The 226504-nt window shown below is 66.2% G+C and carries 203 protein-coding genes, 1 tRNA gene, 3 pseudogenes and 2 riboswitches (1 of these 209 only partly in view); of the genes and pseudogenes, 107 read left to right on the forward strand and 100 right to left on the reverse strand.

Annotated features, from left to right (window positions below):
• Positions 1–301, reverse strand: the beginning of a protein-coding gene (locus tag ACQR0U_RS12065; protein ID WP_315717056.1) for an ABC transporter substrate-binding protein. The gene continues 932 nt to the left of window position 1, outside the view; 301 of the gene's 1233 nt are visible here — the first part of the coding sequence; the start codon lies at positions 299–301; its stop codon lies off the left edge, out of view.
• A gap of 269 nt (positions 302–570) precedes the next feature.
• Between ACQR0U_RS12065 and ACQR0U_RS12070 the strand changes: the two genes are divergently transcribed.
• From ACQR0U_RS12070 to ACQR0U_RS12085, 4 genes are all read left to right on the forward strand, one after another.
• The gene (locus ACQR0U_RS12070; protein WP_434843324.1) at positions 571–1710 is read left to right on the forward strand and encodes an acyl-CoA dehydrogenase family protein; all 1140 of its coding nucleotides are present in this window, start codon (positions 571–573) and stop codon (positions 1708–1710) included.
• Positions 1711–1924: 214 nt separating this feature from the next.
• Complete coding sequence (locus ACQR0U_RS12075) at positions 1925–3094, forward strand: acyl-CoA dehydrogenase family protein (RefSeq protein WP_315717058.1); 1170 nt, start codon at positions 1925–1927, stop codon at positions 3092–3094.
• Positions 3094–3750: a glutathione S-transferase family protein gene (locus ACQR0U_RS12080; protein ID WP_316200609.1), complete on the forward strand. Its 657-nt coding sequence runs from the start codon at positions 3094–3096 to the stop codon at positions 3748–3750. Before ACQR0U_RS12075 ends, ACQR0U_RS12080 begins: the two co-directional genes overlap by 1 nt.
• Positions 3751–3927: 177 nt before the next feature.
• Positions 3928–4719, forward strand: coding sequence for a helix-turn-helix domain-containing protein (locus ACQR0U_RS12085; RefSeq protein WP_315827916.1), 792 nt, complete (start codon positions 3928–3930; stop codon positions 4717–4719).
• On the opposite strand, the gene ACQR0U_RS12090 is transcribed toward ACQR0U_RS12085, so the two are convergent.
• Positions 4689–7271, reverse strand: coding sequence for a cation-translocating P-type ATPase (locus ACQR0U_RS12090; RefSeq protein WP_434843323.1), 2583 nt, complete (start codon positions 7269–7271; stop codon positions 4689–4691). The genes ACQR0U_RS12085 and ACQR0U_RS12090 overlap by 31 nt on opposite strands.
• Positions 7272–7457: 186 nt before the next feature.
• On the opposite strand from ACQR0U_RS12090, the gene ACQR0U_RS12095 reads away from it, so the two are divergent.
• The 4 genes from ACQR0U_RS12095 (at position 7458) to ACQR0U_RS12110 (ending at position 13769) form a co-directional block, all read left to right on the forward strand.
• Positions 7458–8324, forward strand: coding sequence for a 3-keto-5-aminohexanoate cleavage protein (locus ACQR0U_RS12095; protein ID WP_315767746.1), 867 nt, complete (start codon positions 7458–7460; stop codon positions 8322–8324).
• 119 nt (positions 8325–8443) lie between these two features.
• Entirely contained in the window at positions 8444–10039 is a 1596-nt protein-coding gene (locus ACQR0U_RS12100) for an AMP-binding protein (protein WP_316171977.1), read from the forward strand.
• Positions 10040–10179: 140 nt separating this feature from the next.
• Complete coding sequence (locus ACQR0U_RS12105) at positions 10180–11796, forward strand: acyl-CoA carboxylase subunit beta (protein WP_316185575.1); 1617 nt, start codon at positions 10180–10182, stop codon at positions 11794–11796.
• Between the two features lie 17 nt (positions 11797–11813).
• A complete protein-coding gene (locus tag ACQR0U_RS12110) occupies positions 11814–13769 on the forward strand; it encodes an acetyl/propionyl/methylcrotonyl-CoA carboxylase subunit alpha (protein ID WP_434843356.1) in 1956 nt (651 codons plus the stop codon).
• 227 nt (positions 13770–13996) lie between these two features.
• On the opposite strand, the gene ACQR0U_RS12115 is transcribed toward ACQR0U_RS12110, so the two are convergent.
• The 5 genes from ACQR0U_RS12115 to ACQR0U_RS12135 form a co-directional block, all read right to left on the reverse strand.
• Positions 13997–14359 (reverse strand): response regulator, encoded by a 363-nt coding sequence (locus ACQR0U_RS12115; RefSeq protein WP_315717065.1) that lies wholly within the window; start codon positions 14357–14359, stop codon positions 13997–13999.
• A complete protein-coding gene (locus ACQR0U_RS12120) occupies positions 14346–15728 on the reverse strand; it encodes a sensor histidine kinase (protein ID WP_316165647.1) in 1383 nt (460 codons plus the stop codon). Before ACQR0U_RS12120 ends, ACQR0U_RS12115 begins: the two co-directional genes overlap by 14 nt.
• Before the next feature lie 338 nt (positions 15729–16066).
• A complete protein-coding gene (locus tag ACQR0U_RS12125; protein WP_315717067.1) occupies positions 16067–16372 on the reverse strand; it encodes a c-type cytochrome in 306 nt (101 codons plus the stop codon).
• Between the two features lie 12 nt (positions 16373–16384).
• Positions 16385–17134 (reverse strand): CBS domain-containing protein, encoded by a 750-nt coding sequence (locus ACQR0U_RS12130; RefSeq protein WP_316171997.1) that lies wholly within the window; start codon positions 17132–17134, stop codon positions 16385–16387.
• 91 nt (positions 17135–17225) lie between these two features.
• Positions 17226–18788 carry an AMP-binding protein gene (locus tag ACQR0U_RS12135; protein ID WP_315717069.1) on the reverse strand — a complete coding sequence of 521 codons (1563 nt, stop codon included), beginning with the start codon at positions 18786–18788 and terminating at the stop codon, positions 17226–17228.
• A 323-nt stretch (positions 18789–19111) separates the two neighbouring features.
• Here ACQR0U_RS12135 and ACQR0U_RS12140 point away from each other — a divergent pair, with 323 nt between their 5' ends.
• On the forward strand, positions 19112–20299 hold the full coding sequence (locus ACQR0U_RS12140) for an ABC transporter substrate-binding protein (RefSeq protein ID WP_316173258.1): 1188 nt from the start codon (positions 19112–19114) through the stop codon (positions 20297–20299).
• Between the two features lie 59 nt (positions 20300–20358).
• On the opposite strand, the gene ACQR0U_RS12145 is transcribed toward ACQR0U_RS12140, so the two are convergent.
• The 4 genes from ACQR0U_RS12145 to ACQR0U_RS12160 are packed head-to-tail and all read right to left on the reverse strand — an operon-like array spanning position 20359 to position 24968.
• Positions 20359–20751, reverse strand: coding sequence for an MAPEG family protein (locus ACQR0U_RS12145; RefSeq protein ID WP_315717072.1), 393 nt, complete (start codon positions 20749–20751; stop codon positions 20359–20361).
• A gap of 26 nt (positions 20752–20777) precedes the next feature.
• Complete coding sequence (locus ACQR0U_RS12150) at positions 20778–21860, reverse strand: lipocalin-like domain-containing protein (protein ID WP_315751157.1); 1083 nt, start codon at positions 21858–21860, stop codon at positions 20778–20780.
• Positions 21850–24312 (reverse strand): FtsX-like permease family protein, encoded by a 2463-nt coding sequence (locus ACQR0U_RS12155; RefSeq protein ID WP_434843322.1) that lies wholly within the window; start codon positions 24310–24312, stop codon positions 21850–21852. Before ACQR0U_RS12155 ends, ACQR0U_RS12150 begins: the two co-directional genes overlap by 11 nt.
• A complete protein-coding gene (locus ACQR0U_RS12160) occupies positions 24309–24968 on the reverse strand; it encodes an ABC transporter ATP-binding protein (RefSeq protein WP_315717075.1) in 660 nt (219 codons plus the stop codon). Before ACQR0U_RS12160 ends, ACQR0U_RS12155 begins: the two co-directional genes overlap by 4 nt.
• 256 nt (positions 24969–25224) lie before the next feature.
• Between ACQR0U_RS12160 and ACQR0U_RS12165 the strand changes: the two genes are divergently transcribed.
• Together ACQR0U_RS12165 and ACQR0U_RS12170 are read left to right on the forward strand one after the other, a co-directional pair.
• Positions 25225–26529, forward strand: coding sequence for an MFS transporter (locus tag ACQR0U_RS12165; RefSeq protein WP_315717076.1), 1305 nt, complete (start codon positions 25225–25227; stop codon positions 26527–26529).
• A gap of 60 nt (positions 26530–26589) precedes the next feature.
• A complete protein-coding gene (locus tag ACQR0U_RS12170; RefSeq protein WP_315827927.1) occupies positions 26590–27465 on the forward strand; it encodes a tetratricopeptide repeat protein in 876 nt (291 codons plus the stop codon).
• A gap of 4 nt (positions 27466–27469) precedes the next feature.
• Here ACQR0U_RS12170 and ACQR0U_RS12175 read toward each other — a convergent pair whose 3' ends face one another.
• The 9 genes from ACQR0U_RS12175 to soxX form a co-directional block, all read right to left on the reverse strand.
• Complete coding sequence (locus ACQR0U_RS12175; RefSeq protein ID WP_434843321.1) at positions 27470–29185, reverse strand: N-acyl-D-amino-acid deacylase family protein; 1716 nt, start codon at positions 29183–29185, stop codon at positions 27470–27472.
• 203 nt (positions 29186–29388) lie between these two features.
• Positions 29389–30606: an MFS transporter gene (locus tag ACQR0U_RS12180; protein WP_315751164.1), complete on the reverse strand. Its 1218-nt coding sequence runs from the start codon at positions 30604–30606 to the stop codon at positions 29389–29391.
• Positions 30607–31062: 456 nt separating this feature from the next.
• Positions 31063–32100: an MBL fold metallo-hydrolase gene (locus ACQR0U_RS12185; RefSeq protein WP_434843320.1), complete on the reverse strand. Its 1038-nt coding sequence runs from the start codon at positions 32098–32100 to the stop codon at positions 31063–31065.
• Between the two features lie 105 nt (positions 32101–32205).
• Positions 32206–33954, reverse strand: a complete 1749-nt coding sequence (gene soxB, locus ACQR0U_RS12190; RefSeq protein WP_434843319.1) for a thiosulfohydrolase SoxB — start codon at positions 33952–33954, stop codon at positions 32206–32208.
• A gap of 135 nt (positions 33955–34089) precedes the next feature.
• Positions 34090–34392 (reverse strand): hypothetical protein, encoded by a 303-nt coding sequence (locus tag ACQR0U_RS12195; protein WP_315801652.1) that lies wholly within the window; start codon positions 34390–34392, stop codon positions 34090–34092.
• A 23-nt stretch (positions 34393–34415) separates the two neighbouring features.
• On the reverse strand, positions 34416–35264 hold the full coding sequence (gene soxA, locus ACQR0U_RS12200) for a sulfur oxidation c-type cytochrome SoxA (RefSeq protein WP_434843318.1): 849 nt from the start codon (positions 35262–35264) through the stop codon (positions 34416–34418).
• Entirely contained in the window at positions 35261–35572 is a 312-nt protein-coding gene (gene soxZ / locus ACQR0U_RS12205) for a thiosulfate oxidation carrier complex protein SoxZ (protein WP_315717084.1), read from the reverse strand. The genes soxA and soxZ overlap by 4 nt, the downstream gene beginning before the upstream one ends.
• A 15-nt stretch (positions 35573–35587) precedes the next feature.
• Positions 35588–36082, reverse strand: coding sequence for a thiosulfate oxidation carrier protein SoxY (gene soxY, locus ACQR0U_RS12210; RefSeq protein ID WP_315717085.1), 495 nt, complete (start codon positions 36080–36082; stop codon positions 35588–35590).
• Between the two features lie 18 nt (positions 36083–36100).
• Positions 36101–36394 (reverse strand): sulfur oxidation c-type cytochrome SoxX, encoded by a 294-nt coding sequence (gene soxX / locus ACQR0U_RS12215; RefSeq protein WP_315751505.1) that lies wholly within the window; start codon positions 36392–36394, stop codon positions 36101–36103.
• Between the two features lie 189 nt (positions 36395–36583).
• On the opposite strand from soxX, the gene ACQR0U_RS12220 reads away from it, so the two are divergent.
• Positions 36584–37261 (forward strand): DUF938 domain-containing protein, encoded by a 678-nt coding sequence (locus ACQR0U_RS12220; RefSeq protein ID WP_316171986.1) that lies wholly within the window; start codon positions 36584–36586, stop codon positions 37259–37261.
• 120 nt (positions 37262–37381) lie between these two features.
• Here ACQR0U_RS12220 and ACQR0U_RS12225 read toward each other — a convergent pair whose 3' ends face one another.
• Positions 37382–39448, reverse strand: a complete 2067-nt coding sequence (locus tag ACQR0U_RS12225; RefSeq protein ID WP_434843317.1) for a prolyl oligopeptidase family serine peptidase — start codon at positions 39446–39448, stop codon at positions 37382–37384.
• Between the two features lie 210 nt (positions 39449–39658).
• Between ACQR0U_RS12225 and ACQR0U_RS12230 the strand changes: the two genes are divergently transcribed.
• Positions 39659–40876 (forward strand): MFS transporter, encoded by a 1218-nt coding sequence (locus tag ACQR0U_RS12230; RefSeq protein WP_315751172.1) that lies wholly within the window; start codon positions 39659–39661, stop codon positions 40874–40876.
• 303 nt (positions 40877–41179) lie between these two features.
• Here ACQR0U_RS12230 and ACQR0U_RS12235 read toward each other — a convergent pair whose 3' ends face one another.
• Positions 41180–41725: a carboxymuconolactone decarboxylase family protein gene (locus ACQR0U_RS12235; RefSeq protein ID WP_316165627.1), complete on the reverse strand. Its 546-nt coding sequence runs from the start codon at positions 41723–41725 to the stop codon at positions 41180–41182.
• A 153-nt stretch (positions 41726–41878) separates the two neighbouring features.
• Between ACQR0U_RS12235 and ACQR0U_RS12240 the strand changes: the two genes are divergently transcribed.
• Positions 41879–43063, forward strand: a complete 1185-nt coding sequence (locus ACQR0U_RS12240; protein ID WP_315717091.1) for an acyl-CoA dehydrogenase family protein — start codon at positions 41879–41881, stop codon at positions 43061–43063.
• A gap of 152 nt (positions 43064–43215) precedes the next feature.
• A complete protein-coding gene (locus ACQR0U_RS12245) occupies positions 43216–44355 on the forward strand; it encodes an acyl-CoA dehydrogenase family protein (RefSeq protein ID WP_315751175.1) in 1140 nt (379 codons plus the stop codon).
• 215 nt (positions 44356–44570) lie between these two features.
• Here the strand turns inward: ACQR0U_RS12245 and ACQR0U_RS12250 are convergent, their stop codons facing one another.
• The 10 genes from ACQR0U_RS12250 to ACQR0U_RS12295 form a co-directional block, all read right to left on the reverse strand.
• Positions 44571–45026, reverse strand: a complete 456-nt coding sequence (locus ACQR0U_RS12250) for a fasciclin domain-containing protein (protein ID WP_315717171.1) — start codon at positions 45024–45026, stop codon at positions 44571–44573.
• 1066 nt (positions 45027–46092) lie between these two features.
• A complete protein-coding gene (locus ACQR0U_RS12255; RefSeq protein ID WP_315751176.1) occupies positions 46093–47130 on the reverse strand; it encodes an amino acid ABC transporter substrate-binding protein in 1038 nt (345 codons plus the stop codon).
• 66 nt (positions 47131–47196) lie between these two features.
• Entirely contained in the window at positions 47197–47790 is a 594-nt protein-coding gene (locus ACQR0U_RS12260; protein WP_315717095.1) for a L,D-transpeptidase, read from the reverse strand.
• Between the two features lie 111 nt (positions 47791–47901).
• Positions 47902–48027, reverse strand: a complete 126-nt coding sequence (locus ACQR0U_RS12265; RefSeq protein ID WP_315717096.1) for a DUF2474 family protein — start codon at positions 48025–48027, stop codon at positions 47902–47904.
• Entirely contained in the window at positions 48027–49037 is a 1011-nt protein-coding gene (gene cydB / locus ACQR0U_RS12270; RefSeq protein ID WP_315751177.1) for a cytochrome d ubiquinol oxidase subunit II, read from the reverse strand. The genes ACQR0U_RS12265 and cydB overlap by 1 nt, the downstream gene beginning before the upstream one ends.
• Positions 49034–50440 carry a cytochrome ubiquinol oxidase subunit I gene (locus ACQR0U_RS12275; RefSeq protein ID WP_434843316.1) on the reverse strand — a complete coding sequence of 469 codons (1407 nt, stop codon included), beginning with the start codon at positions 50438–50440 and terminating at the stop codon, positions 49034–49036. The genes cydB and ACQR0U_RS12275 overlap by 4 nt, the downstream gene beginning before the upstream one ends.
• 368 nt (positions 50441–50808) lie before the next feature.
• Positions 50809–51420, reverse strand: coding sequence for a sigma-70 family RNA polymerase sigma factor (locus ACQR0U_RS12280; RefSeq protein ID WP_315751179.1), 612 nt, complete (start codon positions 51418–51420; stop codon positions 50809–50811).
• Between the two features lie 231 nt (positions 51421–51651).
• Complete coding sequence (locus ACQR0U_RS12285; protein ID WP_315717100.1) at positions 51652–52395, reverse strand: response regulator; 744 nt, start codon at positions 52393–52395, stop codon at positions 51652–51654.
• Positions 52392–54137 (reverse strand): ATP-binding response regulator, encoded by a 1746-nt coding sequence (locus ACQR0U_RS12290; RefSeq protein ID WP_315751180.1) that lies wholly within the window; start codon positions 54135–54137, stop codon positions 52392–52394. Before ACQR0U_RS12290 ends, ACQR0U_RS12285 begins: the two co-directional genes overlap by 4 nt.
• Positions 54107–56092 carry a sensor histidine kinase gene (locus ACQR0U_RS12295; RefSeq protein ID WP_410051870.1) on the reverse strand — a complete coding sequence of 662 codons (1986 nt, stop codon included), beginning with the start codon at positions 56090–56092 and terminating at the stop codon, positions 54107–54109. The genes ACQR0U_RS12290 and ACQR0U_RS12295 overlap by 31 nt, the downstream gene beginning before the upstream one ends.
• A 520-nt stretch (positions 56093–56612) precedes the next feature.
• Between ACQR0U_RS12295 and ugpB the strand changes: the two genes are divergently transcribed.
• The 11 genes from ugpB (at position 56613) to ACQR0U_RS12350 (ending at position 67561) form a co-directional block, all read left to right on the forward strand.
• The gene (ugpB, locus tag ACQR0U_RS12300; RefSeq protein ID WP_315717102.1) at positions 56613–57938 is read left to right on the forward strand and encodes a sn-glycerol-3-phosphate ABC transporter substrate-binding protein UgpB; all 1326 of its coding nucleotides are present in this window, start codon (positions 56613–56615) and stop codon (positions 57936–57938) included.
• Between the two features lie 2 nt (positions 57939–57940).
• Positions 57941–58891, forward strand: coding sequence for a phosphotransferase family protein (locus tag ACQR0U_RS12305; protein WP_316187880.1), 951 nt, complete (start codon positions 57941–57943; stop codon positions 58889–58891).
• A 223-nt stretch (positions 58892–59114) separates the two neighbouring features.
• Positions 59115–60737, forward strand: a complete 1623-nt coding sequence (locus tag ACQR0U_RS12310) for an ABC transporter substrate-binding protein (RefSeq protein WP_434847326.1) — start codon at positions 59115–59117, stop codon at positions 60735–60737.
• Between the two features lie 195 nt (positions 60738–60932).
• On the forward strand, positions 60933–61946 hold the full coding sequence (locus ACQR0U_RS12315; protein WP_315773716.1) for an ABC transporter permease: 1014 nt from the start codon (positions 60933–60935) through the stop codon (positions 61944–61946).
• The gene (locus ACQR0U_RS12320; protein WP_434863018.1) at positions 61943–62845 is read left to right on the forward strand and encodes an ABC transporter permease; all 903 of its coding nucleotides are present in this window, start codon (positions 61943–61945) and stop codon (positions 62843–62845) included. Before ACQR0U_RS12315 ends, ACQR0U_RS12320 begins: the two co-directional genes overlap by 4 nt.
• Positions 62846–62849: 4 nt before the next feature.
• Entirely contained in the window at positions 62850–63026 is a 177-nt protein-coding gene (locus ACQR0U_RS12325) for a hypothetical protein (protein ID WP_315751188.1), read from the forward strand.
• The gene (locus ACQR0U_RS12330) at positions 63023–64837 is read left to right on the forward strand and encodes a dipeptide ABC transporter ATP-binding protein (RefSeq protein ID WP_434863019.1); all 1815 of its coding nucleotides are present in this window, start codon (positions 63023–63025) and stop codon (positions 64835–64837) included. The genes ACQR0U_RS12325 and ACQR0U_RS12330 overlap by 4 nt, the downstream gene beginning before the upstream one ends.
• 26 nt (positions 64838–64863) lie before the next feature.
• Complete coding sequence (locus tag ACQR0U_RS12335) at positions 64864–65043, forward strand: DUF4089 domain-containing protein (protein WP_315717108.1); 180 nt, start codon at positions 64864–64866, stop codon at positions 65041–65043.
• A 10-nt stretch (positions 65044–65053) separates the two neighbouring features.
• Positions 65054–66454: an AtzE family amidohydrolase gene (locus ACQR0U_RS12340; RefSeq protein WP_434872163.1), complete on the forward strand. Its 1401-nt coding sequence runs from the start codon at positions 65054–65056 to the stop codon at positions 66452–66454.
• A complete protein-coding gene (gene hpxZ, locus ACQR0U_RS12345; RefSeq protein ID WP_315827944.1) occupies positions 66435–66827 on the forward strand; it encodes an oxalurate catabolism protein HpxZ in 393 nt (130 codons plus the stop codon). Before ACQR0U_RS12340 ends, hpxZ begins: the two co-directional genes overlap by 20 nt.
• 2 nt (positions 66828–66829) lie before the next feature.
• Positions 66830–67561 (forward strand): GntR family transcriptional regulator, encoded by a 732-nt coding sequence (locus tag ACQR0U_RS12350; RefSeq protein WP_315827945.1) that lies wholly within the window; start codon positions 66830–66832, stop codon positions 67559–67561.
• A 111-nt stretch (positions 67562–67672) separates the two neighbouring features.
• Here the strand turns inward: ACQR0U_RS12350 and atzF are convergent, their stop codons facing one another.
• The 3 genes from atzF to ACQR0U_RS12365 form a co-directional block, all read right to left on the reverse strand.
• Positions 67673–69460 (reverse strand): allophanate hydrolase, encoded by a 1788-nt coding sequence (atzF, locus tag ACQR0U_RS12355; RefSeq protein ID WP_315827946.1) that lies wholly within the window; start codon positions 69458–69460, stop codon positions 67673–67675.
• A 246-nt stretch (positions 69461–69706) separates the two neighbouring features.
• The gene (locus ACQR0U_RS12360; protein WP_409999279.1) at positions 69707–70246 is read right to left on the reverse strand and encodes a DUF805 domain-containing protein; all 540 of its coding nucleotides are present in this window, start codon (positions 70244–70246) and stop codon (positions 69707–69709) included.
• A gap of 349 nt (positions 70247–70595) precedes the next feature.
• On the reverse strand, positions 70596–71102 hold the full coding sequence (locus ACQR0U_RS12365) for a MarR family winged helix-turn-helix transcriptional regulator (protein WP_315717116.1): 507 nt from the start codon (positions 71100–71102) through the stop codon (positions 70596–70598).
• 77 nt (positions 71103–71179) lie between these two features.
• Here ACQR0U_RS12365 and ACQR0U_RS12370 point away from each other — a divergent pair, with 77 nt between their 5' ends.
• The 8 genes from ACQR0U_RS12370 (at position 71180) to ACQR0U_RS12405 (ending at position 79102) form a co-directional block, all read left to right on the forward strand.
• Entirely contained in the window at positions 71180–72403 is a 1224-nt protein-coding gene (locus tag ACQR0U_RS12370) for a cytochrome P450 (RefSeq protein WP_315827948.1), read from the forward strand.
• An 8-nt stretch (positions 72404–72411) separates the two neighbouring features.
• The gene (locus tag ACQR0U_RS12375; protein WP_315717118.1) at positions 72412–72735 is read left to right on the forward strand and encodes a 2Fe-2S iron-sulfur cluster-binding protein; all 324 of its coding nucleotides are present in this window, start codon (positions 72412–72414) and stop codon (positions 72733–72735) included.
• Between the two features lie 70 nt (positions 72736–72805).
• Positions 72806–74026, forward strand: coding sequence for an ABC transporter substrate-binding protein (locus ACQR0U_RS12380; protein WP_315717119.1), 1221 nt, complete (start codon positions 72806–72808; stop codon positions 74024–74026).
• A gap of 416 nt (positions 74027–74442) precedes the next feature.
• The gene (locus ACQR0U_RS12385) at positions 74443–75612 is read left to right on the forward strand and encodes an ABC transporter substrate-binding protein (protein ID WP_315717120.1); all 1170 of its coding nucleotides are present in this window, start codon (positions 74443–74445) and stop codon (positions 75610–75612) included.
• A gap of 144 nt (positions 75613–75756) precedes the next feature.
• Complete coding sequence (locus ACQR0U_RS12390) at positions 75757–76674, forward strand: branched-chain amino acid ABC transporter permease (RefSeq protein ID WP_315801618.1); 918 nt, start codon at positions 75757–75759, stop codon at positions 76672–76674.
• The gene (locus ACQR0U_RS12395; protein ID WP_315827950.1) at positions 76671–77618 is read left to right on the forward strand and encodes a branched-chain amino acid ABC transporter permease; all 948 of its coding nucleotides are present in this window, start codon (positions 76671–76673) and stop codon (positions 77616–77618) included. The genes ACQR0U_RS12390 and ACQR0U_RS12395 overlap by 4 nt, the downstream gene beginning before the upstream one ends.
• Positions 77611–78381, forward strand: a complete 771-nt coding sequence (locus ACQR0U_RS12400; RefSeq protein ID WP_315717123.1) for an ABC transporter ATP-binding protein — start codon at positions 77611–77613, stop codon at positions 78379–78381. Before ACQR0U_RS12395 ends, ACQR0U_RS12400 begins: the two co-directional genes overlap by 8 nt.
• A gap of 16 nt (positions 78382–78397) precedes the next feature.
• Complete coding sequence (locus ACQR0U_RS12405) at positions 78398–79102, forward strand: ABC transporter ATP-binding protein (RefSeq protein WP_315717173.1); 705 nt, start codon at positions 78398–78400, stop codon at positions 79100–79102.
• Positions 79103–79444: 342 nt separating this feature from the next.
• Here ACQR0U_RS12405 and ACQR0U_RS12410 read toward each other — a convergent pair whose 3' ends face one another.
• Positions 79445–79780, reverse strand: coding sequence for a hypothetical protein (locus ACQR0U_RS12410; RefSeq protein ID WP_316195079.1), 336 nt, complete (start codon positions 79778–79780; stop codon positions 79445–79447).
• Between the two features lie 220 nt (positions 79781–80000).
• Positions 80001–80102, forward strand: a riboswitch (guanidine-I (ykkC/yxkD leader).
• A 74-nt stretch (positions 80103–80176) separates the two neighbouring features.
• Between ACQR0U_RS12410 and ACQR0U_RS12415 the strand changes: the two genes are divergently transcribed.
• The 5 genes from ACQR0U_RS12415 to ACQR0U_RS12435 all read left to right on the forward strand — a co-directional run bounded on the left by ACQR0U_RS12415 (position 80177) and on the right by ACQR0U_RS12435 (position 84747).
• Positions 80177–81247 (forward strand): putative urea ABC transporter substrate-binding protein, encoded by a 1071-nt coding sequence (locus ACQR0U_RS12415; RefSeq protein WP_315717125.1) that lies wholly within the window; start codon positions 80177–80179, stop codon positions 81245–81247.
• Between the two features lie 150 nt (positions 81248–81397).
• The gene (locus ACQR0U_RS12420) at positions 81398–82222 is read left to right on the forward strand and encodes an ABC transporter permease (protein WP_316193461.1); all 825 of its coding nucleotides are present in this window, start codon (positions 81398–81400) and stop codon (positions 82220–82222) included.
• Entirely contained in the window at positions 82219–82992 is a 774-nt protein-coding gene (locus ACQR0U_RS12425) for an ABC transporter ATP-binding protein (RefSeq protein WP_316193460.1), read from the forward strand. Before ACQR0U_RS12420 ends, ACQR0U_RS12425 begins: the two co-directional genes overlap by 4 nt.
• A 40-nt stretch (positions 82993–83032) precedes the next feature.
• Positions 83033–84238 carry an agmatinase family protein gene (locus tag ACQR0U_RS12430; RefSeq protein ID WP_434872164.1) on the forward strand — a complete coding sequence of 402 codons (1206 nt, stop codon included), beginning with the start codon at positions 83033–83035 and terminating at the stop codon, positions 84236–84238.
• 140 nt (positions 84239–84378) lie between these two features.
• On the forward strand, positions 84379–84747 hold the full coding sequence (locus ACQR0U_RS12435; protein ID WP_315751509.1) for a hypothetical protein: 369 nt from the start codon (positions 84379–84381) through the stop codon (positions 84745–84747).
• Between the two features lie 2 nt (positions 84748–84749).
• Here the strand turns inward: ACQR0U_RS12435 and ACQR0U_RS12440 are convergent, their stop codons facing one another.
• The 3 genes from ACQR0U_RS12440 to ACQR0U_RS12450 form a co-directional block, all read right to left on the reverse strand.
• Positions 84750–85007 carry a hypothetical protein gene (locus ACQR0U_RS12440; RefSeq protein ID WP_315751210.1) on the reverse strand — a complete coding sequence of 86 codons (258 nt, stop codon included), beginning with the start codon at positions 85005–85007 and terminating at the stop codon, positions 84750–84752.
• Positions 85008–85011: 4 nt separating this feature from the next.
• On the reverse strand, positions 85012–85362 hold the full coding sequence (locus ACQR0U_RS12445; RefSeq protein ID WP_315751212.1) for a PilZ domain-containing protein: 351 nt from the start codon (positions 85360–85362) through the stop codon (positions 85012–85014).
• 129 nt (positions 85363–85491) lie between these two features.
• Complete coding sequence (locus ACQR0U_RS12450; protein WP_315751213.1) at positions 85492–86412, reverse strand: helix-turn-helix transcriptional regulator; 921 nt, start codon at positions 86410–86412, stop codon at positions 85492–85494.
• Positions 86413–86521: 109 nt separating this feature from the next.
• Here ACQR0U_RS12450 and ACQR0U_RS12455 point away from each other — a divergent pair, with 109 nt between their 5' ends.
• The 4 genes from ACQR0U_RS12455 to boxB all read left to right on the forward strand — a co-directional run bounded on the left by ACQR0U_RS12455 (position 86522) and on the right by boxB (position 92350).
• Complete coding sequence (locus tag ACQR0U_RS12455; protein WP_315751214.1) at positions 86522–88060, forward strand: benzoate-CoA ligase family protein; 1539 nt, start codon at positions 86522–86524, stop codon at positions 88058–88060.
• Between the two features lie 136 nt (positions 88061–88196).
• Positions 88197–89000 carry an alpha/beta fold hydrolase gene (locus tag ACQR0U_RS12460; protein ID WP_315751226.1) on the forward strand — a complete coding sequence of 268 codons (804 nt, stop codon included), beginning with the start codon at positions 88197–88199 and terminating at the stop codon, positions 88998–89000.
• 95 nt (positions 89001–89095) lie between these two features.
• The gene (gene boxC / locus ACQR0U_RS12465; RefSeq protein ID WP_315751228.1) at positions 89096–90784 is read left to right on the forward strand and encodes a 2,3-epoxybenzoyl-CoA dihydrolase; all 1689 of its coding nucleotides are present in this window, start codon (positions 89096–89098) and stop codon (positions 90782–90784) included.
• A 114-nt stretch (positions 90785–90898) separates the two neighbouring features.
• Positions 90899–92350: a benzoyl-CoA 2,3-epoxidase subunit BoxB gene (gene boxB / locus ACQR0U_RS12470; RefSeq protein WP_315751230.1), complete on the forward strand. Its 1452-nt coding sequence runs from the start codon at positions 90899–90901 to the stop codon at positions 92348–92350.
• Between the two features lie 128 nt (positions 92351–92478).
• Here boxB and ACQR0U_RS12475 read toward each other — a convergent pair whose 3' ends face one another.
• Entirely contained in the window at positions 92479–93288 is an 810-nt protein-coding gene (locus ACQR0U_RS12475) for an SDR family oxidoreductase (RefSeq protein ID WP_315717136.1), read from the reverse strand.
• A 116-nt stretch (positions 93289–93404) separates the two neighbouring features.
• Positions 93405–94463, reverse strand: coding sequence for a polysaccharide deacetylase family protein (locus tag ACQR0U_RS12480; RefSeq protein ID WP_316193453.1), 1059 nt, complete (start codon positions 94461–94463; stop codon positions 93405–93407).
• Positions 94464–94627: 164 nt separating this feature from the next.
• Between ACQR0U_RS12480 and ACQR0U_RS12485 the strand changes: the two genes are divergently transcribed.
• From ACQR0U_RS12485 to ACQR0U_RS12500, 4 genes are all read left to right on the forward strand, one after another.
• A complete protein-coding gene (locus ACQR0U_RS12485; protein ID WP_316165605.1) occupies positions 94628–96022 on the forward strand; it encodes an OmpA family protein in 1395 nt (464 codons plus the stop codon).
• Positions 96023–96026: 4 nt separating this feature from the next.
• On the forward strand, positions 96027–96332 hold the full coding sequence (locus ACQR0U_RS12490) for a hypothetical protein (RefSeq protein WP_315717139.1): 306 nt from the start codon (positions 96027–96029) through the stop codon (positions 96330–96332).
• A 502-nt stretch (positions 96333–96834) separates the two neighbouring features.
• Positions 96835–97890, forward strand: coding sequence for a lysylphosphatidylglycerol synthase domain-containing protein (locus ACQR0U_RS12495; RefSeq protein WP_315751236.1), 1056 nt, complete (start codon positions 96835–96837; stop codon positions 97888–97890).
• A 28-nt stretch (positions 97891–97918) separates the two neighbouring features.
• On the forward strand, positions 97919–99226 hold the full coding sequence (locus tag ACQR0U_RS12500) for an ATP-binding protein (RefSeq protein ID WP_434843306.1): 1308 nt from the start codon (positions 97919–97921) through the stop codon (positions 99224–99226).
• 121 nt (positions 99227–99347) lie between these two features.
• On the opposite strand, the gene ACQR0U_RS12505 is transcribed toward ACQR0U_RS12500, so the two are convergent.
• Positions 99348–99863: a GcrA family cell cycle regulator gene (locus ACQR0U_RS12505; protein ID WP_315717142.1), complete on the reverse strand. Its 516-nt coding sequence runs from the start codon at positions 99861–99863 to the stop codon at positions 99348–99350.
• A 477-nt stretch (positions 99864–100340) separates the two neighbouring features.
• On the opposite strand from ACQR0U_RS12505, the gene ACQR0U_RS12510 reads away from it, so the two are divergent.
• The 3 genes from ACQR0U_RS12510 (at position 100341) to ACQR0U_RS12520 (ending at position 103735) form a co-directional block, all read left to right on the forward strand.
• A complete protein-coding gene (locus tag ACQR0U_RS12510) occupies positions 100341–101552 on the forward strand; it encodes an aspartate aminotransferase family protein (protein ID WP_315751238.1) in 1212 nt (403 codons plus the stop codon).
• An 8-nt stretch (positions 101553–101560) separates the two neighbouring features.
• Positions 101561–102487: an ornithine carbamoyltransferase gene (gene argF, locus ACQR0U_RS12515; RefSeq protein ID WP_315717175.1), complete on the forward strand. Its 927-nt coding sequence runs from the start codon at positions 101561–101563 to the stop codon at positions 102485–102487.
• Between the two features lie 252 nt (positions 102488–102739).
• On the forward strand, positions 102740–103735 hold the full coding sequence (locus ACQR0U_RS12520) for an Hsp33 family molecular chaperone (RefSeq protein WP_315717144.1): 996 nt from the start codon (positions 102740–102742) through the stop codon (positions 103733–103735).
• 840 nt (positions 103736–104575) lie between these two features.
• Here the strand turns inward: ACQR0U_RS12520 and apaG are convergent.
• Positions 104576–104968: a Co2+/Mg2+ efflux protein ApaG gene (gene apaG / locus ACQR0U_RS12525; protein ID WP_315717145.1), complete on the reverse strand. Its 393-nt coding sequence runs from the start codon at positions 104966–104968 to the stop codon at positions 104576–104578.
• A gap of 325 nt (positions 104969–105293) precedes the next feature.
• On the opposite strand from apaG, the gene ACQR0U_RS12530 reads away from it, so the two are divergent.
• The 3 genes from ACQR0U_RS12530 to ACQR0U_RS12540 are packed head-to-tail and all read left to right on the forward strand — an operon-like array spanning position 105294 to position 108554.
• Entirely contained in the window at positions 105294–106622 is a 1329-nt protein-coding gene (locus ACQR0U_RS12530; RefSeq protein WP_315717146.1) for an OpgC domain-containing protein, read from the forward strand.
• Positions 106622–107380, forward strand: coding sequence for an SGNH/GDSL hydrolase family protein (locus ACQR0U_RS12535; protein ID WP_315717147.1), 759 nt, complete (start codon positions 106622–106624; stop codon positions 107378–107380). The genes ACQR0U_RS12530 and ACQR0U_RS12535 overlap by 1 nt, the downstream gene beginning before the upstream one ends.
• A gap of 13 nt (positions 107381–107393) precedes the next feature.
• On the forward strand, positions 107394–108554 hold the full coding sequence (locus ACQR0U_RS12540) for a GDSL-type esterase/lipase family protein (protein ID WP_434843305.1): 1161 nt from the start codon (positions 107394–107396) through the stop codon (positions 108552–108554).
• A 75-nt stretch (positions 108555–108629) separates the two neighbouring features.
• On the opposite strand, the gene ACQR0U_RS12545 is transcribed toward ACQR0U_RS12540, so the two are convergent.
• Positions 108630–109838 carry an O-succinylhomoserine sulfhydrylase gene (locus ACQR0U_RS12545; protein ID WP_316170708.1) on the reverse strand — a complete coding sequence of 403 codons (1209 nt, stop codon included), beginning with the start codon at positions 109836–109838 and terminating at the stop codon, positions 108630–108632.
• A gap of 76 nt (positions 109839–109914) precedes the next feature.
• Positions 109915–109994, reverse strand: a riboswitch (SAM riboswitch).
• Between the two features lie 112 nt (positions 109995–110106).
• Here ACQR0U_RS12545 and ACQR0U_RS12550 point away from each other — a divergent pair.
• Together ACQR0U_RS12550 and ACQR0U_RS12555 are read left to right on the forward strand one after the other, a co-directional pair.
• A complete protein-coding gene (locus ACQR0U_RS12550) occupies positions 110107–111213 on the forward strand; it encodes a 2'-deoxycytidine 5'-triphosphate deaminase (RefSeq protein ID WP_315751243.1) in 1107 nt (368 codons plus the stop codon).
• A gap of 130 nt (positions 111214–111343) precedes the next feature.
• Positions 111344–112822: an MATE family efflux transporter gene (locus ACQR0U_RS12555; RefSeq protein ID WP_434843304.1), complete on the forward strand. Its 1479-nt coding sequence runs from the start codon at positions 111344–111346 to the stop codon at positions 112820–112822.
• A 4-nt stretch (positions 112823–112826) separates the two neighbouring features.
• On the opposite strand, the gene ACQR0U_RS12560 is transcribed toward ACQR0U_RS12555, so the two are convergent.
• From ACQR0U_RS12560 to ACQR0U_RS12580, 5 genes are all read right to left on the reverse strand, one after another.
• Complete coding sequence (locus tag ACQR0U_RS12560) at positions 112827–113228, reverse strand: SRPBCC family protein (protein ID WP_434843303.1); 402 nt, start codon at positions 113226–113228, stop codon at positions 112827–112829.
• Positions 113229–113238: 10 nt separating this feature from the next.
• Complete coding sequence (locus ACQR0U_RS12565) at positions 113239–113598, reverse strand: VOC family protein (protein WP_434843302.1); 360 nt, start codon at positions 113596–113598, stop codon at positions 113239–113241.
• 52 nt (positions 113599–113650) lie between these two features.
• Positions 113651–114490 (reverse strand): helix-turn-helix domain-containing protein, encoded by an 840-nt coding sequence (locus ACQR0U_RS12570; RefSeq protein ID WP_434843301.1) that lies wholly within the window; start codon positions 114488–114490, stop codon positions 113651–113653.
• A 77-nt stretch (positions 114491–114567) separates the two neighbouring features.
• Entirely contained in the window at positions 114568–115140 is a 573-nt protein-coding gene (locus tag ACQR0U_RS12575) for a methylated-DNA--[protein]-cysteine S-methyltransferase (RefSeq protein ID WP_315827965.1), read from the reverse strand.
• 223 nt (positions 115141–115363) lie between these two features.
• Complete coding sequence (locus ACQR0U_RS12580; protein ID WP_316165596.1) at positions 115364–115783, reverse strand: SPW repeat protein; 420 nt, start codon at positions 115781–115783, stop codon at positions 115364–115366.
• 230 nt (positions 115784–116013) lie between these two features.
• On the opposite strand from ACQR0U_RS12580, the gene ACQR0U_RS12585 reads away from it, so the two are divergent.
• Positions 116014–116087: transfer RNA gene (locus tag ACQR0U_RS12585), tRNA-Gly, on the forward strand.
• A 34-nt stretch (positions 116088–116121) separates the two neighbouring features.
• Here the strand turns inward: ACQR0U_RS12585 and ACQR0U_RS12590 are convergent.
• Together ACQR0U_RS12590 and ACQR0U_RS12595 are read right to left on the reverse strand one after the other, a co-directional pair.
• On the reverse strand, positions 116122–117954 hold the full coding sequence (locus ACQR0U_RS12590) for an AMP-dependent synthetase/ligase (RefSeq protein ID WP_434872165.1): 1833 nt from the start codon (positions 117952–117954) through the stop codon (positions 116122–116124).
• A gap of 209 nt (positions 117955–118163) precedes the next feature.
• On the reverse strand, positions 118164–118529 hold the full coding sequence (locus tag ACQR0U_RS12595; RefSeq protein WP_434843299.1) for a nuclear transport factor 2 family protein: 366 nt from the start codon (positions 118527–118529) through the stop codon (positions 118164–118166).
• Positions 118530–118694: 165 nt separating this feature from the next.
• Between ACQR0U_RS12595 and ACQR0U_RS12600 the strand changes: the two genes are divergently transcribed.
• The 6 genes and pseudogenes from ACQR0U_RS12600 to ACQR0U_RS12625 all read left to right on the forward strand — a co-directional run.
• A complete protein-coding gene (locus tag ACQR0U_RS12600) occupies positions 118695–119054 on the forward strand; it encodes a hypothetical protein (RefSeq protein ID WP_315717159.1) in 360 nt (119 codons plus the stop codon).
• 704 nt (positions 119055–119758) lie between these two features.
• Positions 119759–120283, forward strand: a complete 525-nt coding sequence (locus ACQR0U_RS12605) for a hypothetical protein (RefSeq protein WP_434843298.1) — start codon at positions 119759–119761, stop codon at positions 120281–120283.
• A 130-nt stretch (positions 120284–120413) separates the two neighbouring features.
• Positions 120414–120602: a hypothetical protein gene (locus ACQR0U_RS12610; RefSeq protein ID WP_315751257.1), complete on the forward strand. Its 189-nt coding sequence runs from the start codon at positions 120414–120416 to the stop codon at positions 120600–120602.
• 21 nt (positions 120603–120623) lie between these two features.
• The gene (locus ACQR0U_RS12615; protein ID WP_315717162.1) at positions 120624–121217 is read left to right on the forward strand and encodes an SCO family protein; all 594 of its coding nucleotides are present in this window, start codon (positions 120624–120626) and stop codon (positions 121215–121217) included.
• 98 nt (positions 121218–121315) lie between these two features.
• Positions 121316–122224 carry a transporter substrate-binding domain-containing protein gene (locus ACQR0U_RS12620; protein WP_315751259.1) on the forward strand — a complete coding sequence of 303 codons (909 nt, stop codon included), beginning with the start codon at positions 121316–121318 and terminating at the stop codon, positions 122222–122224.
• 141 nt (positions 122225–122365) lie between these two features.
• Positions 122366–124009, forward strand: a pseudogene (locus tag ACQR0U_RS12625) (lysine--tRNA ligase); the annotation flags it as partial.
• 687 nt (positions 124010–124696) lie between these two features.
• Here ACQR0U_RS12625 and ACQR0U_RS12630 read toward each other — a convergent pair.
• Positions 124697–125458 (reverse strand): carbonic anhydrase, encoded by a 762-nt coding sequence (locus ACQR0U_RS12630; RefSeq protein ID WP_316226705.1) that lies wholly within the window; start codon positions 125456–125458, stop codon positions 124697–124699.
• A 253-nt stretch (positions 125459–125711) separates the two neighbouring features.
• Here ACQR0U_RS12630 and ACQR0U_RS12635 point away from each other — a divergent pair, with 253 nt between their 5' ends.
• Positions 125712–126056, forward strand: coding sequence for a DUF952 domain-containing protein (locus tag ACQR0U_RS12635; protein ID WP_315751262.1), 345 nt, complete (start codon positions 125712–125714; stop codon positions 126054–126056).
• Positions 126053–127147: a quinone-dependent dihydroorotate dehydrogenase gene (locus ACQR0U_RS12640; protein ID WP_315717952.1), complete on the forward strand. Its 1095-nt coding sequence runs from the start codon at positions 126053–126055 to the stop codon at positions 127145–127147. Before ACQR0U_RS12635 ends, ACQR0U_RS12640 begins: the two co-directional genes overlap by 4 nt.
• A gap of 71 nt (positions 127148–127218) precedes the next feature.
• Here the strand turns inward: ACQR0U_RS12640 and ACQR0U_RS12645 are convergent, their stop codons facing one another.
• From ACQR0U_RS12645 to ACQR0U_RS12665, 5 genes are all read right to left on the reverse strand, one after another.
• Entirely contained in the window at positions 127219–128514 is a 1296-nt protein-coding gene (locus ACQR0U_RS12645) for an MATE family efflux transporter (protein ID WP_434843355.1), read from the reverse strand.
• A gap of 107 nt (positions 128515–128621) precedes the next feature.
• Complete coding sequence (locus ACQR0U_RS12650) at positions 128622–129356, reverse strand: MBL fold metallo-hydrolase (protein ID WP_315751264.1); 735 nt, start codon at positions 129354–129356, stop codon at positions 128622–128624.
• Between the two features lie 13 nt (positions 129357–129369).
• Positions 129370–129678, reverse strand: a complete 309-nt coding sequence (locus ACQR0U_RS12655) for a DUF6460 domain-containing protein (RefSeq protein WP_315717950.1) — start codon at positions 129676–129678, stop codon at positions 129370–129372.
• 121 nt (positions 129679–129799) lie between these two features.
• A complete protein-coding gene (locus ACQR0U_RS12660) occupies positions 129800–131674 on the reverse strand; it encodes an ATP-dependent DNA ligase (protein ID WP_316175639.1) in 1875 nt (624 codons plus the stop codon).
• Positions 131671–132717, reverse strand: a complete 1047-nt coding sequence (locus ACQR0U_RS12665) for a ligase-associated DNA damage response exonuclease (RefSeq protein WP_316195160.1) — start codon at positions 132715–132717, stop codon at positions 131671–131673. Before ACQR0U_RS12665 ends, ACQR0U_RS12660 begins: the two co-directional genes overlap by 4 nt.
• A 115-nt stretch (positions 132718–132832) precedes the next feature.
• On the opposite strand from ACQR0U_RS12665, the gene ACQR0U_RS12670 reads away from it, so the two are divergent.
• From ACQR0U_RS12670 to pdeM, 4 genes are all read left to right on the forward strand, one after another.
• Positions 132833–133759, forward strand: coding sequence for a methyltransferase domain-containing protein (locus ACQR0U_RS12670; RefSeq protein WP_434843297.1), 927 nt, complete (start codon positions 132833–132835; stop codon positions 133757–133759).
• Positions 133760–133867: 108 nt separating this feature from the next.
• Positions 133868–135097: an ABC transporter substrate-binding protein gene (locus tag ACQR0U_RS12675; RefSeq protein ID WP_316165587.1), complete on the forward strand. Its 1230-nt coding sequence runs from the start codon at positions 133868–133870 to the stop codon at positions 135095–135097.
• Positions 135098–135389: 292 nt separating this feature from the next.
• Positions 135390–138095, forward strand: a complete 2706-nt coding sequence (locus ACQR0U_RS12680; protein WP_434843354.1) for a ligase-associated DNA damage response DEXH box helicase — start codon at positions 135390–135392, stop codon at positions 138093–138095.
• A gap of 49 nt (positions 138096–138144) precedes the next feature.
• Complete coding sequence (gene pdeM, locus ACQR0U_RS12685; RefSeq protein ID WP_434843353.1) at positions 138145–138798, forward strand: ligase-associated DNA damage response endonuclease PdeM; 654 nt, start codon at positions 138145–138147, stop codon at positions 138796–138798.
• Positions 138799–139044: 246 nt separating this feature from the next.
• On the opposite strand, the gene ACQR0U_RS12690 is transcribed toward pdeM, so the two are convergent.
• Positions 139045–139911: a LysR family transcriptional regulator gene (locus ACQR0U_RS12690; protein ID WP_434843296.1), complete on the reverse strand. Its 867-nt coding sequence runs from the start codon at positions 139909–139911 to the stop codon at positions 139045–139047.
• Positions 139912–140008: 97 nt separating this feature from the next.
• On the opposite strand from ACQR0U_RS12690, the gene ACQR0U_RS12695 reads away from it, so the two are divergent.
• Together ACQR0U_RS12695 and ACQR0U_RS12700 are read left to right on the forward strand one after the other, a co-directional pair.
• The gene (locus ACQR0U_RS12695; RefSeq protein ID WP_434843295.1) at positions 140009–140929 is read left to right on the forward strand and encodes a DMT family transporter; all 921 of its coding nucleotides are present in this window, start codon (positions 140009–140011) and stop codon (positions 140927–140929) included.
• Positions 140926–141705, forward strand: coding sequence for an MBL fold metallo-hydrolase (locus ACQR0U_RS12700; protein WP_315751272.1), 780 nt, complete (start codon positions 140926–140928; stop codon positions 141703–141705). Before ACQR0U_RS12695 ends, ACQR0U_RS12700 begins: the two co-directional genes overlap by 4 nt.
• Positions 141706–141716: 11 nt before the next feature.
• Here the strand turns inward: ACQR0U_RS12700 and ACQR0U_RS12705 are convergent, their stop codons facing one another.
• From ACQR0U_RS12705 to ACQR0U_RS12725, 5 genes are all read right to left on the reverse strand, one after another.
• Positions 141717–142496, reverse strand: a complete 780-nt coding sequence (locus ACQR0U_RS12705; RefSeq protein ID WP_315717942.1) for a TIGR02186 family protein — start codon at positions 142494–142496, stop codon at positions 141717–141719.
• Positions 142493–143419 (reverse strand): sulfite exporter TauE/SafE family protein, encoded by a 927-nt coding sequence (locus ACQR0U_RS12710; protein ID WP_315717941.1) that lies wholly within the window; start codon positions 143417–143419, stop codon positions 142493–142495. Before ACQR0U_RS12710 ends, ACQR0U_RS12705 begins: the two co-directional genes overlap by 4 nt.
• Before the next feature lie 159 nt (positions 143420–143578).
• Positions 143579–144412 carry a hypothetical protein gene (locus tag ACQR0U_RS12715; protein ID WP_315717940.1) on the reverse strand — a complete coding sequence of 278 codons (834 nt, stop codon included), beginning with the start codon at positions 144410–144412 and terminating at the stop codon, positions 143579–143581.
• A 156-nt stretch (positions 144413–144568) separates the two neighbouring features.
• Positions 144569–148090: a hypothetical protein gene (locus tag ACQR0U_RS12720; protein WP_316187195.1), complete on the reverse strand. Its 3522-nt coding sequence runs from the start codon at positions 148088–148090 to the stop codon at positions 144569–144571.
• A gap of 188 nt (positions 148091–148278) precedes the next feature.
• Complete coding sequence (locus ACQR0U_RS12725; RefSeq protein WP_315717938.1) at positions 148279–148866, reverse strand: PadR family transcriptional regulator; 588 nt, start codon at positions 148864–148866, stop codon at positions 148279–148281.
• A 137-nt stretch (positions 148867–149003) separates the two neighbouring features.
• On the opposite strand from ACQR0U_RS12725, the gene ACQR0U_RS12730 reads away from it, so the two are divergent.
• The 4 genes from ACQR0U_RS12730 (at position 149004) to ACQR0U_RS12745 (ending at position 154989) form a co-directional block, all read left to right on the forward strand.
• Positions 149004–149402, forward strand: coding sequence for a nuclear transport factor 2 family protein (locus ACQR0U_RS12730; RefSeq protein WP_315717936.1), 399 nt, complete (start codon positions 149004–149006; stop codon positions 149400–149402).
• A 129-nt stretch (positions 149403–149531) separates the two neighbouring features.
• Positions 149532–151322 (forward strand): acyl-CoA dehydrogenase C-terminal domain-containing protein, encoded by a 1791-nt coding sequence (locus tag ACQR0U_RS12735; RefSeq protein WP_315717935.1) that lies wholly within the window; start codon positions 149532–149534, stop codon positions 151320–151322.
• A gap of 76 nt (positions 151323–151398) precedes the next feature.
• Positions 151399–152607, forward strand: coding sequence for an acetyl-CoA C-acetyltransferase (locus ACQR0U_RS12740; protein ID WP_315717934.1), 1209 nt, complete (start codon positions 151399–151401; stop codon positions 152605–152607).
• 168 nt (positions 152608–152775) lie between these two features.
• Positions 152776–154989 carry a 3-hydroxyacyl-CoA dehydrogenase NAD-binding domain-containing protein gene (locus ACQR0U_RS12745; protein ID WP_434843294.1) on the forward strand — a complete coding sequence of 738 codons (2214 nt, stop codon included), beginning with the start codon at positions 152776–152778 and terminating at the stop codon, positions 154987–154989.
• 188 nt (positions 154990–155177) lie between these two features.
• Here the strand turns inward: ACQR0U_RS12745 and gstA are convergent, their stop codons facing one another.
• Positions 155178–155792 carry a glutathione transferase GstA gene (gene gstA, locus ACQR0U_RS12750; RefSeq protein ID WP_316201992.1) on the reverse strand — a complete coding sequence of 205 codons (615 nt, stop codon included), beginning with the start codon at positions 155790–155792 and terminating at the stop codon, positions 155178–155180.
• Positions 155793–155938: 146 nt separating this feature from the next.
• Here gstA and ACQR0U_RS12755 point away from each other — a divergent pair, with 146 nt between their 5' ends.
• From ACQR0U_RS12755 to ACQR0U_RS12765, 3 genes are all read left to right on the forward strand, one after another.
• Entirely contained in the window at positions 155939–156427 is a 489-nt protein-coding gene (locus tag ACQR0U_RS12755; protein ID WP_315717931.1) for a MarR family winged helix-turn-helix transcriptional regulator, read from the forward strand.
• Between the two features lie 96 nt (positions 156428–156523).
• Entirely contained in the window at positions 156524–157894 is a 1371-nt protein-coding gene (locus ACQR0U_RS12760; RefSeq protein WP_316165580.1) for a glutamate--cysteine ligase, read from the forward strand.
• 250 nt (positions 157895–158144) lie between these two features.
• Entirely contained in the window at positions 158145–158795 is a 651-nt protein-coding gene (locus tag ACQR0U_RS12765) for a PAN domain-containing protein (protein WP_434843352.1), read from the forward strand.
• A 269-nt stretch (positions 158796–159064) separates the two neighbouring features.
• On the opposite strand, the gene ACQR0U_RS12770 is transcribed toward ACQR0U_RS12765, so the two are convergent.
• From ACQR0U_RS12770 to tldD, 4 genes are all read right to left on the reverse strand, one after another.
• The gene (locus tag ACQR0U_RS12770; RefSeq protein WP_434843351.1) at positions 159065–159634 is read right to left on the reverse strand and encodes a nucleotidyltransferase family protein; all 570 of its coding nucleotides are present in this window, start codon (positions 159632–159634) and stop codon (positions 159065–159067) included.
• Positions 159635–159710: 76 nt separating this feature from the next.
• Positions 159711–160049: an MmcQ/YjbR family DNA-binding protein gene (locus ACQR0U_RS12775; protein WP_315717929.1), complete on the reverse strand. Its 339-nt coding sequence runs from the start codon at positions 160047–160049 to the stop codon at positions 159711–159713.
• 10 nt (positions 160050–160059) lie between these two features.
• The gene (lepB, locus tag ACQR0U_RS12780) at positions 160060–160848 is read right to left on the reverse strand and encodes a signal peptidase I (RefSeq protein ID WP_434843350.1); all 789 of its coding nucleotides are present in this window, start codon (positions 160846–160848) and stop codon (positions 160060–160062) included.
• A gap of 11 nt (positions 160849–160859) precedes the next feature.
• Positions 160860–162284 (reverse strand): metalloprotease TldD, encoded by a 1425-nt coding sequence (gene tldD, locus ACQR0U_RS12785; RefSeq protein WP_434843293.1) that lies wholly within the window; start codon positions 162282–162284, stop codon positions 160860–160862.
• An 84-nt stretch (positions 162285–162368) separates the two neighbouring features.
• Between tldD and ACQR0U_RS12790 the strand changes: the two genes are divergently transcribed.
• Entirely contained in the window at positions 162369–162869 is a 501-nt protein-coding gene (locus ACQR0U_RS12790; protein WP_315751517.1) for a GNAT family N-acetyltransferase, read from the forward strand.
• Between the two features lie 84 nt (positions 162870–162953).
• On the opposite strand, the gene ACQR0U_RS12795 is transcribed toward ACQR0U_RS12790, so the two are convergent.
• A complete protein-coding gene (locus ACQR0U_RS12795; protein ID WP_315827982.1) occupies positions 162954–163580 on the reverse strand; it encodes an invasion associated locus B family protein in 627 nt (208 codons plus the stop codon).
• 480 nt (positions 163581–164060) lie between these two features.
• Here ACQR0U_RS12795 and coxB point away from each other — a divergent pair, with 480 nt between their 5' ends.
• From coxB to ACQR0U_RS12845, 10 genes are all read left to right on the forward strand, one after another.
• Positions 164061–164897 (forward strand): cytochrome c oxidase subunit II, encoded by an 837-nt coding sequence (coxB, locus tag ACQR0U_RS12800; protein WP_316170722.1) that lies wholly within the window; start codon positions 164061–164063, stop codon positions 164895–164897.
• 67 nt (positions 164898–164964) lie between these two features.
• On the forward strand, positions 164965–166578 hold the full coding sequence (ctaD, locus tag ACQR0U_RS12805) for a cytochrome c oxidase subunit I (RefSeq protein ID WP_315717924.1): 1614 nt from the start codon (positions 164965–164967) through the stop codon (positions 166576–166578).
• A 146-nt stretch (positions 166579–166724) separates the two neighbouring features.
• Positions 166725–167663 (forward strand): heme o synthase, encoded by a 939-nt coding sequence (locus ACQR0U_RS12810; RefSeq protein WP_315751287.1) that lies wholly within the window; start codon positions 166725–166727, stop codon positions 167661–167663.
• A gap of 20 nt (positions 167664–167683) precedes the next feature.
• Positions 167684–167860: a CoxF protein gene (locus tag ACQR0U_RS12815; protein ID WP_315717922.1), complete on the forward strand. Its 177-nt coding sequence runs from the start codon at positions 167684–167686 to the stop codon at positions 167858–167860.
• A 7-nt stretch (positions 167861–167867) separates the two neighbouring features.
• Positions 167868–168527: a cytochrome c oxidase assembly protein gene (locus tag ACQR0U_RS12820; protein WP_409977986.1), complete on the forward strand. Its 660-nt coding sequence runs from the start codon at positions 167868–167870 to the stop codon at positions 168525–168527.
• Positions 168528–168614: 87 nt separating this feature from the next.
• Complete coding sequence (locus ACQR0U_RS12825) at positions 168615–169472, forward strand: cytochrome c oxidase subunit 3 (protein ID WP_315717921.1); 858 nt, start codon at positions 168615–168617, stop codon at positions 169470–169472.
• 166 nt (positions 169473–169638) lie between these two features.
• A complete protein-coding gene (locus tag ACQR0U_RS12830) occupies positions 169639–170028 on the forward strand; it encodes a DUF983 domain-containing protein (protein ID WP_315717920.1) in 390 nt (129 codons plus the stop codon).
• Between the two features lie 205 nt (positions 170029–170233).
• Positions 170234–170995 carry an SURF1 family protein gene (locus ACQR0U_RS12835; RefSeq protein ID WP_434843292.1) on the forward strand — a complete coding sequence of 254 codons (762 nt, stop codon included), beginning with the start codon at positions 170234–170236 and terminating at the stop codon, positions 170993–170995.
• Between the two features lie 84 nt (positions 170996–171079).
• Positions 171080–171559, forward strand: a complete 480-nt coding sequence (locus ACQR0U_RS12840; protein ID WP_316195049.1) for a MerR family transcriptional regulator — start codon at positions 171080–171082, stop codon at positions 171557–171559.
• The gene (locus ACQR0U_RS12845) at positions 171498–171902 is read left to right on the forward strand and encodes a carboxymuconolactone decarboxylase family protein (RefSeq protein WP_434843291.1); all 405 of its coding nucleotides are present in this window, start codon (positions 171498–171500) and stop codon (positions 171900–171902) included. Before ACQR0U_RS12840 ends, ACQR0U_RS12845 begins: the two co-directional genes overlap by 62 nt.
• 25 nt (positions 171903–171927) lie before the next feature.
• On the opposite strand, the gene ACQR0U_RS12850 is transcribed toward ACQR0U_RS12845, so the two are convergent.
• The 4 genes from ACQR0U_RS12850 to ACQR0U_RS12865 form a co-directional block, all read right to left on the reverse strand.
• A complete protein-coding gene (locus tag ACQR0U_RS12850; RefSeq protein WP_434843349.1) occupies positions 171928–172515 on the reverse strand; it encodes an NADPH-dependent FMN reductase in 588 nt (195 codons plus the stop codon).
• Between the two features lie 86 nt (positions 172516–172601).
• Positions 172602–173435: a PhzF family phenazine biosynthesis protein gene (locus tag ACQR0U_RS12855; protein ID WP_316172612.1), complete on the reverse strand. Its 834-nt coding sequence runs from the start codon at positions 173433–173435 to the stop codon at positions 172602–172604.
• A 267-nt stretch (positions 173436–173702) separates the two neighbouring features.
• On the reverse strand, positions 173703–173918 hold the full coding sequence (locus ACQR0U_RS12860; RefSeq protein ID WP_434843290.1) for a hypothetical protein: 216 nt from the start codon (positions 173916–173918) through the stop codon (positions 173703–173705).
• Positions 173919–173926: 8 nt separating this feature from the next.
• Positions 173927–174250, reverse strand: a complete 324-nt coding sequence (locus ACQR0U_RS12865) for a heavy metal-binding domain-containing protein (protein ID WP_315717915.1) — start codon at positions 174248–174250, stop codon at positions 173927–173929.
• A gap of 238 nt (positions 174251–174488) precedes the next feature.
• Between ACQR0U_RS12865 and ACQR0U_RS12870 the strand changes: the two genes are divergently transcribed.
• From ACQR0U_RS12870 to ACQR0U_RS12890, 5 genes are all read left to right on the forward strand, one after another.
• Positions 174489–174977, forward strand: coding sequence for a hypothetical protein (locus tag ACQR0U_RS12870; protein ID WP_316175653.1), 489 nt, complete (start codon positions 174489–174491; stop codon positions 174975–174977).
• A gap of 1494 nt (positions 174978–176471) precedes the next feature.
• Entirely contained in the window at positions 176472–177887 is a 1416-nt protein-coding gene (gene thrC / locus ACQR0U_RS12875) for a threonine synthase (RefSeq protein WP_316170726.1), read from the forward strand.
• Positions 177887–179176 carry a M16 family metallopeptidase gene (locus ACQR0U_RS12880; RefSeq protein WP_315751523.1) on the forward strand — a complete coding sequence of 430 codons (1290 nt, stop codon included), beginning with the start codon at positions 177887–177889 and terminating at the stop codon, positions 179174–179176. The genes thrC and ACQR0U_RS12880 overlap by 1 nt, the downstream gene beginning before the upstream one ends.
• Positions 179177–179290: 114 nt before the next feature.
• Positions 179291–179878, forward strand: a complete 588-nt coding sequence (locus tag ACQR0U_RS12885; RefSeq protein WP_315717912.1) for a GNAT family N-acetyltransferase — start codon at positions 179291–179293, stop codon at positions 179876–179878.
• A 142-nt stretch (positions 179879–180020) separates the two neighbouring features.
• Positions 180021–180638, forward strand: a complete 618-nt coding sequence (locus ACQR0U_RS12890; RefSeq protein WP_316165809.1) for a hypothetical protein — start codon at positions 180021–180023, stop codon at positions 180636–180638.
• Between the two features lie 106 nt (positions 180639–180744).
• On the opposite strand, the gene ACQR0U_RS12895 is transcribed toward ACQR0U_RS12890, so the two are convergent.
• From ACQR0U_RS12895 to ACQR0U_RS12915, 5 genes are all read right to left on the reverse strand, one after another.
• Positions 180745–181236, reverse strand: coding sequence for a F0F1 ATP synthase subunit B family protein (locus ACQR0U_RS12895; protein WP_315717911.1), 492 nt, complete (start codon positions 181234–181236; stop codon positions 180745–180747).
• Positions 181236–181811: a F0F1 ATP synthase subunit B family protein gene (locus ACQR0U_RS12900; RefSeq protein WP_434843289.1), complete on the reverse strand. Its 576-nt coding sequence runs from the start codon at positions 181809–181811 to the stop codon at positions 181236–181238. Before ACQR0U_RS12900 ends, ACQR0U_RS12895 begins: the two co-directional genes overlap by 1 nt.
• A 28-nt stretch (positions 181812–181839) precedes the next feature.
• Positions 181840–182067: a F0F1 ATP synthase subunit C gene (locus tag ACQR0U_RS12905; protein WP_006615622.1), complete on the reverse strand. Its 228-nt coding sequence runs from the start codon at positions 182065–182067 to the stop codon at positions 181840–181842.
• 40 nt (positions 182068–182107) lie between these two features.
• Positions 182108–182851, reverse strand: coding sequence for a F0F1 ATP synthase subunit A (locus tag ACQR0U_RS12910; RefSeq protein ID WP_315735910.1), 744 nt, complete (start codon positions 182849–182851; stop codon positions 182108–182110).
• Positions 182852–182938: 87 nt separating this feature from the next.
• Positions 182939–183316: an AtpZ/AtpI family protein gene (locus ACQR0U_RS12915; RefSeq protein WP_315717908.1), complete on the reverse strand. Its 378-nt coding sequence runs from the start codon at positions 183314–183316 to the stop codon at positions 182939–182941.
• Positions 183317–183600: 284 nt separating this feature from the next.
• On the opposite strand from ACQR0U_RS12915, the gene ACQR0U_RS12920 reads away from it, so the two are divergent.
• The 3 genes from ACQR0U_RS12920 (at position 183601) to ACQR0U_RS12930 (ending at position 185385) form a co-directional block, all read left to right on the forward strand.
• Positions 183601–184224, forward strand: a complete 624-nt coding sequence (locus tag ACQR0U_RS12920; RefSeq protein WP_316195045.1) for a 2-hydroxychromene-2-carboxylate isomerase — start codon at positions 183601–183603, stop codon at positions 184222–184224.
• Between the two features lie 102 nt (positions 184225–184326).
• A complete protein-coding gene (locus tag ACQR0U_RS12925) occupies positions 184327–184893 on the forward strand; it encodes a hypothetical protein (protein WP_315828027.1) in 567 nt (188 codons plus the stop codon).
• A gap of 24 nt (positions 184894–184917) precedes the next feature.
• Positions 184918–185385, forward strand: coding sequence for a secondary thiamine-phosphate synthase enzyme YjbQ (locus ACQR0U_RS12930; RefSeq protein ID WP_315717905.1), 468 nt, complete (start codon positions 184918–184920; stop codon positions 185383–185385).
• 108 nt (positions 185386–185493) lie between these two features.
• Here ACQR0U_RS12930 and ACQR0U_RS12935 read toward each other — a convergent pair whose 3' ends face one another.
• Positions 185494–187164, reverse strand: a complete 1671-nt coding sequence (locus ACQR0U_RS12935) for an MFS transporter (protein WP_315717904.1) — start codon at positions 187162–187164, stop codon at positions 185494–185496.
• Positions 187165–187516: 352 nt separating this feature from the next.
• Here ACQR0U_RS12935 and ACQR0U_RS12940 point away from each other — a divergent pair, with 352 nt between their 5' ends.
• Positions 187517–188191 (forward strand): response regulator transcription factor, encoded by a 675-nt coding sequence (locus ACQR0U_RS12940; protein ID WP_315717903.1) that lies wholly within the window; start codon positions 187517–187519, stop codon positions 188189–188191.
• A 1106-nt stretch (positions 188192–189297) separates the two neighbouring features.
• On the opposite strand, the gene ACQR0U_RS12945 is transcribed toward ACQR0U_RS12940, so the two are convergent.
• Both ACQR0U_RS12945 and ACQR0U_RS12950 read right to left on the reverse strand, forming a co-directional pair.
• Complete coding sequence (locus ACQR0U_RS12945) at positions 189298–189672, reverse strand: alpha/beta fold hydrolase (RefSeq protein ID WP_315717902.1); 375 nt, start codon at positions 189670–189672, stop codon at positions 189298–189300.
• A gap of 26 nt (positions 189673–189698) precedes the next feature.
• Positions 189699–190670 carry an alpha/beta fold hydrolase gene (locus ACQR0U_RS12950; protein ID WP_315717901.1) on the reverse strand — a complete coding sequence of 324 codons (972 nt, stop codon included), beginning with the start codon at positions 190668–190670 and terminating at the stop codon, positions 189699–189701.
• A 103-nt stretch (positions 190671–190773) separates the two neighbouring features.
• On the opposite strand from ACQR0U_RS12950, the gene ACQR0U_RS12955 reads away from it, so the two are divergent.
• Entirely contained in the window at positions 190774–191706 is a 933-nt protein-coding gene (locus ACQR0U_RS12955; RefSeq protein ID WP_315717900.1) for a LysR family transcriptional regulator, read from the forward strand.
• Between the two features lie 14 nt (positions 191707–191720).
• Here ACQR0U_RS12955 and ACQR0U_RS12960 read toward each other — a convergent pair whose 3' ends face one another.
• The 6 genes from ACQR0U_RS12960 to ACQR0U_RS12985 form a co-directional block, all read right to left on the reverse strand.
• Complete coding sequence (locus ACQR0U_RS12960; RefSeq protein WP_315717899.1) at positions 191721–195239, reverse strand: PAS domain-containing hybrid sensor histidine kinase/response regulator; 3519 nt, start codon at positions 195237–195239, stop codon at positions 191721–191723.
• Between the two features lie 421 nt (positions 195240–195660).
• A complete protein-coding gene (hemA, locus tag ACQR0U_RS12965; RefSeq protein WP_315717898.1) occupies positions 195661–196890 on the reverse strand; it encodes a 5-aminolevulinate synthase in 1230 nt (409 codons plus the stop codon).
• A 209-nt stretch (positions 196891–197099) separates the two neighbouring features.
• Complete coding sequence (locus ACQR0U_RS12970) at positions 197100–198158, reverse strand: MBL fold metallo-hydrolase (RefSeq protein WP_434843287.1); 1059 nt, start codon at positions 198156–198158, stop codon at positions 197100–197102.
• 191 nt (positions 198159–198349) lie between these two features.
• The gene (locus tag ACQR0U_RS12975; protein WP_434872166.1) at positions 198350–200488 is read right to left on the reverse strand and encodes a methyl-accepting chemotaxis protein; all 2139 of its coding nucleotides are present in this window, start codon (positions 200486–200488) and stop codon (positions 198350–198352) included.
• Between the two features lie 243 nt (positions 200489–200731).
• On the reverse strand, positions 200732–201466 hold the full coding sequence (locus ACQR0U_RS12980) for an outer membrane protein (protein WP_315717895.1): 735 nt from the start codon (positions 201464–201466) through the stop codon (positions 200732–200734).
• 219 nt (positions 201467–201685) lie between these two features.
• The gene (locus ACQR0U_RS12985) at positions 201686–201997 is read right to left on the reverse strand and encodes a hypothetical protein (protein WP_315717894.1); all 312 of its coding nucleotides are present in this window, start codon (positions 201995–201997) and stop codon (positions 201686–201688) included.
• A 286-nt stretch (positions 201998–202283) separates the two neighbouring features.
• Here ACQR0U_RS12985 and ACQR0U_RS12990 point away from each other — a divergent pair, with 286 nt between their 5' ends.
• The gene (locus ACQR0U_RS12990) at positions 202284–204272 is read left to right on the forward strand and encodes a methyl-accepting chemotaxis protein (RefSeq protein WP_315751316.1); all 1989 of its coding nucleotides are present in this window, start codon (positions 202284–202286) and stop codon (positions 204270–204272) included.
• An 81-nt stretch (positions 204273–204353) separates the two neighbouring features.
• Here ACQR0U_RS12990 and ACQR0U_RS12995 read toward each other — a convergent pair whose 3' ends face one another.
• From ACQR0U_RS12995 to ACQR0U_RS13005, 3 genes are read right to left on the reverse strand one after another with little or no spacing between them, the layout of a single operon-like run.
• A complete protein-coding gene (locus ACQR0U_RS12995) occupies positions 204354–206618 on the reverse strand; it encodes a xanthine dehydrogenase family protein molybdopterin-binding subunit (RefSeq protein ID WP_434843285.1) in 2265 nt (754 codons plus the stop codon).
• Entirely contained in the window at positions 206608–207666 is a 1059-nt protein-coding gene (locus ACQR0U_RS13000; RefSeq protein WP_434843284.1) for an FAD binding domain-containing protein, read from the reverse strand. Before ACQR0U_RS13000 ends, ACQR0U_RS12995 begins: the two co-directional genes overlap by 11 nt.
• On the reverse strand, positions 207663–208157 hold the full coding sequence (locus ACQR0U_RS13005; protein ID WP_434843283.1) for a (2Fe-2S)-binding protein: 495 nt from the start codon (positions 208155–208157) through the stop codon (positions 207663–207665). Before ACQR0U_RS13005 ends, ACQR0U_RS13000 begins: the two co-directional genes overlap by 4 nt.
• A gap of 196 nt (positions 208158–208353) precedes the next feature.
• Between ACQR0U_RS13005 and ACQR0U_RS13010 the strand changes: the two genes are divergently transcribed.
• Entirely contained in the window at positions 208354–208944 is a 591-nt protein-coding gene (locus ACQR0U_RS13010) for a TetR/AcrR family transcriptional regulator (RefSeq protein ID WP_315717889.1), read from the forward strand.
• Positions 208945–209227: 283 nt separating this feature from the next.
• Here the strand turns inward: ACQR0U_RS13010 and ACQR0U_RS13015 are convergent, their stop codons facing one another.
• From ACQR0U_RS13015 to ACQR0U_RS13025, 3 genes are all read right to left on the reverse strand, one after another.
• Complete coding sequence (locus ACQR0U_RS13015; RefSeq protein WP_315827999.1) at positions 209228–209524, reverse strand: zinc-ribbon domain-containing protein; 297 nt, start codon at positions 209522–209524, stop codon at positions 209228–209230.
• A 46-nt stretch (positions 209525–209570) separates the two neighbouring features.
• A complete protein-coding gene (locus tag ACQR0U_RS13020) occupies positions 209571–210272 on the reverse strand; it encodes an alpha/beta fold hydrolase (RefSeq protein WP_315751328.1) in 702 nt (233 codons plus the stop codon).
• 826 nt (positions 210273–211098) lie between these two features.
• Positions 211099–211899, reverse strand: coding sequence for an IclR family transcriptional regulator domain-containing protein (locus ACQR0U_RS13025; protein ID WP_315717886.1), 801 nt, complete (start codon positions 211897–211899; stop codon positions 211099–211101).
• Between the two features lie 211 nt (positions 211900–212110).
• Here ACQR0U_RS13025 and ACQR0U_RS13030 point away from each other — a divergent pair, with 211 nt between their 5' ends.
• The 3 genes from ACQR0U_RS13030 (at position 212111) to ACQR0U_RS13040 (ending at position 215405) form a co-directional block, all read left to right on the forward strand.
• Positions 212111–213469 carry an aromatic ring-hydroxylating dioxygenase subunit alpha gene (locus ACQR0U_RS13030; protein ID WP_315717885.1) on the forward strand — a complete coding sequence of 453 codons (1359 nt, stop codon included), beginning with the start codon at positions 212111–212113 and terminating at the stop codon, positions 213467–213469.
• A 193-nt stretch (positions 213470–213662) separates the two neighbouring features.
• Entirely contained in the window at positions 213663–215102 is a 1440-nt protein-coding gene (locus tag ACQR0U_RS13035; protein WP_434843282.1) for a glutamine synthetase family protein, read from the forward strand.
• 54 nt (positions 215103–215156) lie between these two features.
• Positions 215157–215405, forward strand: coding sequence for a hypothetical protein (locus ACQR0U_RS13040; RefSeq protein WP_434843281.1), 249 nt, complete (start codon positions 215157–215159; stop codon positions 215403–215405).
• Positions 215406–215414: 9 nt separating this feature from the next.
• Here ACQR0U_RS13040 and ACQR0U_RS13045 read toward each other — a convergent pair whose 3' ends face one another.
• A complete protein-coding gene (locus ACQR0U_RS13045; RefSeq protein ID WP_434843280.1) occupies positions 215415–216119 on the reverse strand; it encodes an SDR family oxidoreductase in 705 nt (234 codons plus the stop codon).
• Between the two features lie 257 nt (positions 216120–216376).
• On the opposite strand from ACQR0U_RS13045, the gene ACQR0U_RS13050 reads away from it, so the two are divergent.
• Entirely contained in the window at positions 216377–217414 is a 1038-nt protein-coding gene (locus ACQR0U_RS13050; protein ID WP_434843279.1) for a magnesium and cobalt transport protein CorA, read from the forward strand.
• A 207-nt stretch (positions 217415–217621) separates the two neighbouring features.
• On the opposite strand, the gene ACQR0U_RS13055 is transcribed toward ACQR0U_RS13050, so the two are convergent.
• A complete protein-coding gene (locus ACQR0U_RS13055) occupies positions 217622–218905 on the reverse strand; it encodes a hypothetical protein (protein WP_434843278.1) in 1284 nt (427 codons plus the stop codon).
• A gap of 120 nt (positions 218906–219025) precedes the next feature.
• Here ACQR0U_RS13055 and ACQR0U_RS13060 point away from each other — a divergent pair, with 120 nt between their 5' ends.
• Together ACQR0U_RS13060 and ACQR0U_RS13065 are read left to right on the forward strand one after the other, a co-directional pair.
• Positions 219026–219754 (forward strand): SDR family oxidoreductase, encoded by a 729-nt coding sequence (locus ACQR0U_RS13060; protein WP_315751340.1) that lies wholly within the window; start codon positions 219026–219028, stop codon positions 219752–219754.
• A gap of 204 nt (positions 219755–219958) precedes the next feature.
• Entirely contained in the window at positions 219959–222034 is a 2076-nt protein-coding gene (locus tag ACQR0U_RS13065) for a methyl-accepting chemotaxis protein (RefSeq protein ID WP_434843277.1), read from the forward strand.
• Between the two features lie 465 nt (positions 222035–222499).
• On the opposite strand, the pseudogene ACQR0U_RS13070 reads toward ACQR0U_RS13065, so the two are convergent.
• Positions 222500–223046, reverse strand: a pseudogene (locus ACQR0U_RS13070) (IS3 family transposase); the annotation flags it as partial.
• A gap of 164 nt (positions 223047–223210) precedes the next feature.
• Between ACQR0U_RS13070 and ACQR0U_RS13075 the strand changes: the two are divergent.
• Positions 223211–223384 carry a hypothetical protein gene (locus ACQR0U_RS13075; protein WP_315717878.1) on the forward strand — a complete coding sequence of 58 codons (174 nt, stop codon included), beginning with the start codon at positions 223211–223213 and terminating at the stop codon, positions 223382–223384.
• Positions 223385–223497: 113 nt separating this feature from the next.
• On the opposite strand, the gene ACQR0U_RS13080 is transcribed toward ACQR0U_RS13075, so the two are convergent.
• From ACQR0U_RS13080 to ACQR0U_RS13095, 4 genes and pseudogenes are all read right to left on the reverse strand, one after another.
• On the reverse strand, positions 223498–223851 hold the full coding sequence (locus ACQR0U_RS13080) for a response regulator (protein WP_315717877.1): 354 nt from the start codon (positions 223849–223851) through the stop codon (positions 223498–223500).
• A gap of 196 nt (positions 223852–224047) precedes the next feature.
• Entirely contained in the window at positions 224048–224734 is a 687-nt protein-coding gene (locus tag ACQR0U_RS13085; RefSeq protein ID WP_315717876.1) for a response regulator transcription factor, read from the reverse strand.
• The gene (locus ACQR0U_RS13090; RefSeq protein ID WP_315717875.1) at positions 224715–225449 is read right to left on the reverse strand and encodes a sensor histidine kinase; all 735 of its coding nucleotides are present in this window, start codon (positions 225447–225449) and stop codon (positions 224715–224717) included. The genes ACQR0U_RS13085 and ACQR0U_RS13090 overlap by 20 nt, the downstream gene beginning before the upstream one ends.
• A gap of 489 nt (positions 225450–225938) precedes the next feature.
• Positions 225939–226112: pseudogene (locus tag ACQR0U_RS13095) on the reverse strand (nuclear transport factor 2 family protein); the annotation flags it as partial.
• Positions 226113–226504 lie beyond the last annotated feature (392 nt).

Genomic DNA, 226504 nt, shown 5'->3' on the forward strand with positions numbered 1-226504 from the left:
TGCGCACCTGCTCGACCGTCTTCGGCGGGCTGTAGCCGTCGTCATAGGAAATGAAGTTGATCCGGCGGCCGTTGATGCCGCCCTGATCGTTGATCATCTTGAAATAGGCCTCCTCGGTCTTGCCGATGATGCCGTAGGCCGAGGCCGGGCCGCTATAGGCCTCGACGTTGCCGATCCTGATCTCGGTGTCGGTGGCGCCAGTGTCGTATTTCTTTTGCGCAAGCGCGCTCTGGCTCGCCAGTACGGAAAAGGCGGCCGCGGCCGCGAATGAGAGCAGTGTCCTGGTCGTCATCGGCAACATTCCCTGGGCTTCCTCTGGTTGAATTTTCGTGATTGTCGTTCTTGTTCTTGGCTTGCGGCGATGGCGACCATGGAAGGCCGCTCACGGCAACGAGTGGGCAGATGTGTGCAATGCACTGTCTTGCGTCCAGGCGCTGGCCCCGGGAGGCCGGCCGGGCCGACCGGGCGCGCCGCAGGTGATTTTGCCGGTCAGCCACTCCACGCAAGTTGATGCGGGCGTTTCCGGCGCATCTTCGGAAGCGCACGAAGCAGGATGCTCCCGGCACCGCCATGACGAAAAGCCCGTTCTACACGGCCGAGCACGAGGCCTTCCGCGACGTCATCAAGCGCTTCGTCGACAAGGAGATCGCGCCGTTCGCGAGCGCGTGGGACGAGGCCGGAGAATTTCCGCGCGCGCTGTATCTGAAGGCGGCGGAGATCGGCCTGCTTGGGCTCGGCTTCCCGGAGGAATTCGGCGGCGTGCCGGCCGACCAGTTCATGAAGATCGTGTCGTCGCAGGAACTGGCGCGTGCGGGTGCCGGAGGCATCAGCGCCAGCCTGATGAGCCATACGATCGGCGCGCCGCCGATCGCGCGCGCCGCGCAGCCGCAGGTGAGGGCGCGCGTGCTGCCGGAGATTCTGGCTGGGCGCAAGATCTCGGCGCTGGCGATCACCGAGCCGAGCGGTGGCTCAGACGTTGCCAATCTCAGGACCAGGGCCGTCCGCGACGGCGATCACTATGTCGTCAGCGGCGAGAAGACATTCATCACCTCCGGGATGCGGGCCGACTACATCACGGTCGCGGTGCGCACCGGCGGACCGGGGCCGGCTGGCGTCAGTCTGCTGCTCGTGCCGGGCGACACGCCGGGGCTGACGCGCACCAGGCTCGACAAGATGGGCTGGTGGGCGTCGGACACCGCGACCCTGCATTTCGACGGCTGCCGCGTGCCCGTCGAGAACCTGATCGGAGAGGAGGGGCAGGGCTTCAAGCTGATCATGCACAATTTCAACAGCGAGCGGATGGGCATGGCGGCGAGCTGCACGGCCTACGCCCGTGTCTGCCTCGACGATGCGATTGCCTACGCCAAGGAGCGCCAAACCTTCGGCAAGCCGCTCGCGCAGCACCAGGTCATCCGCCACAAGCTGGTCGACATGGCGCAGCGCGTGGCGGCATCGCAGGCGATGCTGGAAATGCTGGCGTGGCGGCTCGAACAGGGTGACAATCCGGTCGCCGAGATCTGCATGATGAAGAACCAGGCGACGCAGACGATGGCCTACTGCGCCTCCGAAGCCGTGCAGATCTTCGGCGGCGCCGGTTTCATGCGGGGTGTCCGCGTGGAACGGATCTATCGCGAGGTCAAGGTCAACGCCATCGGCGGCGGCACCGAGGAGATCATGAAGGACCTGGCGAGCCGGCAGATGGGATTGTGACGCGTGCCTCCCGCGCGCGTCATTCCGGGGCAGCCCGCAGGGCTGAACCCGGAATCTCGAGGTTGTTGGAACGAACGCAAAGCAATCTCTGGATTCCGGGTTCAAGGCCTGCGGCCTTGCCCCGGAATGACGAGCGTGACTCAGTCAAATGAGACCATATCGAGATTCCCGGTTCGGTCGCTCGCGATCGCTCCGGAATGACAGGGAATGAAACATGCTCTTCTCCGCCGACCACGACGAACCGCGCCGCATCCTGCAGAAGTTCATCGCCGCCGAGATCAATCCTCACGTCGACGAATGGGAGGAAGCCGGCATCTTCCCCGCGCATGAGCTGTTCAAGAAGCTCGGTGACCTCGGCTTTCTCGGCCTCAACAAGCCGGTCGAGTTCGGCGGCCAGGGGCTGGACTATTCCTACGCGCTGATGATGGCGGAAGAGCTCGGCGCCATCAATTGCGGCGCGATCCCGATGGCAATCGGCGTGCAGACCGACATGGCGACGCCGGCGCTGGCGCGGTTCGGCTCCGACGAGGTGCGCAAGGAGTTCCTGGCGCCCGCGATCTCAGGCGACTACGTCGCCTGCATCGGCGTCTCCGAGCCCGGCGCGGGCTCCGATGTCGCCTCGATCAAGACCCAGGCGCGCGGCGATGGCGACGACTACGTCATCAATGGCGGCAAGATGTGGATCACCAACGGCACCCAGGCCGATTTCATCTGCCTGCTCGCCAACACCAGCGACGGACCTGTCCATCGCAACAAGTCGCTGATCTGCGTGCCGATGAAGAGCAAGGGCGTGCAGGTCGCGCGCAAGCTCGACAAGATGGGCATGCGCTCGTCGGATACCGCGCAGATCTTCTTCGACAACGTCCGGGTGCCCAAGCGCAACCGCATCGGCGAGGAGGGGCAGGGTTTTACCTATCAGATGATGCAGTTCCAGGAGGAGCGACTGTGGGCGGGCGCCGCCTGCCTGAAGGCGCATGAGTCCATCATCAACGCGACCATCGAGTACACGCGCAACCGCAAGGCCTTCGGTCGCTCGATCCTCGACAACCAGGTCGTCCATTTCAAGCTCGCGGAAATGCAGACCGAGGTCGAGCTGCTGCGCGCGCTGACCTACCAGGCCGCGGAGGCGCTGATCGCCGGCGAGGACGTGACGCGGCTCGCGACCATGGTGAAGCTCAAGACCGGCCGGCTCGGCCGCGAGCTTACCGACGCCTGCCTGCAATATTGGGGCGGCATGGGCTTCATGAACGAGACCCCGGTCAGCCGCGCCTATCGCGATTCGCGCCTGAGCTCGATCGGCGGCGGCGCCGACGAGGTCATGTTGACCATCCTGTGCAAGATGATGGGGACTTTGCCCGGCACCGGCAAAGCCGGGAGCGCCTGATGATCACGCTGTATCATTGCGACGGCGCCCGCTCGTTTCGCCCGTTGTGGATGCTGGAAGAGCTTCGACTTAACTACGAGTTGAAGATGCTGCCGTTCCCGCCGCGGGTGCTGGCGAAGGAGTATCTGGCGATCAATCCGCTCGGCACGATCCCGTTCATGATCGACGGCGAGACGAAGATGACGGAGTCCTCGGGCATCTGCCATTATCTCGGCATCAAGCACGGCCCGACGCTGCTGATGGTCGGGCCTGAGGAAAAGGACTACGGCGCGTTCCTGAACTGGATGTATTTCTCCGACGCCACGCTGACGTTCCCGCAGACGCTGGTATTGCGATACACTCAGCTCGAGCCGGAAGAGCGTCGCTCGCCGCAGGTCGCCACGGATTATGCCAAGTGGTTCCTGGGACGGCTGCGCGCCGTGGAGGCAGCGACCGCGAATGCCGAGTTCTTGTGCGCGGGTCGTTTCACCGCGGCCGACATCGTGATCGGCTATGCATTGCGTCTCGCAGACACGCTTGGGCTCGCCAAGGATTTTGGGCCGAATGTGGCTGCCTATTGGGTGCGATTGCAGCAGCGCGAGGGCTATCAGCGGGCACGCGCCGCCGAGCAGCGTGCGGGCGTGGAGCAGGGCATCGAGCCGCGGGTAAGGCCGTAGCTTTGGGCACGTCATTCCGGGGCGATGCTCACGCGCGCCCCGGAATGACGATCATCTCGGATCGGTGAGTTAACCGCGACAAAAATCGGCAATCGTCGCCGATGACAGGGGCGCGAATTGCGCTATGGTTCTTCTCCAAAGAAGCGGCCGACAGAGCCGCGCCTCAGGAGGAAGACCATGGATGTGACCCGCCGGGACTCCGGCCATCTCATGCTGATCACGCCCGAGCGAGTCTTCTACGCCGGGCTGCTCGGCCGTCCGCGCCAGCGCTGCTCGGGCGCGTGCCATATCTACGTCGCGCTCACCGGCAGCCTGCGGCTGATTCCCGACGGCGGCGAGGAGCGTCGCGGCGAGCTGCTGGTCGTGCCGCCCAACAGGCCGCACACGATCGAGAGTGATTATCGGACCGTCATCGTCGTAACGATCGAGCCGGAGAGCGTGCCGATCGGCACCTTGGATCGCTTCGCGAGCAAGGTCACCCGCGAGGCGGAGGCCTATGCTGGCCGCATCCGCGCCGCCTATGAGGAGCTGGTGCAGCGGCCGCTGAGCGGCGACGTCACCAGCGCCGTGTTCGACCGGCTGTGCTTCGGCGAGGTGCTGCCGCAGCGGACGCTCGATCCCCGCGTGGTCAAGGCGATCGGCCTGATCAGCCGCTTCTCCGGCGAGCCGGCCACGGCCGAGAGCTGCGCCGCCGCCGTCGGGCTCTCGACGTCGCGCTTCCTGCATCTGTTCAAGGAGGAGACCGACATCTCCTTCCGCTCGTTCCGCGCCTGGAAGCGCGCGCGGCATCTGCTCAACTACGCCAACCAGGACCTCAACCTGGCGCATCTCGCGCAGGACATCGGTTATCCGGATTCCACGCATTTCAGCCACTCGATCCGCCGCTTCTACGGGCTGAAGCCGCGCGCGATCTTCTCCGGCTCGCGCGATCTCGCGATCTACCGCGCCGGCGAGGTCGCCTTGACCTGACCTTTCCTGGCTGCGTGCCGCGCGAGCGCGGCGCGCAGTGGGAACTTCGACAGTTCGAGCAGGATCAGCGTGGTCAGCGCGGCTGTCGCGGTCAGGGCGAGATCGTCGGCGTGCAGCGGTCCGAACCGGAACAGCGCCGCGGCGGCGGGTAGCGTCAGGCTGGTCGCGAGCACGGCGACGACGAAGCCGATCACCAGCAGCAGCATGCGGTTCGGCCGCAGCAGCGCCTCGCGCAGCGAGCTCGAGAACGAGCGGTTGACGAAGATCAGGCTGACGATCACCGACACCAGGGTGAAGAACACCAGCGCGCGGAGCTCGTCGTCCGGCATGCCGTTGCGGTGTGCCAGCAGCAGGACGCCGCCCGTGGTGAGCATCGCCAGGATGCCCTGCAGCGCCCCCCACAGCACCAGCGGCCGCGGCAGCAATGGCTCCTGCGGATCGCGCGGCGGCCGCCGCATGATGTCGCTTTCCTCGGTCTCGGCCTCGAACACCAGCGAGCAGACGGGATCGATGATCATTTCGAGAAAGGCGATGTGTACGGGTCCGAGCAGCAGCGGCAGGCCCGTGACGAGCGGCAGCAGCGCCAGCCCGGCGATGGGAAAGTGCACGGCGAGGATGAAGCTCATCGCCTTGCGCAGATTGTCGTAGATGCGCCGGCCGAGCCGGATCGCCTTGACGATCGAGCCGAAATCATCGTCGAGCAGCACGATCGCCGAGGCCTCGCGCGCGACGTCGGTGCCGCGGCCGCCCATCGCGATGCCGATATGCGCGGCCTTGAGCGACGGCGCGTCGTTGACGCCGTCGCCGGTCATCGCGACGATCTCGCCACAGGCCTTGAGCGCGGTGACGATGCGCAGCTTCTGCTCCGGCATGATGCGCGCGAACGCCGTCGGCGCGCGCGCCGCAAGCGCCAGGGCGTCGTCGTCGAGATCGGCAAGCTCGGGGCCCGCGATGACGCGCTCGGGATCGATCCCGGCCTGCCGCGCAATGGCGGTGGCCGTCGCGGGATAGTCGCCGGTGATCATGATGACGCGGACGCCGGCGGAGCGGCACTCGGCGACGGCATCCTTCACCTCCGGACGCAGCGGGTCGGCGAAGCCGACGAGACCGCGGAACGAGAACGCGAAGTCCTGCTGTGTGTCGGGGAGCGCCTCGCCGCTCCAGCTCGCCTGGGCGACGCCGAGCACGCGCAGGCCCTCGGCGGCGAGCGTCTCGACGCGCGCCTGCAGCGCCGCCAGCTCGCCGCCATCGACGCCGCAGAGCGATGCGATCGCTTCCGGCGCGCCCTTGGCCGCAGCGACGCCGGCGCCGTCGCGCGACCAGACGTTGGTCATCGCCAGCAGGTCGGGGCGCAGACCGTAGCGCCGCTGCAACGTGGCGCCCGCGGTGGCGTCGGCGCCGAGCGCGTGCAGCGCCTGCTCCATCGGATCATGCGACTGCGGGTCGCAGGCGAGCACGGCGGTGGCGACGAGATCGCGGAAGGGCGGTGTGATGGCATCCGGCGTCGCCGTCGCAGGCTGCAGCGCGCCGCCGTCCGGCAGCACCAGCCGGGCCACCATCATGCGGTTCTGCGTCAGCGTGCCGGTCTTGTCGGTGCACAGCACGGTGGCGGCGCCGAGCGATTCGATCGCCGAAGCGCGCCGCGTCAGCACCCGCGCCTGCGAGATGCGCCAGGCGCCCATCGCCAGAAACACCGTCAGCACCACCGGGAATTCCTCCGGGAGCATCGACATGCCCAGCGCGATGCCGGCGAGGATTCCCTCCAGCCAGCCGCCGCGGTACACCGCATAGAGCACGACCGTGACCGCAACCACGATGGCGCCGGCGATCGCGAACGCCAGCACCAGGCGCCGGGTCTGCTGCCGCAACCGCGGCGTCTCGGTCTCCAAGGCGGTCACCGACTGGCCGATCCTGCCGATCGCCGTGTGCGGCCCGGTCGCCATCACCTCGGCAATGCCGCCGCCGCGCACCACCAGGCTGCCGGAGAACACGAAGGGCTGGTCGTCGCCGCCGGCCACGGTTGCCGCGTCCATCGCTTCGCCGGCGGCCGGCCGCTTGCGCACCGGCACGGATTCGCCTGTCAGCAACGATTCATCTGTCAGCAGATCGTCGCATTGCCGCAGCACCGCATCGGCTGCGACGCGATCACCTTCCGCCAGCACGATGAGATCGCCGCGCACCACCTCGCGGCCGGCGATGCGGATGCGCTCGCCGTCGCGGATCACCAGGGCGCGCGGGCTTGACAGGTCGCGCAGCGATTCCAGCACGCGCTCGGTCCGCGCCTCCTGCACGATGGTGATGAAGACGGAGGCCGAGGCGAACACGCCGAGCAGCATCGCTTCCGCCGCGTCGCCCAGCGCGAGATAGATGCCGGCGCCGCCCAGCAGCAGGAGAAGCATCGGTTCCTTCAGAACGTCTGCGACGAGGCGCAGGATCGAGCGCGAGCCCGGCTGCGGCAGCTCGTTGAAGCCTTCCGTCCGCAGCCGGCGCGCTGCCTCCGCCGCGCTCAAGCCATTGGGAAACATCGGCGCAGGTTGTGGGTCGATCGACATTGCACGCCCGTGAGGAGAAGCAGGAACCGCTTAGCGCCGTTTCCGGCCGCGGACTTGATGCAAAGCAATATCCGGTTGCGCCGCATGTCACCAGCGAGTCAACGCAAGCAGATCCCGGCGTGCGGCCGTCATATACGGACCCTGTCAGCACAGCGCCGCCTGCGCGCAGCCCATCGAACGAGTGCCATGAGCGACAAAGCCGTCATCACCTGCGCGCTGAACGGCGTGCTCACCGATCCCAGGCAGCACCATGTGCCGGTCACGCCCGAGGAGATGGCGCGCGAGGCGCGGCGCGCCTATGACGCGGGTGCTGCGATCATGCACATCCATCTGCGCCAGCAGGCGCCGGGCAAGGGGCATCTGCCGTCCTGGGACGTCGACGTCTCCCGCGAGATCCAGCAGGCGATCCGGGAGGCCTGTCCCGGCGTGATCATCAATCACACCTCGGGCGTGTCGGGACCGAACTATCAAGGCGCGCTCGACTGCATCCGGCAAACCCGGCCGGAGATCGCGGCCTGCAATGCCGGCTCGCTGAACTATCTGAAGGTCAAGGCCGACAACAATTGGGCCTGGCCGCCGATGATGTTCGACAACTCGGTCGAGAAGATCCAGGACTATCTCGCCGCGATGAAGGACGCGCACACGATCCCGGAATTCGAATGCTTCGATGTCGGCATCGTCCGCTGCGTCGGCATGTATCGCCAGGCCGGCATGTATGACGGCCCGCTCGAATACAACTTCGTGATGGGCGTCGCGTCCGGCATGCCGGCCGATCCCGAGCTGCTGCCCATCCTGCTCAAGCTGAAGCTGCCGGAAGCGCACTGGCAAGTCACGGCAATTGGCCGGGCGGAGATCTGGCCGCTGCACCAGCGCTGCGCCGAGCTCGGCGGCCATCTCCGCACCGGGCTGGAGGACACGTTCTATCTCGCCGACGGCACCAAGGTGACCTCGAACGGCCAGCTGATCGAGGCCATCGCGGCGTGCGCGCGGCGCGCCGGCCGCGAGATCGCAAGCCCGGCCGAGGCGCGGCAGATGTTCGGCACGGTGAACTGACGCAGGCAGACGCCGTCATTGCGAGCGCAGCGACGCAATCCAGAGTTCTGCACGACGCCCTGGATTGCTTCGTCGCCTTCGGCTCCTCGCAATGACGTGAATGGGGAGGGAACAGACCAATGACCAATCTCGACGCCACCGGCGGCGTGTCCGGTCCCGGCCGCATCGGCCGGGTTGCGATCGGCGACCTCCTGAAGCGCGCGGCGCGCCGCTTTCCCGAGCGGGTGGCGATCACCGATGGCGCCCGTCAGGTGACGTTCACCGAGCTCGAGCGCGATGCCAACCGGTTTGCGAACCATCTCGTCGCCAAGGGGCTGAAGCCGGGCGAGAAGATCTCGACCGTCTGCAACAACTCGATCGAGTTCGTCAAAGCGCTGTTCGGCATCCATCGCGCCGGTCTCGTCTGGGTGCCGATCAATACGATGCTCGGGCCCGCCGACATGGATTACATCCTCGGCCATGCCGAGGTGCGCTTCGCGCTCGTCGATGACAATCTGTTTGCGCAGCCGGAGCGGCGGGCGGCGCTGGAACAGCGCGGCGTCGAGCTGGTCGCCGTCGATCTCACCGGCACGGCGAGGACCGCGGGGCTTGCCAGCTTCGCCGACCTCATCCAGGGGCATTCGGACGTCGAGCCCGAGATCGAGATCAACGATCGCGATCTCGCGATGATCATCTACACGTCGGGCACGACGTCGCGGCCGAAGGGCGCGATGCACTGTCACCTCGCCGTGGTGATGGCCGTCATGAGCAACTGCATCGAGATGCAGCTCTCGCGCGACGACGGCATCACCGGGCAGTTCCCGCTGTTCCACTGTGCCGGTCACGTGCTGCTGCTCAGCTATCTCTCGGTCGGCGGCCGCATGGCGCTGATGCGCGGCTTCGACCCGGTCGCCTGCATGGAGGCGATCGTACGCGATCGGCTGACCGTGTTCGTCGGTCTGCCGCTGATGTACCAAGCCATCCTCGATCATCCGCGGCGGAAGGAGTTCGATCTTTCGCATCTGCGCACCTGCCTCTACACCATGGCGCCGATGGGCCGGCCGCTGCTGGAGCGCGCGATCAAGGAGCTGTGTCCGAACTTCGCGCTGACCAGCGGTCAGACCGAGATGTATCCGGCGACGACGATGTCGCGGCCCGAGGTCCAGCTCGACCGCTTCGGCAACTACTGGGGCGAGTCGCTGTTCGTCAACGAGACCGCCATCATGGACGATGCCGGAAATCTGCTGCCGCCCGGCGAGATCGGCGAGCTGGTGCATCGCGGGCCCAACGTGATGTTGGGCTACTACAAGGATCCGAAATCGACCGAGGACGCCCGCAAGTTCGGCTGGCACCACACGGGCGACCTCGCGGTCATCGACAAGGGCGAGGTGCTGTTCCTCGATCGCAAGAAGGACATGATCAAGTCCGGCGGTGAGAACGTCGCCTCGGTCAAGATCGAGGAGACCCTGCTGGCGCATCCGGCGGTGCAGAATGCCGCCGTCGTCGGCCTGCCGCATCCGCAATGGGGCGAGGCCGTCTCGGCCTTCGTCAAGCTCAAGCCCGGCGCGCGGGCCAGCGAGACCGAGCTGCTCGAGCACTGCCGCAATTCGCTTGGCGGCTTCCAGGTGCCGAAGCTGGTGCGGGTGCTCGAGGAGATGCCGATGACGGCCACCGGCAAGCTGCGCAAGGTCGAGCTGCGCCAGGCCTATGGCGAGCATTTCGCGAAGAGCGCGTGAGCCGTATCAACGACTTCCGCCGTCATTCCGGGATGGCCCGAAGGGCCAGGCCCGGAATCCATAATCACCATCGGGAGTATGGATTCCGGGCTCGCGCTCCGCGCGCCCCGGAATGACGGCCAAAAGAGAGAACCTCGTTCGTGGCAGTGATCGACAACACCATCTCTCCCGCCGGCGCGGCCTTCCAAGCCAACCGTGACGGCATGCTCGACCTGATCGCGCGGATGCGCGATCTCGAGGCGCGCACGCGCAATGCCTCGGCGGCGGCAAAGGAGCGCTTCCATCAGCGCGGCCAGTTGTTGCCGCGCGAGCGCGTCGCCTTGGTGCTCGATCCCGGCGCGCCGTTCCTGGAGCTATCGACGCTTGCCGGCTACATGTTCGATACGCCGGACCCGGCCAAGAGTGTGCCGGGCGGCGGCGTCGTCGCCGGCATCGGCTTCGTGTCCGGCGTGCGCTGCATGGTCTCGGCGAACGACGCCGGCATCGATGCCGGCGCGCTGCAGCCTTACGGCCTCGACAAGACCCTGCGCGTGCAGGAGCTGGCGCTGGAGAACAAGCTGCCCTACGTGCAACTGGTCGAGAGTGCCGGTGCCAACCTGCTGCGCTACCGCGTCGAGGATTTCGTCCGCGGCGGCAACATCTTTCGCAATCTGGCGCGGCTCTCGGCGGCGGGCCTTCCGGTCGTCACCGTGACGCATGGTTCGTCGACCGCGGGCGGCGCCTATCAGACCGGATTGTCCGACTACATCGTGATGGTGCGCGGACGCACCCGTGCCTTCCTCGCCGGGCCGCCGCTGTTGAGGGCCGCGACCGGCGAGATCGCCACCGAGGAGGAGCTCGGCGGCGCCGAGATGCACACCTCGATCTCCGGGCTCGGCGACTATCTCGCCGAGGACGATCGCGACGCGCTGCGCATCGCGCGCGAAATCATGGGCAAGCTCAACTGGGACCGGCCATCGCAGGAGTCGTCGCCGGTACAGCCGCCGCGCTACGATCAGGAGGAGCTGCTCGGCATCATGCCGCTCGACCACAAGCGCCCCGTCGACATGCGCCAGGTCATTGCGCGCATCGTCGACGACAGTGACTTCGTCGAGATGGCGCCGAACTACGGGCCTGCGACGGTGTGCGGCCATGCCCGCATCGAGGGCCAGGCGATCGGCATCGTCACCAACAATGGCCCGCTCGATCCGGCGGGCGCCAACAAGGCGACGCACTTCATCCAGGCCTGCTGCCAGACGCGCACACCGATCCTGTATCTCAACAACACCACCGGCTACATGGTCGGCCGCGCCTATGAGGAGGCCGGCATGATCAAACACGGCTCCAAGATGATCCAGGCGGTGACGTCGGCGACCGTGCCGCAGATCACGATCTATTGCGGGGCCTCGTTCGGGGCGGGCAATTACGGCATGTGCGGCCGCGGCTTCCACCCGCGCTTCTGCTTCTCCTGGCCCAACGCCAAGACCGCCGTGATGGGTGGTGAGCAGGCGGCGGAGACGATGGCGATCGTGACCGAAGCGGCCGCAGCGCGCCGCGGCAAGCCGGTGGAACGCGAGAAGCTCGACGCCATGAAGGCGCAGATCATCGGCGTGTTCGACAGCCAGATGGACGTGTTTGCGACTTCGGCGCGCGTGCTCGACGACGGCGTGATCGATCCGCGCGACACCCGCGCGGTGCTGTCGGAGGTGCTGGCGATCTGCCGCGAGGCGGAAGCGCGGCAGCCGCAGCGCATGCAGTTCTCGGTGTCCAGGCCATGAGCGGAGAGATGACGGGAATGCAACGCAGGCCGTTCCACAAGGTGCTGATCGCCAACCGCGGTGAGATCGGCTTGCGGGTCATGCGCACCGCGCGCCGGCTCGGCTACGGTGTGGTCGCAGTCTATTCCGATGCAGATTTTGAGGCGCCGCATGTCCGGCTCGCCGATCAGGCGGTCCGCATCGGCGCGCCGCCGCCGGCACAGTCCTATCTCAACATCGCAGCGATCATTGCCGCCGCAAAGGCGACGGGCGCGGATGCCGTGCATCCCGGTTATGGCTTCCTCGCCGAGAACGAGGATTTTGCGCAAGCGTGCAAGGAGGCCGGTCTGGTGTTCATCGGGCCATCGCCCGAGGCGATCAAGGCGATGGGCAACAAGGCCGGCGCCAAGGTGATCATGAGTTGCGCCGGTGTGCCCTGCGTACCCGGCTATCAGGGGGAGGACCAGGGCGACGACGCGATGCTGCGCGAGGCGCGCCGCATTGGTTTCCCGGTAATGATCAAGGCCGTCGCCGGTGGCGGCGGCCGCGGCATGCGGCTCGTGACAGACGCCGGCGCGTTCCCCGATTTGCTGCGCAGTGCGCGCTCCGAAGCGGCCGCCGCGTTCGGTGACGGCACCGTCATCCTGGAGAAGGCGATCGCCAATCCGCGCCACATCGAGATCCAGGTGTTCGGCGATCGGCACGGCAATGCCATCCATCTCGGCGAGCGCGACTGTTCGGTGCAGCGCCGGCACCAGAAGCTGATCGAGGAGGCGCCGTCGCCCGCGGTCGGGCCGGAGCTGCGCGCGCGCATGGGCGCCGTGGCGGTGCAGGCGGTGAAGGCGCTCGGCTATGAGGGCGCGGGCACCCTGGAATTCCTGCTCGACGGCGACGGCCAATTCTACTTCATGGAGATGAACACGCGGCTGCAGGTCGAGCATCCCGTGACAGAGGCACTGACGGGACTCGATCTCGTCGAATGGCAATTGCGCATCGCCGCCGGCGAGCCCCTGCCGTTGCGCCAGGAGCAGATCAGCTTCTCGGGGCACGCGATCGAGGTGCGACTGTGCTCCGAGGATGCGGCGCACGACTTCATGCCGCAGTCCGGGCGGATGACGCTGTGGCAGATGCCCGGGACGATCCGGGTCGAGCATGCGCTGGAGTCCGGCGCGGACATCCCGCCCCATTACGATTCGATGATCGCCAAGCTGATCAGCCATGCTGCGACTCGTGAGGAGGCGCGCGCAAGACTGATCGCCGGATTGGAGCAGGCCGTTGCCTTGGGCGTCCCGACCAACCGGGCCTTCCTCATGTCCTGCCTGCGGCATCCGGCCTTCTCCGCGGGCAAGGCGACCACCGCATTCATCGCGGCGCATCGTGACGAGCTGCGTGCGCCGGCGGTCGAAGCGGCAGACCTCGCGCTGGGTGCGTTGCTGCTCTCCGTCAGCCATCCGCTCGCGCATCCCGTCCGCCGCGGCCGCTCGCTCGCGGCAGCCTTCGCGACGCCGCTCCGGTTCGAGATCGCCGGTGAGGTGGCCGAGTGCGAGCTGCTGCGCGAGCGTGACGGAATCTATCGCGTGACGCGTGGCGATGCAGAGCATCGCTTCGAGATCGTGTCGCTCACGGATGATGCGATCCGCGTTCGTCACGCCGAGATCGTCGAGAGCGCGCGCTTCGTCCGCGACAACGATCGGCTGTTCGTCCAGCATCGCGACCAGACGCTGGCGCTGCGCGACGTGACGTTGGCGAGGCCGCAATCCTCAGCCGCTGGCGGCGGTGATGGCAGGGTTCGCGCGGCGTTGAATGGTCGTGTGGTCGCGGTGCTGGTGAAGCCGGGCGACAGCGTGGCTGTGGGACAGCCGGTGGTGACGCTCGAGGCGATGAAGATGGAGCACGTCCACACCGCCGGCATCGCCGGAACGGTGACCGCGATCGAGGTCGCCGAGGGCGACCAGGTGACGACGGGGCGGATCGTGGCGGAGATTGCGGCCTGACCGTCGGGCAGGTGGGCGTGAGTTGCCTGCCTGCGTCCTTTCAGGGCGCGACGTCGATGTGGATGGCCGGGACAAGCCCGGCCATGACGACGTGGAAACAGACGGTCGAAAGACGGAGACCGCCACAAGCGATTGCGCTGGCAGTTGCGGGGAGAGGTCGGCTTGTCTCGAAGATGCAACCGCTGCAGCCACGTCACGCGGAAGCTCGTCTCCCGCTGCAACAGACTTCACTGATGCAATTGCCGCTTCAGTGCGGCTACCAGCCGCGACGTCTGGAACGGCTTCGACAGCAGCGGTGCCGTGGCGAATTCTTCCGGGCATTGATCGACGGAATAGCCGGTGACGGCGACGAAGGGCACGCCGGCCGCGACCAAAGCGCGCGCGATCGGCGCCGATGTTTCCTGCCCGAGATTGACGTCGAGCACGGCGAGATCGCAGTGATTCCGCTCCAGCAGATGGAGGGCTTTGTGCACGGTCGCCGCCACGCCGACGACCGTGAATCCGGCGGCTTCGAGCTCGACCGCGAGGTCGAAGCCGATCATGGGATCGTCCTCGACGATCAGGAGATGAGTCTTCTCACTGTCGCGCATGATGACGGTCGCGGCAGAGGCGTTGCAGGGGGCACCTCAGGTGCCAGCGTAGTCCGGTCGGCAGGAACTCGACCTCGACCGTTCCATCCAGGCCGGCGCGTACCAGATCGGAAATCACCCGGCTGCCGAAGCCGGTGTGCTCCGGCGGCGCGACCTCAGGTCCGCCGCTTTCGACCCAGGTCATGTCGAAGCTGTCGTCGATGCGCGTCCAGCGGACCGCGATCCGTCCCTCGTCGTTCGACAGTGCACCATATTTGGCGGCGTTGGTGGCGAGCTCGTGGACTGCCATGCCGATCGACTGCGCGGCCTCCGGCGTCAGCTCGATCGGCGGCCCGTCGATCGCGATGCGGTCGCCGATCAAGTCGCTGAACGCCCCGAGCTGCGAGCGGACCAGGCCGCCGAGTGGAATGAAACGCCAATCGTTCTGGATCAGGAGATCCTGATTGCTCGCGATCGCCTGCAGGCGCTCCAGAAAGCGGTTGAGGTCGAGCTGGCGGCCGTGACGGGTCATCTGCCGGGCGATCGCCTGCACCAGCGACAGCAGGTTCTTGCTGCGGTGGTTCACCTCGGCCAGCAAGGTGCGCAACTGCTCCCTTGTCTGGCGCTTGTCGGTGATGTCACGCACGATCTTGGAGGCGCCGATGATGCGGCCGCTGGAGTCCCGGACCGGCGAGACCGTCACCGACACGTCGATGAGCGCCCCATCCTTGCGCAGCCGGATGGTCTCGAAATTGTCGATGATCGCGCCGGATAGGACGGTGGCGAGGATCCGGTCCTCCTCGGCCTGGCGCTCCTGCGGGATGATCGTGCGGATCGAGCGGTTGATCATCTCGCCTTCCGAGAAGCCGAAGATGCGTTCGGCGCTCTTGTTCCAGCTGGTGATCGTGCCGTCCAGCGTCTTGCTGACGACGCCGTCCGAGGACGAGGCGACGATGGCCGCGAGCATCGCCGCCGCACGCTCGGTCTTCTTCGACAGCGTGACATCGCGGATGACTTTGGAGATGCCGACAATCACGCCGGTGCTGCTGCGGATCGGCGAAAACGTGATGGAGACCTCGATCGGGCGTCCCTGCTTGGTCAGCCGGACGGTCTCGAAGCTCTCGATCGCTTCGCCCGCGTTGACCCTGGCGCGCAAGGCGCTCGCTTCTTCCGCCAGCTCGGGGGGGATGATCTCGGAGACGGATCTGCCGATCATTTCGGCCGCGGTGAACCCCAGCATCCGTTCGCTGGCCGCGTTCCAACTGCGGATGACGCCGTCGGCGGTGGTGCCGACAATGGCGTCGGCCGAGGACTCCACGATCGCCGCCAGATAGGCCGTATCGTCGTCGGTTACGCGTGGGGCGGGGGAGGCGCCGGGCATTCCGTGCACGTCGCAGGCTCCTTGCTAACAGGTCGGCAGAGAAGACGCCGTGCACCGGATTACCAACTTGTTTGTGTACAAATGCAAGGGCTATCTCGATCGCTGCTTGTTGTTGGTTTTTCCGGCAACGAGGACAGGACGATTTGCCGTCAGCAGACCCCCTTGGGGCCGTGCGACGTGCTCCAGCTCACGACGGCGAACACGGAGAACGCAGGCATGGGCGTTTTGTTCCAGGAGATCCTGCTAAATTGCCGCCGAACGTTCGGCGCCAGGGGTCCGCTTGCATCCGGACGCCGCCAACCGGGGGGGGGGGGGGCGGCTCAACCCATTGGCGAATGTCGCATCAACTACTTCCTCAGGCTGAGGATGTAGCCTGCCAGGTCGGCCGCATCATTCGCACTGAGCGGATTGTTGGCCATCGTCGCGTGGGGAAGCAGGAGGAACTTGGCCAGCATCTCCTTCGTCACGTCATCCCTGGCCGCGATGGCGACGAACGGCCGGGCGCGCCGGAACTTGGTCGGCTCTGTGGCCACGGCGTGGCAGGCGGCGCACCAGCGCTCGGCGAGCTGGCGGCCGTGATCGAGATCCTCGGCGGCCGCCGGGGCGGACAACAGGACCAGCAGCAGCAGCGATGGTACGGAGGCACGTCGCACGCTCGGCTCTCCTCACAGCGGCTGGTCGTCGTCGGTCGACGGCTGGTCCTGCAGCGAGACGATGTCACCGCCGCCGAACTCGTCCTCTGGCGGCGGATAGACCCACATGTGGTCGCGCACGTTCCTGACGCCCTGGACGCTCTTGGCCGCCACGATCGCCGTGGCCCGCTCCTTCTCGTTGCGCACCGCGCCCGTGAGGTGCGCGATGCCGTTGCGGACGACGACGTTGAAGCGGCAATGCTTGCAGGCGGCCTGGTCGAGTGAATCGAGGATGGCGTTGCGGATCCCGTCATCGTCAGGGGTGGGGCCTGGAACGGCAGTGGCGAGGTCGGCCACGGTTTGCAGGAAATCCGTATGGGTCACCACGCCGGCCAACCGGTCGCCACTCATCACAGGGAGACGCTTGATGTTGCGCTTCTCCATGATCTCGGCGATCTCCGCCAGGCTGGCATCGACGCTGACCGTGACAGGAGGCTGGCTCATGATGTCGCCAACCGTACGGCCGTGGGAATGGACGAAGTCGGCGCCGATGCGGCCGCGGCCGACCAGGAGGTCGAGCCAGCGGCCTTGCCTGCGTTCGGTGCCGAGCTCGGCGCGGCGCAGGAAATCACCGTCCGTGACCATGCCGACGAGCGTGCCGGACGCGTCGACCACAGGCAGCCCGCCGATGTGGTTGCGCAGCATGATCCGCGCTGCCTCGGCCACCGGGGTTCCGGGCGTCACCGCGATCACGGATCTGGTCATGATTTGATGAGCGCGCATGTCGTCGTCTCGTGCTGCGATCGCAATTGGCGGAGAATAGCTGCGCGGCACCGCGCGCGCTTGACCAGGATCAATCCGAGGTCGTGCCGCCCTATACGATCCTTGACGTCTTGTTGCCCCAATAGCGGTCGCGCAGCAGGCGCTTGTAGAGCTTGCCGGTCGGCAGCCGCGGCAGCTCCTTCTCGAAATCGATCGAGCGCGGCACCTTCTGCCGCGACAGCGACTGCCGGCAGAACGCGATCAGCTCCTCTTCCAGCTCGGGCCCAGGCATGATGCCCGACATCGGCTGGACCACCGCCTTCACCTCCTCGCCGAGATCGGGGTTGGGCACGCCGAACACGGCGGCATCGGCGACCTTCGGATGCGTGATCAGCAGGTTCTCGCATTCCTGCGGGTAGATGTTCACGCCGCCGGAGATGATCATGAAGGTGGCGCGGTCGGTGAGATAGAGATAGCCGTCGGCATCGACATAGCCGACGTCGCCCACGGTGCTCATGCTGCCGTCGGCCGAACGGGCCTCCTTGGTGCGCTCGGGGTCGTTGAAGTACTCGAACGGCGATCCCGTCTTGAACCACACCGTGCCGGCCGTTCCTGTCGGGCACGGCTGCATGGTCTCATCGAGAATGTGCAGGTCGCCGAACAGCACCTTGCCGACGGTGCCGCGATGCGCGAGCCATTCCGCGCTGTCGCAGGCGGTGAAGCCGAGGCCTTCGGTGGCGCCGTAATATTCGTGGATGATCGGCCCCCACCATCTGATCATGTCCTCCTTGACCTGTGCCGGGCAGGGCGCGGCGGCATGGATCGCGACCTCGAGCGAGGAGAGATCATAGCGCGTGCGGATCTCTTCCGGCAGTTTCAACATGCGCGAGAACATCGTCGGCACCAATTGCGTATGCGTGATGCCCCATTGCTCGACCAGTTGCAGGTAGCGCTCGGGGTCGAACGTCTCCATGATGATGGCGGTGCCGCCGACGCGGATGGTGAGGTTGACCGCGGCCTGCGGCGCGGAGTGATAGAGCGGCGCCGGCGAGAGGTAGATCATGCCTTCGCGGTAGCGCCACAGTCTTTCCAAGAAGTCGAAGATCGGAAGCTGCTGAACCGGCGGCTGCTCGGGCAGCGGCCGCAGGATGCCCTTCGGCCGGCCCGTGGTGCCGGAGGAGTACAGCATCGCGGTGCCGACGCATTCGTCGGCGATCGGCGTCGCCGGCAGGCCGGCCGTGGCCTCGGCGAGGCCGACGATCCGCTCGCTCTCGCCAAGTTCGTCCCGTCGGCCATCGGCGACGATGCAGAGCTCGATGTCGGGCGCCTCCTTCAGCGCCTCGCGCGCGACGTCGAGCTTGGCGAGGGAGGTGATCAGAAGCCGCGACCGGCTGTTATTGAGGATGTAGGCCAGCTCGCCGGGCGTGAGATAGGAGTTCACGCACGTGAAATACAGCCCGGAGCGCTCGCCGGCGCCGCACGCCTCCAGATAGCGGCTGTTGTTCTCCATGAAGATCGAATAGTGGTCGAGCCGCTTCAGGCCGCGTTGGCGGAACAGATGCGCCAGCCGGTTGCTGCGCGCCTCCAACTCGCGATAGGTCACCGCCTCGCCGGTCGAGGCCATGATGAAGGCAGGCTGCAATGGGCGCAGCCGGGCGTGCTTGCCGGTGTACATGTGTCCTCCTGCCGATGCGCGCAGCTCGCCGCGGCGCGGCGCGCAGGCGGGAGGAAGGCGCCTGCCGCGGCACCTCGGCATGGCGACGCGATGCAGACGGTGCTGCCTCACGCGTCCAGGCGGTTTCCTTCCCTGCGCACCATCCCGGCGGGACGGCTCGTTGTTTGGACGCGAATGTAGCGGAGGAGCCTGCGTCTCTCAACATGGCTGTCAGCCGATTGGCTGAGGCGGGAAGGGATGGGCGTGGCCGGGGTTCTGGCATAACATGAGCGCGCATTCCAACGAATGACATCTCAAGACCAAGACATGCGGGGAGAGACCATATGAAATCGGGTTTGCTGGCTTTTGCGGCCGTCGGTGCGCTGCTGGCGGCGGCGCCGGCGTCGGCGCAGGTCAAGATCGGCATCCTCAACGACCAGTCCGGCGTCTATGCCGACTACGGCGGCAAATATTCCGTCGAAGCGGCCAAGATGGCGATCGAGGATTTCGGCGGCGAGGCGCTGGGGCAGAAGGTCGAGCTGGTCACCGCCGACCATCAGAACAAGCCCGATCTCGCCTCGTCGATCGCGCGGCGCTGGTACGACACCGAGGGTGTCGACATGATCACCGAGCTGACGACCTCCTCGGTCGCGCTGGCGATCCAGGATCTGTCGAAGGAGAAGAAGAAGATCGACATCGTCGTCGGTGCCGCGACCTCGCGCATATCGGGCGATGCCTGCACGCCCTACGGCTTCCACTGGGCCTATGACACCCGCGCGCTCGCGGTCGGCACCGGCGGCGCGCTGGTCGAATCCGGCGGCGATACCTGGTTCTTCATGACCGCCGACTACGCCTTCGGCTATGCGCTGGAGAAGGACACCAGCGACATCGTGACGTCGAAGGGCGGCAAGGTGCTGGGCTCGGTGCGCATCCCGCTCAACTCGTCGGACTTCTCCTCCTTCCTGCTGCAGGCGCAGAGCTCGAAGGCCAAGATCATCGGGCTTGCCAATGCCGGCCTCGACACCACCAACTCGATCAAGCAGGCGGCCGAGTTCGGCATCGTCAAGGGCGGGCAGAAGCTCGCCGGCCTGCTGATGACCCTGTCCGAGGTGCATGGTCTCGGGTTGGAGGCGGCGCAGGGCCTGATCCTCACCGAAGGCTTCTACTGGGATCGCGACGACAAGTCCCGCGCCTTCAGCGAGCGCTTCATGAAGCGCACCGGCCGGATGCCGAGCATGATCCACGCCGGCACCTATTCCGCGACATTGTCCTATCTGAAGGCGGTGAAGGCCGCCGGAACCAAGGACTCCGACGCGGTGGCGGCGAAGCTGAAGGAGCTGCCGGTCGACGACGCCTTCGCGCAGGGCAAGGTGCTCGCCAACGGTCGCATGGTCCACGACATGTACCTGTTCGAGGTCAAAAAGCCGTCGGAATCGAAGAAGCCGTGGGACTACTACAAGCAGCTCGCCACGGTGCCCGGCGACAAGGCGTTCTTCACCGCCAAGGAGAGCGGCTGTCCGCTGACGAAGTGATCGTCACACCATCGCCGTCGTCGCGGCGAAAGCCGGGACTACGGCGATGGGTGCAGCAATCAGCCGTGCAGCATCCGCCACAGGATGGCGATCAGCGCGCCGGCGAGGAGTACGGATGCGGCGAGCGCCTGCACGCCGAAACCGGGGCCGCGCTTCTCCGCGGCCTTCGCATAGGACACCATGTACATCGCGCGACCCGCGATCCAGACGAGGCCGATCAGGGCCGCGATCGGGTCGCTGACATAGATCGCGAACAGCCACAGCGCCGGCAGGAAGATCGGCATCCATTCCAGCGTGTTCACCTGCACGCGATAGGTGCGCTCGAAATCGAGATTGCCGGTGACGGCCGGCGCCTTGACGCCGAACCTGGCGCGCGCTTGCGCGACGCGGACCCCCATGTAGAAATACAGCATGAGCGCGAGCACGGTGACGAGTGCGGTGAAGTGATACATGCGCGGTTCCCCCTGATGACGGCTTGTTAATATCCCGTCAGCTCGAGATAGCCCACCCCGGTGTGGCTGCCCTTGAAGCTGATCGGTCCCTCCCAATATGGCACGCGGGTGCCCATCCAGGCCCTGGGGTTGAGCGGCGTCGAGTCGATGGCGATGCCGAGCGCTGATATCTCGACGCGCCAGCCGACCGGCAGCCTGCGCTCACCGATCGCAACGATATCCTTTGGCGTCATCACGATGCCCCCGGGGCCGAGCGCGCGCGAGACGCCGTCGGCCGTGATCCAGGTGCCGGACGTGTAGTCGCCATTGCCCTGCCGCATCCGGTACAGCATCAGCTTCTCGCCGCCGGAAAAATGCAGCGCGAACCAGTCCCAGCCGCTCTGGTCGGCGGCTAGCGGCTGGCTGCTCCATTCGCGGTCGAGCCAGGCCACGCCTGTTACCTCGACCGGCGTGTCGTCGAAATTGATCTGGCCGCGGGCGCGGTAGAACGGCTGGCTGTAATAGTAAGACGCCTGGCCGCGCTCGGATTTGCGGCTGTAGCCGCCGATGCCCTGCAGCACCACCGGACGGTCCGCCTCCAGATGCAGCGCGTAGGAGAAGTCCGGCCCGGCGGCGGTCATGTCGAGCGGCGCCAGCGATCGATCGTCGGTCGCGGCGGTGCCGCGCAGCTGCCAGTCATCGATCCAGGCCTGGAACGGCTTGGCCTCGACGCCGGCCTGGCCGACGCCGCCGCGCGCGAATTTCTCGGCGGAGCGATGGATGTCCGCGCGCGTCACCGCGGCATGCGCCATCCAGAGCTGCTGATTGTCGAACCCCTCGGCTTGCGGCCCCGGCCGCGCCGCCGAGCGGAACAGCGTCCATTGCAGGCCATAGGCCTTGCCGCTGCTATCGCTGAGGTTTGCGGTGACGTACCACCACTCGATGCGGAAATCGTCGTGCGGCCCGTGATCCGCAGGGAAGCCGAACGCTCGTCCGGGCGTCACCGGTGCAAAGCCGTCGGCGCTGTCGCTCAGGCCCGCAAAGCCCTGTGCACGTGCGAGGCGCGGCAGGGCCAGCAGGCCGAGCCCGCCGATCAGGCCGCGCCGCGTGATCGTCGTTCTAGCGCTCAATGGTAAAGGTCCTGACCAGATCGGCCGGCTGCATCCGGGCCAGCCGCAGCACCGGCAGCAACGAGGCGATCACCGCCGCGACCAGCGTGACGACCAGCAGCCGGATGAGCTGCAGCGGGAACACGTCGAACGGCAGCCGCCAGCCGAACGCTTTGACATTGACGATCGCGATCAGGCACCACGCCACGACGAGCCCGAGCGGCAGCGCGAGCAGCGCGGTCAGGCCGGCGAGCGACAGCGTCTTCAACAGCTCGACTTCGGCGAGCCGCCGTCGCGTCAGCCCGATGGCCCATAAGGGTGCGAGCTGCGGCAGCCGCGAGTTCGCCAAGGTCAGCAGGCTGGTCAGCAGCGCGATCGCGGCGACGCCCAGCGTGAAGGTGTTGAGCACGCCGGTGACCGCGAAAGTGCGGTTGAAGATCTGCTTCGACTCCTGCTTCACGGTGGCCTGGTCGATGACGTTGCGGCCGTCCAGGCCGAATTTGTCGGTCAGCGCGCTGATCAGTCCCGGCACGTCGGGCGGCGCTGCGCGCACGGCCATGCGCGTGATGGGCGTCGCCGGGAAGCGGCGCGTCAGCGCGGCGACGTTGACCGTGATCTGGCCCTTGGGATTGCCGTAGTCGGCATAGATGCCGGCGATCGTGATGCGCCAGTCGCCGCCGGATGCGGGGAGGTCGATGCTGTCACCGACAGACAGATGGAGCCGGCGCGCCAACTGCTCGCTGACGAAGCCGGCGTCGCCGCGCACCAGCTGCTTCCAGGCGCTGTCGCCGGCCTGCAGCAGCGGCCAATGGTCGCGATAGGTGTCGTGATCGGGCAGGCCGAGAATGTCGATCGGCGCGCCCGCCAACTGCGTTTCGGCGCGTCCGCCCGGCAGCACGGCCTGGACATCGGGCCGCGCGCGCAGCCAGGTCTGGATGTCGCGCGCCTGCGCTTCATCCGCGGCGCTGACGTAGACGTCGGCGGCGAGCCGGCCATCGAGCCAGACCAGGAAGGTGCGGCTGAAGGTCTCGACCATCGTGGCGACGCCGACATTGACGGCGAGCGCGAGCAGCAGCGCCATCAGCGCCAGCGACAGGCCCGAGATCTGCTGGCGGCTGTCGGCCCAGAACCATTGCGCCAGCGCCGCGCGCGCGCCGCGCTCGCCGAGCCGCAGCACCAGCTCCAGGATCGCGGGCAGCAGCAGCGCCGCGCCGAGCATCATCGCCGCGAGCACGCCGAAGCCGGCCAGCAGCGACTGCCCGAGCCACAGCAGCAGGCCGGCGGCGACGAAGAAGGCGAGCGCGACCGCGCTCTGCAAGCGCAGCCAGCGCCGCTGTGCCTCCTGCCACGCATAGGGCTGCGCGGTGGAGAGGATCGGCAGCCGCATCGATTTGACCAGGCTGGTCGTCGCGGCTGCGAGCGCGCCGGCGATGCTGATGAGGAGGCCCGCAAACCACCATTCCGGCTGCAGGCTGAGCTCGCCCGGCACCTGCGCTCCATACAGGCCGCGCAGCGATGCCGCCACGTTCGGCAGCAGCGCGGCGGCGATGACGTAGCCGCACACCAGCCCGACGAGCCCTGCCACCAAGGCAAAGGCGATGAGCTCGCCGATCAGCACGCCGTTGAGCTGGCGCGCCGACACGCCGCAGGCGCGCAAGGTGCGCAGCACCGGCAGGCGCTGCTCGAAGGCGAGGCCGATGGCGGAATTGACGATGAACAGGCCGACGACGAAGGACAGCAGGCCGAAGGCGGTGAGGTTGAGGTGGAAGCTGTCGGTCAGTCGCTCCAGGTCGGTCTCGGCCTCCGGCTGCACGAGCTGTAGCCGGCCACCCGCGAACGACTGCAACGGCGGTCGTTGGACCGACGTCTTGCCGACCAGCAGCCGCGAAATCTGGCCGGGCCTGTCGAGCAGCCGCTGCGCGTCGCTGATATCGACCACGAGCACGCCGGGCGCGAGCTGCTGCTGCGCCATCAAGGGTGGCAGCAGGGCGTCGTTGCTGAGCCGCGGCGCCGTGCCGTCTTTCAGTCCGAGATCGGCCAGCGTCTCCGGCGAGATCAGCGTGCGATGTGGCGGTGTGAGAAAGGCCTCGAGCTCGCTGCGCCCGACCATCGGCGCATTGCCGACCTCCCGGGGGATGCTGAACGGCTCGATGCCGAGCAGCCGCACCGAGTGGCCGTCGATCTGCACGCGGCCTTCGAGCACCGGCGACACCGGCCAGCCGGCGCGGCGCAATTCCGCGAACACGCTCTGCGGCAGCATCTTGCCGTCGGTCGCGACCAGCATCGGCGTGCGCGCGCCGCCGAAGATCGCCGCGGCGCGATCATAGGAGCTGCGCGCCTGCTGGTTCAGCGCCTGCACGCCGCTCCACAGCGCGGTCGCCGAGATCAGCCCGATCAGCAAGGTCGCGAGCTGCATCGGATGCCGGCGCCAGTGGCTGAGCAGCACGGCGAGAATCCACAGCGCGCGCCTCATGCGATGCGCCCGCCATGCAGGTGGACGCGGCGGTCGAGCATCGCCGCGAGCCGCGCGCTGTGCGTCACCATCAGGAAGCCGCAGCCGGTGCGCGCGACGAGGTCGCGCGTCAGCGCCATCACCTCGTCGGCGGTGTCCTCGTCGAGATTGCCGGTCGGCTCGTCCGCGAGCAGCAGGGCCGGCTTGACCGCCAGCGCGCGGCCGATCGCGACGCGCTGCTGCTGTCCCCCCGACAGTTGCTCCGGATAGCGCTTGAGCAGCGACTTCAGCCCGAGCCGCTCGACAAGCTCGGTGTGCCACGCCGGATCATGCCGACCGGCCAGCCGCGCCTGGAAACTGAGATTGTCCTGAACCGACAGGCTCGGCACCAGATTGAACTGCTGGAACACGAGGCCGAGCCGCTCGCGCCGGACCGCCGCGCGTGCCGAATCGTCGAGCGCCCCCACCGAAACGCCGTCGAGCAGGATGTCGCCGCCGTCGGCGGCATCGAGCCCGGCGATGAGATGCAGCAGCGTGCTCTTGCCGGAGCCGGATTCACCGGTCAGCGCGACGCGCTCGCCGGAGGAGACGTCGAGGTCGACGCCACGCAGGACGTGGATCGGCTCGCCGCCGGATCGATAGGACTTGGTGAGATGACGGACGCTGAGCACGAGCATGATCGGGGTTGTTGCGTCACAACATAACAAGGGCCAACGCGAACATCACGCGCTCGTTCTTCGTGACGCCCCCGATGTGATGCCGGCCGCGCGCAATCAGGTTGCGAGGGTATCGCGATGCAGCCCAAGAGGGCGGATTCCCGCGTTGCAGCAATAACTTAGCGCGCCAGCCGGTTGCCTGCGAAGCCGCTTCGTGGGTAGCATCGTCAAAACGCCCGGACGACAGGGGCGGATCATGACAGAATGGGGAAGGACCATGGCCGCGCCAACGACGCTGAAGGGCACATCCCGCGCAAGCGCGACGCCGAAAGGCGCCTGGAAGATCACCTTCCTGCTGTTCCTGTTCATGCTGGTGAACTTCGCCGACAAGATCGTGGTCGGGCTCGCCGGCGTGCCGATCATGACCGAGCTCAATCTGAACGCCGAGCAGTTCGGCCTGCTTGGATCATCCTTCTTCTTCCTGTTCTCGATCTCGGCGATCGTCGTCGGCTTCGTCGTCAACAAGGTGCCGACGCGCTGGGTGCTGCTGGTGTTGGCGCTGATCTGGGCGCTCGCGCAATTCCCGATGGTGGGCACCGTCGGCTTCACCACGCTGCTGATCTGCCGCATCATTCTCGGCGCCGGCGAAGGCCCCGCGGCGTCCGTCGCCGTTCACGCGGTCTACAAATGGTTCCCCGATGAGAAGCGGGCGATGCCGACCGCGATCCTGTCACAGGGATCCGCCTTCGGCGTCATCCTCGCCGTGCCCGCGCTGAACTGGATCATCGTGAATCACGGCTGGCACTATGCCTTCGGCGCACTCGGCGTGGTCGGGCTGATGTGGAGCGTGGCGTGGCTGTGGCTGGGCAAGGAAGGGCCGCTGGCGGAGGTCGAGCTCGCCGGCTTGCGCGAGCGGCGCGTTCCCTATCTGCAACTGCTGACGTCGCGGACCTTCGTCGGCTGCGTCGCCGCGACCTTCGGCGCCTATTGGGCGCTGTCGCTCGGGCTGACCTGGTTCACGCCGTTCCTGGTGAAGGGCCTCGGCTTCTCGCAGCAGCAGGCCGGCTTCATCTCGATCCTGCCCTGGATCTTCGGCGCGTGCGTGGTGCTGACCACGGGCTTTGTGTCGCAGACGCTGATGGCGCGTGGCGTCTCCACGCGCATGGCCCGTGGCGTGGTCGGCGCGACGCCGCTCGTGATCGGCGGCGGGCTGATGGCGATGATGCCGCATGTCGACGCCGCTTCGGCAAAGATCGCACTGCTCGTGGTCGGATCGGGATTGTGCGGCTCGATCTACGTCGTCTGCCCGCCGATGATCGGCGAGTTCACCCCGGTCACGCAGCGCGGCGCCGCCATGGCGATCTACGGCGCGCTCTATACGCTCGCCGGCATCGTTGCGCCCCTCGTGATGGGCAAGATGATCCAGGCCTCTGGCAGCCTGCTCGAAGGCTACATGTCCGGCTTCACCATCAATGCTGTCATCATGGTGATCTCCGGCCTGCTGGGTCTGGCGCTGCTCTGGCCCAACAGCGAGCGTGCCCGCCTGCAGGCGCAGCAGGGTGTGGCGCCGGAATTTGCGTGATACAACCCCCGCCCGGGGTCATCAGGAGGCGGCCTCGCATTCACCCGCGTGAGGTCCCGCATGATGCGCCTGTTCTCTCATATGCTGCAGTACTGGCGCGGCGTGCGATGCCTGACGATCGAGGACTTCTCGGGCGCCATCTTCCACTTCAGCAAGGTGGTCCAGCTCAACCCGCGCAACCATTACGCTTACCACAATCGCGGCGTGGCGCTCCAGGGCATGGGCAGCTACGCCAGCTCGATCGAGGATTTTGGTCTCGCGCTCAAGCTCAAGCCCAACGCGCAGACCTACGGCGCCCGCGGCGTGTCACGCAAATTCCTCGGCGACTTCGACGGCGCCATTGACGATCAGACGCGTGCTCTCGCGCTCGAGCCCAGGCTCGCGGCGGCTCATGGCGAGCTCGCGTACCTTCATCATGTGAAGGGCGATCTGGATCGCGCGATCGCCCAGAGCACGACAGCAGTCGGCCTCGCGCCCAAAGACCCGGTCATGCATCGGGGACGTGGCTATATTCAGTTCTGCTGCGGCAGGTTCGAAGCCGCGGCAGCTGACATGGAACGATCGCTCGCGCTCCAGTTCGAGCCCTATGCGGCCCTGTTTCGTTACCTGTCGCTGGCTCGGTTGCCGGGGCGCGCCAAGCCAGATCTCGCTTCTTTCGCGGCGTACTGGGCGGCGGGGCAGTGGCCCTGGCCCGTGTTCGATCTTCTCATGGAGCGTTCGACGGCGCAGCAGCTGTTGAACGCGGCGGCAACGGCTCCAGAACAGGCTGAAGCCTATTTCTACATCGGTGAGTGGCATCTCCTGCACGGCCGCAAAGACGAGGCCGGCAGGGCACTCGAGATCGCGCTGCGCTCGTTGCCACCCTGGTTCAACGAGCATCCCGCCGCGCAAGCCGAGCTTGCAAGGCTTGCCGAGACAGTCGCCGCGGCCAGTTGACGTCTCAGCTCAGCTGGCGCGCACCCCTCACCAGCCGCCCGGGCCGTGCGCCGGTGGCTTCGCCATGCCGGCGTGTCACCACGCCCGATACGATCGTCGCCTCATAGCCGTCGACCTCCTGCATCAGGCGGCGGCCGCCGACCGGCAGGTCGTAGTGCACCTTCGGCGGATGCAGATGCAGCCGGTCGTAGTCGATGACGTTCACGTCGGCCTTGTAGCCTGGCGCGAGCAGGCCGCGATCGTCGAGGCCGACGGAGAGCGCGGTCTTGCGCGACTGCGCGGCGACGACGAACGGAATGGAGAGCTTGTCACCGCGCCTGCGGTCGCGGGTCCAGTGCGTCAGCAGATAGGTCGGGAAGCTGGCGTCGCAGATGATGCCGCAATGCGCGCCGCCGTCGCTGAGGCCGGGCACGCTGCGCGGGTCGCGCAGCATCTCGTAGGTGGCATCGAGATTGCCGTCGGAATAGTTGAGGAACGGCACGTAGAGCATGCCGCGCCCGCCATCCGTGAGCATCGCGTCATAGGCCAGTTCCTCGGGACGACAGCCGCGCGCGCGGGCCTGGGCGCCGAGTGACCGCGCCGGCGGCTGCTCATAGTCCGGCGGATCGCCGAGCAGATACATCTTGTCGTAGTTCGGCTTGAAGAACAGCGGGTCGTCGGTCGCGCTGGCCTGCTCGCCTAGGATGGCCGCGCGCAGCGCCGGATCGCGCATCCGCGCGACGCGCTCATCCAGCGGCAGATGCGCGATCGCCTGGTAGCTCGGATGCGTCTGCAGCGGGTTGCGCGACAACTCCAGCCCAAGCAGCAGCCCAACCGGGCGCGCCGCGATCTGCGCCGTCACCGACAGGCCGCGCGCGGCGGCGGCGTTGATTTCGGCCAGCGTCTGCCGCCAGCGTTGCGGCGCGCGGTCGTTCTGCGTCACCGAGAACGAGATCGGGCATTTCGTCGTGTCGGCGATGCGCAGCATCATCGGCAGGTCTTCGTGGATGGTGGAGATGTCGAGCACGAATTGCAGCACGCTGCGGCCGGCGCCGTGCATGGCCTGCGCGATCGTCGTCAACTCGTCCTCGCCCGCCTTGAGCGTCGGCGTGTAGTCACCGGTCGATGTCCGATGGTTGAGCGTGCGCGAGGTCGAGAAGCCGAGCGCGCCGGCCTTGACCGCATCGCGTGCCAGCGCCGCCATGGCGCGGTTGTCGTCGGCGGTGGCCGGATCGCGGCGCGCGCCGCGCTCGCCCATGACATAGACGCGCAGCGCTGCATGCGGCAGCTGCGCGCCGATGTCGAGATCGAATTCACGCTTGCCGAGCCACTCCATGTAATCCGGAAAGCTCTCCCATTCCCAGGGAATGCCGGCTTCGAGCACCGGTTCGGGGATGTCCTCGACGCCCTCCATCAACTGGATCAGCCGCTGATGATCGGCCGGCCGGCACGGCGCGAAGCCGACGCCGCAATTGCCCATGATCGCGGTGGTGACGCCGTTCTGCGACGACGGCGAGATGTCATGGCTCCAGGTCACCTGGCCGTCGTAATGGGTGTGGACGTCGACGAAGCCTGGTGTCACGAGTTTGCCGCGTGCGTCGATCTCCTCGCGGCCGGATGCGTTGACCTTGCCGACCTCGACGATGCAGCCGTCCGCAATCGCCACATCAGCTTCGTAGAGTTCGCCGCCCGAGCCATCGGCAACGGTTCCGCCGCGGATCACGAGATCTGGCTGCGTCATGGCGTGTCTTCCCCGGGTGTTGTTGGCCGCATCATCGGCGGGAAGGCGATGATGTCAACACGCGGGGATCAGGCAGCAGCGTTGCGCCGGCGCAGGTGACGCGAGCGCCGTAGGGTGGGCAAGGCGGCGCGCGCCCACCATTCTCAGCGGTGATTTCTGGCGGACGGTGGGCATGCTTCACGTTGCCCACCCTACGAAGACTGCTACGCCTTGGCCTTCTTCGGCTCGGTGAAGAACGCGAGCACGATCGTCAGCAGCATGAACACGACGGAGGCGCCGAACACCCAGCGCGGCGCGTTCATGTCCATGATCCAGCCGAACAGCAGCGGGCTGACCACGCCGGCGAAGTTGAAGCCGGTCGACACGATGCCGAAGGCGCGGCCGGCGGCACCCGGAGGGGCGGCGTTGCGCACCAGCATGTCGCGCGACGGCGCGATCACGCCGCTCATGAAGCCCGCGACCAGCATGATCGCCGTGAGCAGCACGGTTGGCAGGTTGATGAAAGTGATCATCAGCACCAGCACGGCGTTGATCGCATAGGCGACGGCCGCGACCAGGTTGTGATGGCGGATGCGGTCGGCGAGCTGGCCGCCGGCGAGCACGCCGACGGCGCTGGCGCCGAGGAACGCGGTCAGTGCGATGTTGGCGGTCGAGAACGAGATGCCGTAGCCGTTCATGAGCGCGACAACGCCGAAGCTGGCGATGCCGGCGTTGGACAGGCTGAGCAGCATGAAGAACACGGTCAGCAGCATCAGCATCGGCGTCAGCAGGCTGGGCTGTTTGACCTTGCTGCCGTCGGCGCTGGTGTGATGCGGATGCGGCGGCACCTCGGGCACGTTGCCGACGAGCAGCAGCAGCGCGGCGAGCGGTCCGACCAGGCCGGCTGCGATCAGCGCGCCGGAGCCGCCGACGGTGGTGACCAGCGCCGCCATCACGGCGGGCGCGACGGCGCCGCCGAGATAGCCGGCGAAGGTATGCACACCGAACGCGCGGCCCATGCGCTTCTCTTCCATGTGTGCGGCCAGCAGCGCGTAGTCGGAGGGATGGTAGACCGCGTTGGCGAGGCCGAGCAGCACCGCCGAGACGACAAGGCTGGCATAGCTCAGGTAGACGCCGAGCATCGCCAGCGACAGGCCACCGAGCGTCAGGCCGATCAGCAGGATGCGGCGGGCACCGGCGCGGTCGACCAGATAGCCGACGGGCGCCTGGGTCAGGGCCGAGACGACCGCGAACACGGTGAGCGGAAAGCCGAGCTCGATGTAGCCGACGCCGAGCTTCTCCTTCAGGTAGGGAAACAGCATCGGCAGCACCAGCATGTGCAGATGGCTGACCCAGTGCGCCAGCGAGATCAGCGCCAATGTGCGCAGCGGCGAGGCGGTCCGGACCGGAGCATGTTGCGGTGCGGCGAGAACGTCAGCCATGGTCGATCCGTTGGCCCCCGGCGTCAGCGATGGAAAGGAGGGCGCGTTGCCGGCAAACCGCCGATGCTCCCGAAATCAGGGGCGCGCGCGACACAACGCCACACTATCGGAATGCGGTTCATTGTCCATGAACGCCCGCGCATGGCACCTGCGCGGGATGGCCGGCGGCCGAGGGGCGGCTTCCCTCCGCGGATGACGTTCCAGATGACGTGGGGCGGAGATGTAGGGTGGCAGCTCCAACACCGGTGTCGTCCCTGCGAACGCAGGGACCCATAACCACCGGCGGACGTTTGTTGCGCGACTCGTGCAACGGGCAGCCTGCCTCAAGACAGATCACGCGGTATCGGTCCCGGGTCGGCGCCCGCCGGCGCTTCGCGTCCGCGGGCTTGCCCGGGACGACAGCGGAGTGTGAGGGCGCCGCCAAGGGCTGCCGAAAGGTGGGAGAGCGTTACCTCCTTACGGTGCCACCGGCCCGCCGGCCTTCTTCCACGCGTCCAACCCGCCTTCAATATGCGCCGTATTCGCCAGCCCCGCCGCCTGTGCCGTCTGCACGGCCATCGCCGAGCGCTCGCCATAGGCGCAGAAGAACACAATGCGGCGGCCGGTGGCGGCGGCGACCTCGCGCAGCATGCCGCCCGGCTTGAGATTGTCCTCGATCGCAGGATAGGGCGCGTGCAGTGCGCCGGACAGCGTGCCGTGCTTGGCGCGCTCCGCGGCTTCGCGCAAATCGACCAGCAGCACGTCGGGGCGTCCCAGGCACTCGATCGCCTCGCGTGCCGACAGCGACAGGCCCCGCTTCGCCAACTCCTCCTGATGCAGCCCGACGCGCATGTTGGCGGGCACCGCGACATCCATCATCTTCGGGTTCGGCAACTTCAGATTCGCCATCAGCGCGACGTAGTCGTCGACCGACTTGACCTGCAGGCGCGGATTGTAGCGGCGCTCCTCGCCGATCGTCGAGACGGTGTCGCCCTTGTAGTCGTGTGCGGGATAGACCAGCGTGTCGTCGGGCAGCCGCAGCAGCTTGTTGAAGATGGAGTCGTACTGCTGCCGCGCATCGCCGTTCTGGAAATCGGTGCGGCCGGTCCCTCGGATCAGCAGCGTGTCGCCGGTGAAGACGCGGTCGCCCAGCGAGAAACTATAGGAATCGTCGGTGTGCCCGGGCGTGTACATCACGTCCAGGCTGATGCCCTCGATGGCGATCCGGTCGCCCTCGCTGACGCGCATCGCCACCACGTCGGCCTTGGTCTGCTCGCCCATGATGGTGACGCAATGGGTTCGGTCGCGCAAAGCGCCGAGGCCGGTGACGTGATCCGCATGCAGGTGGGTGTCGACGGCCTTCACCAGGCGCAAATCGAGCTCGCGCAAAAGCTGGCAGTAGCGCTCGACCTTCTCCAGCACGGGATCGATGATGACGGCCTCGCCGCCGCTGCGGCTGGCGAGGATGTAGCTGTAGGTGCCGGAGACGCTGTCGAACAATTGGCGGAAGATCATTAGCGCCTCCTTCCGATCTGGATCATCGTGGCATTAGCACGACCGGCCCGATGTCACCAATGCGGCGAACGCTCGGCAGGTCGGATTGCATCGCGCAATCCGCTGTCACGATTGCGATGCAAATCCGGGATTGCCGTCGACACCCGAGAGCGTGACCTTGTTCGTTCCGACCAGCACCAGTTGGCCGTTGCGCAGGTGGTTGGCCACCACGTCCCACACCGGCTTGCCGTCCTGCGCGTTCATCGAGGCCCAGCCGGCGACCTTGTAGCTCTTGCGGGCGTCCAGCGGCCGGCCTTCGTCGAGCGTGAGATCGGAGATGCGGCGGCCGATCGGCTCGGCGGGCGCGCAGCGGTAGGATAGCCCTCCGGTTCGCACCATGTCGCCGCCCTGCTGCAGATAGGGGTCGGCGTTGAACAGGTTGTCGCAGACGTCCTCGAGCACGTCCTTGATCTCTGCGCCGGACATCCGCTGCACATAGGTCTCGGGATAGGTGATGGCGGTCTGCGCCAGCACGTCCTCGAGCAGGATGGACTGGTTCGCGAGCAAGGTCGGGCCCCAGCGGAATCCGGGAGACAGCGCAATCTCGGCATCGAGCTCGCGGCGCAGCGCCGCGCAGATCAGGTCGTCGGTCGCGCCTTCGAAATTGCCGCGCCGGTAAAGCAGCCGGTCGGACGTCGCGAGCTTCTCGCTCCAGGCCGCGACCTGCGGCTGCTGCGTCTGATCGATCAGCGCCTGCATCGCCGGGTCCGGCTTCAGCAGCTCCGAGTAGACGGGCAGCAGCCGGTAGCGCGCATCGGCGACGCGGCCCTTGCCGACGTCGAGATCGAGCACGGCGAGGAATTTGCCGTTGGAGCCGGCATTGGTGACGAGCGTTGCGCCCTTGGAATTGCTGACCGCGACCGGCTGCGGAACCGCGTCATGGGTATGGCCGCCGAGGATGACGTCGATGCCGGTGACGCGGCTCGCCAGCTTGAGGTCGACATCCATGCCGTTGTGCGACAGCAGGATCACGGCATCGACCTTGTCGGCGCCGCGCAGGCCATCGACCAGCTTCTGCAGTTCCTCCTCGCGGATGCCGAACGTCCAGTCCGGCGTGAAGCGGCGCGGATGCGCGATCGGCACGTAGGGAAAGGCCTGGCCGATCACGGCAATACGGGCGCCGCCGATCTCCTTGATGGTGGCCGGCTTGAACACGCGGCCCGAGCCGGGATCGTACGCCTTGGCGTCGTTGAACGCCGCCTCCTCCGTCAGGAACACGTTCTGCGCCAGGAATTCGCCCTTGAAGCGGGCGAGGTTGGTGCGCAGCGCCTCCTCGCCATAGGTGAATTCCCAATGCCCGGTCATGGCGTCGATGCCGAGCAGGTTGGCGGCGCTCACCATGTCGGCGCCGCGCATCGCATTGGCGAGCCCGGTGCCCTGCCAGAGGTCGCCGCCATCGAGCAGCACCGAGCGATGGTCGCCGGCATCGGCGCGCAGCTTGTCGACCAGGGTCTTTAGATGCGCGAATCCACCCATCCGGCCGAAGCGGACGGCGTACTTCTCGAACTCGAACGAGGTGAACGCATAGGCCTCGGCGCTGTCGGGTCGGATGCCGTAGCGGTCGAGGAAGGCGCGCTCGACCAGATGCGGCGGTCGTCCCCACATCTCGCCGATGCCGAGATTGACGCTGGGCTCGCGGAACAACAGCGGGCGAAGTTGCGCGTGCGTGTCCGTGATGTGCAGGATGCGCGCGTTGCCGAACTTCTCGATGTCGTAAAGGCTGACGGTGTCGGCGGCGCGGGCGCTGCGCAGCAACGCCGGCGCGGCGAGCGTGGCGACAACTGATGCCTTCAGAAAGTCCCGGCGCCGAATCATGGCTCGCGTCCTAGATCATGATGCGATTCCACGGAATCGCATCATGATCCATCCCTTTGTTTGAGCATGATCTCCACAAACGCCTTCGGCGTTCGTCGCGAGGGAAAACCGGTTGCCACTTCTCCGGATCATGCTCTAGCGGATCTCCATGTCCTTCCAGCGCTGCTTCTCGCTGGTGGCCTGGACGATCGAGGCCTTGGCGAGCGCCTCGGCCTCCTGCGCCGACTTCAGCGCAGAATCGAAATTGCCGGAATCCGCTGCCTTCTTCGCAGCGGTGAGTGCGGCCTGGGTCACGGTCCATTGGTTGCGCAGACGTCCGGCTTCCTTGTTGGCGCTCTCGGCCGCCGCGACAGCCGCGAGATAGTCGGCCTCCGACGCGGCCCGCGCGGAGCCGGCGCCGACCGCTGATACCATCATGGCGAACACGATCTTTTTCATGACGCTTGCTGTCGTGACGTTTTTCATGGCCGCGCTCCAGGTCCTGAAACTGGCAGGCCGTTCGACACGTAGGACAGGTAATATTCGAGGTTGCGGTATTCGTCCGATTGCGGCTCCAGCGGCACGGCGCGTGTCTGGCTGTTGCAGGTGACGAAGCGCCGGCTGATCGTGCCCATGCCGCTCCATTCCGAGCGGTAGATCGGCATCGCGTTGAGGATGCCGAGCGCCGGCGCCAGGATCTCGGCGCGGATCCGCTCCCCCGGGCTCTGCACGTGGCAGCTCGCGCAGGAGAAGTTCAACTGGCCGCGGCGGGTGTAGAAATACTCCTTGCCCTTTTCGAAGGCCTCGAGCGCACGCGGGTCGTCGGGGATCTTGATGTCGAAGCGCTTGCCGCGCGACGTGTACGCCATGTAGGCGGTCAGCGATGCCATCTCGTCCTTGACGTAGGAGTAGGGCTGCTCGCCATTGGCCTCGCGGCAGAGGTTCAGCGCCAGCTCGAGGGTGATGACCTTGCCTTCCTTGTCGTCGAAATAGGGATAGTTCTGGCGGATGCCGATGCCGCCGTTCGGGAAGCAGTCGGCATAGGTCTTGCCGTTCTTGAACGGCTTGGCGAACATCTCCTTGCCGGCATCGAGCGCGAACTCGTAGGGCGGAAACTGCTCCTTCTCCTCCCATTGCTTGCGCATGTCGGCGTTCATCGAATACGGCCCGTTGACGAAATCGTCGAACGCCACCTTCGGAAACTTCTTGACGAAGTAATCCTGGAACGCCTTGGCGTCGGCGGCCGGGTTCGGCTTGTCCGCGGCCGCGACGCCGGAGGCGCCGAGAGCGAGCGCGGCCGCCACGGTCAGCGCGAGGCGCGGCGCCCTCATTGGATCGTCGCCGTCAGGCTGTCGGTCGCGCCCTTGCTGTCGACCCAGCTCACCTTGAGCTCGTCGCCCTTGGCCGCGCCCTTGAAGGCGAACTTGACATAGGGGTCCTTCGACACCGCGGTGCCCCAATCGGCCAGGAACACCGTCTTGTCCTTGTGCACGAAGGTGACCTGCTGGATGTAGTGCGCCGGGATCACTTCGCCCTTGGCGTCCTTGACAAGGCCCGTATCCATCGGGTGCTGGATCAGTGTCTGGACCTCGGCGATGTCGCCATTCAGGACGGCGCGGACGCGGATGCTCGATGCCATGATGATCTCCTGACCTTAGCCGCCGCAGCCGCCGACGGTGACCTTGACCTCCTTGGTCGCGCTGTAGAGCTTGCCGCCGGATTCGACGAGCGCGATCACGTTGGAGGTCTTGGCCATCTTGAGCCGGTTCGCCACCGCGGGCACGGTGCCCTCGGGGATGTGGTACGACGCCGCCAGCGCGAACGGATTCTCGCTGACGATGAAGGCGATCGAGGTCACGTTCGGCAGCGACGTCGTCACCGCGATCGGCACCACGCCGCCGTTCTCGGCGATCTCCGGCGCGTCGAGCTTGATCTTGTCGGACGCTTCGTGGTCGCGGCCGTACAGCGCCTTGACCGCGTCGCCGGCATTCTTCTGCTTGAAGGCGTCTTCCGGATATTTGTTGTCATTGGTCGCGGCAAACACGGGGGTCGCGTGCAGCACGGCGTTGCCGAGGCCGATCAGCGCGACGAGGCCGGCGCCCTTCAGGAACAGGCGGCGGTGGGCCAACGGGCCGAACGAGGCAGTCATGGCGGTCTCCAAACGGAATCAGAGGGTCTGCAGGAAGTCGACGATGGCGCTGATTTCCTGCTCGGTCAGGATGCGGTTGCGGCCGAACGGCGGCATCACCGTCAGCGGATTGCGCCTGGTCTCGTCGTTGAGAATCGCGATCAGCTCGGCGCGGTCGTATCTCGCCGTGAGGTTCTCCAGCTTCGGACCGATCGAGCCCGGCAGGTCGCCGCCCTTGATCTCGTGGCAGGTCAGGCAGTTGCCCTTGCCGCGGTCGAAGGCGAGTTTCTGGCCGTCGACGGCACCGGACTGGGCGTGAGCGGCCATGGACATGGCGAGCGAGAGCCCCATCGCCAGGGCGGTACGCAGGACAGGTGTGATCAAGGTGGAGTTCCGACGTCTCGGTGATCTCGGCAATATAGGCGCTGCAAAGCATAAAGACCATCGGCTGACAATGCAGCTATGGTGGCCGCCGCAACGCGGTTAACGAGGGCCGTCCATGGGGCGGCCGGGAGAATGGTCATGGCGGAATATGTCGTGGAGTTCGGCCGGGACGGTCGGCCGGTGGAACCGGACGGACGGCTGGACGCGGCCGCGTTCCACCGCAACCACCAGCCGATCTGGGCGGTGCTGGAACGGCTGCTGGCGGGCAAGACCGGCGACGTGCTGGAGGCCGGCAGCGGCACCGGCCAGCACGTCGTGCATTTCGCCTCGCAGCGCCCGGACCTGACGTGGTGGCCGAGCGATCTCAACGCCAACCACCTCGCCAGCATTGCGGCTTGGCGCAGCCATGCCGGGTTGTCCAACATCCGTGATGCCCAGCGCATCGACCTGTCAGATCCCGGCTGGCCGGCGGCGTTCCGCGCCGCGGGCGGGCCTTCGCAGCTCGCCGCGATCTTCTGCGCCAACGTGATTCACATTGCGCCGTGGTCGGTGGCGGAGGGATTGTTCGCCGGCGCCGGGCAGGCGCTGTCGGCGGACGGCGCACTGGTGCTCTACGGCCCGTTCAAGCGCGACGGCAAGCACACGGCGGTCAGCAATGCCGTGTTCGATACGTCGCTGCGCGAGCGCAATCCGGACTGGGGCGTGCGCGACATCACCGACCTCGAGGCGCTCGCCGCGCGCCACGGGCTCGCCTTGCGCGAGACGATGGAAATGCCCGCCAACAACATGATCCTGGTGTTCGGTCGGACTTCGTAGGTTTGCGACGGCGCCTTGCCGATCTTCGTCATTGCGAGCGAAGCGAAGCAATCCAGGGTCGCGTTGGGACTCTGGATTGCTTCGTCGCTTCGCTCCTCGCAATGACGGAAGATGGGCCGCTCACTTCGCCTCCAGCCCGACATGCCGCGCCAGAAACCGCGTGCCCAGCGTGATGAAGCTGGCGCGCTCACGGTTGTCGGTGCCGTAGCCATGGCCGCCGGCGGCGGGTTCGTAGAACCAGGCGTCGTAGCCCATGGCCTGCAGCTTGGCGGTCATCTTGCGCGCGTGGCCGGGATGGACGCGGTCGTCGCGCCGCGTGGTCGCGATCAGGATCGGCGGATAGGGCTGGCCGGGCGTTGCGGTGTGATAGGCCGAGTAGGTCGACAACCAGCTCCAATCCTGGTCGCTGTCGGGATCGCCATATTCGGCGATCCAGCTCGCGCCGGCGAGCAGCTTGGTGTAGCGGCGCATGTCGATCAGCGGGATGGTGCAGAACAAGGCGCCGAAGTGCTCGGGGTAGCGCACCAGCATGTTGGTGATCAGGATGCCGCCATTGGAGCCGCCTTGCGCCGCGATGCGCTTCGGCACCGTCACGCCGCGGCGGACGAGGTCGGCGGCGACCGCGGCGAAATCATCATGCGCGAGCCGCTTGCCCGCATAGCGGCCGGCGTCGTGCCAGGCGGTGCCGAACTCGCCGCCGCCGCGGATGTTGGCCTCCACGAGCGTGCCGCCACGCTCGAGCCACAGCTTGCCCAGCGCCGCATTGTAGGCCGGACGGAGCGTGTGACCGAAGCCGCCATAGGCGCTCATATGCACCGGCGCGTCGCCTGTCAGCTCGGCCGGCCCGGTCTGGGTGTAGGGAATGCGCTCGCCATCCACCGAGATCGCCTCGTGTCGCGTGACGACGTGCCCCTCGGCGCTGAAGGTGCGAGGCGCCTGCTTCAGCACGATCGGCGCGGCCAAGCCCTCGATCAGTAGCAGCGACGGCGGCGTCAGCGGATCCTGGATGTTGGCGAGCAGGTCGCCGTTGCTTTCGGCCTCGTCGGTGTCGAGACGCCAGACGTCCACCGTCGCGATCTCCGGCAGGCCGGGAAGCCGCTCGCAGCTCCACTCCCCCGGTGACGGCGTCCACACCTCGAACCTTGCCCTGAGCTCGTCGAGGATCGACAGCACCAGCCGGTCGCCGGCCCAGGACAGGCCCTGCAGCGCGCGTCGCGGCGCGGGCTCGAACACGCGGGTGAAATCGCGGCGCCCGGCAAGGAATGCCGAGAGCTGGAGACCGAGCACCACATCCGCGGGATGGGTGACCTCGCCGACGGTCCAGGGCTGGCGCAGCTTGATGGCCATCCAGTCGCCATGCGCTGACATCCAGCAGTCGGTCGGCAGGTCGAGCCTGGTCCGCGCCCCGCCGCCGTCACCGAGCCATAGATATTGGTTGAAGAAGTCGATGCCCTCGGCAAACCACACCCGCGCCGGCGCGACGCTGCGATCGACACCGACATGCACCCATGTCGACTGACTGCCTTCGGCGGCGAAGATCACCTCCGCCTGCTCGACCGGCTGGCCGCGCCGCCAGCGCCGCACCGTCCGCGCGTAGCCCGACGGCGTCGCCATGCCCACGCCGAACGCGCTCGCCAGCAGCAGGGTGTCGGCATCGAGCCAGGCGGCGCCGCCCTTGGCCTCCGAGAGCGTGAAGCCGCCCGTCACGAAGCGCTTCGTCGCGAGGTCGAACTCGCGCAGCACCACGGCGTCGCTGCCGCCCCGCGACAGGCTCAGGATGGCGCGCTCATGCGCCGGCGGCAGGCTCGAGACCCCGTTCAGCGCCCAGTCCTCGCCTTCGTCGGCAGCGAGTCGGTCGATGTCGAGCAGGTCCTCCCATTGCGGTTGCGCCTTGCGGAACTCCGCCATCGTCGTGCGCCGCCACAAGCCGCGCGGATGCGCCGCGTCCTTCCATTGATTGTACAGCAGCCCGCCGCGGCGGCTGACGAACGGGATGTTGTCCGGCCGATCCAGGATGGCGGCCAGCGTGTCGCGGTCGCGTTCGAAGGCCGCATCGCCGAACGCGGCGAGCGTGCGCTGGTTCTGCGCCGCGACGAAGGCGAGCGCGCGCTCGCCGTCGATCTCCTCGAGCCACAGATACGGATCGTCATCAGGCGCCGCGATGGTCGGACGATCGTCGATTGACATGGCTCAAGCTCCGCGGGCGCCGTTGACGCGAGAATACCGCCGGCTTGATTAGCCGGGCAGGTCGGGAGTGTCGAATCACGCTCCGTGGCGCGTTCGCTGCCGCATGGCTTGTCTCCGTTCGCGCCCGTTGCCTCGGGCGCGCGCTTCCCGCAATAGTGCGGCTGAACCAGCAAGGCGGGAGCGTGCGCCCCACGCCTCCGGATACCTGAGATGATCGATCTGACCGTGAGCGAAGACACCTCCGATGATGCCCGCGCTCGCCGTAACGTGGCGCGGCTCGCGGCCGCCCAGGCGCTGACCGGCGCCAACTCGGCCGTGATCTTCGCCACCGGCGCGATCGTCGGTGTCACCATTGCCCCGAACATCGGGCTCGCGACGGTACCGATCTCGATGTACGTCGTTGGCCTCGCCGCCGGCACCTTGCCGACCGGCGCGATCTCGCGCCGCTATGGCCGCCGGGCGGCCTTCCTGATCGGTACCGGCTGCGGCGCCGTCACCGGCGTGCTCGGCTGCCTCGCCATCTTGCGCGGCTCGTTCGCACTGTTCTGCCTGGCGACGTTCCTCGGCGGCGTCTATGGCGCCGTCGCGCAATCCTATCGCTTCGCGGCGGCCGATGGCGCCAGCGCGACGTTCCGGCCCAAGGCGGTGTCGTGGGTGATGGCGGGCGGCATCTTCGCCGGTCTGCTCGGTCCACAGCTCGTGCAATGGACCATGGACGTCTGGCAACCCTATCTGTTCGCATTCAGCTATCTGGTCCAGGCGGCGGTCGCGCTGGTCGCGATGGGGATCGTCGCCGGCGTCGATCTGCCGAAGCCTGAAGCTGCCGATCTCCATGGCGGCCGGCCGCTGTCCGAGATCGTGCGCCAGCCGCGCTTCATCGCAGCTGCCCTGTGTGGCACCATCGCCTATCCGGTGATGAACCTGGTGATGACCTCGGCACCTTTGGCGATGCAGATGTGCGGGCTCACGGTGTCGGATTCCAATTTCGGCCTGCAATGGCACATCGTCGCGATGTACGGCCCGAGCTTCTTCACGGGATCGCTGATCGCGCGCTTTGGTGCGCCTGCCATCGTCGCGGTGGGTCTGGGGCTTGAAGCGGTCGCGGCCGTCATCGGCCTGTCCGGCCTGACCGCGATGCACTTCTGGGCCACCCTGGTCATGCTCGGCGTCGGCTGGAATTTCGGCTTCGTCGGCGCCTCCGCGCTGGTGCTGGAGACACATACATCCGCCGAGCGCAACAAGGTGCAGGCGTTCAACGATTTCCTGATCTTCGGCCTGATGGCGCTGGGCTCGTTCTCCTCGGGCCAACTGCTCGCCAATTTCGGCTGGTCGGCGGTGAACCTCGTGGTGTTCCCGCCGGTGCTGCTGGGATTGTGCGTGCTTGCACTGGTGTGGTCGTCGAAGCGGCGCGAGGCAGCGGCGGGCTGACTAAAACGGGCGTAGTAGTAACGAGGTCGCGCCGCACCCACGGTGCGCTCCCCTCCCCCTTGCGGGGAGGGGGCGGGGGTGGGGGTCCACGAACCGTGCTCTCTCAGATTACAAGGATCAAAGTCTCTCGCTCGGCCGAGCGGTGGATGCCCAGCCTTGAGAGCCGATAGCAGTGCAGATTGATAAGGTCGCACCTCACTTCGCGCAGCGCCCGGAGACCCCCACCCCCGACCCCTCCCCGCAAGGGGGAGGGGAGTGCACCGGCATCGTGGCGACAGCGGCGCATCGCAGCTCACGCGCTTCTCACTTCAACTCCGACACCTCGCCCTCCGGCAGGTCGAACTCGAACGCGTTCAGCGTCATCGACACCATCGTGTAGTAGCCGCACAGGCCGATGATCTCGACCAAGCCGCGTTCGCCGAGCAGCGCGATCGCCTCCTTGTAGAGCGCATCCGTCAGTCCATGGCCCTCATGCAGCGACTTGGCGACGTCGTAGATCATCTGTGCCTTGGGATCGGAGAATTCCGGCGTGCGACGGTCGCGGATGTCCTCGATGATCTTGATGTCGAGCCCGCCGGCCAGCGCCAGACGCTTATGCGCGTACCATTCGTAATGCGCGGTCCAATGCCGCGCCGTCACCAGGATCGCGATCTCCGAGAGTGCTGCCGGAAACACCGTGTCGTAGCGCAGGAAGGCGCCGAGCCGCGTCGCGTGCCGCGCCATCTCCGGGCTGTTGAGCCAGGCCATCATCGGCGGCGGCGGCGAGCCGCGCTTGCTGGCGATCGACTCGTCATAGGTCTGGCGCTGGTCGGCGCTCATTTCGCCAGGCGAAAGAAGTTTCAGACGCATGTTCGTTTCCTCGTATTTCACGCGGCGGCATCATGACCATAGAACGCCTGGCAAGGCGAGGGCGCCCGCGGCGACATCGATGTTGAATTCCCTGACGCGCTGAGGTTAGGTCGTTCCAAAGACAGCAATCATGGAAACGCGTGAGGACTTGGCATGGCCGATCTCGACACATTCCGCCGCGAAACCAGGGCCTGGCTGGAGGCCAATTGCCCGCCGGAGATGCGCCGGCCGATGACCTCCGAGGAGGACACGTTCTGGGGCGGCCGCAATGCAAAATTCTCCTCTGAGCCGCAGCGCGTCTGGTTCGAGCGCATGCGCGACAAGGGCTGGACCGTGCCGCACTGGCCCAGGGAATATGGCGGCGGCGGTCTCGACGGCGAGGAGGCCAAGATCGTGCGCCAGGAGATGGCGGCGATCGGCGCGCGCGCGCCGATCACCTCGTTCGGCATCTCGATGCTCGGGCCGGCGCTGCTGAAATACGGCACGGACGACCAGAAGCGCGAGCACCTGCCGAAGATCACCGCCGGTCTCATCCGCTGGTGCCAGGGCTATTCCGAGCCGAACGCCGGCTCCGATCTCGCCTCCTTGCAGACGCGGGCGGAAAGCGACGGCGACGACTACATCATCAACGGCCAGAAGATCTGGACCTCCTACGCCAACTACGCCGACTGGATCTTCTGCCTGGTGCGCACCGATCCGGCGGCGAAGAAGCATGACGGCATCAGCTTCATCCTGTTCGACATGACGTCGAAGGGCGTGTCGACCAAGCCGATTCTCCTGATCTCCGGCCGCTCGCCATTCTGCGAGACCTTCTTCGACAATGTCCGCGTGCCCAAGGCGAACGTGCTGGGCACCGTCAACCGTGGTTGGGACGTTGCGAAGTACCTTCTGCAACACGAGCGCGCGATGATTTCCGGCATGGGCGAGCGCGGCGGCAGCCGGCCGCTCGGCCAGGTCGCGGCAGATTCTGTCGGCAGCGATGCGCAGGGGCGGCTCGACGACGCGCTCTTACGTGCGGACATCGCGACCTTCGACGTCGACGAGGCCGCGCTTGCCGCCGCCGCCGAGCGCATGGTCGATCTCGCCAAGGCGGGACAGGGGCATCCGGCGTTCTCGTCGGCGATGAAGTACTACGGCACCGAGCTCAACAAGCGACGCCACGAGCTGCTGATGGCGGCCGGCGGCATCGACGCGCTCGAATGGGAGAGCGAGCGCTCCCATGAAGGCGCGCGTCCCCGCGCCTGGCTGCGCACCAAGGCCAACTCGATCGAAGGCGGCACCTCCGAGGTCATGCTCGGCATCGTCGCCAAGCGTATCCTCGATCTGCCGGGGGCGTAGTTCACCCCTCTCGCCGTCATTCCGGGGCGCCGCGAAGCGGCGAGCCCGGAATCCATAACCACGATCGTGAGTATGGATTCCGGGCCGGGCCCTTCGGGCCATCCGGAATGACGAGACCGAAATTGATTGCCATCGTTGCAACGGGATCTGCCATGCCTCTCCTCCTCACCGAAGAACAATCGATGCTGCGCGACAGCGCGCGCGGCCTGATCTCAGATCACGCGCCGGTGTCGCACCTGCGCAAGCTGCGCGACAGCCGCGACGAGACCGGCTTCTCCAAAGAGCTCTGGGCCACCTTCGCCGAGATGGGCTTTGCCGGACTGCTCGTGCCGGAAGAGCACGGCGGCTCCGGCCTCGGCGCGGTCGAAGCCGGCGTCGTGATGGAGGAAATCGGCCGCACCTTGATGCCGTCGCCGTTTCTGGCGACGTCGGTGCTGTCAGCCTCGGCGCTCGCCCGCGCCGGCTCGGCGGCGCAGAAGTCCGAGTATCTGCCGAAGATCGCCAGCGGCGCGCTGCTCGCCGCGCTGGCGCTCGACGAAGGCGCCAAGCATCGTCCTTTGCACACCGCCCTGCAGGCCGTGCGCTCCGGCAACGGCTTCAAACTGAACGGCGCCAAGGCGATGGTGGTCGACGGCCACGTCGCTGATCTCCTGCTCGTCGTCGCGCGCAGTGCGGGCTCGCCTGGCGATCGCGATGGCCTCACGCTGTTGCTGGTCGATCCCAAGGCCAAGGGCGTGGCGATCGAACGCACCATCATGGTCGACGCGCACAACGCCGCGCGGGTGACGCTCGACAACGTCGAGGTCACCGCGGATCACGTGCTCGGCGATGTCGATGGTGGCGCTGCCACGCTCAGCGCCGTACTCGATCTCGGCCGGGGCGCGGTGGCCTCCGAGATGGTGGGACTGAGCGAGGAGGTGTTCGGCCGCACCGTTGCCTATCTCAAGGAGCGCAAGCAGTTCGGCAAGGCCATCGGCGAATTCCAGGCGCTGCAGCACCGTGCCGCGCAGCTCTATATCGAGATCGAGATCACCCGCGCCGCGGTGCTGAAGGCGCTGCAGACGCTCGACGCCGATTCCGCCGGCGCGACGGCCGCCGTGGCCGTCGCCAAGGCCCGCGCGGGGGCGACCGCGACCCGCGCGGTGCAGGAGGGCGTGCAGATGCATGGCGGCATGGGCATGACCGACCAGTTCGACATCGGCTTCTTCATGAAGCGCGCCCGCGTCTGTGAGGAGCTGCTCGGCGATGCGAACTATCACGCAGCGCAGCTGGCTCAGCTCAGGGGGTACTAAGCAAGGCCGCTTGTCGGCACCCGCCGACTCCACACGCTCAGCTGTCATCGTCCGCGAAGGCGGACGATCCAGTACGCCGAGCGAGTTGTGATTGACCGACAAGCCCGCAGGGTACTGGGTACCCCGCCTTCGCGGCGTACCCAGTAACTATCGACGACAACAGCAGAGTTCGCAAAAAAAGAGCGCGCCATCACCGATGGCGCGCTCTCGTTCGATCAATGATGCATCGCGGTCTTGGCCGGTGGCAGCAGCACCTTGTCGATGACGTGGATGACGCCGTTCGAGGCCATGACGTCGGCCTGCACCACATGCGCGTCGTTGACCTGCACGCCGAAGAAGGTGCCGTCGACGGCCACCGGCTGGCCTTGCGCCGTTTTCACGCTCAGCTTCTTGCCGGCGACGTCGCCGGCCTTCACCGCGCCGGGGATCACGTGATACTTCAGGATCGCGGCGAGCTTGCCCTTGTTCTTCGGCTTAAGCAGATCCTCGACGGTGCCCGGCGGCAGCGCGGCGAACGCCGCGTCGGTCGGTGCGAATACGGTGAAGGGACCCTTGCTCTTCAGCACCGGCACGACACCTGCGGCCTTGGCGGCGGCGACGAGCGTCTTGAACTGACCGGCGCCGACGGCGGTGTCGACGATATCGGCGGCACGTGCCGCGGCTGCTGACATGGAGAGCGCGCCCAGCATCAACGCGCCGGCCACGAACGAACGGAATCCCAGCGTCATTCGAGTTTTTCCCTGTGAACTGAACTGATGAGTTGGCTGATGCGCAAAGGGATTTCGGTACCCCTTGTTCGCCCTGTTGTGCAGGGCCGCATCACCCGACCGGATTGGTCAGGCTCGTTACGATCGCTGCGATTGGCTGGATTTGAGGATGAGTTCACGAACTCGTGAGTGGCTCCCCGAACATCTAAGGCAGATCGCGCGAGAGCCATGGATCCGCGGGACTAATTGCTTTGCGGGAGCATCCGCAGTGCCCGTCGTGCCATTTTGTCGCAACCCGACGGGCGTTGTCTCGTCGGGCAAATCAGCCGCACATTCCCCGCCGTCACGGCCCGCAAGAGGGACGCTTCGCGATCGTTACGAAACGTGGGCCGGTGACGCGATGGACGCATCGGATCGCAGCGCGAGTGATCGCGCCGACGAACGATGGCGATGCGGACGTGAAAGCGCGTGGTCCTGGCGCCCCGATGCTGGCGTCAAGTCGACGGGTGATGATCCCGGGCGGCGACGGTGGCTAACAAGCCGGACACCGAGGAGAGCGCGCCATAAGCGTTAACACCGTCGCGCAGGGAAGGCCGGGTTGTCCCGGCTGAGCCTGTGGTTCTGCCGCCTGCATTTTTTTACGCAGGCGGGCCGCAGGTGCCAGTCGGCACCTGGCCTTCCCTGCGCCCTCGATTTTCGGAGGGTGGAGAATTTGGCAAAGCTCGGGCGCGGAAGACGTCGCGGGGATGATGATGTTTGTTCTGCTCTAAGCACCGGAAAATCAGCCCTCGCGGCGCATATGAATGCGCCCTCTCCCCTTGTGGGAGAGGGCTACACAGAAGCCAACTCCAAGCTTGCTTGGGTGAGGGGTTGGTGCGGAAAATGCAGGTCTGAGTTCGTGGCAACCCCTCACCCGGTTTCGATGCTGCGCATCGAAACGACCCTTTCCCACAAGGGGAGAGGGTGCACCGTTCGTGTCGCGAGAGGCGTGAGACCAGTCGAAGCGAAGCCGACAATTCCGACCGGCGTTCTACCTGATCGGCGGCGCGTACTGGACACCACCCGCGTTCCACAGCTGGTTCATGCCGCGCGGGATCTTCAGCTTCGACTCGCTGCCGACATTGCGCTCATAGACCTCGCCGTAATTGCCGACGTGACGGATCACGCGCGCGGCCCAGTCCTTGGTCAGGCCGAGGTCCTGGCCGTAGCTGCCCTCGTTGCCGACCAGCCGCATCACGTCCGGCTTCTTCGACTTCAGCGCCTCGTCGATGTTCTTGGAGGTGACGCCGAGTTCCTCGGCATTGATCATCGCGTACAGCGTCCACTTCACGATCATCATCCAGTCGTCGTCGCGCTGGCGCACCACGGGCGCGAGCGGCTCCTTGGAGATCAGGTCGGGCAGGATGTCGTGATCGCCGGGCTTCGACAGCGTCAGACGCAGCGCGTAGAGCTGCGAGACGTCGGCGGTGAAGGTGTCGCACTTGCCACTGTCATACGCCTTGATGACGTCGTCGAGCTTGGGATACTTCACCTCCTCGTACTTCATGTTGTTGGTGCGGAAATAGTCGCCGAGGTTGAGCGCGTTGGTGGTGGAATCCTGCACGCAGACCTTGCTGCCGTTGAGGTCGAGCGCCGTCTCCAGCTTGCGCGACCGCGGCACCATGAAGCCCTGGCCGTCGTAATAGGCGACCGCCGGGAAATACAGGTCGTAGTTCTGCTCGCGCGCCATCGACCAGGTGGTGTTGCGCGACAGGATGTCGACCTTGCGGCTCTGCAGCTCCTTGAAGCGCTCGTTGGCGTCGAGCGGCACGAACTTCGCCTTCTTCGGATCATCGAAGATCGCGGCCGCCACGGCGCGGCAGAAGTCGACGTCGAAGCCGCTCCAATTGCCCTTGTCGTCGGGAATCGAGAAGCCGGGCAGGCCGGCATTGACGCCGCACAACACCTCGCCGCGGCGGATGGTCCGCTTCAAGGTGCGGGTGTCGTACATCTCATAGGTGACGGCGAGCGCCGCGACGAGGACGGCGACGGCGAGCCCGATCAGCAGGCCGCCTCGGAAAGTGCGCATGGTGAATCTCTTTCAGAAAATGTCAGGACAAAGCGATGGCTGAATGTCCGGCGGCGGGCGCCGGCGTCACAGTTCCGGCTTCTGCCGCACCACGACCTTGGTGCCGACCGGGACGCGGTCGAACAGGTCGGCGACATCGGCATTCACCAGCCGGAAGCAGCCGGAGGAAATCTTGCTGCCGATCGTCCAGGGCTGGTTGGTGCCGTGGATGCGGTACACGGTGGTGCCCAGATACATCGCGCGCGCGCCCAAGGGATTGCCGGGGCCGCCGGCCATGAAGCGCGGCAGATAGGGCTGGCGCTGGATCATCTCCGGCGGCGGCGTCCAATCCGGCCACTCGGCCTTCTTGGTGATCGACAGCAGCCCCTGCCACTGGAAGCCGTCACGGCCGACGCCGATGCCGTAGCGGATGGCACGTCCGCCCGGCTGCACCAGATAGAGGTGGCGTTCGGCGGTGGACACGATGATGGTGCCCGGCGGCTCGGTGGTGCGGAAATAGACCACCTGCTTGCGCCATTCGGGATCGAGCTCGTAGCCGTCATCGGCGACGAGACCGGGCTGATCGCCGGGGTCCTCGGACTGGGCAAAACTATGCGATGTGGACAGCGCCAGCGCGATGATGGCGCTGGCCGCACAAAGCAGGCGACGGAAACTCGGCATTCAAAGCTCTCCTCAACGGACCCCTGCGAAGCTTGCCCGATCAAATCCACCCGTCAAATTTCAGGAGCATATTCGCAGCAAAGTCAAGGTGAGCGCAGGGCGCACCCGTTGTCATCCGAGCTTCATCCAGAGCCGCAGCAGGAAGGCCACCGCGCCGACGGTCGCCACGCCGGCGAGCCAGAGCGCAACGAACCAGGCGAGGCGCTTCGCGAGGGACGCGGGCTCGGGAGCGCGCATCAGTGATAGCCGCTGTCGTGCCCGACCTTGCCGCGAAACACCCAATAGGCCCAGCCGGTGTAGCCGAGGATCAGCGGCACCAGCACCAGCACGCCGGGCAGCATGATCAGTTGGCTGCGTTCGGGTGCTGCCGCCTGCCAGATCGTGATGCTCTGCGGCACGACGTAGGGATACATGCTGATGCCGAGGCCCGCGTAGGAGAGGAAGAACAGCGCGAGCGCGAGAAAGAACGGCCAGCTATCGTGCCTCTGGGCGAGGTTCTTCATCATCAGCACGGTGACGCCGACGACGGCGAGCGGCACCGGCGCGGTGAGAATGATCGCCGGCCACCTGAACCAGCGGTCCGAATATTGGATCGTGAGCAGCGGCGTCCACAGACTGACGGCGGCAATGGCGAGCAGCATCGCGAACAGCAGGACCCAGCTGATGCGATAGGCCTTGTCGCGCAGGTCCCCCTCTGTCTTCAGGATCAGCCAGGTTGCGCCGAGCAGCGCGTAGCCGACCACGAGCGAGACGCCGGTGAGGAGGCTGAACGGCGTCAGCCAGTCCCACCAGCCGCCAGCATAGTGCCGGCCCTCGACATGCACGCCCTGCAGGATGGCGCCGAGCGCGATGCCCTGCGCGAGCGCCGCGACCCATGACCCGCCGGCAAAGGCGATGTCCCACAGATTGCGTGTGGCGCGGGTGCGCCAGCGGAATTCGAAGGCGACGCCGCGGAAGATCAGGCCGACCAGCATCGCGATCAGCGGCGCATACAGCGCCGGCATCAGGATGGAATAAGCGAGCGGGAACGCGGCCATCAGGCCACCGCCGCCGAGCACCAGCCAGGTCTCGTTGCCGTCCCACACCGGCGCCACGGTGTTGGTGATGACGTCGCGGTCCTGCTTGCCTGGAAACAGCGGGAAGAGGATGCCGAGGCCGAGATCGAAGCCGTCCATCACGACGTAGATGAACACGGCGAGCGCGATGATGAAGGCCCAGAGGGTGGCGAGATCGATGGCGACGCTCATGATCCGACGGCTCCCTGCACGACGCCGGCGGCCGGCGTGATGCCGGCGGTGCGGACCGGCTGCTCGCTGCTCGGGCCCGGCTCGCCGGGATGCGGCGGCTCGGCCATCAGGCGCAGGATGTACAGCACGCCGGCAGCGAAGATGATGAAATACACGATGATGAAGGCGAGCAGCGAGGCACCCACGGCCGGGGCCGCGAGCGGCGAAACGGAATCGGTGGTGCGCAGCAGCCCGTATACGGTGAACGGCTGCCGGCCGGTCTCGGTGGTGATCCAGCCGGCCATGACGGCCATGAATCCCGCAGGTCCCATCGCAATCGCGAAGCGGTGCAGGCCGCGATTGATGTACAGCCGCCCGCGCCAGCGCTCCCACAGGCTGAACAGGCCGAGCGCCAGCATCAGCAGGCCCAGGCCGACCATGATGCGGAACGACCAGAAGGTGATCGGCACCGGCGGCCAGTCCTGCCGCGGCACGGTGTCGAGCCCGGCCATCGGCGCGTCGATCTGGTGCTTGAGGATCAGCGAGCCGAACTTGGGGATCCCGAGTGCCCATTTCAGTTCGCCCTTGGCCTGGTCGGGCCAGCCGAACAGGTATAGCGGCGCGCCGTCCTTGTGGCTCTGGAAATGGCCTTCCATGGCCATGATCTTCACCGGCTGGTGTTCGAGCGTGTTGAGGCCGTGCTGATCGCCGACCAGGATCTGCAGCGGCGTCACCAGCGCCGCCATCCACATCGCCATCGAGAACATCACGCGCGGGCCCGGCAGATGCGGATTGCGCAGCAGATGCCAGGCGCCGACCGCGCCGACCACGAGCGAGGTGGTGAGATAGGCCGCCAGCACCATGTGCACGAGGCGGTAGGGGAAGGACGGATTGAAGATGACTGCGAGCCAGTCGACCGAGACGAACTGGCCGTCGGCGTTGACGGCATAGCCCGCCGGCGTCTGCATCCAGGAATTGGCCGAGAGAATCCAGAATGCCGAGATCAGCGTGCCCACGGCGACCATCAGGGTGGCCAGGAAATGCAGCTTCGGGCCGACGCGCTTCAGGCCGAACAGCATGACGCCGAGAAAGCCGGCCTCGAGGAAGAACGCCGTCAGCACTTCATAGGCCATCAGCGGGCCGATCACCGGTCCGACCTTGTCGGAATAGACCGACCAGTTGGTGCCGAACTGGTAGGACATCACGATGCCGGAGACGACGCCCATGGCGAAGGTAATGGCGAAGATCTTGAGCCAGTAATTGAAGACGTTGAGATAGACGTCGCGGCCGGTCCACAGCCACAGCGCCTCGAGCACGGCGAGGTAGGACGCGAGCCCGATCGAGAAGGCGGGGAAGATGATGTGGAAGGTGACCGTGAAGGCGAACTGCGCGCGCGCCAGCTCAACCGCATCCAAACCGAACATCAGCACCGTCCGTCATTGCCGTGGGGCTTGTAGCACCGCCCCATGACGGAAGATTGCACCGGCAACGCGCGATATCAAATGGTCAAATCGCCCTATTGGCGGGGTGAGCGGTCCCAAACGACGAAGACCCGGCGGGGGCATCCGCCGGGTCTTCGGAGCAACCTTGGAAGGTGGAGGTATCCTTGAATTTGCTCGCTCCAAACCGAGATCAGCTGGGGGACTGAGGCTCGGCTGATGGATAACGTTCTAGCGGCGGAAATTTTCCAGGTGATTTCGCCGATTGTTTCAATTGTTTCGTTCGGCGATTTTGATGCGTCGTCGTCTTTGGAACCCGCCGGGACCGCAGCCCCGGCGAGAATGAAGCTTGGTCAGGCGGCGAGGCTGTGGACGCCGGCACAGCGCAGGAGCTCGGCCAGGTGCTTACGGGCATAGAACATGCGCGTCTTCACCGTGCTCTGCGGAATGCCGATGATCTGCCCGACCTCCTCCACCGACTTCTCATGGTAGTAGATCAGGGTGATGATCTCGCGATGCGCCGGCGACAGCTTGGCGACGCAGGCGCGCAGGATGGCGCTGGTGGTGGAGCGCTCGAGCGAGGTCTCCGGGGTGTCGGAGTCGTCGGCGATCTCGCGCACCTCGTCCTGGTCGATGTCCTCGAAGCGGCGCTGGCGCAGCGCGGTCAGCGCCTTGAAGCGGGCGATCGACAGCAGCCAGGTCGAGACCTGCGAGCGGCCCTCGAACTGCTTGGCGGTGCGCCACACGTCCAGGAACACCTGGCTGACGAGGTCCTCGGCGATCGTGGTGTCGCGGACGATGCGCAGGATGAAGCGATAGACCCGCACATTGTGACGCGCATAAAGCGTGTGCATCGCGGTGCGATCGCCATCGGCAATGCTCTCCAGGAGCATGTCGTCCGTGGTCGCCTGGGCGGCGATGATGCCCTGGCTGGCTGCGGAATTGATGGCAACGACGTTCTGCATGGCACTCTCCCGTTCCGCCGCCCCCTTGCGGCGTTTCGACGGGATGGATTGTTAAGGAGTGCCCGTTTCGGGACGTCTGCACGAAAACAGGAAAATGGTTTCGTGCGCCTGCGGAAATGTTTCGTCGCGCCGCACATCGCGAAACAGTCGTGGCGGAATTGTGCCCAATTCCAAGATGCGGAACTGGATGTGGATGCAGAGACCGCTTCCGCCGCCGCCGGCCGGCCGTCCTCAGGCCTTCTCGCCCGCCGGCGAGAACAGGTAGCCGCCGCCGCGGATGGTACGGATCACCGCCGGCTTGGTCGGATCCGGCTCGATCTTGCGGCGGATCCGCATGATTCGCAGGTCCACGGCGCGATCGAACGCCTCCGCATCGCGGGCATTGGCGAGCTCCAGCAGCCGCTCGCGCGACAGCACCCGCTTCGGGTTGGCGGCGAACACTTTGAGCAGGCCGAACTCGGACGCCGTCAGCGGGTGCTCGTTGCCCTCGTCATCGCGCAGCGCCTGGGCATCGAGATCCAGCCATTTGGTGCCGAACCGCACCAATTGCGGGTCCTTGGCCTGGGCCGGAGCGGTCTCCGTGACGGCCGCCGCAGCCTTGGCCGGTCCGCTGCGGCGCAGCACGGAGCGGATCCTGGCCATCAATTCGCGCAATTCGCACGGCTTGGCGACGTAATCGTCGGCGCCAAGCTCAAGCCCGACGACGCGGTCGATCGGGCTGGCGGTGGCCGTCAGCATGATCACCGGGATGTTGGTGCGGCCCTTGAGATCGCGAATGATCGACAGGCCGTCTTCTTCGGGCATGTTGAGGTCGAGCACGACGAGATCTGCGGGGCCGGTCTCGATGGCGCTGCGCAGGCTCTTGCCGCCGTCGCACAGCGTCACGCTGAAGCCGTGCATCTTGAGGTAATCACCCACCATTTCGCGGGCAGGGGCCTCGTCGTCGACGATGATGATGTGCTGGCTCTGACTCATGACAACTCGGCCGCCGGCAGTGTGATGGTGAAGGTCGATCCGGATCCCGGCCCTTCGCTCCTGGCCGTCACCTCGCCACCATGCATGTCGACGATGCGTTTGACAATCGACAGGCCGAGCCCGGTCGAGCTCTCGCCCGCGGTCGGTTTGGCCGACAGCCGCTGGAACCGCCCGAACAGGCGGCCGAGATCCTCCGGCGACAGCCCGGCGCCCTGGTCGGTGACGGCGATGATGGTGTTGTCGCCGTCATCGGCGGCGTTCACGGTGATCCTGCCACCGATCGGGCTGTACTTGATCGCGTTGCTCAAGAGATTGTCGATCGCCTCGCGGATCCGGTCGATGTCGCACATGGTCGACAGCAGCGTCGGCGCCGAGACCTCGATGACCTGCTGCTTGTTGAGGGCGAGCGGCTGGTTGGCCTCGACCACCTCGTGGATCAGGGCCGTGATGTCGACCGGCTCGCGGCGGATGGTGATGTCGAAGGCGTCGGCCATCGCATCCGAGATCAGATGGTCGACCATCGAGGTCAGCCGCTTGGCGGCATCGCGGATATGTCCGACCTGGCTGGTGATGCCCTCTGCGGAGGCGCCGGTCGCGATCAACTCGGTCAGCATTTCCGTGCGGCCGAGGATGACGCCCAGCGGATTCTTCAGGTCATGGGCAACGGTGCCGAGAATCTCGTTCTTGAAACCGTTGGCGCGCTGCAGCCGCAGCCATTGCGCCGACAGCCGCCGGTTGGCCTGCATCAGCGCGCGGGTGCGCTGGGCGACGCGGTCCTCGAGCTGGGTGTTGGCCTCATGCAGCTGCTGATACAGGATCACGTTGTCGAAGGCGATCGACAGCCGGCTGGAGAAGATCTCGACCAGCGAACGGTCGGTCTCGGACAGCGGCCGCTCCGCCTGCAGCAGCACCACGACTTCGCGCCCCGAGCCGGTGCGGACATAGAGCACGGTGCGGTGGTCTGCGAATTCGTTGCTGCGCTGCCTGAAGGCGGCCTCGACCATGTCGCGCAGATCCGGATCGAGCGAGCGCGAGGTGACGGCGCCGGAGAAGCGGCTGTAGCAGCCCGAGCCGGCCAGCACCGAAAAATCGTCGGTCTGGCTGCCGTCGTCGCGCAGCACCAGGATCCCCGCGCAATCCACGTTCAGCAGCGACGCGATCTGGGTCAGCACGCCCTCGGCCAGCCGCTGCATCGACTTGAAATCATACAGCGTCGAGGCGGCGTCGATGATGATCTCGAGGCCGCGCCGGGTCTGCACCATGCGCTCGAGCTGCTGGTAGCTGCGCAGCGCCGCCGTCAGCGAGGTGAACAGCTTGTCGGCGGTGAGCTCGGTCTTGGCCTTGTAATCGTTGATGTCGTACTGGACGATGACGCGCCGCTCCGGCGCCTGGCCCGGCTGCCCGGTCCGCAGGATGATGCGGACGGTCTCGTTCTTGATCTCGTTGCGGATGTATTCGACGAGCTCGAGCCCGGCGACGTCGGTCTCCATGATGACGTCGAGCAGCACGGCCGCGATGTCGGTGTGCTCCCGCATCAGCGCGCGGCCTTCGGCCGCCGAATAGGCGGACAGGATTTCGAGCCCCTGGCCGTTCAGGCTGTAATCCGACAGCGCAAAGCGGGTGCCCTCGTGCACGGCATGGTCGTCGTCGATGACGGCGATCTTCCATTTCCGGGCCGAACCGTCGTCCTCGTCGAAACCGGTATCCTCGATCAGTTGGAGGACATCGTCCTGTTCGGCCATTGCGTCGTTCCGTCACCCATTGCTGTCTCGGCGCCGCCCTTGGCGACCCGCGGCATGATAATCCGAAAGGTGGTGCCTTGTCCCTCGCGGGATTCCAGCATCATGCGGCCACCGAGCTGCTGCGTCACCAGATTGTAGACGATATGCAGCCCGAGCCCCGTTCCCCCTTCGTTGCGGCGTGTCGTGAAGAACGGATCGAAGGCCTGGCGCTGCACGTCGGGGGGCATGCCGGCCCCGTTATCGGCGAAAATGATCTCGATGTCATCCGTGCCGCGCGGCCGCGCCGTGATCGAGATGGTGCCCGCGCGGCCGTCGGCAAAGGCGTGGTTGACGGCGTTGAGGAACAGGTTGGTGAGAATCTGACCGTAGAACCCGGGATAGCCGTCGATGAAAAGCCCCTCGGGGACATCGACCGCCAGCGTGATCGGCGCGCGCTTGAGCACCGGCTTGAGGCTGGTGATGATCTGATCGGTCGCCTCGCTCAGGACGAAGGCCCGTCGCTCCGCATGGGAGCGGTCGACCGCGACCTGCTTGAACGACTGGATCAACTCGCCGGCGCGCTGCAGGTTGGCAACCAGTTGCTCGGACGCATCGCGCGACGAACGCACGAACTCCTCCAGTTGCGACCGGCGCAGGCCGCCTTCGGGCGACCGCAGCGCGGCCTCGAACATCTCGACGCGGCGTGCGAAGCTGGAGGCCACCGTCAGGCTGATGCCGATCGGGTTGTTCACCTCGTGGGCGACGCCGGCGACCAGCCCGCCCAGCGCCGCCAGCCGCTCGGCATCGATGAGATTCCGTTGCGCGGCATTGAGCTCGAGCAGCGCGCTCTCGGCCTTTTCCTTCGCGGTGCGCAACTCGTCCTCGGTCTTGCGCTTGGCGATCGCGTTCTCGCGGAAGGTCTCGACGGCGCGGGCCATCGCGCCGACCTCGTCGCGCGCCTCGGTGCCCTGGACCTCGCGGTCGTAGTCGCCCAGCATGATTGCGCGCATCGAGGCCATGATCTGCTGCAGCGGCAGCCGGATCGACAAGGCGATCAGCACGCCCGCGGACAGGATGACTCCCAGGAAGATCACCGCGATCGAGAGGACGCGGCGGGAGATGTCCTTCAACGTCCGATCGAACGTCGCCTGCGCCTTCTGCTCGTGCTGGCGCATCTTCACCGACAGGCCGTCGATGGCGCCGATGGTTTCGGCCTGGCTCGCATCGATGGTGTTGCGCAGCAGTTCGGTGCGGTTGGTGAGCTGATCGGTGAGCTTGGAGAATCCCGCGCGCAGCGCCGCGGTCCGGGCCGACAGCCGCTGCAGCGCCAGCCGCTGCAGATCATTGTCCGCAAGGCTCGACATCACCGGAATGGTCTTCTCGATCGTCTCCGTGTTGCGGCGCGCGTCCTCGGCGGAGGCGGGCGCGAGCGACAGGTAGTAGGAGTTGGCCGCGACCAGCATGGCGGTGAAGGCCTCGCGCGACTTGCCGAGCGAGGGCCAGATCTGCGCGTCGCGATGGCCGGTCGCGCCTTCGATCACCGAATAGAGCCCGGCGATGTCGCGGGCGGGGCCGAGAACCTCTTCCTCATAGGTCTTGGAGATCGTCCCCTGCAGACTGCGCAGCTCGCCGAAGCCGTCCAGGAAACGCACGGTGACGCGCTCCAGCTCCTCGACCGACCCCGACAGCATCGGGTCGGTCGAGGCGCGCGTCGTGAGCGTCCCGAGCACGGCCTCGCGCAGCAGCAGGATCTCGGCGAACAGCTCCGGGCTCGGCTGATTGATGTAGCGATGAATGAGGTTCTGTAGCCGGCTCGTCTCGCTTTCGAGCAGGGCCAGCACCTTGTCGGATTCCCGGACCTGGCGAACGTCGTCCCAGGCCGTGCCCAGCACCGTCGCGCCGTTCCAGATCAGCGCCGCCAGCACGATCACGACAGCCGAGTTGAGCGCGGCGATCGAGAGGATGCGCCAGCGGATCGGAACCGCCCGCAGCGCGCGAACGATCCGTGCCCGCCCCAGGACCGCCAGACCGAGCGGCCGCGCGACGGATTTCCGCTGCTCGGATCGCGCCACGATCGCTACCTCGGGCCCGTCGTGCGGAGCCTGCCTGCGTCCGCTCTGCCGCGCGCAGCCGGGCCTGTATGCTGCGGCGCAGCCAGTCGCGCCGCCGAGCATGATGGGCGTGAAAGGGGCGAGCGGTACCGCGCGCCCGCCTCAGCGCGCATCAGCACCGGCGTGACGTCCACTCTCGAGATCGACGAAAGATGGGCGCGGTACACAGGCAACACTTTTCCCCCTGATGATGAGGTCGGCCCGGACATGAAAAGGTTCAATGCACTCCCGAACAGGTGCTATAAGGCCATTCTGACGTCAAAGCGATACGCGTCAATGGTTTGCTGATAGTTTGTTGCAGCCTTGGGTTGCTGGACCTGATTTTTCGGTCCGATTGCGATCTCAGCCCGGGCCTATTCATTCATCGGATTGGAGTTGCCTCCTGGTGACGGTCCTTCTGCGTTCTGTTTCGTTTGCAATCCTGCTCTGGACGGTTGTTGGCGCAAGCACGGCCAAGGCCGCGACCGAGATCGTGTGGTGGCATGCGATGTCGGGCGAGCTCGGCAGGCAGGTCGACAGGCTGGCGGCCGACTTCAATGCGTCGCAGTCCGACTACCGCATCGTGCCGAGCTACAAGGGCAGCTATACGGAGACCGTGACGGCGGCCATCTTCGCGTTCCGCTCGCGCAGCCAGCCGGCGATCGTGCAGGTCAATGAGATCGCGACCGCGACGATGACGGCGGCCAAGGGCGCGATCTATCCCGTTTACGAGTTGATGCGCGACGAGCAGGAGAGCTTTTCGCCGTCGGCCTATCTGCCCGCGATCGCCGGCACCTATGCCGACGCCGACGGCAACATGCTGTCGTTTCCGTTCAACGCCTCCACGCCCATCCTCTACTACAACAAGGATCAGTTTCGCGCGGCCGGGCTCGATCCGGGCGTGGCGCCGAAGACCTGGTCCGAGCTCGGCAAGGCTGCCCGGCGGCTGCGCGACAACGGTGTCGCCTGCGGCTTCACGACGTCGTGGCCGGCCTGGATCAACGTGGAGAATTTCTCGGCCTTCCACAATCTGCCGATCGCCACGCGGGCCAACGGCTTTGCCGGACTGGACGCCGTGCTGACGTTCAACAATCCGCAGGTCACGCGGCACATCGCCCAGCTCGCGGAATGGCAGAAGAGCAAGGTCTTCGACTATGGCGGCCGCGGTCAGGCTGCCGAGCCGCGTTTCCAGAAGGGCGAGTGCGGCATCTTCATCGGCTCCTCGGCAACGCGCGCCGACATCAAGGCGAATTCGAAGTTCGAGGTCGGCTACGGCATGATGCCGTACTGGCCTGACGTTGCGGCCGCGCCGCAGAATTCGATCATCGGCGGCGCGACGTTGTGGGTGCTCCGCGACCGTCCCGCGGCCGAGTACAAGGGCGTGGCCAAGTTCTTCGCCTATCTGTCGCGGCCCGATGTTCAGGCCGCTTGGCACCAGAATACGGGCTATTTGCCGATCACCCAGGCGGCCTTCGATCTGACGCGCGCGCAGGGCTTCTACGACCGCAATCCAGGCGCCGCGATCTCGATCGAGCAGGTGACGCTCAACCCACCCACGGAGAATTCGCGCGGACTGCGGCTCGGCTCGTTCGTGCTGATCCGTGATGCCATCGAGGACGAGATGGAGCAGGCCTTCAGCGGCCGCAAACCGGCGCAGGCGGCGCTCGATGCCGCCGTCGACCGCGGCAATCGTCTGCTGCGCCAGTTCGAGCGCGCGAGCCCGGATCGCTGAAAATGACGTTGCCACCGGTCGCCGATGGCGCGCAGCTCCGGCGCCTCCGTGCCGACGTGACGCGCTGGCTGCCGGCTGCACGCGATATTGCGCGCGGCCATGGCTACGACGACGCGCGGCTGGTGCCGTTCGCGGCGGGCACCAATCTGGTCCTCGCGCTGAACGACGGACTGATCCTGAAGGTCTTCCCGCCGTTTCATCGCGGCAAGTTTCAGTCCGAGCGGGCGGCCTTGCGCGTGCTCGCCGGTGGCGTCGGCGACGTCCGTACCCCCGACCTGCGACACGAGGGGGAGCGCGACGGCTGGTGCTATCTGATCATGACCAGGCTCGGCGGCATGCCTGCTTCGGATGTGTGGCGGCAACTCCCGGAGTGGGACAAGCAGCTCTTGCTCAGGCAGGTCGGTCGTCTGATCGCCGCCGTGCAGCGGGTCCCGCCTGGCGAGCTGCTGGCGCTCGGTCCGCGCTGGTCGGATTTCTTGCGGATGCAGATGGCCGGATGTCATGCACGCCATCAGCGGCTCGGCTTGCCGCCGACGCTTCTCGCCGGGCTGGACGATCTCCTGCGCGAGGCCGCAGCACTGCTGCCGCAGGATCCGCCGCCGGTCATCCTGACCGGTGAATACATTCCGGAGAACTTACTCGTCACGCGCAGCGGTGATGGCTGGCAGCTGAGCGGGCTGTTCGACTTCGGCGACGTCATGACCGGTTTTGGCGAGTATGATCTGCTCGGGCCGAGCGCCTTCATGGCAGCGGGTCATCCCGGGCGCGTGCGTGCCTTGTTCGACGGCTACGGATTTGCGCTGGAGGACATCGACCGGCAGCTGAAGCGACGGCTGCTGGTCCTGCTGTTGCTGCACCAGTACAGCGATCCGCTCCGACACATCTGCATTCCGGATTGGCCGGCCAAGGTCCGCGACTTCGACGAGCTGCAGGCGCTGATCTGGCCGGAGTGATCCCAACCGGGGCGGCGGTCCAACAGGCGTTGCGTAAATCTGTCGCAGGCTAGCTGAGGTGATTATAAACTCAGCAAATATGCAGCTTTGTATGCAATTGGGGGCGCTGAGCTGTGCCGCTCGGTGAAGGCCCCTCGATATTTCAATAGCTTAGCTTTCAGCCGGGCTTGGCACAAAGCTTGCGATCGCTGTTCCCGACAGTCGTTATCCTCGGGAGCATTTGATGAAGCGTCGCGATTTTCTGAAATCCGTGTCCGGTCTGGCTGCGGGGGCCGCGCTGCCAATGGCGCCGGCCATCATGTCTTCCGCCAAGGCCGACGCGCGGTCCGAGACGCTGCTGATCGTGTCCGAAGGCGGTCCCAACAACCTCGACATCCACGGCGTCGGCACCAACGTGCCGGGCTACGAGGTGTCCTGGAACTGCTATGACCGCCTGATCAGCCACGAGATGAAGAGCGGCCCGGGCGGGGTGCCGTACTACGACCGCGACAAGTTCAAGCCCGAACTCGCCGAGGACATGACCATCGGCGACATGTCCGCCACCTTCAAGCTGCGCAAGAACGCCAAATTCCACGACGGCACGCCGGTCACGGCCAAGGACGTGAAGTGGTCGCTCGATCGCGCCGTCAGCGTCGGGGGCTTCCCGACCTTCCAGATGAGCGCCGGCTCGCTGACCAAGACCGAGCAGTTCGTCATCGTCGATGACCACACCGTGCGCGTCGACTTTCTGAAGAAGGACCGGCTGACGATCCCCGATCTCGCCGTCATCGTACCCTGCGTGGTCAACTCGGAGCTCGTGAAGAAGAACGCGACCGACAAAGACCCGTGGGGGCTCGAATATACCAAGCAGCAGACCGCTGGTTCCGGCGCCTACAAGGTGACGAAGTGGACCGCCGGTACCGAAGTGATCATGGAGCGCAACGACGACTGGGTGTGCGGTCCGCTGCCGAAGATCAAGCGTGTGATCTGGCGCATGGTGCCGCAGGCCGGCAACCGGCGCGCGCTGCTCGAGCGCGGGGATGCCGACATCTCCTATGAGCTGCCGAACAAGGACTTCCAGGAGATGAAGTCGAACGGCAAGCATACCGTGATCTCGCTGCCGATCTCGAACGGCATCCAGTATATCGGCATGAACGTGACCAAGCCGCCGTTCGACAATCCCAAGGTCCGGCAGGCGCTCGCCTATGCAATGCCCTATCAGAAGATCATCGATGCCGTGATGTTCGGCCTTGCCAATCCGATGTTCGGCGCGCCGGCGGATAAGGCGACCGAGGTGGCGTGGCCGCAGCCGACCAAGTACTTCACCGACATGGAGAAGGCAAAAGCGCTGCTGGCGGAAGCCGGCTACCCCAACGGCTTCGAAACCACGATCTCCTTCGACCTCAATTTCGCACAGGTCAACGAGCCCTTGTGCGTGTTGGTGCAGGAGAGCCTCGCCCAGCTCGGCATCAAGACCACCATCAACAAGGTGCCCGGCGCCAATTGGCGCACCGAGCTGAACAAGAAGGAGATGCCGCTCTTCACCAACATCTTCTCGGGCTGGCTCGATTACCCCGAATACTTCTTCTACTGGTGCTATCACGGCAACAATTCCGTGTTCAACACGATGAGCTACAAGTCGCCGGTGATGGACAAGTTCATCGACGGCGCGCGTGACGCCGCCGCGGCCGGGGACAAGGCGACGTACGATGCCGACGTGAAGGGCTTCGTCGATCTCGCCTTCGCCGAGGTGCCACGCATTCCGCTGTATCAGCCGTTCGTCAACGTCGCGATGCAGAAGAACATCTCCGGCTATCAGTACTGGTTCCACCGTAGGCTCGACTATCGGGCTCTGGTGAAGGGGTGAGACAGTGATGGGGGGATGTAATATGGGCCGAGCTCTCTCATTCCCTCCCCCCTTGTGGGGGAGGGGCAGGGAGGGGGGTAGCCACACCCACTGCCGTCTGGGTCCACCCCCCTCCCCAGCCCTCCCCCACAAGGGGGGAGGGAGCCGAGTGCGCCGCGCGGACAGGTCTGGGCCAATTCGGGCAGGGGGCTGCTCATGCTGAGCCTCATCGCCAAGCGCCTCGCGTTCGCGATCCCGTCGCTGATCGGCGTCGTGATCGTCACCTTCCTGCTCACGCGCGCCTTGCCCGGCGATCCCGCGGCGTATTTTGCCGGCCCCGCCGCCACCAAGGAGGCGGTGGAGCAGATCCGCAAGAAGCTCGGCTTCGACAAGCCGCTGGTCGAGCAGTTCTTCCGCTACACCGTCGATCTCGCCCATGGCGATCTCGGCAGTTCGCTGACCACAGGCCAGCCGGTCGCCAGCGAGATTCGCAACCGACTGCCGGCCTCGGCCGAGCTGACCTTGCTCGGTCTGTTGGTATCCGTCGCGATCGCGCTGCCGCTCGGTGTGCTCGCGGCGACGCGGCCGGGGTCGTGGATCGACCATACCTGCCGTATCGTCACGACCGCGGGCGTCTCGCTGCCGGTGTTCTTCACCGGGCTGGTGCTGGTGTATGTGTTCTACTTCCGGCTCGGCTGGTCACCGGCGCCGCTTGGCCGGCTCGACGTGTTTTATAGCGCGCCGGACCCCGTGACCGGCTTCTACCTCATCGATACGCTGATCGCGCGTGACGGCGAGGCGTTCCGCTCCGCGCTGAGCCAGTTGATCCTGCCCGCCGCGACGTTGGCGATCTTCTCGCTGGCTCCGATCGCGCGCATGACGCGGGCCTCGATGCTGTCGGTGCTGTCGTCGGAATTCGTCCGCACGGCGCGCGCCTCGGGCCTGTCGCCCGCGACGGTCACCGTGACCTATGCGTTCCGCAACGCCATGCTGCCGGTCATCACCACGCTGTCGATGGTGTTCTCCTTCCTGCTCGGCGCCAACGTGCTGGTGGAGAAGGTGTTCGCCTGGCCCGGCATCGGCTCCTATGCGGTCGAGGCGCTGATCGCCTCCGACTTCGCGCCGGTGCAGGGCTTCGTGCTGACGATGGCCGTGATGTACGTCGTCCTCAACCTCGTCATCGACATTCTCTATGGCGTCATCGATCCCCGCGTGAGGCTGGAAGGATGAGCACTGTCGCGCCGACCGTCGAGCCTGCCGCCGTTCCCTCGCGGACGACGGGACTGACAGCCCTGATCGGCCACACGCGCTATGTCCTGGCCGAGAACAAGGTGACGGGCTTCGCCTTCGGCCTCCTGGTCGTGATCCTGTTTGCAGCCATCTTCGGCCCGTGGATCGTGCCCTATGATCCGCTGGCCAGCGACACCGCGTCCGCGCTGAAGCCGCCGTCGGCGGCGCATTGGTTCGGCACCGATCAGCTCGGCCGCGACATCTTCAGCCGCGTTGTGGTCGCGACCCGGCTCGACGCCTTCATCGCGATCGCCTCGGTCGCGCTCGTGTTCTTCCTGGGCGGTCTCGCCGGCGTCGCCGCCGGCTTCTTCGGCGGCTGGACCGACCGCATCGTCGGCCGCATTGCCGACACGATCATGGCGTTCCCGCTGTTCGTACTGGCGATGGGCATCGTCGCCGCGCTCGGCAACACCGTGCAGAACATCATCATCGCCACCGCGATCGTGAATTTCCCGCTCTATGCGCGCGTGGCACGCGCCGAGGCCAATGTCCGCCGCAACGCCGGCTTCGTGCAGGCGGCACGGCTGTCGGGCAACAGCGAGCTGCGCATCCTGCTCGGCCACATCCTGCCGAACATCATGCCGATCATGATCGTGCAGATGTCGCTGACCATGGGCTACGCCATCCTCAATGCCGCAGGCCTGTCGTTCATCGGCCTCGGCGTGCGGCCGCCGACGGCGGAATGGGGCATCATGGTTGCCGAGGGCGCCTCGTTCATGGTGTCGGGCGAATGGTGGATCGCGCTGTTCCCGGGTCTCGCGCTGATGATCGCGGTGTTCTGCTTCAACCTGCTCGGCGACGGCCTGCGCGACATCGTCGACCCGCAGCGCAGGACGTAAGGCGATGAGCGCACCACAAAACGACTCCGTCATTGCCGGGCTTGACCCGGCAATCCATCCCTTCAAGAACACCTTCGTCAGTGTGATGGACGCGCGGGCCTTCGCCGCGCCGAAGGGGCTTCGGCCCCGCAGGCGGGTCAAGCCCGCGCATGACGGTCGTAACAAGCGGAGCCACGGATGACCGCCCAGCCGCTGCTCGACGTTCGCGATCTCACGGTCGAATTCTCCACCCGCCGCGGTATCGTCAAGGCGGTGCAGCATGTCGACATCTCCGTCGCCAAGGGCGAGACGCTCGCGATCGTCGGCGAATCCGGCTCGGGCAAGTCGGTGACGTCCTATGCGGTGATGCGCATCCTCGACCGCGCCGGGCGCATCGCCGAGGGATCGGTGATGTTCTCCGGCGTGGACGTCAGGGCGGCCGAGGAAAGCGCGATGCGCGATCTGCGCGGCCGCGAGATCTCGATGATCTTCCAGAACCCGCGCGCCGCGCTCAACCCGATCCGCAAAGTCGGCCAGCAGATCGAGGATGTGCTGAAGCAGCACGTCCAGGCGGCCGCGACCGATCGCGCCGAGAAGGCGATCGCCGCGCTCGAGCAGGTCAAGATCGCGCGTCCGCGCGAGCGCTACCACGCCTATCCGTTCGAATTGTCCGGCGGCATGTGCCAGCGCGTCGTCATCGCGCTGGCGCTGGCCTGCAACCCGCAGCTCCTGATCGCCGACGAGCCGACCACCGGTCTCGACGTCACCACGCAGAAGGCGGTGATGGACCTCGTCGTCGAGCTGACGAAGAGCCGGGGCATGTCGACCATCCTGATCACGCATGATCTGGGTCTCGCCGCTGCCTATTGCGATCGCGTCGTGGTGATGGAGAAGGGCCGGGTGGTCGAGACCGCCAGCGCCGCCGACATCTTCGCCAACCCGCAGCATCCCTATACACGCAAGCTGATGCGCGCGACGCCGCGCCTCGGCGTGTCCTTGCGCGATCTGCTGCCGGAGGAGGATGTGGCAGCCCCACCACACACAGCCTCCGTCATGGCCGGGCTTGACCCGGCCATCCATCCATCTTCGCAAGAGTCGCTCCAGGTGATGGACCCCCGGGTCAAGCCCGGGGGTGACGAGCGGAGTGCGGAGGGCGAGCGGAGTGCGAGCAGCGCCAAGCCGCTTCTCCTCGTCGACAAGCTGGTCAAGGAATATCCGCGCCAGGGCGCCTCGGCGACATTGTCGAAACTGTTCGGACGGAGGCCGGCGGTCGAGCCGGAGATGTTCCGCGCCGTCGACGGCATCAGCTTCACGGTCGGTCATGGCGAGAGCGTTGGCCTGGTCGGCGAATCCGGCTGCGGCAAGTCGACGACGTCGATGATGGTGATGCGGCTGCTCGACCAGACTTCGGGGCGCATCAGCTTCGATGGCGAGGAGATCGGCAACATCCTGCCGCAGGCCTTTGCCCGGCTTCCGCTGCGCAGCCGGATCCAGATGGTGTTCCAGGATCCGACCGACAGCCTCAATCCGCGCTTCACCGCGGCGCGTGCCATCGCCGACCCGATCCTGCAGCTCGGCGACATCAAGGGCCGCGACGCGCTTCGTGCCCGCTGCGAGGAGCTCGCCACCATGGTCGGCCTGCCGCTCAATCTGCTCGATCGCTTTCCGCACCAATTGTCGGGCGGCCAGAAGGCGCGCGTCGGTATCGCGCGCGCCATCGCACTGCACCCGAAGCTCGTCATCCTCGACGAGCCCACGGCGGCGCTCGACGTCTCCGTGCAGGCGGTCGTGCTCAATCTGCTGCAGGACCTCAAGCGGCAGTTAGGTATGAGCTATCTGTTTGTCTCCCATGATTTGAATGTCGTGCGGCTGTTGTGCGATCGTGTGATCGTGATGCGGTCGGGTCGAATCGTCGAGGAAGGCACCTCCGAACGTGTGCTAGGTCATCCGCAGGATGACTATACGCGGGAGTTGCTGACGGCGATTCCGCACCCGCCATTGCCGGCGCATTGAGCGTGAAAGCTTGAGGAGAAAAGCTGATGGCGGAGCCATTGGACGATTACATCGACGCGGTCGGGCGTGCATTGGCTCTGCCGATCGAGGACGCGTGGCGCCCGGCCATCCGCGCCAATCTCGAGGTCTCGCTGAAGATGGCGAAGCTGGTCGACGAATTCTCCCTGCCTGATGAAGCCGAGCCTGCCAGTGTCTTCACCGCTTAGTTCTCCCGAGATGACCGCGAGCGCCGTCGCCGCCGCGGTCGCCACCGGCAAGCTCTCGGCCGTCGACGCCACTGACGCCGCGCTGGCGCGGATTGTGGCCCGCGATGGCGTGCTCAACTCGTTCACGGATGTGACCGCCGAGCGGGCGCGTGCGAAGGCGCGTGCGGTGGATGCCGACATCGCTGCGGGCAAGCCCATCGGCCCGCTCGCCGGCGTGCCGTTCGCGGTGAAGAACCTGTTCGACGTCGCGGGGCTGCCGACCCGCGCCGGCTCCAAGATCAACCGTGATCGAGCGCCCGCGACGCGCGACGCGACGCTGATCGAGCGCATGGAGGCGGCCGGCGCCGTCCTCGTCGGTGCGCTCAACATGGGCGAATACGCCTACGACTTCACCGGCGAAAACGTGCACGACGGCCCGTCGCGCAATCCGCATGATCCGACGCGGATGAGCGGCGGCTCGTCGGGCGGCTCGGGCAGCGCCGTCGGCGGCGGCCTGGTGCCGATCGCGCTGGGCTCCGACACCAACGGCTCGATCCGTGTGCCGTCGTCGTTCTGCGGCATCTTCGGCCTCAAGCCGACCTATGGCCGGCTGTCGCGGGCGCGCTCGTTTCCGTTCGTCATGAGCCTGGATCATCTCGGTCCGTTCGCACGCTCGGTCGAGGATCTCGCGCTTGCCTACGACGTGATGCAGGGGCCCGATGCCGACGATGCCGCGTGCACCACGCGTGCGCCGGAGCCGGTCTCAGCTTCGCTGTCGCAAGGGCTCGATGGCCTGCGCATCGCCATTGCCGGCGGCCACTTTCAGAAGTACCTGTTTCCGGAGGCCGCCGAGGCGGTCAGCCGCGTGGCGACCGCGCTCAAGGCGACCGACGTCGTCGCGGTGCCCGAAGCCGCGCGTGCTCGCGCCGCGGCCTATGTCATCAGCACGACCGAAGGCGCCTCGCTGCATCTCGACCGCTTGCGCAAGCAGCCGCAGGATTTCGATCCGGCGGTGCGCGATCGGCTGATTGCGGGTGCGATGATTCCGGCACCGATGGTCGACCGCGCGCAGAAGTTTCGCCGCTGGTACCGCGCCCGGGTGCTGGAGCTGTTCAAGTCCGTCGACGTGCTGATCGCGCCCGCAACGCCCTGCGTTGCACCCAAGCTCGGGCAGGCGACCTTCGTGCTCGACGGCGTCGAGCTGCCGGTGCGTGCCAATATCGGCATTCATACCCAGCCGATCTCGTTCATTGGGCTTCCCGTCGTCGCCGTTCCGATTCCGCTCGCGCCGATGCCCATCGGCGTGCAGATCATCGCGGCGCCCTGGTGCGAACATGTCGCATTGCGTGTGGCCCACGCCTTGCAACAGCTTGGCGTCGCCGCTGCGTCGGCCCCGCGAGGAGTTCTGGAGAATGGAAGTCGATCTGCCTGACGTCGTCGCGGAAGTCACCGCGCACTTCCAGCGCTACGAACAGGCGCTGGTCGGCAACGACGTTGCCGTGCTCGACGAGCTGTTCAAGCAGGACTCCCGTACGCTGCGCTACGGCATCGGCGAGAACCTCTATGGCTACGGCGAGATCGCTGCATTTCGCGCCGCGCGCTCGCCGGCTGGACTGATGCGGCGGACCGCGCGCACCGTGATCACCACTTACGGCCGTGACGCCGCGGTTGCCTCGACGCTGTTCTATCGCGACACCGCGCCCGGCAAGGTCGGACGCCAGATGCAGACCTGGGTCCGGTTTCCGGAAGGCTGGAGAATCGTCGCTGCCCATGTCAGCATCATCGATGAAGCAAAGGGCGGCTGAGGATGAGCCTGGACGATCTACCGCCGCGAACGCGCCAGCGGTCCGCCCGCGACTCGGAGATCAAGCGCATCGACCGCGCGCCGCCTGCCGTCGCGAAAATCACGCGCGCGGAGGAGCTGCGCCTGCAGCTGGCCGACGAGATCGTGCGCGGCGCGCTGGCGCCGGGCGCGCCGCTGGACGAGACCGAGATCGCCAAGCGCTTCAACGTCTCGCGCACGCCGGTGCGCGAAGCGCTGCGTCAATTGGCGACTTCCGGGCTGATCGAGGCGCGTGCACATCGCGGCGCCGTGGTGGCGCGACCGTCGGCCGACCGTCTCACCGGCATGTTCGAGGCGATGGCCGAGCTCGAGGGCCTGTGCGCCGGCCTCGCGGCGCAGCGCATGACGCCGATCGAGCGGCAGCGGCTGGAAGCCATCCACGAGGAGCTGCGCAATCTCAGCCACGCCGGCAACCCCGAGCGCTTCCACGAGGTCAACGAGCGCTTCCACAACGCGATCTATGCCGGCGCGCACAATGCCTACATCGCAGAGATCACCCTGGCGACGCGGGTGCGCGTGCAGCCGTTCCGCCGCGCCCAATTCCGCAATCTCGGCCGCCTCGCCAAGTCGCATGCCGAGCACGACCGCGTCGTCGTCGCCATCCTGCGCGGCGACAAGGCCGGCGCGGCGAGTGCCATGAAGGCGCACATCGAGCTGGTGCGCGGCGAATACGAGATCTACGCGGTGTCGGTATAGCTAAGCTCGGCGTCTGCCGGGTTGCCATCATTGCCCGCGCAGCAATCCAGAGGCCCGACCGCAGCTCTGGGATTGCTTCGCTGCGCTCGCAGTGACGAAGTCGCGAGGCGATCAGCTTTTCTGCGCCATATACGCGCGCCAGCCGCCAAACTTCGAGATGTCGCGCGCGCCATCGAGGGCGGCAGGCTCGACAAGGAAGCCCTTGGCGCTGCGGCCGTTGGCGAGCCGGATGGTGCCGATCGACAATGGCGGCGGGATGAGGTTGACGAATTTGCCGAAGCTCGCGGCCGACAGCGCCCAGAGCTCGACGGCCATTGCCGTGCCCTGGCCGTCGCCGATCCGCAGCATGCCGGGCTTGGGCGGCGTGGTCGACAGCGCGTAGAGCTTGTAGTCAGGCGCGGTGGTCGTCGCCTCGAGCAGACGTCCGCCGAGGCTGGTCAGCTCGTGGTTCAATGCCATCCCTGAGAGATGCGCGCCGACGACGACGACGGCGATCTCGTCGCCATGCAGTGCGGGAGACACGGGAGCGAGCGGCGGCAGCGGGACCGGCTTGGCGCCGACCGGCAGCGCCGTGTCGGCATGGAAGGCGCGCCCGAGACTGGCGAGCGCCGCATCGCGGCCGGCTGGCGCCAGTAGGGTGATGCCGAACGGGACGCCGTCGCTGCGCATCGCAGCCGGCACCGCAAGCCCGCAGAGATCGAGCAGGTTGACGAAGTTGGTATAGGTGCCGAGCCGGCTGTTGAGCTCGATCGGATTGGCGAGCACATCCGCGGTGGTGTAGGCGGTCGGCGCCGTCGGCAGCACCAGCGCGTCGATATCGGCGAAGGTACGCTCGGCCACCTTGCGCAGCGCCTGCAGACGATAAAGCGCGGCAAAGGTGTCGGCCGCGCTGCCGCGCGCGCCGCCGATGGTGATCTCGCGCGTCACGGGGTGGATCGCATCGGGATCGGAGGCGAGCAGATCGCGGATCACGAGATAGCGCTCGGCGACCCAGGGGCCTTCATAGAGCAGCCGCGCGGTCTCGTAGAACGGCTCGAGGTCGAACGCGACCAGCTCGGCGCCAAGTTTGACGAAGCGCGCGGCGGCAGCGCCATAGGCGGCGTCCGCCGCCTTGTCGCCGAAGAAGATCAATTGCCCGGGGCGGGGAATGCCGAGCTTCACGCCCTCGGGAAATGCCGTCACGGCCCCAAGCGGCCGGTCGCGCGAGAACGGATCGAGCGGATCCGGCGCCGCCAGCACCGAGAGCGCCGCGACGGCGTCGTCGACCGTCAGCGAGAACACCGAAATGCAGTCGAGCGTGCGGCAGGCCGGCACCAAGCCGGACGTCGAGATCATGCCGAGGCTCGGCTTCAGGCCGACGATGTTGTTGAGCATTGCCGGCACGCGGCCGGAGCCCGCAGTATCCGTCCCGAGTGCGAGCGGCACGAGACCCGCGGAGACGGCGACCGCCGAGCCCGAGCTCGATCCGCCCGGAACGAGATCGGCGCGCACCGGATTTTTCGGAATGCCATAGGGCGAGCGCACGCCAACGAGGCCGGTGGCGAACTGGTCGAGATTGGTCTTGCCGATGATGATCGCGCCGGCCGCGCGCAGCCGCGCCACCGCGGTGGAATCGCGAGATGGCGTGTAGGCGAAGGCGGGGCAGGCGGCGGTGGTCGGCAGGCCCGCCACGTCGATATTGTCTTTCACCGCGACGGGCACGCCGTAGAGCGGCAGCGATCTGTCCCGGTCGGCGAGGGTTTCGGCCTCCGCGAGCGCGTCCTTCTCGCCGCGCAGGCTGATGAAGATGGCGGGGTCGTTGTGCGCGCGGATCCGGGCGTAGCAGCGCGCGATCGTGTCGCTTGGCGTTGTCAGGCCGGCGCGATGGGCGGCGACGATCTCGGCAATGGTCTCGGTCACGCGGCGCTCCGCGTCTCGTCCGAGCCCAAACTCTGGCCTGCCATTTCCTTGCGCTCCGCTTCGCCCAATCCGGCTGCGAACGTAGCAAGCCATGTGCCATTGTGTACACGGCGAGGATGCGGGCCTGATAAGGAAAAATCTTGAGAGTCAGTGGGTTGCTGTGTCACCGACAGGCCGTCGGGCGGTCGGATGTGGTTGCCGAAGGCGATTTGCCTAATTGGTGAGCAGGCCGGGCGCCGTAGCCGCCTAGTACCCGCGCCGATCGGCATCCCCGCCCGTGATGCGCGCAAGTCGTGCCTCGGTGGCCGAGCCGGTGCCACGGGCTGTCCGGAACGACGCAGACGTCGGGCGGCTCACCGTGGCTCCCGACGACGGCGCGTCGTCAGCCCCGCTGGGGAAGAACAGCAGCGCAACGCTGAGGCCGAGATTGACCAGGGCGCCCACCCACGTGCCATGGTGCGATGATGTCGCCGCGTATTCGGGAAATCGGCCGGCGATCACGTAGTCCAGCACCATGACGGCGATCCAGGCCGGGATCACACAGACCGGGTCCCAGCCGATGTCGCGAAAGCGCATCGCCTGCAGCATCAGGTTCGCCACCAGGCACAGGCCGATCAGCACCACGATCGGCAGGCTCACCGTCAGCTCCGACGTCTGCGGGGCGAGGGCGGCAAGACCGACGGCCACGACCACGATCAGGACCACCGAAACCAGCGCAAGACCGAGCGAGGCGAGAAAATATTGCAGACGGCCGAGACGCGCATTGAAACCGAAAATGAACCCCAACATCCGCCTCTCCCCGCAGGCCACGCCGCAATCGGGAGCGCAGCCGACACGGCATATCAGGGCGAAATTGCTGCGCGCCTTCGCCGATAGTTAGAATTTGAAGGACCGAGTGCGACGGCGCTTTCGCGCTGCGGGATCTCATGCGGTCGAAAATATATCGTTGCTAAAGCAACTAATCTGTGGAACGATCGACCCGATCAGCAACGGAGGCGCGGGATGATCCGCGTCTCGAAGAAGGGACGGGAACGTCATGCGCAGCCTGCTCGCCGCAGGCGCGGCCGCTTGCGCGCGCGCCAACAGATTGCCGCAGCAGACGGGGCAGCCGTTCGGCGGCTCGTGCCTGAGCGGCTCAGCTCGCGCCCGTGACGGCGTCGAGATTGTCGTGGATTCGGCGCAGCAGGGTGATCAGGACTTCCCGCTCATCCTTGTCGAGACAGGCGAGCAGGCGCCGCTCGCGTTCCAGCGCGGCGACGATGACCTTGTCGTGCGTCGCGCGGCCCTTGGCCGTCAGCGAAATCGAATGGCTGCGGCCGTCCTCCGGGTCGTTGCGGATCGCGATCAGGCCGCGGCTCTTCATCAGCGCCAGGGTGCGGCTGACCGGCCCCTTGTCGAAGCCGATCACGCTGCAGATGCGCGAGGCCGGGATGCCCGGCTCGATCGCCAGCAGCGACATGATCCGCCATTCGGTGACGTTGACGCCGAAATTGCGCTGATAGAACGCGGTGGCGCTGTTCGACAGCTTGTTGGCGATGAAGGTGATGAAGGCCGGCACATAGCGGTCGAGATCGAGCGTGAGGCCGTGCCCCTCAGCTTCGCGCGGCTGCGCCTTGCGCGGCGTCCCGGATTTCTCGCTCATGATCCCCAGCGTCCATGCATCGCCACTCATACGGATACGAAAAGCCGCATGACAAGGCCAAACTTCGGGAGCTCCGCATGAACCCAACAGGTCTTTCCCCCGCTGCCGGCGTGGCGCCGGTCATCCCGCACCTCGCCATCGACCCGTTCTCATATGAATTCTTCGACGATCCCTATCCAGCGCATCAGGAGATGCGCGAGGCCGGCCCCGTCATCCATCTGGACGCGTGGAACGTCTACGGCGTCGCCCGCTACGCCGAGGTCTATGCCGTCCTCAACGATCCCCAGACGTTCTGCTCCAGCCGCGGCGTGGGCTTGAGCGACTTCGCCAAGGAGAAGCCGTGGCGGCCGCCGAGCCTGATCCTTGAGGCGGATCCGCCGGCGCATACGCGCACCCGCGCCGTGCTGAGCAAGGTGCTGTCGCCCGCCGTCATGAAGCGGCTGCGCGACGGCTTCATGGTGGCGGCCGAGGCCAAGATCGACGAGCTTGTAGGCCGGGGCTCGTTCGATGCCATCCCCGATCTCGCCGAGGCCTATCCGCTGTCGGTGTTTCCCGATGCGCTCGGGCTGAAGCCGGAGGGGCGCGAGCATCTCATTCCCTATGCGAGCCTGGTGTTCAACGCGTTCGGTCCGCCGAATGAGCTGCGCCAGCAGGCGATCGAGCGCTCGGCGCCACACCAGGCCTATGTCACGGAGCAGTGCCAGCGCGACAATCTCACGCCCGGCGGCTTCGGTTCCTGCATCCACGCCTTCAGCGACAGCGGCGAGATCACGCCGGCCGAGGCGCCGTTGCTGGTGCGCTCGCTGCTGTCGGCCGGCCTCGACACCACCGTCTACGGCATCGGCGCCGCGGTGTATTGCCTGGCGCGCTTCCCCGGTCAATGGGCGCGGCTGCGCGCCGATCCGTCGCTGGCGCGCAACGCGTTCGAGGAGGCCGTGCGGTTCGAAAGCCCGGTGCAGACCTTCTTCCGCACCACCACGCGTGACGTCGAACTTGGCGGCGTCACGATTCCCGAAGGCGAGAAGGTGCTGATGTTCTTAGGTAGCGCCAATCGCGACCCGCGCCGCTGGGAGCAGCCCGACGCCTACGACGTCACCCGAAAAGTCTCAGGTCATGTCGGCTTCGGCTCGGGCATCCACATGTGCGTCGGCCAGCTCGTCGCGCGGCTCGAAGGCGAGGCGGTGCTGACGGCGCTCGCCCGCAAGGTCGGGAGCGTCACGATGAGCGGCGAGCCGAAGCGCCGCTACAACAACACGCTGCGCGGGCTGGAGAGCCTGCCGGTCACCTTTACTCCAGCCTGAGCTATACCATGACCACGATCACCTTCATCCATCCCGACAACCGCAGCGAAAGCGTGGAGGCCGAGGACGGCGCCAGCGTCATGCTGGCGGCGCTGACCCACGGCATCGACGGCATCGTCGCCGAATGCGGCGGAAACGCCGTCTGCGCCACCTGCCACGTCTATGTCGACGACGCCTGGACCGGGAAGCTCGATCCCGTGTCCGACGATGAGGATGCGCTGCTGGACGGCACCGCAGCCGAACGGCGGCCGAACAGCCGGCTGTCCTGTCAGATCAAGGTGCAGCCGGCGCTGGCCGGACTGGTGGTGCGCATTCCGGATCGGCAGAGCTGATTTCGCAACTGGAGACGACCTCCAGCCGCAACGACAACAATCAAACAAGCAACACACGGGGAAGGACATCATGAAGCAGCTGAATTCGTGCGCGCTGGCGCTGGTCGCAATAGTCTGCCTTGCAGGCGCGGCGCGGGCCGGCGAGATCTCGGACAATGTCGTACGCGTCGGCGTGCTCAACGACATCTCCGGCATCTTCCAGGACACCAACGGCATGGGCTCGGTCGAGGCCGCGCGCATGGCGGCGGAGGATTTCAACGGCGGCGGTAAAGGCATCAAGGTCGAGATCGTCTATGCCGATCACCAGAACAAGGCCGATGTCGGCTCGGCGATCACGCGCAAATGGCTCGATGTCGACAAGGTCGATGCCGTCGTCGACGTGCCCAACTCGGCCGTGGGCCTCACCGTCAACGAGCTCTTGCGCAACAGCCGGATGACGTTCCTGGCGTCGTCGACCGCGAGCTCCGATCTCACCGGCAAGGCCTGCTCGCCGAACACCATCCAGTGGGTCAACGACGCCTGGGCGACCGGCAACACCACGGCGGCTGCGATGATGGGCCGCGGCGGCAAGGACTGGTACTTCATCACGGTCAACTATGCGCTCGGCCAGGGCATCGAGGCGGAGGCCACCAACTACATCGAGAAGCACGGCGGCAAGGTGCTGGGCTCGGCGAAGCATCCGCTCGGCACGACGGACTTCGCCTCGTTCCTGCTTCAGGCGCAGGGCTCGAAGGCCAAGGTGATCGGCCTGGCGAATGCCGGCGGCGACACCATCAATGCGGTCAAGCAGGCGTCCGAGTTCGGCATCCAGCAGGGCGGCCAGTCGCTGGTCGCGTTCCTGCTGTTCATCAACGATATCCACGGCATGGGCTTGAAGGCGGCGCAGGGCTTGCAACTGCTCGAAGCGTTCTACTGGGACATGGACGACGATACCCGCGCCTTCGCCAAGCGTTTCGCGGCGCGCCCCGGCATGAACGGCAAGATGCCGAGCGGCAACCAGGCCGGCGTCTATGCCTCGACGCTTGCCTATCTCAACGCGGTCGCCGCCACCGGCAGCGATGATGCCAAGGACGTCGTGCCGCAGATGAAGACGGTGAAGGGCAAGGACAAACTATTCGGCGATGTGACGATCCGGGCCGACGGCCGCGTGGTGCACCCGATGTATCTGTTCGAGGTGAAGAAGCCGGAGGAGTCGAAATATCCGTACGACTACTATCGTCTGGTCTCGACGATTCCGGCCGAGCAGGCGTTCCGCCCGATCGCCGATGGCGGGTGTGCGCTGGTGAAGTGATGCGTTCGTGGGGTAGCGAGCAAGTGATATCCACGAGTGACATCTAGAAGTAGATGCCGCGAGAGCCGCTGCTCTTCAGTTGCTCCGTCATGCCCGGGCTTGTCCCGGGCATCCACGTCGAGCGGCGACTATCGAGCCGCGTGGATGGCCGGGACAGGCCGGCCATGACGGCGCGGGGAAGGCGACTTCCTCTCATGACCTTCTTCCCGACCCTGCCGTCTGCTGTGCTGCAGTATCCTTAACACGCACTATAGTTCTTGCCTTTGCCCGTTTCCGGGAATTATGGTGCATGGATCGATGGCGCGTAGGATCAGCACGCGCGACGAATGCTGCGGCGAAACGCCGCCGCTGGTCGTGCTGCTGCGTGGCGGCGACAAAACAACGATAAGAACGATTTGTTTGAGGGGAGGGAGACCATGAAGAGCTTCTGGCTGGCGAGCGCCGCGGCGCTGCTGTTTTCGAGCACCGCCTTTGCCGGCGACACCATCAAGATCGGCTTCGTCTCGACGTTCAGCGGTCCGACCGCCGTGATCGGCAACGACATGCGCAACTCGTTCGAGCTCGCGCTCGACCATCTCGGCCGCAAGATCGACGGCAAGCCGGTCGAGGTGATCTACGAGGACGACCAGCAGAAGCCTGACGTCGGCAAGCAGAAAACCGAGAAGCTGGTGCAGTCCGACAAGGTCGACTTCATCGTCGGCTACATCTGGTCGAACGTGCTGCTGGCCTCGCTCAAGACCGCGGTGGATTCCCAGACCTTCCTGATCTCGGCCAATGCCGGCCCGTCGCAGCTGGCCGGCGAATTGTGCTCGCCCTACGTGTTCTCGACCTCCTGGCAGAACGACCAGACGCCGGCGGCGATGGGCCTCTACATGAACCAGAAGGGCGTCAAGTCGGTGTTCCTGATCGGGCCGAACTATGCGGCCGGCAAGGACATGCTGGCTGGCGTCAAGAGCACGTTCAAGGGCCAGGTCGTCGGCGAGGAATATACGGTGTGGCCGAGCCAGCTCGACTTCTCCGCCGAGCTCTCCAAGGCGCGCGCCTCGGGCGCCGAATCCATCTTCGTGTTCTATCCCGGCGCGGCCGGCGTGCAATTCCTCAATCAATATTCGCAGGCCGGCCTCAAGGAGAAGATGCCGCTCTACACCGCCTTCACCGTCGACGAATTGTCGCTGCCGCTGCAGAAGGACAATGCGATCGGCGTGCCCGGCGCCCAGGAATGGGTCAACGACCTGCCCAACGAGCAGAACAAGAAGTTCGTCGCCGACTACCGCAAGAAATACACCGGCCTGCGTCCGACCTATTATGGCGCCCAGGCCTACGACGCGGCCCAGCTGATCAACAGCGCCGTGGTTGCCGTCAAGGGCGACACGTCCAAGAAGGACGCGATGAAGGCCGAGATGGAGAAGGCCAACTTCAAGTCGCTGCGCGGCTCCTTCAAGTTCGGCAACAATCACATCCCGATCCAGAACTTCTACCTGCAGGACGTGGTCAAGGACACCGAGGGCCAGCTCTCGCTGAAGACGGTCGCCACCATCGTCGAGAACGACCAGGACCGCTTCCACGACAAGTGCCCGATGAAGTGAGCGAAAAGAATTCCGAGCCAGGGACGAAACAGGCCTGGAATTTGCTTGAAGCTTAAAACATCTCCGGCCTAAGATCGGGACGGACATGGCGGCAGCGCCTGGAACGGGTTCTGCCGCCGTCTTTTTGAGCGTGAAGTGAGGGGCATGCTTCTCGTCGTCGAACAATTCCTGAACGGGCTGCAGTTTGGACTGCTGCTGTTCCTGCTGGCCGCCGGCCTGACGCTGGTGTTCGGCATCATGGACTTCGTGAACCTGGCCCACGGCTCGCTCTACATGATGGGCGCCTATTTCGCGGCGACCTTCGTGGCCTGGACCGGCAGCTTCGTGCTCGGCGCCGTCATGGCACTGGGAGCCACGCTTCTGCTCGGTATCGTGCTCGAATTCACGGCACTGCGCCATCTCTATGGGCGCGATCACCTTGATCACGTGCTCGCGACGTTCGGCCTGATCCTGTTCTTCAACGAGGCCGTCCGGCTGATCTGGGGCCCGGCGGGACTGGCGCTGCCGCTGCCGTCCTGGCTCGCCTTCCCGGTCACGATCCTGCCCGGCATCCAATATCCCGCCTATCGGCTCGCGATCATCGTCGTGGCGCTGCTGGTGGCGCTGCTGCTCTATCTCGGCGTGATGCGGACGCGGATCGGCATGCTGATCCGGGCCGGCGCCTCCAACCGCGAGATGATCGGTGCGCTCGGCATCAACATCAAGCTGCTCTATACGCTGGTGTTCGGCCTCGGCGCCGCGCTCGCCGGCCTGGCCGGGCTGATGCAGGCGCCGATCCTCACGGTGCAGATCGGCATGGGCGAGAACATCCTGATCCTCGCCTTCGTCGTCATCGTGATCGGCGGCATTGGTTCGATCCGCGGCGCCTTTATCGCGGCGATCATGATCGGCCTGATCGATACCATGGGCCGCGCCTTCCTGCCCAATCTGCTGCGCCAGGTGCTGAACTCGGCAGCAGCTTCCACTGCGGCGCCGGCGATGTCGTCGATGCTGATCTACCTCCTGATGGCGATCGTGCTGGTGGCGCGGCCTGAAGGTCTGTTTCCGGCCAACCGCAGATGAAATCCTCGCTCAACGTTTCGACCATCGTGGCCATCATCGTCGTGGCCGGCCTGGTGCTGCTGCCGGTCTATTCGAACCTCTCCGGCAACATCTTCATCCTCACGCTGTTCACCCGCATCGTGATCCTGGCGCTGGCGGCCGTCAGCCTCAACCTGATCATGGGCTACGGCGGCATGATGAGCTTCGGCCATGCCGCCTATCTCGGCATCGGCGGCTACGCCGTCGGCATCCTGGCGCAGGAGGGCATCGGCTCCGGCTATGCCCAGTTCGCGGTCGCCATCGCGGTTTCGGCGCTCTATGCGCTGGTCATAGGCGCGCTCTCCTTGCGTACCCGCGGCGTCTATTTCATCATGATCACGCTGGCCTTTGCGCAAATGGCCTACTACGTCGCGTCCGGCCTCGCCCGTTACGGCGGGGATGACGGGCTCACCGTCTACAAGCGCAGCGATTTCGGCGGCCTGATCAATCTCGGCAACCGCGTGCAGTTCTATTATCTCTGCCTGTTCTGCCTGCTTGCCGTCGTGGTCCTGATCTGGCGGATCGTCAATTCGCGCTTCGGCCTCGTGCTGCAGGGCCTGCGCTCCAACGAGCAGCGCATGCAGGCGATCGGCTTCCCGTCGAAGCGCTACAAGCTGGCGTGCTTCGTCATCGCCGGCATGCTCTGTGGCCTGTCCGGCGCGCTGCTTGCCAACAACACCGATTTCGTCAGCCCTGCCGTGATGTACTGGACCCGCTCCGGCGACCTCATGGTGATGGTCATCCTCGGCGGCATGGGCACCCTGATGGGGCCGGTCGTCGGCTCGGTCGTGTTCCTGGTGCTGGAAGAGGTGCTGTCGCAGATCACCGAATATTGGGCGCTGATCATGGGGCCGCTGCTGCTCCTGATCGTGCTGTTCGGCCGCGGCGGCATCATGGGCATGCTCGGGAGGTTGAACCGTGGCTGAACCTCTGCTTCGCGTCGACAATCTCGTGCGCCGGTTCGGCGGCATCGTCGCGACTGATCACGTCTGTCTCGACGTTGCCAAGGGCGAGATCCACGCCATCATCGGGCCGAACGGCGCCGGCAAGACCACGCTGATCAGCCAGCTCACCGGCCACCTGGCGCCGCATGCGGGTCGCATTTTCCTAGGGGGTCGCGACATCTCGCATTTCCCCGCCTATAAGCGCAGCGCGCTGGGGCTGGCGCGTTCGTTCCAGATCACCTCGTTGCTGACCGACTTCACCGCGGCCGACAATGTCGCGCTTGCGGCGCAAGCCCATGACGGCAAGCACTCGTTCCGTTTCTTCGCCGCCGCGCGCAAGGACAAGCCGCTGCGTGCCGCCGCGCAGGCCGCGCTGGAGCGCGTCGGTCTCGGCCATCGCGCCGACGTGCTGGTGTCGAAGCTCAGCCATGGCGAGCAGCGCGAGCTGGAGCTCGCCGTCGCGCTCGCGACCAAGCCGCAGCTCCTGCTGCTCGACGAGCCGATGGCCGGCCTGGGGGTGACCGAGTCACAGCGCATGGTGAAGCTGCTGAACGAGCTGCGCAAGGAAGTGTCGATCGTGCTGGTCGAGCATGACATGGAGGCGGTGTTCGCGCTCGCCGACCGCATCTCGGTCCTCGTCTATGGCCGCATCATCGCCTCGGGCAGACCGGACGAGATCCGGCAGAACGAGGAGGTCAAGCGCGCCTATCTCGGCGATCAGCATGTGGTGGTCGGCCATGGTTGATTTGGGGACAAGCGCCATGCTGCTCGAGGTCGACGGCATCGAGACCTGTTACGGCCTGAGCCAGGTCTTGTTCGGCCTGTCGTTGGCGATCCGTCCCGGCGAGATGGTCTCGCTGATGGGCCGCAACGGCATGGGCAAGACCACCACGATCCGCTCGATCATGGGTCTGACCCAGGCGCGCGCCGGCCTGATCCGCTTCAGCGGTCAGGAGACACGAAAGCTGCCGTCCTACAGGATTGCTCAGCTCGGCATCGGCCTGGTGCCGGAGGGACGGCAGATCTTTCCGAATCTGACCGTCACCGAGAATCTCCTGGCGGCCTCGGCCAACCGGCTCGGCGCGTCCGATCCCTGGACGCTCGACAAGATCCACGCCTTGTTTCCGCGGCTCGCCGAACGCGGCAGCAACATGGGCAACCAGCTCTCCGGCGGCGAGCAGCAGATGCTGGCGATCGGCCGGGCGCTGATGACCAACCCGAAACTCCTCATTCTCGACGAGGCGACCGAGGGTCTGGCGCCGTTGATCCGAGAGGAGATCTGGAACTGCCTGTCGCTGCTGAAATCGCGCGGGCAGTCGATCCTGGTGATCGACAAGAACGTCGAGCATCTGACCCGCATCTGCGACCGCCACTACATCATCGAGCGTGGCCGCACCGTGTGGCATGGCACGTCGGAGCAACTGATGGCCGAGCCGGAGCTGCAGCACCGCTATCTGGGTATTTGAGGCGGCGCGCTGCCGGCTATTCCGACGTGGAAGCGGATTGACTCAAATCAAGATCGCGTCGGGCGTCGGGCGTAGATTTTGCTAGCTGCCCCGACATGCGCTGATTTTTCGCATTGAGGCGCGGCTTGGACGGGACTATTTTTCCAGGGTAGTAGTTTGTTTTTCCTTTTATCAGAGGTTGAACAAATGCGTGCACCTCGTATCCGAATCGAATCACCGCAGAAAGCCGTGGCCGGCCTGCGCGGCTTCTGGTCTGTTCATTCCGACCTTGAGACGGGGCTGTGTCTCGCCTTCATGCTGATCGTCGGAGTCATCGTGAAAATGACACCGCCACTCTAGACCTCAGCGACGGAACGGGATGTACTTCTGGTACTCCTTCGGCACCCGGCTGCGATAGCGCGACGGCACCGTGCCGCTGCGCAGGGAGTCCTCGACTTCCTTGCGCGTGCTGGTCCTCGTCCGCTTCTTCTTCGGCGCGGCCGCCTCGCTGGCCGGCTTGGCGTCGCCAGGTTTCTCGGCCGAGGCGGCTGGTGCCGGAGTGGCTGTCGGGATGGGGCTCGCGGCGGGAGCAGGTTGCGCCGGCGTATCGGGAGCGGGCGCGCTCTGCGCGAAGGCTGCCTCGGCGGCGAGGCTGAGAGCCAGAATGGTTGCTAATGCGATCCCGGAAGACCTGATCATATCAACGAGACTCCAAGCCACTGCGACTGACGGGCCTGCCTGATGATGTCGCCCCCGTGCACCGGACGGTTCATGCTGTCGTTGCATGGCCGGCGTCGGCTGACGCGCCACCTCGCCCAAGAAGAATTCTGAGTGCCGAATTTTTGAGCACAGCGTGCCGCCGGTTCCGTTGAATCGCAAGCATTTTTCCCTGGCACGCGGATTGCTCCCCTCGTTGCTCAGAGTTGGCAGCTAGGGTTCCGGTTCTCCATCGAGAATGCTGGTCCGAGAGCAGCCGCCAGGGGAGAGCCCTGGTGCACGGCGGGATAAAAACCCGGGAGACCTCAGTGGCCGCGCTTGGCAGGCACGAGGTTCTTCATGCCGGTCCGCGGTCAGAAAACCGATGAGGGACTGGACATGGGAAAAGCGCGAAATCTGTTTGTTGCACTGCTCGCTGCATCGACGCTGGCGACCGCATCGCTGTCATCCGCGTCAGCTGAGAAAAAGAAGGAATTCAACATCGCCTGGACGATCTATGTCGGCTGGATGCCGTGGCCCTATGCGGCCGAGTCCGGCATCGTCAAGAAGTGGGCGGACAAATACGGCATCTCGATCAAGATCACGCAGATCAACGACTACGTCGAGTCGATCAACCAGTACACCGCCGGCAAGTTCGACGGCGTCACCGTCACCAACATGGATGCGCTGACCATCCCCGCTGCCGGCGGCGTCGACACGTCGGCCATCATCATGGGCGACTACTCCAACGGCAATGACGGTGTCGTGCTGAAGAAGGGCAAGACCATGGCCGACATCAAGGGCCAGAAGGTCAACCTCGTCGAGCTCTCGGTGTCGCACTATCTGCTGGCGCGCGGCCTCGAGACCGCGAAACTGTCCGAGAAGAACATCAAGACCGTCAACACCTCCGACGCCGACATCGTCGCCGCCGCGAAGTCGCCGGACACGACGGCCGTGGTGACCTGGAATCCGCAACTACTGGAGGTGAAGGCCGAGCCGGGGGCAACGCTGGTGTTCGATTCCAGCAAGATCCCCGGCGAGATCGAGGATCTCCTGGTCGTCAACAGCGCGACGCTCAAGGACAATCCGGAGCTCGGCAAGGCGCTGGTCGGCATCTGGTACGAGACCATCGCGCTGATGAAGGACCAGAGCGAGAAGGGCAAGGCCGCGCGCGAGGCGATGGCCAAGCTGTCGGGCACCGATCTCGCCGGCTTCGAGACCCAGCTCAAGACGACGTTCATGTACTACGAGCCGAAGGACGCGCTCGCCTTCGTGACCGGACCGGAATTGCCCAAGATCATGGATCTCGTGCGCACCTTCTGCTTCGATCACAACCTGCTTGGCGAGAACGTGAAGTCGAAGGACGCGGTCGGCATCTCCACGCCGACGAAGGCGCTGGGCGCGGCCAGCAATGTCAAGCTGCGCTTCGATCCGACCTTCATGAAGATGGCGGCCGAAGGGAAGCTCTGATCCGCTTCCTGGACCGCCGCCGGTGCCACCCCTCATCCTGAAGAGCTTGCGCGAGCGCAAGCATCTCGAAGGATGAGGCCCACATCGGGGCCTCATGGTTCGAGACGGCGCTGACGCGCCCCTCACCATGAGGATTGAGGGAGCCTGTTGATGCCGCGTGCCATGAACGTCGTTCCGAACCGGGGCAGCCGGCTGTTGCTGGCCCTGTTGCCGTTCCTGCTGATCGCGCTGATCTACGTGGTCGGATCGGCGCAGCGGCGCGCGGACAATCCCGACGACAAGCTGCTGCCGCCGGTCTCCGAGATGGTCGCGACCTCCAAGCGGCTCGCGACCGAGCCGGATCGCCGCTCCGGCGACTACGTGCTGTGGTCCGACACGGCGGCGAGCCTGCAGCGCCTCGCGCTCGGCCTCGGCATTTCCGCCGCCATCGGTCTCGTGCTCGGACTCGCCATCGGATTGCTGCCAGTGGCCGGCGCCGGCTTCGGCACGCTGATTGCGGTTCTGTCGATGATCCCGCCGATGGCGATGCTGCCGGTTCTGTTCATCGTGTTCGGCCTCGGTGAGCTGTCCAAGGTGGTGCTGATCATCATCGGCGTCACGCCGACCCTGGTGCGCGACCTCTCGCTCGAGGTGCAGAACATGCCGCGCGAGCAGCTGATCAAGGCGCAGACCCTGGGCGCCTCGACCTGGCAGGTCGCGATCCGCGTGGTGCTGCCGCAGATCATGCCACGCCTGATCCAGGGGCTGCGGCTCATGATCGGGCCCGCCTTCCTGTTCCTGATCTCGGCCGAGGCGATCGCCTCCGATGTCGGACTCGGCTACCGCATCTTCCTGGTCCGCCGCTATCTCTCGATGGATGTGATCCTGCCCTACGTCGTCTGGATCACGTTGCTTGCCTACATCCTCGACTACGCGCTGGTCTGGTTCGGACGGCACGCCTTTCCCTGGGCATATGCGCGAGGCAGCCGCCAATGAGCACGCTCTCCTTCCGCAACGTCTGGGTCGAATACGGCAACCAGGTCGTGCTCGAGCGCATCAATCTCGAGATCGCCTCCGGCACGTTCCTGTCGATCGTCGGCCCGTCCGGCGCGGGCAAGAGTACCTTCCTGCGCCTGATCCTCGGCCAGGAGAGGCCGAGCCAGGGCGCGGTGCTGCTCGACGGCCGGCCGTTTCCGGCCGAGCCCGGACCGGACCGCGGCATCGTGTTCCAGCGCTACTCGGTGTTCCCGCATCTGACCGTGCTCGGCAACGTGCTGCTCGGCTACGAGCTTGCCGGCAGCCCGTTCACGGCGCGGCTGTTCGGATCGGCGCGCAAGGCGGCGATGGAGAAGAGCCTCGCGCTGATCGAGGCCGTCGGCCTGGCCGAGCATCGCGACAAATATCCAAGCGCGTTGTCCGGCGGCATGCAGCAGCGCCTGGCGATCGCGCAGGCCCTGGCGAAGCAGCCGCGCGTGCTGCTGCTCGATGAGCCCTTCGGCGCGCTCGATCCCGGCACCCGCGCCCAGATGCATGCGCTGATCAAGCCGCTGTGGCGCCAGCACAACATGACCATCGTGATGGTCACCCACGACATCAAGGAGGCGTTCGGCCTCGCCACGCGGCTGATCGCGCTCGACCGTCCCCGCAAGGATCCGCAGGCGCCGGAGCGGTTCGGCGCGCGCATCACCTACGATCTCGATCTCACCCGCGACAGCGCCGTGCCCGTGCTCGGATTCATCCGCGCCAGCCTGCAGGCGACGCAATAGTCAGTTCAAGAAACGTCGAAAGAAACGAAGGAGAGTCTCCATGTCATTCCCATTCATGCGCCGGTCGCGCCGCGCCGGATTGCACTCGCAGCGCCGGAGCATGCGCCGTCACCATCCGGACTTCGACAAGATGGCCACGCAAGGCTGGCAGGCGCTGGAGGCCGAGGGCAAGCTGCCGACCAACGGCTGGCGCAAGGAGCGGCAATGGGCGCTCGACATGGGCCTGCCCGGCGCCGACACGCTGACGGATCGCGACATCCCGACCTTCGCCCGCGGCGAGCTGCCGCATTTCGCCGGCATCAACACCTTCATGAAGGCGCCGTATGTCGAGAACGTCCGCGACGTCGGCAAATACGACGCCGCAGTGATCGGCATCCCCTTCGATTCCGGCACCACCTATCGGCCCGGCACCCGCTTCGGGCCGCAGGGCATCCGCCGCATCTCCGCGCTCTACACGCCCTACAACTATGAGCTGGGCGTCGACCTGCGCGAGCAGATGACCTTGTGCGATGCCGGCGACGTCTTCACGATTCCCGCCAATCTGGAAAAGAGCTTTGACCAGATCAGCCGCGGCGTCGCGCATGTGTTCTCGTCCGGCGCGCTGCCGATCATGCTCGGCGGCGACCACTCGATCGGCTTTCCGTGCGTGCGCGGCATCGCGCAGTGCACCGACAAGAAGATCGGCATCATCCATTTCGACCGCCACATCGACATCCAGGAGAAGGATCTCGACGAGCGCATGCACACCACGCCATGGTACTGGGCGACCAACCTGCCGAACGTCTCGCCGACCAATCTGGTGCAGCTCGGTATCGGCGGCTGGCAGGTGCCGCGCGAGGGCGTCGAGGTCGCGCGCAAGCGCAATACCAACGTGCTGACGATCGCCGATATCGAGAAGATCGGGCTGGAGAAGACCGCCGAGATCGCGCTCGAGCTGGCCTGGAAGGATGCCGACGCGGTCTACATCTCGTTCGACGTCGACTCCATCGATTGCGGCTTCGTGCCCGGCACCGGCTGGCCGGAGCCCGGCGGCTTCCTGCCGCGCGAGGCGCTCAAGCTGCTCGGCCTCGTCGCCGCCGAGGGCCTGTGCGGCCTCGAAGTGGTCGAGGTCTCGCCGCCCTACGACACCTCCGACATCACCGCGCTGATCGGCGTCCGTGTCGTCGTGGAGGCGCTCGGCTCGATGGTCGCCCACGGCAAGCTTGGCAGCCACAAGCATATCATCAACAAGCCGGTCAGCTATTGAGGCCCGCGATGCGTCATCATCACCACCATCACGGCCATCATCATGATCATCACCACGATCATGGACACGACCATCATCACGACCACGACCATCCGACGCATGGCCCCGGCCACAACCATCCGCACGGCCACCGTTCGCCGGTGCAATGGCAGACGCCGCATCAGCCTGAGGGCGCCAAGCCCGCGCCGGTCGTCGAGCCCGATCTCGACAAGGTCGAAGCTGCCTTCGTCGACGGCTTCATCGCCGCGCCCGATCCGACCAGCTTCCTGCGGCTGGCCCGCATCCCGTTCGAGATCCTGCGCGACGGCACGAGCCTGAAGCTGCTGCGCGTCGAGATCGACGCGCTGACCGATGTCGGCAGCCTCACCCCGCATCTCGGCGGCAGCACCTTCCGCTACGATCCGCTGCCGTCGAACTTCATCTCGCGCCGCCGCCGCCTCCGCTTCATCTATTTCGACGGCGCCGGCCTGACGCCGCTGACCTATGCGGAGCTGCGGGAGAGGGAATGAGCTTAGGGCAGCGGCGTTCGCTTGAGCGCCGCTGCGACGGCCTCGAAACGGTCGACGACCTCCGGCAGCACATAGGATCGCACGGTGGACGCGGCCGCGATGCCGATCAGCAGCACGATGACATATTGAGCGGCGAGCAGGAGGGCGACGCGCCGCAGCCAGGATGATCGCGGCTGAAGCTCGGCAGCGCGAGCGGGGCTCTGCGGCGCATCGGCAGTTGCAAGCAGCAGGTGCTCTTGTTCTCGCGAGGCCTCGGACATGCGCTCAGTATCCCGACAGCATCTGTTCGAGTCGGGATTTGAGCCGCTTGTTGGTGCGCTCGCGCTCGCGCAACCTGCGCGCCCATTCCAGCGAGATGACCTCGCTATCCTGGTCGAAGGCAAGGCCGGCGCCGGCACCGTCGCGCCAGATCATGCGTGCCTGACGTGACCATCCGCGCCGTTCGATCGTGACGTCGACCCGGTCGGGCAGCAGCACCGTCCCGTCCAGCTCGATCTTGACGCCGCGATTGTTGAAGTTGCGGACGATGCAGGCGAGCGTCGAGCTGCCAGCGTTGAATGTCAGAACGCCGCCATAATAGACGCGTTGGCGAGCCTCGCTGCGACGATTGTCCACGGTGCGTCCTCCAGTCACTTAACGATCTATTAAGCAATCGGAGGGTGTGTGGCCACCATCGGCGGTATGAAAATGACGGCGGTGGTTAACGCGGATGCCGCGACGTGCCGGCATTGACGTTGCGCGAGTTCACCCCCGCGCGAACATGCGCGCCTCATTGGCGATGACCGGCTTCACCGCTTCACCCAGCCGCGCGGCAGCCGCATCGACTGATAGACCTGCGGTATCCACAACGGCGTTGGCCCTCGCGTACAGGGGCTCGCGGCTCGCCAGGATGTTGCGCAGCTCGGCCATCGCCGAGCGGTCGTCGGCCATCGGGCGGAGGTCGCCCTGCTTACGCACGCGCCCCATGTGCTCCTCCGGCTCGGCCTTGAGCCAGATGGTGTAGAACGAGGTCAGGATCAGGTCGAAGGTGACCGGCTCGGAGACGATGCCGCCGCCGGTCGCCAGCACCATCGGCTCCTTGCGCGCGAGCAGTTGCACCAGGGCGGCCTGCTCCATGCGGCGAAAGCCTTCCTGGCCGTAGAGCGCGATGATCTCGGCAACCGAAAGCCCGTTCTGCCGCTCGATCTCCTTGTTCAGCTCGACGAAGCTCCAGCCGATCCGCTCCGCCAGCATCTTGCCGAGCGTCGACTTGCCGGCACCGCGCAGGCCGATCAACGCAATGCCTGAGAACGAACGCCGCAGCGGCGCCGATGCGCCCCCGGCAAGCAGCTCCTTGACCTCGGCGATCTGGCTCGGGCTCGCCTTCTTCAGGAGATCGCGAATGACCGGCCAGTCCGGCGATGGCTCGCCGCCGGGGATGATGTCGTCGAGCGGCGCGTTGATCGCGTTGGCGATGCGGCGCAGCAGCACGATCGAGACATTGCCCTTGCCGCTCTCGAGCTGGGCGATGTAGCGCTCGGAAATCCCGGAGACCTCGGCCAACACCTTGCGCGACATGCCGGCGAGGCCGCGCATCCGCCGCACCCGCTGGCCCAGCTGGTCGAGGAAATCGGTCTCGGCCGCGGACTGGCCGTCGTCGCGCGGGGCATCGCTGTGTGGCGTCATATCCCTGAGGTTCTCTTTTGAGTAGGAAACATAATGCCGGGGAGGATTGACAGCAAGCGGTGTTGGTGGCCTTGTATGAATTATAATTCAAAAATCCGGGGAGAATGCCGTGAAGTCGTACAATGCGGTATCGTGGCTGCTTGACCGCAATGTCGAGGCGGGGCGCGGCGACAAGCTCGCCTACACGGACACGGTCTCGGAGCTGACCTATCGCGGTCTGCAACAGCAGACCTGCCGCGTCGCCAACATGCTGCGCCGCCTTGGCGTCCGCCGCGAGGAGCGCGTGGCGATGATCATGCTCGATACGGTGGATTTCCCCGCGGTGTTTCTTGGCGCCATGCGCGCGGGCGTCGTCCCGGTGCCGCTCAACACGCTGCTGACCTCTGAACAATACGCGTATGTGCTCGCCGACTGCCGCGCCCGCGTGCTGTTCGTGTCCGAGGCGCTGTATCCGGTGGTGAAGGACATTGTCGGCCGGATGCCGGATCTCGATTGCGTCGTCGTGTCCGGCGCCAATGCCTTCGGCCACAAGCTGCTCACCGAGGAGCTCGCGCGCGAGAGCGATCAGTTCGACACGGTCGCGACCCACGAGGATGAACCTGCGTTCTGGCTGTATTCATCCGGTTCGACCGGCATGCCCAAAGGCGTGCGCCATCTGCACGGCAATCTCGCCGCAACGGCCGAGACCTATGCCAGCCAAGTGCTCGGCATCCGCGAGAGCGATGTCTGTCTGTCAGCCGCAAAGCTGTTCTTCGCCTATGGCCTCGGCAATGCGCTGACCTTCCCGCTGTCGGTCGGCGCAACTACGATCCTCAACTCCGAGCGCCCGACGCCGGCGCTGATGTTCAAGCTCCTCAACCGCTACAATCCGACCATCTTCTACGGCGTGCCGACCTTGTTCGCCGCGATGCTGCACGATGAGTCGCTGCGCCATGAGAAGGCCGGCAGCGCGCTGCGCATCTGCACCTCGGCCGGCGAGGCGCTGCCGGAATCGGTCGGCAATGCCTGGAAGGCGCGGTTCGGCGTCGACATTCTCGATGGTGTCGGCTCGACCGAGCTGCTGCACATCTTCCTGTCCAACGTCCCCGGGGACATCAAATACGGCTCATCGGGGCGCCCCGTGCCGGGCTATCAGGTTCGTCTTGTCAACGAGGCCGGCCAGGACGTGCCGGACGGCGAGGTCGGCGAGATGCTGGTGCATGCACCGTCCGCCGGTGAGGGCTACTGGAATCAGCGCCACAAGACCCGCTCGACGTTCGAGGGCTATTGGACGCGCACCGGCGACAAATATGTCCGCGACGCCGACGGGCGCTACACCTTCTGCGGCCGCTCCGACGACATGTTCAAGGTCTCCGGCATCTGGGTGTCGCCGTTCGAGGTCGAGAGCGCGCTGATCACGCATCCCGCGGTGCTCGAGGCTGCCGTGGTGCCGGAAGCCGATCCGGAGGGGCTGTTGAAGCCGAAGGCCTATGTCGTGCTGCGCCCGAGCGTCGATCGCTCGACCCTGCACGAGGCACTGAAGGAACACGTCAAGCAGAAGATCGGCCCGTGGAAATATCCGCGCTGGATCGAGGTGGTGGACAGCCTGCCGAAAACCGCGACCGGCAAGATCCAGCGCTTCAAGCTGCGTGAGGGGGCGGGTCAGTAGTTGGCCCCCACTCTCGGGAGCGATCCTGCTCTTGGTTGTCGTCATGGCCGGGCTTGACCCGGCCATCCATTCCGCCTCGACAGGAAAGACGTGGATGCCCGGGTCAAGCCGGGCATGACGAAGGAGAGAGTGACCCGTGCAGCTTTCATCGAACGGCTTCCTCACCATCGATTCCGCCGATCTCGAATATCGCCTGATCGGTCCGCAGCCCTCTGACGCTCCGTGCATCGTGCTGCTGCATGAAGGGCTCGGCTCGGTCGGGTTGTGGGGCGACTTTCCCGACAAGCTCCAGCAAGCCACCGGCGTTTCCGTGTTCGTCTATTCGCGCGCGGGCTACGGCGCCTCCAGCCCGGTGTCTCTGCCGCGGCCGCTCGACTACATGCAGCGCGAGGCGCGCGATGTGCTGCCGAAGCTGCTCGATCAAATCGGCTTTCAGCGCGGTCTTCTCGTCGGCCATTCCGATGGTGCGTCGATCGCGGCGATCTACGGGGGCAGCCACGCCGACCATCGCCTCGACGGCATCGTGCTGATCGCGCCGCATGTGGTCGTTGAGGACATCTCTGTGTCGTCGATCGCCGCGATCAAGACCACTTACGAAACCACGGAACTGCGCACCAAGCTCGGCCGCTGGCACAAGGACGTCGACAACGCGTTTTACGGCTGGAACGGCGCCTGGCTCGATCCGGCATTCCGGGCCTGGGATATCACCGGCGACCTCGCCTACATCCGCGTTCCCGTGGTCGTGATCCAGGGCGTCGACGACCAGTACGGCACCATCCGCCAGGTCGAGACCATCCAGGAGGAGTGCTACTGCCCGGTCGAGGTGACGATGCTGCCCAACACCGGCCATTCCCCGCATCGCGAGGCGCCGGACGCCACCTTGCGGGTCATTGCCGAGTTCGCGGCCGCGACCTTGCCGGCCCCGGCATCACGAACATGAAACAAAGTGCATGTTTCGGCTTTTTGTCGTAGACGGCAGCCATAACATGAATTATTGTGCATATCAACGATAAGCACTCCAACGAAGGGTGACACATGGCCGGGGAAGACCGCGTGCTCGCGGGAGGCAAGACGTTCATCGATTTTCAGACCGATCCCTCCCGCTACAAACATTGGAAGCTCTCGATCGATGGCGAGGTGGCGACGCTCGCCATGGACGTCGACGAGAATGGCGGCCTGTTCGAGGGCTACCAGCTCAAGCTCAATTCCTATGATCTCGGCGTCGACATCGAGCTCGCCGACGCCGTGCAGCGGCTGCGCTTCGAACACCCGCAAGTGAAGGTCGTGGTGCTGCGCTCGGCCAAGCCGCGCGTGTTCTGCGCCGGCGCCAACATCCGCATGCTTGCGGGCGCGACCCACGCCCACAAGGTGAACTTCTGCAAGTTCACCAATGAGACCCGCAATGGCTTCGAGGATTCATCCGAGAATTCCGGCCAGCGCTTCATCACCGTGGTGAACGGCACCGCGGCCGGCGGCGGCTATGAGCTCGCGCTCGCCACCGATCACATCATCCTCGCCGATGACGGCTCGTCGTCGGTGTCGCTGCCGGAAGTGCCGCTGCTCGCGGTGCTGCCGGGTACCGGCGGTCTCACCCGCGTCGTCGACAAGCGCAAGGTCCGCCGCGATCGCGCGGACGCGTTCTGCACCACGGAGGAGGGGGTCAAGGGCAAGCGCGCCGTGCAATGGCGCCTCGTCGACGAGATCGCGCCGAACTCCAAGGTCGATGCCAAGGTGGCCGAGCGCGCCAAGGAATTCGCAGCCGCCTCCAAGCGCAACGGCAGCGGCAAGGGCGTCGCGCTGACGCCGCTGAAGCGCGTCATCGATGCGTCGAGCGTGCGCTACGGCTTCGTCAATGTCGACATCGACCGCACGGCCCGCATCGCCACGATCACCATCTCGGCTCCCGAGGCCGCGCCACCTGCGGACATCGACGGCATGATCGGGCAGGGCGCTTCCTTCTGGCCGCTGCAGGTCGCGCGCGAACTCGATGACGCCATCCTGCATCTGCGCATCAACGAGCTCGGCATCGCTATGCTGGTGTTCAAGTCGCATGGCGATCGCGCCCAGGTGCTCGCGCATGACGCGTTCCTTGAGGCCAACAAGGCGCACTGGCTGGTCAACGAGGTCAGGCATTACTGGAAGCGGGTGCTGAAGCGCATCGACGTCACCTCGCGCACGCTGGTCACGCTGGTCGAGCCCGGTTCCTGTTTCGCCGGCACGCTCGCCGAGCTGGTGTTCGCTTCCGACCGCTCCTACATGCTGATCGGCACCATCCAGGGCGACAACCGCCCGGCGCCGGCGATCGAACTGTCGGCGATGAATTTCGGTCCCTATCCGATGAGTCACGGCCTGACCCGGCTGGAGTCGCGCTTCCTCGCCGATCCCGCCGATCTCGCGCGTGTGCGTGAGCAGGTCGGCAAGCCGCTCGAAGCCGATGAGGCCGAGGAGCTCGGCCTCGTGACCTTCGCGCTGGATGACATCGATTGGGAGGACGAGATCCGCGTCTTCCTCGAGGAGCGCGCCAGCTTCTCGCCGGACAGCCTCACCGGTCTCGAAGCCAATCTGCGCTTCGCCGGCCCCGAGACGATGGAATCGAAGATCTTCGCCCGCCTCACCGCCTGGCAGAACTGGATCTTCCAGCGGCCCAACGCGGTCGGCGAGGAGGGCGCACTCCGGCGCTACGGCACCGGCGAGCGGCCGCAATACGACATGACGCGCGTGTAAGGGGAGCGAACAGGGAGTGGCGAATAGCGAAGAGGGAAGGATGTCTGGAACCCCTATTCGCTACTCGCCATTCGCTACTCGCCTCCAACAGATCAAAGCCCCCGGGAGGTCTCCATGAACATGAACATCATGAACGTCGACTACTCGACCAAGATTCCGAACAACGTGAATCTCGCCGAGGACCGCCAGGTCCTCAAGGCCCTGGAAGGCTGGCATCCCGGCTACGTCGATTGGTGGAACGACATGGGCCCCGAGGGCTTCCAGCAGTCGCTGGTGTACTTGCGCACGGCCTATTCGGTCGATCCGCGCGGCTGGGCGAAGTTCGATTACGTCAAGATGCCCGACTATCGCTGGGGCATCCTGCTGGCTCCGCAGGAAGAGGATCGCAAGATCCCGTTCGGCGAGCACTATGGCGAACCGGCCTGGCAGGAGGTTCCCGGCGAATATCGCGCGCTGATGCGCCGCCTGATCGTGATCCAGGGCGACACCGAGCCGGCCTCGGTCGAGCAGCAGCGCCATCTCGGCAAGACGGCGCCGTCGCTCTACGACATGCGCAACCTGTTCCAGGTCAACGTCGAGGAGGGCCGTCACCTCTGGGCGATGGTCTACCTGCTGCAGAAATATTTCGGCCGCGACGGCCGCGAGGAGGCCGACGAGCTGCTGCGCCGCCGCTCGGGCGATGCGGACAGCCCGCGCATGCTCGGCGCCTTCAACGAGAAGACGCCGGACTGGCTGTCGTTCTTCATGTTCACCTACTTCACCGACCGCGACGGCAAGATGCAGCTGCACTCGCTCGCGCAGTCCGGCTTCGATCCGCTGTCGCGCACCTGCCGCTTCATGCTGACGGAGGAGGCGCATCACATGTTCGTCGGCGAGACCGGCGTCGGCCGCGTCATCCAGCGCACGGTCGAGGCGATGCGCGAGGCCGGGATCGACGATCCCACCGACATCGCCAAGGTCCGCGCGCTGGGCGTGATCGACCTGCCGACCATCCAGAAGAAGTTGAACCTGCACTACACGCTGTCGCTCGACCTGTTCGGCTCGGAGGTCTCGACCAACGCGGCCAATGCCTTCAATGCTGGCATCAAGGGCCGCTATCACGAGACCCAGATCCAGGACGATCACCAGCTCAAGAACTCGACCTATCCGGTGCTCAAGCTGGTCGACGGCGAGATCAAGCGGGTCGACGAGCCGGCGCTGACCGCGCTCAACATGCGCCTGCGCGACGACTACTCGCAGGACTGCGTCAAGGGCCTGCTGCGCTGGAACAAGATCATCACGACCGCAGGCTACGACTTCCAGCTCAAGCTGCCGCATACCGCCTTCCACCGCGCCATCGGCGAGTTCAAGGACGTCCATGCGACGCCCGACGGCATCCTGATCGACGAGGGCACGTGGGCGAAGCGCAAGGGCGACTGGCTGCCGTCGGCCGACGACGGCGCCTACATCTCTTCGCTGATGAAGCCGGTCACCGAGATCGGCGAATACGCCTCGTGGATCGCGCCCCCGAAGGTCGGGATCGACAACAAGCCGGGGGACTTCGAGTACGTGAAGATCGAAACTTGATGAGAGGCGAATAGCGAGTTGCGAGTAGCGAATAGGGGAAGTAGCCTATTCGCTATTCGCTATTCGCTATTCGCTATTCGCTATTCGCTATTCGCTATTCGCTATTCGCTATTCGCTATTCGCTATTCTCAGCTGTCCCAGCCCGCGCCCGGAATGCCGGGGTTCGCGTAGACGATGCCGCCATCGACCGCGATCGTATTGCCGACCACGTAGTCGCCCGCGCGCGAGGCGAGGAAGATCGCCGTCCCCGCCATGTCCTCGTCGGTGCCGATGCGCCCAGCGGGCACGCGCGAGGCGACCTCGTCGGCGTTGTCGCGCGCGGCCTTGTTCATGTCGGACTTGAACGGTCCGGGCGCGATCGCGGTCACCACGATGTGGTCCTTGATCAGCTTGGCCGCCATGCGCCGCGTCAGATGGATCAGGCCGGATTTGCTCGCCGCATAGGAGTAGGTCTCGAGCGGGTTGACGAAGATGCCGTCGATCGAGGCGATGTTGATGACCTTTGCCGGCCGTTCGGCGCTGGCCGCCGCACGCAAGGGAGCTGCGAGCGCCTTGGTCAGGAAGAACGGCGTCTTGAGGTTGAGGTTCATCACCTTGTCCCAGCCGCTCTCCGGGAATTCGTCGAAGTCGGCGCCCCACGCCGCGCCCGCATTGTTGACGAGGATGTCGAGCTTGGGCTCGCGCTTCTTGATCTCGCCCGCGAGCGTCTCGATGCCGGCCATCGTCGAAATGTCGATCGGCAGCGCGACGCATTCGCCGCCATATTCGGTCGTCAGTGCCTTGGCGGTCGCCTCGCAGGGCCCTGCCTTGCGCGCGGTGATGTAGACCCTCGCCGCGCCATGCGCGAGCAGGCCGGATGCGATCATCTTGCCGATGCCGCGCGAGCCGCCGGTGACGAGCGCGATGCGTCCTTCGAGTGAGAACAAGTTCCTGAGCATGAAGCCTCCCTTTCCTTATGTCATGCGCGCTTGTGAGCGGGACGCGCCAGCACGTCAAGTGAGACGCAGTCGCACGAAATCGCCGCAATTCAATCGGGGGAACGTTATGGCGGGGCCTATGCCGCGTCGATGCGGCGGAAGCCGTTCCACATCGCGGTGGCCGCGCCCGAGGTCAGCACCGGCAGCACGCGGGCGTGCTGGTAATGGCCGTTCAGCGAGACGCGCGACAGGGCCGTGAGATGATCGGCGCTTTCCGCGAAGATCATGCCGGGCCGGGTGGTGACGGCGGTCTTGTAGCCGCTCGCGGCCGCCAGCACGAATTCGCGCTGGGAAGCGGCGGCGCGGTCGCCGTAGGGGTAGGCCATGTGCAGCACCGGCCGCTGCAACTCGTTCTCGATCCGAGCACGGCTGTCGGCGATCTCGATGCGCGCCGTCTCCTCGGTCTGCTTGGCGAGATTGCAGTGACTGATCGAATGCGCGCCGATCGAGATCAATGGCTCAGTCGACAGCGCCCGGAGCTCGTCCCAGGACAGGCAGAGCTCACGGCAGATCGAGGCCTCGTCGACGTCGTAGCGCGCGCACAGCGCGCTGATCTCACGCCGGACGTCGTGCTCGCCCGGCAGTGCGCGCAGCCAGTCGTGCAGGCGCTGGAACGTCACGCATTTGGCTGCCGGCGTCGATGCATCGAGCTGCAGCGACAGCCCGCCGATCTCGATGTCGATCGCGTCAGTCTTCGCGACCAGCCGCTCCAGCGTCACCCACCAGAGCCGGCCCAGTCCCGATGCGAAATCGCTCGTCACATAGATGGTGAACGGCGCATCGAACTCGCGCATGACAGGCAGCGCGAAGTCGCGATTGTCGCGATAGCCATCGTCGAAGGTGAAGCAGGCGAAGCGGCGCGAGAAGTCCTTCGCCACCAGCCGGCTGTGCAACTCGTCGAGGGTGATGATCTCGATGTCGTGGTCGCGCAGGTGCGACAACATCTCGCGCAGGAAATCCGGCGTGACCTCGAGGTGACAATTGGGCTGGAAATCGGCGTCGCGGTGCGGCCGCACATGATGCAGCGTATAGATCGCACCCACGCCCGAGAAGATCGGGCGCAGCCAGACATGCGCGCCGCTCAGATACAGCGCTTCCAGGCCGGCACGGATAAAGGTTTTGCGAAATCGCCTCATCTGAAATATGCGGCCCGGTGAGTGTCGGGACAAGGTTACCGACGAATGATTGAAGAAAACCTTAGCCTGCGGTCACAACGTACCGTGCGGCGCTCCTCATTTCCGGTTTGACAGGCATGCAAGGGTTTGTTTTCTCTCTGCTTCCTCGATGCGACGGATGACGAATGCGCGGACTTTTCAGGTGGAGCGGGAAATGGTGGCCTGGCGTCATTCCGCTGATCGTGCTTTGGGGCCTCGCGGCCTGGACCAGCACCGTTCCCCTGGAGAATGATCTCGCCGGACGCAGTTCGGCCGTCCTGACGGGGGCGGTGCTCGACAGGACAAGCATCACGGTGGACGGCCGCGATGTCTCGCTGCGCGCCAATGCGTTTTCCGAGGCCGGACGCCGCGATGCGGTTGCTGCGGTCGACGGCGTGGCCGGCGTGCGGCTCGTCAACGACGAGACGCGGCTGGTCCCCGAGGCCAAGCCCTTCGTCTGGTCGGCCGAGCGCGACGTCGTCCGGGTGACGCTGGGCGGCAGCGCGCCGCTGCCCGCCTTGAAGGGCAAGCTGATGGACGCGACCCGGGCGGCGTTGCCGGGCGTGGAGGTCGCGGATCAGATGGGCCTGGCGCGCGGCGCGCCGGCGCGCTTCGAGGATGTGGCGCTGCTGCTGATCGGCCAGATCGCCAAGCTGAAGGACGGCAAGTTCACGATCTCCGACGGCGACGTCACATTGTCCGGCATGGCGCGCGAGCTCGGCGGCCGCGAGGCGATCGCGGCCGCGCTCGGAAAGCTGCCGGACGGCTTCAAGGTCGCCAGCAACGAGGTCAAGGCGCCGCCCTATGTCTTCCAGGCCTACAAGGACCCGGTCGCGGTCACCGTGACGCTTGCAGGCAACGTTCCCGACGAGAACATCCACGCCGTCGTCGTCGGCTCTTCATCGCGCAAATTCTTCAGCGAGAAGGTCGTCGACAATCTCAAGAACAGCCTCGGCGCGCCAACCAATTTCGTGAATGCGGTGGTGCCGGCGCTGGGCGCCTTGTCACGGCTGTCGACCGGCACGCTGGTGGTGTCCGACCGTGACATCAAGATTTCCGGTGATGCGCTTTACGACGCCGCAGCGGCCCAGATCCGGACCGGGCTCGCCAAAGATGTCCCACAGGGCTGGCAGGTGAAGGCCGACATCACGGTGAAGCCGGCAGCCGCCCCGGTCGATCCCACGGTGTGCCAGCAGCTGTTCTCCGACCTGCTCGGCAAGGCCAAGATCCGGTTCGAGACCGGCCGCAGCGACCTCGACAGGGATTCCACCGGTCTGCTCGACCGCCTCGTCGAGATCGCGTTCCGCTGTCCCTCCGCCAATGTCGAGATCATCGGGCACACCGATGCCGACGGCGACTCTGCCGCCAATCAGGTGCTGTCGCAGAAGCGCGCCCAGGCGGTGGTCGATTATCTGGTCAAGGCCGGACTGCCGGCCGACCGTTTCAGCGCGATCGGCTATGGCAGCACCCAGCCGGTCGCCGCCAACGACACCGCCGACGGCCGGGCGCAGAACCGGCGCATCGAATTCGTGGTGAGGTAAGGTCATGGCCTATCTCGTTGCCTTTCACTGGGGCTGGCTGGCCGGCGCATTCGCCATCGGGCTGGCGATGGGCTGGGTCGCCGTGGTGCATCGCGCCCCGCGCGTGTCGGGCTGGCTGACCTGGCTGCTGGCGGCGCTGGCCGCCGGCCTGGTCGCGACGGCCGTGGCCTGCCTGATTCCCGGCCGGGCCGGCTACTGGCTCGAGCTGCTGCTGATCATGTTCGTGCCCTACCTCGTCGGCTGCGCCATCGGCACCTGGCTTCGGGCGCTGGTGGTGATCCGCAGCATGCGGACGAAATCGGCGGCCTGAGACCGCCGCCCCGGACTGCACCCGACGCCATCTGCCGAGACTGCGGCGGCGCGCCCGCCGTCCGCGTGCCCCGGGTCATCGCAACTGCGAGACACGAAGGTTTGACGAGGCGCGAACCTGTCAAACGCGCAGCTCGCGCTTATCGTTGAGTCATGCTGACCCGCCGAACCGCTGGGCGCCCCGGAAGCCCCGGAGATTCGCGTTCCTCACCAAAGTTTAACCTGGGGTTTGCAGGCTGGCGGGGACGTGCGCTGCCCCGCCGTCCAGCATGATGCCTTGTCCGATGCCTTTGCCTGATGTCTTGCCTCATGTGCGGCAAAACGGTGCATCGCATTTCCGCAAAGCCTGCTAAGTATATCCATGTGTACGCTTTTGTTCGCACGCTCCGTGTTCCCCAATGCGTCGAAACGCGCTACGAGGGCGTTGTATGCGCACATGATGCTGCGGCCTCCGGGGCGCGGCGTCCCCGGCCGTCGTGATCGGATCACGGTGAGAGGTGTAGATGCTTGAAGCCATACGCAGAGCGGCCACGTTCCTGCGCGAGAAGCAAGTCCTGCACAAGCTCGGCGTGCTGATCAGCATCGCTGTGATCGCGGTCGCCTGCTACGTCCTCTACCACATGCTGCGCGGCATCGACACCTACGAGGTGCTCGAGGCGATCAAGAGCACGGAGCCGCATCAGATCGCGCTCGCCGCGCTGTTCGTCGCCGCCGGCTATTTCACGCTGACCTTCTACGATCTGTTCGCGGTGCGCGCGATTGGCCACGACCACGTGCCCTACCGCGTCAACGCGCTGGCCGCCTTCACCAGCTATTCGATCGGCCACAATGTCGGCGCCAGCGTCTTCACCGGCGGTGCCGTGCGCTACCGCGTCTATTCGGCCCATGGGCTGAACGCCATCGACGTCGCCAAGATCTGCTTCCTTGCCGGCCTGACGTTCTGGCTCGGCAATGCGGCCGTGCTCGGGCTCGGCATCAGCTATCATCCGGAGGCAGCCGCCTCGATCGACCAGCTGCCGCCCTGGGTCAACCGCATGGTGGCGATCGCGATCCTGGTCGGTCTGTTGGGGTATGTCGCCTGGGTATGGACCAAGCCGCGCGTGGTCGGCCGCGGGCCGTGGACCGTGGTGCTGCCGAGCGGCCCTCTGACCCTGCTGCAGATCGCGATCGGCATCATCGACCTCGGTTTCTGCGCGCTGGCGATGTATGTGCTGGTGCCGGACGAGCCCAATCTCGGCTTCGTCGTGGTGGCTGTGATCTTCGTCTCGGCGACCCTGCTCGGCTTCGCCAGCCATTCCCCCGGCGGGCTCGGCGTGTTCGACGCCGCGATGCTGGTGGGGCTGTGGCAGATGGACCGCGAGGAGCTGCTGGCCGGAATGCTCCTGTTCCGGATGCTGTATTATTTGGCGCCGTTCCTCATTTCTGTAATCTTGCTGACGTTTCGCGAGGTTATCATCAGCACGCGGTCGAAACGGCTGCGGCAGGCCGCGCTCAGCCTCGATCCGGGCCCCCCACCGGAAGCCGCTTTTGTGAGGAAACGCAGCGATTCCGGTGCCTGACGCCAGCTCAAGGGAACAGTAGGACGAGATGGCCCTCGACGCTCCCTCCGACACGCCGCTCTCGATCTTCACCCCCTGGCCGGACCGGCTGCGCCATTCCGCGATCATCCTGCTCGCTGCGGCGCTCGCGCTTGCCGGGCTCGTGCTGCTGGACGAGCTGCTGCCGCTGCGGGCCCTGGCGGTATTCCTGTGTATTTCCGCCGCCGCCCTGGTGCCGTGGCGGCTGCATGGCGCGGTCGCCAAGCGTGAGGAGGAGCGCCACGCCAACCCGGTCGAGGCGCCGGCCGTCAGCGCGGTGGTCGAGGGCATCCCCGATCCCGCCGTGCTGCTCGACCGCGCCGGCCGAGTCATCCACCTCAATGCCGCTGCCGCGCAGCTCGCGCCGGCCCTGCGCAAGGGCGAGCTCGCCCAGTTCGCGCTGCGCACGCCGGAGATCATCACTGCGCTGCGCGAGGCGATCGCCACCACCGAGATCCGCCGTGCCACCTATCACGATCACGTTCCGGTCGATCGCTGGATGGAGCTGATCATCACGCCGGTGCCGGTGCCGACGGCGTTCGGCGGCACGGACAAATGCATGCTGATGACGTTCCACGATCTGACCCCGCTGCGCCGGGTCGAGGAAATGCGCGCCGACTTCGTCGCCAATGCGAGCCACGAGCTGCGCACGCCGCTGGCGGCGCTCTCGGGCTTCATCGATACGCTGCAGGGGCCGGCCAAGGACGATCCGAAGGCGCGCGAGCGCTTCCTCGGCATCATGCACATCCAGGCGACGCGCATGGCGCGGCTGATCGACGATCTGCTGTCGCTGTCACGGGTGGAGCTGTCGGCGCATGTCCAGCCCCACGCCATGGTCGACGTCGTCCCCATCATCCGCCAGGTCACCGACGGGCTGGAGTCGCTGGCGCGCGAGCGCCAGGTGGTGATCGAGACCAGCCTGCCGGACGTGCCGGTGGCGATCGCCGGCGACCGCGAGGAGCTGCTGCGCGTGTTCGAGAACCTGATCGAAAACGCGCTGAAATACGGCGCCTCGGGCGGGCGCGTGATCGTCTCGCTGGAGCAGGCCGTCTCCGCCGAGAACGCGCCGGAGATCCGGGTCAAGGTGCGCGATTTCGGCCCCGGCATCGCGCCCGAGCATCTGCCGCGCCTGACCGAGCGCTTCTATCGCGTCGATGTCGGCGACAGCCGCGCGCAAGGCGGCACCGGGCTCGGCCTCTCCCTGGTGAAGCACATCCTCAACCGCCATCGCGGCCGGCTGCTGATCGAAAGCGTGCCGCGCAACGGTGCCGCCTTCACGGCGTGCTTTCCGCAGTCGAAGCCGGCGCGGGGCGCCTGATCGCCCGTCGCATCTGCGGCCCGGCGCGGGCCGGGCTCACGTCCATGGTCGTTGTGAGTTGAGGCCGCCGGAGATCCCGGGGCGATGCGGAGCATCCTCGTCGCCCGTCGCGGCCCCCTCGTCAGCGCGTGGTCGACTTCGCCGGCTGGCGGCGGCGGTCGGCCGCGGGCTGATAGGCGACGCGCGAATGCTGCGCGCAATAGGGCAGGCCGGAAAGCGCCTTGCCGCCGCAGAAGAAGAAATCCGCGCTCGAGGGATCGCCGACCGGCCAGTGGCAGGTCGCCTCGTTGAGCTCCAGCAGCGACAGCCGCTGGTTCATCGGCACGACGTTGTCGAATGCAACCGGATCGGGCTCCGCCTCAACCTCGAAAACCTGTGCGAGCGCCGTGTTGCCGCGCGCCACCGGGCGCGCCACCCGCATCATCGGCTGTGCCGGGCGGGCCGCCTTGCGCTGGCGCGGTGCCGCGGTGGCCGGGCTCTTGGCGCGGCCGGACAGGCCCAGCCGGTGCACCTTGCCAATCACGGCGTTGCGCGTCACGTTTCCGAGTTCCGCGGCGATCTGGCTGGCCGACAGTCCGGCTTCCCAGAGTTTTTTCAGTTGCTCGACGCGATCGTCGGACCAGGTCAATACGGTCATCGAACCTTTCCCTTCGCGTTGCGCCGGCCAATTCCGGGACGGCGCTGCGATGCTGTCTCAAGAAAATCCCTGGCGGCAGAATCCCTTGTCCCTCGCCGGGCACGCGCAAGGCACCCGGACGTTACGCAAACTCAGAGAACTTCGAGAGGGATCAGAACTGCCGCACGAGATGTCGTACTCGACGTTGAAAACGCTACAATATGGCGTGACTCCCGCGCAAGAGTCGGCGGCCGCAGTCCACACATTCCGTGGTTCCCTGTGGCGTGTCTCGAGGCGTGTCAGGCGTCCGGAATCTCACGGGCCGGCCCCCCATGCATCAGCTGACGCGTAGTTGACTCCCACCGCTGCCCGCATACAATAGATGCACGTGCCGCCTTGAAAAGGCGGCACATTTTGTTTTCCAGGGTGGGGTCCCTGATGCGCGATGGCGCCGCGTGGCGCGTGTCTCGGCCGGCCCGTCAGCTCATGTGATCCGCCATGACCAGTGTTGCCGCTACGCATCTCCTCCCCGTATTCGCCCGGGTCGATCTTTCGTTCGAGCGCGGCGAAGGCGCGTGGCTGATCGCGACCAATGGCGACCGTTATCTCGATTTCACCTCGGGCGTCGCAGTCAATTCGCTCGGCCATGCGCATCCGCATCTGGTCAAGGCGCTGCAGGAGCAGGCGGCCAAGCTCTGGCACATGTCGAACCTGTTCAAGAGCCCGGATGGCGAGCGCCTTGCCGCGCGGCTGTGCGAGCAGAGCTTTGCCGACTACGTATTCTTCGCCAATTCGGGCGCGGAGGCGATGGAAGGCGCGATCAAGATCACGCGCAAATATCACGCCGCCAAGGGACATCCCGAACGGTATCGTATCATTACGTTCGAAGGCGCGTTCCACGGCCGCACGCTCGCCACGCTCGCCGCGACAGGTTCGGCCAAATATCTCGACGGCTTCGGTCCGCCGATGGACGGCTTCGATCAGGTTCCGTTCGGCGACATCGAAGCAGTGAAGAAGGCGATCGGTCCGCACACCGCCGGCATCCTGGTCGAGCCGGTGCAGGGCGAGGGCGGCGTGCGCACCGCGCCGCTGCCGTTCTACAAGGCGCTGCGCCAGCTCTGCGACGACAACGGTTTGTTGCTGGTCATCGACGAGGTCCAGACCGGCATGGGCCGCACCGGCGATCTGTTCGCGCATCGCTGGCTCGGCGTCACGCCGGACGTGATGTCGCTGGCCAAGGCGCTCGGCGGCGGCTTTCCCATCGGCGCCGTGCTTGCGACGGCCGAGGCCGCGTCGGGCATGACGCCGGGCTCGCATGGCTCGACCTTCGGTGGCAATCCGCTGGCGGTCGCCGCGGCCAACGCCGTGCTCGACGTGATGCTGGCGCCCGGCTTCTTCGATCACGTCCGCAAGATGTCGTTGCTGTTGAAGCAGAAGCTCGCCGCCGTTCTCGATCGTCATCCCGACATCATCTCCGAGATCCGCGGCGAGGGCCTTCTCATCGGCGTCAAGGCGGTGGTGCCGTCGGGCGATCTGGTCACGGCGCTGCGCGATCAGAAGCTGCTCACCGTCGGCGCGGGCGACAACGTCGTGCGCTTCCTGCCGCCGCTGATCGTCAACGAATCCGAAATCGAACAATCGGTCGAGATGCTCGATCGCGCCTGTGCGGCGCTGTCGGGCGCGCCTGCCAAGCAGGCGGCCGCATCATGAGCAAGACCATGGGCAATACGCCGCGTCATTTCCTCGATCTCACCGAGATGCCGGTGGAGGAGCTGCGCAACGTGCTGGCGCTGTCCAGCGCGATGAAGAAGACCTTGAAGGCGCGCGAGCCGGCGAAGAAGCCGCTCGAGGGCAAGGTGCTGGCGATGATCTTCGACAAGCCGTCGACGCGCACGCGCGTGTCGTTCGACGTCGGCATGCGCCAGCTCGGCGGCGAGGCGATCATGCTGACCGGCACCGAGATGCAGCTCGGCCGCGGCGAGACCATCGCCGACACCGCGCGCGTGCTGTCGCGCTATGTCGACGCCATCATGATCCGCATCCTCAGCCACGAGGCGCTGCTCGAGCTTGCCGCGCATGCCACCGTGCCCGTGATCAACGGCCTGACCCGGCGCTCGCATCCCTGCCAGGTGATGGCCGACGTGATGACCTTCGAGGAGCATCGCGGCTCCATCGAGGGCCGCACCGTGGCCTGGACCGGCGACGACAACAACGTGCTGGCCTCCTGGGCCCATGCCGCCGAGCGCTTCAAGTTCCGGCTCAACGTCGCCACCCCGCCGCAGCTGTCGCCCGGCAAGCCGATGAAGGATTTCATCCGCGCCACCCGGGCCGACATCCATCTCGGCCACGATCCGGAAGTCGCTGTCGCCGGCGCCGACTGCGTCGTCACCGACACCTGGGTGTCGATGGGCGACAAGGATGGCGAGCATCGGCACAATTTGCTCAAGCCCTATCAGGTCAATTCCAAGTTGATGTCGCTGGCGAAGCCCGAGGCGCTGTTCATGCACTGCCTGCCGGCCCACCGCGGCGAGGAGGTCACCGACGAGGTGATCGACGGCCCGCAGTCGGTGGTGTTCGACGAAGCCGAGAACCGCCTGCATGCGCAGAAGGGCATCTTGGCCTGGTGCTTCGGCGAGCGGGCTTAGGGTTCGACGGCGCAATTTCACCGGTGTCGTCCCGGCCTTGAGCCGGGACCCATACCGCGTGATCGAACTGATTTGCAGCTGTGGCCGTTGCTCGGCGTAGTTGGAGCGATCGTGGTTCGTCGGTTACGGCTTAGCGTCGGCGACTACCACCGGCGTTCCTCGATAGCATCCGCGGTATGAGTCCCGGCTCAAGGCCGGGACGACAGCCGGGGATGCCCTTCCATTCGTTTCAATCATCCCCAAATACGCCCCATGACAACCAATCCCCCCGACACCGACATCAACCTCGATACCAGCCGCGCCCCCTCGGCGGTGCCGGTCGACGACGCCGTGCTGCCGTTCGAGGTCGCGGCGCTCGATCTGCGTGGGCGACTGACCCGCATGGGCCCGGCGCTCGACGACATTCTCACCAAGCACGCTTATCCCGCGCCCGTGGGCAAGCTGCTCGGCGAGGCCATCGTGCTGACGACCTTGCTCGGCTCCGCGCTGAAATTCGACGGCCGCTTCATCCTGCAGACCCAGACCGACGGCCCGGTGTCGTTCCTGGTGGTCGACTTCCAGGCACCCGACCGCCTGCGTGCCTATGCCCGCTTCGACGAAGCCCGGCTGGCTGAGGCCAAGGATTCCGGCGGCCTGCTCGGCAAGGGGCATCTGGCGATGACCATCGACCAGGGCGCCGACATGAGCCGCTACCAGGGGCTGGTCGCGCTCACCGGCGGCAGCCTGGAGGAGGCCGCTCATGAATACTTCCTGCGCTCCGAGCAGATCCCGACCCGCGTGCGCCTCGCCGTCGGCGAGGAGTGGAGCGGCGGCAAGCACCGCTGGCGTGCCGGCGGCCTCCTGACGCAATTTTTGCCGCAGGCGCCGGAGCGCTTGCGCCAAGCCGACCTGCATCCCGGCGATGCGCCCGAAGGCACCGAGCTGCATGCGATCGAGGAGGACGAGGCCTGGGTCGAGGGCCAGTCGCTGGTCGCGACCGTCGAGGATATCGAGCTGATAGATCCCGCGCTGTCGGGCGAGCGGCTGCTGTATCGCCTGTTCCATGAGCGCGGCGTGCGCGTGTTCGACCTCGTGCCGCTGCAGGCGCGCTGTTCCTGCTCGCGCGATGCGGTTGCCAACATGCTGAAGAGCTTCTCGCCCCAGGACCGCGCCGACATGGTCAAGGACGACAAGGTCGTCGTCACCTGCGAGTTCTGCTCCTCGGTCTATCACTTCACCCCGCACGAAGCCGGCGTGACGGAGAACTGACTCTGTTGCGCTCGCTCCGCGCGTCGTAGCGATCGTGGTCGAGCGACAGCCCTCCGTACGTCATCGCGAGCGCAGCGACGCGATCCGGAGTCGCTTCGACAGCTCTGGATCGCGTCGTCGCTTCGCTCCTCGCGATGACGCTTGATAGGCTGCGTCGCGCGGCGTCGGAGAGAATGTCGGGAGTTCGTGTGCGCCGGCGATTTCGATTAGTTCGTTGTTGAAGATCGGTTTTCCAGCTGATCGACGCCACATCCTTGCCCGTCGCGTTGATTGGTCGCAGCAACAAACAACTTGTGCCGTCGGGCAAATCACTGGCACATTTCCGCGCATCCTGTTGCCGCATGAGGGGCGTTTCGCGACCGTCACGGACCGTTGGCAGTGGGAGGCGACGGGCGTGTGTTGCTGCAGCGTAGTTCAGTCTGCGCGGACGAACGGCGATGCACGTACGGTCAAGTCGCGCGGTCCTGATATCCCGATGCTGATATCAACTCACGCTGAAGCTCCGCTTCGCGTTGAGGATGGTGGCCAACAAGCCCGGCGCACCAGGGAGAACGCGAAGCAGCCGTTAAAACCGTCGCGCAGGGAGGGCCGGGTCGTTCCGGCTGAACCTGTGGTACCTGCCGCCTGCATTTTTTTCTGCAGGCGGGCCGCAGGCCTCAGCCGAGGCCCGGCCTTCCCTGCGCCCTCTATTTGCAGAGGGCGGATGAATGGACAAGGCTCGGGCGCGGGACGCGTCGCGAGAACGATGACGTGCGGCGTGGGTGCAGGATCTGTCGTATTGCAGCACAAGAGACAGCGAGCAGACGAGACTTGGGGCAGTCGGACTGCATGCCTTCTCAGCTAGTTCAACACCCGCTTGCCCTCGGGGCTGTCGAGCGAGAAGGCCGGCACGGCGATGTCGAAGTGCTCACCGCTCTCGCTCTCCATTTGATACGAGCCGGCCATGAAGCCGGACGCGGTGGTGAGCGGGACACCGGAGGTGTATTCGAAGCGCTCGCCCGGCGCGAGCACCGGCTGCTCGCCGACCACGCCCTCGCCGCGGACCTCCTGCTGCCGGCCGATCCCATCGGTGATGATCCAGTGCCGGCTGCGCAGCCGCACTGTCTCCTCCCCGCTGTTGGTGATGACGACGGTATAGGACCAGAACCAGCGGCCATCGGCCACCGACGACTTCTCAGGCAGGAAGTTCGGTTCGACGGTCACTTCGATGTGGCGAGTCACGGCGCGATACATGGTGGCATTGTAGCGGAAACCCGCGCCGGAACCAATCGCGACGCCATCGTGCTTTCAACACAGTTCCGCATTATGGCACAAGAATCGCGGACTTTGTCGGCCGTACGCGCGATCCGTTCCTTAGACTCGGATCGGGCGCGGCAGGCAGCACCCTGGGGGCGGATCGACCTGTCCTGCGTCGTGCGATCGCCCACCAACCGTCCGCCAAGGTCGAAAAACTGGGCACGGCCCAGCTGATAAGTCCTTCATCGCTTGCGTAAAATCTGCGCAGCCCTACATTTCCCCTGCCGGGCCTCGAAGGCTGGCAGCCTTGACGCGGTGCCTGATGACGTCGATTGTCGATCGCCCTGCCGGACCGTCCGCCCCCGCCGCCAGCGCCGCACCCGCGCCGGCTGCGGAGACTGCCGCCGCGGCGAGCGCGGCTGCATCTGCATCTGCCGTCGCGGCCGCGCCGGCCGTCACCGCTGCACCCGCCACCACCGCTGCGCCTGCGATCACCTTCCCGGCGGTCGGCGAGCGCGAGCTGCGGCTCGACCTGTTTCGCGGGCTGGCGCTATGGTTGATCTTCATCGACCACCTGCCGCCGAACCTGCTGACCTGGTTCACGATCCGCAACTACGGCTTCTCCGACGCCACCGAGATCTTCATCTTCATCTCCGGCTACACGGCGGCATTCGTCTATGGCCGGGCGATGCAGGATGCCGGCTTCATCGTCGCCACCGCGCGCATCCTGCGCCGCGTCTGGCAGATCTACGTCGCCCACGTCTTCCTGTTCACGATCTTCCTTGCCGAGATCTCCTACGTCGCGACCAGCTTCGAGAACCCGCTCTACACCGAAGAGATGGGGATCATGGACTTTCTCAAGCAGCCGGACGTGACGATCGTGCAGGCGCTGATCCTGCGCTTCCGCCCCGTCAACATGGACGTGCTGCCGCTCTACATCGTGCTGATGCTGTTCCTGCCGCTGATCCTGTGGCTGATGCGCTGGCGTCCTGACGTCACGCTCGGGCTCTCGGTCGTTCTCTACGCACTCACCTGGGAGCTCGATCTCTATCTGACGGCCTATCCGAACGGCTTCTGGGCGTTCAACCCGTTCGCCTGGCAGCTCCTGTTCGTGTTCGGGGCCTGGTGCGCGCTCGGGGGCGCCCAGCGCATGTCGCGCATCATCAACTCACCGATCACGCTCGGGCTCTGCGTCGCCTATCTGGTCGCGGCCTTCTGCGTGACCCTGACCTGGTACATTCCGCAGCTCGGCCATCTGATGCCGCGCCGAATCGAGCAGTGGATGTATCCGATCGACAAGACCGACCTTGACGTGTTGCGTTTCGCGCATTTTCTCGCACTTGCAGCACTCACCGTGCACTATTTGCGCAAGGATTGGCCGCTCTTGAAGTCGCCGTGGCTGCGTCCGCTGATTGTTTGTGGGCAACACTCGCTCGAGATCTTCTGTCTTGGCGTGTTTCTGGCGTTTGCGGGCCACTTCGTCCTTGCCGAAGTGTCCGGCGGCGCCATGATGCACGCGGTGATCAGCCTTTGCGGCATCCTCATCATGTGGGGGGTGGCGTCGTTGATTTCGTGGTACAAGCGTGAGGCCGATAAGGGGGCCGCGCGAAAAGGTGCGCGCAGCAACGCCGATCTGGCGGGAGGGGGCTGATGAAGTCCGTCTCGTGGTTAAGGTTGGGTATCGCAGCGCTGGCTGTTTCGCTGGCGGCCTCCGCGCGCGCGGAAGATGCGCCGCAGAACTGCGAGGTGCCGGCCTACCTGCTGACAACCGAGAGCCCGCTCCCGAAGGTTGCAGACGCCGTCAAGAATGGCCGCACGCTGGATATTCTCGTCGTCGGAAGCCGCTCATCCTCCATTGTCAGCACCTCCGACGCAAATGCCTACCCCGCCCGTCTGCAGGCGGCGCTGAAGGACAAGCTGCCGGCCGTCACCGTCAATCTCAGCGTCGAGCTGCAGCCCAAGAAGACGGCCGAGGAGGTCGCGGGCAATCTCGTTAAACTGGTGGAAGGAAAACGGCCTAATTTGGTCATCTGGCAGACCGGCACGGTCGACGCCATGCGGTCTATCGATCCTGATGAGTTCCGGCAGGCGGTCGACGACGGTGTGGCGACGCTGCAGAAGGCGGGAGCTGACGTCGTCTTGATGAACCTGCAATACAGTCCGCGGACGGAAACATTGATCTCCGTGCCGCCCTATGTCGACAACATGCGTGTGGTGGCGCAGCAGCGCGACATCCCGCTGTTCGATCGGTTTGCCATCATGCGGCAGTGGAACGAGCAGGGCGATTTCGACCTGTTCAATCCGACGCACGGGGTCGAGCTGGCCAGGCAGGTTCATGACTGCATCGGCCGGGCGCTGTCGAAGTTCATCATCGACGCGGCGCATATCGGGCCGGCGCAGCAGAACTAGGATTATGTCGTTCATGACGTCGAATGAGTGTCACCGCGTATCCGGGACATGGGAGAAGCTTTCGGCCGTTGCGGTCATTGCCATCGCCCTCGCGCTGAGCCCGCAGAAGGTACGGGCGCAGAGCGCAGCGCCGGCTGCACCCGCCGCGTTTTCCGATGTGAAGAGCTCCGGTCCGAAGCCTCCGTTGATCAGCGAGCTGCGACCGAGCATCGGTCACATCACATTGGCGCAGGCGAACGATCAGATGCGCGGGCCGATCGCCGCGGTGCGCCCGGCGGCCACGACCTCGCCGCCCGCGGCGACGACCGCGCCGGCCATGACCGATGCACAGCCGCCGGCTGCAGCCGGGCAGGCCATCGCGGCCACGCCGCCGCAATCGCGCAGCATCACCGAGCGGGCGATCGACAAGGTCAAGCAGGTCGCCAAATCGGCCACCGACATCTTCAACCGCGTGCCGTGCCTGCCGCCGAAGGGTGTCGCCAAGAAGAACTTCATTTCGCTGCCGCACGTCGCCAACAAGCTCGCCTCCGGCCTGCCGGTCGTGATCGTCGCCTTCGGCTCATCGTCGACGCAGGGCTTTGGCGCGAGCGCGCCGGACTACACCTATCCGAACCGGCTCGCCGCGCAGTTGCGCCGGCAATATCCCATGGTCGACATCAGCGTCATCAATGCCGGCGTCGGCGGCGAGGATGCGCCGGAGATGATGAAGCGACTGGAGACGTCGGTGATCGACCGGCGTCCGGATCTCGTGATCTGGCAGGTCGGCACCAATGCCGTGCTGCGCGATCTCGATCCGGCCGAGACCGCCAGGCTGGTCGAGGATGGCGTCGCCAAGATCCAGGCGGCGGCCTCCGATGTCGTGCTGGTCGACCTGCAATATTCGCCGCGCGTCAACGAGCGCTCGGAGAACGCCAGCCGCATGAACAAGCTGCTCGGGCGTATTGCCGAGCTGCATCACGCCGGCATCTTCCCGCGCTTCGAGGTGATGCGCGACTGGCACGAGCGCCAGGCGATCCCGATCAACGAGTTCGTGATCTCGGACGGCCTGCACATGAGCGATTGGGGCTATGCCTGCTTCGCCCAGTTGCTCGGCGACGACATCATCCGCTCGGTCGGCCAGGTCAAGCTCGGCATCAACGCACCGGCCGAGGTGCCGACCTATCGGCCGATGTGATCAGAAGCGAGTAGGGAATGGCGAGTAGCGAATAGGGAAGAGATCCACTACTCGCTACTCCCTATTCGCCATTCGCTACGCCGCCCGCAGGGCGGCGTCCAGATCCTCGATCAGATCGTCGGCATGCTCGAGCCCGGCGGAGAAGCGGATGAAGCCCTCGCTGATGCCGAGCTCGGCGCGCGCCTCCGGCGTCAGCCGCTGATGCGTCGTCGTCGCCGGGTGCGTGACCAGCGTCTTGGCGTCGCCGAGATTGTTGGAGATGCGCGCGAGCTTCAGGCCGTTGAGCGTACGGAACGCAGCCGCCTTGCCGCCCTTGACCTCGAAGCCGACCAGGGTCGAGCCGGCGCGCATCTGCTTGCGGACGGTTGCCGCCTGCGGATGGTCCTCGCGGCCCGGATAGATCAGCCGCGAGATCTTCCGATGCGCGGCGAGGAAGTCGGCCACCTTCGCCGCCGTCTCGGTCTGCGCGCGCACGCGCACCGCCAGGGTCTCCAGGCCCTTGAGCAGGACCCAGGCGTTGAACGGCGAGATCGACGGGCCGGTCTGGCGCATGAAATTGTGGATGTGCTCGGCGATGAACGCCTCCGACGACAGGATCACACCGCCGAGACAGCGACCTTGGCCGTCGATGTGCTTGGTCGCGGAATACACCACGACGTCAGCGCCGAGCGCGAGCGGGCTCTGCCAGATCGGGGTGGCGAACACGTTGTCGACGATCAGCCGCGCGCCATGGGCGTGCGCGATCTCGGCGATGGCGGGGATGTCCATCACGTCGAGCGTCGGATTGGTCGGGCTCTCCAGGAAGAACGACTTGGTGTTGGGTCTGACCGCCTTCTGCCATTGGTCGAGGTCGAGCCCATCGACCAGGGTCGACTCGATGCCGTAGCGCGGCAAGAGATCCTCGACCACGTAGCGGCACGAGCCGAACAGCGCCTTGGCCGCGACGACGTGGTCGCCGGCACGGAGGGGAGCCAGGATTGCCGTGGTGACCGCGGCCATGCCGGTTGCGGCCGAGCGGCAGGCCTCGGCGCCCTCGAGCTCGATCATGCGGCGCTCGAACATCGCCGTGGTGGGATTGGAGAAGCGCGAATAGATGAAGCCGGGATCCTCGCCCTTGAAGCGCGCCTCGCATTCCTCGGCGGTGGCGTAGACGAACCCTTGGGTGAGATAGAGCGCCTCGGCGGTCTCGCCGAATTCGGAGCGCAAGGTGCCGGAATGCACCAGCCTCGTTTCGGGACGATAGTGGGCGAACGACGCCGGCGCCTTCGCGGGGGACTTCGACATGTGACCTCCATCGTGGCCACCGCCTCGGGCGATGGGCACAAAAAAACCGGCCTGGGACAAAACCTCAAGGCCGGGATCACATTCGTCCCCGGCCTGTTTAGCGACTTATTTTACGTGGCTGCAAGCCGGCCGGCTCAAATCACCACGGGATAAGTCGTGCTCATAGTCGCAACCGGCCTTTCCGTCAAGCCAGCCATCGGATAACCGGTCAAAAGACCCTATATTGGCTCCATAAGCCGCCGTTCCGGCGCCTGCAAAGGATCAGGTCTTGCCGTTTTCGCTCAGCCCCGACGCCCACGGCATCCTCCCCGATCGCATGATCGTGGCGATGACGGAGGCTGGCCTGATCATCCCCGAATATGATTTCGTCGAGAGCCAGATCCAGCCGGCGAGCCTCGATCTGCGGCTCGGCGACGTCGCCTATCGCGTGCGTGCGAGCTTCCTGCCCGGGCCGGGCGCGACGGTCGCCGAGCGCATCGACGAGCTCAAGCTGCACGAATTCGCACTTGCCGACGGCGCGGTGCTGGAGACCAACTGCGTCTACATCGTGCCGCTGTTGGAGAGCCTGGCGCTGCCCAAGGACATCGTCGCGGCCGCCAATCCGAAAAGCTCGACCGGGCGGCTCGACGTGTTCACCCGCGTGATCGCCGACGGCACGCGACGCTTCGACATGATCGGCGCGGGCTATCACGGCCCGCTCTATGCCGAGATCAGCCCGAAGACGTTCCCGGTCCTGCTGCGCGAGGGCTCGCGCCTGTCCCAGGTTCGCTTCCGCTATCGCGACGCGGTCCTGTCGGAGGACGAACTGATCGCGCTGCACCAGGCCGAGCGACTGGTGGATCGCGACGATGCCGATCTCACCGGCGGCGTCGCGCTTTCCGTCGACCTGTCCGGCAGCAATGCGAACGGATATGTGGGCTATCGCGCCAAGCGCCACACCGGCGTCGTCGACGTCGACCGCCGCGCCGGCTATCCGGTCGAGGAGTTCTGGGAGCCGATCAAGGCACGTACCGACGGCAGCCTCATTCTCGATCCCGGCGAGTTCTACATCCTGGCCTCCAAGGAGGCCGTGCAGGTGCCGCCGGACTACGCCGCGGAGATGGTGCCGTTCGATCCGCTGGTCGGCGAATTCCGCGTCCACTATGCCGGCTTCTTCGATCCCGGCTTCGGCTATGCCGGCGCCGGCGGGCAGGGCTCGCGCGCGGTGCTCGAGGTGCGCTCGCGCGAGGTGCCGTTCATCCTCGAGCACGGCCAGATCGTCGGCCGTCTCGTCTACGAGAAGATGCTGGCGCGGCCGAATGCGATGTATGGCAGCCGCATCGGCTCCAACTACCAGGCCCAGGGCCTGAAGCTCTCCAAGCATTTCCGTCTCTGAGCGCGGCTGCGTCTGCCGCGCACCCCCAATGCGCCTGCCGCACAGGGCGCGCGCCAGCGCCGTGCTAGGAAAGCGAGAGCAATCGAACGATAACACGGCCGCGGCCTGCGCGGCCGAGCGGGGAGCTGAGATGTCCGAGATCGGCCTGGCCGACAATCCGGTCGGCGAGGGGCGTGCATTGCCGCCCCCCGAGAAGCCGATCCGGAACAAGCTCGTCGACGGACCCATCCTGCGCACCCTGCTGTCGCTGGCCTGGCCCAACATCATCGCGAACACGGCCGGCACCTGCGTCGTCATCGCCGAGACCTCCTATATCGGCCGGCTCGGCATCGAGGCGCTGGCGGCGATGGCGCTGGTGTTTCCGCTGGTGATCCTGACCATGACGATGTCCGGCGGCGCGATGGGCGGCGGCGTGGCCTCGGCGATCGCGCGCGCGCTCGGCGCCGGCGACGCCGAGCGGGCCTCGACGCTCGCCACGCACGCGCTGCTGATCGCGCTATTGTTCGGCGCGACCTTCATGATCGGCATGCTGGCGTTCGGCCCTGCCTTGCTGGAGGTGCTCGGCGGCCGCGGCGCGGTGCTGAGCCATGCCACGGCCTATCTGCAGATCTTCTTCGGCGGCGCGATCCTGCCCTGGCTGATGAACTCGATGGCTGGCATCCTGCGCGGCACCGGCAACATGAAGCTGCCGTCGTTCATGATCCTCAGCTCGGCGCTGCTGCAGATCGTATTGGGCGGCACGCTCAGCCTGGTCCTCGGGCTCGGCATGCGCGGCGTCGCCGCCGGCGCGCTGCTGGCGTTCTGCGTCAGCATCTCGGTGATGGGCTGGTACCTGTTCTCCGGCCGCGCGCGCGTGCGGCCGAAGCTGCGGGGCCTGAAGATCAGCGGCGCGATGTTCGCCGACATTCTCAAGGTCGGCGCCGTCGCCTGCTTCTCGCCGCTGCAATCCGTGCTGTCGATCGCGATCTTCACGCATATGCTGGCGTCGTTCGGCACCGCCGTGCTGGCCGGCTACGGCATCGGCGCGCGGCTCGAGTTCATGATGACCACGGTCGCATTCTCCGTCGGCATGGCCTCGGTGCCAATGGTCGGCATGGCGATCGGTGCGGAGAGAATCGCGCGCGCCCGCCGCATCGCCTGGACGGCGGGACTGGTGTCATTCGCGTCGGTGGGCGCGCTGTCGACGCTGATCGCGATCGTCCCGCAATTGTGGGTCGACATCTTCACCCAGGACGAGAGCGCGCGCAGCGCGGGCCGGCACTATCTGCAGGTCGCGGCGCCGATGTATGCCTTCATCGGCCTGGCGATCTCGATGTATTTCTCCTCGCAGGGTGCCGCCAGGGTGCTCGGTCCGGTGCTGGCGCAGACGGTGCGGCTCGTCTTCATCGCTGCGGGTGGCAGCTATCTGCTGAGCCGTGCCGCGACCGAGGGCGACTTCTTCATGCTGGCGGCGTCCTCGATGGTCCTGCTCGGGGTGCTGACGCTTGCCAGCGTCATGCTCACCCGCTGGGGCCCGAAGCCGGCCGCAGCGCTGGAGCTGCGCCCGGCCGTGCTGACGGCCGGACGCGGCCTTGACTCGCGCGGGCCGCCGCCGGCGCGTATCGGCTGAGCCGCTATCCGCGCAGCCTGCCCAACGTGTCCTGCATCGCGCGCGCGCCGAGCTCCATCTGCTGATCGATATAGGGTGCGATCTCGTGCGGCAGCACGTCGGTGGTCCAGATCACCCGGCAGCGCTCCTCGCCTTCCGGGATGATCTGAAACGACGCACTGTGCTGGCTGATGCGTTCGTTCTTGATGGCATAGACGAGGCGTCGGCGTTGATCGTTGCAATCGACCAGCTGCTCGCGCACCACGCTGCCGTTGGCGAAGCTGACAATGCGGACGTCGCCGTCGAGCGTGGTGCCGGTGACGAAGCCGGGCGCCACCTTGGTATGAACAGCGCCGAAATCCCGCACTGCGTCCCACACTGCACCCGCTGGGGCTGCGATCGGAATGTCCTTCTGGATGGATGCCATGGCGCCGACCTCACGGACACACGGCTTCGATGTTGTTGCCGTCGGGATCGATCAGGAAGGCGGCGTAGTAGGTCGGACTGTAGTCCGCGCGCGGCCCGGCGCCGCCATTGTCGCTGCCGCCGGCCTTCAGCCCCTCGCTGTGGAATCTGGCGACGGCCGCGTGGTCCTGGGCGCGGAACGCGATATGGGCGGCGCCCTTGCTGGCGCCCTTGTCGAGATACAGCCACAGCGCCGGCTCCCCCTTCGGGCCGATGCCCGCCGACGCCTCGTCCTTGGAGCAGAGGATGTGGCCGAGCGGCGCCAGCGCCGACGTGTAGAAGCGGACGCTGGCGTCGAGATTGCCGACCTTGAGGCCGATATGATCGTACATCGATGATCTCCATGCTTCGCATGCGGCTGCCGCACGCGCTGGGATCATCCAATCAATGGCGGCTCAGATGGTCTTGGAGAATCTTGCGCTCGCCGCGCGAGGCCTTGCGAAACTTCGCCGGCGACACGCCGGCAGCGCGCGCGAAGGTGCGGGTGAAATTCGACAGATCGGCAAAGCCCGAATCATAGGCGATGGTGGTGACCGGCGTGTCCTCCTCGCTGAGACGCCGCGCGGCGCGCCGCAAGCGGGAGCGGATCAGATATTGATGCGGCGTCACGCCGATCGTCGCCGCGAACAGCCGCAGGAAATGGAACGGGCTGACGCCGGCTTCGTGCGCCGCAGCCGCCAGGTCGATGTCGCGCTCCGCATTGTCGTCGATCCACAATGCGCTCTCCACCGCGCGCCGGCGATCGCGCAGGCTCGGCGTCGCCGCCCGTTCCTGCCGGCCCGTGGCGGTCGCGACGAAGCGGCTGGCGATGATCTGTCCAACCTCGTCCAGACCGAGGTCCTGCTCGCGCGCGGCGACGGCCTGCGCGAGCTCTCCGAGGACCATGAGCTCCGGCAGCGGCGGCATCGCGCCAGCCCGCCAGGCCTGCCTGTCGCAGCCGATCTCGTCGATGAGCGCATCATCGAAGAAGAATGACAGGCATTCGTCGCCGCAGACGTGATCGTGCGTGCACATGAACTCATCGCCGGGATGGCCCACCAGCAGCGAGCCGGTGACCAGTTCGAAGAAGCGGCCGCGGTGCCGGCAGCCGAAGCTGCCCTTGCGCACATAGGACAGCGAGTAGCCGGCATACTGCTCGACATAGGGACGCTCGCCAGCGACCGCTGCACAGCGGAACTCGGACACGGTGACGTCGCGGCTTTCGAACAGGATGGTGCTGGTCATCCTGTAAATCTAGCGCATTGCGGCGGAAAGAGGAGGGCGTCGTGCGAGATAATATCGCGCGACGCGCGAAGGCGGGCTTATAATGCGCGCGGCCTGTCGATGGCGAGAAACGCGTCGAACAACGTCAGGCCCGCATGAGGCTTTGCGCCTTCGAGCGACAGCAGCCGACGCTTGGAGACGATGCCGCTGTTGGGCGACGGCTTGTCGAGGCCGTTGCCGATGTCACGCACGCGGTGACAGGGAACGATCAGCACGAGCGCATTCCTGCTCAGCGCCTGCGCGATCGAATTCAGCGCCTTGGGAACGTGCAGTTCGTCCGCGATCGCGTCGGCGGTGCGCGTCTCGCCGCGCGGAATGGCGCGAATGCAATCATAGACGCGCTGGTTGAAGGGCGTGACGCCGTCGAGGTCGAGCGCAACGTCGGAGAAGTCGACATCCTGCCCGCGCAGCATGGCCGCGATGCCTTCGATGGCGAGTTCAGTATTCGAACACGGGCGCTGCTCCCGTGCGTCGGGAAACTGGCGAAACAGGCGCCGCCGCGTCTCGATTTCCCGTGCTTCCGGCAATTGTACGCCGGTGATTCCGACATCGCTCCACGCAATGCCGCAACGGCCGAGGGCCGTATCAAAGATCGTATACCCACGCCCCATGACGCCACCCCAACCCACACCACATCATATCATCGTCATGATCGCCCGCATCAACTTTGTTTACAAAGTGTTAACAGCGTGACCTGACCGGGGCGGGTTTGCCCTGATTTGGGTGATGGTTGTCAAGCGTGCCGTTGCGATCGCTGTCTGCGATTTCTGTCATCGGCATCGCGATCACGGAACGCGGCGCCGCACGCAGGCGAGGCGCGATCGACCGGAGCCGCTACGGCCGGCTCACCGATACAGGCCTATCGCCGGCGAAATCGGGATCATGCGCAAGCCACAGTTCGAGCAGACTCAGGAAGGTCACGGTGATCCCGATGGCGATGCTGACATGCATCGCCGACGTATGCACGAATCCGAGCAGCCATGGGGCTGCAACCAGCCACACTCCAAGCGCGACCTTCAGCCACTCCTCCCAATCGGCAAACGCAAGAAGGCCGCCGAGCGAGAGCACGATGACGGCAGCCCCCGCCAACTCAGCGTTGATGCGGCCGACGCTGCCGACGAAGCCGAACAGCCAGGGCGCGACGGCCAGGAACAGACCGCAGCCGAGGGTGTAAAGGTCGAGCGCCGACGGACCCGACATGACGGCGAGGGCTTTCGAGGGGGCGGTCTGAGACGCGGGGCTGTGGCTTTGCATGATGTGAGCTCCCAGGACCTTCACGGCGTGGCGAAACAGGGAGAGGCGCCGCTTCCAACGGGCAAAAGCGCGATCGGCCCGATCCGTTCCGGAGCCTGCGGTTGCGGCCGATCACGATCGGGAGATCAGGCCGGTGGTCGAACTCTTGCGTCTGCCCCCCGCGGCCTTGGCGGTCTGGCGGAAACAAGCCGCTTGGCGAAACGCATGGTCTCGGCTAAGCATTGGCTAGCGCGGGCGTAGTTCAATGGTAGAACGGCAGCTTCCCAAGCTGCATACGAGGGTTCGATTCCCTTCGCCCGCTCCAATGCCGCAATGTCCTGCTGCGGTGCCCTGCAAGATCAGCTTCGTACGATAGCCGACGGCCGCGAAGCTGACGGGCGTTTTGCATAGATCGCCTCGATTTCCTTCGCAAAGCTCCGCTCGATCGCCGGACGCTTGTTCTTCAACGTCGGCGTGATCAGGCCTTCCTGCACGGTCCACGGCTCCAAGGTCCAATGCACCGCCTTCGGCGTCGCGTAGGACGGATAGGCCTTCGCGGCTCGCGCAATGTGGCGCAGCAGGGAGGCCGCTTCGGCCTCGTTGCCGCGCTGGCCGTGCGCCGCGAGCCTCGCCTGCTGCTCAGCCCAGCCCTTGGCGTTGAGCACGACGATCGCGGTCAGGAACGGCCGGTTCTCGCCGATCACGATGGCCTGCTCGAACAGCGGATCGGTCAGGATCGCGGTTTCCAGATCGGCGGGCGCAATCTTCTCGCCGGTCGAGGTGACGAGGATGTCCTTGATCCGACCGGTGATGGTGATGCGTCCGCTGTCGATGCGGGCCTGGTCGCCGGTGTGCAGCCAGCCGTCGGCTTCCCTGGTGCGCGCGGTCTCCTCCGGCCGGTGCCAATAGCCGAGCATCACGTTTGGGCCGCGCACCATCAACTCGTCATTGTCGCCGATGCGCACCTCGATGCCCGGCAGGGCGCGGCCGACGGTGCGCGGGTCGTTGTCGTCAGGCGTGTTGACGCTGACGACGGGCGATGTCTCGGTCATGCCGTAGCCCTGCAGCACCTCGAGCCCGAGCGCCAGGAACAGCCGCACCACCGGCTCGGCGATCGGGGCGCCGCCGCTGACGGCGACGTGCAGCCGTCCGCCGAATCGAGCCAGTAGCTTGGCGGCGACCAGGCGTTGCAGCAGCGGCCACGCGATACGGTCGAACGCCGAGAGTCTCGTCCCGCGCCCATGCTGCGCATCGAAGCGACGGCCGCCGATCGCGATGGTCAGGTCGAGCAGCACCCGTTCCAGCGGGTTTGCGATCGCGCGGTGATGCATGATGACCGAGTAGATGCGCTCATAGATGCGCGGCACGGAGATCAGGATGGTCGGACGGACCTCCACCAGATCTTCGGACAGCTGCTTCGCCGAGCGCGCATAGGCGACGCAGGCGCCGATGGCGATCGGGTAGTAGTAGCCCGCGGTGCGCTCGAACGTGTGTGACAGCGGCAGGAACGACAGGAATACGTCGTCGGTATCGGCCGCCAGCCGCTGATGAATGGCCTTGAGGTTGGAGACGATGTTGTCGTGCGACAGCATCACGCCCTTGGGCCGGCCCGTCGTGCCCGAGGTGTAGACGATGGCGGCGAGGTCGTGCGGCGCGATGGCGATCCGGGTGCCCGGAGGCGTGGCATCGCTGGCCGCTTTCAACCACGCCTCCAGATCGATGAGGCGCGGATCGCCGGTCGGCGAGGTCGTTTGCCGGTCGGCGCAGACGATCCGCCGCAGGTCGGGCAGGGCCTCGCCGACCGCTGCGATCTCATCCCAGCGTGTGTCCGAATCGACCAGCAGCAGCCGGGCACCGGAATCGGCGAGGATGTAGGCGATGCTGTCGGCGTTATCGACGGCATGCATCGGCACCGGCACCAGGCCGAGCGAGAGCGCGGCCTGGTCAATGGCGAGATGCGCGATCCCGTTCGGCATCAGGATGGCGACGCGCTCACCCTGGGCGAAGCCCTCGGCCGCAAGCGCCCGCCGCCATCGCCCGACGACGAGATCGATCTCGCGCCAGCAGAAGCTCGCCCATCGGCCGCTTCCTGCGTCGAAATGTCGGTAGGCCTGCTTGTCCGGGCTCTGTTCGACGCGCCAGTGCCAGAGTTCGGGCAAGGTGGTGATACCGGCCAACGTGTCGGCCGCCATGGCGTGATCATCGATGGGATTTGAGTGCTGCACGCCCGTCTCCGGCGATCCTGAACTCCGTCGCGAAGCAGAAGCTCTGCAGCGGCGGATCGGGTCCGACGTTGACGTAGCGCAATCACCACGAGACAGATCGTGCGTCTGCGCATGGGAGCCCGGCAATCGCGGCAGGCCGACCCCGCTGTGGGAGGTCGGGCGGATCGGGGCGTCCGTCAGGCGCCCTGCGGGACCTTGTCGAGAAACCCGGTGACGCGCCGGATGCGGCCGTCGGCCAGCTCGACGAAATCCGTGCCCTGGATCGGGGCTTCCGCATTCTCGGGGCCGAGCTCCCAGGAAAAGCGGAGATGATGACCGTGGCCGTCCGCGGAGCCGATCAGGCGAAAGCGGAAGTCGGGAAAGCGCTGCTGCACGCCCGCGACCAGGCCGTCCACCGCATCGCGTCCTTCGCCGCGCATCAGCGGGTCGACATAGAGCGCATCCGCGGTCCAGTGACGTGCGAGCAATGCGCCGCGCTGCGCGGCATCGCGTTCGTTCCACAGCGTGATGTAGCTCTCGGCGATCTCGGTCGGGTTGGTCATCGGTGCTCTCCATGTTGTGAACGATGATGAGCCCATCATCGCGCCCGGCGCGCAGCGAATCGATTACGTCGAAGGTCATCTCATCCGGAATGACAGAACTGTAAGTTGCCGCCTGTTTGCGCGAGGGCTACGCCACGCGCAGAGGCGGTGCGGGGAATGCGTCTCATGATGTCCGACACTTGGAAGTGGATTGCCGTCGCAATCTGTCTGGTGCTGTTCACGGCGGATACCGTGCTCAAGCCGCAGGACAAGCCCAATCGCATGGTGTTCTTCGAGCTGCATCGCGGCGAGAGCCCGACGATGATCGGCATGATGCGCGACGACCTCGTCAAGCTGCCGGGACGCGGCGCCAGCCGCATCCGCGATGCGCTCGCGCGCGGCGAGACGTTAACGGTCTGGCAATATGAATTAAGAAAGATTGAAGACGGCAGCTATCAGGAAGTGCCGGAGCGGCAGATCCAGCTCGGCGCCGCCGATGCGCCGCTCGTCACCTTTGGTGCACGGATTCGGCTGCCCGATAATTAGTTCGGTCCAGACGGCGAGAGCATCGGGAGGCAGATCGTCTCCCCGGCTGCCAGCGTGATATCGGCCCGACCTCGCTCCATCTCCCGATCCAGACGGCGCGGTGCGAGGAGAGACCCTGCCGCGCCCGCTTGCGGCGCGGGGCTCGGCCGAACGGTCCAAACTTGTGATTGCATTCGTCGCATCTCCGGATTTCGGCCATGCCGCCGGGGCTGGCGGAAGCCCGCACCCGCGATCGTGATCGCACGAGCACCCCTGGGCCAGCGATGAGCGGGCGAGCGTCCCGCCGTCACTGGGCAGCGGGGCGCGTGTCGCGCGGAAGCTCGGCCCCGGGTTTCTCCGGAGTGTCGTTTGTGGCGCCGCTGCCGCGCCGATGGGCGAATCATGCCGGGCCTCTGCCTTGCTCGTGGCGCCACCGCCATGTCCGGAACCAGCGTTGGTCCATTTTCGGTGGTAGCGACTCATTGGTGCAGCGGGCTTGCAACACTCGCGGTGAATTTGGCTTTCGCAGCTGCGCTCTCCTGGACAAAAACACGATCTCGAAACACGCTGCGTTTGCGATTTGGATTTGGCTTTCGCGTTCCGGTTCTGCGGATGGGGTCGTGATTGCAAGGTCCACCGCAGTCCAAGCATCACAAGAAGCGCATCACACGAAGCGTGCCAAAGTCGGTCAGATCGGTTTTCGCCGGGTTGCACTGGGGCTCGACATGAAATTCTGGACGGGATTGCTTGCGGTCGTTCTGTTGCTGTCGGGGGTCGGCGCCAGCCAGGCCGTGGTCCGGATCGCCGATGACCGCGGTGGCCGGATCGGAACCTATGTCGACAAGTACCAGGGCCTGCGATCCTCCGGTGAGTATGTGATCATCGACGGGCTCTGCGCATCGGCCTGCACCATCGTGCTTGGGGCGATCCCGCACGAGAAGATCTGTGTCACCTCGCATGCCAATCTCGGCTTCCACGCCGCCTGGGATTTCGGCGCCAACGGCCGCGCCGTCACCAATCCCGAGGCGACCCAGATGCTGTACTCGATGTACCCTTCGCCGATCCGCCGCTGGATCACCCAGCGCGGCGGCCTGACGCCCCGGATGATCTTCCTGAAGGGCAGGGAGCTGCAGGCAATGTACAAGCCCTGCTATATGGATGCCCAGGCGTCCTCTCCGGCCTCCTCGCACGTCCCGCCCAATGCACCGGCCATCTCGCCGGCTGCCGCCAAGGCCTCTGCCTCCCATTGATCACACCGAGGCACTAGCCGCTTCGGGTGATCGCGACCCGACTGCGGCGCTTGCCTGGACCAGCTGCGGGGCTTATCTGGAGCGAGAGGGGTGGGCCGCTTGGCCGGCTCCGGCCGATGAGTACGCCATCATGCAGCCTCTTTCAGCGCCCCAAGAGATACCGTCCGCATCGCGAGCCCGGCGTCCGGCCTCTGCTCCGGCCCTCGCGGCGGGGATCGCGGCGATCGGGCTCGTCGTCGGCGCCGTGACGATGTGGGTGCAGTACGGGACCGCGGTGTTCTTCGAGACCATCGCGGCCGGCTGGCAGGCCTGCTTCTGAGAGACAGTGAAGGAGCGCGCAATGCCGTCCAATGTCACCCGTCCGCTGGTGATCGTCGGAGCCTTCGCCGCCAGCCTGGTGGTCGGGTTGTCGCTGATGTTCCTTGTCATGGGCGGCGGCCGCAACATCGCGGCGCCGGCCGCGATCGGCGGCCCGTTTCAGTTGACCGACCAGAGCGGTGCCGTCGTCACCGAGAAGAGCCTGGAAGGGCGGCCGACCCTGATCTTCTTCGGCTTTACCCATTGCCCGGACGTCTGTCCGACCTCGCTGTTCGAGATCTCCGAGGTGCTGCGCGCGATGGGCAAGGACGCCGACAGCGTCAACGCCTATTTCGTCTCGGTCGACCCCGAGCGCGACAATCCGGCTGCGATGAAGGACTACCTCTCCAGCTTCGACCCGCATCTGAAGGGTCTGACCGGCGATCCCGAGGTGCTGGCGAAGGTTCTCACCGAGTACCGGGTCTATGCCAAGAAGGTCCCGCTGAAGGACGGTGATTACACCATGGACCACACCGCTTTGGTGTATCTGATGGACCGCAACGGCCGGTTCGTCGCACCGTTCAACCTGAAGCGGACGCCCGAGGAAGCGGCGGCGGATCTCAAGAAATACCTCTGAGCGCGTTAACGCTCCAGCCGGGCGGCCGCCTCCGGGCCGAATCCAGCCTCGAATTTGCGCATGGATGGTCTATAAGGCGCTGACCATCGGGACCGCTGATGCCGACCGTCTTGTCAAAGCCCGTGAAATCCGCGCCTGCGGCCCGCGCCGCCATTGCCGGCGCGCTGCTGTGCTTCGGCCTGGCCGCCGCCGGCTCGGAGGCGCGCGCCCAGGCGCCGGTGAGGCCCGCCGTCGAGGCGGCGCCGCAGGCCGTCCCTGGGTTCTGGGACCCGCGACGCCGGCCGGAGCGGCCCGATCTGTCGCGCCTCACGGTGATTCGGTTCCTGACCGAGACCGACTATCCTCCGTTCAACTTCACCGGCCCGGACGGCAATCCGGCCGGCTTCAACGTCGATCTTGCCAGGGCGATCTGCGACGAGATCAAGGTGACCTGCACCGTCCAGATGCGCCGGTTCGAAACCCTGCTCGACGCGCTGTCCTCCAACCGGGGCGATGCGATCATCGCCTCGATCGCGGTGACGCCGCAGATGCGGGCGCGGGCCGATTTCTCCGATCCGTATTACCGGGCGCCCGCGCGTTTCGTGTCCCGCCGCGACGCCGTCATGACCGAGATCCGCCCCGAATTTCTCGAGGGCAAGAAGATCGGCGCCGTCGCCGGCACCGCGCACGAGGCTTACCTCAAGGCGATGTTCACCGACGCCGAGATCAAGAGCTATCCGAACGACGAGGCGCTGCGGCAGGCGCTGCGCCGGGCCGAGGTCGACCTGATCTTCGGCGACGGCATTTCGCTGGCGTTCTGGGTCAATGGCACCGATTCCGGCGATTGCTGCGCCTTTTCCGGTGGACCTTTCGTCGAAAGCCGCTATTTCGGCGAGGGCGTCGGCATCGCCGTGCGCAAGGGCAACGACCTCTTGCGCCAGGCGCTGAACTGGGCGCTGTTCCGGGTCTGGGAAAAAGGCCGCTACACCGACCTGTGGCTGCGCTACTTCTCGATCAGCCCGTTCTAGCGCTTGCCGTCGTTCCGGGGCGCGTCGAAGACGCGAACCCGGAACCTCGAGATTCCGGGTTCGATGCTTCGCATCGCCCCGGAATGACGGGTATCATGACCGCTGTTTTGCACTGACGTCTTCGGAGAAGTCTTTTTCACGATGTCCACGATCGATCTCGTCCCAACCAGCCCGAGCGACCTGCGCGCGCTTGCCGAAAACTCCAACGCCTGGCCGTTCGAGCAGGCGAAGGCGATCGTCAACCGGCTGAAGAAGAATCCGAAGGACGAGGTGCTGTTCGAGACCGGCTACGGTCCGTCCGGCCTGCCGCATATCGGCACCTTCGGCGAGGTGGCGCGCACCACGATGGTGCGCCACGCCTTCCGCGTGCTGACCGAGGACAAGATCAAAACCCGCCTGATCGCCTTCTCCGACGACATGGACGGCCTGCGCAAGGTGCCGGACAATGTGCCGAACAAGGAGATGCTGGCCACCCACCTCGGCAAGCCGCTGTCGCGAATCCCCGACCCGTTCTCCAACGAATATCCCTCGTTCGCCGCGCACAACAATGCGCGGCTGCGCGCCTTCCTCGACAGGTTCGGCTTCGACTACGAGTTTGCCTCGTCGACCGAGTACTACACCTCCGGCAAGTTCGACGCGGCGCTGCTGCGGATGCTGGAGCGGCTCGAGAAGGTGATGGCGATCATGCTGCCGTCCTTGCGCGAGGAGCGCGCGGCGAGCTACTCGCCGTTCCTGCCGATCTGCCCGCGCACCGGCCTCGTGCTGTACGTGCCGATCGTCGAGCACGACGCCAAGGCCGGCACCATCTCCTATGACGATCCCGAAACCAGGGAGCGCATGACCGTTCCGGTCACCGGCGGCCATTGCAAGCTGCAATGGAAGCCGGACTGGGCGATGCGCTGGCATGCGCTGGGCGTCGACTATGAAATGGCCGGCAAGGACCTGATCGATTCGGTGAAGCTGTCGGGCAAGATCTGCGCGGCGCTCGGCGGCACCCCGCCGGAGGGCTTCAACTACGAGCTGTTCCTGGACGAGAAGGGCCAGAAGATCTCGAAGTCGAAGGGCAACGGCCTGACCATCGACGAATGGCTGCGCTACGCCTCGCCGGAATCGCTGTCGCTGTTCATGTATCGCGAGCCCAAGGCGGCGAAGCGGCTGTATTTCGACGTCATCCCGCGGATGGTCGACGACTACCAGCAGTTCCTCGAAGGTTTTCCCAAGCAGGACGCCAAGCAGCAGCTCGGCAATCCGGTCTGGCACATCCATTCCGGAAAGCCGCCGAAGGCCGACATGCCCGTCACCTTCCAGCTGCTGCTGACCCTGGTGTCGTCGTCGAACGCGGAGAATGCCGAGACGCTGTGGGGGTTCATCGGCCGCTACCGGCCCGGCGTGACGCCGCAAACCCATCCCAAGCTCGACGCGATGGTCGGCTACGCCATCAACTACTATCGCGACTTCGTCGCGCCGACCAAGACCTTCCGCGAGCCGACCGAGGGTGAGCGCGTGGCGCTGCAGGACCTGCGCGATGCGCTGTCGAACCTGCCGGCTGACGCGACGGCCGAGGACATCCAGAACGTGGTCTACGAGATCGGCCGCCGCGAGCCGTTCCTCGACCACGCCAAGAAGGGCAAGGACGGCCGCCCCGGCGTGTCGCTCGACTGGTTCAACATGCTCTACCAGGTGCTGCTCGGCCAGGAGAAGGGCCCCCGTTTCGGCTCCTTCGTCGCGGTCTACGGCGTGAACAATGCGGTGGCGATGATCGACGGGGCTTTGGCGCGCTCGGCGCCGCGGCCACCGCATCAAGCGGATACTATAAGGTCGATCGCCAAACTCGCGCTCAACGACGCTCTGCAAATTCACGCGTTAATCGCTCTGTTGAGAGTCCAGAATTCGAAGGGGATCAATAGCCAGCTGTCCAAAGCAGGAGCTGCAAAAGCGGCCGCGGTCGCAAGGAATGCAATGATCGGCTATTTGGTTACTTTGGTCGCTCGGGCATATGCAGAGCCAAAGCAAGGTGATTTGCATCTGTGCGCCGCCGCAGAGATACTAAAGACAGACCAGACCTCCCGAGAGATATTCGATTGCGGTGATAAGCCGAAGAAGGTTGAGGACTTCGAAGAGTATTGGGCAAAGTGTCGAGGCGATCATCGCTTGCCAAAAATCAAGAATTTTCGCGATAAGCACACTGCACATCTTGGCGTCGTCCAAAATATACCTGAACCTGCTTATCGAGAGCTGTTTGAATTTGGCGAGGCGACGGCGCAAGCTATGGAATGGTTAGCGCTTGCAACGGGAGTGGCGGTCAACCCGATAGCGGGAAACAACGATTCGGCGCTCTCGGCTGAGGCTTTTTGGAAGCCGTGGCAGGAGAGTAGCTTTCTGTAATTCGAAACTTAGCTGATCCGTCCCTCTCTTTCGGAGTGAGAGACGGATCAGTTTTAGGTTAGCAGTTTTCGGCGTCCGCGAATTTGACTACACCCCCTGCAGCACGAAGCGGCGGTCGAGCTTCTGCACCGGGCGGGCGTTCATCGGATACAGCTTGGCGAATTTCGCCACGTCCGCTTCCGCGACCGAGACCGGCTCGCTCAGCAGCAGCCATTCGACCACCTCTGAGCAGGGCGGCGTCGTCAGCGAGCCGGCATAGCGATAATAGGAGCGGCGCGCCGGCAGCATCATGTTGGGGTTGATGCGCGGATCGGCCTTGACCGCGGGACCCTCCTTGTCCGGCATCGTCGCGACGATCTGCGCGAAGGCGGGGTTCGGACGCCCGGTGGTCATGAGCACACCGACGACGGCGAGGCCGCCGGAGGCGGCGCGGTGCACGAAATGCGCCTCCATCGGATAGTTCTTGCCGCCGATCTGATGCTCGCTCGGACGATGGAAATGCACCTGCAGCAGCTTGTAGGTGGTGCCCTCGAGCTTCATGGTGCTGCTGCCGTCGGCGAAGTTGAGCTGGATGGTGTGACCATTGTTGACGATGGTGTCGGCGGTCCTGGCCCAGCTCAGTCGGAAGTCGGGAAGCTGGGCCCGGGTCGAGTGCTCGATGTCGATGGGCGATTGCTGGGTGCCGACGCTGCAGACCTTGTTGGCCGCATCGAGATCGCCCCATTTGGCCGGCCCGGTCGCGCCCTCATAGCTCCAATGCGGGGCGCCTTCGGCGGCAAAGCCCGGGGTAGCGCAGACGGGGCACAGGGCGAGCCCCGCAAGGGCCTTCAAGACGTGGCGGCGGTCCATGACAATCTCCAAAGGTTCAAGCGCGGGCATGATCGGTTGCGAATCGCGCGCAACAGGAAAGCCGAATCAGGTTAACTCTTGCTGAGGAACCGGTTGCATCCCCGCGAGCTCGCATCACTCGGATACAATCTGAGCGGGTCGGCCGCCGGACTGTCCCGGGCAAACGATGCTTGAGTTCGCTGCCCCCTGCCGATACGGTCGGCCGCTCCCGAAAACATCAGCAAACTCAAGCTCAAGCCAGGACCGCGCAAAGGTGCCCAAAATCTACAAAATCTGCTCAGCTTCGGCCTGGCGCGAGGCGGAGCGGCTGGGCGTCTACCGTGGCAGCGCGGACGATCTGCGCGACGGGTTCATCCATTTTTCGACCGCCTCCCAGGTGCCGGAGACGGCGCGGAAGCACTTTTCGGGGCAGAGCGCGCTGTTCCTGGTCGAGGTCGAGGCGGACGCGCTCGGCGATGCGCTGCGTTGGGAGCGTTCGCGCAATGACGAGCTGTTCCCGCATCTGTATGGCGAGCTCGATCTCGGTGCCGTGACCGGCGTTCACCAGATGCACAGCCGTGCCGATGGCGGCCACGACATTCCGGACCTGAAGCCGTGATTCGCGCCTTCGACCAGCTTTCGCTGCCGCTGCTCCGCTGGCTCGACGCTGAGGACGCGCACCGGCTCGCCATCCAGGGCCTGAAGCTGCTGCCGGCGATCAAGCCGCGACCGGATGATGCCAAGCTCGCGGTGCGCGCCTTCGGCCTGAACTTCCCGAATCCGGTCGGCATGGCCGCCGGCTTCGACAAGAACGCCGAGGTGCCGGACGCGCTGCTGCGGCTCGGCTTTGGCTTCGTCGAGATCGGTTCGGTGACCCCGCGGCCGCAGAGCGGCAATCCGCGCCCGCGGCTGTTCCGGCTGGAGCGCGACGAGGCGGTCATCAACCGCATGGGTTTCAACAATGACGGCGCCGAGATCGTGCTGCGGCGCCTGGCCGGGCGCGCCCACCAGGGCGGCATCGTCGGCGTCAATGTCGGGGCCAACAAGGATTCGGTCGACCGTGTCGCCGACTACGTCCGGCTGATCGAGACCTTCGCGCCGGTGGCGAGCTATTTCACCGTCAACATCTCCTCGCCCAACACGCCGGGCCTGCGCAACCTGCAGCAGGCGTCTCAGCTCGACGAGCTGCTGTCCAAGGTGCTCGAGGCGCGCGACCGCGTGCGGCGGAAAGCTGGCGATACGCCGGTCCTGCTCAAGATCGCACCCGATCTCAGCCTCGCCGAGCTCGACGACGTCGTCCATGTCGCCCGCTCGCGCGGAGTCGACGGCATGATCGTGTCGAACACGACGCTCGCCCGGCCCAGCTCGCTGCGCGAGCAGTTGCGCGCCAAGGAGCAGGGCGGCCTGTCCGGGCGGCCGCTGTTCCGGCTGTCGACCCGCATGGTGGCCGAGACCTTCGTGCGCGTCGAAGGTGCGTTCCCGCTGATCGGCGTCGGCGGCATCGACACCGGCGGCGCCGCGCTCACCAAGATCCGCGCTGGCGCCAGCCTGATCCAGCTGTATTCCTCGCTGGTCTACAAGGGCCTCGGCCTGGTCGAGAGCATCAAGGCCGACCTGACCTCGACCCTGCTGCGCACGGGACGCGATTCGCTGTCGGAGATCGTCGGTGCGGACGCCGCGACGATCACCGCCGAGGACTGGCCGGTTTAGACGCGCTTGATCTTCGGCGAAGAGTGTAGGGCGAGCGAGATCGCAGAGCGCGCTGCGCGATACAGCGCCCTCTACAAACTCTGTTTGTTGCCGAACGACGCCCGCAGCAGCGCCGGATAGCGTGCGGCCTGGAAGCCGCCGCGCGCCGCGTAGAAGCCGAGCATCGCGATCCACAGGCCCGTATTGCCGAAGCCGCGCAGCGCCAGCCAGGTGCCGAGAAAGACGACCAGCGCCGCCACCATGAGGTTGCGCATGTCGCGCGCCCAGGTGGCGCCGATATAGACGCCGTCGAATGCGAAGGCGAACACCGACAGCAGCGGCGATGCCACCACGAACGGCAGATAGTCGCGCGCCGCGCGGCGCACCGCATCGCTTGCCGTCATCACGTCGATCAGCACCGGCCCGAACAGCGCGAAGATCGCGGCCACCGCGAGCGCGAAGCCGAAGCCCCAGGCGAGCACCAGCCTTGTGGCGCCGGAAAAGGCGTCGCGGTTGCGCGCGCCGAACGCATAGCCGCAGAGCTGCTCGGCGGCGTTGGCGAGGCCGTCGAGGAAGAACGCGGCCATCAGCAGGAAATTGTTCAGCACCGCGTTGGCGGCCAGCGTCGTGTCGCCGGCGCGCGCGCCCTGCGAGGTGAAGAACAGGAAGGCGACGATCATCGCCGCGGTGCGGATCATGATATCGCGGTTGACGGCCATCATGTGCATCAGCTTGGCGCGGTCGAGCAGCGCCGCCCGCGACATCCGGGCGTCGGCCTTGACCAATCGGCGCGCCAGCACGAGGCCGATCGCGACACCGACCGTCTCCGCGATGACGGCGGCAATCGCCGCGCCGGCGATGCCGGCCTGCAGCACCTGGACGAACAGGATGGTCGCGGCCATGTTGATCAGGTTGATCGCGACCTGAATGGCCAGCGCCAGCCGTGCGCGCGCCAATCCGACGAGCCAGCCGAGCAGCACGTAGTTGGCGAGCGCCAGCGGCGCCGACCAGATCCGGACCATGAAGTAGGTGCGGGCCGCGCCGAGCACGGCGTCGCTGCCGCCCATGAGGTCGAAGATGATTGCCCCCAGCGGCAGTTGCAGCGCGATCAGGCTGACGCCGATCAGCGCGGCCAGCGCCAGGCCGCGGATCAGGACCATCAGGATCTCGTCGGTCTCGCCGGCGCCGAGCGATTGCGCGGTGAAGGCGAGCGTGCTGGCGCGCAGGAACGCGAACAGCCAGAACAGGCAGTCGAAGATCACCGAGGCCATGGCGACGCCGCCGAGCATGGCGGCTTCGCCGAGCCGGCCGATCGCCGTGGTCGAGACGATGCCGATCAGCGGCGTCGTCAGGTTGGCGATCATCGCGGGACCCGCGATGTCGAACACCTGCGCGGTCGTGACTTTGGCTGAAGCGGTCAAGAATGGCCCGTCGATTGGCAGAGCGCGCGGCACGCGCGTTCCTGCCGTTCTTAGCGGCCTTTCGCGCCTCCCGGCTAGAGGTCGATGCTCATGCCGTCATGCGCGGCCACATGGCCGATGCGGTCCAGCCGGCCCAGCATGTCGTCGCTCATATGGGTGAGCACCAGCCGCTTCGGCCGGATAGCATCGAGATGCGCCTCCAGCACCGCGAGGCTGAGGTGGTTCTTCACCGCCTTGTCGTAGGTGTAGGCCTCGGCGATCAACAGGTCGGCGTTGCGGCCGAGCGGGATCAGGCTCTCCGTCCATTCGGTGTCCGCGGTGTAGGCGACGACCTTGCCCTCCGCCTCGATCCGGTAGCCGAGAAACGGCCCGCCCGAACTGCCGTGGACGACTGGAAACGGCGTCACGCAGACCTCGCCGAAGCGCGTCGTCTGCTCCGGTTCAAGCTCGATCACGGACAGCTCGAATTTCCGCGGCGTGCGCGACGAATGCTCGAACAGCGCTTCCATCACCTGCGTCAGCCGCGCCGTGATGCCGGCGGGGCCGGCGATCACCAGCGGCAGCGTCCGCTTCGAAAACTGCGCGTCGAGCAGCAGGAAGGGAAGCCCGGCGAAATGATCGCCATGGAAATGCGTGATCAGGATCAGTTCGATGGCGTTGCTGGCGATGCCGAGCCGCTTCAGCGCCGGCAGCGACGAGGCGCCGCAGTCGATCAGAAGGTTCGTCTGCGCGCCGGTCAGATGGAAGCAGGTGTTGGAGTTGCCGCCCGAGCCGAACGCGTCACCGCAGCCGACGAAGCGGAGCTGCATCGGCTGTGGCTCTCTATCGGCCGCGCGGGGCGAACAGCCGCGACAGGAGCCAGACCGGGATCACGATCACCGCGCCGAGCAGGAAGTAGCGCCACAGCCAGTTGAAGGCGTCGAAGCCGAGCTCGTAGAGCCGGATGAACAGCAGCCGGATGCTGTGCAGGATGTTCAGCGGATCGAAGCCGATCGCCGACAGCACGACGCCGACCAGGATCGACAGCAGCACCAGCCGGAACGCCACCGACAGCGGCGAGCCGCCGAGAAAACGGTACAGGCCATCCGAGCTGCGGGCGCGGGCCGGATAGTCCCTGACGTCGTTCGACATGGCATCGTCTCCAGGCGGGTTCGTCGGATTCGCGAGCCCGATTATAAGGCACGGCAGGGCAGGTGGGGAACCCGGCTCAGCGCCGCAAGCCGGTTACCGGCAATTAATGTTCCCGGCGCTGTCACGCCGGCGCCTCGCTCTTCAACATCCGCTCCAGGGTCTCCAGCCGGTCGGCCTCGCGCGGCGGCTTGTCCCAGCGCAGCCGGCTGATGCGCGGAAAGCGCATCGCGATGCCGGATTTGTGCCGCGGCGAGCGCTGCAGGCCCTCGAACGCCACTTCGAGCACAAGGCCCTGCTCGGGCTCGTGCACGACATGCCGCACGGGACCGAACTTCTCGGTGGTGTTGCGGCGGACGAAGCGGTCGATCTGCAAGAGCTCCTCGTCGGTGAAGCCGAAATAGGCCTTGCCGACGGGCACGAGCTGATCTCCGCCGTCTCCCGCCGTCCAGACACCGAACGTGTAGTCGGAGTAATAGGAGGAACGCTTGCCGTGGCCGCGCTGAGCATACATCAGCACGGCATCGATGATGTGCGGATCGTGCTTCCACTTCCACCATTGTCCCTTGGGCCGGCCGGGCAGATACAGCGCGTCGCGCCGCTTCAGCATCACGCCTTCCACCGCTTCGGCATCGTCTCCTGCGCCGGCAGATGCGGGATCGGCGCGCGCGGCCTTCAGCTCGTCCCAGGTGGAAAACGCGATGGTCGGCGACAAGTCGACACGCGGTTCGTCGAGTCGCTTGATGAAAGCCTCGAGCCGTTCACGCCGCTCGGCGAACGGCAGCTCACGCAGATCGTTCTCCTCGTCGCCGAGCAGGTCGTAGGCGCGCAGGTGGATCGGGTACTCCTTCATCAGCTTCGGCGACACCGTCTTGCGGTTCAGCCGCTGCTGCAGCACGTTGAAGCTCTGCACGCGGTGATCGCGCACCACCAGCAGCTCGCCGTCGAGCGCGCCGGGCAGATGCAGCGACGGCAGCAGGTCCGGGAAACTCGCCGTGATGTCCTCGCCGCTGCGCGAATACAGCCGTGTGACGACGCGGCCGTCGGCCTCGCGGCCGCTCACCGCCTGCACGCGGATGCCGTCCCATTTCCATTCCGCGATGTAGTCGGCCGCGTTCATGCCGGCGAAGTCGTCGTCCTCGACGGCATGCGCCAGCATCACCGGCCGGAACGGCGCGGGATCGCGATTGACCGGCTTGTCGCCGCGGCCTTCCAGCCAGGCGAACAGGTCGAGATAGGGCGGCGACAGCCCCGGCCAGATCAGCTCGACCTCGTGCGGGTCCTTGTCGCCGAGCGCGGCCGCTGCGGTCTTGGCCAGGCGCGCGGAGATGCCGATGCGCAAAGCGCCGGTGACCAGCTTCAGCAGTGCCCAGCGCCCGGTCTCGTCGAGCTCATCCAGCCATTGCGCGAGTTGCCGCGGCATCTCGGTCTTGCCGAGGGTGCGCAAGGTGGTGACAACCTCGGTCAGCGTCGGCGGTGGCGGGTCGTTGTGGCCGGGTGTGGGGTCCCTCGTGAGACCGCCCGTGGGGTCCCCCCCTCGCTGCTCCTCCCCCACAAGGGGGGAGGGACCGGAGAGAGCGGCTGTGGGGAACGAGAGACGTGAAGGGGGAGCGATGCTCGATGTAGACCGAGACAGCAACTCCGAACGCGTCAGCGCTCCCTCCCCCCTTGTGGGGGAGGGGTGGGGAGGGGGGTACCCAGGAACGAGCTGCTGATGATGCGCCCTGTCCTTCGGCCACATCAGCGCGACGGTTTCCGAGAGATCCCCCACATAATCATACGACAGCGCGAACAGCACCGGATCGGTGCGCGCGGCGATCAGGTCGCGGATCAGCGCCGGCTTGGCGTGCTTGAACGACAGCGCGCCGGTGAGCGCGCCCAGTGCGTAGCCGCGATCGGGATCCTCGACCTCGCGGAAGTACGACGTCAGCAGCCGCAGCTTGTTGTTGCGGCCGGGCTCATAGGCGAGGCGGTCGAGCAACTCGGCGAAGCGGTTCATGCCTCGGCGTCCTCCGTGGCCACCACCTCGCTTTCCTCCTCGTCGCCGTAGCCGACCAGATCGAGCGGCCGGGCCGCGAGCCCCTTGGCTTGGCACCAATGCACCAGCGCGTCCTCCTGCCCATGGGTGACCCACACCTCGCTTGCGCCGGTCGCGGCGATGGTGGTGGTGAGCCCGTCCCAGTCGGCATGATCCGAGATCACCAGCGGCAGCTCGATGCCGCGCTGCCGGGCCCGGGCGCGCACCCGCATCCAGCCCGAGGCGAAGGCGGTGACGGGATCGGGAAAGCGGCGGGTCCACAGGTCGGAGGTTGCACTCGGCGGCGCCAGGGTGATGGTGCCGGCAAGCTCGGCCTTCTTGACGCCCTTCACGGGCCGGAGCTCGCCGAGCGCGATTCCCTTGTCTTGATAGTAGCGCGTGATCTTGTCCATCGCGCCGTGCAGGTAGATCGGCCGATCATAGCCGGCCTCGCGGATCAGCGCGATGACACGCTGCGCCTTGCCGAGGGAGTACGCGCCGACCAGGTGCGCGCGCTCGGGAAACAGCACCACCGAGGCCAGCAGCTTGTTCACCTCCAGCGCCGCGGCGCCGTGACGGAACACGGGCAGGCCGAACGTCGCCTCGGTGATGAAGACGTCGCATTGCACCAGCTCGAACGGTGCGCAGGTCGGATCGCGCGCATCCTTGTAGTCGCCGGAGGCGACGATGCAGGTGCCGCCGCAGGACACTTTGATTTGCGCCGAGCCCAGCACATGGCCCGCAGGGTGGAAACTGACGGTGACGTCACCCAGCCTGATCCGCTCGCCATAGCCGATCGCCTGCGTGGAGCCTGCAAAGTTGTCGCCATAGCGCAGCCGCATGATGTCGAGCGTTTCCTGGGTCGCCAGCACCGCGCCGTGGCCGGCGCGGGCGTGGTCGGAATGGCCATGGGTGATCAGCGCCCGCTCGACCGGGCGCACGGGATCGATGTGAAAGCCGCCGGCCTTGCAGCAGAGGCCGGACGGAACGGGCAGCAGAATGTCTTGCGGACGCATGTGGGTCATATAGGTCATGCAAGACGCGTTTTCAGGCCGTGCCAGTTTCCATCTCGTCATGCGCGGGCTTGACCCGCGCATCCATCTCCTCGATGAGAAGTTCGCATTGACGACGATGGTTCCCATGCCCCACCGCCTGTTCCTGTCCTCCGGCGATCTGATCGCCGACCGCCGCTACGAGTTCGCCCGCGACCTGCAATTGAAGGGCGACCTGGTCGCGGCCGCCGAGGTGATGGAGCAGGCCATCGAGGTCGCCCCCAACTTCGCCTCGGCCTGGTTCGAGCTCGGCAAGATTCGTCTCGGTCTGGGCGAAACCGACAAGGCGATCTCCGCCTTCCAGAACGCCTGTGCCGCCGATCCGGATGATCGTCACGGCGCCGCCGTGCATCTGATGCAGCTCGGCGCCGCGCCGCTGTCGGACATGCCCAAGGCCTATGTGCAGTCGCTGTTCGATCAGTATGCGCCGCGCTTCGAGGCCGAGCTGACCGAGCGGCTCAACTACCGCGCGCCGGCGATCCTGTTCAAGGCGGTGCTCGCGGTGCGCGCGGCCGAGCGCAAGCCGGCCTACTTCAAGCGCGCGATCGATCTCGGCTGCGGCACCGGGCTGGGCGCGGCGGCGTTCGCCAAGAACGTCGACAGCATCATCGGCATCGACCTGTCGGCCGGCATGATCGCGGAGGCGCGCGCCACCGGGCTCTATGCCGGGCTAGAGGTCGACGACATGACCGCAGGGCTGCAGCGCCAGGACGATGCGTCTGCGGATCTCATTCTTGCTGCCGATGCGATGGTCTATGTCGGCGACCTCGGCCCGGTGTTGCGCGAGACGCAACGTGTGCTGAGGCCGGGCGGACTGCTGGCCTTGACCGTCGAGACCCATGACGGCGACGGTGTCATCATGGGCAAGGGGTTGCGCTATGCCCATGGCGCGGAATATGTCCGTGGCGTGATCGCAGCCGCGGGATTGAAGCTGGCCCATCTCGCGCCGGCGTCGCCGCGGACCGAGGAGCAGTTGCCGGTGCGCGGGCTGGCCGTGGTCGCGGCCAGGACTTGAGTCTAGACGCTATTGAATGCGCTGCACGCGGCGTCCAATGCGGCAACTTCGCTCTTGCCGCAGCTCTCCCGATGCCAAAAAATGTCGGCAGTCTAGGGAGAGACAAAAATGAAAAAACATCTGACCCGGCGCGATTTCTGCGCCACCGCGCTTGCGACCATCGGCGCCTCGACGATCGCTTCGCCCCATGTCTGGGCCGCCGAGAAGAAATATGATGCCGGCGCCAGCGATACCGAGATCAAGATCGGCCAGACCATTCCGCATTCCGGCCCCGGTTCGCTGTATGGCGTGCTCGGCCGTGTCGGCGAGGCCTATTTCCAGATGCTCAACGAGCAGGGCGGCATCAACGGGCGCAAGGTCAAGTTCCTGACGATGGACGATGCCTATAGCGCGCCGAAATGCGTCGAGGCGACGCGGCGGCTGGTCGAGCAGGACGAGGTGCTGGCGCTGTACGGCTCGCTCGGCACCGCGCCGCAGACCGCCGTGCACAAATACCTCAACTCCAAGGGCGTGCCGCAGCTCCTGCTCAACACCGGCGCCTCGAAGTGGAACGACCCCAAGAACTACAAATGGACCATGGCCGGCCTGCCGCTGTATCCGACGGAGGCGCGCATTCTCGCCAAGCATGTGCTGAGCGTGAAGCCGGAAGCCAAGATCGGCATCCTCTATCAGAACGACGATTTCGGCCGTGACTTCCTGGGGCCGTTCAAGAAGGTGCTGGCCGACGCCGGCGGCAAGGCGCAGGTGATCATGGAGCAGACCTACGATCTCACCGAGCCGACGGTGGACTCGCAGCTGATCAACCTGTCGAAGTCGGGCGCCGACGTGTTCTACAACATCAGCACGGGCAAGGCCTCGTCGCAGTCGATCCGCAAGGTGGCCGAGCTCGGCTGGAAGCCGCTGCAGCTGTTGTCGGCGGGCTCGACCGGCCGTTCGATCCTGTCTGCCGCCGGCCTCGAGAATGCCAAGGACATCGTCGCGATCCGCTATTCCAAGGACGCCGGCGTGCCGCAATGGAAGGACGATCCCGACGTCAAGGGCTTCGAGGCGCTGCGCGCCAAGTACCTGCCCAACATCGATCCCGACAACACCATCGCCTATGCCGGCTACGGCCAGGCGGTGTCGATGGGTGAGATCCTGCGCCGCTGCGGCGACACGCTGACCCGCGAGAACGTGCTCAAGCACGCCACGACACTCGCCGGCTTCCACTCGCCCTTCTTCCTCGATGGCGTCAATTACGCCTACACGCCGGACGACTACACGCCGATGAAGACGCTCTACATCTCGATCTTCGACGGCAAGGACTGGAGCATCTCCGAGAAGCCGATGACGGAGTAGGGATTTTCCCTCCATCGGATGATGACACCGGAGCTGTGGCCGCACTCTCCGGTGTCGTCCCTGCGAACGCAGGGAACCATACCGCGGAATCTATCGGTGAGGCGTCACTGCAAGTCATCGTCCCACAAAAGCCGGTGGCTATGGGTCCCTGCGTTCGCAGGGACGACAACGGAGTTTGCTGAGGCGCCGGTGCGCTCCAACATGGGCTGGGCCGACGGCGGAGGTGGTCGAGGCAGTCGAGTGTTATCGCCCGACCCTCGACGAACCGCGCGTGACTGCCTACCTTCCCCCGGTGCCGCCCCGCGTCTCACCAGTCCCACCCGACGACAGCGCCGCGCTGCCCGACCATTTCACCGAATGGTTCGCGGCGCGCGGCTGGGCGCCGCGCGCGCATCAGCTGGCACTGCTGGAGAAGGCTCGCGCGCAACGCTCGGCGCTGCTGATCGCCCCGACCGGCGCCGGCAAGACGCTCGCCGGGTTCCTGCCGACCCTGGTGGAGCTCGGCTCCGCCGTCGCGCCGAAGCATCGTTCTGTTCTTGCCAAGACATCCGCTCTCTCCACTCCCGCTCCCCTTGTGGGGGAGCGGCGGGGAGGGGGGCCTCCGGCGGCGGTGTCGATGGTGACACCCGGCACCGAGCCGAATGCACTGGTCGAACTCGCGAACACGGAAAAGAGCAAGCAGACGGCGAACCGCATCCCGCGACCCGCCGGCCTGCACACGCTCTACATCTCCCCGCTCAAGGCGCTCGCGGTCGACATCGCGCGCAATCTCGAGGCGCCGATCTCCGAGATGGGCCTGCCGATCAAGGTCGAGACCCGCACCGGCGACACGCCGGTGTCCCGCCGGCAGCGGCAGCGCCGCTATCCGCCGGACATCCTGCTGACCACGCCGGAGCAGATGGCGCTGCTGCTGTCGTCCGACGATGCGCCGTTCCTGTTTTCCTCGCTGAAGCGCGTCGTGCTCGACGAGCTGCATGCGCTGGTCACCTCCAAGCGCGGCGATCTCTTGTCGCTCGCGCTGGCGCGGCTGTGGCGGCTTGCGCCGGACATGCGCATGATCGGCCTGTCGGCGACCGTCGCCGAGCCGGAGCAACTCGCGCGCTTCCTGGTGCCGCAGCCGTGCGACGGCATAGCCGCGGCCGACGTCGTGGTCGCCGGCGGCGCCGCGCCGCCGGTGGTCGAGATGCTCGATACGCAGGAGCGGCTGCCGTGGGCCGGCCACAGCGCGCGCCATGCGCTGGCCGAGATGTACGAGCTGATCAAGCGAAACAAGACCACGCTCGTGTTCGTCAACACCCGCAGCCAGGCCGAGATGCTGTTCCAGGAGTTCTGGCGCATCAACGACGACAATCTCGCCATCGCCCTGCATCACGGCTCGCTCGACGTCGCGCAGCGCCGCAAGGTCGAGGATGCGATGTCGGCCGGCAGGCTGCGCGGCGTCGTCTGCACCTCCTCGCTCGATCTCGGCGTCGATTGGGGCGACGTCGATCTCGTGATCAATGTCGGCGCGCCCAAGGGCTGCTCGCGGCTGATGCAGCGCATCGGCCGTGCCAATCACCGGCTCGACGAGGCTTCGCGGGCGGTGCTGGTGCCGGCCAACCGCTTCGAGGTGCTGGAATGCTCGGTCGCGATCGATGCCATCGCCGACAATGCGCAGGACACGCCGCCTTTGCGTACCGGCGCGCTCGACGTGCTGGCGCAGCACGTGCTCGGCTGCGCCTGCGCCGAGCCGTTTCTCAGCGACGAGCTCTATGTGGAGGTCATCACGGCGGCCCCCTATGCGTCGCTGTCGCGCGCTGATTTCGACGATGTCGTCGACTTCGTCGCCACCGGCGGCTATGCGCTGAAGACTTATGAGCGGTTCGCCCGCATCAAGCAGGATGCGAGGGGGCGCTGGCGCGTCGCCAATCCCAAGGTGCGGCAGAGCTATCGCCTGAACGTCGGCACCATTGTCGAGGAGGCGATGCTGAAGGTGCGGCTGGTGCGCTCGCGCGGCGGGGCCAAGGGCACGACCGGCGCGATCGCGCGCGGCGGACGGCTGCTCGGCGAGATCGAGGAGGCGTTCATCGAAGGCCTCACCCTCGGCGATACGTTCGTGTTCAGCGGCGAGATCGTGCGCTACGAGGCGCTGGCCGAGGACCAGGTCTATGTGTCGCGCGCCAATGATTCCGATCCGAAGGTGCCGTCCTACATGGGCGGCAAGTTTCCGCTGTCGACCTATCTCGCCGAGCGCGTGCGCGGCCTGCTCGACGACCGCACCGCCTGGAGCGCGTTGCCGGAGCAGGTGCGCGACTGGCTGTCCTTGCAGAAGGACGTGTCGCGCATCCCGGCCCGGCGCGAGCTTTTGGTCGAGACCTTCCCGCGCTCCAACAAGCACTACATCGTCTGCTATCCGTTCGAGGGCCGGCTCGCGCATCAGACGCTCGGCATGCTGCTGACGCGCCGGCTCGAGCGGGCGCGCGCTCGGCCGCTCGGCTTCGTCGCCAACGAATATGCGCTTGCGGTGTGGGGGCTCGGCGACATGTCGCTCATGGTCAAACAGGGGCGGCTCGATCTCGCCGCGTTGTTCGACCCGGATATGCTTGGCGACGATCTCGAGGCGTGGCTCGCCGAATCCGCGCTGATGAAGCGCACGTTCCGCTCGTGCGCCATCATCTCCGGCCTGATCGCGCGGCGGTCGACGACCGAGGAGAAGACGCGCCGCCAGGTGCTGTTCTCGACCGATCTGGTCTATGACGTCCTGCGCCGGCATCAGCCCGATCACATGCTGTTGCGCGCGGCGCGCGCCGATGCCGCCACCGGCCTGCTCGATCTGAAGCGGCTCGGTGATATGCTCCAGCGCATCGAGGGACGAATCACCCATCGGGAACTCGATCGCGTCTCGCCGCTGGCGGTGCCGGTGATGCTGGAAATCGGCCGCGAATCCGTCTATGGCGAGGCCGCCGACGAGCTCCTGGCCGAGGCTGCCGAGGAACTCGTGAAGGAAGCGATGGGGTAGATCGAGAAGCGAGGCGGACTTGCGGGGGACTTTCTGCGCATCGGGCATGATGGACGTCGCCGGCACCGCGCTGCGCGTCGATCTCTCCGGCGCGCTGGTGTGGGACGAGCAGCGTCTGCTCGTCGTCTCCGATCTGCATCTGGAAAAGGGCTCGAGCTACGCGTCGCGCGGCACCCTGCTGCCGCCGTTCGATACCGTGGCGACTCTCAATCGCCTCACAGCCGTGATCGCCCACTACAATCCGCGCGTCGTGATCGCGCTTGGCGACAGCTTTCACGATCGCGATGCGCATACGCGTCTCACCGGCGACGACCGCGCCTGCATCGCCAACCTGCAGGTCGGCCGCGACTGGGTCTGGATCACGGGCAACCACGATCCGGCCCCGCGCGGCATCGGCGGCGAACTGGCCGACGCGGTCACGCTCGGCGCGGTGACGTTCCGTCACGAGCCCTCCGGCGCGCGCGGCGAGATCGCCGGCCATCTGCATCCGAAGGCGCGCGTCGCGACACGAGCGCGCACGCTGGAGCGGCGCTGCTTCGTCTGCGATGGCGAGCGCGCCGTGATGCCGGCGTTCGGCGCCTATGCCGGGGGCCTGAGCGTGCGCGACGGGGCCTTCGCCAAGCTGTTTCCGAAGCGCGCCTTCATCGCGCATGTGCTGGGAGATAGGCGCCTGCACAGCATCGCCGCGGCGCGGTGCTATTAGTTGGATGATGGAAATTCATTAGTTGGATGAGTGATCAGAGGTCGAACGGATCATTCGAAGTTGGACTGATCATGCCCGCCGCGCGCACCGCTGTGCCCTCTCCCTCGCTTGCGGGGGAGAGTTGGAGAGGGGGCGCCAAGCGCACCGCCGTCGGAACGACCCCTCCCTAGCCCTCCCCCGCAAGCGGGAGAGGGAACGCAGCGTCCTCGTGGCGTCCTGGTCGCCGGAGCCGCGGACGAATGCCGGTCAGGCCGCCTTCGCCTGCACCTTCTCGCAGAACTCGGCCAGCCGGTCGGCCAGGCGCAGCGTCGCCGGGCTGGCGTCGGGCGAGGCGAGCAGCGCGACCTCGGTGCGCTCGATCGGCGCAAAGCCCTCGCGGGCGGTCAGCACGCGGTGCTCCGACTGCACGGACATGTCGGACAGGATGCTCAGCCCCATGCCGGCGGCGACCGCGGCCTGGATGCCGGCGAGGCTCGACGATGTGTAGGCCATGTGCCAGGCGCGTCCCTCGCTCTCCAGCGCATGGATCGCGCGGGTGCGATAGATGCAGCCGAGCGGGAAGCCGATCAGCGGCAGCGAGCGGGCCTCGAGGTTGACCGGATGGCTCTTGCTGGTCACCCAATAGACCTGCTCCGGCCATGCCGCGATCGCTGCGTGTGCATCGTCGGCACCGCGCTTGAGCAGCGCCAGATCGAGATCGCCGCGCTCGATGTCGCGCTTGAGGTTGAGGCTCTGGTCGGCGCGCACGTCGAGCCGCAGATCGGGGTGGGCGCGCGAGAACGCGGCGAGCAGCTTGGCGAGCCGGTAGGCCGCGAAATCCTCGGGGATGCCGAGCATGACCGCGCCAGCCGGACCCGGACGTGCGACGACATCGCGGGCCTCCTCGGCGAGCGCGAGCAGGCGGCGGGCATAGGACAACAGCCGTTCGCCGGCCTCGGTCGGCGTGACCTCGCGGCCGTCGCGGTTGAGCAGCGTCTGGCCGAGGTCGTCCTCCAGCCGGCGAATCTGCTGGCTGATCGTCGACTGCGTGCGGTGGACGCGCTCGCTCGCGCGGGTGAAGCCACCCGCCTCGACCACCGAGACGAAGCTGCGCAACAGGTCCAGATCGAGCATGCCGGGCCTCCATTTGAAAAACCACTGAGTTTCAGTTTATCATTTAATTTCCAGATGTGAAAGAACAGCCCTACACCGGCGGCGAAGGAGACCTCCGATGTCGTCCGTATCCTCCGTTGCCGTACCCCGCATGAAGTCCAATCTGCTGCCGCTCGAAATCGGCCTGTTCTGCCTGTTGTGGAGCTTTGCCTTCGTTGCCGGCAAGATCGGGGTGACCTATTGTCCGCCGCTGCTGCTGCTCGCGGCGCGGTTCTCGCTCGCCGGTGTCCTCATTCTTGTGGTGCCGGCGGTCCGGGGCGAGCTGCGCATGAGCTGGCGCGATGCGGCCGTGTTCGCGATCATCGGCATCGCCAACAACGCGCTGTATCTCGGTCTCGGCTACACCGGGCTGCAGACGGTGTCGGCGGGGCTCGGCGGCCTGATCGTCTCGGCCAATCCGGTGTTCACCGCGGTGTTCGCGGCGCTGCTGCTGGGCGAGCCGCTGACCCTGCGCAAAATCTCGGGCCTCGCGCTCGGCACCATCGGCGTCGCCATGATCGTCTGGCACCGTATGTCCGTCGGCACCGACCAGCTCGAAGGCATTCTCTATACGCTGGCGGCGCTGGCCTCGATCGTGACCGGCACCATTCTGTTCAAGCAGCTCGCCCCGCAGGGCAGCCTGTGGGTCGGTAACGGCATCCAGAACCTCTCAGCCGGGCTGGTGTTATGGCCGGTCGCGCTCGGCGTGTCGCACGTGGGCGAGATCGTGCCGAATGCGCAACTGATCGGCGCGTTCGCCTTCCTCGTGCTCGGTGGCTCGATCCTGGCCTATGTGCTCTGGTTCCATCTCTTGAAAGTATGCGGCGCGACCGCGGCCAGCGCCTATCATTTCGTGATGCCGCCGCTCGCGATGATCTTCGCCTTCCTGGTGCTCGGCGAGCACGTGGCGCTGCAGGACCTGCTCGGCGTCGTTCCCGTCGCGCTCGGGATCTATCTGGTCACGCGGGCGCCGGCCCGTACCATTGGAGCATCGTCATGAGTGTTGCGATCACCCTGATCGGCGGCCCGACCGCCCTTATCGAAATCGATGGCTTCCGCCTGCTGACCGATCCCACATTCGATGCTCCCGGCCGCTATGAATTGCCGCATGTCGTACTGGAGAAGCTCACTGGACCAGCGATGACCGCTGAGGCGATCGGGGAGGTCGATGCGGTGCTGCTGAGCCATGATCAGCACTCCGACAATCTCGACCATGGCGGCCGCGCCTTCCTGAGACGCGCACCGCGCGTGCTCACGACGGAAGTCGGCGCAAGCAGGCTCGGTGCGCTGGCGGAAGGATTGGCGCCGTGGCAGACGACGCAGCTCAGCAAAGGCGGCAGGACATTGACGGTCGCGGCGACGCCGGCGCGCCATGGTCCCGCCGGCATCGAGCCGCTCGCGGGCGATGTGATCGGCTTCGTCCTGATCCCGCAGCACGGCGCGCCCGTCTATGTCAGTGGCGACACGGTGTTCTATGACGGCGTGGCGGAGGTGGCGCGGCGTTTCAAGCCTGGCGTCGTGATGCCTTTTGCCGGAGCGGCGCAGACACGCGGGCCGTTCCACCTCACCATGGACACCAACGACACGATCGAGACCGCGCGCGTGTTTGCCGAGGCCGCCATCGTTCCGGTTCACACGGATGGCTGGGCGCATTTCCGCCAGAGCGCGCAGGACCTGCGCAAGACCTTCGATGCGCTCGGGTTCGGTGCGCGGCTGAAGCTTCTGGAGCCCGGTGTGCGGACGGTGATCGCCTCGCCACCCAGCTCCTCCCACTGACGCGAAAAAGATCAATCCCGACGGAACACGATCGACGCCATCCATCCCGTCATCAGCGCCATCGCGGCGGTGACGAGGCCGTAGACGAAGCCGCTCTGCCGCGCCGAGTTCGCGACGAACTGCTCGAAGCCGACCTTGACGATCTCGAACGCGGTCTCCGTCTTGGTGACCAGCGCGCCGTCGGCGAGCAGCTTGATCTCGACCTCGTAGGTGCCGATCGGCACCGCAGCGGGGAGCGGAATGCCGGTGCGGAACAGCGTTGGCGTGAGGAAGGTCACCGCGGACGTATCCTCGCGGTACAGACCGTGCTGCGATTGCAGCCGCACGAAGGCGCTGCGGAACGCGTCGTTCGGGACCACGTCGGCATAGTCGGGACCGACGCGCTGGGTCAGCAGCACGTTGTTGAGTCCGAGCTGCTGCCGGCGCAGCACCTCGGGCGCGGCCATCGCGTCGAACTGGCGGTTGGCGAACAGCGCCAGATAGCCGGGCACCTTGAGGAACTGGCGCGAGTCGGTGTTGATCCAGATGCCGAACTTGCGCTCCTTGCGCCGCGTCACCATGTCGGCCCGCGGGCCCCGGACGGTGACGACGAGGTCATAGGCGGTGCGACCCGGCGGGGTCTGGGTGTCCTTCTCGACCGAGCCGAACAGCACCAGCTCCTCCCCGGAATAGTTCGGCGTCACCGTCACGCGATGGTTGGAGACCGAGACGATCAGCCGCTCGGCGCGCGCCGATGCGGCGCCGGCAAGCAGCAGCATGAAGGTGAGGCTGGCGAGGCGGAGCGGCGTCATCTGCTGATCTCGGTCTCGCGGATCGTGAACAGGTCGTCGGGCTTGATCACGAGCTCGATCGCGAACCGGATGCCGACGGCGAGGATCAGCAGGCCGAGCAGCAGCCGCAGCTGCTCGCCGCGGATCATCTGGCCGGCGCGGGCCCCGAACTGCGCGCCGGTGACGCCGCCGACCATCAGGATCAGCGCCAGCACGGCGTCGACCAGATGATTGCTCATCGCGTGCAGCATGGTCGCGATCATCATGGTCGCGAGCGTCAGGACCATCGAGGTGCCGATGACGGTCGAGGTCGGCACGCGCAGCAGGTAGATCAGCAGGGGCACCAGAATGAAGCCGCCGCCGATGCCCATCACGGCGCCGAGGAAGCCGATGATGAGGCCGATGGCGATCACCGGAATGACGGAGACATAGATCTTCGAGCGCTTGAAGCGCATCTTCAGCGGCAGGCCATGGATCCAGACATGGCTGCCCGGACGCCGCACGGTCGCGACCGCGCCCTGGCGCGCGCGCATCATCGCCCGCAGACCCTCCCAGAACATCGTGCCGCCGACGCTCGTCAGCAGGACGACATAGGACAGCGCGATCATCAGATCGAGCTGGCCGAGCGACCGCAACAGGGTGAAGGTGGCGACGCCGAGTCCGGTGCCGAGCGCGCCGCCGATCATCAACACCGCGGCCAGCGAGGGATCGATGGCGCGCCGTCGCCAATAGGACAGCGCCCCGGAGAACGAGGAGGCGGCGATGTGGCTGGAGACCGAGGCGACCGCGACCGCGGGGGTGATGCCGACGAAGATCAGGAGCGGCGTCATCAGGAACCCGCCGCCGATGCCGAACATGCCGGAGACGAAGCCGACGGCCGCGCCCATCGCCAGCAACAGGAAGATGTTGACCGGGATGTCGGCGATCGGAAGATAAATCTGCATCCGCGCGGCCTCTGCGATCCTTCGAGCGAGCATCCCGCGCATGCGACGCAGGATGCCAAGCTCCTGCATAACCGAAAATGGCAGCGAAGGGATCAGTCATTCCCGCCCGAAGTCGACGTCACATCCACCGACGCCGAACGTGGGGGTCTGGGCGCTCCGTCAAAGGGCCTTGAGCGGCGCGGTCACCAGCCTCATGGCCTCGGCATCGCCCGGATCGAGCCAGCGGATGTCGCGGGTCTGCGACATCGCCTCGATGACCTGCGACGATACGCCCATGCGCGTCATGTAGCCGAGGATGGCGCCGGTGACGCGCTGGGTGTCGGCGACCGCGTCGGCGCCACGGGCCTCCGACGTGAAGCGGTGCACGCCGAGCGCCGAACCATCGAGGCCGTAGCGGGTCTGCCCGCCGGCAAAGGCGAACACGCAGGCGCTGGCGCAGAAGCCCGGACGGATGCGGCCGGCATTGTCGGCCACGCCGACGGCGGTAGCGAGTCCATGGGCGCGGATGATCTCGCCCATCAGCACCCCCTGGTCGAGGTTGCCGCCGGGCGAGGACAGCAGGATCACGTCGCCCGGCTTGAGACGGGCCTCGCTGATCCGCTCGCGCAGCCAGCCGGCCGCCGCTGGCCCGATGGGGCCGCTGACGGCGAGCACGGTGCGCCTGCCGCCCAGCCCGGCAAGCGCGGGGTCGGCGACCAGCGCCGCCGACAGACTCGGCGAGATGTACTGATCCTTCCAGAACGACCAGGCGTCGGGTCGCGACAGGTCGCGGTAGGCGCGAATGCCTCCGCCGAGCACGATTGCAACGAAGAAGATGACGGAAGCCAGCCGGCGCCATCGGAACGCCGCAGGATAGCCGTCGGTCACTTGCTGCATTCGTTGGCGAGGAGGCGGAGCAGCGGCGACGTTCGCCGTGGTCCGCGGCGGCACGCGGGGGCCCGTCGGCGACTGCAGGAAGCGCGCGCCGTCCTGTTGGTCGTTCCCCGCTGACACCCGTCGATGCTCCCTCGCGGCGCTCGTGATGATCCGCCGCGACAACCTATATCGATCGACCGCGCGACACTATGGCGGCGCGATCGCAAGCCGGGAGGATTTTTCAGGCTGTGCGCGGACGCTCGTCCATGTCGAAAGAGGGGCGCTATGCCCGTGTCAGCGCGGCGCCGTCGCAGCCGCGCGCTTCGCCAGCGCCGCCTTGGCCGCGGCTGCCTTGGCGATCGCCTGCGTGCCATCCCAGCCGCCGACGGGCGCCGGCACGTTCACGGCGTCGTCGGGCTGCGGTTCGACCGTGAAGGTCTGGATCGCGAGCTTGGCCGCGGCGAGCGACTGGACATCGAGCCGCTTGGCGACATCGTCGCGCTTGCGCCCCGCGTCGACGTCACCCTGCGCTGCGGCCAGGGTGAACCATTTGTAGGATTCGGCGAGGTTCTGTTCGACGCCGATGCCACGGGCATAGAGGATGCCGAGGTTGAACTGGCTATCGGCGACGCCGCGCTCGGCGGCCTTGCGGAACCATTGCGAGGCGCTCTTGTAGTTCGCGCCCTTGCCGCCGCCGTCGGCGTCCAGCACGGCGAGATTGTGCATCGCCTTGGCGTTGCCGCGCTCGGCGGCGACCACGTAGTAGCGGCGGGCGATGTCGGCGTCCTTCTTCACGCCGAGACCCTTCTCGTAGAAGGTGCCGAGACGGAAGACCGCCGGGATCAGCCCCGCCTGCGCGGCGCGGTCATACCACTTCGCGGCTTCCTCATAGTTCGCCGCGACGCCCTTGCCCTCGGCAAAGCGCACGCCGACTTCGTAGGCGGCGGTCGGATCACCCTTCAGGGCGGCATTGCGCAGCGCCAGTCCGCCGATGGCATCGGGCAGCTTCTCGGAGGCGGGCACTTGCACCAAGCCGAGCTTCTGGCCGTTGGCAGCGGTTGGGATCGTGCCGGTGATATCAGTGGGGACGGCAGCAGGTAATGTGGCTGGCTTTTCGACGTCCTGCGGGATCGCGAGCATTGCGATCGTCTCCGCTTCGCTCGGCATGGCCCGATTGTAGGACTGACGGTCGATCGGCGTCGGCGACGTCAACGACGGCACGCTCTGGTCGGGCGTCGTCGGCCGCGGCGACAGGCTCGGCGAGGCCGACGGCATCTGCGCGCGCGGCGCCTCGCCCTGGGTTTCCATCGGCGAGATCGGTGGCGGCGTGCTGCCGCTGTCGAGCAGCGACATCGCGAATTTGAAAGTGCCGAGCACGATCACGACGACGCTGGCCCCGACCAGGAGCGAGCGGATCTTCGACCCAATGGTCGAGACTTCCTCGTCACCCTCGGCGGTGAGAGCGAACGTCGGCTTGTCCTTGGGTTTGGCCTTGGGCTTGACAGCGTCGCTGGCGACGTCCTTGGGGAGGTCTTTCGGCGGTTCCTTGGCCTTCTCCTTCGGCTTGTCCTTCTTCGCCTTCTTGGCGTCCACGGGCTGTGCAGCCGCCGCGGCCTGCGCCGCGCGGCGCGCAGCCGCGATGAAGCTCGACGTCGACACCGGCTCCCGCTTGCCGGCGGGAAGCTCGCTCAGCGCATCCTCGGACGCGGCGATCCGCTCGGCGGGCGATGCGGTCCGGCCAGGCGGACGGGTGCCGGGTTCGAGCGGATGATCCGGCGGCAGCTCGGGGACGATGACGGTCGGGCGGGGCGCCTGTGCTGTGTGCGGCTCGAGGATGTCGGCGATCGCCTTCGGCGGAATCGGCGGCGGCATGGCGGCCGCCGGCGCCTGCGCGGCGTGGAAGTCGCGCGAGGCGGCCGCGAACGCCTGTTGACCCGCGGCCGGAGCGACAATCTGTCCCGCTGGCTGCTCGGCCGCCGGATTGGGCAGCTCAGGCCGGTAGGCGGGCTCTGGCCTGGCCGGCTCGGCAAAGGCCTGGGGCGCCGGCGCGCGTGCGGCCGGCATCGGCGACTCGATTGGCGGTGCCAGCGGCGGCAGCGCGGCCGGCGGGCTCGCGGTGGCGCGCACATTGCGCAGGTCGCCTTCGATCATGGCGAGGCGGTCGACGACGTGCCCCAGCGTGTTGTGGACGGCCTCGAGCGAGTCCTGGGTGTTGCGGTCGGTCTCGGTCTGGCTGAAGCGGATGTCGGACAGCTCGCGCTTGACCATGTCGATCAGGCCGCCGTCCTGCGACGTTTCGCGCTGCGACCGGCTCTCCGCCAGCGCTGCGAAGGTCGCCTGCTGCCGTTCGAGATAGCGCAGGATGTCCTGCAGGCCGTCCTCGACGCGGGTCATGTTGCCGCCGCGCGGGTCGTTGGCGGCCTCGAGCCGCTCCAGCAGATAGCTGATCCGCTGTTCGAGATGGGTGATCGCCGATGAGCCGTCGTTGCCGACCTGCAGGCGGTCGATGCGGTCGGACAGGCCGCGCAGCGCGTCCTCGATCTGGGCAGTGTGGTCGGGCGCGGCCGCCGGCGGCTCGCGGCTTTCCAGGGTCGAGGTCAGCGCGGCAATGCGCTGTTCGAGCGCCGCAAACGACTCGTGGAACGAGTCGTGATTGTCGCGCGCCTGTGTGACCTGGTCGACCTTCGACGACAGCTGGCGGAGATCGTCCGACAGTCGTTCCAGCGCGTCGTTTGAGGCGACATTGGCGACGATCGCACGCAGCGCCGCGATGGCGCTTTCGAGCTGCTGCACGGTGCCAGGGTCGTCATTGGCGCGTAGGATCAGGTCGAGCTTGGCGCCGAGATTGCGGATCGCCTCGTCATAGACGGCGAGCTGCTCGGCAGGCTTCAGCGAGCCGACGACCTCGCGGATGTCGGTCAGCGCGCGCTCGATCCCGGCCAGTGCGTGGCCGTCGACGCCGGTGTTGCGGTTCTCGTCGATACGGCGCGACAGCGAGCGAATCTCGTTCTCGATCGATTCGATCGCCCGGCGCGGCATCGCCTCGGTGATGGCGTGACGAATCTCGGAGAGCTCGTTGCGGAAGCCGGCGATCGACTGCTCGATGCCGTCGTCGGGGCGATGCAGCGCCTCGATCTGGCTCGTGATCTTCAGCAGATGGCGTTCGAGCAGCGAGAAATCGGGAGTGGGGGCTGCCGGTTGCGGCGGCGTCAGCGGCGCGCTGATCGGTGTCATCAGCGGCGCTGCTGCGGATGCCATGGCAGGCGCGGTCGGCGGTGCCTGGTGCGGCGGCAGCGGGCGCGCATTGTCGAGCTCGCTCTGGCGGGCGCTGATCTCGGCCACGGCCACGTCGAACGAACCCGCGCTGAGCGGCTGGGCGGGCCGGTAGAGCTGCGCAGCGGCGCGCTCGACGCCGTCAGGACCACGATAGCGGTCCTCGGTGTCCGGCTTGCGCAGCGGCGTCGAGATCTGTGACAGGCGGGCGTCGAGCCGCGAGATCGCGTCGTTCAGCTGACGCGCGACGCCCTGCTCGTCGCGTGGCCCATCCTTGCGCGCGACGGGGCGCGACATTTGCTCGATCTGCCGTGCGATGGAGTCGAGCCGCTGATGGATGTCGGTCACCTCGCGGGCATCGCGGCTGACGGTCGGCGTGCTGCGTGGCGCGGGGCTGCCGCGGAAATCGGGCGGGGTCGATGCGCCGAGCGTGGAGTTGATCCAGTCGTTCAGCGTCATTCCGGCGCGTTGCGCCGCGGCCTCGGCCCTCTCGCGGACGGACGGGTCGATGCCTTCATTACTCCACGGTACGCGCGAATTCATGTCTCGTCCGGTTCCGCTTCCAGCGCTCCACCAAGCGCCTCCAGCCTCCCCACGCGTCCCGGACATGAACATGAACGGGTCCGCGCAGATCGTCTGCTCCAGGTCCCGACTTTTGACTTTTACGGTAAATAACGCGTTAAGTTTACCGCCGGCGCGGCCAGAAGTTTTGCCCTATCAAACGGCGGGTATCAGCCGGCATTTTCACGCGATGATGGATCGAGCGGCCGCACGCTGCTCGCGCCGGATATCGTCGACAGCGCGGTGATCGCTTCCTCGCACCATTCCGCCACCATGCGTTCGTGGCGCAGGCCGAGACGCAGGTTGAGGAGCTTGCCCATATCGGCCGGGGCCACGTTGCCGTCCGCATAATGCTTCTTGAGGATGCGATCGTAGCGCTCGGCGCGGTCGCGATGATGCTCGAGCCGCGCCATCAGGTCGGCCCGGATCGGCCCGATGTCGGCGGCGCCCAGTGCATAGAGCCGGACGAGAAGATCGTCCTTCGTCGAGGCCGGCGTGCTCGGCCGCGCCGCCCAGCTGCGAAACGCCGCGCGGCCCTCCGCGGTCAATGTGTACACCAGCTTGTTGGGCTTGCCGGTCTGCACCACCTCGCGACCCTGGATGTAGCCGCGGTCGCGCAGCCGCGACAGCTCGCGGTAGATCTGCTGGTGGTCCGTCTTCCAGAAGAAGCCGATCGAGGAGTCGAACGTCTTGGCGAGCTCGTAGCCCGTCATCGGATGTTCGGTGAGGCAGGCGAGGATGGCGTCGCCGAGGGCCATGGCCGGAAACTGCTCCCGTTTTTCTGATCGTGTTCTGCCCCGCTCCACGCTTGACATTATGCACACTGGCGCATATGCGTCAATGTGCATATGGGGTGGTTGTGGTGCTGGCCTGTTCCGCCCCGAGGAGACGCCCAATGACAATGACCGGCCTCGATGGATGGTACGGCTACATGAGGTCTCACGATCTCGGCGCTTTGCGGGAGCTGCTGCATCCCGACGCCGTGTTCGAAAGTCCCGTCGTGCACACGCCGCAACGCGGCCGCGACATTACCTTCAAATATCTCGCGAGTGCTGAGAAAGTCTTAGGCGGTCCCGGATTCAAGTATGTCGGGGAGTGGCGTAACGCCACGGGCGCCGTGCTCGAATTCGAGAACGAGATCGAAGGGATCAAGCTCAACGGCGTCGATATCATCAGCTTCGACGACGCCGGTCTGATCACACATTTCAAGGTCATGGTGCGCCCGCTCAAGGCGATCAATTTGCTGCACCGCTTGATGGGCGAACAGCTCGCCGCCATGAGCAAGCCGTCGTGACGCGACCGACAGTCGCAAACTAACGGCTGCCGCAAGCCTTGAGAAATCGCTACAGTCCGCGGCCTGCATTGCCTGCCGCGTCCGTGGAATTCCCCGTCTGAAACTTCAGCCTTCCTGCCGGAGACGCCAATGCCGATCTACAAAGCCCCCGTGGAAGATGTCACCTTCCTGCTCAACGACGTGTTCCAGATCGACCGCTACGACAACCTGCCGGGATTCTCCGATGCCTCGGCGGATGTCCGCGAGGCGATCCTCGGCGAAGCCGCCAAGCTCGCCGAGGAGGTGCTGCATCCGCTGAATCGCGTGGGTGATCTCGAAGGCTGCAAGCGCCATGACGACGGCAGCGTGACCACGCCGAAAGGCTTCAAGGACGCCTACAAGCAGATCGTCGAGGGCGGCTGGCTCGGCCTGTCGGCGCCAACCGAATATGGCGGGCAGGGCCTGCCGGTGACGCTCAGCCAGACCGTCAACGAATTCCAGTGCTCCGCCAACATGGCGTTCTCGATGTATGGCGGCCTCACCATGGGCGCCACCGCGGCACTCATCGTGCATGGCAGCGAGGAGCAGAAGAAGACCTACGTGCCGAAGATGGTCGCCGGCGAGTGGACCGGCACCATGAACCTCACCGAGCCGCATTGCGGCACCGACCTCGGCCTGCTCCGCACCAAGGCGGTGCGCCAGGCCGACGGCAGCTTCAGGATTTCCGGCACCAAGATCTTCATCTCGGCCGGCGAGCATGACTTGGCTCCCAACATCATCCACCTCGTGCTCGCCCGCATCGAGGGCGCGCCGGCCGGCATCAAGGGCGTGTCGCTGTTCGTGGTGCCCAAGTTCATGGTCAATCCCGACGGCACGGTGGGTGCGCGCAACGGCGTCACCTGTGGCTCGATCGAGCACAAGATGGGCATCCACGGCAATTCGACCTGTGTGATGAACTACGACAACGCCACCGGCTGGCTGATCGGCGAAGAGAACAAGGGCATGCAGGGCATGTTCGTGATGATGAACGAGGCCCGGCTCGGCGTCGCCGTGCAGGGTCTCGCGCAGTCCGAGGTGGCCTATCAGAACGCGGTCGCCTATGCGCGCGAGCGCATCCAGGGCCGCTCGCTGACTGGGCCCAAGGCGCCCGACAAGGCCGCCGATCCGATCATCGTGCATCCCGACGTGCGCCGGACCCTGCTGTCGATCCGCGCCTTCAACGAGGCTGCGCGCGCCATGGTGGTGTGGACCTCGCTGAAGAGCGACGTCGCGCACCGCTCGCAGGACCCGAAGGACCGCCAGGCCGCCGACGACCACATGGGCCTGATGACCCCGGTCATGAAGGGCTACATGACCGACATGGGCTTCGCCAACGCGGTCCAGGCGCAGCAGATGTATGGCGGCCACGGCTATATCGCCGAGTGGGGCATGGAGCAGTTCGTGCGCGATGCGCGCATCGCCATGATCTACGAAGGCGCCAACGGCATCCAGGCGCTGGATCTCGTCGGCCGCAAGCTGCCGCGCGACGGCGGCCGCGCCGTGATGGCCTTCTTCAACGAGGTCGGCTCGTTCGCCAAGGAGCAGGGCGGCAACGATGCGATGAAGCCGTTCGTAGCCCCGTTGTCGACCGCGCTCGGCCATCTGCAGCAGGCCACCACGTGGCTGATGCAGAACGCGATGACCAAGCCGGACAATGCCGGCGCCGCCGCGACCGACTACATGCATCTCTTTGCGCTGGTCACCTTCGGCTACATGTGGGCGAAGATGGCGAAGGTGGCGCAGGACAAGATTGCGGCCGGCGACGGCTCGACCTATCTCACCACCAAGCTGGTGACGGGTCGCTTCTTCATGGAGCGCGTGCTGCCCGAAACGGCGGCGCATCTTGCCCGCCTCCAGGCCGGTTGTGCGACCGTGATGGAACTGCCGGCGGAAGCCTTCTGAGGATCAGACGAGAGCCGGTGCGCGCCGGCTCCGTCGTCAATGCGAACAACAAATCTGACCAGATGAGGAGGGCGTGATGCCTGAGGCCTTTATCTACGACCACGTACGGACTCCCCGCGGCCGCGGCAAGGCCGACGGCAGCCTGCATGAGGTGACCGCGCTCGCGCTCGCCACCGTGCCTTTGAAGGCGCTGAAGGACCGCAACAACATCCCCGAGGACGCGGTCGACGACGTCGTGCTCGGCGTGGTCGATCCGGTCGGCGAGGCCGGCTCCGACATCGCGCGCTTCGCCGCGCTGAATGCGGGTCTCGGCGATGCCGTTCCGGGCATTCAGATCAGCCGCTTCTGCGCCTCCGGCCTCGACGCCGTGAACTTCGCCGCGGCGCAGATCATGAGCGGCCAGCATGAGCTGGTCATCGGTGGTGGTGCGGAATCCATGAGCCGCGTCGGCATCGGTGCGTCCGGTGGCGCTTGGCCGATGGATCCGTCGATGGCGGTGCCGTCCTACTTCATGCCGCAGGGCGTCTCGGCGGACCTGATCGCGACCAAATACGGCTTCTCGCGCGACGACGTCGACGCCTATGCGGTGCAGAGCCAGCAGCGCGCGGCGAAGTCCTGGGAAGAAGGCCGCTTCGACAAGTCGGTCGTGCCGGTCAAGGACATCAACGGCCTGACCATCCTCGCCAAGGACGAGCACATGCGGCCCTCGACGACGATGCAGTCGCTGGCGCAGTTGCAGCCGTCGTTCGTGCAGATGGCGCAGATGGGCGGCTTCGACGCGGTGGCGATCCAGTCGCATCCGGAGATCGAGCGCGTCAACTACGTGCATCACGCCGGCAACTCCTCGGGCATCGTCGACGGCGCCGGTGCGGTGCTGCTCGGCAGCAAGGAGGCAGGCGCGAAGTACGGCATGAAGCCGCGCGCGAAAATCCGCGCCTTCGCCAATATCGGCTCGGAGCCCGCGATGATGCTGACGGGCCCGGTCGACGTTACCGAGAAGCTGTTCGAGCGCTCGGGCATGAAGAAATCCGACATCGATCTGTTCGAGCTCAACGAGGCGTTCGCCTCGGTCGTGCTGCGCTACATGCAGGCGTTCGAGATCGACAAGGACAAGATCAACGTCAATGGCGGCGCGATCGCGCTCGGCCATCCGCTCGGCGCCACCGGCGCGATGATCCTCGGCACCGTGCTCGACGAGCTCGAGCGCACCGGCAAGGCGACCGCGCTGGTGACGCTGTGCATCGGCGGCGGCATGGGCACCGCGACCATCATCGAGCGGGTGTGACGGTGCGCTCCCTCCCCCCTTGCGGGGGAGGGTCGGGGAGGGGGGTGCCACGCGCTCCACTGCCCGTGAGGACCCCCACCCCCGACCCCTCCCCGCAAGGGGGAGGGGAGACGAAACATCGGGGCTGACGCAGCACAGACGCGCCCCTGCCAAATCTGGGAGCACCACATGGCCTACAAGAACTTCAAGCTCGAAACCGATGCCGACGGCATTGCGCTGATCACCTGGGACATTCCGGGCCGTTCGATGAACGTGCTCGACGAGACCTCGACCAACGAGCTCGAGGCCCTCGTCAAGGAGACCACTGCGGACGCCGCCATCAAGGGCGTCGTCATCACCTCGGCAAAGGAGGCGTTCTGCGCCGGCGCCGATCTGTCGATGCTCGAGGGCATGAACCGCATCTATGCCGATGTGCTGAAGAGCAAGGGCGAGGAAGCCGCCAACCAGATGCTGTTCGACACCAGCCGGCGCTTCTCGCAGATCAATCGGTCGATGGAGACCTCGGGCAAGCCGTGGGTCGCCGCGATCAACGGTCTCGCGCTCGGCGGCGGCTTCGAGATCACCCTGTCGTGCCACCATCGTGTCGCGGCCGAGAATCCGAAGACCCGGCTCGGCCTGCCCGAGATCAAGGTCGGCCTGTTCCCGGGCGCCGGCGGCACCCAGCGCGTGCCGCGCATCGTGCAGCCGCAGGACGCGATGAACCTGCTCTTGAAGGGCGAGGCGCTTACGCTCGACAAGGCCAAGGCGCTGAAGCTGGTGGACGCGATCGTGCCGGCGGCGGATCTCATCAAGGCCGCCAAGGACTGGATCAAGGGCGGCGGCAAAGCGGTTCAGCCGTGGGATGAAAAGGGCTTCAAGCTGCCCGGCGGTCCGGTGTTCTCCAAGAACGGCATGATGATGTTCCCGGCCGGCAACGCCATCTATCGCCGCGAGACCTACGACAACTACCCGGCCGCGCGCGCCATCATGAGCTGCGTCTATGAAGGCCTGCAGCTGCCGATCGATGCCGCGCTGCGCGTCGAATCGCGCTACTTCACCAAGATCCTGCGCTCGAAGGAAGCGGCGGCGATGATCCGCAGCCTGTTCCTGTCGATGCAGGAGCTCAACAAGGGTGCGCGCCGCCCGGCGGACGTGCCGGCGACCAAGATCAAGAAGATCGCCGTGATCGGCGCCGGCTTCATGGGCGCCAGCGTCGGCTACGTCTCGGCCCGCGGCGGCCTCGAGGTCGTGCTGATCGACCGCGACCAGGAGAGCGCCGACAAGGGCAAGGCGCATGCGCAGAGCGTGATCGACGGCCTGGTCAAGAAGGGCCGCGCCAAGCCGGGCGAGGCCGAGGCGATCATGGGCCGCATCACTGCGACCGCGGACTACGCGGTGCTGAAGGAATGCGATCTCGTCATCGAGGCCGTGTTCGAGGACCGCAAGGTCAAGGCCGAGACCTACGCCAAGGCGCAGGCCTATCTGAAGGACGGCGCGATCTTCGCGTCGAACACCTCGACCCTGCCGATCACCTCGCTGGCCGAGGAGTTCAAGGACCAGGGCCGCTTCATCGGCATCCACTTCTTCTCGCCGGTCGAGAAGATGATGCTGGTCGAGATCATCATGGGCAAGAACACCGGCGACGTCGCGCTGGCGACCGCGCTCGACTACGTCCGCGCCATCGGCAAGACGCCGATCGTGGTCAACGACTCCCGCGGCTTCTTCGCCAATCGCTGCGTGATGCGCTACATCGCGGAAGGCAACGAGATGTTCCTCGAAGGCGTGCCGCCGGCGATGATCGAGAACGCCGCCAAGATGGCCGGCATGCCGGTCGGCCCGCTGTCGCTGTCGGACGAAGTCGCGCTCGATCTCGGCCTCAAGATCATGAAGGCGACCGAGCATGATCTCGGCCCCAACGCGATCAACCAGGACCACAAGAAGCTGATGGTCGAGCTGGTCGAGAAGCAGGGCCGCTTCGGCCGCAAGAACGCCAAGGGCTTCTACGACTATCCCGAGAAGGGCAAGGGCCAGAAGAGCCTGTGGCCGGAGCTGCCGTCGTTGCAGCCGAAGCATCTCGATCCCGACACGCTCGATGTCGAGGAGCTGAAGCAGCGCTTCCTGGTGGTGCAGGCGGTGGAAGCCGCGCGCACCGTCGAGGACCACGTCATCACCGACGTGCGCGAGGCCGATGTCGGCTCGATCTTAGGGTTCGGCTTCGCGCCGTTCACCGGCGGCACGCTGTCCTACATCGACTTCATGGGGACGAAGAAGTTCGTCGAGCTGTGCCACAAGTTCACGGCGAAGTACGGCTCGCGCTTCGCCCCGCCGAAGCTCCTGGAGGAGATGGCCGCCAAGGGCGAAACCTTCTACGGCCGCTTCCCGCCGAAGAAGGCGGCGGCTTGAGACCGGAATGCTAGGCGGAAGCGAGCCGCGCTTGCTGTCCATTCCCTCCCCCCTTGTGGGGGAGGGTTAGGGAGGGGGGTAGCCACAGGCACCAGCGCTTGTGGCTACCCCCCTCTCTATCTCTCCCCCACAAGGGGGGAGAGAACACACTGCCCGAGAAGCAACAGCGAGTTCTTTCAAGATCTCGCTCACCCCGCCTTCATCAGCCCTTCCTTGGTCAGCGCCTCCTGCACCTTCGGCCGTGCGGCGACGCGGTTCTTGTAGGCCACGAGATTCGGCATCGCCGACAGGTCGAACTTCATCCGGTCCGCCCAGGTCAGGATGGTGAACAAATAGCCGTCGGCCACCGTGAATTGCTGGCCCATCAGGTAGTCGCGGCCGGCGAGCTGGCTGTCGATGTATTTGAACTTGCCCATCACGCGGTCCTTGAAGAACGCCTTGGCGTCGTCGGCGAGCACCGGTGAGAACATCGGGCCGAAATTCTTGTGCAGCTCGGAGGTGATGAAGTTCAGCCACTCCAGCAGCTTGTAGCGCTCGCCGCTGTCGCGCGCCGGGGCGAGGTTCTTGGTCGCCGCCTGGTCGGCGATCATCTGGACGATCACGGGGCCTTCGGTCACGATCTCCCCGCTCGGCAACCCCAGCGCCGGCACCTGGCCCTTCGGATTGACCTTCAGGTAATCGTCACCATTTTCCAGGGTCTTGGCGCGCAGATCGACCTTGACCAGGTCGTAGGGCAGGCCGGCCTCGAGCAGGGCGATATGGGGCGAGAGCGAGCAGGCGCCGGGTGAATAATAAAGCTTCATCTTGTATTCCCTCCGTGAGACCGTTTTGTCCTTGGAACCTATCGAGCGGTCGCACCCGCCCTTACATGCAGATGCATGGAATAGTCAAGATTGATGCAGCTGCATCGAATGCGCTAGACTGTGCATCCGAGGATACGAGCCGGCCCATGAAACGCAAACCATCGACCGAGGCGACCGCCGCCTGGATCCGCCTGATGCGGGTCCAGAGCCGGGTGCTGGACTGCGTCGAGCAGGAGCTGAAGAAGGCCGGTTTTCCGCCGCTCGCCTGGTATGATGCGCTGTTGGAGCTGTCCCGGGCGCCCGCGGGCGAGCTGCGCCCGGTCGAGCTGGAGCGGCAGATGCTGATCCCGCAATATTCCACCTCGCGGCTGATCGACCGGCTGGTCGACGAAGGTCTGGTCGTCCGGCGCGAATGCAAGATGGACAAGCGCGGCCAGTTCGTCGAGATCACCGAGGCCGGACGCGAACTGCAGAAGCGGATGTGGTCGGCCTATTCCGCCGCGATCGAGAAGCATGTCGGCTCCAAGTTGTCGGATACCGACGCTGCCAAGCTTTGCATGCTGCTGGATCGCCTTGGCTGCTCCTGTGGTCAGGCCGCTCCGTTGGCGGCCGGAGAGGGCGCGGCGACCCGATGAAGCATCCGTTCCCATTCACATCCGCGGCCCCCTGGGGTCCGCGGCCCTTCCTGTCACCACGCGCGACCCTCGAAGCGCTTCTGAACCGAGACTCCCATGGCGCGTGACCAGATCGATATGACCCCGCTGCAGTCGCGCGACGAGCTGGTGGCGTGGCTCGCGGCCGGCGTGAAGCCGCCGTCCGCCTTCCGCATCGGGACCGAGCACGAGAAGACGCCGTTCACGCTCGACGGTCATCGCCCCGTGCCCTACGAGGGCGCGCGCGGCATCGGCGCGCTGCTCGAAGGCATGAAGCTCCTGCTCGGCTGGGAGCCGATCATGGAGCGCGGCAACATCATCGGGCTCTATGACGTGACCGGCGGCGGCGCCATCTCGCTGGAGCCGGGCGGCCAGTTCGAGCTGTCCGGCGCGCCGGTCGAGACCGTGCACCAGACGCATGCGGAACTGATGGCGCATCTGGCGCAGGTCCGCGAGATCGCGACTCCGCTCGGCATCGGCTTTCTCGGCCTGGGCATGACGCCGTCCTGGTCGCGCGCCGAAATTCCCCTGATGCCCAAGGGCCGCTACAAGATCATGACCAGCTACATGCCGAAGGTCGGCCGCTATGGCCTCGACATGATGTACCGGACCTGCACCGTGCAGACCAATCTCGACTTCTCTTCCGAAGCCGACATGGTCAAGAAGCTCAGGGTCTCGGTGGCGCTGCAGCCGATCGCGACCGCACTGTTCGCCAATTCGCCGTTCACCGAAGGCAAGCCGAACGGCTTCCTGTCGTTCCGCTCCGAGATCTGGCGCGACACGGACAATCAGCGCTCGGGCATGATCCCGTGGGCGTTCGAGGATGGCATGGGTTTCGAGCGCTGGGTGGACTACGCGCTCGATGTTCCCATGTATTTCGTGAAACGCGAGGAGACCTATATCGACGTCTCCGGCACCTCGTTCCGCGACTTCTTCGCAGGCAAGAACCCGGCGATGCCGGGCGAGCGTCCGACGCTGTCGGACTGGGCCAATCACCTCTCGACGATCTTCCCGGAGGTGCGCCTGAAGCGCTACCTGGAAATGCGCGGTGCCGACGGTGTGCCATGGGGCCGGCTGCCGGCGCTGCCGGCGTTCTGGGTCGGCCTGCTCTACGACGACGTCAGCCTCGACGCGGCCTGGGACCTGGTCAAGACCTGGTCCGCGTTCGAGCGCCAGAACCTGCGCGACGACGTGCCGCGCCTCGGCTTCAAGGCGCGTGTTCGCAATCGCTACGTGTTCGAGATCGCCAAGGAATGCCTGACCCTGGCGCATCTCGGCCTGCGCCGGCGCAGTCGCATCGACCATCTCGGCCGCGACGAGAGCCGCTTTCTCGAGCCGCTCGATCAGATCATCGATTGCGGCCGCTCGCCGGCCGAGGAGATGCTGGAGAAGTTCGATGGCCCGTGGGGCGGTTCGGTCGAGCCGGCCTACGACGAATATGCGTTCTGATCGGAACGGCCGAGCCTGCAGCCGTCGCAGGTTCGCTGCGTCGCCTGTTCCGCGTTGAGGCGGTTGGCGGCTCGGGTCCGCTGTTTTTTGTTGCGATTTGTGTCCCAGGTTCGATTCAGCGCCTGGGCGCCGCTGCTTTGCCTTCCGCAGCTCCCACCGGTCCGGGCCGTTCATCCGCCATACAGGTTCGTGGCGATCAAATGACTGCCTAAAAACTCGTAAGAAAACTCGAACATTAACAATGGGTCGGATGGTTCAGCGGCGGCGCGTGGGGCGCTTCATCGGGGCATGGCTGAGGGTACTGGCGTGCCTGTTCGCGGCCGCGTGCCCGACGCCGGCTTCAGCCCAGACCTATTCCGATCGTCCCGGCGGCGACTACATGAGCGCGCCGATCGCCTCCGGCGACCCGGCCGATTGCGCGCTGTTGTGCGAGCACGACCGGCGCTGCCGCGCCTGGAGCTTCAACTATCCGACCGTGATGGAAGCGGGCGCGGTGTGCTGGCTGAAGAACAGCGTGCCGGCGCGCGTGCCGGACAATTGCTGCGTTTCCGGCGTGCGCGGCGCGGGCGTCGTCGAGATCCGCAATGATGCGGTCGAGACGTCGATCGACCGTCCCGGCGGCGACTACCGCAGCTTCGACATCAAGACCACCGATCTGAAGGGCGGCGAGAAGGCCGAGAAGGCCGCTGACAAGGGCAGCGACAAGGCCGCGGACAAGAAGGAAGAGAAGGCCGCCGACGCCGAGGACATCTGCAAGGCCGCCTGCACCGGCGACAACAAATGCCGCGCCTGGACCTTTGCGCGGCCCGGCTATGCCGGCAAGGAAGCGCATTGCTTTCTGAAGAAGGAAATCAAGCCGCCGCGCCGGCGGGCGGGCTTTACGTCGGGCGTCGTGCGATAGTGCGCGACGATGAGTCTCGCTCCTTCTTGTCGATCGTCAGAGCCACCGTTATTGCGAGCTCTCGCAATGATGCCAACTGAAGATGCGATGTCGAAGAAGCATCGTGCACCGGTGGCGCGCCAAACTCAGTCGTCATTCCGGGACGTGACGCGCAGCGGCACGGGCCCGGAATCCATAATCACGATGGTGGTTATGGATTCCGGGCTCGCGCTGCGCGCGCCCCGGAATGACGTATGAGAGAGGGGGCTCCCGATCCTGTCTGGTCGCGCTCAATCCGCCGCGGCTATCACTGTGATCTCAGGCCACAGCGCCTGCCAGCGGTCCGCCTTGGCCGTGTAGTTCGTCGCCGAGAAGTTGGCCGTGTAGTTCGGCCGCACGATCATCTGCGCGATGTCAGCGAGGCCCCTGGGCGCATAGAGCTCATATCCATCGGTAACGGGGCGGAGCCCGACCTGCGTGCTGACGGTGAGAAACCGGTCGATTCCATCGGTTGATCGCGACACGGCAGGGTAGGGCCGGCCGTGCTTGGTCGGATACCAGAGATGGACGCGGGCCTGGTTGCGCACCTCCACCTTGGCTTCGATGTCATGGAGGTAGGATGCGATGCGCCGGATGACGGCGTCCTCAGCATCCCACGACGTATCCGGATCGAAATAGAAGATGTCGTAGTCGTTGATGCCGTGATCGATCGGACGGCCGGTCCGCACGTTCCAGACGCTCTGAGTCAGGCAGCCGGCGACGACCCAGGCATCGGGCACGGCCGTTTCACGCAGCACGTGCATGATCGCGGTGTTGACGGGGTTGCGCAGCGCGGCTGCGATGAAATCGTCCTTGGTCATGATGGTCGAAGGCATCAGAACATGGGTGCCGTCGACACGTTCAATACACGAGATGGAGGACGGCGTGCAGCCCGTTTCAGCTGCGATCGAACACGGCGAGCGCCTTCTTCGAGGCCAATGCCCGCCACTGCCGGCGCAACAGCGGCTCTGCGTCGGCGCGCCTCGCCTTCGACAGGCGCAGCAGCACGATCGGATAGTCGCGGTAGTGATCGGTGACGTAGAACAGCTTCGGCCGGCTTTCCACCAGCATCGCGCGTTCGTCCGGCGGCACGCCCGGAAGGACGAGACTGTCCCCGTCCTCCTTCAGGCGCGCCAGCATCTTCTTGCGCACCTTCAGCGCGGGTGTCCCATAGGACGTGCCGGCCTCGACTTCCGGCCATGCCAGCGCAAGCGCCCTGACATCGTCGAAGGTCATCGGCGTTCGCTCAGCGCACCGCGGTGAAGAAGCGATCGAGCCGGAAGCCCGACAGCCAGGCCCAAACCGGCTGGTTCTTGAAGCCGAGGTCCCAGGAGCCGACCACGGCATCGGCGCGGCCGACGAGGTTGTCGATCGGCAGCAGGCCGACGCCGCCGTCGCGCAAGGCCACGCGGCTGTCGGCGGAGTTGTCTCTGTTATCGCCGAGCACGAACAGCTTGCCGGGCGGCACCGTCACCTCCGGCGTGTTGTCGAGCCGGCCGTTGTCGCGCATCTTGAAGATCAGGTGCGTCACGCCATTCGGCAGCGTCTCGACGTAGCGATAGGCCGGCTCGTTGCGGCCAGTGTCGTCCTCGGCATCGCCGATGCCGTCGGGCTTGAGCGCCGCGGCCTGGCCGTTGATGTAGAGCTGGCCCTGGCGCATCTGGATGCGGTCGCCGGGCAGGCCGACGACGCGCTTGACCCAGGCCTGCGAGTTGTCGCCCGGCCAGCGGAACACGACGACGTCGCCGCGCTTCGGCGTCTCGCCGAACAGGCGTCCCGTCTCCGGCAGCGTAATCTGCATCGGCAGCGACGAGGTGCCGTAGCCGTAGGGGAATTTCGACGCCAGCAGGGCGTCACCGATCATCAGGGTCGGCTCCATCGAGCCCGACGGCACGTAGAACGGCTCGGCGATGGCGCCCTTGGCGACGAACACCACCATGACGACCGCGACGAGCTGCGCGAGCTGGCCGCCCCAGGTGCTTTCCTTGCGGACGCCGCCCGCGCGCGTCGCCTTGGTGGTCTTGTCCGTGGACATCTTCTCAAGGCTCATCGGCCCGTGCCTCCCACCGTAATGCGATCCATGCGAAGCGTCGGCTGACCGACGCCGACCGGCACGCCCTGGCCGTTCTTGCCGCAGGTGCCGATGCCGGTATCGAGCGACAGATCGTTGCCGATCATGCTGATGCGGTTCAAATCCGTCGGGCCGTTGCCGATCAGCATCGCGCCCTTCACCGGCGCACCGATCTTGCCGTTCTCGATCCTGTAGGCCTCGGTGCACTGGAAGACGTATTTGCCCGAGGTGATGTCGACCTGGCCGCCGCCGAAATTGACGGCATAGATGCCGTTCTTGACCGAGGCGATGATCTCGGCCGGATCGCGCTCGCCCGCCAGCATGTAGGTGTTGGTCATGCGCGGCATCGGCACGTGCGCGTAGCCCTGACGGCGGCCGTTGCCGGTCGGCGCCATGTTCATCAGCCGCGCGTTCTGGCGGTCCTGCATGTAGCCGACCAGGATGCCGTCCTCGATCAGCACGGTCCGGCTGGTCGGCGTGCCCTCGTCGTCGATCGACAGCGAGCCGCGGCGCGAGGCCATGGTGCCGTCATCGACCACGGTGACGCCTTTGGCGGCGACCGGCTTGCCCATCAGCCCGGCGAAGGCCGAGGTCTTCTTGCGGTTGAAGTCGCCCTCGAGGCCGTGACCGACGGCTTCATGCAGCATCACGCCGGGCCAGCCGGCGCCGAGCACGACGTCCATCTCGCCGGCGGGAGCGGGGACCGATTCCAGATTGACCAGGGCCTCGCGCAGCGCGCCGTCGGCGGCCTCGCGCCACGCCTTGGTCTCGATGAAGCGGGCATAGGCCTCGCGGCCGCCATAACCCTTGCTGCCGGTCTCCTGGCGATCACCCTGGCCGGCGACCACCGAGACGTTCACGCGCACCAGCGGGCGGATGTCGCGATAGCTCTCGCCGTCGGGCCGCAGGATCTCCACGACCTGCCAGGTTGCGCCGAGGCTCACGGTCACCTGGCGCACGCGCGGATCCTTGTCGCGCAAGTAAGCGTCGATCTCGCCGAGCAGCTTGACCTTGCTTTCGAATCCGGGAGCGTCCAGCGGATTATCGTCGCCATAGAGCCGGACGTTGGTGTGCGGCGGCGGGCTCGCGAACGTGCCGGAATAGCCGCCGCGCACGGCGCTGACGGCATCGGCGGCGCGCATCAGCGCCGGCAGCGAGACGTCGGAGGAATGGGCATAGCCGACTGCATCGTCCTTCACCGCGCGCAGGCCGAATCCCTGGCTGGTGTCATAGGTCGCCTGCTTCAGCCGGCCATTGTCGAAGGTCAGCGCTTCGGTCTGGCTGTATTCGAAGAACAATTCGCCGTCATCGGCGCCAGCCAGGCCACGCGCGACCTCGCTCCGGACCGCATCACGGTCCAGATTGGCGCGTTCGAGCAGGGAAGTGGTGGGAGCAGTCATGGGTCAATCCGTTGTCGGAGCGTTCATTCCAAGATAGTTGTTTTGACGCCGGGGCGCGAGGGGCTGGATGATTACCGAACTGACATGGTTGAGATCGTTCCCATCACGTCCGCTCACATCGAGAGCTTCCACCGCACGCTCGATTACGTCGCGCGCGAACGGCGCTATCTGTCGTTCGTGCAGGCGCCGCCGCTGGAGTCGACGCGCGCCTTCATTCTGAACAACATCCACGAGGGATATCCGCAATTCGTTGCTCTCTCGGCCGGGGAGGTGGTCGGCTGGTGCGATGTGACGCCCAAATCGGGGCCAATCGATGCCCGGATCGGGGTGCTCGGCATGGGCCTAATGCCGCAGTTCCGGCACCAGGGCCTGGGCAGACGACTGATGGCGGCGGCGCTCGAGGCGGCGCGGGTGGCCGGCTTCTCGCGTGTCGAGCTCACGGTTTACCGCAGCAACACCAACGCCATCAGGCTGTACCAGAAGGCCGGATTCCTGCTCAAGGCGGTGCAGCCGCGGGAGCCCGGCGATGACGGGTTCGACAAGACCCTGCTGGTGATGGCGCTGGCGCTCGACGGGCGGCGCTGAGGCCGCGGGCGCGCATTCAGACGCGCGAACTCACGGCTCGATCACGGCATCGTGCTGCGAAGGGTCTGTCAATCGCGGCCGACGTCAGGGCAGCTTGTCGAAGCCTTCGGCGAGGCCGTTGAGGCTCAGCGGGAAGCCGATGCCTTCCTCCGGCGTCTCGAAGATGATGAAGGTCGCCGTCTTCGCCGTCTTGAGCTGGCCGAGCAGCTTGTCCTCCAGCACCACCTCGGCGACGCAGCCATTGGGCAGGCAGCGCACGAAGCCGGCGCGGCCGACGTCCTGGTTGTCGAGCTTCAGGCCGAGGCCGGACGGCAGCAGCACGCCGAGCGGCGCCACCACGCGCATCAGCCGGCTCTTCTGGTCTGCGGTCTTCAGCATGATCACGGTGAGGCCGGCATTGGAACGGTCCTCGGCCACGACGCTCTGGATCAGCGCGCACTGCTCGCTCTGCGCGCCGGGCGGCGTGTCGCAGCGGATCTGCCAGTCGCCATGCACCGAGCGCACCGCGCCCTGCGCCAATGCGGCGTGCGGCAGGCCGATCACCGTCGCAGCGATCATCGCGACCGCGGTCGCCGCGGAGGTCATCGCGGCAACACGCGCGAGTCGCGCACGCACCGCGCTGAATCGGTACAAACGGCGCGAGTCATTCGCAGCTGGGGTCGACATGTCAGCTGTCCTGTCCGTTGAAACCCTGATCCGGGTCGGTGCCATGACAATTTCCTGTGGGTGATCTGCGCGTCCGACGCCATGATACGGCAATGATGGCGTCTTGAGGACAGCGTCACCGGCGTACGGCACGAAACGATACCAAATATGGCCGCACCCTGGTGGGCGCTGCCGCTGCGCCTCGCCGAATCAGCCTCGCAAACGGCCGTGTCCCGTTTGCCTACATCGCGCCGCACGCCTGTCAAGCGCCCGTTGCCCGCGAAATCGCGGCATGCGGCAATCTCCCGGAAAATACGCTTGTCGCGACGAACAGCGCCGCGCGCGATATCCGGCGCAAGACTGCATTGCGATAGATCAAGAATTATGGTTTGAGAAGAAAGATTTCGTCATTCCAGTGAACTGGCCCAGGTGCTTTTCTATGCATCCGCCCGAAGGCCATTTGTCAGGAGAGCGGATCGAACGGCGCGCCGCTGCGTGAAGCGGGCGGTGCGCTGAGGGGGAAAGTTCTGAAGGGAGCGCGACGGCATGAAGATGTCGAAAGGCCAATTGGGCGCCTTGCTGGGGTTGGCCGTAACGGGCATGACGCTCGTGTCGGGTGGAGCGGCGTTTGCTGAAACGGGCCAGCCGGCGCCATGGGAAGTCAAGCTGCAGGAGGCTGCGACGCCGGTGATGGAGAACATCACCTGGTTCCACGGCCTGCTGCTGACGATCATCACCATCATCACGCTGTTCGTGCTGGCGCTGCTGGTCGCCGTGGTGGTCAAGTTCAACGCGCGCGCCAACCCGGTGCCGTCGCGGACGACGCACAACACGCTGATCGAGGTGGCTTGGACGCTGATCCCGGTGCTGATCCTGGTCATGATCGCGGTGCCGTCGTTCCGGCTGCTGTTCCTCGAGCTCGATGTGCCGAAGGCTGATATGACCATCAAGGCCACCGGCAAGCAGTGGTACTGGAGCTACGCCTATCCCGACAACGGCAAGTTCGAGTTCGACTCGCTGCTGGCGCAGGACAAGCAGCCGCGCCTGCTCGCCGTCGACAACGAAATGGTCGTGCCGGTCAACAAGGTGATTCGCGTCCAGACCACCGGCGCCGACGTGATCCACTCCTGGGCGATCCCGTCGTTCGGCGTCAAGATCGACGCCATTCCCGGCCGCCTCAACGAGACCTGGTTCAAGGCGACCAAGGTCGGCATGTATTACGGCCAGTGCTCGGAGCTGTGCGGCAAGGACCACGCCTACATGCCGATCGCGGTGCGCGTCGTGAGCGACCAGGAATTCACCGCCTGGGTCGAGGACGCCAAGAAGAAGTACGCCAGCGCGCCCACGAGCACCTATGCGTCGGCTGCGGGCGTGTCGCAGTAGCCGAGCGGGATGAACGCTGAGATTGAGGGCCGCCTTGGCGGTCCACGGGGACACTGAGGATTGGACAATGGCGACGAACGCGACGACCCTGACCGGCCATGACGATCACGCGCACGACCATCCGACCGGATGGCGGCGCTGGATCTATTCGACCAACCACAAAGACATCGGCACGATGTATCTGATCTTCGCGGTGTGCGCCGGCATCATCGGCCTCGCCATGTCGGTCGCGATCCGCATCGAGCTGATGTATCCGGGTGTGCAGCTGTTCCACGAGAACCACACCTACAACGTGTTCGTGACCTCGCACGGCCTGATCATGATCTTCTTCATGGTCATGCCGGCGATGATCGGCGGCTTCGGCAACTGGATGGTGCCGCTGATGATCGGCGCGCCGGACATGGCGTTCCCGCGCATGAACAACATCTCGTTCTGGCTGCTGCCCGCCTCGTTCGCGCTGCTTTTGACCTCGACCTTCGTCGAGGGCGAGCCCGGCGCCAACGGCGTCGGCGCCGGCTGGACGATGTATGTGCCGCTGTCGACCTCGGGCCATCCCGGACCGGCGGTGGATTTCGCGATCCTGTCGCTGCACCTTGCCGGTGCGTCGTCGATCCTCGGGTCGATCAACTTCATCACCACCATCTTCAACATGCGCGCGCCGGGCATGACCCTGCACAAGATGCCGCTGTTCGTGTGGTCGATCCTGGTGACGGTGTTCCTGCTGCTGCTGTCGCTGCCGGTGCTCGCCGGCGCCATCACGATGATGCTGACCGACCGCAATTTCGGCACCACCTTCTTCGATCCGGCCGGCGGCGGTGACCCGGTGCTGTTCCAGCACCTGTTCTGGTTCTTCGGCCATCCGGAAGTGTATATCCTGATCCTGCCCGGCTTCGGCATGATCAGCCAGATCGTGTCGACCTTCTCGCGCAAGCCGGTGTTCGGCTATCTCGGCATGGCCTACGCCATGGTCGCGATCGGCGGCATCGGCTTCGTGGTGTGGGCGCACCACATGTACACCGTCGGCATGTCCTCGGCGACGCAGGCCTATTTCGTCGCCGCCACCATGGTGATCGCGGTGCCGACCGGCGTGAAGATCTTCTCCTGGATCGCCACGATGTGGGGCGGCTCGATCGAGTTCCGCGCGCCGATGCTGTGGGCCGTGGGCTTCATCTTCCTGTTCACGGTCGGCGGCGTCACCGGCGTCGTGCTGGCGAACGCCGGCGTCGACCGTGTGCTGCAGGACACCTACTACGTCGTCGCGCACTTCCACTACGTGCTGTCGCTCGGCGCCGTGTTCGCCATCTTCGCCGGCTGGTACTACTGGTTCCCGAAGATGTTCGGCTACATGTACAACGAGACGATCGCGAAGGCGCACTTCTGGGTCACCTTCGTCGGCGTCAACCTGGTGTTCTTCCCGCAGCACTTCCTCGGCCTGTCGGGTATGCCGCGCCGCTACATCGACTATCCCGATGCCTATGCCGGCTGGAACCTGGTCTCGTCGATCGGCTCCTACATCTCGGCCTTCGGCGTCCTGATCTTCATCTATGGGGTGGTCGACGCCTTCATGCGCAAGCAGCAGGCCGCGAACAATCCGTGGGGACCGGGTGCGACGACGCTGGAATGGACCCTGTCCTCACCGCCGCCGTTCCACCAGTTCGAGGTGCTGCCGAAGGTGCAGTGAACCTGATCTCTCCGACGCGGCGCCATCCGGCGCCGCGTCGATCTCTGCCGGTGGCGCGCCTGGTGCCGCGCCGGAAGCGCGGTTCTGGCACTCCCTGTCCCAGAACCTTTTGAATTGAAGTCTGTGAATTGAAGTCTGGATTCGCCGTGTCGGTCATCGATCAGAACGCCATTGCCGTCGGCCCGCGGATTTCCGAGGCCGATGTCGGCGATTATCTCGCGCTGCTGAAGCCGCGGGTGATGTCGCTCGTGATCTTCACGGCGCTGATCGGCCTGCTGATCGCTCCGGGCCATTTCCACCCGGTGCTCGCCATCACCTCACTGCTGTGCATCGCGGTCGGGGCCGGCGCCTCCGGCGCGCTCAACATGGCGCTGGAAGGCGACATCGACTCGCTGATGTCGCGCACCGCCAACCGCCCGATTCCGCGCGGCCGCGTCACCCGCCAGGAGGCGCTCGCCTTCGGCATCACGCTGTCGTTCTTCTCGGTGCTGACGCTCGGCATCCTCGTCAACTGGTTCGCCGGTGCGCTGCTCGCCTTCACCATCTTCTTCTACGTCGTCATCTACACGCTGTGGCTGAAGCGCTGGACTGCGCAGAACATCGTCATCGGCGGCGCCGCCGGCGCCTTGCCGCCGGTGGTCGCCTGGGTGTCCGCCACCGGCTCGATCGCGCCGGAGCCGCTCTGGCTGTTCCTGATCATCTTCTTCTGGACCCCGCCGCATTTCTGGGCGCTGGCGCTGTTCCGCAGCGATGATTACGCCCGCGCTGGCGTGCCGATGCTGCCGGTGGTCGCCGGCCCCGATGCGACCCGGCTGCAGATCCTGCTCTACACCATCGTCCTGGTGGCGATCGCCGCCGCGCCGTGGCCGCTCGGCTATTTCGATGCCGTCTACGGTGTCGTCTCGCTGGCGCTCGGCACGGGCATGCTGTGGCTCGCGGTCGAGGTGTTCCGCAAGCGCGAGCGCAGCGCCTCGCTACGCGCCAACCGCAAGCTGTTCGCCTTCTCGATCCTTTATCTGTTCGTGCTGTTCGCTACGCTCGGACTCGAAGCGGTCGCGCGCATGATCGCGCCGCTGATCTGGTAAGAGGCGCGAGACTGGAAAACATGGCGACCACGATGGCAGATCCGAACGAGCAAGAGGGCATCGTCCTCACCGAGGCGCAGCTGCGCAGCCGCCGTCGCCGCTCGATCGCGATTGCGCTCGCGCTCGGCGTCCTGGTGGTGCTGTTCTTCGCGGTGACCATGGTGAAGGGTCCCGCGGTGCTGAATCGGCCGATGTAGGGACGTGATGCAGGACGGGACGAAGCAGACCGCGATGGAGACAACCGACCAGATCGTTCCGGCGACCGCGCCGGCCGCGCCGCGCCGCGGCCTCAGCCGCGATGCGCTGGTCGGCGGCATCTGCGGCGCCGTCGTGGTGCTGATGGTCGGCGCGTCCTATGCTGCCGTGCCGTTCTACAACTGGTTCTGCCGCGCCACCGGCTTCAACGGCACCACGCAGGTGGCGACATCAGCGCCATCCTCGGCGCCGCTGGCGCGCCGGATCTCCGTGCGCTTCGACTCCAATGTCGCCGGCGGTTTGCCCTGGAAGTTCGAGCCGGAGAAGACCGAGATCGAGGTCGCGATCGGCGAGGTGGTCACGGTCTACTACACGGTCACCAACCAGTCGGCGCGCACCACCATGGCGCAGGCGGCCTACAATGTGTCGCCGCTGACATCGGGCGCCTACTTCCAGAAGATCAACTGCTTCTGCTTTACCGAGCAGACCATGGCGCCGGGCGAGACCCGCGAGATGCCGGTGGTGTTCTACGTCGACCCGGCGATAACAGCCGATCACGAGAACGACAGTTTGAAGACGATCACGCTGTCTTACACCTTCTATCCCGTCCGCGACGCACCGAAGCCGGTCGCTGCGGGCGAGCCGGACAAACCGCGGGGCAGCCTATGACCGCGCGGACGTCCGATATTCGGGGACCATCGCTGTTGAACGACACCGTGCCGGCGCGACCGGCATCGATCTGGGGAGAGACTTGCCATGGCTGAGGCGCACGCCAAGCATCACGACTACCATCTCGTCGATCCGAGCCCTTGGCCGTTCGTCGGCTCGGTTTCGGCCTTCATCATGGCGTTCGGTGCGATCGGCTGGATGCACAAGATGTTCGGCGCCGCGCCGATCGTGTTCGGCATCGGCACCATCGGCGTGCTCTACACCATGGCGAGCTGGTGGGGCGACGTCATCAAGGAAGCGCAATACAAGGGCGACCACACCCGCGTGGTGCAGCTCCATCACCGCTACGGCATGATCCTGTTCATCGCCTCCGAGGTGATGTTCTTCGTCGCCTGGTTCTGGGCCTATTTCAATGCCGCGCTGTATCCGAACTTCGAGGTGCAGGCCACCCGCGAGGCCCTGTTCGGCGGCGTCTGGCCGCCCAAGGGCATCGAGACCTTCGATCCCTGGCACCTGCCGCTGCTCAACACGCTGATCCTGCTGACCTCGGGCACCACGGTGACCTGGGCGCACCACGCGCTGCTCGAGGGCGACCGCAAGGGCCTGAAATATGGCCTGATCCTCACCATCCTCCTGGGTGCCACCTTCACCTGCGTGCAGGCCTATGAGTACAGCCACGCAACGTTCTCGTTCGCCGGCCACGTCTACGGCTCGACCTTCTTCATGGCGACCGGCTTCCACGGCTTCCACGTCCTGGTCGGCACGATCTTCCTGACCGTCTGCCTGGCGCGCGCCTATGCCGGCCACTTCACGCCCAAGCAGCATCTCGGCTTCGAGTTCGCCGCCTGGTACTGGCACTTCGTCGACGTGGTCTGGCTGTTCCTGTTCATCTGCATCTACGTCTGGGGCCACGGCGCCGAGACGATGGCCCACGGCGCGCACTGAAGCCGGCGCGCACCGGTTCCGTCGAACGTGCTAAGAAGGGGCGGCCGTCGGGCCGCCCTTTCTCGTTGCAGCGGCGCCCGGCGGTTGATCGAAATGTGATCCGCTCTCGTCGCCTCCGGTTGTATCACCATGAGGCGTCGCGCGGCCGCCCAGGGGGCAAGACACCATGACCACCCATCCGCCCGTCACTTTGGCCCAGACCGTCCTGCGCGGGCTCGCCTGCCGCTGCCCACGCTGTGGCCAGGGCAAGCTGTTCGACGGCTTCCTCAACCTGCGCAAGCGCTGCGAAGCCTGCGATCTCGACTACGCCTTCATCGACACCGGCGACGGTCCGGCGATCTTCATCATGATGCTCGCCGGCGCCATCGTGGTCGGCGCCGCGCTGATCGTCGAGGTGAAGTATCAGCCGCCGTTCTGGGTCCATGCCGCGCTCTGGGGACCGCTGATCCTGGTGACGACGCTGCTGCCGTTGCGCGCGATGAAGTCGCTGCTGATCGCCCTGCAATTCCACCACAAGGCCGCCCCCGGCCGCCTGGTGGACAAGACGCCGCGATGAGCTGGCGCCTGCGCGTGCGAGTCGCACATCTGAGCGGCGCCGAAGGTGTGCTCCCTCCCCCCTTGTGGGGGAGGGCCGGGGAGGGGGGTAGCCCCAGCGGCAGTCTTTGTTGGGCCACCCCCACCCCCAACCCCTCCCCGCAAGGGGGAGGGGAGCGCACCGTTCGCTCCGGCAAAGCGTTCACCTCGCCGCGGACATCTCCGCAATGACGAGTGCTTCCAGCCGCAAAACGTCCTCCCGCGCCTTCGCCGCCTTCACCGTCGTCATGGTCGCGCTGTTCGCAGGCCTCGGCATCTGGCAATTGCAGCGCCGTGCGGAAAAGCACGCGCTGATCGCAGCGCTCACCGATCGCGTTGCTGCTGCGCCCGCACCGCTGCCGCCACAAGACGAATGGCGTATGCTCACTCCGGAACGCGACGAATTCCGTCGCGTCAGCTTCACCGCGACCTACTCCGGACTGCCCGATGCGATGGTCTACAGCGCCGGCTCCGCCGTGCGCGAGGACGTCTCCGGGCCGGGCACCTGGGCGTTCCTCCCTGCGCGCTTGCCGTCCGGCGAGACCGTCGTGATCGACGCCGGCTTCGTCGCTAACACGATGCAGGAACGCGCGGTGCAGGACCGCGCCACCGCCAAGCTCGTCACCGGCGAGCCCGTGACCCTGACCGGCTATCTGCGCTTTCCCGAGGCTGCCGGTTTGCTCACCGCCGCCGAGAGCCGCGACAAGCGGCTGTGGTTCACGCGCGACCATCGCGCGATGGCCAAGACGCTCGGCTGGGGCGAGGTCGCGCCGTTCTACATCGATCTGGAATCGCCGGTGCCCGACAATGGCATTCCCAAGCCCGGCCCGCTGTCGCCGCATCTGCGCGACGAGCACATGCAATACGCGATCACGTGGTTCTCTCTGGCCGCCGCGTTGATCGTCGCGTTCGCGGTGTGGGCGCGGGGTCGGCGCGCAGCGAACCGATGAGCCCGTAGCCCGCGAAACGTCGCTTGACTTAGAGCGCACTCGAACCCGTAGCCTGCGTGGCGTCGTGAATGGAGATAGGGGCGCATGAAGATCGGCGAACTGGCCAGGCAGTCGGGGCTGACGCCCCATACGATCCGCTACTACGAGCGGATCGGGCTGCTGCCCAGGGCCGATCGCGATCATGCCCGCCAGCGGGACTACGACGCATCGATCCTGACCTGGATCGAATTCCTCGGCCGGATGAAGGCCACGGGAATGCCGATCCGGGACATGCTGCGCTACGCCGAGCTGCGTGCGGGCGGCGCTGCCACGGAGCCGGAACGACGCCGGCTCCTGGAGCGGCATCGCGACGCGGTTCGGACGCGCGTCGCCAGCCTGCAGGACTGCCTTCTCGTTCTCGACGGCAAGATCGCCGGCTATGCCGGCAGCAGCGAGAGGACGAACGATGATGACGCGATCCACGCCCAACCAGGCCACGACGACGAGCCCGATGCCGGGCGGCATGCCATCCGGCGCCAACAACGATCAGGATCGGCTGGCGCGCGGCCGGCGCGCGCTCGATAGCATCGACGGCGAGGCCGGCCGCAATGTGATCGCGGCGCTCGCCGACATCGCGCCGGATTTCGCGACCTACGTGATCGAGTTTCCGTTCGGCGACATCTATTCGCGCCCCGGCCTCGATCTGCGCAGCCGCGAGATCGCGACCATCGCGTCCCTGACCGCGCTCGGCAATGCCAGCCCGCAGCTCAAGGTGCACCTCCATGCGGGCCTCAATGTCGGCCTCAGCCGGGCGGAAATCACCGAGGTGATCATGCAGATGGCGGTCTATGCCGGCTTTCCCGCCGCGCTCAATGGATTGTTCGCGGCCAAGGCGGTGTTCGCGGAAGCGGACGCGAAGCCCGCATGAATTCGGGCGCCCGCGGTGAGCACAGTCATGACGATGGCTGTGTGTTCTCATCGCCTGCGGACGCGGCCAAGGCCAGTGCGGCGATCGCATCCGCGATGGCCGCACGCATGTCGGGGGCCGCGATGCGACCATCTGCGGTCATTGCCGTCGGCGGCACCGGTACGGCGACGCAAGCCTCATCGACGATCGTCGCGCCCGCGCGCTCCAGCACCCTGCGCAGGTCGGCATGGGCGTCGTGCGCGCCACCATGGGCCGAGCAGTTGATCCAGCCGATCGGCCGTCGATAGAGGCTGCCGGCACTGACGGTCCAATCGATCATGTTCTTGAAGCTGCCCGGCAGCGAGCCCGCATATTCCGGGGTCGACAGCATGACGGCGCGGGCGCCGCCGAGCAGCTTGCGCAAGCGAATGACCGGCTCGGGCAAGGGATCGCAATCGTGGTCGGGATTGAAGTGCGGCAGCTCGCTCAGCCCGACGTAGATCGCCGGCGTGACATCCGCTGGCGCCAGCTCGGCCGCGGCGACGATCGCTGCACGGCAGGCCGATCGGGCGCGCAGGCTGCCGCTGATCAGAACGATGAGCGATGTGTCCTGCTGCATCTCGGTCGACATCATCACGGCGTGCTCCGCTGGCGAACGAAGCGCTCGTTCTTGCAGCCCGCGCACTATGGCAGCCAAGCGCCCCGGGATTTCAAATCAAATCACGCGTGAATCAACCGGGCTCGCCCGGACACCCGGACCGGCGCGCCTGGAGGGCCGTCGAGATCGACCTGCAGGCAGCAGGGCACGCCCATGTCCTCGCCCTGGCGGATCACGATCGGCCGCTCGGTCGCCCAGGCGAGCTCGCGCAGATAGCCGGCCAGCGCCGCGGCCGCAGCGCCCGTCGCCGGATCCTCGTAGACCCCGCCGAACGGAAACGGGTTGCGGGCGTGAAACAGCTGCGGCGTCTCGGCGTGCACGAGGGCGAAGGTGCAGAAGCGCTCACGCTGTGCCAGCACCTGGCCTCGAGCGAAGTCGTAGCTGATGGCAGCCAGGCGGCTGCGGTCGCGCAGGGCAATCACTGGATGATCCATGCCGGCGTGAGCGATCACCGGCGGGATCCGCTCGTCGAGTTCGTCTTGCGACAGCCCGAACAGCGCCAGGATCTTGTCGAGCGCCGCAGATGGCAGGGCCCGGGTCAGCGTCGGCGGCGATCGAAACGCCGCGCTCCAGTCGGTCGCCGAATGATGCCCGTCGACAGTGATTTCGGCATGGTTGAGCGTCAGTGCGAACGTGCCGGAGCGCTCGTGCCTCGCCAGCGCCGCGCCGAGCGCAATCGTCGCGTGGCCGCAGAAATCCACCTCGGCCTGCGGCGCGAAATAGCGCACCCGCCATTTGTCGCCGATGGGCGCCGCGAACGCCGTCTCCGAATAGCCGATCTCCGCCGCCGTCGCCTGCATGGTGGCGGCCTCGGGCAGCGCCTCGCAGATGACGACCCCGGCCGGATTGCCGCCGCGTGGGCCGTCGGTGAAGGCTGCGATGTGCTGGATGATCATGGAGGTCTCGCGCTCGATCTCTGTGTTGACGATGCTAGGCTTTCAGCGCTCGCAAGTGAAGATGTGCAAGACGTGACTCCACGCACCGCTGTCGTCCCTGCGAACGCAGGGACCCATACCGCGGAATCTATCGGTGAAGCGCAACTGCCAGTCGTCGTCCCACCGAAGCCGGTGGTTATGGGTCCCTGCGTTCGCAGGGACGACGGCGGAATGTGACGCGGCTTCCCTGTGTCGTCGGTGCGATGGTCTCCCGCGTTCGACCGCGGTCTACACGGATCGGCCCGCCCTCACATACGCCCGCTCGCCGGTCCGCGGATGAAACCACACGTCCAGCGTCTCGCCGCTGGTGGGATCGACGAAACGCTCCTCGGTCTTGACCCAGTCCGGGCCTGGCGGCGCCGAGAGCGCGTCGCGCTTGTAGCCTCCCTGGCGGAAGACGAACCACACCAGGACGACCGCTGATATGACCGCGAGCCAGAGCACGAGATCGATTACGGCGCGGGTTCGATGACGGCGGCGGTGCCATAGGCGACGATCTCGCTCATGGTCTGGCCGATCTCGGCGCTATCGAAACGCATCATCAGAATGGCGTTGGCGCCCATCGAGGTGGCGTTGGACACGAGCCGGTCGAGCGCATGGCGCCGCGCCTCCTCCAGCATCTGCGTGTATTCGTGGATTTCGCCGCCGACGATCGAGCGCAGGCTGGCCACCAGATTGCCGCCGAGCCCGCGGCTGCGCACCACCACGCCAAAACACTGCCCCAGCATCCGCACCGTGCGGTGGCCGGTCACGTTTTCCGTCGTTACGACGATCATGGGGGGCTCCATCTGATACTGGCCCGCTCGGGCAGGGGCGCTTGGATTTGACAACCCAGCCACGGTTCCGGTTCAAGGGAGCCACAAGTCTTGCCAGGGCGCCACGGCCAGACGGTGTTACAGCCCATAAACTGTTGAGCTTTGTTAACACTGAGTTTGGGCGTATTCGTTCCGTCGAACGCAAGGCAGGCCGCTAGGCTCTCACTGCCTTATTGGAATCGATGACGGATCATAGCTCATGCCGATGAAGATGATCGCGCTCGCCGGAGCCCTGTGCCTCCTGCTCTCCAGTTCGATGGCATGCCGCGCGAACTCTGGTCCATGGTGCAGGCCTGACGCTGCAATCCTGAGCTTCAAGAACCAACAGGGGCACGATCTCGCAAGGATCGAGCTGCGCGCCCTCAAGCCCAACTGCAACCGAAATCCGGAGAAGCTTGGCGCAAGCGTGGAAAGATCGATGCGCATCGAGCATGGCGGAGGGTGGACAGATGTTCCGGCGGAGTGCGTAGCCGGTGTTTCCTTTGAAGCAGATGGGTTGGCGCTGTCGGGCGACGATTCGGGACTTGGCATAGCGCTCGCCGGGAAATCGACTGACACGGCCGAGCGCGTGAGGCTCGTCATTTATAAGTCGCGTGAAAGGATCGCCTGCTTTCGCATCGAGCCATGTCCGAGCGCCGAGGATCAGTCGGACGAAGTCCGCGAGTGCTACAGAGAGTTGACGCGCTAAGCCCGCTCGGCCTGCGGATGACTGCAGACCGAGAGCGTCAGGAGACCTCTATCCCCGCCATTGCGAGGCATCGTTGCGCCGACGCAATCTGTGGATGGAGCCGGGTTGTTTCGTTCATCCGGCCGCGCGATGCGCGACCGGATGGCTCGCAATGACGGCTGCCGACTGCGTCTTACTCACCTGGGCGCGTAACCCGGCATGTCGCTGCGCTCATGCGGGCTACTGACCAGCGCCCCCAAAACTCCGCTGTCGTCCCTGGTCGGCATCCGTCGATGCATGCGCGTCGTCGGGCTTCCACGGGACGACACCGGGAGTGAAGCTGCTCTGCGGTCTGCATTGCGGAGCAGCGCCTGCCGCACTCGTCTGAGTCGCCCGACGGGCTGCCAGGATCTAGGCCCGAGCGCACCGCGAACTAATACGCCTGGCTGCTCCGAAACTTTCTTTTGGCGAGCAGGTCCAACGCCATCAGCCAATCCAGTCTAGTCTGCGCGAAAATTCCTCTTTCATATTTTCCGAAATCGTGGTTGTCTTTGTCTATCCCGCCTCGTTGCGAGGGGCGTACGCGTCGTCACGGACGTGAGGTGGGGTGCGATGGACGGGTCGGCTGCAACTGACGAGTGCGGCCGGCACGGACGGTGAAGTCGCGTGGTCCTGATACCCCGACGCTGGTATCAAGTTGGCGCTGGTGCCCATGCATCGCGTCGATGACGGTGGCCAACAAGCCCGGTGCACCGAGGAGATCGCATATAAGTCGTAAGCCATCGCGCAGGGAAGGCCGGGTCGCTCTGGCTGAACCTGTGGTTCCTGCCCCGTGCATTCTTGTTCGCACGGGGGCCGCGGGTGCCAGCCGGCATCCGGTCTTCCCTGCGCCCTCTGCTTCATGGAGGGAGAATTTCTTGCAGAGCTCGGGCGCCGATCGCGCCGCGAGAAGGCAAAGCTGCGCGGACCGGGATCAGACGGTTCCGCGGGCGGGCGATCTGTGAAGCCGTCGGCTCTCTCCACGTCATTGCGAGGAGCACAGCGACGAAGCAATCCAGAGTTCCGCCCCCCACCCCTGGATTGCTTCGCTTCGCTCGCAATGACGGAGGAACGACCGATGTTTTCGTCGGGCAGTCGCGAATGCGGCCCGGTTGATCGCCACATCCACCGCCGTCATCCCCGCGCAGGCGGGGATCCGGGACGCCGCGGCGGTGCGGTCGACCGCGGCCGCCGCGGCGTACGGGATCGCCCGGTTGAACCGGGGATGAAAGCGGTGGGGCGGATGGTCCGCTGGACCGGCCCGGGTCAGCCGTTGCGACCCAAGTCTCGTAACCGATGCCCCGTGACCCACCGTAACGCCGCCGTAACCCGCAGCCGGGACCATCGCTGCGGCAACAACCGGTTTCGCAACAAGGTCAAAACCATTATGGTGCCGGACCATGTTGCCGCCGGGCGGTTCCGATTTCGAATTCAATCAACGGGTTATGGCCTGGTGACGCAGGTCAGGAGAGCGGTTTGACGCGCTATGTTTCGACCCGCGGGGAAGCCCCCGCGCTCACCTTCTGCGATGTGATGCTGACCGGGCTCGCCCGTGACGGCGGCCTCTACGTGCCCGAGACCTGGCCGCAGCTGACGCCCGCGACGATCGCGTCGTTTTTCGGCCGGCCCTATTGGGAGGTCGCCGTCGAGGTCATCAAGCCGTTCGTCGCCGGCGAGATTTCCGACGAAGAGCTCGGCCGCATGGCCAACGAGGCCTATGCGACGTTCCGTCACCCCGCCGTGGTGCCGCTCGACCAGATCGCGCCGCATCAGTTCGTGCTGGAGCTGTTCCACGGCCCGACCTTGGCGTTCAAGGACGTGGCGATGCAGCTGATCTCGCGGCTGATGGACCACGTGCTGGCCAAGCGCGGCGAGCGCACCACGATCGTCGTGGCGACATCAGGCGATACGGGTGGCGCGGCGGTCGAGGCCTTCGCCGGCCGCGACAATGCCGACCTCATCGTGCTGTTCCCGCATGGCCGCATCTCCGAGGTGCAGCGGCGGATGATGACGACGTCGGGCGCGGCCAACGTCCATGCGCTGGCGATCGAAGGTCATTTCGACGACTGCCAGGCGATCGTGAAGGGCCTGTTCAACCATCACGGCTTCCGCGATTCGGTCAGGCTGTCGGGCGTCAACTCGATCAACTGGGCGCGCGTCGTCGCCCAGGTGGTCTACTACTTCACCTCGGCGGTCGCGATCGGGGCACCCCACCGCGCCGTCGACTTCACCGTGCCCACCGGCAATTTCGGCGACGTCTTCGCCGGCTATGTCGCCAAGCGCATGGGCCTGCCGGTGCGCACGTTGCGCGTCGCGACCAACGTCAACGACATCCTCGCCCGGACGCTGACGACCGGCATCTACGAGGTGCGCGAAGTGCATGCGACGGCTTCGCCCTCGATGGACATCCAGGTGTCGTCGAATTTCGAGCGGTTGTTGTTCGAAGCCGGCGGCCGCGACGCCGGCACCGTGCGGCGGCTGATGGACGGCCTCAAGCAGTCCGGCCGCTTCGTGCTGCCGGATGCCATGCTGGCGGCGATCCGCGCCGATTTCGATGCCGGCCGCGCCGACGAGACCGAGACGGCGGCGGCGATCCGCGCCGCCTTCCGCGAGGCCGGCGATCTCGTCGATCCGCACACGGCGGTGGCGCTGGCGGTGGCCGATCGCGACGGCACCGATCTGTCGGTGCCGAACATCGTTCTGTCGACCGCGCATCCCGCCAAATTCCCCGATGCGGTCGAGGCCGCCTGCGGGATGCGGCCGCATTTGCCGGTGTGGCTCGAAGGGCTGATGAGCAGGCGCGAGGACATCAGGATCATGCGGAACGACCAGGCCGAGGTGGAGAAGTTCATCCGCTCGGTCAGCCGGGCCGCCAAGCAGGGAATTGCATGATGGGCGTGGAAGTCACCAAGCTGCCGACGGGGTTGACGGTCGTCACCGACACGATGCCGCATCTGGAGACGGCGGCGCTCGGGGTCTGGGCCGGCGTCGGCGGCCGCGACGAGAAGCCGGACGAGCACGGCATCTCGCATCTGCTCGAGCACATGGCGTTCAAGGGCACGACCACGCGCAGCGCCCGCGAGATCGTCGAGACCGTCGAGGCGGTCGGCGGCGATCTCAATGCCGGCACCTCGACCGAAACCACGGCCTATTACGCCCGCGTGCTGAAGGCCGACGTGCCGATGGCGCTCGACGTGCTCTCCGACATTCTCGCCAATCCGTCCTTCGTGCCGGAGGAGCTGGAGCGCGAGAAGAACGTGATCGTGCAGGAGATCGGCGCGGCACAGGATACGCCCGACGACGTCGTGTTCGAGCATCTCAACGAGCTCTGCTTCCCGGACCAGCCGATGGGCCGCTCGCTGCTCGGCACCGCCAAGACGCTCGAGGCGTTCGATCGCGACAAGCTGCACGGCTATCTGTCGACGCACTACCGCGGCCCCGACATGGTGGTCGCCGCGGCCGGCGCCGTCGATCATCAGCGCGTGGTCGAAGACGTGACGAAACGATTTGCCAGCTTCAATGGCGGCCCGGCGCCGAAGCCGCTGCCGGCGGCATTCGGCAAGGGCGGCTCGCGCGTCGTGCATCGCGATCTCGAGCAGGCGCATCTGACGCTGGCGCTCGAGGGCGTGCCGCAGGCCGACCCGTCGCTGTTCTCGCTGCAGGTGTTCACCAACATCCTCGGCGGCGGCATGTCGTCCCGGCTGTTTCAGGAGGTGCGCGAAAACCGGGGGCTCTGCTACTCCGTCTACACGTTCCACGCGCCCTATAGCGACACGGGATTCTTCGGCCTCTACACCGGAACCGATCCCGCCGACGCGCCCGAGATGATGGAGGTCGTGGTCGACATCATCGGCAACGCGGTGGAGACCTTGAGCGAGGCCGAGGTCGCCCGCGCCAAGGCGCAGATGAAGGCCGGGCTGTTGATGGCGCTCGAGAGCTGCAGTGCCCGTGCCGAGCAATTGGCGCGGCATATCCTGGCCTATGGCCGGCCGCAGACGTTGCAGGAGATGGTCGCCAAGATCGAGGCGGTCAGCGTCGAGAGCACGCGCGATGCGGCGCGGGCGCTGCTCGCACGCAGCAAGCCGGCGGTCGTCGCGCTCGGCACCGGCAGGGGTCTGGACACGGCGGTCACTTTCGCCGAAGGTCTGACCGGTTCGAGATCGAAAGCCCAACTGCACTGAACGTGGTGCGGCTCGGTGCGGTCCGCGCATTGCAATCCGCCAGCGCTCGGCATCGGAGATCTGGGGTGGGTCGGAGCAGGCTTCGACCCGGAAAGAGCAGGGGGAGCATCACAGATGGCCCTGTTTCGCTTGCCATCCAACGGACCGGCTGCGCTGGCTCCGCGCGGCCAGGGCCTGCTGTTGCGCGCGCCGCAGATGGCCGATTATGCGCAATGGGCGCGGCTGCGCGAGATCAGCCGCGACTATCTCACGCCCTGGGAGCCGATCTGGCCATCCGATGACCTGACGCGCTCCGGCTTCCGCCGCCGGCTGCGCCGCTATGCCGAGGACATCTCGGCCGACCGCTCCTATCCGTTCATCGTCTTCCGCGAGCAGGACGGCGCCATGCTCGGCGGCATCACGCTCGCCAATGTCCGCCGCGGCATCGTTCAGGCCGGCACCATCGGCTATTGGATGGGGCAGCCGTTCGCGCATCATGGCTACATGACGGCGGCGCTGCGGCTGCTGCTGCCGACCCTGTTCGGCGAGCTCAATCTGCACCGGGTCGAGGCGGCCTGCATCCCGACCAATACGCCGTCGATTCGCGTGCTGGAGAAATGCGGCTTCACCCGCGAGGGCCTGGCGCGTCGCTACCTCTGCATCAACGGGGTCTGGCAGGACCATTACCTCTACGGCCTGTTGCACGAGGATTTCCGGGGGTAGCAATCGTGATCGGGATCGCCGCGGGAGAGGCCGATCGGGGCTGGTTCCGGCCTCTGAAATGGGTATAGACGCCTGGGCTGGGCGACCGAGTTGCCGGGGATATCAGACGATGCGAGAGACGAGCGTGATCAGGGCTGGAACGTTGGCAGCCGTGCTGCTGGCCTTGGGAGCCGCCGGCGCGGCGCCGCCGGCAGCCGCCCAATCGCTGACCGACCGCTTCAAGAGCCTGTTCGGCGGCGGTTCCGACAACAAGGGGCAGGAGAACCTGCCCGCCAGCGGCGGACCGCCGGTCGATCCGACCGAGGGCCTGACCTGTCCGCCGGTCAACATTCGCGCCGGCGCCTCGACCTACGCCGTGGCCGCGCCCGGCAAGCAGGCCGTCGGCAACGACGTCCGGTTCCAGGCGTCGATCACCAAGACCGCGCGCGAATGCAGTCTCAACGGGGCCGAAATCACCGCCAAGATCGGCATCCAGGGCCGCATCGTTGCCGGCCCCGCGGGCGCGCCGGCGAGCGTCGACATTCCGATGCGCATCGCCGTGGTTCAAGGCGGCATCGGCGAGAAGGTGATCGCGACCAAGTCGTATCGCACCACGGTGCAGATGACCGAGGACGGCAGCGTGCCGTTCACGATCGTCGCCGAGGACATGGTCTATCCGGTGCCGCCGCCCGGCGCCAATGCCGACAATTACGTCTTCTACATCGGCTTCGACCCGCAGGCGCTGACCCCGGAGCGACCGCACGGCAAGAAGCGGCGGTGACGATTGCCGTGGCGCGAGGCGCTCGCCGGAGAGCGTGAATAGCAAAAGGCCGGTGCGATGGGATCGCCCCGGCCTTTTGAAGTTGATGAATGAGATGGACTGCCGCTCAGTTCAGCTTGCGGCCGACTTCCGCGATGCCTTTAGCGACGAGGTCTTCGCCAAGAGCGCCCTTGACCGACTGCGACAGCACGGTCGCGGCGGCCTGGACGGCTGCCTCCGCCGCAGCGGACCTGACGTCGGCGAGAGCCTGGGCCTCGGCGAGGGCGATCTTGCCCTCGGCGGCCTTGGTGCGACGGGCGACAAAGTCTTCCATCTTGGCCTTGGCCTCCGCCGCGATGCGCTCGGCTTCCGCCTTCGCGCTGGTGACGATCTCCTCGGCCTCACGTTCGGCGCTGGCGCGGCGGGACTTGTAATCGGCGAGCACTTTGGCCGCCTCTTCCTTGAGCCGCTTGGCCTCCGCCAGCTCGGATCTGATGCGCTCGGAGCGATTGTCGAGCGCCTTCAGGACCGTGCGATGGACACCGAGATAGGCGAACAGGCCCATCAGGATCACGAAGGCAATCGCAACCCAGGTTTCCGGATCAGCGAGCAAATGCATCAGGCTGTTCCCTTCAACGATGCATCGACCGCAGCCTCGACCGTCTTGGCCGCGGGGGCCTTGCCGGTGAGCTGCTTCACGATCGCGCTGGCTGCGTCTGCGGCGATGCCGCGGACATTGCTCATTGCGGTCGTGCGCGTGGTGGCGATGGACTTCTCAGCCGTCGCGAGCTTGGCCGCGAGGCTGTCTTCCAGCGCCTTGCGCTCGGCGTCCGAAGAAGCCGCGAGCTTCTCGCGGGTCTCCGCTCCGATCGCCTGGGCACGGGCACGAGCCGTCGCCAGCTCGCTCTCATACGCCTTCATCGCGGCTTCGGATTCATCCTTCAGCCGCTGCGCTTCAGCCAGATCGCCGTCGATCGACTTCTGGCGGGCGTCGATGACGGCCCCGACCTTCGGCAGCGCCACACGCGAAACGATCACGTACAGCGCCACGAAGGCGATCACCAGGGAGACGATCTGGGAGGGAAAGGTTTCCTTCTGGAAGGGAGGGAAACCATGCCCGCCATCGGCCTCAGTATGGGCGCTTGCGGTGCCCTTGGCCTCGCCGCCCTTGGCCTCGCCATGACTTTCAGCCACGGGCTTCTCCTGTCCGGCTCAGGCCGTCTTAGACGGCGTACAGCAGGAGCAGGGCGATCAGCAGCGAGAAGATGCCGAGCGCTTCGGTCACCGCGAAGCCGAAAATCAGGTTGCCGAACTGGCCCTGAGCGGCCGACGGATTGCGCAGAGCGGCCGACAGGTAGTTGCCGAAGATGATGCCGATGCCGGCACCCGCGCCACCCATGCCGATGCAGGCAATGCCCGCGCCAATGTACTTCGCTGCAACCGGATCCATGAAACGAACTCCTTTGAGGGGTTTGGTAGAGAGGGCCGGATCAGTGGCCCGGATGGATAGCATCGTTGAGATAGATGCAGGTGAGGATCGTGAAGACGTAGGCCTGGAGGAACGCGACCATCAGCTCGAGGCCGGTCAGCGCGACCGTGAGGCCGAGCGGCAGCAGCGCGCCGACCTTGCCGACGAAGCCGAGCGCGCCGAGCATGGTCACGAAGCTCGCGAACACCTTCAGCGTGACGTGGCCGGCCAGCATGTTGGCGAACAGACGGACGCTGTGCGAGATCGGGCGGGAGAAGAAAGAGATGATTTCGATCACGACCACCAGCGGCAGGATCACCGCGGGGATGCCGGACGGCACGAACAGCTTAAAGAACTTCAGGCCGTTCTTGTAGAAGCCGTAGATGATGACCGTCAGGAACACCAAGAGCGCCAGCGAGAAGGTGACGATGATGTGGCTGGAGACGGTGAAGGTGTAGGGGATGATGCCGACGATGTTCGAGACGAAGATGAACATGAACAGCGAGAACACCAGTGGGAAGAACGTCATGCCGTGCGAGCCGGCGCTGGTTCTGATGGTGTTGGCGACGAATTCGTAGGACAGCTCGACCACCGACTGGAACCGGCCCGGCACGAGCGCGCGCCCGGCGGCCATCATCATGACGGCGATCAGCACGACCGCGAGCAGCATGTACGCGGACGAGTTGGTGAAGGTGATCTCCTGATTGCCGATATGGCCGATCGTGAAGATCTTGTTGAGGTGGAATTGATGGATCGGATCGATCATCCGCGTGGCGTCTCATTGTTCACCGGCCACGCCGGCGCTTTGCAATTCACTCGTTGGTCTTCCGCGCCGAGGTCTTCCGCGCATGCCTCACTGGCGGGGCCTGTCGGGAGCTATGCCTGCGGATCTCACCACGTTCAACACGCCGGCGGCGAAGCCGAGCAGGAAAAACACGATGAATCCGAAGGGCGATGTCGACAGCAAGCGGTCGAAGCCCCATCCAAGCACCGCGCCGACGAGGACACCGGCAATCAACTCGGACGACAGTCGCAGGCCACGCGCCATGGCCGAAGCCCTGGCTGCAGTGTCACCGCTGCCGATTCCAGGTTGATCAGTCCCGATCGAGCGGCCGTCGCGAATTTCGGACAACCGTTGGTCGAGACTTCCGAGCCTTGCGGAAAGCGCAACCTCATCGGGCGACTTGTCGCGATCCTTGTGTCCGCTGCTCTCGTTCGTGTCATCCGCCATGTGCCATCCGCCACGTGTGGAGACCCGACCCGGCCGCGAGTTTCAGGAATTAGCGCCCCATCGCCCTTTAAAGCCGGGCGGACCATACTGACCGCATCCCCCCAAGTCAAGATTGCGTGTTGAACTGTTAGATACCTGAATTTACACGTTTTCTCGGCTTTTTCGTCAGATCGGTCGCGCGTGTCACCGCGCCGCATCAACAGTGTTGTGTGCGGCTGCGATCTTGCACCTGTCAGTGCCCTCTGATCCGATGTCGCTGACCTCCAACCGGCACGGGAACCCGCATGTCGCGCCAGATCGATTACTATTTCTCGCTGCAGTCGCCATGGGCCTATATCGGCCACCGGCTGTTCCGCGACATCGCCGCGAGCCACGGCGCGACCGTCAACCTCAAACCGGTCATGCTGGTGGATCTGTTCGCCGAGACCGGCGGGCTTCCGCTGGCCAAGCGCCATCCGGCGCGGCAGCGCTATCGCATCGTCGAGCTGAAGCGGTGGCGCGACAAGCGCGGTCTCGATTTCCACATCCAGCCGAGCAACTGGCCCTTCAACGCCCGGCTCGCCGACGGCGTCGTCATCGCGGCGCAGCAGGCCGGCCTCGATCCCGAGCCCTATCTGCAGCGCGCCTTCCCGGCCATCTGGGAGCAGCAGCTCAATCTTGCGGATGCCGAGGTGATCGCCGGCTTGGCCGATGCAGCCGGGCTGCCGGGCCGCGATCTCGTGGCGCAGGCGGCGACGGACGTGGTCGGGGCGGCCTACGAGCAGAACCGGCAGGACGCGATCGGGGCCGACGTGTTCGGCTCGCCGGCCTATGTGCTGGACGGCGAGATCTTCTGGGGGCAGGACCGCCTCGAGCTGCTGGCGGACGCGTTGAAATCCGGTCGCTCCGCCTATACGTCCGAAGCATAGGTGCGGCCTGTGGCAGGGGATCGCACCTGAGGCAACGTCATGGCCGCGACACAATGTCGGCGTGCATGGCGGCGGTTGCGAATGCGCCTTGGAGAGCCAGCCATGAGTCTCACGAAGCCGTACCGGCCGTCCCTCCTCGCGCTGCTGGCGTTGAGCTGCCTGGGCGGAGAGGCGTTTGCGGTCGAGGACACCGCGCCTGACGGCGACAAGGGACGCTATACGATGTCGACGACATCGGACGGCGTGATCCGGCTCGATACCAAGACCGGTGCGGTCTCGATGTGCAACAACAGCAGTGGATCGGGCTTTGCCTGTTACGCGGTGCCTGATGAGCGCGCCGCGCTGGACGCCGAGATCGGCCGTCTGCAGGCGGAGAATGAAAAGCTCAAGGGCCAGCTCGCGTCGCGCGATCAGAGCATCTCCGGCAAGATTGATGAGCCGCTGCCGAAAGATCAGGCGCTGCCCAAGTCCGATCAGTTGAGGAAAGCCGAACCCAGGACGGGGGACAAGCCGGGTGAATCGAAATCCTCCGATGGAACGCGCAAGCTCGAGATCCCGCTGCCCAGCGACCAGGACATGGACCGCATGATGGGGTTCCTCGAGCAGGCCTGGCGCCGGCTGCTCGACATGGCAACACGGGTGCAGAAGGACGTCTCGGGCAGGATCTGAGACCGCTTCGAGGAGGCTGTATCCATGTCGGCACGATCGGCCTCGCGCACGGCACTTTCGGTCGTCGCGATCGATACGGTGGCGACGTCGATCCTGACGGCGCAGACTTCGGGCCGCGGCTTCACCGATCTCACGCGCGAGGTCGAGGCGTTCCTGCGTGAAGTATCCGCCAGGGAAGGCGCGGTGACCCTGTTCGTTCGCCACACCTCGGCGTCGCTGACGATCCAGGAGAATGCCGATCCCACCGTGCTGCACGATCTCACCACGGCGCTGGCGCGGCTGGCGCCGGAGGATGCCGGCTGGATGCACGACACCGAGGGGCCGGACGACATGCCGGCACACGTCAAGACCATGCTGAGCGCGGTCTCGCTGCAGGTGCCGGTGCAGGACGGACGCATGATGCTCGGCACCTGGCAGGCGCTCTATCTGATCGAGCATCGTGCGCGTCCGCATCGGCGCGAGGTGGTATTGCAGTTCATCGGCGCGGCCTGAGGCCATAAAGAGAAAACCCGCGGGTCTGAAATGCGGAACGGCCGCGGAGTGATCCGCGGCCGCTCGTCGTTGGAGGCAGATGCGAGCGGGGTGCCGCTCGCCTCGTGATCAATTGGCCTGGATGTCGACGTCCTTGGTTTCCGGCAGGAACAGGAAGCCGACCACCGCAGTGATCACGGCGAAGAAGATCGGGTACCACAGGCCGGCATAGATATCGCCGGTCGAGGCCACGATCGCGAAGGCGGTTGCGGGCAGGAGGCCGCCGAACCAGCCGTTGCCGATGTGATACGGCAGCGACATCGAGGTGTAGCGGATCTTGGTCGGGAACAGCTCGACCAGCATCGCGGCGATCGGGCCGTACACCATGGTGACGAAGATCACCAGGATGAACAGCAGACCGATGATGGCGGCCACCTGCGGACGGAAGATGTCGAACGGATGCGCCATCTTGACGATCCCGGCGTCACCCGCCTTCGGATAGCCGGCCTCGCCGATCGCGGCCGTCAGCGCCGGGTTGCTGGTCTTCGCATCGGTGTAGGGCACTTCCTTGCCGTTGAAGGTGACCTTCACGCCGGAGCCGGCCGGGCCATAAACGGTCGAGTACCTGACCGAGGACTGGGCCAGGAAGGCGCGGGCGGTGTCGCAAGGCGCGGTGAAGACGCGGGTGCCGACCGGGTTGAACAGATCGCCGCAGCCGGCGGGATCAGCCACCACTTCCACCTTCGTCGCCTCGATCGCCTTCTCCAGCGCCGGATTGGCGTTGGTGGTGATCATCTTGAAGATCGGGAAGAAGGTCAGTGCCGCGATCAGGCAGCCGCCCATGATGATCGGCTTGCGGCCGATCTTGTCGGACAGCATGCCGAACACGATGAAGAAGCCGGTGCCGAGCAGCAGCGACCAGGCGATCAGCAGGTTGGCGGTGTAGCCATCGACCTTCAGGATCGATTGCAGGAAGAACAGCGCGTAGAACTGGCCGGTGTACCAGACCACGCCCTGGCCCATCGTGGCGCCGATCAGCGCCAGCAACACGATCTTGGCGTTGCCCCAGTTCGCGAACGCTTCCGTCAGCGGCGCCTTCGAGCTCTTGCCCTCGTCCTTCATCTTCTGGAACACGGGCGATTCGTTCAGGCGCAGACGGATCCAGACGGAGACGCCGAGCAACAGCACGGAGACCAGGAACGGAATGCGCCAGCCCCATTTGGCGAAGTCGGCCTCGCCGATGATGGTGCGGGTGAACAGGATGACCAGCAGCGACAGGAACAGGCCCATCGTCGCCGTCGTCTGGATGAAGGAGGTGTAGTAGCCGCGCTTGCCCATCGGGGCGTGCTCGGCGACATAGGTCGCGGCGCCGCCATACTCGCCGCCGAGCGCGAGGCCCTGCAGCAGGCGCAGGCCGATCAGGATCACCGGTGCCGCGAAGCCGATGGTCTCGGCGTTCGGCAGCAGGCCGACGATGAAGGTCGACAGGCCCATGATCAGGATCGTGACCAGGAAGGTGTATTTGCGGCCGACGATGTCGCCGATGCGGCCGAACACGATCGCGCCGAACGGGCGGACCAGGAAGCCGGCGGCGAACGCGAGCAGTGCGAAAATGTCGCGGGTGGCTGCCGGATAGCCGCTGAAGAACTGCGCGCCGATGATCGAGGCCAGCGACCCGTAAAGATAGAAGTCGTACCACTCGAAGACGGTGCCGAGAGAGGAGGCCAGAATGACGAAGCGTTCGTCCTTCGTCATGCCTCCCGATCTCGCTTGTGTGGCTACCATTGTTGACATCGGCATTCGCTCCCCATGATTGTTGTGATGATGGCTTTCGCCTCCGCATGCCGGACTTGGACGGCGCAGGTCGCGGAGACCTTGCTCTTCAGTAACATTGCAGTGAAACCCGCCCCAATACGACTTTCGGCTCTGCCCTCTGCGGCGCGCGGGAAAGATGGGGACATTGCGCCGGATCAAGTTCGGTGAGCGGCCGTCGCGCTACCGATGTTGCGTTGCACAAGGTTCGGATTAACCGCCTTCCCTGCAAGTGGAATTGGACGCTTGCATGCAACCGGTGGCCGGGCGAGTATTTCCGGAAAACCGGGCGCGTGCAGTTGCAGCACGTCGTCGGTCTCGCAAGGTCAAGTCTGGATTCATGGCGGCTGCCAGCACCCATCTCGTCATTGCCGATGATCACCCGCTGTTCCGCAACGCTTTGCGGCAGGCGGTCGCGAGCGTGCTCGCGGAGGCCGTGGTCGACGAGGCCGGTTCGTTCGAGGACCTCACCGCGCTGCTGGAAAAGGATTCCGAGGTCGATCTCGTACTTCTCGACCTCACCATGCCCGGCATCTCCGGCTTCTCGGGCCTGATCTATCTGCGCGCGCAATATCCGGCGATCCCGGTCGTCATCGTGTCGGCGAGCGACGATGGCGCGACGATCCGCCGCTCGCTCGATTTCGGCGCCTCCGGCTTCATCCCGAAGCGGTTCGGCGTCGACACGCTGCGCGATGCCATCAAGAAGGTGATGGACGGCGACGTCTGGGTGCCGCCCGACACGGACTTGGCGGCCGGCGCCGATCCGGAGATGACCAGGCTGCGCGACCGTCTGGTGACGCTGACCCCGCAGCAGGTGCGGGTGCTGATGATGCTGTCGCAGGGGCTGCTCAACAAGCAGATCGCCTACGAGCTCGGTGTCTCCGAGGCGACCATCAAGGCGCATGTGTCGGCCATCCTGCAGAAGCTCGGTGTCGAGAGCCGGACGCAGGCGGTGATTGCGGCGGCGAAGATCGCGGGCAGCGCCTGGCGGCAGGACGCGCCGACGGGGAAGTAAGCGACGGGAAAATCTGGATGAGTCGTCATTCCGGGTTCGGCTCTGCGAGCCGCCCCGGAATGACGACACCCCGCAGCTGTCTGCCGGAGGCGCCATTGGCCGGCGCTTGATGCCGTCTTGCAGTGTATGTGGACAGCGTCCATTCCGCACGCCTTCTGCTTCACTCGCGACACACCTTCACGGCCTCGCGGCGCATCGCGCGTCCGAGCTTTGCCGATCATCCACCCTCTTGAACAGAGGGCGCAGGGAAGGCCGGGCGCTGGCCGCGCCCGTGGCCCGCCTGCAGAAAAAAGCAGGCGGCAGTCACCACAGGTCTGGCCGAACACACCCGGCCCTCCCTGCGCGATGGTTTTGACGGCTGCTCCGAGCTCTCCCCGGGGACCGGCGTTCTTGCCCCCGTCGTCGGCAACATCGTCGTCACCGACTTGGCATCAGCACCGGGATGCCAGGACCACACGGCTTGACCGTGCGCGCCGGATCGTTCGTCGGCATGAATGATCACGCTGCGACCCGACGCGCCCACCGCGTCCCGCACCCCACGTTCGTGACGATCGCGAAGCGCCCCTCATGACGAGCACGGGACGACTCAAGGGGTAGCACGATTTCGGGGAAAAAGAAAGTCTGTATCTAGGGGGACGCAGAGCAAAGTGCGCAAGCTTCGCTTAGGCCCATCTCCGTGCAAGTCTCCCCAAAGCCACGGTAAGATTCCGCAGGTGTGCCGAGGCGCCCTGCCGCGAGGTTTGCGACGTTGAGTTTTGTTGGACTGTTACCGAGGCCTTCCAGTCTTGTGGAGCAAGTGACGCCTTGTTGGTCCGTACATCAATCCGGTCGGCTAGACCTGATCTTTGAGATCGAGTGTAGCAATCTCCTCCCTCACTTCGTCGCTAAGATAATTGGGATTGACCGTTCGCAGATATCGAAGTGCTTCTACGTCATTGGCCTTGTACTCCAGGCGTCGCTTGTAAAATGTTAGGCGACCTTCGGATTCCGAGATTATCTGACCCCAGGTCTTTACCCAAACTCGAACCTTCGGCTCGTCATACTCGGCCACTAAGCCGCGTGCTTTGCCAGTCTGGCGCGTCTCAATTTCGGTGTCGCGAGTCAAGCTATTCGATATTGCAACGAAGTCCCATTCCACATTGGGAGCCTTGAACCTGTCGTCCGAAGCAACTGCCTTTGCGTACGAGGATCTGCGCGATCAGGCCGCCGAAGGAATGGCCGATGAGGGCGGGGCGCCGGTCGAGTGCGCCCGCGATCGCGGCGAAGTGCGCCGCTACCTCGCCGATGGTTTCGGGCGCGGCGGCGCCACCCATCTCCGCCGGCCAGCCGGGCGCCAACCCGGCGTAGCCGGCGGCGTCGAACAGCTCGACCCACCGATCCCACGAGCCGGGCTTCAGCCACAGGCCGTGGATGAAGATGATCGCGCGCCTTTGCGAGGCGTTGGCCCCGCCGATCGCATCATCGCATGTGTGGGTCGACATGATCGGCGCCCTTCTGCTGCGTTGGATCAGTTGCGCGGCGGCGTGGCGGCGGACTGCCCGTTGAGGAAGGCGTCGATCGCAGCGACCGTCGCGGCCGGCTGCTCCTCCATCAGCCAATGGCCGGAGCCGGGGATGACCTGCTCCTGCACGTTGGACGCGCCGGCCCGTGCCACCACCGCCATGGTCGGGCCGAAGGACGCCGCGCCACCGATCGCCAGCACCGGCATCGTCAGCTTGCCATGCGCCGCGAGCCAGGCGCGGTTGTCGATCGCGTCCTGATCGAAGGCGGCGAACTGGCTGAAGCCCGCATGCATCCGCCCCGGGCCGGCATAGAGCTGCGCGTAATGGACGCGCGCGGCCTCCGGGAAGTGGGCAGGGTTAGCCGAGAACTCGTTCCAGAAGCGGTCGAGATAGATGCGCTCGCGCCCCTCCACCAGGCGCTCCATGTCGGGGCCGCCGAAGCGGAAGTGCCACAGCAGCGGGTTCTTCAGGATCTCCTCCCACGGGCCGATGCCCGGCACCGGCGCATCCATCAGCACCAGCTTGGTCACGCGGTCGGCGTGCCGCGCCGCCAGCGCATAGGCGACCATGTTGCCGATGTCGTGCGCCACGACCTCGGCGGTGCGCGCGCCCAGCGCGTCCATGACGCCGGTGATGTCCTCGGCCTGGTTGGCCTTCTCAAAGCCCCTGTCGGCGCGGGCGGACAGGCCGAGCCCGCGCAGGTCGGGCACGATCACGGTGTGGTTCTCGGCGAGCTTAGCGGCGAGCGGCACCCACATGTCGCCGGTGTCGCCATAGCCGTGCAGCAGGACGACCGCCGGTCCGCTGCCGCCGACGCGGACATGGATCGTGGTGCCGTTGGTCGGGATCTCCTGGGTGCGGAAGGTCTTCGGGAAATTGCCGGGCGCGTCGGTTGCGTCGGCGAGGGCGGCGCTGGTCAGCATCGTGAGCGCGCTGGCGGCGAGGGCGGTTCGTTGCAGCAGGCGGGGAAGGGTCATGGCGATCTCCTCAGTGGCCGTGTTGATGCACGCAAAGCTAGACGAGGGAGGTGCGCGGTATTAGAGGGTAGCCGCGCCAAGGATTTTTGATCGGGACGCAAAGATGGTACTGGCCAGCGCGGATCGTGCCAGGGATCTCGAAGTGTTCTGCGCCGTCGCCGGCAGCGGCAGCTTCTCGGCCGCTGGTCGCAGTCTCGGGCTGACGCCATCGGCTGTGAGCCGGACGCTCGACCGCATCGAGGCGCGGCTTGGCGCGCGGCTGCTGTTGCGAAGCACGCGGGCGCTGACGCTGACCGCCGAGGGGCAGTCCTATCTCGCGGCCGCCCGTCGCATTCTCGCCGACCTCGACGAGGCCGAGCAGGCGATCGCAGACCAGGGCGCGCCGCGCGGGCGCATCCGGGTCAGCGCCGCCCTCTCGCACGGCCGCGTCTGCATCGTCCCTCTGCTCGGCGAGTTCGTGCGGCGCTATCCGAACATCCTGGTCGACATCAATCTGAGCGACGGGCTCGTCGACGTGGCGGCGGGGCAGGCGGACGTCGCGATTCGCGGCGGTCCGCTGCCCGACAGCGCGCTCACCGCGCGCCGCCTCGGCGACAACGGCCGCACCATCGTCGCCTCGCCCGACTACCTGGCGCGCTGGGGCGTGCCGGAGGCGCCGGAAGACCTCTACAACCACAATTGCCTGAACTTCAGCTTTCGCCGCGCCGAGCCGGTGTGGCCGTTCCGCCGCGATGGCGTCGACTATGCGCTGAAGGTGCGCGGCGCCGTCGAAGCCAACAGCGGCGACACGCTCAGCCAGCTCGCGCTCGATGGCGTCGGCATCGCCCGCGTCGGCGATTTCAGCCTCGGCAACGCGATCGCAGAGGGGCGGCTGGTGCCGCTGCTCGAAGCGTTCAATCCCGGCGACAGGGAGGTCTTTCACGCCGTCTTCGTCGGCGGCGCCAACACGCCCGCGCGTGTTCGGGTGTTCGTGGACTATCTGGTCGAGCGGATGGGGGACAGTCCCGGCAAGGCAGCAACGCGGCGAGGGTCGTGACTTGGCAGCCGCCCTTACTCCGCCGCCACCATCTGCTGAATCCGCCACTGTCCCAACAACGCCCGCAGCGACGCCGGCTTCAGCGGCTTGTTGAGCACGGCGATGTTGTCGTCGCGGGCGGCAGCGCGGACGTGGGGGCTGCGGTCGGCGGTGATCAGGATCGCGGGCAGCGCCTCGTTGAAGCGGCGGCGGATGTCGCGGATGGCGGCGATGCCGTTGCCGCGGTCGAGATGGTAGTCGACGAGCAGGCCGGTGACGGCGCCGTCGCGCGCCGCGATCGCCTCCATCGCGGACTCCGGATCAGGGACGGCGATCACCTCGGCGTCCCACGCCGTCAGCAGGGTCTTCATGCCGTCGAGGATCGCCGGATCGTTCTCGATGCAGACGATCAGGGCGCCCGCAATCGGCGTCGTCGCCAGCGGGGTCGCGGTGGTGACGGCGGCGGTGTGGTTGATCGCCTTGGCGATCGGCACCGTCACTGAGAACACCGAGCCGCGGCCGGGCCGCGAGTCCAGCGCAATGCCGTGGTTCAGCACGCGCGCGATGCGCTCGACGATCGACAGCCCCAGGCCGAGGCCGCGCGCGATCCGCGCGCCCTGCTCGAGGCGGTGGAATTCCTTGAAGATCTCGCCGCGCTTGACCGGGGGGATGCCGACGCCGGTGTCGTAGACGCCGATCTGCAGCGACTGGCCGTGGCGGCGGCAGCCGACCAGCACGCGGCCCTTGGGGGTGTACTTGATGGCGTTGGAGATGAAGTTCTGCAGCAGCCGGCGCAACAGCAGACGGTCGGACTCGACCGGCAGCGACGACGGCACGAACACCAGCTCCAGACCCTTGGCGCGCGCGGCGGGCGCGAACTCGATCTCCAGCGAGCGCATCAGGTCGGCCATCTTGAAGCTCGAGACCTGCGGCGTCATCGCGCCGGCATCGAGCCGGGAGATGTCGAGCAGCGCGCCGAGAATCTCCTCGATCGCCTCGAGCGAGTCGTCGATGTTCTCGACCAGGCGCGAATCCTCGCCGGCCGTCTGCCGCTCGACGAGGCTCGTCACGTAGAGCCGCGCCGCGTTCAGCGGCTGCAGGATGTCGTGGCTGGCCGCCGCAAGGAAGCGCGTCTTGGAGATGTTGGCGTCCTCGGCGGCGCTCTTCGCCAGCGCCAGCTCCGAGTTCAGCCGCGTCAGCTCCTCGGTGCGGTCGCGGACGCGCTTCTCCAGCGTCGCATTGGCGCGCTCCAGTGCCTCGGCGGCTTCGAACGAGGGCGTGACGTCGGTGAAGGTGATGACGAGGCCGCCATCCGGCATGCGGTTGGTGCGGACCTCGATCACCATGTGTCGGTCGGCGAGGCGTTCCAGATAGGGCTCGCCTTCGGTGGTGTAGGCGGCGAGCCGCCGCGCCAGCAGCGCCTCGCCGTCCTCATAGGTGGGCGCGCCGATCGTGCCCATGAATTCGAGGATTTCCTTCAACGGACTGCCGATCTGCACCAGATCCGGCGGCAGCCCGAGCAGGTCGACGAACTGGCCGTTGGAGCAGATCAGTTGCAGGTCGGCGTCGAACACCGCGATGCCCTGGCGCACATGGTTCAGCGCGGTCTGCAGGATCTCGCGGTTGAAATGCAGCGCGGCATGGGAATCGTCGAGCAGCTTGAGCGCGGCCTTGGCCGACACCGTGCGCTTGCGCAGGAGCAGCGACATCACAAGGCGCGACGACGCCGCGCCGATCGAGGAGGCGATCAGGTGCTCGGCATGGCGCAGCAGCTCGAAATCGGCCGGCGCGGCCGGATCGAGCGGGAGGTTGCGCTGGGCGGCGAACGCCTCGAACGAGGCGCGGGCACGGTCGGGACCGAGATATTGGCCGACCGTGCTCTGGATGTCCTGCACCGTCACGGTCGAGCGCCAGCGCCGGAAGCTCGGCGCACTCGGCGTCAGCTCGGCCGGCACGAAGATGTCGGCCTGCAACAGCTCGATCGACGACGGCTGCCGCGCCAGCGACAGCACGACGTAGGTCAAGAGATTGAGCGACAGGCTCCACAGCACGCCGTGCAGCAGCGGCGGCAAATCGGTGCCGAGCAGCGCCTGCGGCCGCAGCGGCTCGAAGCCGAACGGACCGTGCTGCAGGAACAGGATGCCGGCGGTGGAGGTGTCGAGGAAGCTCGGGATGAACAGCGTGTAGAGCCAGACGGCGAAGCCGACCAGCATGCCGCCCATTGCGCCGCGCGCGGTCGCGCGCCGCCAGAACAGACCGCCGAAGAAGCTCGGTGCGAGCTGCGCGATGGCGGCGAACGACAGCAGGCCGATCGCGGCGAGCTGGGTGTTGCCAAGCGCGCGGTAGTAGAAATAGGCCATCACCATGATGGCGAAGATCGCGATGCGGCGGGTGCCGAGCAGGAAGCCGGCGAAGTCGCGGCCGATCTCGCGCTGCTCCTGGCGCTGCAGCACCAGGGGCACGACGATGTCGTTGCACACCATGATCGACAGCGCCACGCATTCGACGATCACCATCGCGGTCGCCGCCGACAGGCCGCCGACGAAGACCAGGATCGACAGCCATTGCGAATTGGCTTCGATCGGCAGCGCCAGCACGTACATGTCGCTGTCGACGGCGCCGAACGGGAAGGTGATGAGGCCGGCGAGAGCGATCGGGATCACGAACAGATTGATCGCGATCAGATAGAGCGGAAACAGCCAGCGCGCACGCGACACCTCGGCATCGTCGGCGTTCTCGACCACGCTGACATGGAACTGGCGCGGCAGCAGCATCGCGGCGCAGAACGATAGCAGGGTCATGGTGAGGAAATTGCCGATGCCCGGCACATATTCCAGCGCGCGCTCGGCCTCCGGCGATTTCATGGCCCGCTCGATCAGCTCGACCGGCGAGAACATCCAGAAGGTGACGAAGGCGCCGGCGGCGATGAAGGCGACCAGCTTGATGATCGACTCGGTCGCGACCGCCAGCATCAGGCCGTGCTGATGCTCGGTGGCGTCGGTCTGCCGCGTTCCGAACAGCACCGCGAAGACAGCCATCGCCAAGGTGACCATCAGCGCCATGTCGCCGACGAAGGGGATGTGGGCGAAGGCGCGGTCGTCGATCAGGATGGTCTGCAGCGACGAGGCGACGGCCTTGAGCTGCAGCGCGATGTAGGGCACCGAGCCGATGATCGCGATCAGCGCCACGGTGGCCGCCACCGCCTGGCTCTTGCCGTAGCGGGCGCCGATCAGGTCGGCGACGGAGGTGATGTTCTGCGACTTGGCGAGCCGGATCACCCGGCGCAGCAGCGGCGTGCAGGCGCCGACCATCAGGATCGGCCCGAGATAGATCGCGAGGAAGTCGACGCTGGTGCGGGAGGCAAAGCCGACCGAGCCGAAGAAGGTCCAGGACGTGCAGTAGATCGCCAGCGACAGCGGGTAGATCAGCCCGGCCAGCCGACCGCGGCTCTCTGCCGGCCGCCGTTCGCCGGCCCGGTTGCCGCGGCTGGCGACCAGGAACAGGAACCCGATATAGCCGAACGCGGCCAGGATCACGCCCCAGTCGTGCAGCATGCCTTGACGCCAACTCCTCGATCGATCCCTCTGGACGGGCAGCAAACCTAGCGCTTTGCGGGAGGCGGAGCGATAGGGATGTGGCGGCGGAAGCGGGAATCAGGCGGCGTCGTTAAGGGGCGGGCGCGCCTCAGATGCAAGGATGTGGTTAGGCGAATACAGCCTGTGGGAGTCGATCTCTCACGGCGAGGTCAGTCGGCTCCCCTCCCCCTTGCGGGGAGGGGGTGGGGGTGGGGGTCTCCGGGCGATGAAGGAAGTTGGCGTGCGCTGTCCAAATCTCAAACAGCCGGATTTGTCGCGCTGAAGGGCCTCGGCTCTCACTGAAAGTCGGATTCGTGGACCCCCACCCCCAACCCCTCCCCGCAAGGGGGAGGGGAGCGCACCGCGTGTGTGGCGGCGGCTCGCGTTGCACGGTCGGGAGCTACTCCGCCGCCAGCGGCTTCTTGTGGAGCGCGAGTCCCAGGCGTTCCCAGACCTGCAGCAGGGCCTCGGCCAGGCGGTCGATCAGGCCGTCGTCGTGGTAGGGCGAGGGCGTGATGCGCAGGCGCTCGGTGCCCTTGGCGACCGTCGGGTAGTTGATCGGCTGGATGTAGATGCCGTGCTCTTCCAGCAGGAGATCGGAGGCCTGCTTGCACTTCTCGGGATCGCCGACGAACAGCGGCACGATGTGGGTGTCGTTGGTCATCACCGGCAGGCCGGCGGCATTGAGGACCGCCTTCACCCGTGCGGCGCGGTCCTGGTGGCGCTCGCGCTCCCAGCTCGACGATTTCAGGTGCTTGATCGCAGCCGTGGCGGCCGAGCAGATCGGCGGCGGCAGCGCGGTCGTGAAGATGAAGCCCGGCGCGTACGAGCGAACCGCATCGATGATCTCGCCCTTCGCGGCGATGTAGCCGCCGAGGCAGCCGAACGCCTTCGCCAGCGTGCCTTCGAGGATGTCGATGCGGTGCATGACGCCATCGCGCTCGGCGATGCCGCCGCCGCGCGGGCCGTACATGCCGACCGCGTGCACCTCGTCGACATAGGTCATCGCATTGTAGCGCTCGGCGAGATCGCAGATCGCAGCCAGCGGCGCCACGTCGCCGTCCATCGAATACAGGCTCTCGCAGGCGATCAGCTTCGGCCTGTTAGGACCGGCGGCGATCAGGAGCTGTTCGAGATGGGCGAGATCGTTGTGGCGCCAGATCTGGCGCTCGCAGCCGGACTGGCGCACGCCCTCGATCATCGAATTGTGGTTCAGCGCGTCCGACAGGATCAGGCAGTCGGGAATCAGCTTGGCGAGCGTGGCGATGCCGGTCTGGTTCGACACGTAGCCGGAGGTGAACAGCAGCGCCGCTTCCTTGCCGTGGAGGTCGGCGAGCTCGGCCTCGAGCTGCACCAGGGGATGATGGGTTCCGGCGATGTTGCGGGTGCCGCCGGCGCCGGTGCCGACGCGGGTTGCGGTCTCGACCATCGCGCCGACCACCTTCGGGTGCTGGCCCATGCCGAGATAGTCGTTGGAGCACCAGATCACGACATTGCGCGGTCCGCTCGGCGAGTGCCAGGTCGCGTGCGGGAACCGGCCGGCGATGCGTTCGAGATCGGCGAAGACTCGGTAGCGACGCTCATCATGCAGGCGACCGAGGGCGGCACTGAAGTACTGGCTGTAGTCCATCACGAAACCCGAACTGGCGCGCTGCAGTGCAGCACCTGAAGCGAAAACCTCGCGGCATGCGTGGCGTAAGGTCTTCTTAGAGCGTTTCCAGAGCGGCTGTCGAGCCGGAATCCCAAGGCGGGAATTGGGCGATTTGTCCAAGGGGGGAGTGATCTCGGCCGAACGGCGCCGGGATTGCGGCGACGCGGCGGCGTCGCGGCCCCGCAGCCTCAGGTGGTGCGATAATGCAGCACGCCGTCGATGGTCTGGCTGGTCAGGCGGCCCTCGACCAGCATGTAGTTGACATGGGCGATCAGCTCGCCGGCGGCGAAGCCCATCTGGTGCGGGTCGAGCACGTGCTTGTGGAACACGACCGGCACGAGCTGCGCCGAGGTCTTCGGCTCGTCGCGGCAGGCGTCGGCGATCATCCGGCAGCGCTCCTCGTGGTGGTCGGCGAGCTGCTTGATGCGCGTCTTCAGCCCGTAGAACGGCACGCCATGGCCTGGCAGCACCAGCACGTCATAAGGCAGGGTGGTGGTGAGGCTCGCCAGCGACGCCAGATATTCGCCGAGCGAGTTCTGGTCGGGCTCGACCGCCCAGACGCTGACATTGGGCGAGATCTTGCTCAGCACCTGGTCGGCGGACAGGAACAGCTTGTCGGCGGCGCAGTACAGCATGACCTGGTCGAGCGCGTGCCCGCCGCCGGTGATGACCTTGAAACGTCGGCTGCCAATCTGGATTTCGTCGCCATGGGAGATGCGGCGGTAGGAGGCCGGCAACACCGAGACGCGCTGCAGATATTCCTGGCCGCGGCCGAGCAGCTTGTCGGTCAGGGTCTCGTCCATGCCGTGGCGGCGGAAGAACAGCCGCTGGGCATTGCGGCGCTCCTCGGTGCCGCGGTTCTGGTGATAGACCGACTGCAGGTACTCGACCTGCGACATCACCAGCGGGCAGTCGAAGCGCTCGACGATCCAGCCGGCGAGCCCGACATGGTCGGGATGCGAATGCGTCACGATCAGCCGGCTGATCTTGACGTGCTTGAGCGGGCCATCGAGCAGCCGCGTCCAGGCGGCGATCGACTCCTCGTTGCCGAAGCCGGAGTCCACCGCGACCCAGCCATCGCCATCGGCGAGCAGATAGATGTTCACATGGTTGAGGCGGAACGGCAGCTTCAGGCGCAGCCACAGCACGCCGGGCGCGACCTCGACGACCTGATCCTCACCGGGATGCTGCTCCCAGGGATAGCGCAGGGCTTCGGCGGAGGAGTGAACGGTGTCTGTCTTCGTCATGCCTCATCGATTAACGGCCGCCGCGCGCGAGCGCCAGCCGAAAAACACATGGCTGGACGGCATTCCGGGGTACGGAAGCTGCGTCGGGTCGCGCCAGCATGACCTGCCTCGACGCCTTCTGCTTCGCCACGCCCCCGTCATTCCGGGGCGAGGCCGCAGGCCTCGAACCCGGAATGACCGGCGAGTAGCAACTACGCCGCCCTGATGTTGGTCAGGAACGCATCGACCTCGGCGCGCAGGGTGTCGGCCTCGCGCCGCAGCGCTTCGGAGGCACTGAGCACCTCGTTGGCGGAGGTGCCGGCCTGGGCCGAGGCGCTGGAGACGCCTGTGATGTTGTTGGAGACCTCGGTGGTGCCGGAGGCCGCCTGCTGGATGTTGCGGGCGATCTCGTGCGTCGCGGTGCCCTGCTGCTCCACGGCGGCGGCGATCGCGGTGGTGACGTTGTCGATCTCGGAGATGGTCTCGCCGATGTTGCGGATCGCCGACACCGCCGACGAGGCGACCTGCTGCATGCCTGCGATCTGGGTGCGGATCTCGTCGGTGGCCTTGGCGGTCTGGCTCGCCAGGCTCTTCACCTCCTGCGCGACCACCGCGAAGCCGCGCCCGGCCTCGCCCGCGCGCGCCGCCTCGATGGTGGCGTTGAGCGCGAGCAGGTTGGTCTGCGAGGCGATCGCCTGGATCAGGTCGACGACGACGCTGACGCGGCTCGCGTTGTCGGCGAGCCCCTGCATCGTCGAATCGGTGGCGCCGGCTTCCTCGACCGCCTTCTTGGCGATCTGGGCCGAGGTCACGACCTGGCGGCTGATCTCCGCGATCGACGACGACAATTGCTCGGTGCCGGCCGACACGGTCTGGACGTTGACCGAGGTCTCCTCGGCAGCCGCCGCGACCGCATTGACCAGCGAGTTGGACTGGTCGGCGGTCTGTGACATGCTCTGCGCGGTCGCCTGCATGGCCGTGGCGGAGTTCTGCAGCGTGCCGAGGGCGCTGCGCACCGTCGCCTCGAACGTGGCGATCTGGGCCTCCATGCGCGCGGCGCGCTCGGCCTTGGCGGCATTCTCGCGGTCCTGCTCGGCGGCCAGGGTGCGGGCACGGACCATGTTCTCGCGGAACACCTGCAGGGTGTCGACCATCGCGCCGATCTCGTCGCGCTGCTTCGAGGCCGCAATCTCGGTGTCGAGATCGCCGCTCGACAGCGTCTGCATCGCCTGCTGCAGCCGCTTGATCCGGCGCAGGATGTTGCCGCCGACATAGAGCCAGACGAACAGCACCGAGCCGAGCAGCGTGGCTGCGCCGGCACCGGCCATGCCGAGCGTTGCCAGCTCGATGTCACGGCCCGCCGTGCCGGTGGTGCTTTCGGTCGACTTGCGCACGCCTTCGACGAGCTGCTGCACGCTGATGTCGAGACCGACATTGAGCTTGCGCGTCTCCTCCAGCACGGTCTGCCCGTAATCGTTGGCGTCGAGCTCCTTCTCGCGCGTCTTGAACACGCGGGCCTTGCCCTCGCCGAGTGCGGCGAGCTTCAGCGCGGCATCGTGGATTGCCTTGGTGCTGCGGCCGGTCGGCAGCAATTCGAGATTGGATTTGAGCTGCGCCAGCGCCTCCTTGAACTGCCGCTCGATCGTCTCCAGCGTGTCGCTGTCGTTGGCCGATAGCGCGGCGGCCATCTGCGCCACCAGCAGGTTGCCGGACGCGATCACGTTGCCGAGCTGCTCGACGAACCGTGCGGCCGCCGTCGCGTCGTCCGCCGACACCTCGGCCGCGCCGAGCACGGCGTTGAGCTGCGTCTGGGCATCCAGCATCGGCTCGTTGGCGGCGGCAGTGAAGTCCGCCTGCGCCTTGCGCAACGCGTCGTACTGCTTGTTGTGCAGGGCCGCGACTTCGAGACGCTCGCGTGCGGCGGACACCAGGCTCTGATTGGCCTCGTTGATGTTCTTGATGGTCTCGGCGAGCGGCGCCACCACGCTCTTCGCGGCGCCGAGCGCGCTGATCTCGCTCAGGCGCTCCTGCGTGGTCTTCTGGATCTCCTGCATCTTCTTCAGGCGCTCGTTGAGCGCGTCCTCGCTCTGGGACTGCAGCAGCGCCGGGCCGAGGCTGGCCAGGCCGGAGCTCTGCGCCAGCAATTGCAGGCTCGCGGTCAGGCGCGGAATCTCGCGGCCCGAGAGTTCGACCATGGTGCCGCCGACGTGTCGCAGCATCAGTCCCGCAGCGACGCTGATCGCGATCGCCATGCCGGCGATCACTGCGAAGGCTGCGAACAGGCTGCCGCGGACGCCCCATCTGGGTCGCAGGACTCCGAGCACCCTGCTGAAGCTGAACCGAATCGCCATCTCTGGTGTCCCCCGATATGCACTACTTGGAGCTGTTGCTTGCAGGCAGTATCGCGGCGGGCGGTTAACAAATCCGGGAAACTACTCGGGCAGTGCTGAGTTTTCTCGCATTTTCGCATTTCACCGTGCGGCATTTAACGGGACGGAAGGGATTGTTGGGCCGCGCTTTCGATAACCTATGACAGAAAAGGCCGGCATCGCTGCCGGCCTTCCCGTCGTTTGTTGTTATTTGACGCCTGCGGATCAGTAGCGGGCCGCGAGCGGAGCGCCCCAGTTGAAGCGGTAGTTCACGCCAGCCTTGAAGGTGTGGTCGTCGGTGGTGAAGCTGCCGGTCGGCACCAGCGCGGCGGGCGCCGTGAAGGTGGCGCTGCCGAAATTGTAGTACTGATACTCGGCCTTGGCCGACCAGTTCGGCGCGAACATGTATTCGAGTCCGCCGCCGACGGTCCAGCCGTTGCGATGGTCGCCATTGGTCGCGAAGCCGACCGGCGTGCCGGCGAACGTCACCTTCTCGTTGTTGTCGGAATAGGCGTAGCCGCCCTTCACGTAGAGCAGGCCCGGACCCCAGGTGTAGCCGAAGCGGCCGGTGATCGAGCCGAGGCCGCGCTGGCTGTTGGTGTAGACGAGGCCGCCGGGGAAGGCGGCGCCGACGCTGCCGCTCAGCCAGCTGTACTGGCCCTCGGCGCCGATCACCCAGGTCGGTGCGAACTGCCAGTCGGCGCCGACCTGCAAGCCGCCCAGGAAGCGGCCGTTGGAGTTGTTGCCGGTGGCGAGGCCGGAGAAGTTGTTGTCGCTCGAGAACGCGCCGCCGAGATGGGCGCCGAGATAGAAGCCGGTCCAGTTGTAGATCGGGGCGGCGTAAGCCGGCGGCGCCTTGGTGGCGTAGGGATAGGTCCGGGCGCCGAGATCGGCGGCGACAGCGGACTGGGCCGAAGCCAGCGCGGCGACGGCAACGGTTGCGAACAGGATCTTCTTCATGGCGGGTCTCCGATACTCAACTAACAAGGCTCGCGCATCGCGCGCCGTCGATGCATCGGAGATAGATCGCTTTTGAATAAAATGCTGTCACTCCCGCAGCACACCGGCCTCCAACCCGACCTTCTCCGGGCAAAGGTTCTGGCGTAGTTAGTAATGCACTAACGAAGGCTGAACCGGGAGTTAACGCCGGGCCCCTTTGTGCCGCCGCGGCACAACCGGTTAAGGCGCGTTAAGAGCTCGATGCAGAGCCGCGACTGCGTCGCGCAGCTGCTCGCGATGAACGATGTCGTCCTTGGGCATCGAAGCGATGCCGGCGGCGAGCTCGTGCAGAATCGCGGCGAGCAGTCCGAAGTTCAGGTGCATATGGATCGACTTGCGGACGTCCTCTGGGCCGGGCCGCTCCAGGGTCAATGCCAGGCCGGATGATTCGAGATGGGCTTCGAACCGCGAGGAATGCTCGAACGTGCCGGCATAGAACTTGTCGGGATATTCGAGCGCGATCTCGGCCTTGTCCGGGATGGGTTTCGACATGGTGGCTCCTGAAGCGACGATGCATGAATGTTCGCAGATCCGCCTCCCGCCGCCTTGCGCCAGGTCATAGTGGGAGGAGCGCCTGCATCCTCGGCCGAAACGGGCTGGACCGCATTTCTACGGAGGCGGAAATTTACCTTCCCTGAGAAAAGGTTGTGCACGCTGGATCAAATTAACGACTCGATGCCGGTCGTTCCGGACGGACCAGCTCCATGCAAGCGAGCGGAGAGGGCTCCGGCGGGGCGACGGCGGGTGCAGTCCACCCTCCAGCGAATGTGCCGCCGACATGAAGATGCGTCTCTCCATTTCCACGTTCATTGCGGCTTTTGGCCTTGTGCTCGCACTCGGCTTCGGTGCGGTCGTGCTGACCAGCGCCTATGCGCTTCGCGAGCTCAAGGTCGGCGGGCCCCTCTACGACAAGATCAAGCTCGGCAATGATCTGGTGGCCGACATCCTGCCGCCACCTGAATATGTGCTCGAGGCCTATCTCGAGGCGACCCTCGCACTCCGGACGCCGAACGATCTCGACACGCACGTCACGAAGCTGGCGCAACTGAAGAAGGACTATGAGGATCGCAAGACGTTCTGGACCGGCTCGGCGCTGCAGTCCGATCTGAAATCGCTGCTGGTCGAACGATCGGACGGCGAGGTCCGGAAATTCTGGCAGGCCCTGGAGGCCGAGTTGATCCCGGCGCTGCGCTCCGGCGACATGGCGAAGGCCGATGCCGCCTATGCCCGGCTGGCCGAAGCCTACGCCGCCCACCGCGCGGTGATCGATACGCTGGTCGACAAGGCGAACAAGCTGAATTCGGACATGGAGGCGACGGCGGCGACCCAGGATCGCAGCATCTCCATCATTGTGTGGACCGTGTCCGGCATCGTTCTGGCTCTGGTCGTCGCCGGCATGTCGGGGCTGGTGATCGGCGTCGTCCGTCCGCTGTCGCGCATGACCGGGCTGATGCGGCGGATCGCCGAGGGCGATCTGTCGGCCGACATTTCCTATTCGGAACGCGGCGATGAGATCGGCGCGATGGCGGGCGCGCTGAGCATCTTCAAGACCAACGCGCTCGAGAACGCGAGCCTCCGCGACAGGCAGGAGCGCGATCGTGCGGCCGCCGAGGAGCATAAGAAGCGCGCCATGCTCGACATGGCCGACGTGATCGAGCGCGAGACCGAGACGTCCGTCGAAGCTGCGGCCGGCGCATCGCGCCAGGTCGAGGCCGTCGCCGCAGGCCTCTCGAAACTGGCCGAGGAACTGTCGACCGATGCGCAATCGGTGGCCGCAGCCTCGGAGAAGTCGCTCTCCAATGCCCAGACGGTCTCGTCGGCAGCCGAGCAACTGAGCTCGGCGATCCGCGAGATCTCGAGCCAGGTGGCGCGCGCCAGCACGATCACCAAATCGGCGGTGACCGAGCGCGAGAAGGCGAAGAACACGATGCTCTCCTTGTCCACGGCCGTGGACAAGATCGCCGAGGTCTCCAACCTGATCGGCGGCATTGCCGAGCAGACCAACCTTTTGGCGCTCAATGCCACCATCGAGGCCGCGCGCGCCGGCGATGCCGGTCGCGGCTTTGCCGTGGTTGCGGCCGAGGTCAAGTCGCTGTCGGATCAGACCGCCAAATCGACCGAGGAGATCTCGCGCCTGATCGGCGAGGTGCAGACCACCACGCAGGCGACCGTCGACGTCGTCGAAGGCATCGGCAGCCAGATTTCCGAGATCGACGAGGTCGCAGCCTCGATCGCCGCGGCGATGGAGGAGCAGCACGCGGCGACCCAGGAGATCAGCCGCTCGGTCCAGTCATCGGCCAGCGCGGCGCGCGACGTGTCGTCCAAGATCGGCAATGTCGGCAGGGACGCCGGCATGGTCAATGATCGGGCCGCCGAGGTGCGCAACGCCATCGGCTCCGTGGCAACGGGCCTGACCTCGCTCCGTGCCACGCTGGTGAAGGCCGTCAGGACGGCGACCGCCGAAGCCGATCGCCGTCAGTCGCCGCGGTTGAAGTCGAGCCTGTCGATCAAGGTCGTCGACGATCGCAGGGGCGCGGTGAAGGCCGATCTGGTGGACATTTCCGAAGGCGGCGCCTGGTTCCGGTTCGACCCCGAGCCGGGCATCGGCGATCGCGGCGTCATGGAATTCAGCGGCTTCGACGGAAGCGTGCCGTATCGGGTTCGCGCCCGTGAAAAGGACGCGCTGCATGTCGAGTTCGACCCCGGCCAAAATCGCGAGGCGTTCCTGGCATGGTTCAGGCGGACCTTCGCACGGCAGGCGGCCTAGACGGAGCGAGGTCGCCTGCCTCCGCTCTCGGTCAGGAGAACGGAGGCATTGCTTCGAACGGGCTTCGTCAACGCGCCAATGTCATTGGCGCGAGACCAGATCGCTGATCCGCACCGGAAAGCGCCTGATCCGAATGCCGGTCGCGTGCGCCACCGCGTTGGCGACCGCCCCGGCAGAGCCGGTGATGCCGATCTCGCCGACGCCCTTGACCCCGAGCGGGTTGACGAACGGATCGTGCTCCTCGACCGTGAAGGCCTCGATCGCCGGAACGTCGGCATTCACCGGCACATGATACTCGCCGAGATTGGCATTCATGATCCGCCCGGTGCGGCGATCGGTGACCGCCTCCTCGTGCAGCGCCAGCGAGATGCCCCAGATCATGCCGCCGACGAGCTGGCTCTTCACCAGCTTCGGATTGATGATCCGCCCCGCCGCGAATGCGCCGACCATGCGGGTCACCCTGACCTGGCCGAGATCGGGATCGACCTTCACCTCCGCAAAGACAGCGCCATGTGAATGCATCGCATATTGCTCGTTGGCCGCAGGGTCCGGCATGCCGCTGCCGGAGCCCTCGACCTGGTCGAGGCCGGCGCGGGCGAGGATGTCGGCGTAGCTCTCGCCGCGGCCCTCGTCGTCGCGCCGAAGCAGCCGACCGTTGCGCGCGATCACGCCGGCGTTGCCGGCGCCGAACAGCGGCGAGCGCTGGTCTGATGTCGCAAGCTCGGCGAGCCTGGCGATGACGGCGGCGCCCGCATTGTGGATCGCAGTACCGACCGTCGCCGTATGTGCCGAGCCGCCGGCGATGCCGGCATCCGGCAGGTCGGAGGTGCCGGCCTTGAACGTCACCCGGTCCAGTTCGAGCGCGAGCGAATCTGCCGCGATCTGTGCGAAGGCGGTCCAGGCGCCCTGACCCATGTCGTGCGCGCCGCTCTCGACGACGCCGGTGCCGTCGCGCCGGATCACCGCGCGGGCCTGGCCCGCGAACATCAGCGCATGGAACGTCGCCGTGCCCATGCCCCAGCCGACCAGGAAGCCGTCCTTGTCGCGCATCATCCGCGGCTTCAGCGGCCGCTCCCACCAGCCGAACCGCTCGGCGCCTTGCGTGTAGCACTCGCGCAGCGCCTTGGATGAGAACGGTTTGCCCGTGGCCGGCTCGACCTCGGCGTAGTTCTTGACCCGGAAGGCGAGCGGATCGAGGCCGCAGGCTTCCGCCATTTCGTCGACGGCGCTCTCCAGCGCGATCGATCCCGGCGCGATTCCGGGGGCGCGCACGAACAGCGGCGTGCCCGTGTCCATGCGTACCGCGTCATAGGTCGTCGCGATCGCCGGTGCGGCATAGAGCGTGTGCGTCACATGCGCCGCCGCTTCGTAGAAGTCCTCGAAGCTGGAGGTTGCGATCCTCGCGTGGTGACGGATCGCCGACAATTGTCCGGTGCTGCTGGCGCCGAGCTGCAGCGTCTGCCGGGTCGGCGAGCGATGGCCGAACGGGCCGTAGAGCTGCTCGCGCCGCGCCACCAGCTTCACCGGGCGGCCGACCATCCTGGCGGCGAGAATGCCGAGGACCTGCGGCCCGGCCATCAGGCCCTTGCCGCCGAAGCCGCCACCGAGATAGGGGCTGCGGATCAGGATGTTCTCAGGCGCGATGCCGAACAGCTCGGCAAGGCGGCCGCGCATCATCACCAGGCCCTGGGTCGGCGTGTCGATGATGAGCCTGTCGCCCTGCCACTCGGCGACGATCGCGTGCGGCTCCATTGCGTTGTGATAATGCGGCGGGGTCTCGTAGATCGCGGTGATCTGCTTGTCGCTGCCCGCCAGCGCGGCCTCGACATCGCCGTGATGGCTCTCGGCGGGAAAACCCATGCCGACGACAGGCGGCACATAGGCGTCGGCGGCATCGAGACCGATGCGGGCCGGCTCGGCCTCGTAGCGCGGCGACAGCAGCGCGGCGCCCTCGGTCGCGGCTTCCAGGCTTTCGGCAATGACCAGCGCGATCGGCTGGTTGGCGTAGCGCACAAGGTCGTTCTGCAGCGCCTCGAAGCGGAATGCGAACGGGTTCGGCTTGCCGTCGGGATCGGCGTGCAGCGGCGGCCGGTTGGCGGAGGTCATCACCTCGACCACGCCGGGATGCGCCTTGGCGGCGTCGACGTCGAGCGCGATGACGCGGCCGCGCGCGATGCTGGAGACGGCGAGCACGGCATAGAGCAGGCCGGGCGGATTGTTGTCGGCGGCATAGCGCGCCGTGCCGGTGACCTTGGCACGGCCATCGACGCGCGACAGCGGCTGGCCGACGTTGGAGCCGTGTCTGACATGGGCGGGATCGCGGGAGAGATTGAGCTCAGGCGTCATGAAGTGCTCCTGGAACGGCGGAGAAGGGAGAGGCCGGCAGCGCCGGCACGCGCGACGGCGTGCCTTGGCTCGCGGCTTGCAGCGCGCGCACGATCAGGCTGCGCGCGAGAGTGATCTTGTGGGCGTTGTCGCCGGATGGCTTTGCATCGCGCAGCGCGATGTCGGCAGCCTGCTGGAATGTATGAGGCGTAGCCGGCTGGCCTGCGAGCAGCGCTTCGGCCTGGTGGGCGCGCCACGGCCTGGCAGCGACGCCGCCGAGCGCCAGACGTGCGTGCTTGATCGCGCCGTTCTCGATCACGAGACCGGCCGCGGCGGAGACGACGGCGAACGCATAGGAATTGCGCTCGCGCACCTTCAGATAGCGTGCGTGCCTTGCGAACGCCCGCGCCGCCGCGGGCAGCCGGACCGCGACGATCATCTCGCCCGGCGCGAGCACGGTCTCGCGCTCCGGCGTGGTGCCGGGCAGGAGATGCAGCGCCTCCGGCGCGACCTCGCGCCGGCCGGAGCCGCCTTCGATCTCGACGATCGCATCGAGCGCAGCGAGCGGCACGCAGAAGTCCGAGGGGTTGGTGGCGATGCAGGCCTCGCTCCAGCCGAGCACGGCGTGCTGATGAGTGTCGCCGCCCCGCGCGTCGCAGCCTGCGCCGGGCGTGCGTTTGTTGCAGGCCGAGGCGGGATCATAGAAATACGCGCAGCGTGTCCGCTGCAGCAGATTGCCGCCGACGGTGGCCGCATTCCGCAACTGCGCCGAGGCGCCCGACAGCAGCGCTTCGGCGACCGCCGGGAAGTCGCGCGCGAAGGCCGCGTCATGCGCGAGGTCCGCATTGCGCACCAGCGCGCCGATCCGGACGTCGCCATTGCCTGAAGTCTCGATCCGCGTCAGCTCCTTGATCTGCGAGATGTCGACCAACCGCGCCGGCCTGATGACATTGCCCTTCATCAGATCGAGCAGATTGGTGCCCGAAGCGAGATAGGCCGCGCCGGGCGCACTGGCCGCGGCGACCGCCTCCGCGACCGTCGACGGCTTCACATAGTCGAACCGGTTCATGCCGCGCGCTCCTTGTCCTCGGCGAGCGTTGCCTGGGCGTCGAGCACCGCCTCGACGATGCCGACATAGGCGCTGCAGCGGCACAGATTGCCGCTCATGCCCTCGCGCACGCGCTCCGGATCGCTGCCGGCGTGACCTTCGTTGATGAGCCCGACCGCGCTCATGATCTGGCCGGGCGTGCAGAAGCCGCATTGCAGGGCATCGTGGGCGATGAAGGCTTCCTGCACCGGGTGCAGCCGGTCGCCTTGCGCGAGTCCTTCGATGGTGGTGATCGCGGCTCCGTCGAGGCTGACGGCCAGCGTCAGGCAGGAATTGATGCGGCGGCCGTCGACCAGGACGGTGCAGGCGCCGCACTGGCCGCGGTCGCAGCCCTTCTTGGCGCCGGTGAGGTGGAGGCGCTCGCGCAGCAGGTCGAGCAGGGTGACCCTGGGGTCGTCGAGCGCAAGCGTTCGCGGCTCACCGTTGACGGTGAGTCTGACAGTCCAATTCATGCGTTGTTCCGATCGAAGCGATGGCCTAATCGGATCGCAGCGGGCACCGCCTTACGGGCGAATGTCCGTCCAGATCCAGCGACCGCGGGACGACAGCTGAGGAAGGTTGGCTGTCCCGGGTGGCAGGTCTATTTATACGGAGGGTTCCTCCGTTTAGCAAGGGGACATGAACGGTCCGTCATCAAGAGCTGGTGAGATGGAGACGAAACCACAAGACCGCCATCGCAAGCCGCGCGCCGATGCGCAGCGCAATCGCGAGCGCGTGCTCGAGGCGGCCAAGGCGGTGTTCAGCGTCGGCGGCGCCGAGGCCAGCCTGGAGGCGGTGGCGCGCCAGGCCGGCGTCGGCATCGGCACGCTGTATCGCCATTTCCCCACCCGCGAGGATCTGTTCGAAGCGGTGTACCGGCGCGAGGTCGAGCAACTCGCCGAGCTTGCGGAAGAGCTGAAGAGCGAGCCGTCGGCGGTCGAGGCGCTCCGCCGCTGGCTGCGCTCGACGGTGCAGTTCGTCGCCACCAAGAAGGGCATGATGGCCGCGCTCGCGATCGTCATGAACGCGAACTCCGAGCTCGCGGCCTATTCGCACGGCCACCTCACCCGCTCGATCGGCGCGCTGCTGGCGCGTGCCGTCGCGGCCGGCGAGATCCGCAGCGACATCAGCGCCGACGACGTCCTGCGCGCGCTGATCGGCATGTGCTACATGCACGACCAGACCGGCTGGCAGCAGAGCGTGCTGCGGCTGTTGGATGTGTTCGTGGATGGGCTGCGGGTGGGGAAGGGGCGGGCGTGAGATTGCCTCACGCTGCGTATTAGCCGCTCATTGACTTGCCCGGGCCGACACGTCCGACGGCACTCTAGTCCGGGCGATACTCCGTAGATCCGGATGCTCCCTCCATCGTCATTCCGGGGCGCGCGAAGCGCGAGCCCGGAATCCATAACCACGTTCTGTTGCTGAAATTCGCAGTGCCTCTGTACACGGCCCTCTCGCTCCACCACCAAGACCTGTGAGTATGGATTCCGGGCTCATTCGCTGCGCGAATGCCCCGGAATGACGAAGTTGGCGTGGGGTGATGCTATGAAACCGGCGTCCCGCAGGCGGCGCAGAATTTCGCGCGGGGTGTTCTCAACGGCTTTCCACACGACGTGCACGCCGGACCGAAATCACTTCGTCGATGGTGCCAGATCGCAAGGGCATTCGTCTCGTCAAAGCCGGTCAGTTCACGGTAGCGCTGCAGCACGCCCGCTTTGCTATCGACCGCAGCGGCGGCTTGCCCGAGAGTACATTCATTCAACCGCCGGTAGTCTTTGATGTCGTCGATCCGTTTCCTCAGGAGAGGCTCGATCTCCACCCACTCCTTCTCATCGAGCATGGGCACCTCGATGCCACAACGCCAGCAATGTACTGTGATGGCCATCTCACCCCCTCAACCACTCCATCAGCGCCTGCGCCGTTTCCTCCGGCTGCTCGGGCTGCGGCAGGTGGCCGCAATTCTCCAGCACGACAAGCCAGCTGCCGTCGATGCCGTCGGCCATCTCCTTCGACAGGCTGTTCGGGATGGTGTTGTCGGTGTCGCCGGTGAGCACCAGGGTCGGGCAGCGGATCGCGGTCAAGGTCGGCCGCGAGTCCGGACGCGACATGATGGCCGTCAGCTGCCGGATGAAGCCGATGACGCCGACCTCCTCGGCCATGTCGTGCACGAGCTGGCGCAGCCGCGGATCATCCTGGCGCGACGGATGCACGAAGCCCGAGAACAGCTCGTCGACCACGCCGTGATAGTCGCCCTCCTTGGCGCGGGTGATCATGGTGCGGCGGCGGGCGCTCGCCTCCGGCGTGTCGGGCCGCGCCTGGGTGTTGATCAGCGCCAGCCGACCCACGCGTTCCGGCGCCTGGCGCATGATCTCGAGCGCGATGTAGCCGCCCATCGAATGTCCCGCGAGCGCGAAGCGCGGCGGCGCCTCGGCCAGGATGCGGCGCGCGATCGCGGCCATGCTGTCATCGCGGATGTGGTTGGCCACCATCACCGGCCCGAGCCGCCACAGCGCCGGGATGACAGGCGCATAGATGCGGGGCGACGAGATCAGGCCAGGCACCAGCACGAGCGGCAGCGCATCAGTCATGGGTCTTCCCCCCGGAAACGGCATTCACCTGCAGGTCCGGGTGTTGTCCGCCCGGCATGCCATTTACGCGCGAGGGGCGGCCGATGTCCAACGATGTGCTGCGGCTCGCGCCCGCCGCCCCAGGCCGACAACCTCGTCCCCAGCCGTGTCCTGGCTCCTCCTGCGCCTCTTCGCGGCAGCGGGGGGGGCCGGTCGGATGATCGCGGTGATCGGGTCGCCCGCGATGCTGCTTGGGCCGCGGCGCCTTCGGCTTTCGTGATTGCGGCGCCATTCGCGGCAATCTGGTGGCGTCGTCCGCAATTCGCGCGTGAGATCGGAGATCGAACTACTTCCGCTCCGGATCATGCCACCATCGCATGCAGCGCGATGATACCTGGACGGACCATCAATCGTGGCAAACAGGGTCGGGCGTCACGATAATATCACGTAATGGGCGTGGGCCGCGGCGTCGCAAGGCCTGCGACCACAACGATTAGTTCGCGCGGCCGGTAACTTCACGTGGCCGGCGATGGCCGGCTCTCTCGTGCTGCTGCGGAGATGAGTTGGTAGCACCGCGCTGTCGGTGATGACATCGGAACGAGTGTCGCGCGAAGTCCGGCTCTCACGAGAACGGCGAGTGCGCCGATCCGCGATGCAGCGAGGGGCGGGACGACGTGCTCGATCAGCGGCGCGACGATGCCTCCCGGCGATGTCGCTGCCGGATGGAGCAGCGGCGCTCGTGGCCGCGAGTTCGATGCGACGCGAGTTCGATGCGAAGGTTGCGGTGGCGTGACCTGATGCGCGAGCGAGAGCCAGCGCGCCGGCGGCCGAGGCCTCTCCCCGACGATCAGACGAGCAGAGGCTGCGCCGTCGCCGCGAGCTTCTTCAGCAGTGGCAGGAAGCGCTCCTTCATCTCGTCGACGCCGATGCGATCGACGTGGCCGCCGATGTTGGCGGCGGCGATGATGCCGCCGTCATAGCGGCGAATCGGCACTGAAATCGAGCGGAAACCCTGCTCCGCCTCACCGTCGACGAGCGAGTAACCGTCGTCGCGGACGGCGATGATCGACGCGAGCAATGCTTCCTTGTCGGTGATCGTCTGCGGCGTCATCTCGGTCAGCGTCATGCGCTCGACGGCCTGGCGCAACTGATCGTCCGGCATCCGGCTCAGCAACACGCGGCCGACCGACGTGCAGAACGCCGGCAGCCGATAGCCGATTTCGAGCCCCGTCGAGAACATCCGCGTCGAGGTCGCGCGCGCGATGAAGACGACCGACTCGCCGTCGAGGACGGCGAGCGAGCAGACCTCGCGCGCCTCGCCGGCCGTGTTGTCCATCAACGGCTGCATCACGCTGTTGATCTGGTTGGAGGCGAGATAGCTGGAGGCCAGCAGCAGCACGCGCGGGGTCAGCGAGAACAGCCGGTCGTCGCCATGGACGAAGCCGGAGGCCTTCAGGGTCAGCAGAATCCGTCGCACCGTGGCGCGGGCGAGGCCGGTGAGTTCCGCGGCCTTGCTCAGCGTCATCGGCCGGCCCTCGCGGCTGAAGGCTTGTATCACCCGCAGGCCGCGATCGAGCGCTTCCACGAACTCGGGGCCGTCGCCCCGAGCCTGCTTCTTCTCCTCATCAGTGCGCTTCAGTTTCGGCATCGGCCTGACATGATCCGCTGTTGTTGTTTTCGGCCGCAGTGAAGCTGCAGTCCGTTGGCCCCTCGGCTTCGGTTGTAGCTTTTTCACTTGCGCTTCTCCCCACTTAAAGCGAATCTAATCTGGGCGAACATGTGTTCGTCTAGCGAACATTATTAGATGATCGCGTGACGCTCAACGCCCGACTTGCGACGGAACAGGAGAGACGGCCATCATGATGAGCCAGGAGCAGAACGACCTGATCACGCGCGTCGGTCCCGGCGCGCCCGCCGGTAAACTAATGAGGATGTACTGGCAGCCGGCCGCGCTGGTCGATGAGCTCGCGGGCGAGCGGCCGGTGCGCGCGGTGAAGCTGCTCGGCCAGGACTTCGTGCTCTTCAAGGATGCGCAGGGCCGCTACGGACTACTTGATCGCGATTGTCCGCATCGCGGCGCAGATCTCGCCTTCGGACGGCTGGAGAACGGCGGGTTGCGTTGCGCCTTCCATGGCTGGCTGTTCGACGCCGACGGCAATTGTCTGGAGACGCCGGCCGAACCGGCCGGCTCGCCGCTGTGCAAGAACGTCAAGCAACGCGCCTATCCCGTGGTCGAGAAGGGCGGCATCCTCTGGGCCTGGCTCGGCGACGGTGCAGCCCCGGCGTTCCCGGATCTCGACTGCTTCACCGCGCCAGACGCCTACACCTTCGCCTTCAAGGGCCTGATCGAGTGCAACTGGCTGCAGGCGCTGGAGGTCGGCATCGACCCCGCGCACGCCTCGTTCCTGCACCGCTTCTTCGAGGACGAGGATACGTCGACCGCCTATGGCAAGCAGTTCCGCGGCGCCTCCGCCGACAGCGAGCTGCCGATGACCAAGGTGCTGCGCGAATACGATCGTCCGATCATCAATGTCGAGGGGACCGAATACGGCCTGCGCATCATCGCGCTGCGTGAGATCGATGCCGAACGCACCCACGTGCGCGTCACCAATCAGCTGTTCCCGCATGCCTTCGTGATTCCGATGAGCACGGAGATGACGATCACGCAGTGGCACGTGCCGGTCGATGACGAGAGCTGCTATTGGTACGCGATCTTCACCAGCTATGGCGCGCCGGTCGACCGGGCGAAGATGCGGGCGCAGCGGCTCGAGCTCTATGAGCTGCCCGACTATCGCTCGCGCAAGAACAAGAGCAACGACTACGGCTTCGATCCACGGGAGCAGGCGACCGCGACCTACACCGGCATGGGCAACGACATCAACGTGCACGACCAGTGGGCGGTGGAGTCGATGGGCCGGATCCAGGACCGCACCCGCGAGCATCTGGGCCAATCCGACAAGGCGATCATCCAATATCGCCGGCTGCTGCGCGAGCAGATCGAGAAGGTCGCGAGCGGCGAGCCGCCGATGCTGTTCCTCGATGCCGCCGAGGCCCGCAGCGTGCAGGGCCCGGCGACGATGGACGGCATCGGTCCGACGCGCGGCTGGGAGACCTATTGGATGGAAGTCGACGTCCGCCGCCGCCGCAACGCCCCCTGGGCCCCGCCGGTGCCCGCGGATATCGTGCGGCGGGCCCCGCATCTGAGCGCGGCGGAGTAGCTCCTTTGCTCCGAGCTGCCGTAGGGTGGGCAAGGCCGGCGGAACGGCGCAGCGTGCCGTCCGACGGCGCGCCCACCATTCATGCGCACCGTCGCGGCGGTGGACGCGTCGCGTTCGCAGTGTCCACTGGCGCAACAGCGGAGGCAGCGCCGCGAGCGCGCCTTTGCCCGTCCTACGATTTGAGGAGCCATCGTTGAGTTTCGTCGACAAGCATCAGTTGTGGACCGTCGAGCAGGCCGAGGCCGCAATGCGCATGCGCCGCCTCGCCGAGGAGCACGGCCTCACCACCATCCGCTTCTCGTTCCCGGACCAGCATGGCATTCTGCGCGGCAAGACACTCGCTGTCGATGCTGCTTTGTCCTCGCTCGAGGACGGCTGCTCGATCACGACGACCCTGCTCGCCAAGGACACCTCGCATCGCACCGTGTTTCCGGTGTTCACCGCCGGCGGCGGCTTCGGCATGGCCGAGATGCAGGGCGGCAGCGACGCGCTGATGGTCGCCGATCCGACCACGTTCCGGGTGCTGCCCTGGGCGTCCGGCACCGGCTGGGTGCTGTGTGATCTGTACTTCGCCAACGGTGCGCCGGTCCCGTTCGCCACGCGCAATCTCTATCGGTCGGCATTGGCGACTCTCGAACAGCGTGGCTATCAGTTCATGGCCGGCCTCGAGGTCGAGTGCCACATCTTCAAGGTCGAGGATCCCAGGCTCGCGCCCGGTGATGCCGGCTCGCCCGGCCAGCCCGGCGTGCCGCCGACGGTCAGCCTGCTGACCCAGGGCTATCAATACCTCACCGAGCAGCGCTTCGATCAGATGGAGCCGGCGCTCGAGATCATCCGGGCGAACCTCGTCGCGCTGGGCCTGCCGTTGCGCTCGATCGAGCTCGAATACGGGCCGAGCCAGTGCGAATTCGTGCTGCAGCCGGGCATCGGGCTGGCGCCTGCGGATACGATGGTGCTGTTCCGCAGCGCCGTGAAGCAGATCTGCCAGCGCCACGGCTATCACGCCACCTTCATGTGCCGGCCGCGCATTCCCAACGTGATGTCGTCGGGGTGGCATCTGCACCAGTCGCTGGTGGCGCGCGACGGCAGCAACGCCTTCATGACGGAGGATGCCGAAGGTCTGTCCGCGCTCGGCCGCCACTACATGGCGGGTCTGCTCGCGCATGCGCGTGCCTCCGCGCTGTTTTCGACGCCGACGATCAACGGCTACCGGCGCTACCGCGCCTATTCGCTGGCGCCGGACCGCGCGATCTGGGGCCGCGACAACAGAGGCGTCATGATCCGCGTGCTCGGCGGCCCCGGCGATCGCGCCACCCGGCTGGAGAACCGCATCGGCGAGCCCGCCGCCAACCCCTATCTCTACATGGCCTCGCAGATATCAGCCGGCCTCGACGGCATCGACCGCGAGCTCGATCCGGGACCGTCGGCGGATGTGCCCTATGAGACCAAGGCGAGCCTGCTGCCGAAATCGTTGCGCGAGGCGGTGGATGCGCTGAAGGACGACGCGTTCTTCCGCGAGGCGTTCGGTTCGACCTTCATCGACTACTACACCTTCATCAAGAACGCCGAGCTCGAGCGCTTCCAGCAGGAGGTCTCCGACTGGGAGCAGCGCGAATATTTCGAGATGTTCTGACGGCGGATGCTGGCGCAGTGATCTATCGATAGCGCCACGTGCGGATTCTGAATCATGATCAAGATATTCACCGATTTCGACGCCCGTACGGATGACGGTCTCTGCTGGCTTCTCAAATACCGCCAGAGCGATCTCGCGCAGCAGATCGATGAGCTCAAACTGGGAAGGGGAGACCGGATCATCCTGTTTCAGGATGACGATGATCTCGAAGTCGCTGCAACGCTCGATGTTCGCTATGGCGAAGTTCTCGGGCGTGATGCATGGGTTGCGATTCCTGACTGGGAAACGCTGGTGAGAAAATAGCGCAGCCCCTCACACGCTGCGCGTCAGCCCGCCGTCGACGCGGATGTTCTGGCCGGTGATGTAGGCGGCACCCTCGGAGGCCAGGAAGGCGATGGTCGCGGCGATCTCCTCGGACTTGCCGTAGCGGCCCATCGGCACCGTCTTGTGGCGCTCCTCCGTCGCCGGCAGGCTGTCGATCCAGCCCGGCAGCACGTTGTTCATGCGGATGTTGTCGGCCGCGTAGGTGTCGGTGAAGATCTTGGTGAAGGATGCGAGCCCGGCGCGGAACACCGCCGAGGTCGGGAACATCGAAGACGGTTCGAAGGTCCAGGCGGTCGAGATGTTGATGATCGCGCCGCCCTTATGCGCCTGCATGATCGGCGTCACCAGGCGTGTCGGGCGGATGACGTTCAGCAGATAGGTATCGAGGCCCGTGTGCCACTGCTCGTCGGTCAGCTCCAGGATCGGCGCGCGCGGGCCGTGGCCGGCGCTGTTGACGAGCACATCGATGCGGCCCCAGCGGTCCATCGCGCCGTCGACGAGGCGTTTCAGATCGTCGCTGGACGTGTTGGAGCCGGTGATGCCGAGGCCGCCGAGCTCGGCCGCCAGCGCCTCGCCCTTGCCCGACGACGACAGGATCGCGACGTGGAATCCATCAGCGGCAAGCCGGCGCGCGGCCGCTGCGCCCATGCCGCTGCCGCCCGCGGTGACCAGTGCGACACGTTGTGTGGCCATGACGATGACTCCTGCCTTTCACGGATGACGACGGCGATCATGTAGCGCTGTTCTCCCGGTGGCGTCGAGCAAAACACAGGAACGCGCCGGTCGCCATGACGGCGAGCGACAGATCATCAACAAGCCGTATCGGCACCGATCTGATCCGGCGCGTTGCTTGACCGGCGGCTGCAACGCGCCGAAAATCGGAAACAGGCCGGTGCAACGGGAACGCGCCACCGCGTGGATCCGTTGAGACCGGACAGCAGGGAGGCACGATGCGCCACGTGACGACGCAGACACCGGCCGATACGCCGGCCGTTCAGGTTCGCGGCGCGTCGCGCGAGCCCGGCGTGGTCGCGGCGAGCGTCTATGCCGATGGCCGCCGCGTCGCAGACATCGCCATCGAAGAGGCCGGCGCCTGGAGCAGGCGGCCGGGCCATGTGGTGTGGATCGGGCTGCATGAGCCTGATGCTGCGCTGCTGCAGCGCGTCGCGGATCAGTTCGGGCTGCACGAGCTCGCGATCGAGGATGCGTCGAAGGCGCATCAGCAGCCCAAGGTCGAGCGCTATGGCGATGCGCTGTTCGTCGTCGCCCGCACCGCGCAGCTCGTCAAGGAGCACATCGTGTTCGGCGAGACCCACATCTTTGTCGGCCCCGGCTTCGTGGTCTCGGTGCGCCACGGCGCCTCGACCTCCTATGGCGCGGTGCGCGAGCGCTGCGAGAGCTGTCCGGGCTCGCTCGCAAAGGGCGAGGACTACATCCTCTATGCGATCCTCGATTTCATCGTCGACAATTATCGTCCCGTCACCGAGAGCATCATGGCCGAGGTCGAGACCCTGGAGGAGGTCGTGCTGCAGCGGCCGCTCGCGCGCCACGAGGTCGACCTTCTGTATCGCCTGCGGCGCGACCTGCTGCGGCTGCGCCGCGCCGTCGGCCCCGTGGTCGACGTCTGCAAGCGGCTCGAGCATGTCGACAACGTCGCGATCGACGCCGAGATGGCGCCGCTGTTTCGCGACGTCCTCGACCACGCCAAGCGCGCCGAGGAGGATGCGGATTCCCTGCGCGAGATCCTCGCCTCCGTGTTCGAGGCCAGCATGATGGCCGGCCAGGCGCAGCAGACCGACATCGCCCGTCGGCTCACGGCCTGGGCCGCGATCCTCGCGGTGCCGACCGCCGTCGCCGGCATCTACGGCATGAACTTCGAGCACATGCCGGAGCTGAAATGGCAATACGGCTACTACGCCGTGCTGGGCTTCATCGCCACCGTGTGCAGCGTGCTGTACTGGCAGTTCCACCGGCGCGGATGGCTGTGAGGGGAGGGGCCGTCGGTCCCTCCTCGCGAAGCGGGTTCAGCCACTTGCGAGCGGCGCGAAGGCGTTGCTCCAAATCCCCTGCGCCCAAGCGAGGCGCGGTGCCAGGGCGCTAAGTGCCGTGGCGCCGAGACCGCCGGGCACGACGTGGCGCGTGTGGCATCGAGATCGTTTGCCGTTGAGGAGGCAAGGCGTGCCATGGCGCAGCGGTCACGCCGCGGCGGATCGCCCCTGGTGCGCGGACCACCACGCGGCGATCGCGTCCGTCAGTTCGTCCCAGATCGCGGTCGGCAGGTCGGGCACGGCGACGCGCACGCTGTAGCGATCCGTGGTGGCGTCGTGAAACCATTCCGTCGCAGCGAAATCGAAGCCGAAGCTGCCGGCGTGGCGGATCGGCAGCCCGGCGCGCCGGAGATCGTCGCTCATGGCGGTTGCGGCTTGCCGCGCGGTGGCCTCGTCGAGCGGCCCGCGACCGGCGAGCGTGACGTAGAGGCCGTGCGCGAAGTCGAGCTCCGCGGTCAGGCCGTGCAGCGCGGTCGCGAATTGACGCCGCGCGCGCCGGCTGTTGCGCAGGATGGCGGCGACGCGCCGCGCGGTCAGTTCGCGATAGGCGGGCAGGCCGACATAAGGCGGGAAATGCGCCGGCAGCGCCGCGCCGCCGAGCAGCCTGACGGCGTTGCGCGTCTCGTCCGGCAGCGTCTGAAGCACAACGCGGCCCGCGGCGCCGGCCTTGCTCCAATCGATGAAGGCGACCGAGCCGAGCCGGCCATATTCAGCGCCGAGCGAGTCGAGCTTGGTGTGGCTGCGCACCATCACGACCGGCACGTCCCAGCGTCGCGCCCAGGCCAGCACGCGGCGAACGCGGCCGGAGCCGTTGGCAAAGCAGGTGGTGTCGAAGATCAGGAGATCGATCGCCGGGCGGTCGCAATTCAGCACGGCCTCGAAGCGCGGCGCGGTCGCGCTGGAATCGATCAGCAGCAGCCGCGGCGCCGGCGCGGGCTGCGCCAGCGCGGCGGCAAGGTCACGGGTCAGCGTCACCGGGCGCAGGTGCCGCGCATGCGCCGCGACCAGCTCCTGCGTCTCGCCATAGGAACCCGGCAGCATCAGCAGGTTCGCCGTACCGAGAACGGGGCGGGTCGCCAGCAGCAGTGCCGCGATCGCCGCCATGCCGGAGATGGTGTAGATGGTGTCATGACGGCTCTCGCCCGCCGCATAGAACGACGGCCCGCGCACGTCGAGATCGGCGCGCTGATAGTCGTAGCTGAAGGCGAACGGTCCGGCGCGATGATCGTCCGCATCCGCCCAGGCCGTCTCTGTCGCGGTCCAGTCGCTGAGCGCGTGCTCGGCCTTCAGCGCGGCCGTGAGCTGAAACTTGCGCCGGACGACCTCCATCACGGAGCGTGGCGCCGGCAGCGCATGCGGTCTCCGCAGGCAGCAATTCAGGAGCTGCAGCTCCTGATGCTTGCGGGCGAGATAGGCTTCGATCGTCTCCATCGGGCTCTTCACGGGTGATGCTGGCGGCCGGGATGCAACGCGCAGGGATTGCGATGGGTCCAACGGAGTGCGGCAATGCCGCGCGGTTTGCTGTAGTCTGGCCGGACAAGGAGGAGATGAATGGGCAGGGAACTCGAAGGCAAGGTGGCGGCGGTCACCGGCGCGGCGTCGGGCATCGGCCTCGCCAGCAGCGCGGCGATGCTGGCCGCCGGCGCGCGCGTCGTCATGATCGATCGCGACGCCGCGGCGCTGGCGAGCCTGCGCGAGCGGCACGGCGAGGCCGTGATCCCCGTGGTGATCGACCTGCTCGATCCCACGGATTGCGCCACCCTGCTGCCGCGCGTCCTCGATGCGGCCGGCCGGCTCGACATCCTTCACGCCAATGCCGGCAGCTATCTCGGCGGCGATCTCGTCGACGCCAGGACGGACGCGATCGACCGCATGCTGAACCTCAACGTCAACGTCGTGATGAAGAACGTACGCGACGTGCTCCCGCACATGATCGCGCGCGGCTCGGGCGACATCATCGTCACCAGCTCGCTCGCCGCCCATTACCCGACGCCGTGGGAGCCGGTCTATGCGTCGTCGAAATGGGCGATCGACTGCTTCGTGCAGACGGTGCGCCGCCAGGTGTTCAAGCACGGCATCCGCGTCGGCGCGATCTCGCCAGGCCCGGTGATCACCGCGCTGATCGCCGACTGGCCGGCCGAGAAGCTGAAGGAGGCACGCGAGTCCGGCAGCCTGCTGGAGCCCTCAGAGGTCGCCGAGGTGATCATGTTCATGCTGACCCGTCCGCGCGGCATGACCATCCGCGACGTCGTGATGCTGCCGACGAATTTTGATTTGTAGGGCAGCCGGGTTTTCCTGAGCTGGAATCGGCCCTAAGTCGTCGCCGCGCGTCAGGACATTCTTCAAGCGGCACGGGATGTCCTGTCCGGGTGCCATGTCTCCGATCCAGGGCGCGCGACGACCCCGTGGAACTACGGGGATCGAATTAAGCGCAACCTTAATCATAAGGAACCTAGCGTGAGCCCGCGCAATCCGGGGGCAATAATGAAGATCGGCCGACTTTTCGCAATTTCCATGCTGTCGGTGACGGCTTTGGCCGTCCTCCCTGCTGCTCAAGTCGTGATCGAGCAGGTCAGGGCTGTCAGCGACAAGGCCGAGGCGATCAAGACGGTCGAGGCGTTCGGCGCCGTGCTGCTCTACGCGCAGGACGTGGTCGGCCATCGCGCTCCCTACATCACGCCGATCTTCCAGGATACTCCCGCCACGCCCGCGCAGCTCGAAGGCGTGCGCAAGATCAGGCAGTCCGCCGACGCATCCTTCGCCAGGGCGCGCGCGCAGCTGGCGAACGTCTCCAACGGCGAGGCGATCACGCGCAGCCTGGACCAGGCCTCGTCCAAGCTGAACGAGATCCTCGCCAAGGTGGACCCCGCGCTGACCGCGCCGCTGAACGCGCGCGATCCGGCCGTCATCAAGAGCTTTCTCCCCGGGGTCACCCAGGTCGCCCTGGCAATCGAGCCGATCCTGAACCAGCTGCAGAACCGCATCGCCAATGCCGACGCGTCGCTGACGACGCTGCTCGACGTCGCCCGCACCGCGCAGGACCTGCGCGTGACCGCCGGTGGTCGTGCCGCCGCGCTGTCGCCGGCGCTCAGCGCCCGCCGCGCCGTGGCACCGGCCGAGAAGGCGGCGATGGACCGCGCCCAGGGCCGCACCGAAGCCGACCGCGAGCGCCTGGACGCCGGCATCGACCAGCTCGGCAATCCGGAGCGGCTGCTCACGGCGTTCAAGGAGGCCCGTGACGCCTATTTCGGGCGCGCCGTTCCGATCGTCGACAAGGACATCGCAGCCGGGCTCGGCGATCTCAACTACGCACTCACCGCCGACAGCCTGGCCGAGGCGGTCGTCCCGGCCGTGCAGAAGTTCTTCGTCGTGCGCGACGCCGCGATCGCCGAGGCCCGCGAACGCGCCGTCGCGGCGCGCGATGCAGCCTATCTGATGCTCGCGCTGGCGACGGCGGTGGTCGCGGCCCTCGCCGGCATTCTCGTGTTCGTCACCATGCTGCTGCGCCGCCGCGTGATCAACCCGATCGTGAACCTGACCGGCCTGATCGGCGAGATGGCGGCCGGCCATGACGACGTGGCGATCCCGACGATCAATCGCGACGACGAGATCGCCGCGATGACCGGCTCGCTGCAGACCTTCAAGGAGGCGCTGCTGGAGAAGAAGCGCGCCGAGCAGGCGGCCGCGGCCGACGCGCAGGCCAAGATCGAGCGCGGCCAGCGTGTCGAGCGCTTCACGCGCGAGTTCGAGATGGCGATCGGCGAGGTCGTCGGCATCGTGTCATCGGCGTCGGCCGATCTGGAGCGCTCCGCCGCCACGCTGACGACGACCGCCGGCCGCTCGCTGGAGCTCGCCACCGTGGTGACCTCGGCCTCCGAGGAGGCCTCGACCAACGTGCATTCGGTCGCCGCGGCCGCCGAGGAGATGAGCTCGTCGGTCAACGAGATCAGCCGCCAGGTGCAGGATTCCGCGCGCATCGCCAACGAGGCGCTGGCGCAGGCGCGCAAGACCAACGACAACGTCGCGGAGCTCGCAAAGGCCGCGGCGCGGATCGGCGACGTCGTCGAGCTGATCAACGCGATCGCCGGGCAGACCAACCTGCTCGCGCTCAACGCCACCATCGAGGCCGCCCGCGCCGGTGAGGCCGGCCGCGGCTTCGCGGTGGTCGCCTCCGAGGTCAAGGCGCTCGCCGAACAGACCGCCAAGGCCACCGGCGAGATCGGCCAGCAGATCGGCGGCATTCAGGCCGCGACCCAGGAGTCGGTCGGCTCGATCAAGGAGATCGGCGAGACCATCGCCCGGATGTCGGAGATCGCGTCCGCCATCGCTTCCGCCGTCGAGGAGCAGAGCTCGGCGACGCGCGAGATCTCGCGCAACGTCCAGCAGGCGGCGCACGGCACCCAGCAGGTGTCGGCGAACATCGCCAGCGTCCGGCATGGCGCCGACGAGACCGGCTCGGCCTCCTCGCAGGTGCTGTCCGCCGCGAAGTCGCTGTCCGGCCAGAGCAGCCGCCTCCGCGACGAGGTCAGCCGCTTCCTCGACTCGGTGCGCGCGGCGTGAGGGTGCATTATGCGTGGCCTCGACGAGGGCCGCGCATCGCCACCCGATCGCAGCAGCTATAGCCCGCATGAGCGCAAGCGACATGCGGGGCCAGCCCCCTCAGATATCGGTGCCGCTCATCCGGGCTACAGCTACTCAGATCTGCGCTGCTGCCGATGCTCCGCGATCGGACCGATCGCGCCCTTTGTTCTTCTCGGCTGCCCCGTTCTCCCGCGAACGCGGGAATCCATAACCCCAGGCGGATGTTAGCTTGCGAGACACGTTCAACTGAAGTGGACCCCACGCACGGGACCATGGATCGCCGAAAATTAAGGTGTGATCGCGCCTGCCCTGTCGTTCAAATCAAGCAGCTTCCTGCTGCTGCGTCTGGGCCTGCTGTGGGTATGTGGGCAACGCGTTTGCGTTGTCCAAGCGAAGCGGCATATCCACAGCCTGGGCCGCCTCGATCACATCCATGCCGGCGCGCCATGCCGCCATGGGAAACTGATTGTTCATCGCCTGGTGCGGGCGGCGATGATTATAAAAGGTCATCCATGAGCCGATGCCGTCTCGCGCTTCGCGCCCGTCAGCATAGGCTTTCAGATGCACTTCCTCATACTTGATCGAGCGCCACAATCGTTCGATGAAGATGTTGTCCATGAAACGGCCGCGTCCGTCCATCGAAATCGCAATGCCTGCAGCCTCCAGCCTGCCGGTGAAGGCTGAGCTGGTGAACTGCGCGCCCTGATCGGTGTTGAAGATCTTAGGCCGGCCGTGACGCGCCATCGCCTCGTCGAGCGCAGCGATGCAAAAGCCCGTATTCATCGTGTTCGACAAGCGCCACGCCAGCACCGCCCGGGTGGCCCAGTCGATGATCGCCACCAGATACAGGAACCCCTGCGCCATCGGAATGTAGGTGATGTCGGCCGCCCAGACGTGATTGGGCATCGGTGATGCTGACGCCGCGCAGCAGATAGGGATGGATCTTGTGGCCGGAGGCGGCCTTGCTGGTGCCGGGGCGCGGGACCAGCGCCAGTACCGTTAACGGACCGCCGGACAATGGTTGAAGTTTCCGATACAGGTGCTCTTTGAGTTTTGCTTCCAACCCTCTCCCTTTGAGGGGTTTCCAAGACATGTCTTGCAAGAAGTGGTCGACGTAGCGCCCTTGCAACCTAAGTTTTTGTAGCAGGTGCCCGCATGGACGGTCCAAGGAATGAAAACAATCGCGACTATTGCGGCGGCGGTGCAGATATTTCTCATCGTTTTTTCCCATTTGAAGCGGTGATGGTCTCGATCGAGCCGATAAGCGAAGGGCTCGACCAGCATTTCAGTCGTCAAAGCGGGCACGGCATTGGTAGCTACCAATGCTAACGCTGGAGACTTAAACTGACATCGGGGTCGCACCCCGTTTTCGCATTGGGAGAATCCCCCATGGGCCGCCCAGCTTCGCACGCGTCAACTTGCCGGACGCAGACGGGCATGGATCAAGGCGCCGGTGCGCCGTAAGGGTCGCCGAGCAGCACGCTGCGGATCGCCACCAGAAGGTCTTCTGTCATCTCCTGCTTGGCGACGTAGTCGTCGGTGCCGGATTCGAAAGCGCGGCGGACGTATTGCGGCGAATCATGCCTGCTCAATCCAGGTAGCGGCAGACGAACAAAGCGCGCGCGAACGTCTCTCACCAGATCCAAACCATTGCTATCGCCAAGGAACAGATCGACGATCCCTAGATCGGGTTTCGTGGCCGCGATGGCCACGAGCGCATCCCGTTGGGTGGCCGCCAAGGCACATACGACAAGACCGGGCTCAGCATTGATCAGCGCGGTCAGCCTGCGCCGCATCAGGGGTGACTGTCCACAATGAGCAGACGCCGCGTGCGCCGTGCTGATTGCGCAGTCCGCTTTAGCACCATGGCCCAGACCGCGTGTTCGGCCGTCGCGCTTGCCGGAGAGGGGCTGTGCCTGCTTGGTCGAGAAGTCATCGGCGGCATGGCAGACGTGTATGACACTAGCCGCGCACTTGGGCGAACTTTATGACTCAACCCAATCGGCCGATTGTAACCCATTGAGCCGCGCGTTGGGCGAGTTCAGCAGCCGATTCGATCGCCAGCTTATTCTTGATGTGCTCAAGATGGGATTCTACCGTTTTGACGCTGCGGTTCAGTAGACCAGCGATCTGCCGCGTGGTTCGGCCCTGACCAACGAGCCGAAATACCTGCAATTCCCGATCGCTCAGCGTGCGCACCGGCGAGGCGGTCTCGAGCGGTCGCGCGCCGACGCATCGTTCAGCCAGCCGCCGCTGCAGAGCCTCGCTCATGTAGGTCTCGCCTGCAAGCACCCGACGAATGGCAGCGATCACGGTCGATTCGAGCTGTTGTTTGGTGACATAGCCGAGGGCGCCGGCGCAAAGCGCGCGCTCGGCGAACACCTCTTCGTCGTACATCGAAAGCACCAGCGAGCGAACGCCGGGATGACGCGCTTTGATTTCCTTGACGAGATCTAGGCCGTCCTCGTCGCCGAGAGCAAGGTCTACGATCACCAGATCAGGGCGACTGATCGCGATGGTCTTGAGCGCGGCCACGCGCGTACCGACCGCGCCGTGAACGGCGAGGCCGTTTTCCGCCTCGATGAGGGCGATCAACCCGCGGCACAGCACGGGATGATCGTCGACGACAAGCAGCCTCTTCCGCACCGCGTCCGCGGCTTCAGCCAGGCAAGTGGGCATCGCCGATACTTTCCTGCCGTTCGTAATTCGATAACAGCGGAAACGCGCACGCAACCATGACGCCGCGACGGGCCTGCGGCTCCACAGTAAGAGAACCGCCGATCGCCCGCGCGCGGTAGTCCATGGTATAAAGCCCGATGCCGTCATGATCGCGCCATTTTTCGGGAAGCCCGACACCGTTGTCCCGGATGCTCAATAGTCCCGAGCCTGCAGTGCACGCCAGACGGATCTCGATTTCGTCGGCTCGGCCGTGGCTGACCGCATTGCGGACGGCTTCTTGGGCGATACGCACGAGGTGGCTCGTGGTTTCGCGGCCAAGATCGGGACAAGGGTTATCTTCCACAAACGCACAAAAGGCGCCATGAGCGGCGCTGACGTTGCGGGCGAGGCTCTCAAGGGAGCCGACAAGATCCGCGCTATTCAGACCGATCGAGCTGAGCCCACGAGCGAGGTCACGCGCCTCGCCGATGGTCTCGTTCAGCAATCGTACGAGTTCGGCCGCGGCCGCGGCGGGACCCGGTTGGCCGCTCGCCGCCAAACTTCGCCACAGCGCCGCAGCTAGCGCCGCTAAGCCGGCGAGCGATTGGCAGAGCCCGTCGTGGAGTTCACGCCCAATGCGCTGTCTCTCGCGAGAGGCAATCGCAAGAATTTCACGTTCAAGAATTTCTTGTTGCCCAATATCGCGAGTTATGGCTTCGATCTGCTCCCGTTGCATCGAAGACCAGCCAGGTTTTCTCGTGACTAAGATACACCCTTAGGATGTATCAGCAGTATGATCGAGTCAACTTCAAAGATCGATTTAAACCGCATAACTTTATGTACATTAAAGCTACGCGCCGCACCGTTGTAATTGTCGATCGGCAGGGCGTCGATGAAGCTCATCGCGTCGACGGAGAACACCGCGCCGCCATTCGCCGTCTTTCCCAACGCTAGCATGAGTCAGTGGACGCTGAGCCTTGCAGCTTCCATACGCATGAAATGTGGACGTGAGGTGAAGGTCTCACAGGCGTTGAATAGCGGGCAGCGGGTTTATCCTCATTCATGATTGATCGCCTCGGCAACTCTGTTGAGGCAATCTCATGACAGGCAAGATCAAACCAATCTCGATCTGTCTCGCGGGCGCCCGACCGCAAGGTACGACCGCCGTGCTTCCACGTCAGTTGCGCGAAACGGAAATGCAACGCCAGCGGTCGCCACGCTTCCATTAGACGTCCGTGTAGCAGCCAGTCCCCCGGCTTCCGTCGGGTTTGGTGAAGTGCGTGCGTGCATTCACGACACCGATGTCTCCAAGGACCCTGATCTGGATGTCGCTGCCGGAAATCTCGGTGACCGGCGACTTCCGGGCGACTTGCCGCAGGAAGCCGGCGCGGTCGAGGACGGTCCCGTCCGGGGATTACGGTGACGCTGGGATTACGGTGACGCTGCACCAAACAAAGCCCCCTCCGCCGCCCGTATCCCAGCTCTGCTGAAACTGCCCGTCGTGCCACTCTGCCGCACCCATTCCCCTTGTGCCGTCGGGCAAATCACCTGCACATTTCCGGCCGTCCCGTGCTCATCGAAGAGGGGCGTTCGCGAGTCGTCACGAGCGTTGGGTGTGGGATGCGATGGCCGGATCGAGTTGCAGCGCGCATTCGCGAGCGGACGAACAATCTCGATGCGGACGGTGAAGTCGCGTGGTCCCGACCTCCCGATGCTGAGGTCAAGCTCGCTGATGTGCGTCAGTGCATCGCGGGTGATGGGGCAAACAAGCCCGGTCCCCAGGGAGAGCGC

Origin of the sequence: Bradyrhizobium sp. HKCCYLRH3097 (assembly GCF_051167875.1) — a bacterium.
Lineage (GTDB): Bacteria > Pseudomonadota > Alphaproteobacteria > Rhizobiales > Xanthobacteraceae > Bradyrhizobium.

Excerpts from the sequence above, each read along its gene's own strand:
- ACQR0U_RS12390 (WP_315801618.1), top strand. The coding sequence starts at position 75,757 with ATGCTTCTCGTCGTCGAACAATTCCTGAACGGGCTGCAGTTTGGACTG.
- ACQR0U_RS12325 (WP_315751188.1), top strand. The coding sequence starts at position 62,850 with ATGAGCGCACCACAAAACGACTCCGTCATTGCCGGGCTTGACCCGGCA.
- ACQR0U_RS12330 (WP_434863019.1), top strand. The coding sequence starts at position 63,023 with ATGACCGCCCAGCCGCTGCTCGACGTTCGCGATCTCACGGTCGAATTC.
- ACQR0U_RS12430 (WP_434872164.1), top strand. The coding sequence starts at position 83,033 with ATGTCATTCCCATTCATGCGCCGGTCGCGCCGCGCCGGATTGCACTCG.
- ACQR0U_RS13090 (WP_315717875.1), bottom strand. The coding sequence starts at position 225,449 with ATGCAACGGGAGCAGATCGAAGCCATAACTCGCGATATTGGGCAACAA.
- ACQR0U_RS12280 (WP_315751179.1), bottom strand. The coding sequence starts at position 51,420 with ATGCAGAACGTCGTTGCCATCAATTCCGCAGCCAGCCAGGGCATCATC.
- ACQR0U_RS12695 (WP_434843295.1), top strand. The coding sequence starts at position 140,009 with ATGTCGTCCGTATCCTCCGTTGCCGTACCCCGCATGAAGTCCAATCTG.
- ACQR0U_RS12420 (WP_316193461.1), top strand. The coding sequence starts at position 81,398 with ATGCCGCGTGCCATGAACGTCGTTCCGAACCGGGGCAGCCGGCTGTTG.
- ACQR0U_RS13050 (WP_434843279.1), top strand. The coding sequence starts at position 216,377 with ATGCGCCACGTGACGACGCAGACACCGGCCGATACGCCGGCCGTTCAG.
- ACQR0U_RS12145 (WP_315717072.1), bottom strand. The coding sequence starts at position 20,751 with ATGTATCACTTCACCGCACTCGTCACCGTGCTCGCGCTCATGCTGTAT.
- ACQR0U_RS12850 (WP_434843349.1), bottom strand. The coding sequence starts at position 172,515 with ATGATGTCGACCGAGATGCAGCAGGACACATCGCTCATCGTTCTGATC.
- ACQR0U_RS12595 (WP_434843299.1), bottom strand. The coding sequence starts at position 118,529 with ATGACCAACCCGACCGAGATCGCCGAGAGCTACATCACGCTGTGGAAC.
- ACQR0U_RS13085 (WP_315717876.1), bottom strand. The coding sequence starts at position 224,734 with ATGCCCACTTGCCTGGCTGAAGCCGCGGACGCGGTGCGGAAGAGGCTG.
- boxB (WP_315751230.1), top strand. The coding sequence starts at position 90,899 with ATGAACATGAACATCATGAACGTCGACTACTCGACCAAGATTCCGAAC.
- ACQR0U_RS12385 (WP_315717120.1), top strand. The coding sequence starts at position 74,443 with ATGAAGAGCTTCTGGCTGGCGAGCGCCGCGGCGCTGCTGTTTTCGAGC.
- ACQR0U_RS12970 (WP_434843287.1), bottom strand. The coding sequence starts at position 198,158 with ATGACGAAGACAGACACCGTTCACTCCTCCGCCGAAGCCCTGCGCTAT.
- cydB (WP_315751177.1), bottom strand. The coding sequence starts at position 49,037 with ATGAGCGTCGCCATCGATCTCGCCACCCTCTGGGCCTTCATCATCGCG.
- ACQR0U_RS12920 (WP_316195045.1), top strand. The coding sequence starts at position 183,601 with ATGTCGCGCCAGATCGATTACTATTTCTCGCTGCAGTCGCCATGGGCC.
- ACQR0U_RS12185 (WP_434843320.1), bottom strand. The coding sequence starts at position 32,100 with ATGATCTTCCGCCAATTGTTCGACAGCGTCTCCGGCACCTACAGCTAC.
- ACQR0U_RS12570 (WP_434843301.1), bottom strand. The coding sequence starts at position 114,490 with ATGACCAGCACCATCCTGTTCGAAAGCCGCGACGTCACCGTGTCCGAG.
- hpxZ (WP_315827944.1), top strand. The coding sequence starts at position 66,435 with ATGGAAGTCGATCTGCCTGACGTCGTCGCGGAAGTCACCGCGCACTTC.
- ACQR0U_RS12335 (WP_315717108.1), top strand. The coding sequence starts at position 64,864 with ATGGCGGAGCCATTGGACGATTACATCGACGCGGTCGGGCGTGCATTG.
- ACQR0U_RS12985 (WP_315717894.1), bottom strand. The coding sequence starts at position 201,997 with ATGTCGAAACCCATCCCGGACAAGGCCGAGATCGCGCTCGAATATCCC.
- ACQR0U_RS12975 (WP_434872166.1), bottom strand. The coding sequence starts at position 200,488 with ATGGCGATTCGGTTCAGCTTCAGCAGGGTGCTCGGAGTCCTGCGACCC.
- ACQR0U_RS12175 (WP_434843321.1), bottom strand. The coding sequence starts at position 29,185 with ATGACGCAGCCAGATCTCGTGATCCGCGGCGGAACCGTTGCCGATGGC.
- ACQR0U_RS12650 (WP_315751264.1), bottom strand. The coding sequence starts at position 129,356 with ATGCAGCTCCGCTTCGTCGGCTGCGGTGACGCGTTCGGCTCGGGCGGC.
- ACQR0U_RS13055 (WP_434843278.1), bottom strand. The coding sequence starts at position 218,905 with ATGGAGACGATCGAAGCCTATCTCGCCCGCAAGCATCAGGAGCTGCAG.
- ACQR0U_RS12365 (WP_315717116.1), bottom strand. The coding sequence starts at position 71,102 with ATGAGCGAGAAATCCGGGACGCCGCGCAAGGCGCAGCCGCGCGAAGCT.
- ACQR0U_RS13075 (WP_315717878.1), top strand. The coding sequence starts at position 223,211 with ATGGACGGTCCAAGGAATGAAAACAATCGCGACTATTGCGGCGGCGGT.
- ACQR0U_RS12935 (WP_315717904.1), bottom strand. The coding sequence starts at position 187,164 with ATGCCGATGTCAACAATGGTAGCCACACAAGCGAGATCGGGAGGCATG.
- ACQR0U_RS12675 (WP_316165587.1), top strand. The coding sequence starts at position 133,868 with ATGAAAAAACATCTGACCCGGCGCGATTTCTGCGCCACCGCGCTTGCG.
- ACQR0U_RS12660 (WP_316175639.1), bottom strand. The coding sequence starts at position 131,674 with ATGAACCGCTTCGCCGAGTTGCTCGACCGCCTCGCCTATGAGCCCGGC.
- ACQR0U_RS12500 (WP_434843306.1), top strand. The coding sequence starts at position 97,919 with ATGGCCCTCGACGCTCCCTCCGACACGCCGCTCTCGATCTTCACCCCC.
- ACQR0U_RS12870 (WP_316175653.1), top strand. The coding sequence starts at position 174,489 with ATGCCGATGAAGATGATCGCGCTCGCCGGAGCCCTGTGCCTCCTGCTC.
- ACQR0U_RS12440 (WP_315751210.1), bottom strand. The coding sequence starts at position 85,007 with ATGTCCGAGGCCTCGCGAGAACAAGAGCACCTGCTGCTTGCAACTGCC.
- ACQR0U_RS13010 (WP_315717889.1), top strand. The coding sequence starts at position 208,354 with ATGGAGACGAAACCACAAGACCGCCATCGCAAGCCGCGCGCCGATGCG.
- ACQR0U_RS12950 (WP_315717901.1), bottom strand. The coding sequence starts at position 190,670 with ATGACCCTTCCCCGCCTGCTGCAACGAACCGCCCTCGCCGCCAGCGCG.
- ACQR0U_RS12180 (WP_315751164.1), bottom strand. The coding sequence starts at position 30,606 with ATGGCTGACGTTCTCGCCGCACCGCAACATGCTCCGGTCCGGACCGCC.
- ACQR0U_RS12790 (WP_315751517.1), top strand. The coding sequence starts at position 162,369 with ATGGTTGAGATCGTTCCCATCACGTCCGCTCACATCGAGAGCTTCCAC.
- ACQR0U_RS13015 (WP_315827999.1), bottom strand. The coding sequence starts at position 209,524 with ATGCTCGATGAGAAGGAGTGGGTGGAGATCGAGCCTCTCCTGAGGAAA.
- ACQR0U_RS12315 (WP_315773716.1), top strand. The coding sequence starts at position 60,933 with ATGCTGAGCCTCATCGCCAAGCGCCTCGCGTTCGCGATCCCGTCGCTG.
- soxZ (WP_315717084.1), bottom strand. The coding sequence starts at position 35,572 with ATGGCATCGAGCATCCGCGTCCGCGCCGTCCTGAATGGCGACATCGCC.
- ACQR0U_RS12620 (WP_315751259.1), top strand. The coding sequence starts at position 121,316 with ATGCCGACCGTCTTGTCAAAGCCCGTGAAATCCGCGCCTGCGGCCCGC.
- ACQR0U_RS12070 (WP_434843324.1), top strand. The coding sequence starts at position 571 with ATGACGAAAAGCCCGTTCTACACGGCCGAGCACGAGGCCTTCCGCGAC.
- ACQR0U_RS12755 (WP_315717931.1), top strand. The coding sequence starts at position 155,939 with ATGAAACGCAAACCATCGACCGAGGCGACCGCCGCCTGGATCCGCCTG.
- ACQR0U_RS12290 (WP_315751180.1), bottom strand. The coding sequence starts at position 54,137 with ATGGCCGAACAGGACGATGTCCTCCAACTGATCGAGGATACCGGTTTC.
- ACQR0U_RS12245 (WP_315751175.1), top strand. The coding sequence starts at position 43,216 with ATGCCTCTCCTCCTCACCGAAGAACAATCGATGCTGCGCGACAGCGCG.
- ACQR0U_RS12670 (WP_434843297.1), top strand. The coding sequence starts at position 132,833 with ATGCCCCACCGCCTGTTCCTGTCCTCCGGCGATCTGATCGCCGACCGC.
- ACQR0U_RS12830 (WP_315717920.1), top strand. The coding sequence starts at position 169,639 with ATGACCACCCATCCGCCCGTCACTTTGGCCCAGACCGTCCTGCGCGGG.
- soxX (WP_315751505.1), bottom strand. The coding sequence starts at position 36,394 with ATGTCCATGGCCGCTCACGCCCAGTCCGGTGCCGTCGACGGCCAGAAA.
- ACQR0U_RS12770 (WP_434843351.1), bottom strand. The coding sequence starts at position 159,634 with ATGACCAAGGACGATTTCATCGCAGCCGCGCTGCGCAACCCCGTCAAC.
- ACQR0U_RS12380 (WP_315717119.1), top strand. The coding sequence starts at position 72,806 with ATGAAGCAGCTGAATTCGTGCGCGCTGGCGCTGGTCGCAATAGTCTGC.
- ACQR0U_RS12530 (WP_315717146.1), top strand. The coding sequence starts at position 105,294 with ATGACGTCGATTGTCGATCGCCCTGCCGGACCGTCCGCCCCCGCCGCC.
- ACQR0U_RS12310 (WP_434847326.1), top strand. The coding sequence starts at position 59,115 with ATGAAGCGTCGCGATTTTCTGAAATCCGTGTCCGGTCTGGCTGCGGGG.
- ACQR0U_RS12865 (WP_315717915.1), bottom strand. The coding sequence starts at position 174,250 with ATGATCGTCGTAACGACGGAAAACGTGACCGGCCACCGCACGGTGCGG.
- ACQR0U_RS12480 (WP_316193453.1), bottom strand. The coding sequence starts at position 94,463 with ATGAGGCGATTTCGCAAAACCTTTATCCGTGCCGGCCTGGAAGCGCTG.
- ACQR0U_RS12540 (WP_434843305.1), top strand. The coding sequence starts at position 107,394 with ATGACGTCGAATGAGTGTCACCGCGTATCCGGGACATGGGAGAAGCTT.
- ACQR0U_RS12485 (WP_316165605.1), top strand. The coding sequence starts at position 94,628 with ATGCGCGGACTTTTCAGGTGGAGCGGGAAATGGTGGCCTGGCGTCATT.
- ACQR0U_RS13040 (WP_434843281.1), top strand. The coding sequence starts at position 215,157 with ATGATCAAGATATTCACCGATTTCGACGCCCGTACGGATGACGGTCTC.
- ACQR0U_RS12845 (WP_434843291.1), top strand. The coding sequence starts at position 171,498 with ATGCCATCCGGCGCCAACAACGATCAGGATCGGCTGGCGCGCGGCCGG.
- ACQR0U_RS12955 (WP_315717900.1), top strand. The coding sequence starts at position 190,774 with ATGGTACTGGCCAGCGCGGATCGTGCCAGGGATCTCGAAGTGTTCTGC.
- ACQR0U_RS12980 (WP_315717895.1), bottom strand. The coding sequence starts at position 201,466 with ATGAAGAAGATCCTGTTCGCAACCGTTGCCGTCGCCGCGCTGGCTTCG.
- ACQR0U_RS12855 (WP_316172612.1), bottom strand. The coding sequence starts at position 173,435 with ATGATCATCCAGCACATCGCAGCCTTCACCGACGGCCCACGCGGCGGC.
- ACQR0U_RS12745 (WP_434843294.1), top strand. The coding sequence starts at position 152,776 with ATGGCCTACAAGAACTTCAAGCTCGAAACCGATGCCGACGGCATTGCG.
- ACQR0U_RS12265 (WP_315717096.1), bottom strand. The coding sequence starts at position 48,027 with ATGCGCGCTCCCGAGCCCGCGTCCCTCGCGAAGCGCCTCGCCTGGTTC.
- ACQR0U_RS12590 (WP_434872165.1), bottom strand. The coding sequence starts at position 117,954 with ATGGCGGCCGACACGTTGGCCGGTATCACCACCTTGCCCGAACTCTGG.
- ACQR0U_RS12895 (WP_315717911.1), bottom strand. The coding sequence starts at position 181,236 with ATGCATTTGCTCGCTGATCCGGAAACCTGGGTTGCGATTGCCTTCGTG.
- ACQR0U_RS12840 (WP_316195049.1), top strand. The coding sequence starts at position 171,080 with ATGAAGATCGGCGAACTGGCCAGGCAGTCGGGGCTGACGCCCCATACG.
- ACQR0U_RS12250 (WP_315717171.1), bottom strand. The coding sequence starts at position 45,026 with ATGTCAGCAGCCGCGGCACGTGCCGCCGATATCGTCGACACCGCCGTC.
- ACQR0U_RS12195 (WP_315801652.1), bottom strand. The coding sequence starts at position 34,392 with ATGAAAAAGATCGTGTTCGCCATGATGGTATCAGCGGTCGGCGCCGGC.
- ACQR0U_RS12795 (WP_315827982.1), bottom strand. The coding sequence starts at position 163,580 with ATGGCACCGACCCGGATCAGGGTTTCAACGGACAGGACAGCTGACATG.
- ACQR0U_RS12735 (WP_315717935.1), top strand. The coding sequence starts at position 149,532 with ATGCCGATCTACAAAGCCCCCGTGGAAGATGTCACCTTCCTGCTCAAC.
- ACQR0U_RS13045 (WP_434843280.1), bottom strand. The coding sequence starts at position 216,119 with ATGGCCACACAACGTGTCGCACTGGTCACCGCGGGCGGCAGCGGCATG.
- ACQR0U_RS12505 (WP_315717142.1), bottom strand. The coding sequence starts at position 99,863 with ATGACCGTATTGACCTGGTCCGACGATCGCGTCGAGCAACTGAAAAAA.
- ACQR0U_RS12665 (WP_316195160.1), bottom strand. The coding sequence starts at position 132,717 with ATGACCCACATGCGTCCGCAAGACATTCTGCTGCCCGTTCCGTCCGGC.
- ACQR0U_RS12510 (WP_315751238.1), top strand. The coding sequence starts at position 100,341 with ATGACCAGTGTTGCCGCTACGCATCTCCTCCCCGTATTCGCCCGGGTC.
- ACQR0U_RS12305 (WP_316187880.1), top strand. The coding sequence starts at position 57,941 with ATGACGTTGCCACCGGTCGCCGATGGCGCGCAGCTCCGGCGCCTCCGT.
- ACQR0U_RS12490 (WP_315717139.1), top strand. The coding sequence starts at position 96,027 with ATGGCCTATCTCGTTGCCTTTCACTGGGGCTGGCTGGCCGGCGCATTC.
- ACQR0U_RS13025 (WP_315717886.1), bottom strand. The coding sequence starts at position 211,899 with ATGCCGAAACTGAAGCGCACTGATGAGGAGAAGAAGCAGGCTCGGGGC.
- ACQR0U_RS12370 (WP_315827948.1), top strand. The coding sequence starts at position 71,180 with ATGAACCCAACAGGTCTTTCCCCCGCTGCCGGCGTGGCGCCGGTCATC.
- ACQR0U_RS12235 (WP_316165627.1), bottom strand. The coding sequence starts at position 41,725 with ATGCGTCTGAAACTTCTTTCGCCTGGCGAAATGAGCGCCGACCAGCGC.
- ACQR0U_RS13030 (WP_315717885.1), top strand. The coding sequence starts at position 212,111 with ATGATGAGCCAGGAGCAGAACGACCTGATCACGCGCGTCGGTCCCGGC.
- ACQR0U_RS12630 (WP_316226705.1), bottom strand. The coding sequence starts at position 125,458 with ATGGACCGCCGCCACGTCTTGAAGGCCCTTGCGGGGCTCGCCCTGTGC.
- ACQR0U_RS12130 (WP_316171997.1), bottom strand. The coding sequence starts at position 17,134 with ATGCGCGCTCATCAAATCATGACCAGATCCGTGATCGCGGTGACGCCC.
- ACQR0U_RS12820 (WP_409977986.1), top strand. The coding sequence starts at position 167,868 with ATGCAGGACGGGACGAAGCAGACCGCGATGGAGACAACCGACCAGATC.
- ACQR0U_RS12655 (WP_315717950.1), bottom strand. The coding sequence starts at position 129,678 with ATGTCGAACGACGTCAGGGACTATCCGGCCCGCGCCCGCAGCTCGGAT.
- ACQR0U_RS12220 (WP_316171986.1), top strand. The coding sequence starts at position 36,584 with ATGGCGGAATATGTCGTGGAGTTCGGCCGGGACGGTCGGCCGGTGGAA.
- ACQR0U_RS12415 (WP_315717125.1), top strand. The coding sequence starts at position 80,177 with ATGGGAAAAGCGCGAAATCTGTTTGTTGCACTGCTCGCTGCATCGACG.
- ACQR0U_RS12555 (WP_434843304.1), top strand. The coding sequence starts at position 111,344 with ATGTCCGAGATCGGCCTGGCCGACAATCCGGTCGGCGAGGGGCGTGCA.
- gstA (WP_316201992.1), bottom strand. The coding sequence starts at position 155,792 with ATGAAGCTTTATTATTCACCCGGCGCCTGCTCGCTCTCGCCCCATATC.
- ACQR0U_RS12260 (WP_315717095.1), bottom strand. The coding sequence starts at position 47,790 with ATGCCGAGTTTCCGTCGCCTGCTTTGTGCGGCCAGCGCCATCATCGCG.
- ACQR0U_RS12610 (WP_315751257.1), top strand. The coding sequence starts at position 120,414 with ATGCAGCCTCTTTCAGCGCCCCAAGAGATACCGTCCGCATCGCGAGCC.
- ACQR0U_RS12425 (WP_316193460.1), top strand. The coding sequence starts at position 82,219 with ATGAGCACGCTCTCCTTCCGCAACGTCTGGGTCGAATACGGCAACCAG.
- ACQR0U_RS12910 (WP_315735910.1), bottom strand. The coding sequence starts at position 182,851 with ATGATCGATCCGATCCATCAATTCCACCTCAACAAGATCTTCACGATC.
- ACQR0U_RS12605 (WP_434843298.1), top strand. The coding sequence starts at position 119,759 with ATGAAATTCTGGACGGGATTGCTTGCGGTCGTTCTGTTGCTGTCGGGG.
- ACQR0U_RS12165 (WP_315717076.1), top strand. The coding sequence starts at position 25,225 with ATGGCCGCGCCAACGACGCTGAAGGGCACATCCCGCGCAAGCGCGACG.
- ACQR0U_RS12600 (WP_315717159.1), top strand. The coding sequence starts at position 118,695 with ATGATGTCCGACACTTGGAAGTGGATTGCCGTCGCAATCTGTCTGGTG.
- ACQR0U_RS13000 (WP_434843284.1), bottom strand. The coding sequence starts at position 207,666 with ATGAACCGGTTCGACTATGTGAAGCCGTCGACGGTCGCGGAGGCGGTC.
- ACQR0U_RS12140 (WP_316173258.1), top strand. The coding sequence starts at position 19,112 with ATGAAATCGGGTTTGCTGGCTTTTGCGGCCGTCGGTGCGCTGCTGGCG.
- ACQR0U_RS12725 (WP_315717938.1), bottom strand. The coding sequence starts at position 148,866 with ATGGCCCTCGGCGACGCCATCCTCGCCTGCCTCACCGAACATCCGATG.
- ACQR0U_RS12700 (WP_315751272.1), top strand. The coding sequence starts at position 140,926 with ATGAGTGTTGCGATCACCCTGATCGGCGGCCCGACCGCCCTTATCGAA.
- ctaD (WP_315717924.1), top strand. The coding sequence starts at position 164,965 with ATGGCGACGAACGCGACGACCCTGACCGGCCATGACGATCACGCGCAC.
- boxC (WP_315751228.1), top strand. The coding sequence starts at position 89,096 with ATGGCCGGGGAAGACCGCGTGCTCGCGGGAGGCAAGACGTTCATCGAT.
- ACQR0U_RS13060 (WP_315751340.1), top strand. The coding sequence starts at position 219,026 with ATGGGCAGGGAACTCGAAGGCAAGGTGGCGGCGGTCACCGGCGCGGCG.
- ACQR0U_RS12170 (WP_315827927.1), top strand. The coding sequence starts at position 26,590 with ATGATGCGCCTGTTCTCTCATATGCTGCAGTACTGGCGCGGCGTGCGA.
- ACQR0U_RS12880 (WP_315751523.1), top strand. The coding sequence starts at position 177,887 with ATGGGCGTGGAAGTCACCAAGCTGCCGACGGGGTTGACGGTCGTCACC.
- soxA (WP_434843318.1), bottom strand. The coding sequence starts at position 35,264 with ATGAGGGCGCCGCGCCTCGCGCTGACCGTGGCGGCCGCGCTCGCTCTC.
- ACQR0U_RS13065 (WP_434843277.1), top strand. The coding sequence starts at position 219,959 with ATGAAGATCGGCCGACTTTTCGCAATTTCCATGCTGTCGGTGACGGCT.
- ACQR0U_RS12690 (WP_434843296.1), bottom strand. The coding sequence starts at position 139,911 with ATGCTCGATCTGGACCTGTTGCGCAGCTTCGTCTCGGTGGTCGAGGCG.
- ACQR0U_RS12160 (WP_315717075.1), bottom strand. The coding sequence starts at position 24,968 with ATGCTCGTGCTCAGCGTCCGTCATCTCACCAAGTCCTATCGATCCGGC.
- ACQR0U_RS12225 (WP_434843317.1), bottom strand. The coding sequence starts at position 39,448 with ATGTCAATCGACGATCGTCCGACCATCGCGGCGCCTGATGACGATCCG.
- ACQR0U_RS12320 (WP_434863018.1), top strand. The coding sequence starts at position 61,943 with ATGAGCACTGTCGCGCCGACCGTCGAGCCTGCCGCCGTTCCCTCGCGG.
- ACQR0U_RS12240 (WP_315717091.1), top strand. The coding sequence starts at position 41,879 with ATGGCCGATCTCGACACATTCCGCCGCGAAACCAGGGCCTGGCTGGAG.
- coxB (WP_316170722.1), top strand. The coding sequence starts at position 164,061 with ATGAAGATGTCGAAAGGCCAATTGGGCGCCTTGCTGGGGTTGGCCGTA.
- ACQR0U_RS12930 (WP_315717905.1), top strand. The coding sequence starts at position 184,918 with ATGTCGGCACGATCGGCCTCGCGCACGGCACTTTCGGTCGTCGCGATC.
- ACQR0U_RS12095 (WP_315767746.1), top strand. The coding sequence starts at position 7,458 with ATGAGCGACAAAGCCGTCATCACCTGCGCGCTGAACGGCGTGCTCACC.
- hemA (WP_315717898.1), bottom strand. The coding sequence starts at position 196,890 with ATGGACTACAGCCAGTACTTCAGTGCCGCCCTCGGTCGCCTGCATGAT.
- ACQR0U_RS12535 (WP_315717147.1), top strand. The coding sequence starts at position 106,622 with ATGAAGTCCGTCTCGTGGTTAAGGTTGGGTATCGCAGCGCTGGCTGTT.
- ACQR0U_RS12155 (WP_434843322.1), bottom strand. The coding sequence starts at position 24,312 with ATGAGGCGCGCGCTGTGGATTCTCGCCGTGCTGCTCAGCCACTGGCGC.
- ACQR0U_RS12110 (WP_434843356.1), top strand. The coding sequence starts at position 11,814 with ATGCAACGCAGGCCGTTCCACAAGGTGCTGATCGCCAACCGCGGTGAG.
- ACQR0U_RS12275 (WP_434843316.1), bottom strand. The coding sequence starts at position 50,440 with ATGTTCGGTTTGGATGCGGTTGAGCTGGCGCGCGCGCAGTTCGCCTTC.
- ACQR0U_RS12115 (WP_315717065.1), bottom strand. The coding sequence starts at position 14,359 with ATGCGCGACAGTGAGAAGACTCATCTCCTGATCGTCGAGGACGATCCC.
- ACQR0U_RS12085 (WP_315827916.1), top strand. The coding sequence starts at position 3,928 with ATGGATGTGACCCGCCGGGACTCCGGCCATCTCATGCTGATCACGCCC.
- ACQR0U_RS12475 (WP_315717136.1), bottom strand. The coding sequence starts at position 93,288 with ATGCTCAGGAACTTGTTCTCACTCGAAGGACGCATCGCGCTCGTCACC.
- ACQR0U_RS12905 (WP_006615622.1), bottom strand. The coding sequence starts at position 182,067 with ATGGATCCGGTTGCAGCGAAGTACATTGGCGCGGGCATTGCCTGCATC.
- ACQR0U_RS12450 (WP_315751213.1), bottom strand. The coding sequence starts at position 86,412 with ATGACGCCACACAGCGATGCCCCGCGCGACGACGGCCAGTCCGCGGCC.
- apaG (WP_315717145.1), bottom strand. The coding sequence starts at position 104,968 with ATGTATCGCGCCGTGACTCGCCACATCGAAGTGACCGTCGAACCGAAC.
- ACQR0U_RS12340 (WP_434872163.1), top strand. The coding sequence starts at position 65,054 with ATGACCGCGAGCGCCGTCGCCGCCGCGGTCGCCACCGGCAAGCTCTCG.
- ACQR0U_RS12915 (WP_315717908.1), bottom strand. The coding sequence starts at position 183,316 with ATGGCGGATGACACGAACGAGAGCAGCGGACACAAGGATCGCGACAAG.
- ACQR0U_RS12960 (WP_315717899.1), bottom strand. The coding sequence starts at position 195,239 with ATGCTGCACGACTGGGGCGTGATCCTGGCCGCGTTCGGCTATATCGGG.
- pdeM (WP_434843353.1), top strand. The coding sequence starts at position 138,145 with ATGGACGTCGCCGGCACCGCGCTGCGCGTCGATCTCTCCGGCGCGCTG.
- ACQR0U_RS12090 (WP_434843323.1), bottom strand. The coding sequence starts at position 7,271 with ATGTCGATCGACCCACAACCTGCGCCGATGTTTCCCAATGGCTTGAGC.
- ACQR0U_RS12775 (WP_315717929.1), bottom strand. The coding sequence starts at position 160,049 with ATGACCTTCGACGATGTCAGGGCGCTTGCGCTGGCATGGCCGGAAGTC.
- ACQR0U_RS12990 (WP_315751316.1), top strand. The coding sequence starts at position 202,284 with ATGAAGATGCGTCTCTCCATTTCCACGTTCATTGCGGCTTTTGGCCTT.
- ACQR0U_RS13005 (WP_434843283.1), bottom strand. The coding sequence starts at position 208,157 with ATGAATTGGACTGTCAGACTCACCGTCAACGGTGAGCCGCGAACGCTT.
- ACQR0U_RS12395 (WP_315827950.1), top strand. The coding sequence starts at position 76,671 with ATGAAATCCTCGCTCAACGTTTCGACCATCGTGGCCATCATCGTCGTG.
- soxY (WP_315717085.1), bottom strand. The coding sequence starts at position 36,082 with ATGACTGCCTCGTTCGGCCCGTTGGCCCACCGCCGCCTGTTCCTGAAG.
- ACQR0U_RS12995 (WP_434843285.1), bottom strand. The coding sequence starts at position 206,618 with ATGACGCCTGAGCTCAATCTCTCCCGCGATCCCGCCCATGTCAGACAC.
- tldD (WP_434843293.1), bottom strand. The coding sequence starts at position 162,284 with ATGACTGCTCCCACCACTTCCCTGCTCGAACGCGCCAATCTGGACCGT.
- soxB (WP_434843319.1), bottom strand. The coding sequence starts at position 33,954 with ATGATTCGGCGCCGGGACTTTCTGAAGGCATCAGTTGTCGCCACGCTC.
- ACQR0U_RS12740 (WP_315717934.1), top strand. The coding sequence starts at position 151,399 with ATGCCTGAGGCCTTTATCTACGACCACGTACGGACTCCCCGCGGCCGC.
- ACQR0U_RS12135 (WP_315717069.1), bottom strand. The coding sequence starts at position 18,788 with ATGTACACCGGCAAGCACGCCCGGCTGCGCCCATTGCAGCCTGCCTTC.
- ACQR0U_RS12730 (WP_315717936.1), top strand. The coding sequence starts at position 149,004 with ATGACAATGACCGGCCTCGATGGATGGTACGGCTACATGAGGTCTCAC.
- ACQR0U_RS12720 (WP_316187195.1), bottom strand. The coding sequence starts at position 148,090 with ATGAATTCGCGCGTACCGTGGAGTAATGAAGGCATCGACCCGTCCGTC.
- ACQR0U_RS12885 (WP_315717912.1), top strand. The coding sequence starts at position 179,291 with ATGGCCCTGTTTCGCTTGCCATCCAACGGACCGGCTGCGCTGGCTCCG.
- ACQR0U_RS12520 (WP_315717144.1), top strand. The coding sequence starts at position 102,740 with ATGACAACCAATCCCCCCGACACCGACATCAACCTCGATACCAGCCGC.
- ACQR0U_RS12410 (WP_316195079.1), bottom strand. The coding sequence starts at position 79,780 with ATGATCAGGTCTTCCGGGATCGCATTAGCAACCATTCTGGCTCTCAGC.
- ACQR0U_RS12495 (WP_315751236.1), top strand. The coding sequence starts at position 96,835 with ATGCTTGAAGCCATACGCAGAGCGGCCACGTTCCTGCGCGAGAAGCAA.
- ACQR0U_RS12255 (WP_315751176.1), bottom strand. The coding sequence starts at position 47,130 with ATGCGCACTTTCCGAGGCGGCCTGCTGATCGGGCTCGCCGTCGCCGTC.
- ACQR0U_RS12835 (WP_434843292.1), top strand. The coding sequence starts at position 170,234 with ATGACGAGTGCTTCCAGCCGCAAAACGTCCTCCCGCGCCTTCGCCGCC.
- argF (WP_315717175.1), top strand. The coding sequence starts at position 101,561 with ATGGGCAATACGCCGCGTCATTTCCTCGATCTCACCGAGATGCCGGTG.
- ACQR0U_RS12080 (WP_316200609.1), top strand. The coding sequence starts at position 3,094 with ATGATCACGCTGTATCATTGCGACGGCGCCCGCTCGTTTCGCCCGTTG.
- lepB (WP_434843350.1), bottom strand. The coding sequence starts at position 160,848 with ATGTCCACGGACAAGACCACCAAGGCGACGCGCGCGGGCGGCGTCCGC.
- ACQR0U_RS12575 (WP_315827965.1), bottom strand. The coding sequence starts at position 115,140 with ATGGGGCGTGGGTATACGATCTTTGATACGGCCCTCGGCCGTTGCGGC.
- ACQR0U_RS12710 (WP_315717941.1), bottom strand. The coding sequence starts at position 143,419 with ATGCAGATTTATCTTCCGATCGCCGACATCCCGGTCAACATCTTCCTG.
- ACQR0U_RS12615 (WP_315717162.1), top strand. The coding sequence starts at position 120,624 with ATGCCGTCCAATGTCACCCGTCCGCTGGTGATCGTCGGAGCCTTCGCC.
- ACQR0U_RS12100 (WP_316171977.1), top strand. The coding sequence starts at position 8,444 with ATGACCAATCTCGACGCCACCGGCGGCGTGTCCGGTCCCGGCCGCATC.
- ACQR0U_RS12705 (WP_315717942.1), bottom strand. The coding sequence starts at position 142,496 with ATGACGCCGCTCCGCCTCGCCAGCCTCACCTTCATGCTGCTGCTTGCC.
- ACQR0U_RS12075 (WP_315717058.1), top strand. The coding sequence starts at position 1,925 with ATGCTCTTCTCCGCCGACCACGACGAACCGCGCCGCATCCTGCAGAAG.
- ACQR0U_RS12825 (WP_315717921.1), top strand. The coding sequence starts at position 168,615 with ATGGCTGAGGCGCACGCCAAGCATCACGACTACCATCTCGTCGATCCG.
- ACQR0U_RS12545 (WP_316170708.1), bottom strand. The coding sequence starts at position 109,838 with ATGTCGAAGTCCCCCGCGAAGGCGCCGGCGTCGTTCGCCCACTATCGT.
- ACQR0U_RS12350 (WP_315827945.1), top strand. The coding sequence starts at position 66,830 with ATGAGCCTGGACGATCTACCGCCGCGAACGCGCCAGCGGTCCGCCCGC.
- ACQR0U_RS12375 (WP_315717118.1), top strand. The coding sequence starts at position 72,412 with ATGACCACGATCACCTTCATCCATCCCGACAACCGCAGCGAAAGCGTG.
- ACQR0U_RS12405 (WP_315717173.1), top strand. The coding sequence starts at position 78,398 with ATGCTGCTCGAGGTCGACGGCATCGAGACCTGTTACGGCCTGAGCCAG.
- ACQR0U_RS12925 (WP_315828027.1), top strand. The coding sequence starts at position 184,327 with ATGAGTCTCACGAAGCCGTACCGGCCGTCCCTCCTCGCGCTGCTGGCG.
- ACQR0U_RS12285 (WP_315717100.1), bottom strand. The coding sequence starts at position 52,395 with ATGAGTCAGAGCCAGCACATCATCATCGTCGACGACGAGGCCCCTGCC.
- ACQR0U_RS12760 (WP_316165580.1), top strand. The coding sequence starts at position 156,524 with ATGGCGCGTGACCAGATCGATATGACCCCGCTGCAGTCGCGCGACGAG.
- ACQR0U_RS12815 (WP_315717922.1), top strand. The coding sequence starts at position 167,684 with ATGGCGACCACGATGGCAGATCCGAACGAGCAAGAGGGCATCGTCCTC.
- ACQR0U_RS12765 (WP_434843352.1), top strand. The coding sequence starts at position 158,145 with ATGGTTCAGCGGCGGCGCGTGGGGCGCTTCATCGGGGCATGGCTGAGG.
- ACQR0U_RS12945 (WP_315717902.1), bottom strand. The coding sequence starts at position 189,672 with ATGTCGACCCACACATGCGATGATGCGATCGGCGGGGCCAACGCCTCG.
- ACQR0U_RS13020 (WP_315751328.1), bottom strand. The coding sequence starts at position 210,272 with ATGACTGATGCGCTGCCGCTCGTGCTGGTGCCTGGCCTGATCTCGTCG.
- ACQR0U_RS12565 (WP_434843302.1), bottom strand. The coding sequence starts at position 113,598 with ATGTACGATCATATCGGCCTCAAGGTCGGCAATCTCGACGCCAGCGTC.
- ACQR0U_RS12560 (WP_434843303.1), bottom strand. The coding sequence starts at position 113,228 with ATGGCATCCATCCAGAAGGACATTCCGATCGCAGCCCCAGCGGGTGCA.
- ACQR0U_RS13080 (WP_315717877.1), bottom strand. The coding sequence starts at position 223,851 with ATGCGGCGCAGGCTGACCGCGCTGATCAATGCTGAGCCCGGTCTTGTC.
- ACQR0U_RS12580 (WP_316165596.1), bottom strand. The coding sequence starts at position 115,783 with ATGCAAAGCCACAGCCCCGCGTCTCAGACCGCCCCCTCGAAAGCCCTC.
- ACQR0U_RS12940 (WP_315717903.1), top strand. The coding sequence starts at position 187,517 with ATGGCGGCTGCCAGCACCCATCTCGTCATTGCCGATGATCACCCGCTG.
- ACQR0U_RS12230 (WP_315751172.1), top strand. The coding sequence starts at position 39,659 with ATGATCGATCTGACCGTGAGCGAAGACACCTCCGATGATGCCCGCGCT.